General features: G+C 60.0%; 194 protein-coding genes, 6 tRNA genes and 2 riboswitches. Of the genes, 121 read left to right on the top strand and 79 right to left on the bottom strand.

Features of this window, described 5'->3' with window-relative positions:
* The first annotated feature begins 170 nt into the window (after positions 1–170).
* Together G5171_RS10955 and G5171_RS10950 are read left to right on the top strand one after the other, a co-directional pair.
* Positions 171–247, top strand: a tRNA-Asp gene (locus G5171_RS10955).
* A gap of 559 nt (positions 248–806) precedes the next feature.
* The gene (locus tag G5171_RS10950) at positions 807–2,759 is read left to right on the top strand and encodes a ligand-gated channel protein (RefSeq protein WP_216979697.1); all 1,953 of its coding nucleotides are present in this window, start codon (positions 807–809) and stop codon (positions 2,757–2,759) included.
* Between the two features lie 67 nt (positions 2,760–2,826).
* On the opposite strand, the gene G5171_RS10945 is transcribed toward G5171_RS10950, so the two are convergent.
* The 3 genes from G5171_RS10945 to G5171_RS10935 form a co-directional block, all read right to left on the bottom strand.
* Complete coding sequence (locus G5171_RS10945) at positions 2,827–4,215, bottom strand: transporter substrate-binding domain-containing diguanylate cyclase (RefSeq protein WP_041234046.1); 1,389 nt, start codon at positions 4,213–4,215, stop codon at positions 2,827–2,829.
* A gap of 139 nt (positions 4,216–4,354) precedes the next feature.
* Positions 4,355–5,719: an ATP-binding protein gene (locus tag G5171_RS10940; RefSeq protein ID WP_005342707.1), complete on the bottom strand. Its 1,365-nt coding sequence runs from the start codon at positions 5,717–5,719 to the stop codon at positions 4,355–4,357.
* A 33-nt stretch (positions 5,720–5,752) separates the two neighbouring features.
* Positions 5,753–6,475 (bottom strand): response regulator, encoded by a 723-nt coding sequence (locus G5171_RS10935; RefSeq protein WP_005342708.1) that lies wholly within the window; start codon positions 6,473–6,475, stop codon positions 5,753–5,755.
* Between the two features lie 199 nt (positions 6,476–6,674).
* On the opposite strand from G5171_RS10935, the gene G5171_RS10930 reads away from it, so the two are divergent.
* On the top strand, positions 6,675–7,025 hold the full coding sequence (locus G5171_RS10930; protein WP_005342709.1) for a hypothetical protein: 351 nt from the start codon (positions 6,675–6,677) through the stop codon (positions 7,023–7,025).
* Between the two features lie 191 nt (positions 7,026–7,216).
* Here G5171_RS10930 and G5171_RS10925 read toward each other — a convergent pair whose 3' ends face one another.
* Both G5171_RS10925 and G5171_RS10920 read right to left on the bottom strand, forming a co-directional pair.
* A complete protein-coding gene (locus G5171_RS10925) occupies positions 7,217–7,636 on the bottom strand; it encodes a hypothetical protein (RefSeq protein ID WP_421245223.1) in 420 nt (139 codons plus the stop codon).
* 99 nt (positions 7,637–7,735) lie between these two features.
* Complete coding sequence (locus G5171_RS10920; RefSeq protein WP_005342714.1) at positions 7,736–8,650, bottom strand: LysR family transcriptional regulator; 915 nt, start codon at positions 8,648–8,650, stop codon at positions 7,736–7,738.
* Between the two features lie 256 nt (positions 8,651–8,906).
* Here G5171_RS10920 and G5171_RS10915 point away from each other — a divergent pair, with 256 nt between their 5' ends.
* From G5171_RS10915 to G5171_RS10875, 9 genes are all read left to right on the top strand, one after another.
* Positions 8,907–9,239 carry a hypothetical protein gene (locus G5171_RS10915; protein WP_216979691.1) on the top strand — a complete coding sequence of 111 codons (333 nt, stop codon included), beginning with the start codon at positions 8,907–8,909 and terminating at the stop codon, positions 9,237–9,239.
* A 30-nt stretch (positions 9,240–9,269) separates the two neighbouring features.
* Entirely contained in the window at positions 9,270–9,956 is a 687-nt protein-coding gene (locus tag G5171_RS10910; RefSeq protein WP_058053590.1) for a pirin family protein, read from the top strand.
* A 39-nt stretch (positions 9,957–9,995) separates the two neighbouring features.
* Positions 9,996–10,388: a DoxX family protein gene (locus tag G5171_RS10905; protein WP_005342720.1), complete on the top strand. Its 393-nt coding sequence runs from the start codon at positions 9,996–9,998 to the stop codon at positions 10,386–10,388.
* Between the two features lie 244 nt (positions 10,389–10,632).
* Positions 10,633–13,986, top strand: a complete 3,354-nt coding sequence (recC, locus tag G5171_RS10900; RefSeq protein WP_421260171.1) for an exodeoxyribonuclease V subunit gamma — start codon at positions 10,633–10,635, stop codon at positions 13,984–13,986.
* The gene (recB, locus tag G5171_RS10895) at positions 13,986–17,594 is read left to right on the top strand and encodes an exodeoxyribonuclease V subunit beta (protein ID WP_421260170.1); all 3,609 of its coding nucleotides are present in this window, start codon (positions 13,986–13,988) and stop codon (positions 17,592–17,594) included. Before recC ends, recB begins: the two co-directional genes overlap by 1 nt.
* Positions 17,591–19,654: an exodeoxyribonuclease V subunit alpha gene (recD, locus tag G5171_RS10890; protein WP_421260169.1), complete on the top strand. Its 2,064-nt coding sequence runs from the start codon at positions 17,591–17,593 to the stop codon at positions 19,652–19,654. The genes recB and recD overlap by 4 nt, the downstream gene beginning before the upstream one ends.
* 380 nt (positions 19,655–20,034) lie before the next feature.
* Positions 20,035–20,745 carry a hypothetical protein gene (locus G5171_RS10885; protein WP_421260168.1) on the top strand — a complete coding sequence of 237 codons (711 nt, stop codon included), beginning with the start codon at positions 20,035–20,037 and terminating at the stop codon, positions 20,743–20,745.
* Positions 20,746–21,163: 418 nt separating this feature from the next.
* Entirely contained in the window at positions 21,164–21,628 is a 465-nt protein-coding gene (locus G5171_RS10880; RefSeq protein ID WP_421260167.1) for a GNAT family N-acetyltransferase, read from the top strand.
* Positions 21,629–21,909: 281 nt separating this feature from the next.
* Positions 21,910–22,908, top strand: coding sequence for a sensor domain-containing diguanylate cyclase (locus G5171_RS10875; protein WP_421250871.1), 999 nt, complete (start codon positions 21,910–21,912; stop codon positions 22,906–22,908).
* Positions 22,909–22,997: 89 nt separating this feature from the next.
* Here G5171_RS10875 and G5171_RS10870 read toward each other — a convergent pair whose 3' ends face one another.
* Complete coding sequence (locus tag G5171_RS10870) at positions 22,998–23,624, bottom strand: porin family protein (protein WP_421260166.1); 627 nt, start codon at positions 23,622–23,624, stop codon at positions 22,998–23,000.
* A gap of 1,334 nt (positions 23,625–24,958) precedes the next feature.
* Between G5171_RS10870 and G5171_RS10865 the strand changes: the two genes are divergently transcribed.
* A complete protein-coding gene (locus tag G5171_RS10865) occupies positions 24,959–27,070 on the top strand; it encodes a phosphocholine-specific phospholipase C (protein ID WP_421260165.1) in 2,112 nt (703 codons plus the stop codon).
* A 545-nt stretch (positions 27,071–27,615) separates the two neighbouring features.
* Entirely contained in the window at positions 27,616–28,380 is a 765-nt protein-coding gene (locus G5171_RS10860; RefSeq protein WP_005336490.1) for a helix-turn-helix domain-containing protein, read from the top strand.
* 56 nt (positions 28,381–28,436) lie between these two features.
* On the opposite strand, the gene G5171_RS10855 is transcribed toward G5171_RS10860, so the two are convergent.
* Complete coding sequence (locus G5171_RS10855) at positions 28,437–29,258, bottom strand: UTRA domain-containing protein (RefSeq protein ID WP_201990674.1); 822 nt, start codon at positions 29,256–29,258, stop codon at positions 28,437–28,439.
* A gap of 227 nt (positions 29,259–29,485) precedes the next feature.
* On the opposite strand from G5171_RS10855, the gene G5171_RS10850 reads away from it, so the two are divergent.
* From G5171_RS10850 to G5171_RS10825, 6 genes are read left to right on the top strand one after another with little or no spacing between them, the layout of a single operon-like run.
* Positions 29,486–30,532, top strand: coding sequence for an ABC transporter substrate-binding protein (locus tag G5171_RS10850; protein ID WP_216980244.1), 1,047 nt, complete (start codon positions 29,486–29,488; stop codon positions 30,530–30,532).
* A gap of 10 nt (positions 30,533–30,542) precedes the next feature.
* Positions 30,543–31,376 (top strand): alkaline phosphatase family protein, encoded by an 834-nt coding sequence (locus tag G5171_RS10845; RefSeq protein WP_421212196.1) that lies wholly within the window; start codon positions 30,543–30,545, stop codon positions 31,374–31,376.
* On the top strand, positions 31,376–32,275 hold the full coding sequence (locus tag G5171_RS10840) for an ABC transporter permease (protein WP_337073071.1): 900 nt from the start codon (positions 31,376–31,378) through the stop codon (positions 32,273–32,275). The genes G5171_RS10845 and G5171_RS10840 overlap by 1 nt, the downstream gene beginning before the upstream one ends.
* Positions 32,268–33,044, top strand: coding sequence for an ABC transporter permease (locus G5171_RS10835; protein ID WP_421260164.1), 777 nt, complete (start codon positions 32,268–32,270; stop codon positions 33,042–33,044). The genes G5171_RS10840 and G5171_RS10835 overlap by 8 nt, the downstream gene beginning before the upstream one ends.
* Before the next feature lie 6 nt (positions 33,045–33,050).
* Positions 33,051–34,058, top strand: a complete 1,008-nt coding sequence (locus tag G5171_RS10830) for an ABC transporter ATP-binding protein (RefSeq protein WP_421260163.1) — start codon at positions 33,051–33,053, stop codon at positions 34,056–34,058.
* Positions 34,059–34,097: 39 nt separating this feature from the next.
* Entirely contained in the window at positions 34,098–34,751 is a 654-nt protein-coding gene (locus tag G5171_RS10825) for an HAD family hydrolase (protein ID WP_421260162.1), read from the top strand.
* 135 nt (positions 34,752–34,886) lie between these two features.
* Here G5171_RS10825 and G5171_RS10820 read toward each other — a convergent pair whose 3' ends face one another.
* Positions 34,887–36,485 (bottom strand): sensor domain-containing diguanylate cyclase, encoded by a 1,599-nt coding sequence (locus G5171_RS10820; protein ID WP_216979677.1) that lies wholly within the window; start codon positions 36,483–36,485, stop codon positions 34,887–34,889.
* 83 nt (positions 36,486–36,568) lie between these two features.
* Between G5171_RS10820 and G5171_RS10815 the strand changes: the two genes are divergently transcribed.
* Both G5171_RS10815 and G5171_RS10810 read left to right on the top strand, forming a co-directional pair.
* Positions 36,569–37,009 carry a DUF2214 family protein gene (locus G5171_RS10815; protein WP_019445450.1) on the top strand — a complete coding sequence of 147 codons (441 nt, stop codon included), beginning with the start codon at positions 36,569–36,571 and terminating at the stop codon, positions 37,007–37,009.
* Positions 37,010–37,140: 131 nt separating this feature from the next.
* Complete coding sequence (locus G5171_RS10810; protein ID WP_216979676.1) at positions 37,141–38,040, top strand: DMT family transporter; 900 nt, start codon at positions 37,141–37,143, stop codon at positions 38,038–38,040.
* Between the two features lie 66 nt (positions 38,041–38,106).
* On the opposite strand, the gene G5171_RS10805 is transcribed toward G5171_RS10810, so the two are convergent.
* From G5171_RS10805 to G5171_RS10795, 3 genes are all read right to left on the bottom strand, one after another.
* Positions 38,107–38,733: a glutathione S-transferase family protein gene (locus G5171_RS10805; protein ID WP_421260161.1), complete on the bottom strand. Its 627-nt coding sequence runs from the start codon at positions 38,731–38,733 to the stop codon at positions 38,107–38,109.
* Positions 38,734–38,841: 108 nt separating this feature from the next.
* The gene (locus tag G5171_RS10800; RefSeq protein ID WP_337073076.1) at positions 38,842–40,110 is read right to left on the bottom strand and encodes an O-acetylhomoserine aminocarboxypropyltransferase/cysteine synthase family protein; all 1,269 of its coding nucleotides are present in this window, start codon (positions 40,108–40,110) and stop codon (positions 38,842–38,844) included.
* A 150-nt stretch (positions 40,111–40,260) separates the two neighbouring features.
* Complete coding sequence (locus tag G5171_RS10795; protein ID WP_005336463.1) at positions 40,261–40,437, bottom strand: hypothetical protein; 177 nt, start codon at positions 40,435–40,437, stop codon at positions 40,261–40,263.
* Positions 40,438–40,537: 100 nt separating this feature from the next.
* On the opposite strand from G5171_RS10795, the gene sgrR reads away from it, so the two are divergent.
* The 3 genes from sgrR to G5171_RS10780 are packed head-to-tail and all read left to right on the top strand — an operon-like array spanning position 40,538 to position 43,448.
* The gene (gene sgrR / locus G5171_RS10790; protein WP_421212197.1) at positions 40,538–42,256 is read left to right on the top strand and encodes an HTH-type transcriptional regulator SgrR; all 1,719 of its coding nucleotides are present in this window, start codon (positions 40,538–40,540) and stop codon (positions 42,254–42,256) included.
* 50 nt (positions 42,257–42,306) lie between these two features.
* Positions 42,307–42,702 carry an acyl-CoA thioesterase gene (locus tag G5171_RS10785; RefSeq protein ID WP_005342765.1) on the top strand — a complete coding sequence of 132 codons (396 nt, stop codon included), beginning with the start codon at positions 42,307–42,309 and terminating at the stop codon, positions 42,700–42,702.
* A gap of 32 nt (positions 42,703–42,734) precedes the next feature.
* The gene (locus G5171_RS10780) at positions 42,735–43,448 is read left to right on the top strand and encodes a hypothetical protein (RefSeq protein WP_421212198.1); all 714 of its coding nucleotides are present in this window, start codon (positions 42,735–42,737) and stop codon (positions 43,446–43,448) included.
* Positions 43,449–43,492: 44 nt separating this feature from the next.
* Here G5171_RS10780 and G5171_RS10775 read toward each other — a convergent pair whose 3' ends face one another.
* The 3 genes from G5171_RS10775 to tyrS form a co-directional block, all read right to left on the bottom strand.
* Positions 43,493–44,233: a lipase secretion chaperone gene (locus G5171_RS10775; protein WP_421260160.1), complete on the bottom strand. Its 741-nt coding sequence runs from the start codon at positions 44,231–44,233 to the stop codon at positions 43,493–43,495.
* Entirely contained in the window at positions 44,230–45,141 is a 912-nt protein-coding gene (locus G5171_RS10770; RefSeq protein ID WP_421212199.1) for a lipase family alpha/beta hydrolase, read from the bottom strand. Before G5171_RS10770 ends, G5171_RS10775 begins: the two co-directional genes overlap by 4 nt.
* A gap of 168 nt (positions 45,142–45,309) precedes the next feature.
* The gene (gene tyrS / locus G5171_RS10765) at positions 45,310–46,575 is read right to left on the bottom strand and encodes a tyrosine--tRNA ligase (protein ID WP_421250860.1); all 1,266 of its coding nucleotides are present in this window, start codon (positions 46,573–46,575) and stop codon (positions 45,310–45,312) included.
* Between the two features lie 180 nt (positions 46,576–46,755).
* On the opposite strand from tyrS, the gene G5171_RS10760 reads away from it, so the two are divergent.
* Positions 46,756–47,565, top strand: coding sequence for a helix-turn-helix transcriptional regulator (locus tag G5171_RS10760; protein ID WP_337073082.1), 810 nt, complete (start codon positions 46,756–46,758; stop codon positions 47,563–47,565).
* A 7-nt stretch (positions 47,566–47,572) separates the two neighbouring features.
* On the opposite strand, the gene G5171_RS10755 is transcribed toward G5171_RS10760, so the two are convergent.
* Positions 47,573–48,352: a substrate-binding periplasmic protein gene (locus G5171_RS10755; RefSeq protein ID WP_005342772.1), complete on the bottom strand. Its 780-nt coding sequence runs from the start codon at positions 48,350–48,352 to the stop codon at positions 47,573–47,575.
* Positions 48,353–48,461: 109 nt separating this feature from the next.
* A complete protein-coding gene (locus tag G5171_RS10750; protein WP_337073083.1) occupies positions 48,462–49,685 on the bottom strand; it encodes a hypothetical protein in 1,224 nt (407 codons plus the stop codon).
* A 613-nt stretch (positions 49,686–50,298) separates the two neighbouring features.
* Between G5171_RS10750 and G5171_RS10745 the strand changes: the two genes are divergently transcribed.
* From G5171_RS10745 to G5171_RS10730, 4 genes are all read left to right on the top strand, one after another.
* Positions 50,299–50,823, top strand: coding sequence for a GrpB family protein (locus G5171_RS10745; protein WP_216979669.1), 525 nt, complete (start codon positions 50,299–50,301; stop codon positions 50,821–50,823).
* 59 nt (positions 50,824–50,882) lie between these two features.
* Positions 50,883–51,170, top strand: coding sequence for a hypothetical protein (locus G5171_RS10740; RefSeq protein WP_216979668.1), 288 nt, complete (start codon positions 50,883–50,885; stop codon positions 51,168–51,170).
* Positions 51,171–51,252: 82 nt separating this feature from the next.
* On the top strand, positions 51,253–51,750 hold the full coding sequence (locus G5171_RS10735) for a GNAT family N-acetyltransferase (protein ID WP_005342775.1): 498 nt from the start codon (positions 51,253–51,255) through the stop codon (positions 51,748–51,750).
* Positions 51,751–51,754: 4 nt separating this feature from the next.
* Positions 51,755–52,609, top strand: coding sequence for an AraC family transcriptional regulator (locus tag G5171_RS10730; protein ID WP_337073165.1), 855 nt, complete (start codon positions 51,755–51,757; stop codon positions 52,607–52,609).
* Positions 52,610–52,705: 96 nt separating this feature from the next.
* Here G5171_RS10730 and G5171_RS10725 read toward each other — a convergent pair whose 3' ends face one another.
* The gene (locus tag G5171_RS10725; RefSeq protein ID WP_064335210.1) at positions 52,706–53,293 is read right to left on the bottom strand and encodes a superinfection exclusion B family protein; all 588 of its coding nucleotides are present in this window, start codon (positions 53,291–53,293) and stop codon (positions 52,706–52,708) included.
* 169 nt (positions 53,294–53,462) lie between these two features.
* Positions 53,463–53,569, top strand: a riboswitch (yybP-ykoY riboswitch).
* An 88-nt stretch (positions 53,570–53,657) separates the two neighbouring features.
* Between G5171_RS10725 and G5171_RS10720 the strand changes: the two genes are divergently transcribed.
* Positions 53,658–54,644, top strand: coding sequence for a sodium:calcium antiporter (locus tag G5171_RS10720; protein ID WP_421205710.1), 987 nt, complete (start codon positions 53,658–53,660; stop codon positions 54,642–54,644).
* A 67-nt stretch (positions 54,645–54,711) separates the two neighbouring features.
* On the opposite strand, the gene G5171_RS10715 is transcribed toward G5171_RS10720, so the two are convergent.
* From G5171_RS10715 to pepA, 3 genes are all read right to left on the bottom strand, one after another.
* Entirely contained in the window at positions 54,712–57,564 is a 2,853-nt protein-coding gene (locus G5171_RS10715; protein ID WP_376895333.1) for a valine--tRNA ligase, read from the bottom strand.
* Positions 57,565–57,628: 64 nt separating this feature from the next.
* Positions 57,629–58,084, bottom strand: a complete 456-nt coding sequence (locus G5171_RS10710; RefSeq protein ID WP_288729200.1) for a DNA polymerase III subunit chi — start codon at positions 58,082–58,084, stop codon at positions 57,629–57,631.
* Positions 58,085–58,258: 174 nt separating this feature from the next.
* On the bottom strand, positions 58,259–59,767 hold the full coding sequence (pepA, locus tag G5171_RS10705; protein WP_005336423.1) for a leucyl aminopeptidase: 1,509 nt from the start codon (positions 59,765–59,767) through the stop codon (positions 58,259–58,261).
* Between the two features lie 172 nt (positions 59,768–59,939).
* Here pepA and lptF point away from each other — a divergent pair, with 172 nt between their 5' ends.
* Positions 59,940–61,052: an LPS export ABC transporter permease LptF gene (gene lptF / locus G5171_RS10700; RefSeq protein WP_005342794.1), complete on the top strand. Its 1,113-nt coding sequence runs from the start codon at positions 59,940–59,942 to the stop codon at positions 61,050–61,052.
* Between the two features lie 25 nt (positions 61,053–61,077).
* Positions 61,078–62,148 (top strand): LPS export ABC transporter permease LptG, encoded by a 1,071-nt coding sequence (gene lptG / locus G5171_RS10695; RefSeq protein ID WP_421250857.1) that lies wholly within the window; start codon positions 61,078–61,080, stop codon positions 62,146–62,148.
* A gap of 74 nt (positions 62,149–62,222) precedes the next feature.
* Here lptG and G5171_RS10690 read toward each other — a convergent pair whose 3' ends face one another.
* Positions 62,223–62,756 carry an RDD family protein gene (locus tag G5171_RS10690; RefSeq protein ID WP_421172973.1) on the bottom strand — a complete coding sequence of 178 codons (534 nt, stop codon included), beginning with the start codon at positions 62,754–62,756 and terminating at the stop codon, positions 62,223–62,225.
* Positions 62,757–62,899: 143 nt separating this feature from the next.
* On the opposite strand from G5171_RS10690, the gene G5171_RS10685 reads away from it, so the two are divergent.
* Positions 62,900–62,985: transfer RNA gene (locus G5171_RS10685), tRNA-Leu, on the top strand.
* Positions 62,986–63,223: 238 nt separating this feature from the next.
* On the opposite strand, the gene G5171_RS10680 is transcribed toward G5171_RS10685, so the two are convergent.
* The 8 genes from G5171_RS10680 to G5171_RS10645 form a co-directional block, all read right to left on the bottom strand.
* Positions 63,224–63,847 (bottom strand): PepSY-associated TM helix domain-containing protein, encoded by a 624-nt coding sequence (locus G5171_RS10680; protein ID WP_421260159.1) that lies wholly within the window; start codon positions 63,845–63,847, stop codon positions 63,224–63,226.
* A gap of 63 nt (positions 63,848–63,910) precedes the next feature.
* Positions 63,911–65,953, bottom strand: a complete 2,043-nt coding sequence (locus G5171_RS10675; protein ID WP_421250855.1) for a TonB-dependent receptor — start codon at positions 65,951–65,953, stop codon at positions 63,911–63,913.
* Between the two features lie 294 nt (positions 65,954–66,247).
* On the bottom strand, positions 66,248–67,285 hold the full coding sequence (locus G5171_RS10670; RefSeq protein ID WP_421250854.1) for an acyltransferase: 1,038 nt from the start codon (positions 67,283–67,285) through the stop codon (positions 66,248–66,250).
* A gap of 222 nt (positions 67,286–67,507) precedes the next feature.
* Entirely contained in the window at positions 67,508–68,419 is a 912-nt protein-coding gene (gene pbpG / locus G5171_RS10665; protein ID WP_421212204.1) for a D-alanyl-D-alanine endopeptidase, read from the bottom strand.
* 258 nt (positions 68,420–68,677) lie between these two features.
* Complete coding sequence (gene yjeM, locus G5171_RS10660; protein ID WP_421212205.1) at positions 68,678–70,144, bottom strand: glutamate/gamma-aminobutyrate family transporter YjeM; 1,467 nt, start codon at positions 70,142–70,144, stop codon at positions 68,678–68,680.
* Positions 70,145–70,579: 435 nt separating this feature from the next.
* The gene (locus tag G5171_RS10655) at positions 70,580–71,458 is read right to left on the bottom strand and encodes a DMT family transporter (RefSeq protein ID WP_421212206.1); all 879 of its coding nucleotides are present in this window, start codon (positions 71,456–71,458) and stop codon (positions 70,580–70,582) included.
* Between the two features lie 33 nt (positions 71,459–71,491).
* A complete protein-coding gene (locus tag G5171_RS10650) occupies positions 71,492–72,412 on the bottom strand; it encodes an ABC transporter substrate-binding protein (protein WP_421260158.1) in 921 nt (306 codons plus the stop codon).
* A 119-nt stretch (positions 72,413–72,531) separates the two neighbouring features.
* On the bottom strand, positions 72,532–73,593 hold the full coding sequence (locus G5171_RS10645) for a porin (protein WP_216952723.1): 1,062 nt from the start codon (positions 73,591–73,593) through the stop codon (positions 72,532–72,534).
* Between the two features lie 218 nt (positions 73,594–73,811).
* Here G5171_RS10645 and glpX point away from each other — a divergent pair, with 218 nt between their 5' ends.
* Both glpX and G5171_RS10635 read left to right on the top strand, forming a co-directional pair.
* Positions 73,812–74,822, top strand: coding sequence for a class II fructose-bisphosphatase (gene glpX, locus G5171_RS10640; RefSeq protein ID WP_005342808.1), 1,011 nt, complete (start codon positions 73,812–73,814; stop codon positions 74,820–74,822).
* Positions 74,823–74,975: 153 nt separating this feature from the next.
* Positions 74,976–75,227, top strand: a complete 252-nt coding sequence (locus G5171_RS10635) for a YkgJ family cysteine cluster protein (protein WP_421205642.1) — start codon at positions 74,976–74,978, stop codon at positions 75,225–75,227.
* Between the two features lie 69 nt (positions 75,228–75,296).
* Here the strand turns inward: G5171_RS10635 and G5171_RS10630 are convergent, their stop codons facing one another.
* The 4 genes from G5171_RS10630 to hemC are packed head-to-tail and all read right to left on the bottom strand — an operon-like array spanning position 75,297 to position 79,177.
* Positions 75,297–76,460: a heme biosynthesis HemY N-terminal domain-containing protein gene (locus tag G5171_RS10630; protein WP_337073091.1), complete on the bottom strand. Its 1,164-nt coding sequence runs from the start codon at positions 76,458–76,460 to the stop codon at positions 75,297–75,299.
* A gap of 10 nt (positions 76,461–76,470) precedes the next feature.
* Complete coding sequence (locus tag G5171_RS10625) at positions 76,471–77,520, bottom strand: uroporphyrinogen-III C-methyltransferase (protein ID WP_005336380.1); 1,050 nt, start codon at positions 77,518–77,520, stop codon at positions 76,471–76,473.
* Positions 77,517–78,251 carry a uroporphyrinogen-III synthase gene (locus tag G5171_RS10620; protein WP_421205640.1) on the bottom strand — a complete coding sequence of 245 codons (735 nt, stop codon included), beginning with the start codon at positions 78,249–78,251 and terminating at the stop codon, positions 77,517–77,519. Before G5171_RS10620 ends, G5171_RS10625 begins: the two co-directional genes overlap by 4 nt.
* Positions 78,248–79,177 (bottom strand): hydroxymethylbilane synthase, encoded by a 930-nt coding sequence (gene hemC, locus G5171_RS10615; RefSeq protein WP_216980241.1) that lies wholly within the window; start codon positions 79,175–79,177, stop codon positions 78,248–78,250. The genes G5171_RS10620 and hemC overlap by 4 nt, the downstream gene beginning before the upstream one ends.
* A gap of 323 nt (positions 79,178–79,500) precedes the next feature.
* Between hemC and G5171_RS10610 the strand changes: the two genes are divergently transcribed.
* Positions 79,501–82,020 carry a class I adenylate cyclase gene (locus G5171_RS10610; protein WP_337073093.1) on the top strand — a complete coding sequence of 840 codons (2,520 nt, stop codon included), beginning with the start codon at positions 79,501–79,503 and terminating at the stop codon, positions 82,018–82,020.
* A 66-nt stretch (positions 82,021–82,086) separates the two neighbouring features.
* Here G5171_RS10610 and G5171_RS10605 read toward each other — a convergent pair whose 3' ends face one another.
* Together G5171_RS10605 and cyaY are read right to left on the bottom strand one after the other, a co-directional pair.
* Complete coding sequence (locus G5171_RS10605) at positions 82,087–82,740, bottom strand: alpha/beta hydrolase (protein WP_216979651.1); 654 nt, start codon at positions 82,738–82,740, stop codon at positions 82,087–82,089.
* Positions 82,737–83,051 carry an iron donor protein CyaY gene (cyaY, locus tag G5171_RS10600; protein ID WP_216979650.1) on the bottom strand — a complete coding sequence of 105 codons (315 nt, stop codon included), beginning with the start codon at positions 83,049–83,051 and terminating at the stop codon, positions 82,737–82,739. The genes G5171_RS10605 and cyaY overlap by 4 nt, the downstream gene beginning before the upstream one ends.
* A 73-nt stretch (positions 83,052–83,124) precedes the next feature.
* Here cyaY and lptM point away from each other — a divergent pair, with 73 nt between their 5' ends.
* The 6 genes from lptM to G5171_RS10570 all read left to right on the top strand — a co-directional run bounded on the left by lptM (position 83,125) and on the right by G5171_RS10570 (position 88,085).
* Entirely contained in the window at positions 83,125–83,301 is a 177-nt protein-coding gene (gene lptM, locus G5171_RS10595) for an LPS translocon maturation chaperone LptM (protein WP_337073094.1), read from the top strand.
* A gap of 32 nt (positions 83,302–83,333) precedes the next feature.
* Positions 83,334–84,584, top strand: a complete 1,251-nt coding sequence (gene lysA / locus G5171_RS10590; protein WP_088868282.1) for a diaminopimelate decarboxylase — start codon at positions 83,334–83,336, stop codon at positions 84,582–84,584.
* A 185-nt stretch (positions 84,585–84,769) separates the two neighbouring features.
* Complete coding sequence (gene dapF, locus G5171_RS10585; protein ID WP_005336371.1) at positions 84,770–85,600, top strand: diaminopimelate epimerase; 831 nt, start codon at positions 84,770–84,772, stop codon at positions 85,598–85,600.
* Positions 85,601–85,691: 91 nt separating this feature from the next.
* A complete protein-coding gene (locus G5171_RS10580) occupies positions 85,692–86,372 on the top strand; it encodes a DUF484 family protein (protein ID WP_005336370.1) in 681 nt (226 codons plus the stop codon).
* Positions 86,365–87,342, top strand: a complete 978-nt coding sequence (gene xerC / locus G5171_RS10575; protein WP_337073095.1) for a tyrosine recombinase XerC — start codon at positions 86,365–86,367, stop codon at positions 87,340–87,342. The genes G5171_RS10580 and xerC overlap by 8 nt, the downstream gene beginning before the upstream one ends.
* A 32-nt stretch (positions 87,343–87,374) precedes the next feature.
* Positions 87,375–88,085 (top strand): HAD-IA family hydrolase, encoded by a 711-nt coding sequence (locus G5171_RS10570; protein WP_421212212.1) that lies wholly within the window; start codon positions 87,375–87,377, stop codon positions 88,083–88,085.
* Positions 88,086–88,161: 76 nt separating this feature from the next.
* On the opposite strand, the gene G5171_RS10565 is transcribed toward G5171_RS10570, so the two are convergent.
* Positions 88,162–88,560, bottom strand: a complete 399-nt coding sequence (locus G5171_RS10565; protein ID WP_421260157.1) for an STY0301 family protein — start codon at positions 88,558–88,560, stop codon at positions 88,162–88,164.
* 45 nt (positions 88,561–88,605) lie between these two features.
* Positions 88,606–90,132, bottom strand: coding sequence for a mechanosensitive ion channel domain-containing protein (locus tag G5171_RS10560; protein ID WP_421260175.1), 1,527 nt, complete (start codon positions 90,130–90,132; stop codon positions 88,606–88,608).
* A 145-nt stretch (positions 90,133–90,277) separates the two neighbouring features.
* Between G5171_RS10560 and G5171_RS10555 the strand changes: the two genes are divergently transcribed.
* On the top strand, positions 90,278–90,661 hold the full coding sequence (locus G5171_RS10555; RefSeq protein WP_041234382.1) for a hypothetical protein: 384 nt from the start codon (positions 90,278–90,280) through the stop codon (positions 90,659–90,661).
* A gap of 3 nt (positions 90,662–90,664) precedes the next feature.
* Here G5171_RS10555 and G5171_RS10550 read toward each other — a convergent pair whose 3' ends face one another.
* Both G5171_RS10550 and yjgA read right to left on the bottom strand, forming a co-directional pair.
* The gene (locus G5171_RS10550) at positions 90,665–91,441 is read right to left on the bottom strand and encodes a gamma-glutamyl-gamma-aminobutyrate hydrolase family protein (protein ID WP_421260156.1); all 777 of its coding nucleotides are present in this window, start codon (positions 91,439–91,441) and stop codon (positions 90,665–90,667) included.
* 394 nt (positions 91,442–91,835) lie between these two features.
* Positions 91,836–92,360 (bottom strand): ribosome biogenesis factor YjgA, encoded by a 525-nt coding sequence (gene yjgA / locus G5171_RS10545; protein WP_019444852.1) that lies wholly within the window; start codon positions 92,358–92,360, stop codon positions 91,836–91,838.
* Positions 92,361–92,474: 114 nt separating this feature from the next.
* Here yjgA and pmbA point away from each other — a divergent pair, with 114 nt between their 5' ends.
* Positions 92,475–93,818, top strand: a complete 1,344-nt coding sequence (gene pmbA, locus G5171_RS10540; RefSeq protein WP_421260155.1) for a metalloprotease PmbA — start codon at positions 92,475–92,477, stop codon at positions 93,816–93,818.
* A 75-nt stretch (positions 93,819–93,893) separates the two neighbouring features.
* Here the strand turns inward: pmbA and G5171_RS10535 are convergent, their stop codons facing one another.
* The 6 genes from G5171_RS10535 to G5171_RS10510 form a co-directional block, all read right to left on the bottom strand.
* Positions 93,894–96,449, bottom strand: a complete 2,556-nt coding sequence (locus G5171_RS10535; RefSeq protein WP_421260154.1) for a TRAP transporter permease — start codon at positions 96,447–96,449, stop codon at positions 93,894–93,896.
* Positions 96,450–96,552: 103 nt separating this feature from the next.
* The gene (locus G5171_RS10530) at positions 96,553–97,524 is read right to left on the bottom strand and encodes a TAXI family TRAP transporter solute-binding subunit (RefSeq protein WP_005339950.1); all 972 of its coding nucleotides are present in this window, start codon (positions 97,522–97,524) and stop codon (positions 96,553–96,555) included.
* A 413-nt stretch (positions 97,525–97,937) separates the two neighbouring features.
* Positions 97,938–100,091 carry a S9 family peptidase gene (locus tag G5171_RS10525; RefSeq protein ID WP_421260153.1) on the bottom strand — a complete coding sequence of 718 codons (2,154 nt, stop codon included), beginning with the start codon at positions 100,089–100,091 and terminating at the stop codon, positions 97,938–97,940.
* A gap of 234 nt (positions 100,092–100,325) precedes the next feature.
* Positions 100,326–100,757, bottom strand: coding sequence for a DUF411 domain-containing protein (locus G5171_RS10520; protein WP_421260152.1), 432 nt, complete (start codon positions 100,755–100,757; stop codon positions 100,326–100,328).
* A 46-nt stretch (positions 100,758–100,803) separates the two neighbouring features.
* Entirely contained in the window at positions 100,804–101,127 is a 324-nt protein-coding gene (locus G5171_RS10515; protein WP_421250842.1) for a hypothetical protein, read from the bottom strand.
* A gap of 88 nt (positions 101,128–101,215) precedes the next feature.
* Positions 101,216–101,938 (bottom strand): SDR family oxidoreductase, encoded by a 723-nt coding sequence (locus G5171_RS10510; protein WP_019444689.1) that lies wholly within the window; start codon positions 101,936–101,938, stop codon positions 101,216–101,218.
* Between the two features lie 142 nt (positions 101,939–102,080).
* Between G5171_RS10510 and G5171_RS10505 the strand changes: the two genes are divergently transcribed.
* The 5 genes from G5171_RS10505 (at position 102,081) to G5171_RS10485 (ending at position 107,204) form a co-directional block, all read left to right on the top strand.
* Positions 102,081–102,923, top strand: coding sequence for a LysR family transcriptional regulator (locus G5171_RS10505; RefSeq protein ID WP_005342847.1), 843 nt, complete (start codon positions 102,081–102,083; stop codon positions 102,921–102,923).
* Positions 102,924–103,024: 101 nt separating this feature from the next.
* Complete coding sequence (locus G5171_RS10500; protein WP_068978326.1) at positions 103,025–103,621, top strand: NAD(P)H-dependent oxidoreductase; 597 nt, start codon at positions 103,025–103,027, stop codon at positions 103,619–103,621.
* Positions 103,622–103,688: 67 nt separating this feature from the next.
* Entirely contained in the window at positions 103,689–105,545 is a 1,857-nt protein-coding gene (locus tag G5171_RS10495) for a monovalent cation:proton antiporter-2 (CPA2) family protein (protein WP_421260151.1), read from the top strand.
* Entirely contained in the window at positions 105,542–105,928 is a 387-nt protein-coding gene (locus tag G5171_RS10490; protein WP_005342850.1) for a SirB2 family protein, read from the top strand. Before G5171_RS10495 ends, G5171_RS10490 begins: the two co-directional genes overlap by 4 nt.
* Positions 105,929–106,217: 289 nt before the next feature.
* Positions 106,218–107,204 (top strand): helix-turn-helix transcriptional regulator, encoded by a 987-nt coding sequence (locus tag G5171_RS10485; RefSeq protein ID WP_005342851.1) that lies wholly within the window; start codon positions 106,218–106,220, stop codon positions 107,202–107,204.
* Between the two features lie 851 nt (positions 107,205–108,055).
* Here G5171_RS10485 and G5171_RS10480 read toward each other — a convergent pair.
* Both G5171_RS10480 and rsmD read right to left on the bottom strand, forming a co-directional pair.
* Positions 108,056–108,367: a DUF1145 domain-containing protein gene (locus G5171_RS10480; protein ID WP_005342853.1), complete on the bottom strand. Its 312-nt coding sequence runs from the start codon at positions 108,365–108,367 to the stop codon at positions 108,056–108,058.
* Positions 108,351–108,980, bottom strand: a complete 630-nt coding sequence (gene rsmD / locus G5171_RS10475) for a 16S rRNA (guanine(966)-N(2))-methyltransferase RsmD (RefSeq protein ID WP_042081417.1) — start codon at positions 108,978–108,980, stop codon at positions 108,351–108,353. The genes G5171_RS10480 and rsmD overlap by 17 nt, the downstream gene beginning before the upstream one ends.
* Positions 108,981–109,090: 110 nt before the next feature.
* On the opposite strand from rsmD, the gene ftsY reads away from it, so the two are divergent.
* The 10 genes from ftsY to hutH all read left to right on the top strand — a co-directional run bounded on the left by ftsY (position 109,091) and on the right by hutH (position 121,137).
* Positions 109,091–110,989, top strand: a complete 1,899-nt coding sequence (ftsY, locus tag G5171_RS10470; protein WP_421260150.1) for a signal recognition particle-docking protein FtsY — start codon at positions 109,091–109,093, stop codon at positions 110,987–110,989.
* A gap of 89 nt (positions 110,990–111,078) precedes the next feature.
* Positions 111,079–111,747, top strand: coding sequence for a cell division ATP-binding protein FtsE (ftsE, locus tag G5171_RS10465; RefSeq protein ID WP_005339995.1), 669 nt, complete (start codon positions 111,079–111,081; stop codon positions 111,745–111,747).
* Entirely contained in the window at positions 111,747–112,700 is a 954-nt protein-coding gene (ftsX, locus tag G5171_RS10460; protein WP_421250839.1) for a permease-like cell division protein FtsX, read from the top strand. Before ftsE ends, ftsX begins: the two co-directional genes overlap by 1 nt.
* A gap of 451 nt (positions 112,701–113,151) precedes the next feature.
* On the top strand, positions 113,152–114,006 hold the full coding sequence (rpoH, locus tag G5171_RS10455; protein WP_005342862.1) for an RNA polymerase sigma factor RpoH: 855 nt from the start codon (positions 113,152–113,154) through the stop codon (positions 114,004–114,006).
* A gap of 126 nt (positions 114,007–114,132) precedes the next feature.
* On the top strand, positions 114,133–114,792 hold the full coding sequence (gene can, locus G5171_RS10450; RefSeq protein WP_005342864.1) for a carbonate dehydratase: 660 nt from the start codon (positions 114,133–114,135) through the stop codon (positions 114,790–114,792).
* Positions 114,793–114,803: 11 nt separating this feature from the next.
* Positions 114,804–115,508 carry a histidine utilization repressor gene (hutC, locus tag G5171_RS10445; RefSeq protein WP_216979636.1) on the top strand — a complete coding sequence of 235 codons (705 nt, stop codon included), beginning with the start codon at positions 114,804–114,806 and terminating at the stop codon, positions 115,506–115,508.
* Positions 115,509–115,663: 155 nt separating this feature from the next.
* Positions 115,664–116,899, top strand: coding sequence for an imidazolonepropionase (gene hutI / locus G5171_RS10440; RefSeq protein ID WP_337073108.1), 1,236 nt, complete (start codon positions 115,664–115,666; stop codon positions 116,897–116,899).
* Positions 116,892–117,836 carry a formimidoylglutamase gene (hutG, locus tag G5171_RS10435; protein WP_421212220.1) on the top strand — a complete coding sequence of 315 codons (945 nt, stop codon included), beginning with the start codon at positions 116,892–116,894 and terminating at the stop codon, positions 117,834–117,836. Before hutI ends, hutG begins: the two co-directional genes overlap by 8 nt.
* A 54-nt stretch (positions 117,837–117,890) precedes the next feature.
* Positions 117,891–119,600, top strand: a complete 1,710-nt coding sequence (gene hutU, locus G5171_RS10430; protein WP_421212221.1) for a urocanate hydratase — start codon at positions 117,891–117,893, stop codon at positions 119,598–119,600.
* A gap of 4 nt (positions 119,601–119,604) precedes the next feature.
* A complete protein-coding gene (gene hutH, locus G5171_RS10425) occupies positions 119,605–121,137 on the top strand; it encodes a histidine ammonia-lyase (protein WP_421260149.1) in 1,533 nt (510 codons plus the stop codon).
* Positions 121,138–121,210: 73 nt separating this feature from the next.
* On the opposite strand, the gene G5171_RS10420 is transcribed toward hutH, so the two are convergent.
* Positions 121,211–122,308, bottom strand: coding sequence for a calcium:proton antiporter (locus G5171_RS10420; protein ID WP_216979631.1), 1,098 nt, complete (start codon positions 122,306–122,308; stop codon positions 121,211–121,213).
* 269 nt (positions 122,309–122,577) lie between these two features.
* Positions 122,578–124,107, bottom strand: a complete 1,530-nt coding sequence (locus G5171_RS10415) for an EAL domain-containing protein (RefSeq protein WP_421260148.1) — start codon at positions 124,105–124,107, stop codon at positions 122,578–122,580.
* A 496-nt stretch (positions 124,108–124,603) separates the two neighbouring features.
* Here G5171_RS10415 and G5171_RS10410 point away from each other — a divergent pair, with 496 nt between their 5' ends.
* Positions 124,604–126,532 (top strand): EAL domain-containing protein, encoded by a 1,929-nt coding sequence (locus tag G5171_RS10410; protein WP_005342880.1) that lies wholly within the window; start codon positions 124,604–124,606, stop codon positions 126,530–126,532.
* 64 nt (positions 126,533–126,596) lie between these two features.
* Here G5171_RS10410 and G5171_RS10405 read toward each other — a convergent pair whose 3' ends face one another.
* Complete coding sequence (locus G5171_RS10405) at positions 126,597–127,520, bottom strand: 1-aminocyclopropane-1-carboxylate deaminase/D-cysteine desulfhydrase (protein WP_201947771.1); 924 nt, start codon at positions 127,518–127,520, stop codon at positions 126,597–126,599.
* Positions 127,521–127,607: 87 nt separating this feature from the next.
* On the opposite strand from G5171_RS10405, the gene G5171_RS10400 reads away from it, so the two are divergent.
* From G5171_RS10400 to G5171_RS10270, 27 genes are all read left to right on the top strand, one after another.
* Complete coding sequence (locus G5171_RS10400; protein ID WP_139740303.1) at positions 127,608–128,471, top strand: MSHA biogenesis protein MshI; 864 nt, start codon at positions 127,608–127,610, stop codon at positions 128,469–128,471.
* Positions 128,471–129,064: a PilN domain-containing protein gene (locus tag G5171_RS10395; RefSeq protein WP_421260147.1), complete on the top strand. Its 594-nt coding sequence runs from the start codon at positions 128,471–128,473 to the stop codon at positions 129,062–129,064. The genes G5171_RS10400 and G5171_RS10395 overlap by 1 nt, the downstream gene beginning before the upstream one ends.
* On the top strand, positions 129,064–129,711 hold the full coding sequence (locus tag G5171_RS10390) for an MSHA biogenesis protein MshJ (RefSeq protein ID WP_139412193.1): 648 nt from the start codon (positions 129,064–129,066) through the stop codon (positions 129,709–129,711). The genes G5171_RS10395 and G5171_RS10390 overlap by 1 nt, the downstream gene beginning before the upstream one ends.
* Positions 129,704–130,033 (top strand): SctD/MshK family protein, encoded by a 330-nt coding sequence (locus tag G5171_RS10385; protein ID WP_265061714.1) that lies wholly within the window; start codon positions 129,704–129,706, stop codon positions 130,031–130,033. Before G5171_RS10390 ends, G5171_RS10385 begins: the two co-directional genes overlap by 8 nt.
* A 70-nt stretch (positions 130,034–130,103) precedes the next feature.
* The gene (gene mshL, locus G5171_RS10380) at positions 130,104–131,777 is read left to right on the top strand and encodes a pilus (MSHA type) biogenesis protein MshL (protein WP_421260146.1); all 1,674 of its coding nucleotides are present in this window, start codon (positions 130,104–130,106) and stop codon (positions 131,775–131,777) included.
* Between the two features lie 92 nt (positions 131,778–131,869).
* Positions 131,870–132,760 carry an ExeA family protein gene (locus G5171_RS10375; RefSeq protein ID WP_005342891.1) on the top strand — a complete coding sequence of 297 codons (891 nt, stop codon included), beginning with the start codon at positions 131,870–131,872 and terminating at the stop codon, positions 132,758–132,760.
* Complete coding sequence (locus G5171_RS10370) at positions 132,757–133,839, top strand: tetratricopeptide repeat protein (protein WP_421260145.1); 1,083 nt, start codon at positions 132,757–132,759, stop codon at positions 133,837–133,839. Before G5171_RS10375 ends, G5171_RS10370 begins: the two co-directional genes overlap by 4 nt.
* Before the next feature lie 74 nt (positions 133,840–133,913).
* Positions 133,914–135,623, top strand: a complete 1,710-nt coding sequence (gene mshE / locus G5171_RS10365) for an MSHA fimbrial ATPase MshE (RefSeq protein WP_236346262.1) — start codon at positions 133,914–133,916, stop codon at positions 135,621–135,623.
* Between the two features lie 3 nt (positions 135,624–135,626).
* Positions 135,627–136,847, top strand: coding sequence for a type II secretion system F family protein (locus tag G5171_RS10360; RefSeq protein WP_337073118.1), 1,221 nt, complete (start codon positions 135,627–135,629; stop codon positions 136,845–136,847).
* A 77-nt stretch (positions 136,848–136,924) separates the two neighbouring features.
* Positions 136,925–137,386 carry a hypothetical protein gene (locus G5171_RS10355; protein ID WP_421260144.1) on the top strand — a complete coding sequence of 154 codons (462 nt, stop codon included), beginning with the start codon at positions 136,925–136,927 and terminating at the stop codon, positions 137,384–137,386.
* A 77-nt stretch (positions 137,387–137,463) separates the two neighbouring features.
* Entirely contained in the window at positions 137,464–138,135 is a 672-nt protein-coding gene (locus tag G5171_RS10350) for a prepilin-type N-terminal cleavage/methylation domain-containing protein (protein WP_050552177.1), read from the top strand.
* A gap of 14 nt (positions 138,136–138,149) precedes the next feature.
* Positions 138,150–138,593, top strand: a complete 444-nt coding sequence (locus G5171_RS10345) for a prepilin-type N-terminal cleavage/methylation domain-containing protein (protein ID WP_421250829.1) — start codon at positions 138,150–138,152, stop codon at positions 138,591–138,593.
* Between the two features lie 53 nt (positions 138,594–138,646).
* The gene (locus G5171_RS10340) at positions 138,647–139,135 is read left to right on the top strand and encodes a prepilin-type N-terminal cleavage/methylation domain-containing protein (protein WP_005342902.1); all 489 of its coding nucleotides are present in this window, start codon (positions 138,647–138,649) and stop codon (positions 139,133–139,135) included.
* The gene (locus tag G5171_RS10335) at positions 139,122–139,745 is read left to right on the top strand and encodes a type IV pilus modification PilV family protein (protein ID WP_421260143.1); all 624 of its coding nucleotides are present in this window, start codon (positions 139,122–139,124) and stop codon (positions 139,743–139,745) included. Before G5171_RS10340 ends, G5171_RS10335 begins: the two co-directional genes overlap by 14 nt.
* Positions 139,745–140,674 carry a type II secretion system protein gene (locus tag G5171_RS10330; protein ID WP_216979619.1) on the top strand — a complete coding sequence of 310 codons (930 nt, stop codon included), beginning with the start codon at positions 139,745–139,747 and terminating at the stop codon, positions 140,672–140,674. Before G5171_RS10335 ends, G5171_RS10330 begins: the two co-directional genes overlap by 1 nt.
* A gap of 37 nt (positions 140,675–140,711) precedes the next feature.
* Complete coding sequence (locus tag G5171_RS10325; RefSeq protein WP_257687243.1) at positions 140,712–141,137, top strand: MSHA biogenesis protein MshP; 426 nt, start codon at positions 140,712–140,714, stop codon at positions 141,135–141,137.
* On the top strand, positions 141,137–144,829 hold the full coding sequence (locus G5171_RS10320; protein WP_421260142.1) for a DUF6701 domain-containing protein: 3,693 nt from the start codon (positions 141,137–141,139) through the stop codon (positions 144,827–144,829). The genes G5171_RS10325 and G5171_RS10320 overlap by 1 nt, the downstream gene beginning before the upstream one ends.
* A 204-nt stretch (positions 144,830–145,033) precedes the next feature.
* Positions 145,034–146,074, top strand: coding sequence for a rod shape-determining protein (locus G5171_RS10315; RefSeq protein WP_005340051.1), 1,041 nt, complete (start codon positions 145,034–145,036; stop codon positions 146,072–146,074).
* A 42-nt stretch (positions 146,075–146,116) separates the two neighbouring features.
* Positions 146,117–147,010 (top strand): rod shape-determining protein MreC, encoded by an 894-nt coding sequence (gene mreC / locus G5171_RS10310; RefSeq protein WP_005342907.1) that lies wholly within the window; start codon positions 146,117–146,119, stop codon positions 147,008–147,010.
* Positions 147,010–147,495 carry a rod shape-determining protein MreD gene (gene mreD, locus G5171_RS10305; RefSeq protein WP_421260141.1) on the top strand — a complete coding sequence of 162 codons (486 nt, stop codon included), beginning with the start codon at positions 147,010–147,012 and terminating at the stop codon, positions 147,493–147,495. The genes mreC and mreD overlap by 1 nt, the downstream gene beginning before the upstream one ends.
* A gap of 2 nt (positions 147,496–147,497) precedes the next feature.
* Positions 147,498–148,085, top strand: coding sequence for a Maf family protein (locus G5171_RS10300; RefSeq protein WP_005342909.1), 588 nt, complete (start codon positions 147,498–147,500; stop codon positions 148,083–148,085).
* 95 nt (positions 148,086–148,180) lie between these two features.
* Positions 148,181–149,650, top strand: a complete 1,470-nt coding sequence (gene rng / locus G5171_RS10295; RefSeq protein WP_005340056.1) for a ribonuclease G — start codon at positions 148,181–148,183, stop codon at positions 149,648–149,650.
* Complete coding sequence (locus G5171_RS10290; protein WP_421260140.1) at positions 149,651–153,544, top strand: YhdP family protein; 3,894 nt, start codon at positions 149,651–149,653, stop codon at positions 153,542–153,544.
* A gap of 34 nt (positions 153,545–153,578) precedes the next feature.
* Positions 153,579–153,899 (top strand): Dabb family protein, encoded by a 321-nt coding sequence (locus G5171_RS10285; protein WP_421250825.1) that lies wholly within the window; start codon positions 153,579–153,581, stop codon positions 153,897–153,899.
* A 25-nt stretch (positions 153,900–153,924) separates the two neighbouring features.
* Positions 153,925–154,731, top strand: a complete 807-nt coding sequence (locus tag G5171_RS10280; protein WP_421260139.1) for a carbon-nitrogen hydrolase family protein — start codon at positions 153,925–153,927, stop codon at positions 154,729–154,731.
* A 133-nt stretch (positions 154,732–154,864) separates the two neighbouring features.
* On the top strand, positions 154,865–156,313 hold the full coding sequence (tldD, locus tag G5171_RS10275; RefSeq protein WP_421260138.1) for a metalloprotease TldD: 1,449 nt from the start codon (positions 154,865–154,867) through the stop codon (positions 156,311–156,313).
* Between the two features lie 32 nt (positions 156,314–156,345).
* Positions 156,346–157,209 (top strand): SIS domain-containing protein, encoded by an 864-nt coding sequence (locus G5171_RS10270; protein ID WP_005342915.1) that lies wholly within the window; start codon positions 156,346–156,348, stop codon positions 157,207–157,209.
* Between the two features lie 68 nt (positions 157,210–157,277).
* Here the strand turns inward: G5171_RS10270 and G5171_RS10265 are convergent, their stop codons facing one another.
* From G5171_RS10265 to G5171_RS10230, 8 genes are all read right to left on the bottom strand, one after another.
* Positions 157,278–157,913, bottom strand: coding sequence for a DUF2057 domain-containing protein (locus G5171_RS10265; RefSeq protein WP_421244941.1), 636 nt, complete (start codon positions 157,911–157,913; stop codon positions 157,278–157,280).
* A gap of 41 nt (positions 157,914–157,954) precedes the next feature.
* Positions 157,955–159,028 (bottom strand): porin, encoded by a 1,074-nt coding sequence (locus G5171_RS10260; protein ID WP_421260137.1) that lies wholly within the window; start codon positions 159,026–159,028, stop codon positions 157,955–157,957.
* A 102-nt stretch (positions 159,029–159,130) separates the two neighbouring features.
* Entirely contained in the window at positions 159,131–160,585 is a 1,455-nt protein-coding gene (murP, locus tag G5171_RS10255) for a PTS N-acetylmuramic acid transporter subunit IIBC (protein ID WP_421250821.1), read from the bottom strand.
* 96 nt (positions 160,586–160,681) lie between these two features.
* Entirely contained in the window at positions 160,682–161,578 is an 897-nt protein-coding gene (gene murQ, locus G5171_RS10250; protein WP_236346282.1) for an N-acetylmuramic acid 6-phosphate etherase, read from the bottom strand.
* Between the two features lie 263 nt (positions 161,579–161,841).
* A complete protein-coding gene (locus G5171_RS10245; protein WP_041209699.1) occupies positions 161,842–162,045 on the bottom strand; it encodes a hypothetical protein in 204 nt (67 codons plus the stop codon).
* Positions 162,046–162,227: 182 nt separating this feature from the next.
* A complete protein-coding gene (locus tag G5171_RS10240) occupies positions 162,228–162,431 on the bottom strand; it encodes a hypothetical protein (RefSeq protein ID WP_005342922.1) in 204 nt (67 codons plus the stop codon).
* Between the two features lie 159 nt (positions 162,432–162,590).
* Positions 162,591–163,313, bottom strand: coding sequence for a MarC family NAAT transporter (locus tag G5171_RS10235; RefSeq protein WP_288728861.1), 723 nt, complete (start codon positions 163,311–163,313; stop codon positions 162,591–162,593).
* 144 nt (positions 163,314–163,457) lie between these two features.
* Positions 163,458–164,777, bottom strand: coding sequence for an MFS transporter (locus tag G5171_RS10230; protein ID WP_421244939.1), 1,320 nt, complete (start codon positions 164,775–164,777; stop codon positions 163,458–163,460).
* A gap of 166 nt (positions 164,778–164,943) precedes the next feature.
* On the opposite strand from G5171_RS10230, the gene G5171_RS10225 reads away from it, so the two are divergent.
* Positions 164,944–165,612, top strand: coding sequence for an ATP-binding protein (locus tag G5171_RS10225; protein ID WP_421244944.1), 669 nt, complete (start codon positions 164,944–164,946; stop codon positions 165,610–165,612).
* A gap of 112 nt (positions 165,613–165,724) precedes the next feature.
* Positions 165,725–166,444, top strand: a complete 720-nt coding sequence (aphA, locus tag G5171_RS10220) for an acid phosphatase AphA (RefSeq protein WP_005342927.1) — start codon at positions 165,725–165,727, stop codon at positions 166,442–166,444.
* Between the two features lie 73 nt (positions 166,445–166,517).
* Here aphA and G5171_RS10215 read toward each other — a convergent pair whose 3' ends face one another.
* The gene (locus tag G5171_RS10215) at positions 166,518–166,784 is read right to left on the bottom strand and encodes a hypothetical protein (RefSeq protein ID WP_005340078.1); all 267 of its coding nucleotides are present in this window, start codon (positions 166,782–166,784) and stop codon (positions 166,518–166,520) included.
* A gap of 169 nt (positions 166,785–166,953) precedes the next feature.
* On the opposite strand from G5171_RS10215, the gene G5171_RS10210 reads away from it, so the two are divergent.
* Complete coding sequence (locus G5171_RS10210; protein ID WP_216979606.1) at positions 166,954–167,775, top strand: HDOD domain-containing protein; 822 nt, start codon at positions 166,954–166,956, stop codon at positions 167,773–167,775.
* 141 nt (positions 167,776–167,916) lie between these two features.
* Positions 167,917–168,414, top strand: coding sequence for a GNAT family N-acetyltransferase (locus G5171_RS10205; protein WP_216979605.1), 498 nt, complete (start codon positions 167,917–167,919; stop codon positions 168,412–168,414).
* Positions 168,415–168,569: 155 nt separating this feature from the next.
* On the opposite strand, the gene G5171_RS10200 is transcribed toward G5171_RS10205, so the two are convergent.
* Together G5171_RS10200 and G5171_RS10195 are read right to left on the bottom strand one after the other, a co-directional pair.
* Complete coding sequence (locus tag G5171_RS10200; RefSeq protein ID WP_005340085.1) at positions 168,570–168,746, bottom strand: hypothetical protein; 177 nt, start codon at positions 168,744–168,746, stop codon at positions 168,570–168,572.
* Positions 168,747–169,252: 506 nt separating this feature from the next.
* On the bottom strand, positions 169,253–170,530 hold the full coding sequence (locus tag G5171_RS10195; RefSeq protein ID WP_019446508.1) for a cation:proton antiporter: 1,278 nt from the start codon (positions 170,528–170,530) through the stop codon (positions 169,253–169,255).
* 216 nt (positions 170,531–170,746) lie between these two features.
* Between G5171_RS10195 and metH the strand changes: the two genes are divergently transcribed.
* The gene (metH, locus tag G5171_RS10190) at positions 170,747–174,442 is read left to right on the top strand and encodes a methionine synthase (RefSeq protein ID WP_421260174.1); all 3,696 of its coding nucleotides are present in this window, start codon (positions 170,747–170,749) and stop codon (positions 174,440–174,442) included.
* Positions 174,443–174,673: 231 nt separating this feature from the next.
* On the top strand, positions 174,674–175,570 hold the full coding sequence (rimK, locus tag G5171_RS10185) for a 30S ribosomal protein S6--L-glutamate ligase (RefSeq protein ID WP_005340088.1): 897 nt from the start codon (positions 174,674–174,676) through the stop codon (positions 175,568–175,570).
* Positions 175,571–175,665: 95 nt separating this feature from the next.
* On the opposite strand, the gene G5171_RS10180 is transcribed toward rimK, so the two are convergent.
* Positions 175,666–176,910: a sensor histidine kinase gene (locus G5171_RS10180; protein ID WP_421244930.1), complete on the bottom strand. Its 1,245-nt coding sequence runs from the start codon at positions 176,908–176,910 to the stop codon at positions 175,666–175,668.
* Positions 176,907–177,575, bottom strand: coding sequence for a response regulator transcription factor (locus G5171_RS10175; RefSeq protein ID WP_005340090.1), 669 nt, complete (start codon positions 177,573–177,575; stop codon positions 176,907–176,909). Before G5171_RS10175 ends, G5171_RS10180 begins: the two co-directional genes overlap by 4 nt.
* An 88-nt stretch (positions 177,576–177,663) precedes the next feature.
* On the opposite strand from G5171_RS10175, the gene G5171_RS10170 reads away from it, so the two are divergent.
* The 10 genes from G5171_RS10170 to thiH all read left to right on the top strand — a co-directional run bounded on the left by G5171_RS10170 (position 177,664) and on the right by thiH (position 188,246).
* Complete coding sequence (locus G5171_RS10170) at positions 177,664–178,086, top strand: hypothetical protein (RefSeq protein WP_005340092.1); 423 nt, start codon at positions 177,664–177,666, stop codon at positions 178,084–178,086.
* An 86-nt stretch (positions 178,087–178,172) separates the two neighbouring features.
* Positions 178,173–178,658 (top strand): hypothetical protein, encoded by a 486-nt coding sequence (locus G5171_RS10165; protein WP_421260136.1) that lies wholly within the window; start codon positions 178,173–178,175, stop codon positions 178,656–178,658.
* 260 nt (positions 178,659–178,918) lie between these two features.
* Positions 178,919–180,382, top strand: a complete 1,464-nt coding sequence (gene aerA, locus G5171_RS10160; RefSeq protein WP_421260173.1) for an aerolysin AerA — start codon at positions 178,919–178,921, stop codon at positions 180,380–180,382.
* A gap of 201 nt (positions 180,383–180,583) precedes the next feature.
* Complete coding sequence (locus G5171_RS10155) at positions 180,584–181,099, top strand: MerR family transcriptional regulator (RefSeq protein ID WP_005342946.1); 516 nt, start codon at positions 180,584–180,586, stop codon at positions 181,097–181,099.
* 77 nt (positions 181,100–181,176) lie between these two features.
* A riboswitch (TPP riboswitch) is annotated at positions 181,177–181,289 on the top strand.
* Positions 181,290–181,569: 280 nt separating this feature from the next.
* Positions 181,570–183,561 (top strand): phosphomethylpyrimidine synthase ThiC, encoded by a 1,992-nt coding sequence (gene thiC / locus G5171_RS10150; RefSeq protein ID WP_421260135.1) that lies wholly within the window; start codon positions 181,570–181,572, stop codon positions 183,559–183,561.
* Positions 183,558–185,165 carry a thiamine phosphate synthase gene (gene thiE, locus G5171_RS10145; RefSeq protein ID WP_421260134.1) on the top strand — a complete coding sequence of 536 codons (1,608 nt, stop codon included), beginning with the start codon at positions 183,558–183,560 and terminating at the stop codon, positions 185,163–185,165. The genes thiC and thiE overlap by 4 nt, the downstream gene beginning before the upstream one ends.
* Positions 185,155–185,949 carry a HesA/MoeB/ThiF family protein gene (locus G5171_RS10140; RefSeq protein ID WP_421260133.1) on the top strand — a complete coding sequence of 265 codons (795 nt, stop codon included), beginning with the start codon at positions 185,155–185,157 and terminating at the stop codon, positions 185,947–185,949. The genes thiE and G5171_RS10140 overlap by 11 nt, the downstream gene beginning before the upstream one ends.
* Positions 185,946–186,152 (top strand): sulfur carrier protein ThiS, encoded by a 207-nt coding sequence (gene thiS, locus G5171_RS10135; RefSeq protein ID WP_421255083.1) that lies wholly within the window; start codon positions 185,946–185,948, stop codon positions 186,150–186,152. Before G5171_RS10140 ends, thiS begins: the two co-directional genes overlap by 4 nt.
* An 85-nt stretch (positions 186,153–186,237) precedes the next feature.
* Entirely contained in the window at positions 186,238–187,005 is a 768-nt protein-coding gene (locus G5171_RS10130; RefSeq protein ID WP_421255084.1) for a thiazole synthase, read from the top strand.
* A 20-nt stretch (positions 187,006–187,025) separates the two neighbouring features.
* Entirely contained in the window at positions 187,026–188,246 is a 1,221-nt protein-coding gene (thiH, locus tag G5171_RS10125) for a 2-iminoacetate synthase ThiH (RefSeq protein ID WP_421260172.1), read from the top strand.
* A 470-nt stretch (positions 188,247–188,716) separates the two neighbouring features.
* Here the strand turns inward: thiH and G5171_RS10120 are convergent, their stop codons facing one another.
* Positions 188,717–191,329: an AAA family ATPase gene (locus G5171_RS10120; protein ID WP_421260132.1), complete on the bottom strand. Its 2,613-nt coding sequence runs from the start codon at positions 191,327–191,329 to the stop codon at positions 188,717–188,719.
* A gap of 467 nt (positions 191,330–191,796) precedes the next feature.
* On the opposite strand from G5171_RS10120, the gene G5171_RS10115 reads away from it, so the two are divergent.
* Complete coding sequence (locus G5171_RS10115; protein WP_266134588.1) at positions 191,797–192,378, top strand: penicillin-binding protein activator LpoB; 582 nt, start codon at positions 191,797–191,799, stop codon at positions 192,376–192,378.
* Between the two features lie 89 nt (positions 192,379–192,467).
* Here the strand turns inward: G5171_RS10115 and G5171_RS10110 are convergent, their stop codons facing one another.
* Together G5171_RS10110 and G5171_RS10105 are read right to left on the bottom strand one after the other, a co-directional pair.
* Complete coding sequence (locus G5171_RS10110; protein WP_421260131.1) at positions 192,468–193,103, bottom strand: Vat family streptogramin A O-acetyltransferase; 636 nt, start codon at positions 193,101–193,103, stop codon at positions 192,468–192,470.
* 23 nt (positions 193,104–193,126) lie between these two features.
* Complete coding sequence (locus G5171_RS10105) at positions 193,127–193,444, bottom strand: DUF6968 family protein (RefSeq protein ID WP_421260130.1); 318 nt, start codon at positions 193,442–193,444, stop codon at positions 193,127–193,129.
* Between the two features lie 295 nt (positions 193,445–193,739).
* On the opposite strand from G5171_RS10105, the gene G5171_RS10100 reads away from it, so the two are divergent.
* Positions 193,740–194,630 (top strand): GGDEF domain-containing protein, encoded by an 891-nt coding sequence (locus G5171_RS10100; RefSeq protein WP_421260129.1) that lies wholly within the window; start codon positions 193,740–193,742, stop codon positions 194,628–194,630.
* A 153-nt stretch (positions 194,631–194,783) separates the two neighbouring features.
* On the opposite strand, the gene G5171_RS10095 is transcribed toward G5171_RS10100, so the two are convergent.
* Complete coding sequence (locus G5171_RS10095) at positions 194,784–195,038, bottom strand: hypothetical protein (protein WP_421260128.1); 255 nt, start codon at positions 195,036–195,038, stop codon at positions 194,784–194,786.
* A 64-nt stretch (positions 195,039–195,102) separates the two neighbouring features.
* Between G5171_RS10095 and G5171_RS10090 the strand changes: the two genes are divergently transcribed.
* A complete protein-coding gene (locus tag G5171_RS10090; RefSeq protein ID WP_421212248.1) occupies positions 195,103–196,377 on the top strand; it encodes an amino acid permease in 1,275 nt (424 codons plus the stop codon).
* A gap of 66 nt (positions 196,378–196,443) precedes the next feature.
* Here G5171_RS10090 and G5171_RS10085 read toward each other — a convergent pair whose 3' ends face one another.
* The gene (locus G5171_RS10085; RefSeq protein WP_216979593.1) at positions 196,444–197,082 is read right to left on the bottom strand and encodes an exopolysaccharide biosynthesis protein; all 639 of its coding nucleotides are present in this window, start codon (positions 197,080–197,082) and stop codon (positions 196,444–196,446) included.
* Positions 197,083–197,333: 251 nt separating this feature from the next.
* On the opposite strand from G5171_RS10085, the gene G5171_RS10080 reads away from it, so the two are divergent.
* A complete protein-coding gene (locus tag G5171_RS10080) occupies positions 197,334–197,957 on the top strand; it encodes an outer membrane beta-barrel protein (protein ID WP_421250881.1) in 624 nt (207 codons plus the stop codon).
* A 90-nt stretch (positions 197,958–198,047) separates the two neighbouring features.
* On the opposite strand, the gene G5171_RS10075 is transcribed toward G5171_RS10080, so the two are convergent.
* Positions 198,048–198,971: a GGDEF domain-containing protein gene (locus G5171_RS10075; protein ID WP_421260127.1), complete on the bottom strand. Its 924-nt coding sequence runs from the start codon at positions 198,969–198,971 to the stop codon at positions 198,048–198,050.
* A gap of 504 nt (positions 198,972–199,475) precedes the next feature.
* Between G5171_RS10075 and amt the strand changes: the two genes are divergently transcribed.
* Entirely contained in the window at positions 199,476–200,903 is a 1,428-nt protein-coding gene (gene amt / locus G5171_RS10070) for an ammonium transporter (protein ID WP_005355035.1), read from the top strand.
* Between the two features lie 82 nt (positions 200,904–200,985).
* On the opposite strand, the gene G5171_RS10065 is transcribed toward amt, so the two are convergent.
* The 9 genes from G5171_RS10065 to G5171_RS10025 all read right to left on the bottom strand — a co-directional run bounded on the left by G5171_RS10065 (position 200,986) and on the right by G5171_RS10025 (position 209,111).
* Entirely contained in the window at positions 200,986–201,453 is a 468-nt protein-coding gene (locus G5171_RS10065; RefSeq protein ID WP_005342991.1) for a glycine zipper 2TM domain-containing protein, read from the bottom strand.
* Positions 201,454–201,589: 136 nt separating this feature from the next.
* A complete protein-coding gene (locus G5171_RS10060; protein ID WP_337073149.1) occupies positions 201,590–202,048 on the bottom strand; it encodes an N-acetyltransferase in 459 nt (152 codons plus the stop codon).
* A 112-nt stretch (positions 202,049–202,160) separates the two neighbouring features.
* Positions 202,161–202,565, bottom strand: a complete 405-nt coding sequence (locus G5171_RS10055; protein WP_421260126.1) for a nitrous oxide-stimulated promoter family protein — start codon at positions 202,563–202,565, stop codon at positions 202,161–202,163.
* Between the two features lie 86 nt (positions 202,566–202,651).
* A complete protein-coding gene (locus tag G5171_RS10050) occupies positions 202,652–204,454 on the bottom strand; it encodes an aminopeptidase P family protein (RefSeq protein WP_421260125.1) in 1,803 nt (600 codons plus the stop codon).
* A gap of 33 nt (positions 204,455–204,487) precedes the next feature.
* On the bottom strand, positions 204,488–205,153 hold the full coding sequence (locus G5171_RS10045; protein ID WP_041234058.1) for a GntR family transcriptional regulator: 666 nt from the start codon (positions 205,151–205,153) through the stop codon (positions 204,488–204,490).
* A 192-nt stretch (positions 205,154–205,345) separates the two neighbouring features.
* Positions 205,346–206,971: a phosphoenolpyruvate carboxykinase (ATP) gene (pckA, locus tag G5171_RS10040; RefSeq protein WP_421212253.1), complete on the bottom strand. Its 1,626-nt coding sequence runs from the start codon at positions 206,969–206,971 to the stop codon at positions 205,346–205,348.
* A 149-nt stretch (positions 206,972–207,120) separates the two neighbouring features.
* A complete protein-coding gene (hslO, locus tag G5171_RS10035; protein ID WP_421260124.1) occupies positions 207,121–208,005 on the bottom strand; it encodes an Hsp33 family molecular chaperone HslO in 885 nt (294 codons plus the stop codon).
* A 77-nt stretch (positions 208,006–208,082) separates the two neighbouring features.
* The gene (gene hslR, locus G5171_RS10030; RefSeq protein ID WP_139748038.1) at positions 208,083–208,481 is read right to left on the bottom strand and encodes a ribosome-associated heat shock protein Hsp15; all 399 of its coding nucleotides are present in this window, start codon (positions 208,479–208,481) and stop codon (positions 208,083–208,085) included.
* A gap of 252 nt (positions 208,482–208,733) precedes the next feature.
* Positions 208,734–209,111, bottom strand: a complete 378-nt coding sequence (locus tag G5171_RS10025) for a hypothetical protein (RefSeq protein ID WP_421250807.1) — start codon at positions 209,109–209,111, stop codon at positions 208,734–208,736.
* Positions 209,112–209,296: 185 nt separating this feature from the next.
* On the opposite strand from G5171_RS10025, the gene G5171_RS10020 reads away from it, so the two are divergent.
* Entirely contained in the window at positions 209,297–210,676 is a 1,380-nt protein-coding gene (locus G5171_RS10020; protein WP_421250806.1) for a phosphatase PAP2 family protein, read from the top strand.
* Positions 210,673–211,764: an AI-2E family transporter YdiK gene (ydiK, locus tag G5171_RS10015; RefSeq protein ID WP_216952793.1), complete on the top strand. Its 1,092-nt coding sequence runs from the start codon at positions 210,673–210,675 to the stop codon at positions 211,762–211,764. The genes G5171_RS10020 and ydiK overlap by 4 nt, the downstream gene beginning before the upstream one ends.
* A gap of 104 nt (positions 211,765–211,868) precedes the next feature.
* Here the strand turns inward: ydiK and mutS are convergent, their stop codons facing one another.
* Positions 211,869–214,451: a DNA mismatch repair protein MutS gene (mutS, locus tag G5171_RS10010; protein ID WP_421250805.1), complete on the bottom strand. Its 2,583-nt coding sequence runs from the start codon at positions 214,449–214,451 to the stop codon at positions 211,869–211,871.
* A 250-nt stretch (positions 214,452–214,701) separates the two neighbouring features.
* Here mutS and pncC point away from each other — a divergent pair, with 250 nt between their 5' ends.
* From pncC to G5171_RS09960, 10 genes are all read left to right on the top strand, one after another.
* Positions 214,702–215,193, top strand: a complete 492-nt coding sequence (gene pncC / locus G5171_RS10005) for a nicotinamide-nucleotide amidase (protein ID WP_005357800.1) — start codon at positions 214,702–214,704, stop codon at positions 215,191–215,193.
* Positions 215,194–215,273: 80 nt separating this feature from the next.
* Positions 215,274–216,338: a recombinase RecA gene (gene recA, locus G5171_RS10000; protein WP_040068994.1), complete on the top strand. Its 1,065-nt coding sequence runs from the start codon at positions 215,274–215,276 to the stop codon at positions 216,336–216,338.
* 44 nt (positions 216,339–216,382) lie between these two features.
* Complete coding sequence (locus tag G5171_RS09995) at positions 216,383–216,892, top strand: regulatory protein RecX (RefSeq protein WP_421250879.1); 510 nt, start codon at positions 216,383–216,385, stop codon at positions 216,890–216,892.
* Between the two features lie 295 nt (positions 216,893–217,187).
* Positions 217,188–219,812, top strand: coding sequence for an alanine--tRNA ligase (gene alaS / locus G5171_RS09990; RefSeq protein ID WP_042033273.1), 2,625 nt, complete (start codon positions 217,188–217,190; stop codon positions 219,810–219,812).
* Positions 219,813–219,828: 16 nt separating this feature from the next.
* Positions 219,829–221,067, top strand: coding sequence for an aspartate kinase (locus tag G5171_RS09985; protein WP_124241561.1), 1,239 nt, complete (start codon positions 219,829–219,831; stop codon positions 221,065–221,067).
* A 103-nt stretch (positions 221,068–221,170) separates the two neighbouring features.
* A complete protein-coding gene (gene csrA / locus G5171_RS09980; protein WP_005336053.1) occupies positions 221,171–221,359 on the top strand; it encodes a carbon storage regulator CsrA in 189 nt (62 codons plus the stop codon).
* A gap of 214 nt (positions 221,360–221,573) precedes the next feature.
* Positions 221,574–221,666, top strand: a tRNA-Ser gene (locus G5171_RS09975).
* A 3-nt stretch (positions 221,667–221,669) separates the two neighbouring features.
* Positions 221,670–221,746 (top strand) — tRNA-Arg (locus G5171_RS09970).
* A gap of 100 nt (positions 221,747–221,846) precedes the next feature.
* Positions 221,847–221,923 (top strand) — tRNA-Arg (locus tag G5171_RS09965).
* A gap of 28 nt (positions 221,924–221,951) precedes the next feature.
* Positions 221,952–222,028 (top strand) — tRNA-Arg (locus G5171_RS09960).

Here is a 222,028-nt window from a genome sequence, read left to right as displayed (position 1 = left end):
GAACTCAGAAGTGAAACGCGGTAGCGCCGATGGTAGTGTGGCATTCGCCATGCGAGAGTAGGACACTGCCAGGCACCTAATTAAACAGCGATGTGAAGAATCACGACGCTGGCTGCGAGGATGACACCTCATAGAAGCGGCACATGATTTAGCGAAAGCTAACCGAATGCGGAGCGGTAGTTCAGTCGGTTAGAATACCGGCCTGTCACGCCGGGGGTCGCGGGTTCGAGTCCCGTCCGCTCCGCCACTAATTTGAAGGCCTTCCCGATTGGGAAGGCCTTTTTGCTATGGGCGGTTTGCTCATAAGAGCCACAGATTTGCACACCAGAGCCAACACAAGCCCAGTCTGACGACCGGGCTTTGGTGTTTTTAGCCTGCTGGTGAGCTGCCGACATCCCACTGCGATGACACTACCTTCCCCTGTTGACGTTCTTGTTACTGTTTCCACTTCTTTATCGCGGCACATCCATCTTGGCCATAGAGCTTGAGGATTAAATCAGGCCATCTTGCAACGGTACGTCATCGCTTCCACTTGTTTGTCTAATTCCTTTATTTGTTTATGGATTTACTCCATTAAAACAGTTTCTTATCAAGAGTGAGCTGTTCTGCGGCAGGAATATTACATGATTCAAATGATAATGATTATTGTTTGAATGATCATGACAGGGTCGTTACAATGCGGGCTGATTAATAAAGTGCTTTTCAAATGAGACTTTTCTAATGCGCGCCTGGCCGGATGCCGAGCGTTGTAATGAGTGAAGTAAGGGAATACGTCACCTTCCTACAAAAAATGTTCAGGCTAAAACATGATAACAGTGAAACCAAACAAGCTTGCCTTGCTGATCTGCTCCCTTCTTGCGACTCAAGCCTATGCTGCCGAGCAGGAGGTGATGGTCGTCACCGCCTCTGGCTTTCAGCAGAAGATCGAAGATTCTGCAGCCTCCATCTCTGTGATTACCCGCGAGCAGCTGGAGAAGCGGGCATATCGGGATGTAACCGATGCCTTGAAGGATGTGCCAGGTGTGGTAGTGACTGGCGGTGGCAGCAGCAGCGATATCAGTATTCGCGGTATGGGCTCGAAATACACCCTTATGCTGGTTGATGGTAAAAAGGTGGATAGCCGTGGTACCCGGCCCAATAGCGATGGACCCGGTATCGAGCAAGGCTGGTTGCCACCGCTACAGGCGATCGAGCGGATTGAGGTCGTCCGTGGGCCCATGTCATCCCGTTATGGCTCAGATGCCATGGGTGGGGTGATCAACGTGATTACCCGCAAGACCACCGGTCTGGCCTGGCAGGGCTCGGTTCATGCTGATTCGACTTTCCAGGAAAACAAGGATGCCGGCAACAGCTTCCAGACTGATGCCTATACCGCAGGCTCACTGATCGATGGTGTGTTGGGGCTGCGCTTCAATGGACAGCTCGCTCATCGTGGTGAAGACAAATTTACCCAGGGCTTTGCCGAGCAGGAGACTCGCAGTGGCACGGCCGTGCTCAGTTTCAAGCCTGATGACCATAACCGCTTCGATCTGGAAGTCAGTCGCAGCCTGCAGGATCGGGATCGTACTGCCGGCAATTCGCTGGATGCCAAGGCGAAAGATAGCCTCAACCGCTACGAGCGCACCAACTACGCGCTAACCCATGACGGTCAATATGAGTTCGGCTCTTCCAGCAGCTATCTGCAGCAGGAGACCAACACCAACCCAGGCCGCAGGATGGAGCTCACCAACACCATCGCCGATACTCACACCCAGTTCATTTTGGGGGATCACTACCTGAGTGTCGGTGGTCAGTATCGCTATGAGGATCTACACGATCAGGGCAATACCCTGAAAGTGGCCAATCCTGCCGAGCAGCTGACCCGCTGGAGCTGGGCGATGTTTGTCGAGGATGAGTGGTCACTTACTGACAGCTTTGCCCTGACCGGTGGCGCCCGCATGGATCGGGATCAGAACTACGGCACTCACTGGAGCCCGCGCCTCTATGGCGTCTGGCATCTGGATCAGAGCTGGACCCTGAAAGGGGGCGTCTCGACCGGTTATCGCTCCCCTGACTTGCGGATGTCGGCGGCCAACTGGGGTCAGGTCACCGGTGGTGGCAGCCTGGATGGCATGCTGGTTGGCAACCCGGATCTCAAACCCGAGACCAGCGTGAGTGAAGAGATCGGTCTGCTGTGGAACGGTCATCAGGGCTTCAATGCCGGGATTACCCTGTTCAACACCGACTTCAAGAACAAGATCTCAGAAGTGCGCCGCTGTACTGACAAGAAGCAGCCTGCCTGTACGCTCAATGGTCACAGCTATGATTTCATCAGCGATCGGGTCAACGTCGACAAGGCGAACATGCGTGGGGTCGAGGGGATGATGGATTGGGCCATCAATGAGGATTGGTCGGTCAGCTCTAGCTACACATTCACTCAATCCGAGCAGAAGAGCGGCCCGCTGGCAGGCCATGCCCTCAACCAGATGCCCCGCCATATGTTCAACGGCAGTGTCGATTGGCAGACCACCGAGGATCTCAACCTCTGGTCACGGGTCAACTTCCGTGGCGAGACCTCCGAATACCTGAGCCGTGTGAAGATGGCGGATGGGACTCCTTCCTACACCTTCTTTGACATGGGGCTGGTATACAAGGCCAACAAGCATCTGGATCTGACCGCCGGGGTCTATAACCTGTTCGACAAGACGGTGGATTACAGCAGTTATGGCACAGTGCTGGATGGTCGCCGCTACAACCTGGGTGTGACCTACAACTTCTGATAGGCATAATATTACACGGCCGCCATCATCCGATGGCGGCCGTTTTTATTGCGCTTCCGTCAGGGGGCTATGCCTGATAGGGGGCGGCTTGCCAGGTATTGCGCCCCAGTCCCTTGGCCTGATACATGAGGGCGTCAGCCTGCCGTAGTAGCTGCTCGGCATCGACCTCTCTCTTTGCCGCAACCCAGACTGCCCCGGTGCTGATGGAGAGGGTCACCTCGCCGCTGCTGGTGTGCAGGGTTTGCCGGTTGCTCTCCAGGCAAATGCGCTCGGCCCACTCTTCTGTCTCTGCCAATGTGGCCAGCGGCAGCAGCAGGCAAAACTCCTCGCCCCCGATGCGGGCCAGCAGAGCCTCTTCGGGCAACAGATTCGTCACAGTAGTGGCCAGCTTTTCCAGCAACAGATCTCCGATGCCATGACCAAAGCGGTCATTGGTTTCCTTGAAGTGATCCACATCGAATAGCAGCAGGGCACTGGCCATGCCGCTTGCCAGCCGTTGCTCCATGGCGGGCATGAATGCCCGTCGATTAAGTAGCCCAGTCAGAGGATCGGTACTGGCCAGTTTCTCCAGTCTTGCGTTTGCACGGCTCAGCTCGGCGGTACGGCTCGCGACTGCGCGCCTCAGCTGTATTATGTAAGCTGCCAGAATCCCCCCTCCTGCCAGCAACAGCCAGGGACCAAGGTGGATGGGGTAGACGGTTTCGACATGCATCCATTTGCGGATGATCCGCTCCCGATCGCTCTGTTTGATTTTGGCGAATCCCTCTTCCAGCTGGCTTAACAGGGCAAGGTCCCCCTTTTTCACTGCAAAGCGGATTTGGTCGGTGTAGAGGTGGCGAACCGGAATAAAGCGGGTGGGATCGTCGGAGGTATAGATGTAGAAGTTGGCGACCTGCAGATCGGCGATAAAGGCCTTTATGTCGCCCCGAAAGGCCGCCGCCAGCAGGGTATCATTGTCATCAAAGGTCTGCAGTCTGGTTCCGGGAAAGTAGCGTCTGGCGTAATACTCTTCGTAGCCACCGGCTACCACACCGACTGTTTCATGGAGCAGGTAGTAATGGACATCGGTGCCGCGCAATTCGCTCGAGAAGAAGAGCTGTGAGTCGAGCTGGGCGAGAGGCAGGCCATAGTCGAACTGCTTGTCCCGCTCCGGTGACCAGAGCAGCCCGGCGTGAACGTCGGTTTTTCCCTTCTGGAGCAAGTCGAGAGAGCCCTGCCAGTCGACCAGCCGGAACTCGATCTTCTGGCCGGTGACCCTGGCATATTCACGCCACAAATCGATCAGCAAACCATCCGGCTGACCCGACTCATTGATATAGGAGAAGGGCTGCCAGGCTTTGGAGTTGGTAATGATGATCGGCTCTTCCTGTGCGTTGGCACAGGCTGGAGGGGCAAGTGCGAGCAGCAGGAGCCCCCATCCGATACTGATCAAGACTCCTGTCCTGGAATAAGCCATCCTTGCTCCACTCCGTTGCCAAATACCGTGCGTGGTCATCAATTATCTCCGCCTTCATCATAGAAGAATAGGGGTCAGGATGATGAAGTTTGCACACAGAGAGGCCAGGCGCAGCAGGGCAAACAAATAGAGTAATGACTTACAAAGGCAGGCTTATTCGTGCCTCCAGCCCACCTTGTGGCCGATTGAGCAGGGTCAGTTCGCCGCCGTGCTGATGGACCAGGGTACGGGCAATGGAGAGCCCGAGCCCCACGCTGCCGGACTCGGTGTTGCGGGCTTCGTCTAGCCGTACGAAGGGTTTGAACACATCTTCCAGCCGCGCAGGATCGATTCCCGGCCCGTTGTCACAGACCCGGATCAACAGCTCTTCCTTGCAGCGCTCCAGCGACACTTCGGCGCTGCCGGCATATTTGATGGCGTTGCCGATCAGGTTCTGCAATACCCGGCGCAAGGTGTTGGCTCTGCATGCGTAAACCTCTTTGCCCTCCGCCAGACAGGTGACCGGCTGACCCGTGTCGGCATAGTCATCGCAGAGGCTGACCAGCAGACTGACCAGATCAAGTTCGCGGGTGGCCTCCTGCAGCCCCTCCTCGCGGGCAAAGCTGAGGGTTGCCGCCAGCATTTGTTCCATCTGTTGCAGGGTCTGCTGGATGCGGAGCTTGTCCTCGCCATCGGCCAGAAATTCGGTACGCAGCCGCAGGCTGGTGATGGGGGTGCGCAGGTCGTGTGAGATAGCCGCCAGCATCCGGGTTCTGTCCTGCACGAAGCGGTCGAGCCGGGTGTGCATCCGGTTGAAGGCCTGGATCGACTCGCGTATCTCAATCGGCCCCACCTCCTGAAGTGGCTCTATATCCTCGCCCCGGCCCAGTCGCTCGGCATTGCCTGCCAACTGTTTGAGCGGTCGGGTGGCGCGGCGGAACAGCAACACCATCAGCCCGATAACCAGACTGGCAACCAGCATCAGGTTGAGGGTGGTTTGCCACGACCAGCTGCCCACCTCCTTGTCGACCAGTGAGCTGAACTGTAGCCAGCCACCCTGCGGCAGTTCGATGGAACCATAGAGTCGCATGTCGCGTGAAGGTGGTGGTGGCCCCTTGCGATCCCGCATCATTCTTGCGTGATGTTCCCACGCCTTGCTGCGTTGGGCATCTTCTTTCAGCTCGGCGCTGATCTCGATGGTAAGGCCTTGCGGGTAGCCGAGCCGTGAGCGTACCAGCTGTTCGAAACGGGGGCTGCGGTTGTCCGGTTGCAACGGTTCGTCGGAGAGGCGCAGTAGCAGGGTTTCGCTGCGGCTCGCCTTGAGGATCTCGTCATAGAGGGAGGGAGGGGAGAGGGAGAGCAGCCTGACCACCGAGATGATCCGCTGCATGGCGTTGCGGCTGTTGACGAAACCGAGCGCCTCCTCCCGATCAGAACGGTAGATCTGGATGCTGAGCAGCTGGATCAGGATCAGCCCCGCCAGCGCCACCAGAATGATCTGGCCTGTCAGCCCTTTGGGCCACATTTGTGCCCACAGTCGTTTCAAAAAGGCCACCGCTTATGCCTGCGTCACGTCGGCGGAGAACATATAGCCGCCGCCCCAGATGGTCTTGATCAGCTCCGGATTCTTGGGATCTCGTTCCAGCTTGCGGCGCAGGCGGCTCACCAGGGTATCGATGGCGCGATCGAAGGCCACCGCCTCGCGGCCACGGGCCAGGTCCAGCAGTTGATCCCGGCTCAATACCCGCTGCGGGCGTTCGAGAAACACCTTGAGCAGATCAAACTCGGCGGTGGAGAGGCTGAGTCCCACCCCATCCTCATCCACCAGCTCCCGGCGATTGACGTCGAGTAGCCAGCGATCGAAGCGCAGATCCCGGGTCAGGGTTTCGGCGGCAGGCTGGGTTTCGGCCTGGGTGCGGCGCATCACCGCCTTGATCCGCGCCAGTAACTCGCGCGGATTGAAAGGCTTGGCCAGATAGTCGTCGGCTCCCATCTCCAGTCCTATGATGCGATCGGTCTCTTCCCCCATGGCGGTGAGCATGATGATGGGCAGGTTCGATTTGACTCTCAGCTCGCGGCAGAGAGTCAGGCCATCTTCACCCGGCATCATCAGATCCAGCACCAGCAGGTCGAACTCCCGCTCCTCCAGCAGTCGCTTCATCTCCTTGCCATCCCGGGCGCAGCTGACCCGCAGGCCGTGCTGTTCCAGAAAGCGCTTCAAGAGATCGCGGATCTCGCTGTGGTCGTCGACCACCAGAATGTGGGTGTTGCCCTGGTTCATGGATACCTCCCCTGCTTGGCGTTGGCCCGAGTATACGAAAATCCGGCCGATGGTTTGTGTCAAAGTGTGCCAGATCCGCACGATGCCACACTCTGCTACAAAAAAGGGCGATGCTGGCAAAGTTCAGACACCGATAGGGTGTTTACTTGAGGGCAAGGCAAGAGCGCCGAACCAGAATCATCCCTACAGGAGATAGACCATGAAAAAGCTGACCAAAACCCTGCTGACTGCCACCCTGATCCTTGGCCTGCCGCTGGGCGCCTATGCAGCCAGTGAAGCTGCCCCCACCGGCCAGCCCGGAGCCATGGTGGACTGCCCGATGGACGGTAGTGGCATGATGGGTGGCAAGCACCATGGTGGTCGCCATGACAAGATGGCCCGCATGCAGAACATGACCCCGGAACAGATCCAGGCCAACCTGCAGCAACGTTATGATCGCATAGAGGATCCTGCCAAGAAGGCGGAGTTCATCAAGAACCTCAACGAGCGTGCCGCCGGCATGACCAAGCACGCCGAAGCGATGAAGCAGTTCGCCGAAGCGAACCAGTAACGCTGCTGCAGTAGCAGACCACATGACAAACCCAAAGGGTGGCCAGGGCCACCCTTTTTGCTCTTGTTGTGTTGAGCGACAGAGCTTGTCTGAATGCAGACAATTGCCAATAAAAGAGGGGGAGCCTGATGCTCCCCCTCTTGCCATCTGTACCGGTGCGGGGTTTCGCCCTACCCACCGGACGAGTGAACTTAGCCCTGAGCCTTGTCGGTCAGGGCTACTTTCTTGACGGTTTCCCCTTCGAACTTGATGACCACGTTCTTCTTGGTAGCATCGGTATCTTTCAGCAGGGTCTTGGTGGTCTCGGCCAGCATGGGAGACGCCTTGTTCAGGGCATCCAGGTCATAGGTCCACACTTCCAGACCGGCTTCGGTCTTGGTAGAGGCCGGCGCACCCAGCTTATCCTTGACCGCCTGCTTGTTGGAACCACCTTCCTTGATATCCAGTGCCTTCTTGATGGCTTCGTTGGATGCGCTATCCATGGCTCCGGATACGGCGGTGCTGGCCGCATCCTTGACGCTGCTGGTGACGCTGTCGGTCAGCGAGTCCATCAGGCCGGCATTGGCAAACAGGGGCAGGGTGGTGAGGGCAACCAGCAAACTCTTTTTCATTTTCTACAGCTTCCATGGGTTCAATGAGGCGGCTATGAAATCAGCAAAGATATTGGGCGTCAAGTGAGGCATGCAATTAACATTTCTGTTAACTGTCTCTCATTTTTCGCCAGCCATAAACAGTTTTGGTATCTCCCGCACCAACCAGCTTTTGGCCTTACCCATGGTGTCTCGCCGCCAGGCCAGCACTACTTGCAACTGATGGCGGTATTCGGGGCTGATCACCTTGAGCCGCCCGGCCCTGATATCTTCGTCAATCCAGCTCTTCGGCATGGTGCCGACCCCGATCCCCGCCAGCAGGGCATCCCGTTTCTCTGCCATGGAACTGACGGTGAGGCGTGGTTGTTTGTCCAGCAGGCGATAGGTGAGCACAGGTTTGCGCAGGGCGGTATCAGCGACCGCAATGGCGCGGTAGCGACGCAGGGTCTCATCTGCCAGCGGTTCCGGCTCCTGGTGGAGGGGATGATCAGGGTGGGCGACATAGAGCATCACCTCCTCTTTCAGCACCTGATGCTTGATGCCGGTCATCATGATGTCCGGGTTGATGGTGGAGATCAGCAGATCGGCACGGCCATCTTCCAGACACTCCCAGCTCCCTGCCAGCACCTCGGCCCGTAGCCGCAGGCGGGTATCGGTCTGTTCGGCCAGTCGCTCAACCAGAGGGAAAAGTGTTTGCAACGGAGTCAGCGCATCAACGGCGACAGTGATGTCGGTCTCCCAGCCACGGGCCAGCGCCCGGGTTTCGCCCACCAGATGTTCGGCTGCTTCCAGCAGCACCCTGCCTCGCTCCAGCAGCATGCGTCCGGCCGGGGTGAACTTGGTGCGGTGCCCGCTGCGGTCAAACAGCATGGCATCCAGTTCGTCCTCCAACTTCTGCACTGTATAGCTGAGCGCTGATGGCACCTTGCCCAGCTCGTCGGCGGCCGCCGCGAAGCTGCCGCGGCGGTCGATGGCGTCCAGTACCCGGATGGCTTCCAGGGTCAGCGCCCGCTCCTTGTTCGATTCCTTGGCCATTATCACCTTCAATTTTTTTGAATATGTTTGCCAGATTATCTCGCTAACAAGTTAGGTCAAGCACGTTTAATATTCAATTATCGCTTGGGCAGGAACGCCGAGCGGCCAAATATGCGGGAAGTTCCGCACTGTGACACACCAATTCGGTCTGTCTGATGTCGGTGAAAGAACAACACACTATTTGAATAACCTCTTGCATGGATGCATTGATTCTGGCCGAAACGGCCTTGGCAATGACATAAAACCAAGAGAGTGAATGAACATGAAAAACGTAATCAAGATGTTGGCCGCTGCAGGCCTGATGACCGCTGGTTTCGCGCAGGCTGCCGTACCGGCAGACTTCAACGCCACTCCGGGCGTGCTGTTTGTGAAGTGGAACGCCACTGCTGCGATGTATGGCAAAAGCAATCCGATGCTGGAAGTGCGTGACGAGTCTGGCGATCTGCTGGCATCAGTCCACGCCAACCTGACCGGTACCCAGCAGGTGCATATCCCGAGCCGTACCCAGGGCAACCTGACTGTCAGCCTGGCTGACCAGAGCAGCGAATACCGTATTCCGTTCGGTATCGGTAGCGGCAAACAGCGTTAATCAACCGTCCCGGTAGATGAGGAGCAGACCATGATGCAATTGAGAGCCGCAGAAGCGCGGGGCAAGGCCAACTTTGGCTGGCTGGACGCGCGCCACAGTTTCTCCTTCGGTCACTACTATGACCCGGAGTGGATGGGGCACTCGGTACTGCGGGTGATCAATCAGGATCTGGTTGCGCCGGGTGGCGGATTCGCCACCCACCCTCACGCCAACATGGAGATCCTCACCTGCGTGCTGCAAGGCACCATAGAGCACAAGGACAGCCTCGGCCATGCCGAGCAGATCCCGGCAGGGGATTTCCAGCTGATGAGCGCAGGCAGCGGGATCCGCCACAGCGAGTACAACCCCTCGCAGACGGATCCTCTCTCCCTGTTGCAGATCTGGATCGAGCCGAACGAGTTTGGCACGCCACCCGGATATCAGCAGAAGAAGATAGAGTCCAGACCGGGCATGACGCTGGTGGCGTCACCGGATGGCGAGGATGGATCGCTGCGGATCCGCCAACAGGCCCGCGTATGGCGGCTGGAACTGGCCCCGGGCGAGACGCTCGAATGGGCTCTGGCTGGCCGACACGGTTACCTGCAGATGATTTCAGGGGAGCTGACCGCCAACGGTCTGGCTGCCCGACCCGGCGACGGGGTGCTCAGTCGTGATGAATACCGGTGGGAGCTGGTTGCGACCAGTGCCACCCAAGCCCTGTTATTTGACCTACCCTGAAGCAGTCAGCGGTGATGTGACACAAACGAGGAAGATGAAATGGACAAGATGAAAGATGTAGCGCTGCTGGCGGGTCGTGTACTGCTGGCGCTGATGTTCGTAATGGCGGGCTGGAGCAAGATCGGCGGCTACGCCGGTACTCAGGGCTATATGGAAGCGATGGGCGTACCGGGCTTTATGTTGCCGCTGGTGATCCTGCTTGAGCTGGGTGGTGGCCTTGCCGTCGTGCTGGGTCTCTTTACCCGCAGCCTCTCCGTGCTGCTGGCCGGTTTCACCCTGATGGCTGCCTTTATTTTCCACTATCAGCCTGCTGAACAGATGCAGATGCTGATGTTTATGAAGAACGTCTCAGTGGCCGGAGGTTTCCTGGCGCTGGCGGCGGCCGGAGCAGGGGCTTTCAGTCTGGATGCCCGTCTCGGCAAAAACTGGTAACAGCCAGTCAGTTTGAGTTTTCCAAGCCTTTTGGCCGGTGCAACTGCACCGGCTTTTTTCTGTCTGCGAGATAGTACTGCACAAATCTGCGGCGCCCCTCATGGTTCAGCGGTTTACCCGCCTGCTGGCCACAAGTGCCTTTTGCATCTTATCCCCCGATCCCCGACAATTCCTTCTCTTGTGAAGTGACGGAAATGGCTTGCCTTTTCCCTCGCCCCCTCTCATCCACAGGCGGGAATTGCTCATGTTTACCCTCTACCACTCCAATCAGCTTGATCTGCTCAAGGAGCTGCTGGTGAGCCGCATCCGGCAGGCCCCTCTCTCTCACCCCTTCGAGCGGGAGCAGATCCTGGTACAGAGTCCGGGCATGGCACAGTGGCTCAAGCTGGAGCTGGCCAAAGCCTTCGGCATCGCCGCCAATATCGACTTTCCGCTGCCCGCCAGCTTTATCTGGGAGATGTTCACCCGGGTGCTGGCGGATGTACCGCGTCAGAGCCCCTACAACAAGGGCTCCATGAGCTGGCAGCTGATGACCATTCTGCCTGCTTTGCTGGACAGGCCCGCCTTTGCCCCGCTCGCCGCCTATCTGGGCGGGGGAGATGAGGAGGATCCTGCCAGGGATCCCGAGCAGGTGCGGCTGTGGCAGCTCTGCCAGAAGGTGGCGGATCTCTTTGACCAGTATCTGGTCTATCGGCCGGACTGGATCGCCCGTTGGGAAGAGGGGGAAGGATTGAGTCAGGAGCTGGCCGGAGTGAGCGGTCAGGACTGGCAGCCGGAGCTGTGGCGTGAGCTGGTGGCCCGCACGTTGGCGCTCTCTCCGAGTGGCTACCACCGCGCCAACCTCTACGAGGAGTTTATCCACGAGCTGGAGCGTACTGCCGATCTGCCGGGCAAGCTGCCGCAGCGGGTGTTCGTATTCGGCATCTCGGCGCTGCCGCCGCGCTATGTGGAGGCGCTGCTGGCCCTCGGCAGTCGGCCTGAGGTGGAGGTGCATCTGTTCGTTACCAACCCCTGCCGCTACTACTGGGGGGATCTGCTGGATCGCAAGACGCTGGCGCGCCTCGAAAACAAGCTCAAACCCGGCACCGATATCGAGACATTGCAGGGCCCCGCCAACCCGCTGCTCGCCTCCATGGGCAAGCTGGGGCGCGACTACCTGCATCAGCTGATGGAGCTGGAGGTGCCGCAAATCGAGGCCTTCGTCGATATCGACGAGGTGGATGGCAAGGGCAATATCAAGCTGCTGCATGCCATCCAGAAGGATGTGCTGGAGCTGGCCGAGCGAGGCGCCGGTCAGTTCGATCTCGACAGCAGCCATCACAAGAGCCCGATCGATCCGGCGGATGGATCCTTGCAGATCCACGCCTGTCACGGCCCGATGCGCGAACTCGAGGTGCTGCACGACCGGCTGCTGGCGCTGTTCGAGCAGGACCCGACCCTCACCCCGAAAGACGTGGTGGTAATGATGCCGGATGTGAACAGCTACGGCCCCTACATTCAGGCGGTGTTTGGCGCGCGAGGCCAGATCCCCTTTGCGGTATCGGATCGGGCGGCGAATCAGGAGAGCCCGCTGCTGCAAAGCTTCCTCGCCCTGCTCAGGCTGCCCAACGCCCGCTTCGGGGCAGGGGAGCTGCTGGCCATTCTCGAGGTGCCCGCCGTGCTGCGCCGCTTCGAGCTGGATGACGACGAGTTCAACCAGTTGCGGGTCTGGGTGCAGGAGACCGGCATCCGCTGGGGGTTGGATGACGGCTATCCCGTGCGGTTCGATCTGCCGCCCATGTCCGGCAACAGCTGGCTGTTCGGCCTGCGCCGCATGCTGCTCGGTTTTGCCATGGGCGACGGTGAACCGGTGGCGGGCATCCTGCCCTATGCCGATATCGAGGGGCAGCAGGGGCTGGCGCTCGGCAAGCTCGCCTGGTTCGTCGATTCGCTGGCCGAATTCCTGCCCCGCCTGCAACAGGCCCAGCCGTTGGCCGAGTGGAACGCCTGCCTGCTGGCGCTGCTGGAGCGCTTCTATCTGGCCGACGAGGATGAAGAGCGTCAGCTCCAGCTTATTCGCAGCCAGCTGGTCGAGTGGCAGACCCGGCTCGGCGAGGCCCGTTTCGAGCAGCCCATCACCGCCGACCTGCTGCAGGACTACCTCGGCAGCGTGCTGGGAGAGTCCCGCTCCAGCCAGCGTTTCCTCGCCGGTCAGGTCAACTTCTGCACCCTGATGCCGATGCGCTCCATCCCCTTCAAGCAGGTCTGCCTGCTTGGCATGAACGACGGTGTCTACCCGCGCACCCTGGCCCCCATGGGGTTCGATCTGATGGCGGTGGCGGGCCGGCGCGGGGATCGCTCCCGTCGCGATGATGACCGCTACCTCTTCCTCGAGGCGCTCTTGAGTGCCCAGCAGGGGCTCTACATCAGCTATCAGGGCTTCAGCGCGCAGGACAACAGCGACAAGGTGCCGTCGGTGCTGCTGGCGGAGCTGATCGACTATGTGCGGCAGGGCTTTGTGCTGGCGGGGGATGAGGATCTCGACGACGAAACCTCCGGCAAGCGGCTGCTCAGCCACCTGATGGTGGCGCATCCGCTCACCCCCTACAGCCGCAACTACTTCTACCCGGAGGCGGGTTCGCGCCTCTTTACCTATGCCGCCGACTGGTTGCCTGCCCTCAATCCGGTGCGCGGCGCTGCCAACTTCCAGAGCGGCGAGCTGCCTTTACCCCCCGAATGGGGCAAGGAGCAGGGGCTGGAGCTGGCGGAGCTGCTGCGCTTCTATCGACAGCCCACCAAATATTTCCTCAACCGCCGTCTCAAGGTGTGGTTTGAGCTGAACGAAGCCAACATCGAGGACAGCGAGCCGTTCGAGCTGGATAGCCTGCAACATTACCAGCTGAAAGATCTGCTGCTCGATGCCCATCTGGCGGAAGGTGAAAGTACCGAGTGTCGCGAGCGGTTGCAGCTCACCGGCCTGCTGCCGCAAGGGTGGTTCGGCAGCCTGCTGCTGGACGATCTGGATGCCGAGATGGGCAAGCTGGCGGATCGGCTGCGGCCATGGGTTGCTGCCAATGAGTCAGAAAAGCAGGCGGTGGAGATCGATATCTCGCTGACTCAGGGTCAGCTGCAAGGGTGGATCGACACCCAGAAGGGGCGTTTGCTGGTGGTCAAACCCGGCAGCTTCAACGGCAAGGATCTGCTGCTGGGCTGGATCCAGCACCTCTGCCTCTCCCTCAGCGGCGCCCCCGGCGACACCCTGCTGTTCGATGCCAAACAGAGTCTGCGGTTAGCCAAGCTCGCTGCCGACGAGGCGCGCCCCAAGCTGGCGGCGCTGGTGGCGTGCTGGGCGCAGGGGATGAAGCGGCCGCTGCCGTTTTTCCCCAACACCGCCTGGGATTGGCTCAAGGCGATCGAGAAGGATCCCGACAAGCCGGAGGCGGCCGACAAGGCGGCTCTCACCCGTTTCAATGGCGGCTGGATGATCAATGGGGAGGGGCAAGACGTTTACGTCGCCCGCTGCTTCCCCGAACTCGATGACGAGGTGTTGGGGCAGTTGCAGGCGCTGGCCCGCGAACACCTGACCCCGCTGCTCAAGACCCTGGAGGAGCTGAAATAATGGCTAACCCGCTCAATACCCTGCGTTTTCCCCTCCATGGTGAACGACTGATCGAAGCCTCCGCCGGTACCGGCAAGACCTACACCATCGCCGGTCTCTATCTACGCCTCTTGCTGGGCCACGGTCCGCTCATCGAAGAGGGGGCTGATGCCGGTCAGCCGAGCGCCCATGAACGGCCGCTCTCGGTAACCGAAATTCTGGTGGTGACCTTTACCGAAGCGGCCACCGCCGAGCTGCGCGGGCGGATCCGCGGCCGCATCCACGAGGCGCGGCTCGCCTTTATGCGCGGCCACAGCAGTGACACCCTGCTGGCCCAACTGCTGGCCGAGGTGGCGGATCACGAGCTGGCGGCCCGTCGCCTGCTGGCCGCCGAGCGGCAGATGGATGAGGCGGCGGTCTTTACCATCCACGGCTTCTGCCAGCGGATGCTCAAGCAGAACGCCTTCGAATCGGGTGCCCTCTTTGAAACCGAATTTCTTACCGACGACAGCCAGCTCAGGCTGCAGGCGGTGAGCGACTACTGGCGCGCCGAGTTCTATCCGGTGGATAAAGCCCTCGCCAGCGCCGTGCGCGCGCTCTGGCCGAGCCCCGCCGCCCTGCTGCGGGAGATGGGCAGCTGGCTCGACAATAGCGAGCTGGAGATCCACCCCGCGTTGGGGGATGAGACCCTCGCCGCCCGCCATCAGGCGGCCATGAGCCGCATCGCGGCAGTGAAAAACGAATGGCTGGCGCAGACGGACGAGATCCGCCGCCAGACCGACGGCCAGATCAGCCGCTACACCGGCAAGAACTACGAAGGGTGGCTTGCCAAGATAGCCGACTGGGCGCAAGACGAAAGCAGTGGCTACGCCATTCCCAAGGAGCTGGAGCGCTTCGGCCAGAGGGTGCTGGAGGAGAACCTCAAGAAGGGGGGCGCCGTGCCGACCCTGCTGCTGTTCAGCCAGATAGACGAGTTGCTGGCGAGCCGCCCCGGTATTCGGGATCTCATCCTGCAGCGGGCTGCCAAGGTGGTGCGCAGCCGGATGCTGGCCAGCAAGCGCCAAGCCCATCAGCTCTCGTTCGATGACCTGCTGAAAGATCTCGACGGGGCGCTCGGCTCCAGCCTTGGCGAGCGGCTCTGCGAGCGCATTCGCGCCACCTACCGAGTGGCAATGATCGATGAATTTCAGGATACCGATCCCCAGCAGTACCGCATCTTCCATCGCCTCTACGGCGGCCATAGCGACACGGCGCTTTTGATGATCGGTGACCCCAAGCAGGCCATCTACGGCTTTCGCGGCGCCGACATCTTTACCTACATTCAGGCGCGGCGAAATGTGAGCGCCCACTACACCCTCGGGCGCAACTGGCGCTCCAGCAGTGCGTTGGTGGGGGCTGTCAACGGCCTGTTCGAGCGGGCGAAAGATCCCTTTATCTACGAAGCGGATATCCCCTTCCTGCCGGTGGAGGCGCAGGGCAAGAGCAAGGCGCTGTTGCTCGATGGCGCCACCGCCCCTGTGCTCCACTGCTGGCAGCTGACCGGCCAGCCCACCTTCAACCGGGGGGATTACCAGAGCAAGATGGCCCGCGCCACCGCCGCCGAGATCCACCGCCTGCTGACGCTGGCCCGCGAGGGCAAGGCATTGATCGGTGACAAGGCGGTGAAGGCCGGGGATATCGCCGTGCTGGTGCGCACCGGCAGCGAGGGCAAGCTGGTGCAGCAGGAGCTGGCGCGCCTCGCCATCGCCTCCGTCTATCTGTCGAACCGCGAGAGCGTGCTGGAGCAGACGGAGGCGCGGGAGATTTTGCTGATTCTGCACGCCTGCCAAAACCCGAGCGAAGAGCGCAGCCTGCGGGCCGCGCTCGCCACCGGGCTGTTTGATCTCGACGCGAAGGCGCTCGATGGGCTGGCCAGCGACGAGCGGGCGTGGGAGAGCGCGGTGCAGGAGTTTATGGAGTACCGCAAGATCTGGCATCGCCGCGGCGTGCTGGCGATGCTGCGGGCCCTGCTGCACCGGCGCAATCTCGCCTCTTCGCTGTTGGCGAGCCCCTATGGCGAGCGGCGGCTGACCAACTTCCTCCATCTTGGCGAGCTGCTGCAACAGGTGAGCAGCGAGCTGGACGGGGAGTACGCCCTGCTGCGCTGGCTGGGGGAGGCGGTGAGTCGCCCCAACGGGCAGGATGCTGAGCAGGTACTGCGCCTCGAATCCGAGCGCAAGCTGGTGCAGATCGTCACCATCCACAAATCCAAGGGGCTGGAGTACCCGCTGGTGTTTCTGCCCTTTATCTGCAGCCACAGAACCGCCGAGACCCCGCTCTATCACGAGGCGGACGAGGCGGGCAATCGCACCATTCTCGATCTGACCGGTGCCGAGGGCTCCCTGGCGGAGGCCGACCGCGAGCGCCTTGCCGAAGATTTGCGGCTGCTCTATGTGGCGCTGACCCGGGGCGTCTACGCCACCTGGCTGGGGCTGGCGCCGGTGCGGGCGGGGTCGGGCAAGTCGGAGAAGACCGACCTGCACCACACCGCCATCGGTTACCTGCTGCAAAAGGGCGAGGAGGGGGATGCCGAAACCTTGGCGACCGCCCTCACCGAGCTGGCACAGGCGCTGCCCGGGGTGGCCGTCGGTGAGCCCTCGCTCACCCGTCCGGCCCCGCTGCCGATAGAGGAGGAGCAGCTGGGCGAGCCGCAGGTGCGCCACTTTAGCGGTTCCCTTGAGCGGGACTGGTGGATCAGCTCCTACTCCGGGCTGGCGGCGCAGGGCCACGGTCACAGCAAGGGGGTCTTGGCCAACCCCGGCTTCGATGACGAGGTAGTGACCGAGGCGGCCGCGCTGGCTTCCGAGCAACCGGAAGAGGCGCCCCAGCCCTCCATCTTCACCTTCCCGAAAGGGGCGCGCCCCGGCACCTTGCTGCACAGCCTGTTCGAGACCATCGACTTTCAAAGTGCCGGCGGCGAGCCGCTGGCAGAGCATATCGCCACCCTGCTGGCGCAGGATGGTTTTGACGAGAGTTGGGCGCCAGTGCTGCAACAGCAGGTGGAGGCGGTGCTGGATACCCCGCTGGAGACAGGCTTTGGCGAGCCGGTGCGGCTGCGGGATCTGGCCCCCGAGCACAAACAGGTGGAGCTGGAGTTCTTCCTGCCCATGGGGCGGGTGACGGCACCGGCGCTGACCGCGCTCTGCCAGCAGCACGACCCGTTGTCGCGGGGCAACAAGCCGCTCAGCTTTGCTACCGTGCAGGGGATGCTCAAGGGCTTTATCGATCTGGTGTTCGAGTGGCAGGGGCGCTGGTATCTGCTCGACTACAAATCGAACCACCTCGGCATGAGCCCCGCCGATTACAGCCGTCCGGCGCTGGAGCGGGCGATGACCGAGCACCGCTACGACCTGCAATACCAGCTCTACTCGCTGGCGCTGCACCGGCTGCTCACCCTGCGCCTGCCGGGTTACGACTTCGAGCAGCACTTTGGCGGCGTTTTCTATCTGTTCCTGCGCGGCATGCCGCAGGGGGGCATTTTCCATACCCGCCCGAGCCGTGAACTGGTGCTGGGGCTGGATAAGTTGTTTAGCGAAGGCAGTGAGCTGCCAGCAGCGGGATCCCAAGCATTGAACGAGGTAGAGGCATGAGCGGCACCATGATCAGCACCGCGACCAGCGCAATGATGGTTGAACGGTTGAAAACACTGGCGCTGGCTGGCCGTATCCGCCAGCTGGATCTGCAATTTGCCAGGCTGGTGGCCGACCTTGGCGGCAGCCCCGAGCTGGTGCTGGGGGCGGCGCTCACCTGCTTTGAGTTGGGGCGCGGCCATGTTTGTCTGCCGCTGGAGATGCTTATCGCCGGATCCCTGCGCCCGTTCGGGCTGGATCCCCAGCAGAGCCGGGATCTGCTGGGGGATCTGGCGGATCCTGCCCGCTGGCCCGCCCTGTTTGCAGAGAGTCCCTTGGTGGGTACCGAACAGGATGAGGGGCTAGCCCCGCGCTGGCCGCTGCGGCTGTGGCACGGGCGGCTCTACCTCACCCGCTACCACGATTTTGAACTGGGGGTGGCCCGCCATCTGCGCGCTTTGAGTGAACGTGCCGAATGGCCGGAGATTGCCCCGGCCCTGTCGCGGCTGTTTGCCCGCGACTACGGGCTGGTGTTCGCGGCGCTGCTCAACGCCCGCCTCGCCCCCGACTTCTCGGCCCGCCACTTTATCGAGAAGTATCTCGATCTGGTGTTCCCCAATGAAGTTGATTGGCTCGCCATCGAAGGGCTGCTGGCCAGTGCCCAGGCGGCGAGCGACTTGAGCAAGCTGGATGCGCTGGTGCCCGAGGCGCTCTGCTGCAACGGCCAGAAGCTGGCGGCGGCCACGGCGGCGGCGCGCCCCTTTGCGGTGATCTCCGGCGGCCCCGGCACCGGCAAGACCACCACGGTCGCCAAACTGCTCGCCATTCTGGTGGAGACCGGCCTGCAAGCGGGCAAGGCGCCGGCGATCCGGCTGGTGGCCCCCACCGGCAAGGCGGCGGCGCGCCTCACCGAGAGTATCGGCTCTGCCCTGCAGGCCCTCGATCTGCCCCCCGAGTGGGTGGAGGCGATCCCCACCGAGGCGGGCACCCTGCACCGGCTGCTCGGGGTCATTCCGGGGCGCAGCCAGTTCCGCCATCACGCGGGCAACCCGCTGCACCTCGACTTGCTGGTGGTGGATGAGGCCTCCATGGTCGATTTGCCGATGATGGCGCGCCTGCTCGATGCGCTGCCCAGCCATGCCCGCCTGATCCTGCTCGGCGACAAGGATCAGCTCGCCTCGGTGGAGGCAGGGGCCGTGCTCGGCGATATCTGCAGCTTTATCGAACAGGGCATCAGCCCGGCGCAGGCGGATTGGCTCTCCCGCCAGACCGGCTACCGCTTGCAGGGCACGCCCGCAGGGGCGCCGGTGCGCGACAGCCTCTGTTTGCTGGCCAAGAGCTGGCGTTTTGATCAGCATTCGGGCATCGGCCAGCTGGCGCGCGCCTGCAACAGCGGCGATGCCACGGCGGTGGAATCAGTCTGGGGCGCAGGATTCGCCGATATCAGCCTGCACCCCTGGGCGGGGGAGGCGTACGACGCCCTGATTGCCCAGGGGGTTGCCGGTTACGGTAGCTATCTGAAGGCGGCCCACGCGGGGGAAGCGCCCGCCGCCGTGTTCAAGGCATTCAACAGCTTCCAGATCCTCTGTGCCCTGCGCGATGGCCCGTTCGGGGTGCTGGGTCTTAACGAGCGGCTCGAACTGGCCCTGTCACGGGCTGGCCTGATTGCCCGCGACGGCGACTGGTATGCCGGTCGCCCTGTGATGGTGGTGCGCAACGACCACGGGGTCGGCCTCTACAACGGCGATATGGGGCTCTGCCTGCCCGATGAAACCGGGCGGCTCAAGGTCTGGTTTGAGCAGCCGGATGGCACATTGCGGGCGCTTTTGCCCAGCCGGCTGCCGCCCCACGAGACCGTCTATGCCATGACCATCCACAAATCCCAGGGTTCGGAGTTTGCCCATACCGTGCTGGTGCTGCCCGACAGCCCCAGCCCGCTGCTGACCCGTGAGCTGGTCTATACCGGCATCACCCGCGCCAAGGCCCGGCTCGATCTCTACGGCGATCGCGCCCTGCTGGCACAGGCGGTACGGAAAAAGACCGAGCGTTATTCAGGGTTGGCGGAGAGGTTGGGGGAGTGATTAATGGCGGTGGTAAATGGATTTGCTACCGTTTTACGACGCTTGATTAAACGGTCAGGTGGTAAGTAACTGGGGGTCGCTATGTACTAATGAAGTATTCTTATGTACTAATGAGAGTTGGCTTTTCTTTTAATATCAGTGTGTTATGCATTGCATATCTCTAGAAGAGACTAGTAATTCCTTATTGGAAAGCTCCTTCTTGCATTACATAATGCCTGCACATGAGCCACAGTGCGTATAGGTGGGTACTAAATGGATCTTTTGGATAAGGTTATTGAGTTACTGGATTTTGTGTCAAAAAATGCTGCTTCATTGTCATTTTTTGTATTATGTCTTTCTATTTTTTTCCTCGCGGTTGCTTTATTACTGGGGAGAGTATAATGCAGTTGTCATGGGCTAAAATGCCATCAAAATGGATCTCCAGTGGAAAATTGAAAGATTTAAATGCTAATAAAAATGTTGCTGTAAATATTGCTGTCATAAAAATATATATATTGATATGCATTCGTTTGGCGCCAAGTGATAATCCTAGAAATAGCTGTGTTATAACTTATGATGAGATATCATCTGTCGCTAACTTGAGTCGCACAGTAATTAGTGGTGCGTTGAAATGGCTTATAGGCAATAATATAATTGAAGCAAGTGGCAAAAGAGTTAGGATATATAGCATACCTAATTATAATAATCCTGGGTGGTGCAAGTTTCCTATTAAAGATGTTGTTGATAAGGGTGGGAATGTTAATTTTTTTAAAATGATATCGAATCGCCACCCAGTTGAATTACATGCGCTTAAACTAGCGTTATATTTACTTGCGATCAGAGGGAATGATGATGAACATTCAGAGGTATCCTTATCAAAAATAATTTCAAAAACAGGTGTAAACTATAAAGATATATTTCCTGCATTAACACTACTGAAAGTAGTGGGGTTGGTTTCAGATTTTCAGAGAGAAACTCTTCCACAAAGAGGAATTAGAGTTAGCCTGATGGAATACAAAACGGATGAAGTATTAAATGTATATTTTCCTTACGGTTCATATCTACCAAAGAACACAAGACGTTCCATCTCAATGCCAGCGCTTACTGTTTAGTTTTCGATCCCCCTAATTCCTATCTCGTATGTTGGGCTTCGCAGGCTCAGCACCAACCTACCGATTGTGTAGGTTGGTGCTGAGCGTAGTGAAGCCCAACGTTTACTGCGTAATCTCTTTTTTCCTCCCCCTCATCCCCGACCCTTCTCCCGCAAGGGGAGAAGGGAGGTTTGGCCCCGTGGTTATAACGTGATTGCTAACACCATATCTCTGATGCTGCTTTATCCCCTCTCCCTCTGGGAGAGGGCTAGGGTGAGGGGCGCAGGTTGGCACAATGCCAATTTCGCCCGCTTTGTGAAATCCGGTAGGGTGCAATGAACGAAGTGAATTGCACCGCTGCTATTTATCTGCCAAAAGGTGTAATGCGCTGCGCTTATTACACCCTGCATCCAACCCACACACGACAGGATGTCATTGCTTGAGACTTGAATTTAACACTATCGATCTGGATCGGGATTACGAGCTCTGTGTGCAGGCACGCAGGGATGTCTATTTTTGCAGTTTTCATACCCATGACGGCTTTGCCGACTTTATCGACGGCTATCGGGAGCGGATCCGCGAAAGGCTGGGGCAAGCGCAATGGCACTACCTTCATGTCTGGGCGGGTGAACAACGGGTGGGTCAGCTGGAGTTTCGCAGCTTTTCCGATGAGCCCGAGACCGGCTATGTGCAGCTGATTTATCTGTTCCCCGAATATCGTGGCACCGGTTTGGCTGCCGTGTTGCAGGCCTATATCCGCCAGCAGTTGCTGGGTGCGGGCTGCAAATGGGCGATCCTCTCCGTGAGTCGCACCAATGTGCGGGCCTTGAACCATTACCGGCGCTTCGGCTGGGTATTTCTGCGCCCCAATCCGAAACATCAGGAGACGGATTTTATCGGCTGACTCTGGCCGAGTGACCTCTGTGGTTGCTCCGGCGTACCCCCTCATTTTTCCCATCCCCCAACTGGCTGAATCGCGAGTTAAATCCGGTAAACAGGGCGCACTTGAGCCACACTTACTGACACCCTGATTTAGCCCATGTCGTTAGCGATCGATAACCGGTAAAGCAGTGGTAGAGTAGGGATCTGGCTGACATCGTTGTTGCAGTATGCCAAGTCGGTGTTTGAGACTGGAATTAGCACGGCCCCGAACTGGCGCGGGGCAGAAGAATAAGGATGGCCACTATGCTGCAGGACAGTGACACGATCAGGATCTCGGATGTCAGCGAAGCCGTGGTGCATGGCATTCTGGAGGTGATCAGCGATGGCATCTGGGATTGGCACGCCAATACCGGTTTAGTCTATCGCAACCCCGGCTGGTACCGGATGCTGGGCTACGAGCCCCATAGCCTCGGCAATACTGTCTTCACCTGGGAGGGGGTGATCCACCCCGATGATCTGGCCGGTGTGATGGAGAAGTTCGATGCCTGCCTGGGTGGCAAGGCGTCTGAATATTGTGCCGAGTATCGTTGCCGCTGCCGGGATGGCAGTTACCTCTGGATTGAGGATTGTGGTCGCATCATAGAGCGCAACGCTGATGGTTCTGTGGCGCGGATGATCGGTGCTCATCGCAATATCCACGCCAGCAAATTACTGCTGGAGCAGCTGGAGCTGCGCAATCAGTCGCTGGAGCAGTTGGTGGCGGAGCGCACCGCCGAGTTGGTACGACTCAACGAGGCGCTGCAACAGAGAGTCGAGGAGAATCGCCAGTTGGCGGAGACTGATGCCCTGACCGGTGCCGCCAGTCGCTACCGGCTGGAGCGGGCGTTACAGCTGGAGTGCGAGCGGGCGCGCCGCTTTCACTTGCCTTTTACCGTGATTGCCATGGATGTGGACAACTTCAAGCAGATCAATGACAGCTATGGTCACAATATCGGGGATCAGACCCTGATTAACATAGTGTCGCTGGTGCGCGACCATATCCGCGAGATCGATCTGCTGGCTCGTTGGGGCGGTGACGAGTTTATGGTGTTGTTGCCCAATACCGGCCGTGACGATGCGCTGGTGGTGGCGAACAAGTTTCAGGCATTGATGGTGACGCACCCCATCTGTCCCCGCGGTGTCACCACCATGAGCTTCGGAGTGGCGGAGTATCATCAGGGCGAGCAGAAGGAGAGTCTGATGGTACGCGCCGATCGGGCGCTCTATCAGGCAAAGCAGCAGGGCAAGAACCAGATCTGCTGACGACACATCAGCCAATAGAAGGGCCGCAGGCGTGAAACCTGCGGCCCTTTTGCATTCAGGCACAACAGCATGGTTGGGGGAGGTGCGACTTAGAAGTGGTAGCGCAGACCCAGCTTGAAGGTATCCAGTGAGTAGTGCTCGTCACCCAGGCTCAGGGCGTTGAACTGGCGCTCGTAACCGATACCGGCAGAGAAGTGATCGTTGAAGGCGTAGTCCAGACCCACTTCCAGATTGGGGTGTACCTTGCTCTTGGTTGCGCTCTCGCTTACCTGACCGCTGAGACCCAGGATGGTGACGTTGCCGACAACGTCCACTTCGGTGCGGGTGTAGGCAATGCCCGGCTTGGCATAGGCGCTGAAGCCCCAGGCCAGCGGCTGGCTCAGCTTGGCGGCCAGGCTGATGCTGCGGGTTTCGATAGTGGTGTCGGCAAAGCCGGTCGCAATCTGGGAGGTCACCCAGGTCAGTTGATCCATCTGTTGGGCGTGCAGGCCACCTTCAACGGCCAGCCAGGGGTTGAAGCTGTAACCCACGATCAGGCTGCCGCCGTCGAGTTGGTCGTCGATCACTTTGGCGTCATACACGCGCTGGAGGTCACCGTCGAGATCCATCTTGGAGGTGGTCAGATCCAGACCTGCATACCAGCCTTCGGCATGAGCGCTGCCATTCATGGCCAGAGCAATCAGGGAGAAAGCTGCAATTTTATTAAACTTGTTCATGGATAAATAAACCTTATGTTGCGTGAACTGCGTGTGATTTATGTCGCTCAATCCATGAGGTTTTTTATATTTCCGTTATTGCTCTGCTTTTACAGAGGGGCGCAGTATAGTCAGCGAGTTTATGAATAACAAGATAGTGGTTTGCAGATCCATCTAAATAAGACCAGCTGCAGGCTGGCCATTATTGTTTAATAAATGGTGTTATTAGAGTTTTAGCTTTATTGAGATTGAAATAATTAAGTGGTGTGTTCAATGGTGATTAAAGTGCTCACCATCAGCCATATGTGATTGATTTTTATCGGTATAATTTTTTACCCTGAGTGGGATCATGTTTAGTTGATCAAAAAAATGGTATTTTAGATGCTACTTATCCTGTTCTGTGTCTTTTTGGTTGTTATTTGAGCGGCAGGCAAGATGATGCTGTGAGAAAAAATCTATCAGATTATCTGTTTTCGCTCTTATCTAGATTTGGGATTGTTCCCAAAGTGGTTTTCGGTGGTCTTTTGAGGCTTTTTTGGCCAGCCCGGATGAGGGGGCGAGGGTGTTGCAATGGGCTCCGTGTGGCTTTCTTTTAGGCTGTGTTTTGTCTTCCGGACTGCGCGTATCGATAGGGGGCGGGGGAATTCGTAGTGCTGCGCGATTAATTTTGGCGAGCTCTTTATAGAAGGCGTATTTCAAAATGCTTGTCTGTTTTTAAAAAAACAGATGGATATTGGTGTATATATTACTCTAAATATTACTTGATTACCGTTGATGGCTTGCAATTTGATTTAATATTCGAGATGTCATCGGGGGCTTTTTACTACAGCATGCTTCAATTCAACCTGTAATCTCTCGAGTTAAAAGCGATGAGAAAATAGGCGTAAATATTATTCTCAATATCCCCGGATATTCTTTATCCCAAGAGTATGACAACTATCCTGCCGTCGCCTTGTTTATCAATCATCAGATATAGCAATAGTTATAAAGCAAACAGTATATTTTTAGCTAAATGGCAGGCTCATGCTTAAAGAATTAACTTTGTTAAGCTCCCATTCAGCTTGTCATGAGTTATAAATATTAAGAGCGGATTTTGTCATGTTTACTTCATAAATAAGGCGTAGCGTTGTGTGGATTAAACAGGCCGTTGGAAATATAGTTTTTTGCGGAGATATAATATGGAAATAACTGGTTTGCTAAATCTGAGGTTGCTTTTATTTGTTTTTTGCTTGGTTGTTATAACTGGTTGTCACAACAGTAATGATAGTGACAGTACAGAGACAATTGTGACACCTGAATCCCATGATGTGCACTGTCCGCCGTGAATGCTTAATTAATTTATCAAGGTCGTTTTTATGTCTGGAAATGTAGATAGAAGTCGCCGCGAATTTATTAAGCTCTCCGGAGCTGCTGTGGCAGCTGTAACAACGTCAAGCATGTTTTATCCATCAATCGCCAAAGCCCTCAGTATTCCTGCCAATAATGTGCATGGCTCGATCATGGATGTTGAGCATATTGTGGTGTTGATGCAGGAAAATAGGTCGTTTGACCATTATTTTGGCACCCTTTATGGGGTACGAGGTTTTGGCGATCGTCATCCTGTTCCAACAGTGAATGGGTCTGTGTGGTGGCAGAGTTTCAAGAGTGCTGAGTATTCTCGTCTTTTAACGCCTTATCATCTTGATAGTCGCATAGGTAATGCCCAACGAGTGAACGGTACTCCGCATTTGTTCAATGATGCCCAGTTTGCATGGGACAATGGGAAAATGGATAGTTGGCCGACCTATAAAGAGCAACAATCCATGGGGTATTATACCGAAGCGGAAGTGCCTTTTCAGTTTGCCTTGGCTAATGCATTTACCATTTGTGATGCCTATCACTGCTCTTTTCATGGTGGTACCAATCCCAATAGGATTTTTTTATGGACCGGTACTAATAATCATCCTGATGACACCAACCCCCCCGCTATCAATAATGACTTTGACTCTCTTGGAAAATCGGATCAAGGCTATCAGTGGCGCACTTACCCTGAGCGATTGCAAGCGGCTGGGATAAGTTGGCGGCTATATCAAAATTTGCCAGATAATTTTACCGATAATCCATTAGCGGGTTTTGTTAATTACCGTATAGCCAACGAACAGCGTGGTAATCTGGCCAATGGCTTCCCCTATCCAGCATGGCATCCAGATGATGATTTTCTTAATCCGCTACTTAAAGGGGTAAGCAACACCATGCCGGATAAGGGGTTTCTTGAGGCCCTGCGCGAAGATGTGATTGGAGGAACCTTGCCACAGGTCTCCTGGATTGTGGCGCCGGCTGATTTTTCCGAGCATCCCGGCCCTTCCAGCCCGGTTCAGGGGGGCTGGTATATGCAAGAGGTGCTCGATACCTTGACCGCCAATGAAGAGGTGTGGAGTAAAACAGTACTGATCATCAATTTTGATGAAAATGATGGCTTTTTCGATCACGCGCCCCCTCCGACCCCACCAACCTTGCTGGACGGTGAGCTGCTGGGGGGATGTACTCTGGACATGAGTGGTGAATATCATTCAGATCATCGCCCTTATGGCCCCGGTCCCCGAGTGCCTGCGCTGATTATTTCCCCCTGGAGTCGGGGGGGATGGGTTAACTCTCAGGTATTTGATCATACCTCGGTATTGCGTTTCATTGAGGCCAGATTTGGTGTGAGAGAGGAGAATATCAGCACATATCGTCGCGCCATTTGTGGTGATCTGAGCTCGGCATTCAATTTTAACAATCCCAATGATGAACAGCTGCCAACACTCCCCAGGCTGACCAAAGCCCAAGCCTACGACCTGGTGAAGCAGCAGCAACAGCTAGCGCAGCTGATTCCGCCCTCGGAGGAGCTGCAACAGGTGCCGCGTCAGACGATGGGTGTTCGCCCCTCGCGAGCATTACCATATGAGGTACATGTCAATGCAGAACAGTCAGCTGGCCGTTTGACCATCAAAATGAGCAATAGCGGAGCGCAGGGAGTATTGCTTCATATCTATGACAAGCTGCGACTCGACGGGATACCGCGTCGGTATGTGCTTGCCAGCGAGGAAACCATGGTGGATGACTGGCCGGTCTCTTCTACTGAGGGTTACAACATCTGGTTGATTGGACCAAACGGTTATCACCGCGCTTTCACAGGGGAGGGTACAGAGGAAAGCAAAGCGCATGTGAGCGTATGCTATGACCTGACGCAACCGGCGTTGTTGTTGACGCTGACCAATTTGCAGGATGAGGTGTTGACGCTGACATTGGACAACACAGTTTATCTCGGTGATCTGCTGCTGCTGGAGCTGGCTCCTCGTCAGGTGCTGGAACAGCGTATCGAACTGGCTGGGCAGGGTAATTGGTATGACGTTACGGTTCGCTATGGTGAGCGTTGGCAGCGCCGTTATGCTGGTCGTATAGAGACCGGACAGCACGCTATTTCTGATCCCATTATGGGTATCTAGTCAAGATGCGTCAGTCAGGTTAGCGGGAGTTCCCCCCAGGACCTCGCTGCGCTTGATAAAGCAGGTGCATTTGCCATTTGCTGTCGCTTTCTTGTACCCGATACCGGGAACTAACGGTTATTTGATATTTGTGCGAGTTGCCGGGGCGTTGGCTTTGCTGCCGGATGCAATTAAAAGAAAAGGGCGGTGCTATCAGCGCCGCCCAATGCCAGGAAAGAGAAAAAACCTTACGGTTTAAAAGATAAAAATTTGGAAGCAAACAATCGATTTCTCAACCAGGAAGGGTCTTGAATTCGATACGTTTCGATTATGCGCGATGTTCTATGCAGCACTAGCAAAATGTTTGCGGGTTGAAAGATATGCACTGTCTGGTGTCACATTCTGAGACCTCATCGTTCAACTGGTCTGTCCTGATGGGCATTGTAGGCGATTTTTTCTCTAGGCTGTTTTTTCGGTGTCAATATCTGAGCCTTGAAGGTAAAAACAGGTCAGAAGCTGACTCGGCATAACCATGCAATGAAAGTGCGATAACAAGGAAGAGTGGCATGACCTACAGCCAGACCCTGGCCAACAATATTCTCGACACCCTGAAGAAGACCCTGACCGACAAGGGGATCCGCTATCAGACCCTGGCAGAAGCCATGGGGGTCTCCATCGCGACCGTGAAACGGATGATGAACAAGCCCTCGCTGCCGTTCGATACTCTGCTGGAGATCTGCCATCTGGTGGGGCTCTCGTTCGAGGAGCTGCTGGATCGCACTCAGGACGCCCAGAGCCGCCGTGCCGTCTTTACCCAGGAGCAGGACGAGGCGTTTCACAACGAGCCGGGGCTCTACGCTTTTCTCGCCAATATCTTCTGGCGCGACAAGACGCTGATCGATCTCAAGCGGGAGTACGGCCTGACCGATGCCTCCTGCTACCTCTATCTGCGCAAGCTGGAGAAGCTCGGCATTTTGCAGCTTGGTATCGACAACAGTTACCACTTCCTGATCAGCGAGCGCATCAGCTTCGAGCAGCACAGCCGTTTCGCCCGCCAGCAGGCGCGGCAGGCAATGTCGGTGCTGGGGGAGTATCTGGTGGAGAACATGCACAAGTCGAACAACTATATGGCGCTCTGCCAGCTGCATCTCAACGAGGGGGAGGCGATGGCGCTGATCGACCGGATGAAGGAGTACTGGCATCAGGAGATCAAGCTCAACCGCCCCGCCATCGGCCAGCAGGAGCACGCCAAGACCTACACCATGTCGCTGCAACTGGCCGACTGCGGCTACCAGAGCTTCGACGACATGATCCCCAATATCGACAACTGATCCCGGCGGATCCAGAGGATCCGCCTCCCCCTTCCAGGCTGGCGTTGCGTGCCGACTCACCCCTGCTCTGCGAGCCGGGTTTGCTGCGGCTTGCCTGCGAGCGGCTGCAACGCTCGCGTATCGAGGCAGATTCGGATCGCATCCGGCCGCCAGTGCTCGATATCGCAATCCACCAGAGCGCCTCGCTCGTCGTAGTTGACCCGCACCAGCCGTAGCACGGCGCTCCCCTCCGCCAGATTGAGGGCGCGGGCGATGGCGCCCCGTGCTGCCGAGGGAGTGATCTCGAGACTCGCCCCGCCCTGGCCTATGCCATAGCGCTGCTGATAGAGCTCGGTGAGGGAGCTCGCCAGCGGTGCGCTGGCGATATCGGGAAAGCGACTCGCCAGCAGGTGATGGCTGACGTGTAGCACAGGGCGGCCATCGATAAGACGCAGACGGCGGATCTCGTAGAGCGGCGTAAAAGGATCCAGCCCCATCCAGCGGCAGAGCTCGCTGCTGGCCAGCTCGCTACCGTGGGCCAGCACTCGGGTTTCGGCGGTGCGCTGCTGCTCGCCGATCCACTGGTGAAAGTGAGTGTGGATGGCTGGATCGTAGGTGAGGCGAGGCGGGGCCACGAACCAGCCGCGCCGCTCGGCCCGGTAGATAAGGCCATCCGCTTCGAGGCTGGAGAGCGCCTCCTTGATGGTGATGCGGGTGGTGGCGAAACGCTCGCTCAGGGCCCGTTCGGCGGGTAGTTGCTGCCCGGCCCCCAATTGGCCGCTGCCGATATAGCGGCGCAGGGTCTGGCAAATCTGTTCACACTTGGAGGAGGAGCGGCCATCGGCCATGCTCTGTTCGTTCACTCTCTGCTCGCTCAATCTCGGTTCAATCACGCTCATATCCCTGTCGCTAATCTTGGCTGTGCGGGCTGGCTTAGCCCTTGTTGGTTCAGCCCTTACTGGAGTAGTCCAGCCTCACTCGGGTTCAGAGTTGTAACTGCTGTGGATGACAGCGCCATGACAGGGTGATTGTCATCAAACTGCCATCAAAACGCCCCGCGACCGTCACAATTCCCCTCTAGCATCCCTCTCGAACCTTAACTGACCTAGTCCAGAGGGATGGAATGATGAAAAGCGTGATCGCAAGTGCACTGGCCCTGGTGGCCGTCAGCCAACCACTTTTTGCAGCCGAGAATATCGCGGATCTCGAAAAGGCCGCCCGCGGCGAAGGCCAGCTCCACAGCATCGGTATGCCCGACAGCTGGGCCAACTGGAAGGATACCTGGCAGCAGCTGGGCAGCATCTACGGCATCAAGCATCAGGATACCGACATGAGCTCGGCGCAGGAGATCGCCAAGTTCGCCGCCGAGAAGGCCAATGCCACCGCCGATATCGGCGATGTGGGCGGCGCCTTCGGTCCGGTTGCGGTCAAGCAGGGTGTTACCCAGCCCTACAAACCCTCCACCTGGGCCGATATTCCCAACTGGGCCAAGGATGCGGACGGTCACTGGATGCTGGCCTATACCGGCACCATCGCCTTCCTGATCAACAAGGATCTGGTCAAGGCCGCCCCCACCAGCTGGCAATCCCTGCTGGGTGGCGACTACAAGGTAACGCTGGGTGATGTGGGTGTTGCCTCGCAGGCCAACAACGGCGTGCTGGCCGCGGCCTATGCCACCGGCGGCAGCGAGAAGAATCTCAAGCCTGCGCTGGAGCTGTTCGGCAAGCTGGCCCAGCAGGGCCGTCTGTCGCTGAACGACCCCACCATAGCCAATATCGAGAAGGGCGAGGTGGAAGTGGGGGTGCTGTGGGACTTCAACGCCCTCAACTACCGCGACCAGATCGACCCCAAGAAGTTTGAGGTGGTGATCCCGAGCGACGGCTCCGTCATCGCCGGTTACACCACCATCATCAACAAGTGGGCCAAGAACCCCAACGCCGCCAAGCTGGCGCGGGAATACATCCTCTCCGATGCCGGTCAGATCAACCTGGCCCGTGGCTATGCCCGCCCGATCCGCAGCAACGTTGCGCTGCCGGATGACGTGAAGGCCAAGCTGCTGCCGGCCGAGCAGTATGCCAAGGCCAAGCCGGTGCAGGATCACGCCGCCTGGGAGCAGAGCTCCAAGGCCCTGCCGCGTCAGTGGCAAGAGAACGTCATGATCTACATGCAGTAAGGAGCGGCCAGTGCAACACAAGGTGATAGTGGTACTTGTGGATGGCCTCTCTGCCGGGGTAGCCCATGGGATGGGCTACCTCGCAGGCATGGTGGAGGCGGAGCGCGGTCTCTATACGACCTTCAGCTGTGCCCTGCCATCCCTCTCCCGGCCTCTCTACGAGTGCATCCTGACCGGTGTACCGCCGGTGGCGAGCGGCATCACCCACAACGGGGTGAGTCGCCTCAGTCTGCATGACTCCATCTTCCATCTGGCCCGCGCCGCGGGTAAACGCACCGCAGCGGCGGCCTACTACTGGGTGAGCGAGCTTTACAACAAGAGCCCCTGGCTGTCGGCCCGCGATCGCTTTACCCACGACGAGCAGCTGCCGATCCAGCACGGTTGCTTCTACTGGGATGACAACTACCCCGACAGCCATCTGCTGATGGATGGCGAGTGGCTGCGCAGCCATTACGATCCCGATTTTCTGCTGATCCACCCGATGGGGGTGGACGATGCGGGCCACAAGTTTGGCTTCGACTCCCGCCAGTACCGCAATCAGGCGCGCCGGATGGACAGCCTGCTGGCCGATCTGCTGCCCCAGTGGCTGGCGGAGGGGTATCAGGTGGTAGTCACCTCGGATCACGGCATGAACAACGACCTGAGCCACGGCGGCACTCTGCCTGAAGAGCGCACCGTGCCGCTCTGGCTGTTTGGCGATGCCTTCGTCGAACGCTGGCCGGATGGGGTGGCGATTGCCCAGACCCAGCTCTGCGCCCTGATGGCGGATCTGCTGGGCATTTCCCACGACAAGCCGGCAGCGCCACCGCTGCTCAAGGCTGCCTTTATGCGCGAGGTGCACTGATGATGCCTGCAACCACCGAGATCCTGGTGGATCAACCCGTGGCAACCAAGCAGAAGGTGCGCCGCCACTGGCTGCCCGCGCTGGTGCTGCTGCCCTTTATCCTCTTGATGATCCTGTTCCAGCTCGCCCCCATGGTGTGGGTGCTGGTGGGCAGTTTCCAGACCCCGGATGGCTGGGGCATCGACTACTACCGGGAGATTTTGAGCTCCCCCTTTTACCTGCAATCGTTCGGCAACTCACTGCGCATCGCCGGTCTCGCCAGTCTGGCGGGACTTGCCATCGGCACCCTCGGGGCGGCCGCGCTGCGCCACAGCGGCGAGCGAGTCAAGCGGGTGCTGCTGGCCTTTGTCACCATGACCGGCAACTTCAGCGGGGTGCCGCTGGCGTTCGCCTTTATCATCATTCTCGGGATCAATGGTGCGGTGACCCTGCTGCTGAAATCCTGGGGCCTCATCGACGGCTTCAACCTCTACTCGGGCAGCGGCCTCATCCTCATCTACACCTACTTCCAGATCCCGCTCGCCCTGCTGCTGCTCTACCCGGCCTTCGATGCGCTGCAGGATGAGTGGCCGCAGGCCGCCGCGCTGCTCGGCGCGAGCAAGGGACAATATGTGTGGCACGTGGCACTGCCGGTGCTGACACCTGCGCTGCTCGGCACCCTGATCATCCTGTTTGCCAACGCGGTGGGGGCTTATGCCTCCGCCTACGCCCTCACCACCGGCAACTTCAATCTGGTGACCATCCGGGTGGCCAGTCTGGTCTCCGGCGATATCTTCCTCGAACCCAATATGGCGGCGGCGCTGGCGGTGATCCTGATGGTGCTGCTGGGGGTAGTGACGGCCGCCAACCAGTGGCTGCTGAAAAAGAGCTATGTGAACAAGGGGCAATCCCATGCATGATTTGACGCCGCGCTGGCCCAAGTGGGTGCTGGGTGGGCTGGTCGCCACCCTGCTGCTGCCGCTGCTGGCCACGTTTCTCTACTCCATCTCCACCCGCTGGGGGGCGACCCTGCTGCCGGATGGCTTCACCCTCGACTGGTATCTCAAGCTGTGGAGCGATCCGCGCTTTCTGGCGGCGTTTGGCCGCAGCCTCCTGGTCTGCTTCGCCACTCTGCTGCTGGGGACCCTGGTGCTGGTACCGACCGTGCTGGTGGTGGCTTACTACTTCCCAAAGCTGGATCCCTGGATGAACCTGTTGATCCTGCTCCCCTTCGCGGTGCCACCTGTGGTCTCGTCAGTGGGGCTGCTGCAGATCTACGCCGATGGCGTTCTGCCCATCATCGGCACGCAGTGGATCCTGATCGGCACCTGGTTCACCGTGGTGCTCCCCTTTATGTATCGGGCGCTGGCCAACAGCCTGCAAGGGGTACCGCTCAGGGATTTGATGGATGCCGCCCATCTGCTGGGGGCCAGTAGTCGGCGCGCCTTCCTGCTGGTGGTGATCCCTTGTCTGCGCAAGGGGCTGCTGGCGGCGCTGTTTCTCTCTCTCTCCTTCCTGCTCGGCGAGTTCGTGTTTGCCAACATGCTGGTGGGCACCCGTTACGAGACCCTGCAGGTCTACCTCTACAACATGCGCGCCACTTCTGGCCACTTCACCAGTGCGCTGGTGATGAGCTACTTCCTGCTGACCCTGCTGCTCACTTGGGCGGCGAACAGATTTCATCGGTGAATCAACATGTTCCATCTAGAAGTGAATCAACTGCACAAATCCTACGGCGACACCAAGGTATTCGAGGGGATTGAATTCGGCATTCGCAAGGGGGAGCTGGTGACCCTGCTCGGCCCCTCCGGCTGTGGCAAGTCCACCTTGCTGAGGGCGCTGGCCGGGCTCACTCCGGTGGATGGCGGTCAGGTGCGGGTGGCCGGTGAAGATATCACCTGGCAGGAACCCCAGAAGCGGGGCATTGGCATGGTGTTCCAGAGTTATGCGCTGTTCCCCAACATGACTGTGTGGGACAACGTAGCCTTCGGCCTCAAGATGAAACCCCAGCCGGGGCGGGAGCTGGCGGCCAGCGTGAAAGAGGCGCTGGCGCTGGTGGAGCTGACCGGTTTCGAGCGCCGCTATCCGGCCGAGCTCTCCGGCGGCCAGCGCCAGCGGGTGGCGCTGGCCCGGGCTCTGGTGGTGCAGCCACGGATCCTGCTGCTGGACGAGCCGCTCTCGGCGCTGGATGCCCGCATCCGCCGCAGCCTGCGCCAGCAGATCCGCGAGATCCAGCAGCGCCTCGAGCTCACCACCATCTTCGTGACCCACGATCAGGAGGAGGCGCTCACCATGTCGGATCGGATCTTCCTGATGAACAAGGGCTCCATCGTGCAGAGCGGCACGCCGGAGCAGATCTACACCCGCCCCGCCAGCGAGTTTGTGGCAAGCTTTATCGGCAACTACAACCTGCTTGGCGCAGAGCAGGGCAAGTCGCTGTTTGGCCCCCGTTTTCAGGGCAAGCTGGCGCTGCGGCCGGAGTCCATCACCCTGCTGCCCGCAGGGGCGACCAGCAGCGAACCCAGCCTGCCCGGCATCATTCGCCAGCAACAGCTGCTCGGCAACGTGATCCGCTATCAGGTGGAGTGCGAGGCGGGGCTGTTAACGGTGGATTGCCTCAACCGCTCGGCTGGCGATTTGCTGGCCACCGGCAGTGCCGTGACCCTGGTAGTGGCCTGGGATCAACTCTGTGAGGTAGCATGACGCCTCGTTTCATTTTCGTTGTTACCGCAAGGAGCCCTCATGGCACTGGCACTGTTTGATCTGGACGAGACCTTGATTGCCGGGGATTCCGCCAGCCTCTTGCTGGAGTACATGGTGGCCGAGGAGCTGGCCCCCGCCAGCATGATCGCCGAAGAGCAGGCGATGATGTCCCTCTACCATCAGGGCAAGATGGATATGCACCAGTACATGGCCTTCACCCTGCAACCGCTGGCGGGCAAGACGCGCCAGTGGCTCGACTCGCTCTGCACCCGCTTTGCCGAGCAGGTACTGCGCGATCGTATCTATCCGGAGGGGTTGGCACGTATCGAATGGCACCGCCAGCGCGGTGACGAGCTGGTGCTGATCTCCGCCTCCGGCGAGCATCTGGTGGCCCCCATGGCGAAGATGCTGGGGATGGATCACTGTGTCGCCATTTTGCTCGATGAGGAGGAGGGGATGCTGACTGGCCAGACCCGCGGCACCCTCAGCTTTCGTGAAGGCAAGGTGGCCCGCATCAACCAGCTCTTTGCCGGCAGGGACCATCTCTGGCAGGGGAGCTTTGGTTATAGCGACTCTCACAACGATCTGCCCATGCTGCGGGCGGTGAGCCATCCCCATGCGGTCAATCCGGCCCCCGCGCTGCGTCAGCAGGCCGAGGAGCTGGGCTGGCCGGTGTGGGTGTGGCAGCGCTGAGTTGTGCGCTCAAACAGGCTCAATACACGGCAAAAATAGCGATATAAACAACAGAGAGAGGCCGTTGCCTCTCTCCTGTCTTCCTTTCCTGGTTGCGTTCATTCTGTCTCCCGCCACGATGACCGCCGAGTTGGCTCAAGGTGAGGAGGCCTCTTCCATCTGACCGTTGCCACGACGCTGGGGGAAGCAGATACGATTTTTCCCCTCCCGCTTGGCCTGATAAACCCCGCTGTCGGCCAGCTCTATCAGCTCCTTGGCCGAGAGTCCGGAGTGACTCAAGGCCACCCCACCGCTGAGGGTAATGGTCAGTTCCGGCTCTCGCCACTCCAGTTGAGTGACTGCGAGTCTGAAGCTCTCCAGCAGTGAGGCAACCTCATTCATTTGCATCTCCAACCGCAAGATCAGCACCAGCTCCTCGCCACCGTAGCGGCAGAACCAACCCCACTGGTCAAACATTTTCATGCCCAGCTTGCTTACTCGCCTGAGGACTATATCCCCTGTCTGGTGGCCAAAGGTATCGTTGACTTGTTTGAAGTTATCGAGATCGAACATCACCACGAGGAAGGGGGTGCCACTGCCGAGCTGTCTTTGCAGGCACTCGTCGAAGAAACGGCGGTTGTAAAGACCGGTAAGCTTGTCCTGATTGGCTTGCTGGCGGATCTGGGCAAAATCCTGGCTGGCGGCATCCATCTCTTCATAGACCTTGGCCAGCTCCAGCATGCGGCTACCATGATAGGCTTTACCGCCAGAACGACTGGTGCGGATCAGCAGGGTAATCTCTCCCAGCATGCGACGGAAATAGCGGGACCAGAGCAGTGCCAGCAGCAGATAGAGAATGCAGGCGAGTGCAATCATCAGCTGCACGTTGATGGAGACGCTGTCGATCACCTGCTGCATGCTGGCAGTCGGCTCGACGCTGAGCAGGATCCAGCGCTGCTCGGGGATGCGGTAGTAGGAGACCATCAGGCCGCTGGCATCATCGAGGAAGAAACCCTGCGGCTGTTGCATGTGTGCCAGCCATTCAAGATGGGTGAGCGGCTTGAATACCCGTTCGCGATCCGGATGGGCCAGCACCAGCCCGTCATGGTTGAGCAGGAGCTGATAGCCATTACCCAGATGGTGACTCTGCTCATGCCGACTGTTGAGCCAGCTGGCGAGGGGGGTGAGCTGGGTATCCAGCGAGAGTACGCCAACCCGCTTGCCGTCAGGATCTTCAATCACCCTGGCCAGCGCCATGGTGAGAGTGCCCAAGGTGTAGTCGTAATAAGGATCAGTCCAGACAATCTGTCCGGGATGGCTGGCGGCCAGCAGATACCAGGGGCGGGTTCTGGGATCGAACTTCTCGTCGGCCTGCCAGGAAGGGTGGATCAGCATCTTGCGATGCTCGGTGCCCACGTAGACGTAATCGAGCTCCATCACCTTGTGATAGGCCTGCCACTGTTGCAGGTAGCGCTCGCCGTTAAGGATCTCCGAGCCGCTGAAATCCTGATAATTTACCTGCTGATAAATGAGCGTAAACTGGCGTTTGAGGGTCGCCAGATAGGGTTCGATCAGGGTATGGAAATACTGGGTGTTGCGAGCAATCAGGTTCTGTTGCTGCTCGTGGCGCAGGGTGCGCTCCATATGCAGGTAGTAGATAGTGCCGAGCAGCAACACTGGGATAAAGAGCAAGAGGAGGCCCAGCCGCATGCGGGTGATCAAAGACCAAGTATTCTTGGGCTTGGCGGGGGACATGAACAGATCCTTTTCGTCTCGGGTGACACCAGCATATATGATGCTGTGCGGCTCGTCTAAAGGCAGAAAATGAGATGTTTCCGATGTTGAACCACACTCTGCTCTCAATGATTCATTATGGCAGCATAGCGGTGCTAATCCTTGCCCTCTGTGTCGAGTATCTGATCTTTCGGCGCGGCCTGAACATGCTGCGAGTGCGCCGCTTGCTGCTGGCAGATGGGGTGGCGGCGCTGGCGCTCTTCTCCATCTTTGCCACCGGGAGTCTGCTGGCCCTCGAGCATGCCAGCTCGGTGGCAGAGATCTTTGCCCATCCTGCCCACGGTCTCAAGATGGGGCTGTTTCTGCTGATTGTCGGCTCCCTCGTTTATCCCAGCCGCCTCTTCTATCGCTGGCGTCGCGCCCTGCGTCTGGGCAAGGCGCCGATGATCTCCATTCAGCAGCACTTCCGGGTGGTGTGGATCCTGCGGGGCAATCTGCTACTGATTGCCCTGTTGGCCGTGTTCACCAAGCCCTCGCTGCTGTAACACTCGCGGTGCTCAAAAGCAGTGCGATGCAGAGCGTTGAGAGCGAAGACAAAGAGTGGAGACAAGAGGATAGGGAGGCGGGTATCTTGGATCGGATAACCCGTCACGCGCCGATTTAAGGAAGAATCGCCATGCGCTCCAATCTGATGTTGCTGATGGCTGCCACCATCTGGGGTATGGGCTTTGTCGCCCAGCGCCTCGGGATGGATCACATGGGGCCCTATACTTTCAATGGCCTGCGCTTTCTGCTCGGCGCCCTCTCCCTGCTGCCGCTGCTCTGGTGGCTCAAATCCCGACAACCTGTTGCCGTCGCGGGCGACCATCGCCAACTGCTGATCGGTGGTGTGCTGGCCGGGCTGGTGCTGTTCTGTGCCGCCTCCCTGCAGCAGGTGGGGCTGCTTTATACCACTGCCGCCAAGGCCGGTTTCATCACCGGGCTCTACATCATTCTGGTGCCGGTACTGGGGCTACTGCTGCGCCACAAGAGTGGCCTCAATACCTGGATCGGCGCCATCATCGCGCTGGCCGGTCTCTATGTGTTGAGCGTCACCGACGAGTTCACCATCGGCTTTGGCGATCTGCTGCAGGTGGTCGGCGCCCTGTTCTGGGCCGTGCACCTGCTGCTGGTGGATCACTACTCCAACCGGGTTGCCCCCATCAAGCTCGCCGGGGTGCAGTTCGTGGTCTGCGGCCTGCTCAGCCTCGCCACCGCCGTTGTTATCGAAACCCCGACGTTAAGCGGCGCAGTGGCCGGTTGGCAGGCGCTGCTCTATGCCGGGCTGGTGTCGGTCGGGGTGGGTTATACCCTGCAGGTGGTAGGGCAGCGGGGTGCTCATCCGGCCCACGCCGCCATCATCCTCAGTCTGGAGACCGTCTTTGCCGCCGTGGGTGGCGTATTGTTGCTGGATGAAACGCTGGACGAGCGCGCCATTGCCGGTTGTGCCCTGATGCTGGCGGGGATGCTCATCTCCCAGATCCGGCTGCGCTGGTGGTGGAAGTCGCGCCGGGACAAAGTGCCAGCGACCAAGTAAACCGCAGCCCGCAGCATAACAAAAACGCCCCGACAGTCGGGGCGTTTTGCATGATGGCGACTCGGGTCAGGGGCGCTGATCCAGCTCGCGCTCCAGCTCCATGGCCTTCTGACGGGCCGGATGGGTATTGAGGCGCTGCCAGTAGGCTTGCAGGTGCGGGAAGTGGGCCAGCTGACCGCTTTGCGCCAGCAGATCCACCAGGAAGGAGTTCATGATGTCGGCGCCGGAGAGGCGATCCCCCACCAGATAGTGGCGACTCGCCAGTACCTCATTGAGGTAGCCCAGCACCTTGGCACACTCTGCTTTGGCGTAGTCCGGCAGGAAGCGCATCGGGCTGCCATCCTTGCGCACAAACATATCCAGCAGCAGCGGCAGGATGCCCGAGCTCTCGGCAAAGTGAAGCCACTGCAGGTATTCGGGATAGTCGGGGCTATCTGATGCCGGTGCCAGCCGATCTGGGGCGTAGCGGGCAATCAGGTACTCGGTGATGGCGCCCGATTCTGCCAGCACCCGGCCGTCGAACTCGATGACCGGCGACTTGCCGAGTGGATGGATGGCTTTTAGCTCGGGCGGTGCCAGAAAGGTGGTGGCATCGCGCTGATACGCCTTGATTGCATAGGGCTGACCCAGCTCTTCGAGCAGCCAGATGATGCGTTGGGAGCGGGATTTGTTCAGGTGGTGCAGGACTATCATAACGACCTCGATTCGGTGGCAGGGTGGGGTATACGAGCGGGCGAGGGGTGTGGTTCACCGGCAGTAAAAAAAGAGCGGGCTTATGCCCGCGCTCTCTCATTGACTGACTTATGCCTCCAGCGCCTGATCCAGATCCGCCAGAATGTCCTCGATCGCCTCGATCCCGACCGACAGACGGATCATCTCGGGTTTGACTCCAGCCTTGGCCTGCTCCTCCTCGCTCAACTGGCGATGGGTGGTGGAGGCGGGGTGGCAGGCCAGCGACTTGGCATCGCCGATGTTGACCAGCCGCTTGAAGATCTTCAACGCATCGTAGAAACGCACGCCCGCCTCGTAGCCATCTTTCAGCCCGAACGAGAGAATCGCCGAGGGGCGACCGGCCATGTACTTCTCTGCCAGCAGATAGTGCGGGTGACCCGGCAGACCGGCGTAGCTGACCCATGCCACCTTGGGGTGATGCTTGAGGTGGTTGGCGACCCGCAGGGCGTTGTCGACGTGGCGCTCCATGCGCAGGCTCAGGGTCTCCAGCCCCTGCAGCAGCAGGAAGGCGTTCATCGGCGCCAGCGCTGCGCCGGTATTGCGCAGCGGCACGGTACGCACCCGCCCGATAAAGGCGGCCGGGCCAAAGGCCTCGGTATAGACCACCCCGTGATATGAAGGTTCCGGTTTGGTCAGCTGGGGGAAGCGCTCGGCGTGATCCGCCCAGGGGAACTTGCCCGAGTCGACGATGACGCCACCCAGCGAGTTGCCGTGGCCGCCGACATATTTGGTCAGGCTGTGGACGACGATGTCAGCGCCATGTTCGATGGGTTTGCACAAGACCGGCGTGGCGACCGTGTTGTCGACGATAAGCGGCACGCCACGGGCATGAGCTGCCTTGGCCAGTGCGGCCAGATCGACGATGTTGCCCGCCGGGTTGCCGATGCTCTCGCAGTAGACCGCCTTGGTCTTGCCGTCGATGAGGGCGGCGATGGCCTCGGCACTGTCATCCTTGGCGAAGCGCACTTCAACGCCGAAGCTCGGCAGCATGTGGGCGAACAAGGTGTAGGTGCCGCCATAGAGCTGGGGTGTGGAGACGATGTTGTCACCGGCTGCGGTCAGCGCCTGAATGGCATAGGTGATGGCGGCAGAACCTGCCGAGACCACCAGTGCGGCGATCCCCCCTTCCAGCGCGGCCATCCGCTGCTCCAGCACATCATTGGTGGGGTTCATGATGCGGGTGTAGATATTGCCCGGCACCGCCAGATTGAACAGATCCGCCCCGTGCTGGGCGCTCTCGAACTCGTAGGCCACCGTCTGGTAGATGGGTACGGCAACGGCTTTGGTGGTGGGGTCGTTGGTAAAGCCGTGGTGCAGGGCCAGGGTCGCATCTTTCATCACACACTCCTTGTTGGATGTTGCTTATGGCAGTTATAGATGGATAGACGTCCAATCTATCAGGCCCGTGGCCGTTGTAAACAGCAAGATCCGGCAAAGCAATTGCTCCCGCAGGGGATGCGCATCCCGCGTGGCTGGCACGGCTCGCACTCAGAGACGGCGGCGATACTCCTTGTCGTCGATCTGGTTCATATCCCACTGCATCAGGCGGTTGAGCTGCTGCATGGGATCCTCGATGAGTGGCAGCGGGCGTGGCAGGATCCGCTTGAAGTAACGGCGCAAGGTCTGCTGGATCCGGTTCGGTTTGAGGGGGTTGGCGTGGCTCATGATGGTGCTCCTGTGCGGTGGTTCTCACGTTCATCAGCAGTATTGAGCTAAAATGCGGAAGTAAAAACTGATGACTTATAGCAACAGGATTTCCTCTTTTATGCCGACCGGTCGCCTCTACCAGCAATTTCAACGACTCGCCCAGCTGCTTGGCAGCGACGAACGGGAGATCAGCCTCGCCGAGGTGGCGGATCTGCTCTGCTGCACCCCGCGCAACGCCCGCCTGCTGCTGCGGCGGATGCAGGATCAGGGCTGGCTCAGCTGGTCGGCGGAAGCGGGGCGGGGGCGGCGCTCCCGACTCACCCTGCTCGATAGTCAGGAGAGCCTGACCCGGCGCCGCTTGCGGGATCTGCTCAGTCAGGGCCAGCTGGCGCAGGCGGTACGACTGGCCGAGGATCGCCTCGATCTGCTCACTCCGCTGCTGATCGAACAGCTCGGTCAGGCCACCCGCGAGGGGCGCCAGATCCTGCGGGTGCCCTACTACCGGCCGCTGCCGCAGTTGCTGCCCACCGGTCCGATGCGCCGCTCCGAAATCCACCTGAGCCGCCAGATCTTCAACGGCCTCACCCGGCGAAATGAGGAAAATGGGGAAATCGAAGGGGATCTCGCCCACCACTGGGAGTGTCTGGGCCCCTGCCACTGGCGCTTCTACCTGCGCCCGGCGGTGCGTTTTCACCATGGTCGCGAGCTGGTGGTGGAAGATGTGATGGAGAGCCTGCTGGACCTGCGGGCTCGCCCGCTGTTCGCCCATCTGGATCGGCTGGAGAGCCCCTGGCCGCGCACGCTGGATCTCTATCTCGACAGCCCGGATCCCTGGCTGCCCCACCTGCTGGCCGAGCCGGTGGCGACCATTTTGCCGCGGGAGCTCAAGGGGGAGGCAGGCTTTGCCCTGCAACCGGTGGGCACCGGCCCCTACCGGGTGGCCGCCAACGATCCCTTGCATCTTTGCCTTGCGGCGTTTGACGACTACTTCGGCCTGCGCGCCCTGCTCGACGAGATCGACATCTGGATGTTGCCGGAGCTGGCGGAGCGACTGGAGACCCACCTGCAGCTGGGACGCGACAGCCCTGAGCTCGGCACCATGCGCGGCGAATCAGAGCTGGAATCGGGCTGCTACTTCCTGCTGCAGGACGATCGCTCCGGATCCTTGCGGGATCCCGCCCTGCGCCAGTGGCTCGGCCAGCTGCTCAATCCGGTTGCCCTGATGGGGCGAGTCGCCCCCGAGTTGCAACGGGGCTGGACCAGCGCCCTCGGCCTGCTGCCCCACTGGCGCGAAGCGCTGTCTGCGCCCTTGCCCACACCGGCGCAGTTGCCGGGAAGACTGGTGCTTGCCTGCTTCAACCAGCATCTGGAGTTCAACGAGTGCGCCAACGCCATGAGCAGCCTGCTGGCCGAACAGGGGATCCGGCTCGAGGTGCGCACCCTAGATTACAGTCGTTGGGTGAGTGGCGAGGATGAAGATGTGGATCTCTGGCTTGGCACCCTTAACCTCGAACATGCCGGCCCATTTGCCCCCTACGTCTGGTTGCAGGGCACACCGCTGCTGCGCAAGGTATGGGGCAGCCAGTACACCTTGTGGCAGGGATTGACGCAGTGGCGCGCCAGCGGTGAGGAGCCTGGGCCGCGAACCCTGCTGGCAACAGTGCAGCAGCAGGGCTGGTTTGTGCCGCTGTTTCACCACTGGCTGGAGCTGGAGAGCCGGGTCGGTGTGCACGGGGTTCGCATGACGGCGCTCGGCTGGTTCGATTTTCGCAGCGCCTGGTTGCGGCCGGAACTGGCTGTCAGCACTCGGGATAAGACGGGGGAGCTTGAGTCCTGATGCGGGGCGCGCTAGCCTGAGCGCGGTCCCATGACAAGGAGTCACCCGCCATGCTGGAAATGCAGATCCAACCCCGCTTTCAGGAGACAGATGCCCTCGGCCATATCAATAATACGGTGCCGGCAGTCTGGTTCGAGTCGGCGCGGGATCCCCTGTTCCGGATCTTCTCGCCCGATCTGGATGTGCACAACTGGCATCTGATCATTGCGGGCTATACGGTGCAGTTCAAACGGGAGCTGTTCTACGGCCAGTCGGTCACCATCAAGACCGGTGTACGCCGCATTGGCAGCAGTTCCTTCACCATCTGGCAGGAAGCCTGGCAGCAGGGGGAGCTGGCCGTCACTGGCGAGACGACCCTGATCCATTTTGACTATCGGGCACGGCAATCCATCCCTCTGAGCGAGACTCACCGGGAGGGGCTGCGGGCCTGGTTGATAGAGAGTTAACCCGGGCCTTTCGGCCAACACACAGGACATATATGCGCAATACCGTGATCGCTCTGAGCCTCGGCTTGGGGCTGGGGCTCTGCTCCCTGCCGTCTCTGGCGGCAACGCTCGCCGAACAGTTCTCCCTGATGGAAAAGGGGGCCGCGAGTGCCCTCGATACCCGTCTCTTCAGCCACGACGGCGTCGACATCAAGGCCTGGGTTGATGGTGCCCCCGTCATCATCGCAGTGCCCATCATGAACGAGTTGGGCAAGCTGGAGGGGGAGAGCCGCTATTACTTCAAGGGGGGCAAGCTGTTCGGAGTCAAAGAGCCTGCCGCCCAGTTCGCCTTTGACGACAGCGGCAAGCTGACCCAATGGCTGGACGAAAAGGGTCAGCCCGCCGAGTTCGTCAGCAAGATGAGCATGCAGCAACGTCAGGAGTGGCTCACCAAGCGGGCCGCCGAGCTGAGCAAGCTCTTTGCTCCCGGCGCTGCCGAACAGAAGGCGGCCAAGGGCAGCGTCAAGCTCAAGGGGGGTGAGCTCGCCCACTGGCTCTGCAACGGCAAGCTGATGGAGCTGGCTGGTGGTGACAAGGTGATCTTCGAGCAGGAGAAGCTGAAGATTGGCGAGCAGGGGATCGAAGGGGAGGTCTCCCTGCGTCAGGATAAGGGGTGGCAGGAGCTGAGCCTCAAGTGCGAGGTGCAGGGCAATCAGGTGACTCGCCTCACCTGGCAGCCGCTGCCGGCGACTAACAAGCCGCAATAAGCGCACCACAACAAGGGGCCCATCGCGGGCCCCTTATCATTGGCTCATTGTTCCCCCAGCTTCATCCGGGCGAGCGCCTCGACCCGGCGCCACTGTCCGGGTTCGAACCAGCGAGCCAGCAGCTCCTGCTGCTGTTCGGTTCTGGCGGTGGCAGGCAACTGCTCCCGCTCGGCCAGATAGCCATTGAGCTGCTCCTTGAATCCCTGCCGGCTCTGCTCAAGTTGATGCATCCGATCCACCGCTTCCGGCCCTGCCTTCTCCAGCAGCTCGGCGTCCCGTCTGGCTGGCTCCATCTTTTCCAGCGCCTGCAGTTCGCCCAGCAGGCGGCTGTTGGCTTCGGCCTCCTGAAACCACCGGGGCTGCGCCGCCAGCCAGAGCTCCAGTTCGCTGGCCAGCTCCTTCTTGTCGGCATCGCTTGCTTCGGCCAGTGCCTTGCGGCGCAGGGTCAACTGCTCCATCAGACGCTCTTCGGCGAACAATTGTTCCTGCTCGGCCGGTGTGAAGCTCTGTTGGCGCAGTAGCTCCCGTTCGTCGAAGAGGATCTGCAGGCTGGCGAGGGTGATATCGGTGGGCACCGTCAGGCTGCTCTGGGCGGAGACAAAGGTGCGATAGCGCGCCTGCAGGGCATCGGCGGCCTCCTGCTCGGGATCGTGCGGGTGGCTCTGTGCATGCTGGCTGGCTTGAGCGGGGGATGAGTCTGCCGTCGGTGCAGTGGGCCAGAGCAACACCCCGCCAAGCAGCAGGGTGATGGCGCAGGGCACGACGAGCAGGGTGGCTATCTTCATAGTCCCAGCTCCTTAAGACGGTTGGCATGCTGGCGATAGAGGGTGACCGGATCAGTCTCGAACAGATGGTGGATGCCGAAGGACTGGTTCACTTCGTCCAGATGGTTCATCCGGTAGCTGGTGCCGATCACCTTGCCGAGGTGGCTGCTGCAGACCCCGACCAGCCCGTCATTGGGCTCCTTGAAGAAGGCGCCGGTCAGAGCCAGCGCAGGATCCACCGGATCCAGCAGATTGGTCAGGTTGCCGCGCCCACTCCAGGAGAAGTAGTAGACGCCGTTGTTGGCCTGCATCGGCCCCTCGCCGCAATACTGGCTGGGCAGTCCCTCCGGGTAGCGCTGGTTGAATTGGCTGGCCCCCTTGCTGGTGAGGGCATCGAGCGCGGCGACCGGATCTTGCGGTAGCTGGCTCCCGCCGGAGAGCAGTGAAATCATGCCGGAGAGAGCGTGGGCCGCGGCGGCAGCCAGCTTCTCGGCGGCGCTGCCTGGGGTGGCGTTGGCCCGTACCAGATCGGCAATCTCGGAGCCATAGTTGACTCCGCCGACGCTGGTGGCGGAGGCGACCAGTTCGGGGGCGACCGAGGCAACATAGCGGATGGTGGGGCCGCCGTGGGAGTGGCCGATCAGGTTGACCTTCTCGGCACCGGTGGCAGCCAGCAGCAGCTCAACCTGGGCGAGCAGTTGCTCCCCCCGTTGCTCCGAACTGGCGGTGGCCGATACCTGGGCCACGTAGACTTTGGCTCCATCCCGGCTCAGGGCCTGGGGAATGCCGTAGAAGTAATCGACCCCGAGCAGCTTGTCGAAGCCGAACAGGCCATGCACCAGCACTATGGGGTAGCGGGTCTGGGTGTATCCGCTGGCGTGTGCCAGCATGGGCAGGGTACAGAGCAGCACCAGAAGCCATCTCTTCATCATCAGCATCCTTGTTGATTCGTGAGGAACAGATTGTGTGGCGTACTCCATGTTCGCCGGTGCCAGTATGGTGGCTGCTGACGGGAGAGGCTGTGAGGGGGATCGCAACTCGGGATTCAAAAGGGATTCAGGGTGCGGGCGGGGAGGCTGTGCTCCCCGCCCCGCGGCTTATTGCCACTCCACCAGGTAGTACTGCTTCTTGCCCCGGCGCAGCAACAGGTAGCGACCAAACAGCCGATCCGCAGTACTCAGCAGCTCATCCTGCTTGAGCACCCCGTTGAGGCTGATGGCGCCCGCCGCCAGCAGTTCACGGGCGATGCGCCTGGAGTTAGCCAGACCGCAGCTGACCAGCAGACTGACCAGATCGGTCTCGCCGCTGATGATGCTGCTCGGCATGCCATCCTGCGCCAGCTGGGCCAGATCGCTCTCGCCGAGGCGGGTCACGTCGCCGCTAAACAGCAGTTCGCTGATGCGCTGAACCGCCGCCAGCGCCGCTTTGCCGTGCACCAGCTCGGTCAGTTCGTTCGCCAACACCTGCTGGGCCAGCTTGCGCCCTTGCCGCGTGGCATCCTCTGCCTCCAGCGCCTCAATCTCGGTCAGCGGCATAAAGCTGTAGTAGCGCAGGAAGCGGTAAACATCCTCGTCCGCCGTGCCGAGCCAGAACTGGTAGAAGGCGTAGGGGGAGGTGAGGGCCGGATCGAGCCAGACCGCACCACCCTCGGTCTTGCCGAACTTGGTGCCGTCTGCCTTGGTGATAAGTGGCAGGGTCATGCCGTGGACCTGCGCCTGATGGAGGCGACGGGTGAGATCCATGCCGCTGGTGATATTGCCCCACTGGTCGTTGCCGCCAATCTGCAGGGTGCAACTGAGCCGCTGGTACAACACCGCAAAGTCGTAGGATTGCAGCAGGGCGTAGGAGAACTCGGTGAACGAGATGCCCTGGTCCGGGCGAGCCAGTCGCTGGCGCACAGACTCCCGCGCCAGCATGGCGTTGACCGAGAAATGCTTGCCGATATCCCGCAGAAAATCGAGGGCGGACATCTGTCCCATCCAGTCGACATTGTTGACCAGTTGCGGGGCCGCCAGGCCTTCATCGGCGGGCAGCAGCGCCCTGATTTGGGCCGACAGACTGGCGACCCAACCCTGCACGGTATCGGCACTGTTGAGGCTGCGCTCGGTCGCCTTGAAGCTGGGATCACCGATAAGGCCGGTTGCCCCGCCCACCAGCGCCACCGGCGTGTGTCCCGCCAGCTGGAAGCGGCGCAGCATCAAGAGCGGAACCAGATGACCGATATGCAGGCTGCCAGCGGTGGGATCAAACCCGCAGTAGACGGTGCGCGGGGTAGCAAGATGATCGGCCAGGGCCGCTGGGTCGGAATTCTGGGCCACCAGGCCGCGTCGGGTCAGCTCATCAAGCAGGTGGGGGTTGATCATGGGTTCTCCAACAGCAAGGGGAAAAAACCACATCCTCGCCCCTCTGGCTCGCGCCGAATATGTCCCCTAGGGGACAGTTTTGTCACTCTCGTGCTAGCATCCGGCCATCGTCTGATCATCACACGACCATCGCGGGGAGCTAACCCGCCATCCGGAACTTATCGCCATGAACCAGCGCCCATGATCCAGCCTCTCGCCACAGATGCCATGACCCGCAGTATGACCGAGGTGGTCGATGCCCTGCACAGCAGCGCTTTTCCGGCGGCGCTGGTGCGGCTGATCCAGCAGCAGGTGGCGTTTGATTGCGCCCTGTTGCTCGGGGTTGGGCAGCGGCCCGTCTATCTCTACGACAACCTCAATCATCAGCGGGCCCTGCTGTTTGATCGCTACCTCACCAGCCACTTCAGTCAGGATCCCTTTATGCAGGCGCTGGAGCAGGGCTTGCCTGCCGGCGTCTGGACCCTGGCGCAGGTCTCCCAGGGGCGGCTCGATCCCGAATATCGCCACCACTTCTATCAGGCCACCGGCTGGCAGGAGGAGGTGGGGATGATCCTGCCGGTGCGGGACGGACTGACGCTGATGCTGTTTCTTGGACGACTCGACAAGCGCAGTACTCTCAGCCGTGACGAGCTGGCACGGTTGGAGCAGCTGTTCCCGCTGGTACATTCGCTCTGTCGTCAGCAGTGGCGGCAGAGCCAGCCGCTGCTGGCCCTGAGCCCGGTACAGCCAGATGGCACTGATCTCAAGGGGGCTGTGGAGCAGGCTATCGCCAGTGTGGGGGGAGATCGGCTAACCCGGCGTGAGCGCCAGGTGGCGGGATTGCTGTTACAGGGGCTGGATACAGAGGGTATTGCCGCAACTCTGGGCATTGGCTGCGGCACGGTGAAGAACCATCGCAAGCACCTCTATAGCAAGCTGCACTTGCGTTCACGGGCCGAGCTGTTTCATTTCTTCCTCAACCACCTGATCACCACAGAGGGAGGAAGATGAACCGGGGTTATTCGATCCGCGGTAACGGCTTATCGCTTTGGGGCAGGTTACTGAGTCGCTGGTAGCGCTCCATCAACTGTCGGTATTGGTTGCCGAGACGTACTTGGTCGAGGGCTTGCTGCAACCGGGCGATCTGCTGCCGATCCGCCCGCGGGTTGAAGGCAAAGCAGTTATCCTGCTCTTCCAGCACAGCGACAGAGGTGAAATCTTCCGGCGCGAATCCCAGCGCTTTCAGTTGATGGAATAACATCACTTCGTTGCCTGCCACCAGATCGGTGCGTGCCATGATGAGCTGGCGTACCACCTGATCCATGCGCTCCACTGCCATCATGTTGCCCGGGCTGATGCCGCGGTTGAGCAGTAGCTGCTCCCCCACGTCAGCCTGCATTACCCCGACCTGCAGTTTAGCCAGATCTGCCTTGTCGGTGACTCTGGGAGCATCCTGCTTGCGTCCGACCAGCGTCACTCGCGAGTGGCTGATGGGGCAAACCCAGAGGAAGTGGGGATCACGCTCTTTGGTGCGGGCGGTGGTAAAGAGAACTGCTTCCGGTTGCTGGGTCAGCAGATACCAACCGCGGGCCCATGGCATAAATTGGATAGGTTGCTCCGGCTCCCCCAGCTCACGCCAGATCAGCCGCAGTAACTCTACTGCCAGCCCGATGGGCTTTCCCTCCTTGTCGAGCCCGTTGAGGGGCATGTTCTGCTCCGAGTAATAGATAAAGGCGGCCCGTGCGGGGAAGCTGGTCAGCAGAATCAGGGCGATAAGGACCACGAGCAGGGATCGCATGGCGCACTCCTTGTGCAGTGAATTACCTATCAGTCTATGTGTCCTTGGCCAGAAGTTCATAGTCGGGTCGCGGATAACGCAACAGGCCACCGCGCGGTGACCTGCCGAATTATTTCAGCAGGGCTTCCATCTCCGCCTCAGCCTTGGCACGCGCTTCGGCTTCTGCCGCTCTGGCGGTATCGGCGATGCTCTCTCCGGCCGTATGGGGGGCGGCACTGACAGCCTGTTTGGCAGGGGCGGCAATGGCCTTGGCCGCTTCTTGCGTTGCAGTCGCAGCGGCACTGCTGACAGCCTGTTTGGCTGGCGCAGCAACGGCCTTGGTTGCTTCTTGTGTCACGGTCTCGGCGGCACTGCTGACAGCCTGTTTGGCAGGTGCGGCAATGGCCTTGGTCGCATCTTGCGTCACGGTCGTGGCGGCACTGCTGACGGCCTGTTTGGCAGGCGTGGCAACGGCCTTGGTGGCTTCTTGCGTTACGGTCGTGGCGGCACTGCTGACCGCCTGTTTGGCAGGCGTGGCAACGGCCTTGGTGGCTTCTTGCGTCACGGTCGCTGTAGCGCTGCTGACAGCCTGTTTGGCTGGAGTGGCAACGGCTTTGGTCGCTTCTTGCGTCACGGCGGCAGCGGTGCTGCTGAATGCCTGCTTGGCCGGTGCGGTGGTTGCACTGCGGGTCAGGTCGGTCGCGCCTTGGCTCACCGCTTGCGTGACCTGGCCAGTGGCGTTGGCGGCTGCGCCGCTGATGGCCTGGCTAGCGCTGTTGGTCAACGAGCCGGTGACACCGCGGGTCACGGTGCCAAGTGCGCTACCAAGGGAGAAGGGGGAGGCGTCGCTCTGACTGGTCGCCGCGCCACTCAGGGTGTTGGCCGCCGGATTGAGCAGGCTGGTTGGGTTCTGCCAGCCCTGCATGGCGGTTGGCCAGGTCGGAGCCGTGCCCGCCAGATTTTCGCCAAAGGTCTGGGTGGTGCCATCCCCTTTTTGCAGCAATACCGACATCTGGTTGGTTTGCGAGTTCCACACCATCCCCGCCTGTCTGGCGATATCCGGCACGGGGGCATACTCGGAGACCACATAGAAAAGCGGCCCCTCTTGTTGCAGCCTGTCGGCCGTCTTGAGCAACTGCATGGTGCTGTCGTAGTGGGGACCAAGGATGGCGGTCATCCGATCCTTGATCAGGGGTTGTTCGAACAGATTGACCTCGTTCGGGTCAAAGCCGACCAGCGGCTTGAGCAGAGCCCACATCAGCTGGCTGGTGGGGCTCATCATCAGCAATGGGGCAACGCAGGCGGACAACATCAGGCTCAGGCAGGCCGCCTTGAGCAACGGCATGATACGCATTGGGATAAGATCCAAATAACGATTTGATAAATAAGGTTATATTTTGTCAGGAAGCGACAAATTCACCGGGAGTTTGCGCGTGGCAGCGAGAGACTGCCCGCAGGCGCTGGCAGGCTACCATATTGGCTCCACAATACCAGCAGGCTGTATGATTATCCGTCAAGTAAACTCGGGCCGGGTTGCTGGTCTGAGTGAGCCCGCTGGCCTGGTGTGCTCAGGGATGGTGTTGCCAGTAGCCAGATGGTCGCAGGATACGAAGATGATTTGAGGGGATCAGCGAGGCTTTTCTTGATCCAGCTAAAGACATAGGCGTGATCCCTGTCGCATAATGCAGCTCCTTTCTACTCTTGGCTGGAACCTAAGAAATGGCTCGTCGCTCTTCCAATGCACAACGTCGTCGCAGTAGCTGGTGGTACAAACGCCTGTTGGCAAGGGAGCGGCAAGAGCGCGAAGCGCGTTCTGTCCGGGATTGATAACGCATTGAAAAACGGAGCCTCGGGCTCCGTTTTTGTTGCTGGTCATTTGTCGTGTAGCTGGCCGTCTGGTTATCTTGTCCAGCCATCGCATACCCTGTTGCCCGATGCCATCGGCAATTATCCAGAGAGCTAAAATCGTGAGAGTCGACGTCGTATCCTACAACCCTCAATGGCCAGTCCACTTTGTGGCGGAAGAGACCCAACTGCGCAGTGTGCTGGATCATTGCCTGCTGGCTGTCCACCACATTGGCAGTACCTCGGTCCCTGGTCTGGCGGCCAAGCCCATCATTGACATCATGCTGGAGGTGTCATCACTGGATCGGCTTGATGAGCAGAACGGGCAAATGGAGGTGCTGGGTTATGAGGCGATGGGGGAGTGCGGGATTGCGCGTCGCCGCTATTTCCGCAAGGGGGGTGATGAGAGAACTCACCAGATCCACGCCTTCTTGCAAGGGGATGACCATGTGCGCCGCCATCTGGCCTTTCGTGACTATCTAAGAGCCCACTCGGCTGCATGCAGGGAATACGCCGAGTTGAAGCAGGCGTTAGCTGCGAGCTGTCAGCATGATATCGAGCGTTACTGTGCGGGCAAGAATGCCTTTGTGAAAGAGCATGAGACGCGCGCGCTGCGGTGGTTGGCTGGGCTGGGGCCTGCTCTCTGAGCGAGCGTGTATGCAACGGAAAACGGGGCCTGATGGCCCCGTTTTGTTGCTGATGGTTTTTGCCAGCTAGTGAGTCGGCGCAGCAAGGTGACCAGTGCCAGCTCGACCCGCTTGGCGTAATCAATGTCGGCCTGCTAGAGGAGATCGAGCTGGGCCGCATCGATGGCGTTATTCTCCACATTGATGAGGGCACGCATCAGGTGCGTAGCAAGGCTGTTGTTGTCGACCACGGGGCATCACTGTCGCTGTGCAGTGTTCTTGCTGTTATGGTTTTTCTCCTCGCAGACACAGAACCGGTCCAGAGCGTTGCCCAGCGATGGGTCAATCGCTTTTTCATCGCCCCTTGATAGGCAAGACAAATAGGTGCAGGTGGGGGATGTGTAACCACGTCGGATATTGCATGATGAAGGCTTCGAGAAGGAGCCTCATATGCGTATTTCTATTCGTCATGCCGAACCCGCAGATGCCCCCGCCTTGCGGGATCTCTACGCCATGCCCAATGCCCAGGCGGGCACCTTGCAGCTGCCTTTTCCGACCCTGGGGGTATGGCAACAGCGGCTGGAACAGAGTGGAGTGGTGTCACTGGTCGCTGAGGTGGAGGGGCAGTTGGTGGGCCAGATCTCCTTGCACGTAGAGCCCAATCCCAGACGCAAGCATGTGGCCAGTATCGGCATGGGAGTGCGGGATGACTGGGCGGGCAAGGGGGTTGGTTCGGCCTTGTTGGAGTCCGTGCTGGAGATGGCCGATAACTGGCTCAACCTGCACCGGATTGAGCTGACCGTCTATACCGACAATGAGGCCGCACAGGCGCTTTATCGCAAGTTCGGTTTTACCGAGGAGGGGCGAGCCCGTGACTATGCCTTCCGCCAGGGGCGTTATGTGGATGCGCTCTATATGGCCAGAGTGGCGGGGAGCGTCAGTCGCTAACGGCATGGTCGATTATCAGGCCAGATTGCGCCCGGTGATCCGGGCGCTGGAGCAGAATCCCGAGCTCTGCCTCAGTGAGGCGGCCAGTCTTGCGGCGCTCTCCAGCTATCACTTTCATCGGGTCTTTACCGCCGTCACCGGTGAAACCCCGGCCGAGATGCAGCGCCGCCTGCGGTTGGAGCGGGCTGCTCGCTCTCTCTGCTACAGTCGCGACCCGATCACCGAGATTGCCTTCTCGGCCGGTTTTGCCAGCTCACAGGCCTTTGCCAAGGCGTTTCGCAAGCAGTTTGCCATGGCACCGGGGATGTTGCGCCGCCAGCCGTCACTCTTGCAACTGAGCAAGAATGGACACGCGGCTGCCCGGGTCTCTGATTATGCTGAAGGCCGTTCCAGTGAAAGGAGGCTACAGATGAAAACCGAACAGATGGCTGCGCGCACTCTGGCCTATATCCGGGTCACCGGCCCTTACGGCATAGGCTATGAGCCGGTGTGTGACCAGCTCTATCAATGGGCTGTCGGGTTGGGCTTGGCCGAAGGGGAGTGGATCTTCATCTACCACGACAACCCCGAAGTGACGGCTCCCCAGCAGTGCCGCACCGATATTTGCGTCACCGTGCCGGCGGGGACCAAAGGCCGCGGCAATGTGGAGATCCAGCTGCTGGCGGGCGGCCGCTATGGCCAGTCACGTTTTACCGTGACCGACCCGGCCCAGTACCCCGCACTCTGGCAGCAACATATCGGTGAGGTGGTAGCGGCCGGTTTCGAATTTGATGATCGACCCTGTTTCGAGCTCTATCACAGCTTCGATCCGCTGACCAAGGTTGCGGATGTGAGCTTTTGCTCCAGCCTAAAGGGTTAGGGCACAACAAGACGTAAGGGATGGTACAGAGCATCGCGCAGAAATTAGAGAGCCGGACAGTGTCCGGCTCTTTTGCATCTGGCGGTTGGGTGGCGTTTAGCGCTGGAACCCCTTCTGGGCGAACTTGGGACGTGCGTTCATGATCTGCTCCACCTGTTCGTCGCTCATCTTGCCACGCGACAGCCCCAGCACCTTGTAGGTGAGCAGCGGTCGGGCGGGCAGGGCGATCATCAGGGCGCGGATCTGGTTCTCGTCATCCTTATCCCGGGTCGGCTTGCCGTAGGCATAGGTGAGGACGCCGGCATCCATCAGGTTTTTGACGGCGGGCTCGGTGATCGGCAAGTTTATGACGCTTTTACGCTGTAGCACGAACTCGCGCAGCACCGCCTTTTCGTTGAAGTCGAGGAAGCCGATCATCTGGGCCAGCTGGTCCTGCTGACGGCGCGCCTGCCACTCTTCGCAAGCCCACTCCCAGGCGATCAGGAAGCCCTGACTGCAGAAGTAGGAGATGGCGATCAGCATGCCGACCCCCAGCCAGGCCGCATGATCCGCAGCCCACTGGCTGACGGCCCCTTTCATCAGCCCGGCCGGAAACAGCAGAATGATGCTGCAGCAGAGCAACAACCAGACCATCAGCCAATTGAGGCGGTTCAGTTGATAGAAATGTTGGATCCACCGTTTCATTGTTCATCCTTCCCAAACTGTTGTGGATAGTGAACTACCTACAGCAATCGGTGTGCCAACAGCGTAATGGCGCCTGGGAGGGGAGGCTGGCGATACATTTCCTTACAACTTATTGAATGAGTTATCAGTAATTTGCCTTGTGAGGTGACGGTCGAGTTGGTAAAACGTCCCCTCAGTCATTGGGGAGTAGCAACCCGCCCGTATTCCGGGCCGGGCCCATGTCAACACTCTTGGATCCTCGCATCCATGGCATGGGCGGCGATAGGCACTATCGCTCTGCAAGACCTTTGGCCTCGATATGCACGCCAGCCGGGCGAGCCATGTCGGGTCCATCGGTTATTCTGCTCGCCTGGCGGTATCTATTATGTTGATTACCCTGCTGTTATTTCTCGTCTCTGCGGTCACCATCTACCTTGCCTGCGAATACTTCGTCAACGGCATCGAATGGACCGGACACCACTTCAAACTCTCGCAAAGTGCCACTGGTTCGCTGCTGGCTGCACTGGGTACGGCCCTGCCCGAATGCATCGTGACCCTGACCGCCCTGCTGATGGGCAACACGACCGTCCAGCAGGAGATCGGCATCGGCGCCGCCCTCGGCGGGCCGCTGGTGCTGGCCACCATCGGCTATGGTGCAGTCGGTCTCACTCTGCTGCTTTGCATGGGGCGTACCGAGCGCGCCATCAATGGGGAGGTACAGCGCGAGATTGGCCGGGATCAGCGCTGGTTTATGGGGATCTTTTTGGTGGCGACCATGCTGGGTCTGGTCGCCTTCACCGGCAAGAGCTGGTTGGCGCCTCTGTTCGTGCTGGTCTACCTCGTTTATGTGAGGCGCGAGCTGAAACAAAGCGACAGCCATGAGGTCGAGCTGCCGGAGCCCCTCAAGCTGGCTCCAAATGCCGGGATCCCGCCCCTTGGCAAGGTGCTGCTGCAGACGCTGGCGGCGCTGGTAGTGGTGGCGCTGGCGGCGCAGCTGTTTGTTCATCAGCTGGAGAGCATGGGCGAGCTGTTTGGCCTCTCGCCGGTGCTGGCGGCCCTGCTGCTGAGCCCGGTGGCGACCGAGATGCCGGAGTTGATGAACGTGCTGATCTGGGTGCGACAGGGTAAGAACCGGCTGGCACTGGCCAATATCTCCGGGGCCATGATGATCCAGGGCACTATCCCCAAGGCGTTCTGTCTGCTCTTTACCCCCTGGCTGCTGGATGGCGCCATGATGGCCTCCTCGTTGGTCACGCTACTGGCGGTAGGGTTGCTCTGGTGGGGCTTCAGAAAGGGAGTGATGACCGCAGAGCGGTTGGTACTGGCCGCGCTGCTCTATTTCGGCTTCTGCGGCTGGCTGCTGGTGAGCTGAAACGGGAAGCGCGGATATGAAAAAGCCCCCTTGGCAGGGGGCTTTGTTGTATCGGTTAGGGCGGTGCTTACAGCGCGGCGATCTCGGCCTGCTGGGCTTCCAGCTTGGTCAGCTGGAGACGGTAATCTTCCAGCTTCTCGCGCTCTTTGGCGATGACCGCTTCCGGCGCCTTGGCAACGAAGGCTTCGTTGCCAAGCTTGCCTTCGATGCGGCCGCACTCGCCCACCAGACGGGCAACCTCTTTGGCCAGACGGGCCAGTTCGGCGTCCTTGTCGATGAGACCGGCCATCGGGATCATCAGTTCGGTAGCACCGATCAGCTTCTTCACTGACAGCGGGGCGGTTTCACCGTCCGCCAGTACGCGGATGGATTCCAGACGGGCCAGCGACTTGAGGAAGGCCTCGTTGTCAGCGGCGCGCTGGGCATCCTTGGCATCGCACTGGAGCAGCACGTTGAGGGGCACGCTCGGGGCCACGTTCATCTCGGCGCGGATGTTGCGGATGCTGACGATGAACTCCTTCACCCACTCCTGATCCGCCATCGCGGCTTCGTCCACCTTGGCGGCGTCGAACTCCGGGAAGGCCTGAATCATGATGGTGTCGGCGTGTACGCCAGCCAGCGGGGCGACCGATTTCCAGATGGTCTCGGTGATGAACGGGATGATCGGGTGCGCCAGACGCAGCAGGGTTTCCAGCACGGTCACCAAGGTATGGCGGGCAGCGCGCTGCTCGGCCTCGGAGCCCTTGGTCAGTACCGGCTTGGTCAGCTCCAGATACCAGTCACAGAACTGGTTCCAGATAAATTCGTACAGCACGCCAGCCGCGATGTCGAAGCGGTAGGTATCGAGGGCGGTACGGAAGTCACGGATGGCCACTTGCAGCTGGGACTGGATCCAGCGATCCGCCAGACTGAACTGCATTTCGCCACCGGCAAAACCGCAGTCCTGATCTTCGGTGTTCATCAGCACATAGCGGGAGGCGTTCCACAGCTTGTTGCAGAAGTTGTTGTAGCCGTCCAGGCGCTTCATGTCCCAGTTGATGTCACGACCGGTAGAGGCCAGCGCCGCCAGGGTGAAGCGCAGGGCGTCGGTACCGTGGGCATCGATCCCTTCCGGGAACTGCTTGGCGGTACGCTTGGCGATCTTCTCGGCCATCTGCGGCTGCATCATGTTGCCGGTGCGCTTCTCCAGCAGATCTTCCAGCGAGATGCCGTCGATCATGTCGAGCGGGTCCAGCACGTTGCCCTTGGACTTGGACATCTTCTGGCCCTCTTCGTCACGGATCAGACCGGTGATGTAGACGGTCTTGAATGGGACTTGCGGCTGGCCGTTTTCGTCCTTGATGAAGTGCATGGTCATCATGATCATCCGGGCAATCCAGAAGAAGATGATGTCGAAGCCGCTCATCAGCACGTCGGTCGGGTGGAAGGTCTTGAGTGCCTCGGTGTTGTTCGGCCAGCCCAGAGTGGAGAAGGTCCACAGAGCAGAGCTGAACCAGGTGTCGAGCACATCTTCGTCCTGACGTAGTACGGTTACGGCCGGGATGCTGTGCTTGGCGCGCACTTCATCTTCGCTGCGGCCCACGTAGACATTGCCGGCGTCGTCATACCATGCCGGGATGCGGTGACCCCACCACAGCTGACGGGAAACGCACCAGTCCTGAATGTCGCGCATCCAGGAGAAGTACATGTTTTCGTACTGTTTCGGCACGAACTGGATGCGGCCATCTTCCACCGCTTCGATGGCAGTCTTGGCCATCGGTGCCACGCGCACGTACCACTGGTCGGTCAGCATCGGCTCGATGGGCACGCCACCGCGATCGCCGTAAGGCTGTTGCAGCACGTGATCCTTGATCTCGTCCAGCAGACCCAGCTCTTCCAGCTTGGCCAGAATCGCTTTACGGGCGGCGAAGCGCTCCAGACCGGCGAATTCGCTCGGCAGGGCGGCATCGTAGGCGGTGCTCGGGTTGCCGTTGGTGTCGACCACTTCGGCCTCGGCACGCACGTGAGCGTCCAGGGTGAAGATGTTGATCATCGGCAGGCTGTGGCGCTTGCCCACTTCGTTATCGTTGAAGTCGTGGGCCGGGGTGATCTTCACGCAACCGGTGCCTTTCTCCATGTCGGCGTGTTCGTCGGCAACGATGGGGATCAGACGGTTCACCAGCGGCAGCAGGATGTGCTGGCCGATCAGCGCCTTGTAGCGCGGGTCTTCCGGGTTCACGGCCACAGCGGTATCGCCCAGCATGGTCTCCGGACGAGTTGTGGCGACGATCAGGTAATCCTTGCCTTCAGCGGTCTTGGCGCCGTTGGCCAGCGGATAGCGCAGGTGCCACATGTGGCCCTTGATCTCGCGGTTCTCCACTTCCAGATCGGAGATGGCGGTGTTGAGTTTCGGGTCCCAGTTCACCAGACGCTTGCCGCGGTACATCAGGCCATCTTCGTAAAGACGGACGAACACTTCCTGCACGGCGGCAGAGAGACCCTCATCCATGGTGAAGCGCTCGCGCTCCCAATCCACGGAGTCGCCCAGACGGCGCATCTGGCGGGTGATGGTGCCACCGGACTCTTCTTTCCACTGCCAAATCTTGTCGATGAAGGCATCACGGCCGTAATCGTGGCGAGTCTTGCCCTCTTCTGCGGCGATCTTGCGCTCAACCACCATCTGGGTGGCGATACCGGCATGGTCGGTACCTGCCTGCCACAGGGTGTTTTTGCCCTGCATGCGGTTGTAGCGGATCAGGGTATCCATCAGGGTTTGCTGGAAGGCGTGACCCATGTGCAGGCTGCCGGTGACGTTCGGCGGCGGGATCATGATGCAGAAGGAGTCTTTGCTGGTGTCGCCGTGGGGCTTGAAGTAACCCTGTGCTTCCCAGTGCTGATAGAGCGCCTGTTCGATGGCGTTGTGATTAAAAGTCTTTTCCATGGTCTCGCCGTAATCTGGATGGATGGAGTCTGGTGTTGATTCTTTATGGATCAATTGGTTGCAGTCAGGGCTGCGCCGGATCCGGTGCGGCAAGGACGGGTTGCTCCCTCATTTCGAGGGCATGGCCTGCCTGGCGATAGTGCTTGTAGCGCTCGCGAGCTTGCTGCTTTTGTGTTTCGTCAGTGGGGACAAAATCTACCACTTGAGCGAAGTGTCCTGCAAACAAAGGTGTCGCAGTGGCCAGATTGATGAGGCGGGCGTAGCGCCGTTTCGGTGGCTGATAGCCGATCTCCACCGGGGCCATACCGCTTTCGCCTTGCAGCTGGTGCGGCACGAAGCGCTCCGGTGGCAGTTGCCACAACAGCTCGTCCAGACGCAGGGCCTGGGCCTCATCGTTGCAGAACAGGTAGATATGGCCCGCGCCCCACGACTCGGCCGCAAGAGTACAGGCCAGTCGCTCGACCGCAGAGGCCTGCGTGTCATCCTGTTCGCTCATCAGGTAAAAGGTCACTTGGCTCATCAGGTTGATCCCGTTTTGCGGTGACGGACTGTTGACCGCCTCATGAGGCTGACGGGGCATTTCCCGCCCGCAACTCACTGATTCAAGAATGAAACAAGGAAGAGGCGGGCCTCTTCCTTGTGGTTCAGGGTAACGCCAACCCTTCCGATGCAGCCATCGGCAGGGACCGGAGAGTTACTCTTTCTCTTCGATATCCACGCCAGCCCGGTTCAGCAGGAACTGGGTCAGCAGGGGCACCGGACGCCCGGTGGAGCCTTTATCCTTGCCACTCTTCCAGGCGGTCCCGGCGATATCCAGGTGGGCCCAGTTGTACTTCTTGGTAAAGCGTGACAGGAAGGCGGCCGCGGTGATGGTACCGGCCGGACGACCGCCGATGTTGGCCATGTCGGCGAACGGGCTGTCAATCTGCTCCTGATACTCGTCAAACAGCGGCAGACGCCAGGCGCGATCACCCGCCTGCTCGGAGGCGTTGAGCAGCTCGTGGGCCAGCGGGTTGTGGTTGGCCAGCAGACCCGAGGTGTGGTGGCCCAGCGCGATGACGCAGGCACCGGTCAGGGTCGCCACGTCGATCACGGTTTCCGGATCGAAGCGGTCCACATAGGTCAGCGCATCACACAGCACCAGACGACCTTCCGCATCGGTGTTGAGCACTTCGATGGTCTGGCCGGACATGGAGGTGAGGATGTCACCCGGGCGATAGGCGTTGCCACCCGGCATGTTCTCGCAGCCTGCCAGCACGCCGATGACGTTGATCGGCAGTTGCAGCTGGGCCAGCGCATGCATGGTACCGAGCACGGAGGCGGCGCCACCCATGTCGTACTTCATCTCGTCCATGCCGTCGGCCGGTTTGATGGAGATGCCGCCGGAGTCAAAGGTCAGACCCTTGCCGACCAGCACGATGGGCTTGGCATCCGGATGACCCTTGTATTCGATGATGGCCATCATGGCTTCGTTGTCGGAGCCGCGGGCCACCGCCAGATAGGAGTTCATGCCGAGTTCGGCCATCTCCTGCTCGCCCACCACCTTGGTGGTGATGTTGTCGTAGGCATCGGCCAGACGACGGGCCTGGGAGGCCAGATAGGCCGGGTTGCAGACGTTGGGCGGCATGTTCGCCACGTCGCGACAGACCCGCACACCCTTGGCCACGGCCAGACCGTGAGCGATGGCTTTTTCACCAATGGTCAGTTCCCGACGCGTCGGCACGTTGAACACCAGCTTGCGCAGCGGGCGACGTGGTTCGGCTTTGTTGGTCTTGAACTGATCAAAGCTGTAGAGGCCCGCCTTGGTGGTTTCTACCGCCTGGCGCACCTTCCAATAGGTATCCCGACCCTTGACGTGCAGCTCGGTGAGGAAGCAGACCGCTTCCATGGAGCCGGTTTCGTTCAGGGTGGTGATGGTCTTGTTGATGATCTGCTTGTACTGGCGTTCGTCGAGTTCCCGCTCCTTGCCGCATCCGACCAGCAGTACGCGCTCGCTGAGCACGCCCGGTACTTGATGCAGCAGCAGCATCTGGCCTGGTTTCCCTTCCAGGTCGCCACGGCGCAGCAGCGAACTGATATAGCCATCGCTGATCTTGTCCAGTTGTTCGGCAACCGGAGAGAGGCGACGCGGCTCAAATACGCCGACTACGACGCAGGCGCTACGTTGCTTCTCTGGACTGCCACTCTTTACACTGAACTCCATGGAATCTCCTACATCCTAAAGACAAAAGGCACCTTTTATTGAATAATGCGGTGCTTGTTGGGGTATCAGAGGCGGAGCGAACAGCCACAGGCTCCGCAGTTCAAACTGGTAAAAATCCAATATACGGCCCTATTTTTCAGGCATTCGACTAAAAACACAAGTTTACTTGGGAATGACTGTGATCGTTTTCCGATATTTGTTCAGGGAAACCCTGAAAACCCAGCTGGCAGTGTTATTCGTATTGCTGCTTATCTTTGTCAGCCAACAATTTATCAAGATCATCGGTGATGCTGCCGATGGCGAGGTGCCGACACGTCTGGTCTCCACCCTGCTGCTGCTCAACTTGCCCAATATGGCGCTGTTGATGCTGCCTATCAGTCTCTTTTTAGCCATTTTGTTTGCCCATGGTCGCCTCTACGCCGAAAGCGAGATGACGGTGATGCATGCGGTCGGTTTCAGTCACCGTTTCGTGATGCGCAGCGCCATGTTGCTAGCCTTGCTGACCGCCGCAGTCGCAGCGTTCAACACCGGCTGGATCGCCCCGCAAGCCAAGGAGCGAGAGTATCAGGTGATCGACGAGTTCAAGTCGGATCCGGGGATCTCTTTCCTGCAGGCTGGCCGCTTTATGGAGCTCGACAAGGGGCGCCTGGTTGCCTACATCCAGGATTTGAACGACAACGGCTCGAAGCTGCAGAAGATCTTCATCTTGCAGCGGGCCGAAGGCAGCAACCCCCCTTCGGTGGTGGTGGCCAGCGAAGGGGTGGTGACGATCGATGAGAATGGTCTTCAGTGGCTGACTCTGAAGGATGGTTCCCGCTATGAAGGCAACTTCTCCGGCAAGCAGTTCCAGATCTCCGATTTTCGCGAGTATGGTCTGGTGATCCGTCAGCAGGAGATGGAGCGCTCCAACCGCAAGGCGGCGGCCAAACCCACTATGGAGCTGCTGGGTACCCAGGAAAACGACATGATGGGTGAACTGCAATGGCGTATCTCCTTGCCTCTCTCCATTCCGGTGCTCACCCTGCTGGTAGTTCCGCTGGCTCGGGTTAACCCCCGTCAGGGGCGTTATGCCAAGCTGTTGCCGGCCATCATGCTCTATCTCTCTTACTTCCTGCTGCTCAGTGCCGCCCGCTCGGCTATCGACAGTGGTCGGTTGCCCTACTGGCCGGGGATGTTCCTGGTTCCGCTCGGTTATCTGCTGTTTATTGGCCTGCCCCTCAATTTGCAGGGCACCAGCTGGTGGAACGGGGTAAAGAGCAAATATTTCATAAACAAATCAAAATGATGAAGCCACATAGGAACTACCGCTGATGTTTGGCATTCTCGATAGATATATCGGCAGGGTCATTTTTATGTCGATCCTGCTGTGTGAGCTCACGCTGGTTGGTCTTGCGGCGCTCATCAAGTATGTGGAACAGCTCAAGTCTGTCGGAGAGGGCAACTACGACATGATCAATGCTCTCTACTATGTGTTGCTCTCCATGCCCAAGGAGGCGGTGCTCTTCTTCCCGCTAGCGGCGCTACTGGGTGGTCTGATCGGTCTTGGCCAGCTGGCGACCAGCTCCGAACTGGTGGTGATGCAGGCGGCGGGTCGCTCCAAGATCAGTATTGTGATGGCGGCGCTCAAGACAGCAATCCCGCTGATGATCCTGGTAGGACTGATGGGGGAGTATGTGGCCCCTGTCGCCAAACGGATGGCGGATGATATCCGTGCCGGTGCCATGTCGGAAGGACGGCTTACCGTCTCGGCCTACGGGGTGTGGGCACGGGATGGCAACAACTTCGTCAATATCAACGGGGTGCGCAACGATGGCGCCCTGACCGGCATTACCCTCTATCGTTTCACCCCCGAGCGCAAGCTGATCGACGTGGTGCAGGCACGGGAGGGGGTATTTGAACGGCATCACTGGCTGCTCAAGCAGACGCAAGTTACCCGCTTCGACGATCCGGCGCAGATCCGCAGTGAACAGCACGCCACGATGGAGTGGAGCTCGGAGTTGACGCCCAAGCAGCTGGGGGTGGTAAGTATCGACCCCGAGAACCTCTCGGTCTCCGGTCTGCTCGATTACATCGGCTATCTCGATGCCAACAAGCAGGATGCCGGTCGCTACAAGCTGGAGATGTGGCGCAAACTGCTGTCACCGCTCTCGGTGGTGGCGATGATCCTGCTGGCATCCTCCTTCATCTTCGGCCCGCTACGCTCGGTGAGCATGGGGGCACGGATGCTGATGGGGATCATGACCGGCTTCGCCGTCTATGTGAGTGATCGGGTGTTTGGCCCCATCAGTCTGGTCTATGCGGTACCGCCGATTCTGGCGGCTATCGCGCCCAGCTTGCTGTTTGGCGGCATCTCCTTCTACATCCTCAGCCGCAAGCAGTAATCCGCACGAGGTTATGAGGAAATGCAAAGAGGGCACCTGTTGGTGCCCTCTTTCGTTATTGCATTGATCCGGGATTACTTGTTCAACAATTCCAGATTTGCCTCTTTGCTCAGCACGATCACTTCGCACTCGGCCCAGATATCCTGGAACGCCCGTGGGCGCTTGCGGTTGAACAGGCACATCAGGTTGCCCAGACCAAAGGCTGCGGTAGCGAGACGGATCAACGCCTGGGTGATGCGGATATGGCTGCCATCCTCGTTCTGAATGCGCAGCCGCCAGGCGCGCATGCCGACGGTCTGGCCAGCGCGGGTCCAGAACCAGGTGTAGAAACCGCAGATGACGAAGGCGAGCCAGAGGGTGTAGATCAGGCTCAGGGGGTGGCGAGTCAGCAACCAGACGGTATCTTCACCCGCCGGTACGCTGGCCATGCCGGTGACCAGCAGCAGCTTGGCGACACCCATGCCGATAAAGCCGGCGATGATCAGCAGTGAGGTCACCACCAGCGCATCATAGATCAGGGCGCCGAGGCGACGCAGCAGACCCGCTGACGGGTATGGCTGAGTGGCAGGAGAGGGGGATTTTTGTTGGACTTTTTTAGGCTTGGCCATCGTTTTTATTCCATTAAGATGATGGCGGCATTCTATGTAACTGGCCCCGCATCGGCAAGGCGTTGAATAAATGAACAAACGGGTGTGTTCAATCGAAAAACACCTTGCATGGCATCGCGCCATTCGTATAATCCCTCGCAGTTGCCCGGGTGGCGAAATCGGTAGACGCAGCGGATTCAAAATCCGCCGGTGAATAACCGTGTCGGTTCGAGTCCGACCCCGGGCACCATCAAATTCATGACAAAAGGCCATCAGCAATGATGGCCTTTTGTTTTTTGGCGTTCCTGCGCATTGGAGCGTTACTGTTGAGCTGGCAATACTTCCCGTTACCTCTTGGTATCCCTTCTCTTTTGCCGCTCTCCGTTATTTCCTTTCCTTGATATAGCCGCTGACGGCATCACCGCCAGCGGTCTGTTTCTATTGCGGTTTTCTTTCATTTCCTTGCTACGCAGTAGCATGGTCGCGCGCTATCCCAGCAGGGCAAACAGCAGGGTACCGAGGGTACCTGCGAGCGTCAGCGCTATGATGGCTCTGGGGGGACCGTGCAGCTTGGTCCACATAAACAGGCTGGTGAGGGCGAGCAGCAGCAGAGCCAGGGCGGCGAGGTCGCCAAACAGCTGCCAGCCGAGGCCGGTGCCCATGCCGCGGTGCAGCCGGTTGAGGCTGGCGGCAAAGTTGGCCAGTTGCAGGTCGGTACGTACCAGCAGGGTACCCTCAACATGGCTGGCAGCCACGCTCTGGCTGAGGGTGACGCCGCGCATTTCCCACTTGGCGGGCAGGATGAGCAGGCCGTTCGGGGTGGGCAGAGTCTGGGCCGGGGTGATCATGGTTCGCCCGTCGGCAAAGGTATCGGGATAGCGCTGTTGCAGCAGGCTTTTCAGCTGCTCCGGGCTGGCGAGTGGCGCCTCGAGCACTATCTCTTCACTCGATTTGTCGGTGTGGGGGCCGGGGATGGGCAACACTGCACGGTGTTGCAGCCAGAGACCGGTGATGCCGTACATCAGTATCAGGGCTAGGGTAAAAAAACCGGCCCAGGCATGGAGGCGGCGTACCCATTTGTTGTTGTGAAGGGGAACTCTTCTGTGTTTCATCGTGGTTGCTTCATAAAAAACTGGCCAGCAGGGGCTGGCCAGTCGGGGTGGTTGTCACAGAGATCAGAAGCGGTAGGTACCGGTCAGACTCAGCTGACGGGGCGTACCCGGCATGATCTGGGTGGCACTGGTGGCGCTGACAAAGTACTCGTGATCGGTCAGGTTTTCGGCGCTCAGCTCGGCTTCCCACTGCTGCCAGCGATAACCGGCGCGCGCATCGAAGCGAGCGTAACCGGGCAGTGTGGTGGTGTTGGCGTTGTCGGCGAAGCGATCGCCCACCGCCGTTACGCCGGTTTCGCCGAACCAGCCCTGCTCGCCACTCTTGTAGCCGAGATAGAACTGGCCATTCTGGCGGGAGACGTTCATCGGGCGCTTGCCCTGCAGATCCGCATCCGCCTTGACCTGCTCCGCATCCTGAATGGCGAAGCCGCCACGCAGGTAGATCTCTTCGGTCAGCTCGGCGCGCGCGCTCAGCTCGACACCCTCGGTGCGCTGCAGGCCGGTGAGGATCACCTTGGTGGGATCCAGCGGATCCTTGGTGCGCTTGTTGTACATCTCCAGTCGATAGAGGGAGAGGGTGGTCGCCAGCTTGCCGTTCAGCCAGTCACTCTTCACGCCACCTTCGTAGAGGCGGGTGTGCTGGGGTTCCAGCCCGTTGTTCTTGTCGCCCGGGGTGATGCCGATCAGCTCGCCGCCCACCGGGGTGAAGGTCTTGCTGTAGGAGGTATAGAAGGCGTGATCCTCGAGGGGATTCCACACCAGACCGAGGCGCGGGCTCAGGCTGTTGACCGAGACGCTCTCCTCCTTGTTGAGGTCGTAGCGGCGACTGGTGACGGTGAAGTCGTCACGGCGCAGCCCGCCAACCAGATGCCAGTCACCCAGGCTGAGCTGATCCTGCAGATAGAGGCCATTGCCGCGCACCTTGTGTTTGGCGTCGCTGGAGAGCTTCATGGCGCCATTGTAGGTAGGCAGTGAGCCCGGGTCGTAGAGGTTGCCGGACGGGATGGCGGTGGCGTTCTGGTAGAGCTTGGGTGTGCGCTCCTGCCAGTTCTGCTCGAAGCCGGCCAGCAGGCGATGTTCCACCGGGCCGGTCTGGAACAGACCTTCGGCCTCGGTATTGCTGATCAGGTTCTTTGCTTTCAGATCCTGCTGCCAGCGGGAGCGGGTCACCTGATCCCCCTTGACGCTGGTGACATAGGTGTTGTCGAACTGGCTGTCGAGGGTGGAGTAACCGAGCTGCTGGCGCAGTTGCCACTGATCGTTGATATCCCAGGAGAGGCGGGAACGGGTGGATTGCGCCACGTCATCGATGAAGTCACGGCTGGTATCGCTGTAAACATACTCCCGCGGCACATCGGCCGGTCGGCCATTGACCCCGGGAATGCCGCGATCCGGGGTGCGGTCATGTTCGTTGCGCTCGTACTGCACCAGCCAGTTGAGGTTGTCGCTGATCTCCCAGTTGGCGGAGGGAGCCAGCAGGGTGCGTTTGCTCTTCACGCCGTTGCGGAAGCTATCTTTGTCCTCTTGCGCCATGTTGAGGCGCAGTTGCACCTGCTCACTCGCCTCGCCATTGAGGTCGGCGGCCAGTCGCTGACTGTCAAAGCTGCCGACCCGGGCGGTGACGCTGGACTCCTGCCCTTTCTGCGGCTTCTTGCTGACCCGGTTGACGATGCCCCCCGTGCTGCCGCGGCCGTAGAGCACGGCGGCCGGGCCCTTGAGCACTTCCACCCGCTCGATGTTGCCGAGATCCCGGGTGTACTGCATGTCGTCGCGGAATCCGTCGAGATAGAAGTCGTTGCTGGCGCTGAAGCCGCGGATATTGACCCCGTCGAAGCGGGTGTCACCGCTGGCGTTGACACCGGGGATGCCGCTCAGGGCTTCACTCAGCGTCGGTTGGCCGAAGGCGGTCAGCTCGCTGGCCTTGACGCTGTCGATGGTCTGGGGAACCAGCTTGGCTGGTGTATTGGTACGGGTAGCGGTGGCAACTTCCTGATGCTGGGAGCGTTTGCCAACCACTGTCATGGTTTCATCGGCGGCCTGGGCTGTGAAGCCGGTGCCCAGCAGTGCCAGCGAGACCAGGGTTCTGCGAAAGTGAGGGTGCTGCATATTCAATATTGACTCTTTGTATGTCGACCTGACGGCTCGAACATATTGATTTAATTATAATTAGCCTGACCCGCTTAAGCGGGATGCCAATGATATTGATTTTCATTTGTCTGGCAAGGTGAAAATGGATAGGGGTATTGGAGGCGGGTTGTGCGGTCGGGGGGAGCTCGGCTGAAAAGCAGAGCCATTGCAGCAAACCGCGCGAACGAAGCGAGGGAAAAAGGGCGTAGCGGAAGAGAAAGGGACAAAACGTGAAGAGGCATCCGGCCCGATAGGACGGGCCGGATATCGGACTCAGTGGGTGCGCAGTAGTCGGCGGGTGAGGGGCTGGGCCGCCAGCAGGCGATAGGCCAGCAGAGATGCTCCCAGCAGCAGCGGCACCTTGGCAATCTCCCACGGGATGGATGCGCCCTGCGGGCCAAACACGAAGAGCCAGAGCACCAGCATCATGTGCAGGCAGTAGATCCCGAGCACTTTGGGGGCCTGACGTTCAAGCCAGCTGCCTTTGCCCCACTCGGGGTTGGCCAGCAGCAGGCCAAACAGGCCGAGGGCCCAGGGAAGGGAACCGAGCAGGAAGTCGTGGCGGGTAAGCGGTACCGCGGCAAAGTGCTGCAGCACCCAGGCTTCACAGCCATAGAGCGCCACGCCCGCCAGCAGCAATTGCCAGCCGGTGCGGGCATCCGGTTGCCACTGAAGCTGGCGCAGCAGGGCCCCGAGCGCCACAAACACCAGGGAGAAGAAGGGGCCGTTACGGGTGAGCAGTGGCCACTCGGCGCCCAGCAGCGGCTTGGCATAGGAGCCCCCCAGCAGCGCCAGCAGGTAGAGGCCAAGACCCAGCCAGAGGGCGAGCGATGGTCTGCCAAGCCGGTAGCAGAGTGCCAGCAGGGCCACCGCCATGACCAGGGCTGGCAGGAACCAGAGGTGGATCATGCCGCCCACCAGCCAGCCATTGAGGGGGTCGCCGAGCTGGAATTGCCACTGCCCGCGCAGGGAGGCCAGATAGCCTTGCTGCACGGCATCCAGCGGATTGAACGGCACCAGCAGGTAGACCAGACTCCACACCAGCCAGAGCTGCAGCAAGGGGCGGCAGTAGCGCCAGGTCACGGTCAGCGGCGCCTCGCGACTCAGTCTCGGCTGCAGAAAATAACCGGCACAGAGGAAAAATAGCGGCACGGCAAAGCCGCATAACTGGTTGATGGTGCCGCTTAGCCAGAGCCAGGATTCGCCTCCCCACAGGGCGGGATTGAAGGGGTTGTCGAAAGGGGATACATGAATGGTCATCACGGCCAGAATGGTCAGTACCCGCCCGCACTCGATACTGGAAATGCGCATGGTGGCTCGTCGTTACAGGGGTTGTGATGGCACGCTAAAATTCTCGCTGCCAGGTTACAACCAATTGATTCTATTAGTGTGATTCACGCTGTTGAGTAGTTAAGTTTTGTAACGGGATGGCGGAAGGTGTTACCTGTAGCGGGAACTGGATCCCATTTTTTGGGCGCGCTCATGTAGATAAAAAAGCGAGGCGGGCGCCTCGCTTGGTTGGGGATCTCGAGCTTACTGGTGAGTCAGCATGCTGCTCTGGTTGGCGGCAAGGGTGGTTCTGCCCGAGCTCTCCAGCCAGGTTTTGATCCGTTTGGCATCGGCGACCCGATCGTTGGTGGTCTCGGCATTGAGCAGCACCATGATCACCGGTTCGTGATTGACCTTGGTGCCCAGCACCAGACAGCGGCCCGCTTCGCGGATATAGCCGGTCTTGGAGAGGGTGAACTCCCACTGCCCCTCGCGGATCAGCCGGTTGGAGTTGAGGTAGTGCAGCTGGCGCTTGTTGGTACGCACATAGCTCTGCTCGTCGGTGGAGTACTGGCGGATTAGCGGATAGGAGGCTGCTGCTGCGGCGAGCTTGGCCAGATCCTGCGCGGTGGAGACATTGCGCGGGTTGAGCCCGGTGCTGTCGGCGTAGTGGGTATTCCACATCCCCAGCATGCGGGCTTTGGCGTTCATCGCCTCGACAAAGGCACGCTGGCCGCCGGGATAGTGGCGGGCCAGCGCCGAGGCTGCGCGGTTTTCAGAGGACATCAGGGCGATATGGAGCATTTCGGCGCGGCTGAGCTTCGAGCCAATGGCTAGGCGCGATCCGGTTCCCTTGATGCGGTCGATGTCGGCATTGGTCACGGTGAGCATTTCATTGAGGCGCAGGTTGGCATCCAGCACTACCAGCGCCGTCATCAGCTTGGTGAGAGAGGCGATGGGCATTACCCGGTTGCCGTTGCGCTCGGAGATCACCTCGCCGGTTCTGTGGTTGGCCACCACGAAAGCGGCCGAGCTGAGGTTGGGCACATCCCGTCGCTCGAGAAAGCCGCTGCCGCTCTTGCTGCTGGCGGAAAAGGGATTGGCATGGGCACTGTCCATAGTGGCCGGCAACATTACTGCGCCAAGCAACAGAGGAAGGAGGGAACGCATCATCATGATCAGCTCTACCGGACGAAATACAGGGACATCTCGCTAAGTTATATGTCGTGAACTGGCGCTTCACAATCATTCTCACCTTGATATTGATAATTTACGGCGCTGAGCGCGCTCTGACGACGAGGAGAGCGTAAATATGGTCTCCATGGAGTCTTCTTTTACATTGAAACTATGGGCTGGTTGTGATGGCGAGCGGAAGCAGGCGCTAAAAAAATCGGGACCAGAATAGTCCCGATTGGCATGGAGCATTGCTACCGTTTAGTGGGCATCTTCCTGCTTGATCTTGAAGCGCATGGCGATCACCACGAACAGCAGCGGGCCAATGATGGTCCAGACGCCGGTGGAGATATCGCCGGAGATAAAGGGGGCGACCACGGTAAAGACGTTGCCGAAGGCGACCAGGATCAGGCTGATGATGGTGGCAAGCAGTACCGAGCCCGCGCTCTTGAAGAAGATCAGGTCCTTGCCCAGCGCCGGGTTGTTGCGATAGCGATACCAGGCGTAGATGAGGAACATGTAGGGCAGGGTCATGCCGACGTTGGTCATGGTGATGATCAGCTCATAGAGGGCGGCGGCCCCTTCCGGGTTGATCAGGGTAAAAATGGACTTGGCGGCAATGAACAGACAGACCACCCAGGCTTGCACCTTGAGGGCTTCAATCCGCACGCCATTCTCGTTCTCGCGTTGTAAACGCTCCGGCCAGAAGTAGCTCGGGGTGCCGGTGATGAACTGGCGCAGTGGCGCGTAGGAGAGGGCGATAAAGGCACCCAGATAGCTCAGGAACATGCCCAATCCGGCAAAGCGCATGAACACCTGTCCCAGCCACTCGCCACCAAGATGGCGCCCCAGCTCCAGCATGATGATGAAGAGGGCGGAGAGAGAGGTGATCCCCTCGGCCGGGAAGTCGCTCCAGCGCATGATGGAGCCGACCGCCAGAAAGCCGATGATGTAGCAGAGTACGATGAAGGCGCCGGAGAGGAAGATGCCGCGCTTGAGGTCGCGCTCGGGATCTTCCAGCTCGTCAGCCACCCCGGCCATCGCCTCGACCCCGCCGTAGGCGAAGATGGCGAACACCATAAAGCCGAGGAAGGGGATGATGTCGTTGAAAGCGGCATTGGGAGAAGCCGTCAGCGATGCCTGGGTGAAGGGCTCCTGCAGGGTCATGCCGCTCACCGCGAAGGTGAAGACGCCACCGACCAGCAGCAACACGTTGAGTGCCACCACGGAGAGACCGCCGATGGCCGCCACCTTGGCGAAGCGGGCGCTACCCAGAGTGATGAGCTTGGTGACGGTGGCAACCAATGCGATGGCAACGACCCCCAGAATAAAGGGGCCGAAGTCGATCTCAGTGCCCAGGGTGACCGGGATGACGGTGATGTCGCGGCCAAACAGCATGAAGGAGAGGGGCACCCACATGGAGAGCGCTTTGCCAAACATCCAGATGACGTAGGAGGCGAACCACATAGTCAGGCCGATAAAGGCGAATCGGGTCGAGACCGAGTGGCGCATCCAGGTAAAGATACCGCCCGCCTCTTTGCGAAAGCCGGTACCAAACTCAATCATCATCAAAATGAACGGGATGAAGAAAAACAGACCGCCAATGACGAACATCGGAATGGCGGCATATCCCATTCGGTAAAAACCGATCCCGATATTAGTGACGCCAAATACCGATGTTAATATCATCAATATAAAAGCGCCCAACTTCAGCTTTTTTGCCGACATATTAAAAACTCCCTGATGGTGCTGGATTTAAAATAATCAAAAATTAAACAGACGAAACCGGACCCATTAATAACGCGGTAGCGCCATGCCATCCTGCTGTGGCGGGCGCGATCGGGTCATCTCTGACCGGGCTGGCTTACCCGTCAGGCGGTCAATGAATGTATGGGTGGAGCGGCATGGTCTGTGCCATGCGCGGTATTGGTCAGCGTTGCCGAAAATTAACTGTGAACGATTTTATCATTAATGCTGCTGGGCAGGTAAGTTTCCCGAATGAAGCTGTGGTTGAAATAAACAGGCCTGCCAGTTAATTGATACGTTGCGGATGTAAACATTTACGCCAGGTTCGAGACTTATTTCCATTATTCGTATTCGGCATATTTGGCGGAGTGAATTACGCCATCCTGCCTGATAAATTCGCACCAATGGCGACAGCGCTTATCCTCCCAGCCGGGTCAGCAGCACGCCGCCAGTGATAATGGCCGCCGCCGTCAGCCGCATGCGCCCGGGCGGCTCTTTCAGCAGCCAGACCGAGAGCAGCATGGCAAACAGCACACTGCTCTCGCGCAGAGCCGCGACTACGCCAATGGGAGCTTGGGTCATGGCCCAGATAACAATCCCGTAGGCGAGCAGTGACATGGCACCTCCTGCAATTCCCGCCATCGCATGGCGACGGATCTGGCGCCATGCGTTGCGCCTCTGGTGGACGATCAGCACCAACAGCATCGCCAGCCCGGTACAGGCAAAGAGCCAGAGTGTGTAGCGTACCGGCTCACCCCCTGCGCGGGCGCCGGCCCCATCCGAGAGGGTATAGATCGCCGTGAACATAGCTGTGATCAGTGCCGCCCGAACCGCTTTGCTGTCAAGGCGTTGCTGCCCACCTCGCCAGGCCATCAGCAAGACTCCCATGATCAGCACGCAGGCGCCGATGATGCCGCCGTAACCGGGGTAGTCCCCCAGCAACATGGCACTTAACACCATGGCGAGCAGCGGAGCACTGCCACGGGCCAGCGGATAGATCTGGCCAAAATCGCCCTGATTGTAGGCATGGCTGAGAAACAGGCAGTAACCGGTATGGAGCAGGACTGAGAGGCCGAGCCAGGGCAGCTCGGCAGCGGAGGGAAGCCCCATGGGCAGCAGTGCGACGGCGGCGATAAGCCCTGAGAAGATCGCCACCAGTGACACGCCCACCAGCCGCTCTTCGCCAATTTTGACCAGCGCATTCCAGCTGGCGTGAAGCAGGGCTGCCAGCAGAACGGCAAAAAAGACGGTGGTGCTCATGGGAAAGGGCTCTCGGGCGATGGGGGTCAACAGCATACCCGCCCGGAGCCTGATGGGCCGAGATCTTTATCAAGGCTTCGGCTTTTCGGGGCTCGCCTCCTGCGTGGTGGCGTTACCCAGTTGCCCCAACACCAGTTTGGGATGGGGGTCGGTCTGCAGCGGAATATCCTGCAACTCTGTTCCCTGCTGATGGCGATGGATGATCCCGGCGGCCATCTTGCCCAGCGCCTCGTAGCTGCTGATAGTGCCAACGCTACAGCCGTGCTCTACGAACAGCTCGGCACTACAGATGGTAGGAATGGCAGCTTCGTTGAGTACATTCAGCAGGCGGGGGGCGATGGAGAGCAGATAGCTGTCTGCGGCCAGAAAGACGATGTCGTTTTTGGCATCCTGTTGCAGTCGCTTCAACTCGGTCTCCAGTCGCTTTGGATCTGGTGCAATGCGCCAGGTTGCGACTTGCCACTGGTAACCTTTGGCCGCGTTGATCAGCATGTCGGCCACCAGCAGGGTGTTCTGCTCCCGCGGATTGAATGGGAGCAACAGCCGTTTATTCGATGGAAGGTACTTGCTGGCATTGGCCAGTTGCAGCGCCATGGGTACCATGTTGCTTACTCCGGCGACCATGCTGTTCTGAGTTTTGTCCTCAGAGAGAAAGCCTGCCCCTACAGGATCTGAAACCACGTTGAAGATCATGGGTTTTCGATTGGCTATCAGACTCTTTGCCATGGTGGTGGCCGTGGTACCGAAGGTGTAGATGTAGTCGTACTCCGCCAGTTTCGGCAGCATCTGCTGACGCAGCATGGTCGCCAGCGCAGTGCGATCCTGATCGGCATTGTAGATGGTGATGGTGGTCTGGTAGCCAAGTCGGGTCAGCTCGGCCCGAAAGCCCGCCTCGGCGGCGGTTTCGCCACGCCACAGCACCATGGCGATATTGAGGGCGTGAGCGGGAAGAGCCAGCAGCAACAGCAGGACGAAAAGCAGCCTGACCATGATCATCTCTCCGGCGATACATCTACTCTTGAGCCTAGGCCAGTTTGTGGTTTTCTGAGCAACAGCGACGAAAAAGCGCGATGGCAAGCCATCGCGCTTTGGGTATCAGAAAACCTCGATTAGAAGTCGTAGCGAGCAGCCAGCTGGAAGTCATCCTTGTTGGCGGTCGCTTTGCCGGCAACGCTGTCCAGATTGTTGATGCGGTACTCGCCAATCACCCGCAGGTTCTTGTTGAACTTGTACTGGGCTCCCAGGGTGTAGTAATCCACATTGTCTTTCTTGGTGCCAGCCTTGTCCTGCTCCTGTTTGTTCCACAGCGCCATCAGACCGAAGCCATTCTCGAAGTTGTAGCCCAGCGCGGCTTCCCAACCGGTGTGATCGGTGCCGGTCGCCAGGAAGTCGCTGCCATCGGCATAACTCAGGGCGGCGTAGGCGGCCTTGTTGTCAAACTTGGCGGAGATCAGCCACAGTTTTGCATCTTCTTCACCGCTCTTGTCGCGCAGGCCGACGTTATAGGCGGTACCCAGCGACAGGTTGAAAGGGAAGGTATAGGCCACGGCTGCTCCGTAGGCCGCGTCGCTATCCTTGCTGGTAGTCTCTTCGGTGTCACCACCGTCGAACTTGTAGCTGGTGTCGAGCTGGAAGCCATTGAACAGGCCGGAGTATTTCAGTACGGAACCGGCGCGGTTGGTGGCGAAGGTGTCGGTTTTTGCACCCAGCGCTTCGTTACCGTAGCCGTCGGAGAGGGAGACATCAGTCCAGTCCGCCAGGAAACCCGGGGCACCTTTCTGGCGGCCGAAGGTCACTGTACCCCAGTCAGCGCCCACACCGGCAAAGGCCAGACGGGTACGCAGGTTGTCGGAGCTCTCGCTGATGGTCTTCTCGCTGTCGTTGATGTACATCTGCACTTCGTACTGGGCCAGCGCCTTCAGACCGCTCTGGATCTGGGTCTCGGCCTTGGCACCGAAGCGGACAAACTGGTTGGCCCCTTGCTTGGCGCTGTAATCCTTGGTGCCATTCGGGTTGGCGGTATCGACGTTTTCTTTCTTGTCGCCGAAGAATTGACCGGCGTAGATGCGTCCATACAGGTCCAGCATGGCGGTATCATTTTTATATACTTCAACGGCTTGTGCCTGGAAGGCGGCAGTCAGAGCCAGTGCCACTACAGTCAGCTTTTTCATCTTAATCCCTTGTGTTGCAAGCTTTTGTTTTGAAGACGGGGCCATCCTAGGGAGGAGGCATGACAGCGGGGTGACAACTGGATGAAGAGTCGATGGCAATTGGGTTGCAATTGGATGAATTGGCTACATTTATGCTCCTGGCAGCTACTTTTGTGCGCAAAGGTTTGCCCTTGTGGTAGAATGCCGCCCGTTTTCGAGCTCCATAGGTTGGATATGCGATGAGACGTGAACTGGCAATCGAGTTTTCCCGAGTGACGGAAGCGGCAGCACTGGCTGGCTACAAGTGGCTCGGACGTGGTGACAAGAATATCGCCGACGGGGCAGCCGTGGCTGCCATGCGTCACATTCTCAACCAGATCGAGATCGATGGTGAGATTGTGATCGGCGAAGGTGAAATTGATGAAGCGCCGATGCTTTATATCGGCGAGAAGGTCGGTACCGGACACGGAGACGGCGTCGATATCGCGGTCGATCCCATCGAGGGTACCCGCATGACCGCCATGGGCCAGGCCAATGCGCTGGCCGTGCTGGCGGTGGGCGACAAGGGCTCCTTCCTGAAAGCGCCTGACATGTACATGGAAAAGCTGATCGTCGGTCCCAAAGCCAAAGGGGCCATCGACCTGGATCAGGCTCTCGAGCTCAACCTGAAGTCTGTGGCCAAGGCGCTGGGCAAGCCGCTCTCCCGCCTGACCGTCATTACCCTGGCCAAGCCGCGTCATGACAAGGCAATCAAGGAGATGCAGGGTCTGGGCGTGCGGGTGTTCGCCATTCCTGATGGTGACGTTGCCGCCTCCATCCTCACCTGTCTACCGGACAGCGAAGTCGACATGCTGTATGGCATCGGCGGCGCTCCGGAAGGGGTGATCTCCGCTGCGGTGATCCGCGCGCTGGATGGCGACATGCAAGCTCGTCTGGTGCCGCGCCACCGCGTCAAGGGTGACAGCCCGGAAGTGCGTGAGCTGGGCGAGCAGGAAATTGCCCGCTGCGAAGCACTCGGCATCGACGTCAACAAGGTGCTCAAGCTGGAAGACATGGCGAAGAATGACAACGTCATCTTCTCCGCCACCGGCATCACCAAGGGTGACCTGCTGGATGGCATCACCAGCGATGGCGTGATGGCGACCACTGAGACTCTGCTGATCCGTGGTAAATCCCGTACCATCCGCCGTATCAAGTCGATCCATTATCTGGAGCGCAAAGACAGCGTGGTTCGCGACATCATCCTGTGATGATGGCTCTGCCCGCCATGCGGTAGTGAATCAAGCCCGATCGCCTCGCGGTCGGGCTTTTTGCTGCCTTCCCTCTACGTTTGTGGGCTTGCCTGGGCTATGGTGGCAGAGAGTCCGACAGTGCAGGTTGATCCTGTGACAGGAGTGGGTTGTATGGAGTGTCGTTCCAGTTGCGGTGCCTGTTGCATCGCTCCCAGTATCAGCAGTGCCATCCCCGGCATGCCCGATGGCAAACCGGCTGGTGTCCCCTGCATCCAGCTTGATGCGCGCCTTGGCTGCAAGATCTTCGGTCAACCGGAGCGGCCGGCGGTGTGCGGCGGTTTTCGCCCCATGATGGATGTGTGCGGCAGCCATCGCGCCGAGGCTATCTGGCTGATCGGCGAGCTGGAACGGCTCACCACCTGACGAGGGCAGGGCGAAGAGATAAAAAAGAGGCCGCATCATGCGGCCTCTCACGTTTCTGTTCGCCGGGGATCAGATCCCCGCCAGCTCCAGCGCCTGACGGTAGTACTCGTTGGCCTTGTTGGTAAGGCGACGCTTGTCCATCACCTGACCGAGGGCGTGGTAGGCGGCGGCGCTCGGCGCCCGCTCCACCTCCTGCTCCAGCAGCTTCTGGGCATCGTCCAGTTGACCTGCCAGCAGATAAAGCTGGGCCAGTGCGGTGTCCACCTCCGGCTGCCCCTGCTGTTTTTGCAGCAGCGCCAAGAGCGGCTGATAGCTGTCGAGTTTCAGCTTGGGTAGGCGAGCCAGCAGCTGCGGCATCGGCTGTTTGCGCAGCGCCTCCTGCCACAGGGTGGCGGCCTCGCCGTCGGCGCCCAGCTGGCGCAGCAGATCGCCGTAGCAGGCCAGCAGCTCTGGCTCAAGGCGCAGCTTGCGCGGCAGATCCTGCCACACCGCCTTGAGGGTTTCGAGGCTGCTGGCAGCCTGTTGCAGGCGACCACACCAGGCCTGTTGCAGCAGCTCTTCTTCCTGTTTCGGGGTCAGCTTGCCTACCTTGTGCAGTGCCGGGATCAGGTCGCACAGAGCGCTCCAGTCCTGACGGGCCAGATGCACCTGGCGCAGCTGATCCAGCACCATGGGGTGGCGCGGGTTGAGGGCGTAGACCGACTCCAGCATCGCCAGCGCCGTGTCGTACTGGCCCTGCTCGATCTGCAGCTGGGTCTGGGTCAGGGTGAGCGCCAGCTCGGCCTTGGGATTCTCCTCCTGCGCTTTTTGCAGGTATTGATCCCGGCGTGCGTCGTCACCACGGGCCTGTGCCGCCTTGGCGGCGCTCAGGTAGTTGAGCAGCGGGGTGTCGCTGTTGCTGGCCCCCTTGATCATCAGCTTTTCAGCCTGACTGTAGTGCCCTTCGGCCATCGCCAGGGTGGCGGCGACGGTCTGTTGATTGGCCTTGCGGCGGCGGCGCGAGCCGTACCAGCCGAGGGTCTTGCGGCGCAGGCCGAATACCCGACCCAGCAGCCACTCGACGATCAGCAGGGCGCCGTAGAACAGCACGGCCAGGATCACCGCGCTGGTGACGGAAGATTCGATGGTGTAATTGCCCAGGGCAATCAGCACATAGCCCTTGTTACCGGAGGCTTGCGGGCCAAAGATCAGCCCTGCGACCATCACGGCAACCAGAATGATTATACGGATCATGGTGCCCTCCTCAGCTGCTGGCCAGAATGCGTTGCAGGCGTTCGGTCAGCACCTGCTCCAGCATGGCCTGGGTCTTGAACTGGGCCGGATAGTCGATCTGGATCTGCTCACCCTTTAGCTTGTCGATCTCGCCCTGCATGTAGCGGGTGGCGCTGTTGTCGGTGTCGAAATATTGGGTCAGCCAGCGCTGGGCCTTGTCCAAGCTGTCTTCGTAGAGCGCCTGCTGCTCGCGATAGACGGAGAGCTGGGCCTGCAACAGCTTGGTTTTGAGGTTTTCACGCAGGAAGATCTCCTGCTGCGGCGAGAGCAGCGCCTCGACCGCGCCATCGCGGCGACGGATGGTGACGAAGTTCTCGGTGAACTTGACCCAGTTCTTCTTCAGATTGCTCTCCCACTCATCTGGATTGGTGCTGACCGCTTGATCCGGCTCGGCCTTGGCTTCCGGCATGCTGACGGTGGAGAGGGGCAGCAGCTCGATCTGGTCGGACAGTGCCGCCAGCTTGAGGGTCAGTCCCTCGCGGTCGATGCGCGGCATCCCCTTGAGCTTGGCGATATCCTCGGCCAGCGCCTTGCGGATCGGCATCAGGCTGGGGTCGTTGAGGGCGGCGATCCGCTCGTCGGCATTGCCGAGCAATGTGATGGCGGAGACGAGGTCATGCTCCAGCCACAGTTTGCGACCCGCCATCCGAACCAGATACTCGGATTCGGCCAGCATCCAGTCGTTGGGGCGTTTATCGTTGAGATCCAGTACCCGGTTCTGCAGACCCTGCATCTCCCCTTGCAGCCGCTGCTGGGTTTGATCCAGCGCGGCCAGCTGCTCGGCATCCTTGCTGCTGGTCTGGTCGATCTTGCTCAGGGCGCTCGCCAGCTGCTGCTTGAGCTGGGCCAGTTCGGCTTGCTGGGCCACGGCATTCTTGTGACCGTGCAGATAGAGACCGCCGGTCAGGCCAAGGGCCAGCAGGATGGCGACCCCTCCCAGTACGGCACCGGAGCGGCTCTTGCTGCCATTGACCGCAGCGGTCGGCTGGGGTTTGACCTGGGATTCTTGTTGTTCTGTCATTCCATCTTCCTCAGTTCCAGTGCGGCCGTCAGGGCCTGGTTGGATGCACCTTGGGCAATCGTGATATGGATAAAGCCCGCAGCACTGGCCATCTCGGCCACGCGCGGGCTGGGGACCACCAGCAGGCGGTCAAAAAGCCAGGGCCGCTGGTGGTCGGGAACCAGCTCCAGCAGCCGTTGCAGCAGTTCACCACTGGTAATAAGCAGGCTGTCCAGCCCCGCTGCCTGCCAGTGGTGGGTCAATCTGTCCCCGTCTAGCTCGGGGTAGTGGCGTTCATAGGCCGCACAATAGTGCACCAGAGCACCGCGTGAGGCCAGCGTGCTGGCGATGAGATCCCGCCCGCCATTACCGCGCAGGATCAGTACCCGTTTGCCTGCTACCTGCTGCAGGGCGGGCAGGGCCAGCAGCCCTTCGCTGCGCGGGTCATCCGGGCAGCTTGCCGTGATGCCGATGGTGGCAAACGCATCTGCGCTGGCCTGACCCACCGCAAAGTACTCAATATGTGGCCAGGTCTGACCAGTTTGCAACAGAAAATCGTGTGCAAAATGAACGGCATGGATGCTGACGGCGATAACCACGTCGGCACTGCGCAGCAGGTCGGGCAGGAGAGGGAGTTCACTGCCCGCCACGGTTTCCAGCAGCGGGCAGCAGAGTGGTGCATGGCCGTGCTGGCGCAGCAACTGCACCAGCTCGGCGGCCTGAATGGCCGGACGCACCACCAGCGGGGTCATGCGCGGTAGACCTCGGCGAGGATCTCGTCGGCACCGGCGGCCAGCAGGCGCTGGGCCAGTTGTTCGCCGAGGGCCTCACCATCGGCCAGCGGACCGCGGATCTCGTCACGGATCACCTGGTTGCCATCGGGACTGCCCACCAGACCGCGCAGCCAGATCTGCTCGCCTTCGACTAGTGCGTAAGCACCGATGGGGACCTGACATCCCCCTTGCAGAGCGCGGTTCATGGCGCGCTCGGTCAGCACCCTGGCGCGGGTCTCGGCGTGCTCCAGCGGCGCCAGCAGAGCGTGCAGCTCAGTATCGTCGAGGCGGCATTCGATGCCGACGGCGCCTTGACCGTTGGCGGGCAGGCTCTGTTCCGGCTCGATAAAAGCGGTGATGCGATGCGCCATCTCCAGTCGTTTCAGACCGGCGGCGGCGAGGATGATGGCGTCGTACTCACCGGCATCCAGCTTGGCGAGGCGAGTGTTGACGTTGCCGCGCAGGTCGCGGATCACCAGATCCGGGCGGGCGGCGCGCAGCTGGCACTGGCGGCGCAGGCTCGAGGTGCCGACCACGGCCCCTTGCGGCAGTTCGGCAATGGTTTTGAAGCGGTTGGAGACAAAGGCGTCGCGGGGATCTTCCCGCTCGCAGATAGTGTGCAGACCGAGCCCCTCGGGGAACTCCACCGGCACGTCTTTCATGGAGTGAACAGCGATATCGGCCCGTCCTTCCAGCATGGCGGTCTCCAGCTCCTTGACGAACAACCCCTTGCCACCGACCTTGGCCAACGGGGTATCGAGGATCTTGTCACCCTGAGTGCTCATGGGTACCAGTTCGACCTGCAACTGTGGGTGCAGGGCTTCGAGCCGGTCTTTGACAAAGTTGGCCTGCCACAGGGCCAGCGGGCTCTTGCGAGTGGCAATTTTCAGGGTTCGGGCTGCCATATCAATCAGTTGTTTCATTTTTAGAAGGAAATCGATATTACCACCCTTTGCCCGGGCTTTCATGGCAGAGCCCGCAAAAGCGGGGGCAAGCTCAAAAATGCATGCTGAAAATGATTTTCATTAAGCAATTGCTATTGATTAATTCATTGAATATATTGAAATTTAATGATTTCCCCTGATACTTGATGTGGTCATACCAGAAATAATCTGGCGTTTAGCTGTAGGCTTGTTTACCACCGCTGTTTGCATTGTTAACATGATCACACTTTTTTGACGTATCCCCCTTTTGGTGCGTCATTTTCACCTAGGTGATAGGCAGGGCATTGCAGGAACACATCGATACGCTGGTTGCGCGTTATGACGACATTACCCGTCTCAAGACGCAACGGGCGTTAGGCCTCATGAGTCGCTATGGGCAGCAGGTATTCCAACTGCTGCCTGTCATGCTGCACTTCAATCACCCCCTGCTGCCCGGTTATGTCTCCGGCGATGTCCCTCATGGCATCTGGAGCTTCAGCGCCACCGCCGAGCAGCAAGCCTTTATCGATGACCTTTGTCGCAATGCCAACTGTCAGAGTGGTCTGGCAACCCATGATCGGGCCATTCAGGGGCTCTATTCCATGGGCAGCACCTCCTCCATCGGCCAGTGCTGTCATTCCGATCTCGATATCTGGGTCTGCCACGTGGCCGGTTTGTCGCAAGAGCGGCTCGCCTTGCTGGAACAGAAGTGCCGGATGCTCTCCAAGTGGGCGGAGCAGCGCGGGGTCGATCTCAATTTCTTCCTGATCCCCGAAGACAAGTTTCGCCAGACCAACGATGCCGAGATGCAGGGAGAGAGCTGTGGCAGCGCCCAGCATCTGCTGCTGCTTGACGAGTTCTACCGCAGTGCCATGCGCATCGCCGGTAAGCGACTCATCTGGTATCTGGTTCCTGTCGAGTGTGATGATCACTACGACGACTATGTGAACGGGTTGTTTGAGAGTGGCAAGCTCAAACAGGATGATTGGCTTGATCTCGGCAGTTTTGACCGTATTCCGGCGGAGGAGTATTTCGGCTCTGCCCTGTGGCAGCTCTACAAGGGGATCGACTCTCCCTATAAGGCGGTGCTCAAGTCTGTGTTGATGGAGGCTTACTCCCACGAGTACCCCAACACCCGTTTGCTCTCGATGATCAGCCGTGACTGGTTTCAGCACAACGAGGGGATGCACTACCGGCTCGACAACTACTGCCTGATGCTGGACAAGGTCACCAACTACCTCAAGTCCATCGGCGATATGGCGCGACTCGATCTGGTGCGCCGCTGCTTCTACCTCAAGGTGTGCGACGGCCTCAGTCATCCCAAGGATGATCACTCCCCCGAGTGGCGCCGCGAGCAGATGAGCCAGCTGGTCTCCTACTGGGGTTGGAGCCAGGACAAGCTGTACCACCTCGATCACCGCCACGAGTGGAAGGTCGAGGAGGTGAAGATCGCCCATGCCGAGTTGCTGGAGGCTCTGATGCAGAGCTACCGCAATCTGATCCAGTTCGCCCGTCGCAACAACATCAGCGAGTCGATCAACCCGGAAGATATCGGCATCCTGTCGCGCAAACTCTATGCCGCATTCGAGAGCCTGCCAGGCAAGGTGCAGAGGGTGAACCTCAAGATCGCACCGGATCTGAGCGAGCCTGATCTCAGCTTCGTGCAGGTGCCGCACGGTCGCCTCAACCGTGCCGGCTGGTATCTCTACAAACATTCGCTGGAGCCGGTGGACATCATTGGCCGGGCGCCGCTCGAGTTCAACGGTTACATCAGCAAGCTGGTCTCCTGGGCCTACTTCAACGATCTGCTGACCCCCCAGTCGCGGGTGCACCTGTTCAATCAGGGCTCGGATCTGCACATCGACAATCTGCACCAGTTCTGTCGCGATCTCTCCGGCTGCTTCCCCGAGAAGTACCCGCTTGCCACCAACCTGGCCCTCAGCCGCCCGTGCGAGATCCGCCAGCTCTCCATCTTCCTCAATCTGGAGATGGACCCGACCAGCCATTGGGTCGGTCAGGTGATCGAGTTCGACGCCAACACCGTGGATGTTTTCTCGTTCGGTCGCAATCAGGAGTGTCTGGTTGGCTCGGTGGATCTGGTCTACCGCAACTCCTGGAGCGAGATCCGCACCCTGCACTTCCAGGGGGATGAAGCTGTGGTCGATGCCCTCACCACCATCCTAGGCAAGATGCATCAGGATGCCGCCGCCCCCGAGATGATCGAGGTGTTCTGCTATAGCCAGCACTTCCGTTCTCTGGTGCGCTCCCGCTTCCAGACCCTGGTGGCGGAGTGTATCGATCTGCGCCTGGCCCGCGACAAGCAGCAGCTGGTCAAGACCATGGCGCTCGGCCGTGAAAAGTACGGCATCTTCTTCGAGCGGCGCGGGGTGTCGGTGAAGAAGCTGGAAAACGCCATCGATTTTTACCGCCACATCTCCCACAACAAGCTGGATCATCTGCCGCTGCGGCTCGACAAGACCCACAGCCAGCATCTGCCGAGCATCGTCGATGCCTACGCCAGCGAAGGGCTGGTGCAGTTCTTCTTCGATACCCGTGATGCGGGCACCAACATCTATATCCTCGATGAGGCGAACCGGGTGGAGATCTACCAGCACTTTGCCGGCAACAAGGATGAGCTGGTGGCGGGGGTCAACCGCTTCTATACCTCCAATCACGAGCGGTTCAGCGATGATGGGCAGTTCATCAACTTCAACCTGCCCCAGTACTACGAGATAGTACAGGTGAATGGCGAGCTGGATGTGATCCCCTATCGCAGTCAGGGCTCCCTGCGCGAACAGGTGCCGCCCGCTCGAGAAGTGGGCTGACCCGTCAGTTGGAATCGCTATAAAAAACGGCCTGCAGATGCAGGCCGTTTGCTTTACCGGAAGGGCTCACGCGCCGAGGCGGGCCAGCAGCCAGCTGCGAATGTCGCCGAGCTGCGGACGGCAGATCTCGTGGCGCATCGGGTACTCGTGCCACTCGGGGGCGAGCCCGGCAGCTTCAAGCCGGTTCTTGGCATCCCAACCGAGCGACAGGCTCACCACATCGTCGTAGATGCCGTGCATGTAGCAGATGGGCAGGGTGCGAGCAGCCTCGCTCATCTCGCCGAGCAGCTTGTCGGGGGCAGCCAGATAGGTGGACATGCAGAGCAGGCCCGCCAGCGTTGCCTGATAGCGCAGCGCGGTGAAGGAGGCAATCACTCCGCCCTGAGAGAAACCTGCCAGCACGATGCGCTCGGGGGCAAACCCGTCGGCCACCAGCTGATCGAGCAATGTGGCAATTTGGTCGGCTGATTCCCGCACATGGGATTCCACGGCTCGCTCGTCGGGATCCTCGAAGCTCCTGATGTCGTACCAGCCCCGCATCTTGTAGCCCATATTGATGGTGATGGGGCGCTCCGGCGCATCCGGCAGCAGGTGACGCACCGGTAGCTCGGCGGGCAGGTCCAGCGCGTCCACCAGCGGGGCGAGACCGGCACCGGAATCACCCAGCCCGTGCAGCCAGATCACCGCGTGGCGGGCGCCCTGCGGGTGCAGGTCGATCATGGGAACACCACCTCTTCGCCAGCCTGGGCGGTGCAGGATTTACTCAGCAGCGCCTTGAGCTCGTGGCCGAAACGGTTGTCGATCCAGGTGTCACCCTGCAGTTCGAAGTGGAAGCCGTTCTCGCGGGTGGCGACCCAAATCTGGTGCAGTGGTTCCTGCTTGTTGATGATGACCTTGGTCTTGTTCTCGAAAGAGAGGGTCAATACGCCGCCGTTGCGTTCGCAGTCGATATCCGGATACCCCTCGTCGAGGGTGTCTTCCACATATTGGAAAAAGGCGTCGGTCAGGGCGTGATACTCGTGATCCTTCATCGGTTTATCCTGTTGCTTTTAACAATGTGAGTGCGATTATAGAGGGCCAAAAATTTTTTCGCAGCGAACCATTATGATCACCCAGTTCACCAAGTGTCTGCTTGCCACTCTTCTGTCCCTCGGGTTGGCCGCGTGCGGTCTGAAGGGGCCGCTCTATATGCCGCCCCCCGAGCCGCCACAGAGCCAGAGTACACCGCAAGCAGCACCGCCTGCGACCTCCGAGGCTGCCACCGAGGCCACGCCGCACTAATGCCGCACCCATTCTAGGAAGGAACCGCCCCCTTGGATCACTTTAACTACGACGCCGACGGCCAGCTTCAGGCCGAGCAAACCTCGCTGCAACAGCTCGCCGAGCAGTACGGTACCCCGCTTTACGTCTACTCCCGGGCGACTCTCGAGCGCCACTGGCACGCCTTCGACAAGGCCGCTGGCGACATTCCCCATCTGATCTGCTATGCAGTGAAGGCCAACTCTAACCTGGCGCTGCTCAACCTGCTGGCCCGTCTGGGCTCGGGGTTTGACATCGTCTCCGGTGGCGAGCTGTCGCGGGTGTTGGCAGCGGGTGGCGATCCGGCCAAGGTGGTCTTCTCCGGGGTGGCCAAGAGTGAAGCGGAGATGCGCCTTGCGCTGGATAAAGAGATCCTCTGCTTCAATCTGGAGTCGGAAGCCGAGCTGGAGCGCCTCAATCGGGTGGCGGGCAGCATGGGCAAGAAAGCTCGCGTCTCGGTGCGGGTCAATCCGGATATCGATGCCGGTACCCACCCCTATATCTCCACCGGCCTCAAGCAGAACAAGTTCGGCATTCCCATCGAGCTGGCACCTGCCATCTATCGCAAGGCGGCCGCGATGGCGAACATCGAGATCGTCGGGGTGGATTGCCATATCGGCTCGCAACTCACTGAATTGAATCCCTTTATGGAAGCAGCTGACAAGTTGCTGCGGCTGATCGACGGTCTGGCTGCAGAAGGCATTCATATCCATCATCTGGACGTGGGGGGCGGCCTTGGGGTCAACTACGGTTCCGAGCAGCCACCCCATCCGACCGAGTATGCCGAAGCGCTGAAGCAGAAGCTGGCGGGCCGGGATCTGACCCTGCTGTTCGAGCCGGGCCGCGCCATCGTCGCCAATGCCGGCGTGCTGCTGACTCGGGTCGAGTACCTGAAGCCGGGCGAAACCCGCAACTTCGCGCTGATCGATGCCGGCATGAACGACATGCTGCGCCCCTCGCTCTACGGCGCCTGGATGAACATCATCGAGGTGGATAGCCGCGCCGGTCATGCTCCCGCGATCTATGACGTGGTGGGCCCGGTGTGCGAGACCGGCGACTTCCTTGGCAAGGAGCGCACCCTGGCCATTGCCGAGGGTTCCCTGCTGGCAGTGCGTTCGGCCGGTGCCTACGGCTTTACCATGTCATCCAACTACAACACCCGTCCGCGGGCAGCCGAAGTGCTGGTGGATGGTGCCGAAGCACACCTGATCCGCGAGCGTGAGCAGTTGGCCGATCTCTGGCGCGGTGAGCACCTGCTGCCCTGATGGCGCAGGCTGGGACAATGATTTCATAACGGTTGACGGTGAGTTTTTACAGCCCTAACAGCACAGGAGTGCGCGATGTGTACAGATTGTTCCATGATGCATGGGGCTTTGGACAACGACTTCATGGCGCTTGACGACTCTTGGTTCGGTGAATTTTTACAGCCCTAACAGCACAGGAATGCACGATGTTGATAGATTTTTCCAAGATGCATGGCTTGGGCAACGACTTCATGGTGGTGGATGGCGTCACCCAGAAGGTATTTTTCAGCAATGACGTCATCAAGAAGCTGGCAGATCGCCACTTCGGGATCGGCTTTGACCAGCTGCTGCTGGTGGAGCCGCCCTATGACCCTGAACTCGACTTTCACTATCGCATTTTCAATGCCGATGGCAGCGAAGTGGAGCAGTGTGGCAACGGCGCCCGCTGTTTTGCCCGTTTCGTGCGTCTCAAGGGGCTGATCAACCGGGATCGCATCGCGGTCAGCACCGCCCGGGGTCGCATCGTGTTGCAGCTGGAGGGGGAGAACCAGGTCACGGTCAACATGGGTGTTCCCCAGTTTGAGCCGGGCAAGATCCCGTTCCGGGCCCAGAAGGCAGAGAAAACCTATCTGTTGCGGGCGCAGGAGCATACCGTGATGTGTGGCGTGGTCTCCATGGGCAATCCCCACTGCGTCATCGAAGTGCCTTCGGTCGCCGATGCGCCGGTCGAAACGCTGGGTGCCATCATGGAGCGCCACGAGCGTTTTCCCGAGCGGGTCAACGTCGGCTTCATGGAGATGGTCAACGCCACCGAGATCAAACTGCGTGTATTCGAGCGGGGCTGTGGCGAGACCCTGGCCTGCGGCACCGGTGCCTGTGCGGCGGCGGTGATTGGCATCAGTCAGGGCAAGCTCAAGGAGCGGGTCACCGTCAGTCTGCCGGGCGGCAAGCTGACCATCGCCTGGAAGGGGCCGGGCCAGCCGGTCTACATGACAGGCCCCGCCGAGCATGTGTTTGACGGCCAGATAGAGGTTTAGCCGATAAAGGTTCAGGTACGGGGGGCGCTGGCCCCCTTTGCCCATGATGTCGGGGCAGCGAGCCCCATTTCTCTGATGGATCAACCAATTTATGAGCGAACTCAAACGGCAGGAGCAATCGGTGGATGAAGCCACTGTGCTGGAGTACCTGGCCCGTTATCCCGAGTTTTTCCAACGCCATGCCGCCGTGCTGGACCGGATCCGCATTCCCCATGAACGCAAAGGGTCGGTCTCGCTGGTCGAGCGCCAGCTGGAGCGTCAGCGCGAGCGGATCGAACAGCTGGAGCAGGAGATCACCGAATTGATGGGGATCGCCAGCGAAAACGAGCGGATCTTCCGGGTCTATGCCGATCTCTACGGCGAGCTGTACGGCTGCCAGACCCTGTTCGAGGTAAGTGCCGTGATGGGCAAGGCCTTTGTCCAGCGGCTGCGCCTGACCGGGCTGCGGCTCTGGCTCAATCCCAAGAAGTTTGCCCTGAGCGGGCCCGAGCAGCGCTTTCTGGCGCAGGGCAAGCAGCTCGAATCCCTGCTGGGTCAGCGTCTGCCGGGGCAGGATTACTACTTTGGCCGCCTGAGCCAGAGCGAGAAGCAGGCGCTGTTTGGCCATGATGTGCTGGTCAACTCGGTGGCCCTGATGCGGCTCGGCGATCTCGGTGTGCTGGCCTTCGCCAGCTCGGATCCAGGCCACTTTACTCCCCACAACGACACCCTGCTGCTGGGCCAACTGGGGCGCCTGCTGCAACTGCGTCTGCCCGAGTTGACTCATGGCTAGAACACCGGCCAAGGCGCCTGCCAAAGCACCCGTCATCGCACCGCCACTGCCTGCGGCACTGGCGGACGAGCTGGCGGCCTTTATCGAATACCTGAGGGTCGAGCGTCAGCTCAGCCCTCATACCCGCAATAACTATCAAGCCCATCTGGAGGCGATGACCGCCGAGCTGGTGGCCCTCGGGCTCACTGATTGGGGTCGGCTCGAGGCGAGTCAGGTGCGCACTCTGGTGACCCGGATGCACAAGGGGGGCCTTGCTCCTCGTTCCCTTTCCACCAAGGTCTCGGCCCTGCGCAGCTTTTGCGACTGGCAGGTGCGGCAGGGGCGGCTCACCGCCAATCCGGCTCGCGGTATCGTCACCCCCAAACAGGGGCGGCCGCTGCCGAAAAACCTCGATGTGGACGAGATGCACCAGCTGCTCAACATTACCGACGAGCAGGATCCGCTGGCGGTGCGGGATCGCGCCATCATGGAGCTGATGTACTCCTCAGGGCTGCGTCTGGCCGAGCTGGTGGGGATCAATCTGGTGGATCTGAAGCTCGACGACCGCCAGCTCAAGGTGACCGGCAAGGGCTCGCGGGAGCGGGTGCTGCCCATCGGCCGGATGGCGGTCGAGTGGCTGCAGAAGTGGCTCAAGGTGCGCCCGCTGCTGGCCGGGGATGAGAGCGAGGCGCTGTTTGTCTCCAACCGCAAGCAGCGGCTGTCGGCGCGCTCGGTGCAGGCCCGCCTCGATGGCTGGGGCAACAAGCAGGCGCTTAACGCCCACGTCCATCCCCACAAGCTGCGCCACAGCTTCGCCACCCATATGCTGGAGTCTTCCGGCGATCTCCGGGCGGTTCAGGAGCTGCTGGGACATGCCGACCTCTCCACCACCCAGATCTATACCCACCTCGACTTCCAGCATCTGGCCAAGGTTTACGACAGCGCCCACCCCAGGGCCAAGCGTGACCCGGATGCGCAGGACGATGAATAACGGGCCCTGAGCCCCGTTGCAGAGGATAGTCCATGCACTTCTATCGCCGCTGGCAGCCGGTTGCTGCCATCTCGTTTGACCTCGATGACACCCTCTATGACAACGGCCCCGCCATCGTGCGGGCCGAGCAGTGGATGTTGAGCCATCTGCGCAGCGAATATCTGGCGACAGCCATGCTCGACAAGCCACGCTGGCTGGAGCTAAAACGCGCTGTGTTGCTGGCCAACCCCGGGCTGCGCCACGATGTCAGCCTGGCGCGCCAGCAGACCATCCGCGCCGCCATGGTCGAGGGGGGGATGGTCGACCAGCAGGCCAGTCGCGAGGCGGAGCAGGTCTTTGCTGCGTTTCTGGCAGAGCGCTCGAAGATCGAGGTGAGCGAGTCCACTCATCAGCTGCTGGCCAGATTGGCCGAACGCTACCCGCTGGTGGTCATCACCAACGGCAATCTGGATCTGCTTCAGGCCGGGCTGGATCGCTACTTCACGCTGGTCTGCAAGGCGGGGGCGGGCGCCAGGATGAAACCGGCGCCGGATATGTTTGAGCAGACCCGCAGTGCCCTCAAGCTGCCTGCGCAGCGGATCCTCCATGTGGGGGATCATCCCGAGACCGATGTACTGGGTGCCCGATTGCATGGCTTTCGCGCCGCCTGGCTCAACGAACGGCAGCAACCGTGGCAACAGCTGCAACTGTTGCCGGACGTGGAGCTGACGGCACTGGAGGAGCTGGCCGAGCTGCTGCTCTGATGGCGCTGGCGGGTGGTCACGCTCAGGCGGTAATGGCTGTCAGCGAATAGCGATATATGGCAAGGGGTTACGCCCGCTATTTGCGACAAATCAACCCGAGCAGGGTGTTGCGATCGCGCTGGTTGACGCGGCAGTAGCTGATGCCGACGGGCAGCGCCTGCTGCAGGGTGATGGCGCTGTTCTGATAGCGGCAGACCAGATAGAGCGGGCGCAGGTTGCTATCGAGCTGGCTCCAGTAGTGGAGCTCGTCGCTGTCGCCATTATCCGGTTTGAGTTGGGCCAGTTCGGCAGGATCTCCATCGAACAGGGCCAGATTATCGAGCCGGTGACTGAGGGTTTCGTCCGGTTTGCCATCGTCATTGCGGGTGAACGCCTGCCAGCCCTGCTGCGGGGTCAGCAGCTGCTGGCGAGCCTCGATGGTGGCAGGACAATCAAATTGCAGGCTGGCGGCAAGGGCCAGGGTTGTCAGTAACATGGCTGCTGTTCTCTCTTCACGTCCTCAACAAGATGCCATGCTACGTCATCTGCCCCCGAACAGCTTCATCAGTTTATCAAGCAGATCAAGCTGTTGTGGTGGCCGTTTCATTGACTCTGCCTCTCGTTCCAGTAGTGCCTGTTGCTCCTGCTGACGGTCACTCAGCACCTGGTAGAGGGGCTCGACCAGTGACTCGCGCTGGGCGACCAGCTCCTGGAACATGCTCTGATTGATGCGATAGGTTTCGACGGTGGCCACCGCCCGCACGGTGAAGGTACTGGGTTCGCCGGTGAGCAGGCTCAGTTCCCCGAAGAAGTCACCTGCGCCGAGAGTGCCCAGTTTCAACTCTTTCCCTTCCAGATTAATCAGCATCTCGGCTTCACCTTTGACCAGTACGAACAGCCAGCTGGAGACCTCACCCTGCTCCAGCATGATGTCACCGCTGACAAAGGGGGCAAACTTCACCTGGTCCGCCAGTCTGATCAGCTCATCCTCCTGCAACATGGCAAACAGCGGCAGCTTGCGCAGGGTATCGGTTCGTTCGGCGGTGTGGCGCTTGTGGCGGGCATCCAGGTGCTGCTTCTCCTTGGCCATAAAGACATTGAAGATCGGTGGGGTAAGACGGCGATCGTTGCGACGCAGGGCGGCATCGATCAGGCTGCGTACCATGGAGTCGGTCGGATCGTCGCGAGCCAGATCGGTCAGCCAGTAGCGCACCGCATAACGGGCAATCCCCCCCTCGACATTCATCAGCAGGCAATCCGGTTGCGGATGCTTGGCGACGCAGGGGAGCTTGGTCTCTCGCAGGGATTTCTCGATCAGGGCGATGATCTGGGTCGGCAGGGTATCCAGGGTCAGATCGAACCAGACCCAGCGTCGCCACTGCAGCGGCTCGCCACGGCGACGCCCGAGCACGGTGAAGCGCTGTTTGAGCAGGTGGCTGTTGGGGATGACGACTGTCTCCCAGTTGCGGGTCTCGATGGTGGTGGCACGCCAGTTGATCTCCACCACCCGGCCCTGGGTGGTGTCGACTTGCAGCCAGTCACCGATGGCGATGGAGTTGTCGAGCTGAATGGAGACCCCGGCCAGCAGGTTGCCCAGGGTGTCCTGCATGGCGAAGGCGATGACCGCAGTGATCACCGCCGAGGTGGTGACTATCTCTCCGAGCGCCATGCCGGAGGCGTAGAGGCGAAACAGACCCCAGCCGATATAGCCGATGGTGATGACGATATCGGCGATGATCCGCGGGATCCGCACATGGCAGAGGGGGAGCAGAAACTCGAACAGCAGGATCCCCCATATCTTGACCAGTATCAGGCCGGCCAGCAGGGTGGAGATCTCGATCAGCAATTGATGGGGCAGAGGTAGTTTGAACCAGCCCCCTTCCAACTGGATCAGCAGGATCACGACAGTGCTTATCATCACGAAGCTGAGCTCGGAGAGCAGCTCTCGTCGTTGCCCGGGGCGGCGCCAGAAGTGAAGCAGCATCAGAGAGAGGGTGAGCAGGGTCCAGAACGGGTGTTCGCGGATCCATATCAGTGTGGGTAGCGCAGTGAGGTTGTCGCTGAACATGGCGGCCCCTTGTGATGGTTTTATTTCCAGCATAGCCGTTCCGGCACGGGGAAATGGTGCGTTGGGGCTGCAATTTATTTATCCTGTGCAGAACCGGGCAAAGGAGTGCGATTAAGTGAAATTTTCAAAGAAAATCATCTGTTTGATGGTTATGTTGCCATTGGCGGGCTGCGATCTGCTGGTCGACAAGTACCGGGTCGAATTCCGGGATGGGTCCTGGCGCGAGATCGTCATCACCCCCTTCTCCAGTGAGGCGCACTGGCGCGAGGGGTGTGCCACCGGTGAGGTGCTGAGCGATATGAAGGTACCCATCAAACGGGGTGACAAGATCAATGGCCGGGAGCAGTTGCTGATCGGAGGCGAGAAGTTCGAACTGGATGACAACAACCTCTACCGCAGCAACGGCATGGTGTTTGGTCACTCGCCTGACCATATCCAGCGTGGACTGAAGGGGATGGATATCTGCCGAACCCTGCGCCCCGAGCGGGGCGGATTACCCAAGCTCAAGGCGCGAGGATTTGGTGAATAAGCGTTAATGGCTATCTCTCTGACGGCGTCGGCAGGCGTCACCAAAGGCCTGGAAGATCTTGATGGAGTGAGGATTTTCGCTGGCTTTCCACTCCGGGTGCCACTGTACTGCCAGCAGGAAAGGGGAGAGGGCCGGGGCATGGATGGCCTCGACCAGCCCATCTTCGGCATGTGCCAGCGGCTCCAGGCCAGCACCAAGACGGTTTAGCCCCTGTCCATGCAGGGAGTTGACCGGTATCTGTTCAGCCCCCATCAGTTCGGCAAACCAGCTGCCTGGCAGCAGCTCAATCTGATGGCTTGGCCCATACTGTTCGTCGACCGGGTCGTCGGCATCTTCCCGATGATCGTCATAACCCGGTTCGGTGTAGACCTTCTGGTGGATATCGCCGCCCAGTGCCACGTTGATCTCCTGCATGCCGCGACAGATCCCGAGGATCGGCAAGCCACGGGCGAGCGCTCCCTTGATGAGGGGCAGATCGAACAGGTCGCGATCCCTGTCCTGCTGTTTCTCCGGGGTGAGGTTCTCCTGCCCGTAAAGCGCCGGATCGATGTTGGAGCCGGCGCCGCTCAGATAGATGCCGTCAGCCAGATCCAGATATTGCTCCAGATCGGCGGTGCCGCAGCAGGTGGGTACCAGCAGCGGGACGCAGCCGCTGATCTCTACCAGCGGCATGATGTATTTGTGGGTCATTACCTGATAGGCGTGGCCGTTACGGGGCTGGGCCCCCATGGTCATCAGCACGACGGGTTTACGGCTGGTGGCGAGTACGGAATTTGGCATAGGACACCCTGATTATCCCTGGCGTTAAAGTCTCATCCTGCACCTTGGGCAGACCCTTGCACATCGGCTGGGCAAGGGCATGCCTCAAGGCATGGTCATGGGATCCCGCGTCGTACCGGGTGGCAGAATCGTCAGTCATCTTGGGCAGCGACAGCCTGGATCCTCTCCCCAGTCTGCCAAGGCCGTTCAATATGTCAAACAAAATGATGCTGAATTGTTAACGATTTTGTTTGTGATGATTCTTGAGTGGCGATTTTACTGGAGAAACTGGATAGAGATGTACAGCAGGAGCACCATGGTGGTGGATATATTAAACGCGCAGGGTGGTGGAGGTGGGAAGGCGTAAATGCATCAAGATAAACACGCCTCCGCGAGGGGAGGCGTGCTTCGGGGATCACAACAGGTCTTCGATCTCGCCGCGCAGATACTGGTACATCTCGCGATAGGCAACCGGCGGCTTGTTTAGCTCCCGCTCCTTGTTGGCGTTGCGGATCAGCTGGCGCAGCTTCTGGCGATCCAGTTCGTGGAACTGGGACATCAGCTCGTTGAGGGCGCTGTCACCTTCGGTGATCAGGCGTTCGCGCCACTGCTCCAGGCGGTGCAGACGGGCATTCACGGTGGAGTGACGGTTCTTGATGATGGAGAGCGCTTCGGCAATCGGCTCGATATCGCGGCTGCGCATCAGGCGGCCGATGAACTGCAGATGGCGACGGAAGGACTCATCCTTCTTCGGCTTGAGCTTGCGACCCAGCTCGACAGCTTCTGCAAGCTCTTCATCCAACGGGATTTTTTCCAGCTCGCTGTGGCTGAGGGAGACGATCTCTTCCCCCATTTTCTGCAATGCTTCGGCATCGCGCTTGAGCTGGCTCTTACTGGGGCCCCAGTCTTCGAACTCGTTGTCGTCTTGATATTGACTCATCGGTCTCTTGATTCCTGTCATTCACGTTTGGTGGATATGTTACCAGCTTCTCCCGCTGGGCGCAGGGGTCTGATATGCTTACCCCCCTTTCCTTCTTTCATACAGATGTGAGTTATGGATCAGCAAGACCAAATCCGCCAGGATCAAGCCCATCTCGAGGCCGTGGTTGCCGAAGCCCTGGAGATAGCCAAAGGACTGGGCGCCTCGCTGGCCGAAGTCTCCATCAGCAAGCAGACCGGGTTGTCGGTGAACACCCGGGGTTGTGAACTGGAAAGCATTGAATTCAATAAGGATGGCGCCCTCGGCATCGCTGTCTATCGCGATGGTTGCAAGGGCTCTTCTTCGACCACCGATCTGAGCAAACCCGCCATTCGTGCCGCAGTTGAAGCGGCCATCGAGATTGCCCGCCACACCTCGGCCGATGATTGCGCCGGTCTGGCGGACGCCGAGCTGCTGGCCTGGGATGCCCCCGATCTGCAACTGTGTCACCAAATCGAGCTGGATCCCCGGCGCGGCATCGAGCTGGCCATCGAGTGCGAGCGGCTGGCGCTTGGTCGCGATGCCCGCATCAAGCACTCCGACGGTGCCGGTTTCTCCAGCCATCTCGGCATCAAGGTCTATGGCAACAGCCACGGCTTCGTCAAAGGCTACGCGGCGTCGCGCAACTCCCTGAGCTGTGTGCTGATCGGCGAGCAGGATGGCGACATGCAGCGTGATTACGGCTACTCCTCCAGCCGTACTCTCGACGGGCTCTGGAGCCCGCAGCGCATTGCCGACGAAGCCGTTGAGCGTACCGTCTCCCGCCTCGGCGCCCGCAAGATCTCCACCCGCCATGCGCCTGTGCTGTTCCACCCGGACACTGCCTCCGGCCTGTGGGGCCATTTGGTGATGGCCATCAGCGGGGGCAACCTCTATCGCAAGTCGAGCTTCCTGCTCGACAAATTGGGCAAGCAGATCCTGCCCGAGTGGCTCACCATTCAGGAGTTCCCCCACCTGCTTGGCGGGCTCGCCAGTACCCCGTTTGATGGGGAAGGGGTGCGTACCCGCGATATGGATATCATCCGTAACGGCGAGCTGATGAGCTGGCTGCTTACCTCCTACTCTGCCCGCAAGCTGGGGTTGACCACCACGGGGCATGCTGGAGGTATCCACAACTGGCAGGTTTCCAATACCGGCCAGGATTTTCAAGGCATGCTCAAAGAGATGGGCACCGGCCTGCTGGTGACCGAGCTGATGGGACAGGGGGTCAATATCGTCAATGGCGACTACTCCCGCGGCGCTGCCGGTTTCTGGGTCGAGAATGGCGAAATAGCCTATCCGGTCGAGGAGATCACCATCGCCGGCAATCTGGCCGAGATGTTCAGTCATATCGTGGCGGTGGGTAGTGACGAGGATGAGCGCTCCAGTCTCAAGACCGGCTCGGTGCTGGTAGAGAATATGAAGCTGGCGGGTCACTGATCGCCGCTGCAGCGAGATCGATATCCATAAAAAGAGGGCCGCAATCGCGGCCCTCTGTCTTATTTGCCTGGCGGATTAACCGGCCTTGACGCTGCGGCGACGCTGCAGCCAGACGATCACCCCGAACAGCAGGAAGCCCGGGATCCACATCCACTCCTTGCGCCAGCGATCGGTGGGCGCCTTGACGGTGAGGATCTCCTGATCGAACTCCAGCCCCATGGTGGCGGCCGGGCTGCCAAAGGCGACGTTGTCGATCAGCGTCTTGCCATCCTGCTCATAGAGGCTCAGCCCCAGATTGGCCAGCCGCTCCTCTCCATTTGCCCCATCCGGTACGGCGACCAGCAGGGTGAACTTGCGTGGCTTGCCCACGGCATCTTCACCGAGGATCCGCAGCCGCAGGGTGCTCTCCGCCTCCACTTCACCCATGGTTTGGGCCAGCTGGGCAGGCGGGGTCTCGCGATAGGGGTCGTGCACCATGTCCATCCAGAAACCCGGGCGGAACAGGGTAAAGGCGACCAGCAACAGCAGCACGCTTTCGTACCAGCGGCTCTTCACCAGGAACCAGCCCTGAGTGGCGGCGGCGAAGATCAGCATGGCGATGGTCGCCACGATGAAGATCAGCACCCCGTGGGCGAAGTCCACGTCGATCAGCAGCAGATCGGTGTTGAAGATAAACAGGAACGGCAGCGCCGCGGTACGCAGGCTGTAGTAAAACGCCGTGATCCCGGTCTTGATGGGATCGCCCTTGGAGACAGCGGCAGCCGCGAAGGAAGCCAGCCCCACCGGCGGCGTCACATCCGCCATGATGCCGAAGTAGAAGACGAACAGGTGCACCGCGATCAGCGGCACGATCAGCCCGTTTTGCTGCCCCAGCGTCACCACCACTGGTGCCAGCAGGCTGGAGACCACTATGTAGTTGGCAGTGGTCGGCAGCCCCATGCCAAGGATCAGGCTCAGCAGAGCGGTTAGCAGCAGCATCAGCAGCAGGTTGCCCATGGAGAGGAACTCCACCAGATCCGCCAGCACCAGACCGACCCCGGTCTGGGAGACCGCACCCACGATAATCCCCGCGGTGGCGGTGGCAATGCCGATACCGATCATGTTGCGGGCACCGGCGACCAGCCCTTCCCGCAGATCCACCACGCCGTCAGCGACGGTGCCGTAGTCGTGCTTGCCGTCCTTGCGCAGCCAGTTGAGCAGCGGGCGCTGGGTCAGCAGGATGATCACCAGAATCACGGTCCCCCAGAAGGCCGACAGCCCCGGCGAGAGGCGTTCCACCATCAGGCACCACACCAGTACCACCACCGGCAGCAGGAAGTGCAGGCCGGAGAGCAGCACGGCGCGGGTGTTGGGCAACTCGGTGAGCGGCTTGTCGGGATCTTCAGCAGGCAGCGGTTCATTGCTGGCAGCGATCTTCAGCAGGGCCACATAGGCGGCAGCCAGCAGTACCGAGATCCCCGGCAGGGCGTAGTCACCCAGAGCAGGTTTGAGCCAGCCGAGGCCATAGTAGACCGCCAGTGACAGGCCGCTGATGAGGGCTGCGCCAAAGGCAAAACCGGTCAGGCGACGCAGCCAGGGTTTGGGTTGATGGTTGCCGATGGGCTGCATGCCCAGTTTCAGGGCCTCCAGATGGACGATGTAGAGCAGCGCTATGTAGGAGATGGTGGCAGGCAGGAAGGCGTGCTTGATGATCTCCACATAGGGGATGCCCACGTATTCGACCATCAGGAAAGCCGCAGCCCCCATCACAGGTGGCATGATCTGGCCGTTGACCGAGGAGGCCACTTCCACCGCCCCCGCTTTCTCTGAACTGAAGCCCACCTTCTTCATCATCGGGATGGTGAAGGTGCCGGTGGTCACCACGTTGGCAATCGACGAGCCGGAAATCAGACCGGTCAGGCCGGAGGCGACCACTGCTGCCTTGGCCGGGCCGCCGCGCAGGTGACCGAGCAGGCTGAAGGCGAGCTGGATAAAGTAGTGACCGGCACCGGCACGCTCCAGCAGGGCGCCAAACAGCACGAACAGGAACACGAAGCTGGTGGAGACGCCAAGGGCAATGCCGAACACCCCTTCGGTGGTGATCCACTGGTGGTTGGCCAGCGCGGTGAAACCTACCCCGCGATGTGCCAGCAGTCCCGGCATCCAGGGGCCCGCCAGGCTGTAGATCAGAAAGACGATGGCGATGACCGCCAGTGCTGGCCCCAGGGCGCGGCGCGCCGCTTCCAGCAGCAGCGGAATGCCGATGCAGGCGGTCACCAGATCGGCGGTGGTGAGGGTGCCGGGACGCAGCGCCAGCGCTTCATACATCACGAACAGGTAAGACGCGGCGCCTGCGGCGATCAGACCGAGGGCGATATCACCGAGGGGGACCCGATCCCGCGGCGAGGAGCGAAACGCCGGGAACACCAGAAAAGCGAGCAACAGGGCAAAGGTGAGGTGAATGGAGCGGGTTTCGGTGTCATTGAGTACGCCAAACCCCACCATGAAGGGGAGTGGCGAGGCGATCCAGAGCTGGAACAGGGACCAGGCCAGCGCCAGCGTGGTGATGATCCAGCCCAGCGGGCCCAGCGGCAGGCGAGCGCCCACATCCTGGGCGATCAGTTCCTCGGTAGAGAGTTGTTTATCTTGCATAGGGTTAACTTGTGCCAACGAGTACAACAAGAGCGACACCCGCCCCCGCAATCAGGCGGCAGACGGGTGTCGAAGAGAGTGACAAAGGCCCCGGGGCCTTTAATCAGAGCCAGCCGCGCTCTTTGTAGTAGCGGGCAGCCCCTTCATGCAGCGGTGCAGAGAGACCCACCTTGATCATGTCGGCCTCTTTCAGGTCGGCAAAGGCAGGGTGCAGGCGCTTGAAGCGATCCAAGTTGTCGAACACCGACTTGACCAGCTGATAGACCACTTCCGGATCGGTTTTGGCGCTGGTGGAGAGCACCGCTTTGCCACCGATGGAGGGGGTCGGCTTGTCGCTGCCCTTGTAGATGCCGCCCGGGATCTCGGCCTTGCTGTAGTAGCTCTTCTCAGCCAGCAGCTTGTCGATGTCGGCGCCAGTCACAGGTACCAGAACTGCATCTGTGGTGGTGGAGGCTTCCTGAATGGCGCCGTTCGGGTGACCCACGAAGTAGCTCATGGCATCGATGTTGTTGTCACCGAGGGCGGAGGCTTGTTCGGCCGGTTTCAGCTCGGAGACCAGACCGAAGTCACCCTTCTTCCAGCCTTTGACCGCCATGATCTCTTCCATGGTGTCACGCTGGCCGGAGCCCGGGTTGCCGATGTTGACGCGCTTGCCCTTCAGATCGTCGAAGCTGGCGATCTTGGCATCGCGGCGAGCCAGGATGGTGAACACCTCGCTCTGCAGGGAGAAGACGGCGCGCATATCGTCCATGGCCCCTTCGGCCTGGAACGGCGGCAGCCCCTTCATCGCCTTGAACTGGTGGTCGGATTGCATGATGCCGAAGTTGAATTCACCGCTGCGGATGCCGTTGACGTTGGCAACACCGCCGCCACTGGCCGGGGCGTTGCACTTGATCTGGTGATCGGCGGCGCCGCGATTGAGGAAGCGGCAGATGGACTGGCCAGCGACATAGTAGACGCCGGTCTGACCGCCGGTGCCTATGGTCACGAAGCGCTCCTGCGCTTGTACCGGACCACCGAATGAGACACCGACCAGAGCCGCCGACAGGGCGCATGCCAAAGTTAATCCTTTCATTTTTTCTCCCTTTTCTTTGATTTTGTTTATCCGATCCCCGGATAAATTGATGGCAATCCCGTTCTGCGCCGGGCTTGCCCGCTCTTCTCGTTGCGCGAAAGCGGGGGAGTTGATCACCCCTTTTCCGGCAGTCACCCTCATCCTGTGGTGAGGCTACCGACCTCCTGTCGGTCGAAGATAAATTGGCCCCTGAGGGGCCAAATAAAAAGTTGCAAGCACTCCGATTAAGCACATTCACCCAACATAAATCAAACGAAATGGCAAAATAACGGAGTTAAATCTTGAGAAACATGACCTCGATCATTCATTTTCTTGCCGAAGATTAATTTGATATGGAGGGAAATGGAAGAGGGAAAAACTGCGAGAGGATTCTTATGCGGCCCTTGAATGACAAGGGCCGAGGTCATAATGGATCAGTTGGCCGGGGTGGCCAGATCCAGGATAAAGGCGTATTCCAGCGCGATATCCTCGTAGGCTTTGAAGCGGCCCGACTTGCCGCCGTGGCCGGCGTCCATGTCGGTGTTCAGTAACAACTTGTTATCATCTGTCTTCAGTTCGCGCAGCTTGGCGACCCACTTGGCGGGCTCCCAATACTGCACTTGCGAGTCGTGCAGCCCGGTGGTGACCAGTAGGTTGGGATAGGCTTGCGCCTTCACCTGATCGTAGGGGCTGTAGCTCTTCATGTAGTCGTAGTAGCGCTTCTGGTTCGGGTTGCCCCACTCGTCATACTCCCCGGTGGTGAGGGGAATGGACTCGTCCAGCATGGTGGTGACCACATCGACGAACGGCACCTGCGCCACCACGCCGCGATAGAGTTCAGGCGCCTGATTGATGACGGCCCCCATCAGCAGGCCGCCGGCGCTGCCGCCCATGGCGTAGACCTGATCCCTGGCCCCGTAGCCTTGCTCAACCAGCGCCTTGGTGACATCGATAAAGTCATTGAAGGTGTTCTGCTTTTTCAGCAACTTGCCATCTTCGTACCAGTGACGGCCCAGCTCTTCGCCACCCCGGATATGGGCGATGGCGTAGACGAAGCCTCTGTCCAGCAGGCTCAGGCGCGAGCTGCTGAAGTCGGGATCCATGCTGGCGCCGTAGGAGCCGTAGCCATAGACCAGCAGCGGATTCTTGGGCGCATCAGCCAGCTCTTTCTTGAACTTGTCTTTGCGATAGACCAGCGACACCGGCACCGATACGCCGTCGCGGGCGGTCACCCAGAGTCGCTCGCTGGCGTACTGGTCGGCCTTGAAGCCGGCCACCGGTTGCTGCTTGAGCAGGGTGCGCTTGCCGCTCGCCATATCCAGCTCATAGGTGGAGGCGGGGGTGGTCATGGAGGAGTAGCCATAGCGCAGGGCGCTGGTATCCGGCTCCGGGTTGTAGGCGAGCCAGGTGACGTAGGCGGGATCGTCGAAGGCGATCTCCTTCTCGTCACCGCTCTGCCAGTTGATCTGGCGCAGTCGGGTCAGCCCCTTGTTGCGCTCTTCCAGTACCAGCCAATCCTTGAACAGGGCGTAGCTCTCCAGCAGCACGTCCGGATTGGGGACAATCACCGCCTTCCAGCGATCGACCGGGCTCTCCTTGGTCTCGTAGAGGCCGAAGTTCTTGCCGTCCTTGTTGGAGCGCACATAGAAGCGGCCGCGGTAGTGATCCAGGCTGTATTCGTGATCCACCTGACGGGGCAGGAACAGGCGGGGGGCGTGCTCCGGCTGGTTGGCATCGATCAGCCGTGCTTCGCCGGTGGTGGTGCTGGAGAGGGCGATGACGATGAAATCTTCCGAGGTGGTGGCGTAGAGGCTGATGTAGAAGGAGTCATCCTTCTCCTCGTAGACCAGCTTGTCCGTGGCCGGATCCGTCCCTAGCGTATGGCGATAGACCTGATAGGGCAGCAAGGTCTGCGGGTGCTTGCGCACATAGAAGACGGTCTTGTTGTCGTTGGCCCATACCAGATTGCCGGAGGTATTTTCCAGTTTGTCGGTGGCCCACTGGCCGCTCTCCAGATCGAGGAACTGGATCTGGTACTGACGGCGGGAGAGGAAATCTTCCGCCACCGCCAGCCAGCGGTTGTTGCGGCTCACCTCAAGGGCGCCGAGGGCATAGAACTCGTGCCCTTCAGCCCGCAGGTTGCTGTCGAGCAGCAGGTTTGCCTGCTCCTCTCCCAGCCTGATGCGGGAGTAGATGGCGTACTCCTTGCCCGGTTCATAGCGGGTCTGGTAGCGGTAGCCATTCTTCACATAGGGCACCGACTCATCCTGCTGGGGGATGCGGGCGACCATCTCTTTGTAAAGCTGTTCGCGCAGCGGCTTGGTCGGCTTGAGGATGGCCTCGGTATAGGCGTTCTCGGCCTTGAGATAGTCCAACACCTCGGGCTTCTGCCGCTCGTCGTCACGCAGCCAGTAGTAGTTGTCGATGCGGGTATCCCCGTGTTTTTTCAGAGTGCGGGGATGTTTGGCGGCCACGGGCGGCTGGATTGGATGTTCGCTTGTCAGCATGGCGGGCTCTTCATTGGCATAAGTGGGGGGGAGAACTGTCAGAAAGGCTAGCAGCAGAACTCCTCGGGAAAAGGTAAACATGTCGCATCCTTGGCGCTGGAAAGGGTTGGTAGACCTGAGCATCGGCTCCATGAATTGGCGTTAAATCTGCCCCTTGTTGCCGGTGGTTGCAAGCAATCCCTTGTTATTGCAGGAAATGTAATCAAAAAAAGCCGCTATCTCGCGATAGCGGCCCTCTTTCTGGCCATGAGCGGCAAGAGTCCGCTCAGGTGTGCCTCACATGATATGGGAGTGCCCTCTCATGACCAGTTTTCGTCAGCCTGGGTAGCTCGACCAGCGGTTGGTCGCGCCCTCGTTGCTGATACTCAGTACCTCATAGGGATGGCCCGGAATATCCATGCCCGGCGCACTCTGGGGCATGCCCGGAATGGTCAGGCCACGGATCGCCGGTTTTTCCCTGAGCAGCTTCTGCACATCGGCGGCCGGTACATGCCCCTCGATCACATAGCCATTTAAGATACCGGTATGGCAAGAAGCCAGTTCCGGCGCGATACCGTATTGCTGCTTCACTGCGCCGAGCTGTTCGGTTTCGATGACGTCCAGTTCGAAGCCATTCTGCTCCATGTGCTCGTTCCAGCTTTGGCAGCAACCACAATATTTGGATTTGTAGACGGTCATCTTCTCGGCCGCGAGAGCTGAAAAGCTGACGGTACCGGCCAGCATGGCCAGTAACAGGGGTTTGTACATCACTCACCTCAGATTGAAAGAAAAGATGCCCGATACGGGATGCGTTTCAGATCCGGGTGCGTGGGGGACGTTCGAGCCGCTCGCACGGAGCGTCCGGCATAAAGAGAGAGGGGGAGGCGAAGTCGGGGGTATCCGGTTCCAGCACGGCGACCGTCAGGCTGTCGCTGCCTACCAGTGTCATCGAGAGGGCGGTGGTAAAGCTGCCGCAGGGCATTGCTTTTTCCAGGATGCGCTCGCTCTGGCTGCAGTGGGTGGTCAGGGTACAGAGGTCGGTTGCGGCCCGGCTGCCAAACGACATCAACACCAGCACCAGACTCCACAAGGGGAGCCAGCGACGGGCGTGAGCGAGTTGGCGACGGGTGAGAACCATGGAATGACTCGAAAATAACAAGGGGCACATGGTAACCCTGTGCCCCGGGGGAGGGTCAAGCCCTCCGCATGGTGTCAGTCAGTCAGGATTAAGGTTGCTGACGGGTCGCCGCCAGTACGATCTCGCGCACGCAGACGTTGGCAGGCTGGTTCCAGGCGTAGAGCACGGCATCGGCGATCACTTCCGGCGCAATGACGCCACCCATCTGATCTTTCCAGTCGTGGTAACCGGCCTTGATGCTCTCGTCAGTGGTATGGCTGAGCAGCTCGGTCTCGACCGCACCCGGGGCAATGGTCACCATCCGTACGCCCACATCGGCCACCTCTTCGCGGATGTTCTCGGTCAGGGCGTGCACGGCGAACTTGGTGGCGCAGTAGGCAGCATGGTTCGGGAAGGTCTTGCGACCGGCGATGGAGCTGATGTTGATGATGGTGCCGCTGCGGCGCTCTTTCATACCTGCCAGCACAGCGTGGACGCCGTTCAGCACCCCCATCACGTTGATATTGAGCATCTGCTGCCACTCGGCGGGATCCTGCACATCGGCCTGACCCAGCAGCATGACGCCGGCGTTGTTGACCATGCAGCCGACTGGGCCGAATTGGGCTTCTGCCTGCTGGACGGCGGCTTTCATGGCGGCGGTGTCGGTGACATCGACCCCGATGCAGAGGGTATCGGGCAGGTTCAGTGCCTGCATCGGCTCGACCCGGCGGGCCAGCAGCAGCAGCGGATGACCGGCAGCTGAGAAGGCACGGGCGATGGCGGCACCGATCCCGGCGGAGGCACCGGTGATCACGACGAGAGATTTGGACATGGGTCTTTCCTTCTGATTCAAGAGTCGGTTTGAGCAAACAGGTGGCTGGCCAGCACGGAACCCAATCACTATAGTCACTGCATCTATAAGTGATAAATATTGTTTTCCGCTGGTTATCATCTGAAAAAACTATGGTTGGTTTATGCTGGACTTGAGATTGCTGCGTTTCTTCATCGCCATCTATGAAGAGAAGAACATCACGGCGGCGGCCGAGCGCTGCCACGTCAGCCAGCCCTCCCTCTCGGCGGGGCTGCGCCAGCTGGAAGAGGCGCTCGGTGACAGCCTGTTTGTCCGGGGCAAGAAGGGGGTGGTGGCGAAAGATCCGGCCCACTATCTCTATCCTCACGCGGTCAAGCTGGTGGAGGAGGCGCGCCGTCTGCCGGAGCTGTTTCGCCAGAAAGCGACGCGTGCGAGGCTCAATATCGCCATCATGCCGGACTTGAGTCGCCGCCGGGTGGCCGGGCTGTTGCAGCAAGTGCAGGGCGTGTTGCCGCAGCTGGATCTCACCCTCTCCGACTACACCACGCCCGCCGACTGCCGCTTGACGCTGGATGCTTTGCGCCGGGAGGACGAGATCTTCCTGCCGCTGTGGGAGGAGGATTACGTGCTCTGCGTGCCGGTCGATCACCCCTTGGCAAGTCGCGAAAGGATCGAGCTGGCCGAGCTGCAACATTATGATTTTATTGAGTGCCCGCCCTGCGAAGCCCATCAGCAGACTATCGGCCTGCTGGCCTGTGACCGCCTTACCCTCAATCTGGTGGCCAAGGCCGAGAGCAAGGGGCTGGTGATGGCGCTGGTGCTGGCGGGGGTCGGCATCAGTTTTCTGCCGGACGGGCTGGTCGAGGATGAGGCGGGGCTCTGTACCCTGCCGGTGAGCGGACCGCGGATGTTTCGCCGGATCGGGCTCTGCTATCCCGCCCACCAGACCCTCAATCCGGCGCTGCGGGAGCTGATCCCCGAGTTGGCAGGCTATGGCGCTTCCTGATAAGGTCGCTCTCCTGTGCACCTTTACGATGCAGCTCCCCAGATTCCCCTTTTCTGTTTACCTCGCCTTGCACCGCAAGGCTTTGTTCGGGTGATGTGGTCATGAAACGTATTCTGGTTATTTTTTCCCATCCCGCGCTGCAGAGCTCGCGGGCCAACAAGCAGCTGTTGCAGGCGATTGAGGGGTTGGAGGGGGTTACGGTTCACGACCTCTATCAGCACTATCCCGACATGTTTATCGATGTGAAGCGGGAGCAGGCGCTGCTCTCTGAGCACGACATCATCGTCTTCCAGCACCCGTTTTACTGGTACTCCTGCCCGGCCATCATGAAAGAGTGGATGGATCTGGTGCTGGAGTATGGCTATGCCTATGGCCCCGAGGCCCACGCCCTCAAGGGCAAGCAGTGGTTGAGCGCCATTACCACCGGCGGGGCGCCGGAGTCCTACTGCAGCGAGGGTTACAACAGCCGACCGCTGCTCGATTTTCTGCTGCCATTTCAGCAGGCGGCCACCTTGTGCGGCATGAACTGGCTGCCCCCTTTCGTGCTGCACTCCTTTCACAAGATCAAGGATCCCGCCGCCCTGCGCCGCTGTGGACAGGATTACCGCCAGCTGCTTTGCGCCCTGCGTGACGATCAGCTGACCCCGGAGCAACTGGCCGGGCGTCCTTATCTGCGCGACTTGCTGGAGGTACTCTGATGACACACGGGCAGTTTGTTGGCCGAGCTCATGAGCCGGATCAGATGTTCATGCGGAGGGCCGACTGATGGGCCACGGGATCCTGTTTGATGCCTTTATCTACCTCTCCGCCGCCGTCATCGCGGTGCCGCTGGCCAAACGCTGGGGGTTGGGCTCGGTGCTCGGCTATCTGTTGGCGGGGATCATCATAGGCCCCTTCCTGCTGGGGCTGGTGGGCGAGCAGAAGGATGTGATGCACTTCGCCGAGTTTGGCGTGGTGCTGATGCTGTTTCTGGTCGGCCTTGAATTGCGTCCGGCCCTCTTGTGGCAGCTGAAGGGGCCGATCCTCGGCACCGGCGGCCTGCAGGTGCTGCTCACTACGGCGGCGCTGACCGGCGTGGCGCACCTGATCGGCCTGCCGCTGCAACAGGGGCTGGCTATCGGCCTCATTCTGGCGCTCTCCTCCACCGCCATCGTGTTGCAGAGCCTGCAGGAGCGCAAGCTGATGCAGAGCGAGAGCGGTCGCTCCGCCTTTGCGGTGCTGCTGTTTCAGGATATTGCGGTCATTCCGATCCTGGCGATCCTGCCGTTGCTGGCCATGGCGCCGGTCGCCAGCAATGGTGGCTCCGAGCTGGCGGGTTGGCAGCATGGTCTGCTGGTGGTCGCGGCCATCTCAGGCATAGTGCTGGGTGGCCACTACCTGATGCGGCCGGTGTTTCGTGCCATCGCCCAGTCCCATATGCGGGAGATCTTCGTCGCCGCCGCCCTGCTGCTGGTGATCGCTATCGCTGTGCTTATGGAGTCGGTGGGGCTTTCGCCTGCACTTGGCTCCTTCCTCGCCGGTGTGGTGCTGGCCGACAGCGAATATCGCCATGAGCTGGAGGCAGACATAGAGCCGTTCAAGGGCTTGCTGCTCGGCCTGTTCTTTATGTCGGTGGGGGCGGGGATCGACTTCGGGTTGTTTGCCGAGCACCCCTTCCTGATACCCACTCTCGTCGTTAGCCTGATGGTGCTCAAATGGCTGGTGCTGATGGCGCTCGGCTTCATCATCCGCATCTCGCCGAGCCAGCGTTGGACCTTCGCACTGGCGTTGGCGCAGGGGGGCGAGTTTGCCTTCGTGCTCTTTTCGTTTGCCGCGCAAAACCGGGTGCTGCCCGGTGAGACCATCTCGCTGCTGACGCTGGTGGTGGCGCTCTCCATGGCGCTCACCCCGCTGCTGCTGATCCTCAATGATCGGGTGATCCAGCCCTGGTTCGATTACCGTAACCAGAGCGACGCGCCGCAGCATGAGCAGCCGGAGCTGGTGGAGCATCCGGTGATCATCGCGGGTTTCGGCCGCTTCGGTCAGATCGTGGGGCGTCTGCTGCACGGTCACGGCATCGGTACCACCATCCTCGAGCAGGATGCTAGCCAGATAGAGACCCTGCGCAAGTATGGCTATCAGGTCTTCTATGGCGATGCCAGCCGGATCGATCTGCTCCATGCCGCAGGGGCGCACAAGGCGAAGCTGCTGGTGCTCTCCATCAACGATCCAGCTACCTCGCTGGCGGTGATCGAGATGGTGCAGAAGCACTTCCCGCACCTGAAGATCCTGGCGCGAGCGCTGGATCGACCCCATGCCCACGAGATCCTGCGCCACGGGGTCGAGAGCGTGCACCGGGAAACCCTGGGCTCGGCGGTCGATCTGGGGGTGGAAGCCCTGACCCAGCTTGGGTTTAGGGCCAACCAGGCCTGGCGGGCGGGGCAGACCTTCAAGCAGCACGATAACTGGCTGTTGCGTGAGCAGGTCAACTATCTGGACGACGAACACACTTATATCAACAAGAGCCTGCAATACCGGGAGATCCTCTCCGATCTGTTGCAAGACGACGAGGAGGGGCAGGAGCGTATCCATGCCCACAACTGGAACAGCGGGCTACCCGACGACGACAAGGAAGCAAAATGATTGCCTATTATCCCATGTTCAAACACCTGCATATGACGCTGGCGCTGGTCAGTCTGCTGCTCTTTATCTATCGCTGGAGTCTGGCGCTGGCCGGCAGCGATCGGTTGCAGCAGAAGTGGCTGAAGATCCTGCCCCATATCAACGACACCTTCCTGCTGCTGTTTGGCGTGCTGCTGGCGGTGACCTTGCAGCTGAGCCCCGGCCAGCAGCCCTGGCTGATGGCCAAGCTGATTGCACTGGTGCTCTATATCGGTCTGGGTGTCATGGCACTCAAGCGCCCGGCCCGCGGTCAGAAGCTGGTGGCCGGTGTGGCGGCGCTGGCGGTGTTTGGCTACATGGTCGGTGCGGCCATCACCAAGTCAGCCTGGTCGTGGCTGATGTGATTGAGCTTGGAGGGAGGATTGCCTCCCTCCGGCTATTTCAAAAGAACAGATTCAGAAAAATCCTATTCCCCTTGATGTTAGCCTGCCTCTCCACTTAGTTTTCTTCGTGATGGTTAGCTTGTCTTAAAGTGTTAAGTTTGCCGTGCTAAGTGATTTTTATATTATAAATCATGTACATGAGTTGCTTTGTATGAAAATGGCGACAGTTGTCGCCGCAAAACTTGCGACATAGACTGTCGCAAGTTGCGACTAGGATACGATCAACGCTAAACCAGTGAAGGCATGCACCATGAGTAAGAAGCTGTTACGACAACTGACCTTGGCGCGTTGCATCCCGCACCGCCCTTACAAGCTGACCGCCAGCCAACTTCAGGTAAAACTGGAAGAGGAAGGCATCCACGTCAGTCTGCGTACCGTGCAACGGGACCTGGAGGAGATGTCCGGCATGGGACTGTTCGACCTCACCTCGGACGAGCGCAGTAAACCCCATGGCTGGTGCTTCGAGCGCCACGGCCTCAATGACTTTGCCAATATCATGCCCCTCTCGCTGGCAGTGGCCCTGAAAACCTGGAGTGATCAGGCGAGCCAACTGTTACCGGCGAGTGTATTGACCGAATTGAACCCGCTGGTCGACAAAGCGAGTCAGGTGATCCGCGACAGCCAGAGCGAACTGGCCGAACGCTGGCTGGAGAGTGTCCACCAGTCACCGCGTCCGTTTGCCGGCAACCCGGAGATCCGCCGCAGCACCTTGATCCGCGATGCGCTCTGGCGTGGTCGCAAGTTCAGTGCCGAGATCCAGCGCGTGATCAAAGAGCGCACCGTGTGGCTCTGCTACGACCGTATCAACCCGCTCGGCATTCTCAATCAGCCGGACGGTCCGATCCTGCTCTGCACTCTCTCAGAGCTGGATCCCAAGGTCTACGGCATCCCGTTTGACCATATCAAGAATGTGGAGCTGACCAACTTCAGCGCCACCCAGCCGAAGGATTTCAATATTCAGAAGCTGATCCGAGATCAGGGTTATCAGGATGTGAGCGGCCCGATCCGTTTCGTCGGCCGGATCGATGCCAACAGCCAGTCGCTGCTGGATAACCAGATCCCCGGCAACAATCCGCGCATGACCCGCTATGACAAGCGCAGCGTGGTGGTGGAGACCGAAGTGCAGGACACCCCGGAGTTTCGCAGCTGGTTGAACAATATCAGCGGTGAACTGGAGGTGCTGGCGCCGGAATCGCTGCGCAAGGCCTATCTCAATCCGGCCAACCGCTTGAGCTGATTAAGAAATTGCATGTGAAGAGTCGAGCCTGGTCTCGGCTCTTTTTTTGCTGTTTTTTTAAGCATATTTATTCAACTAATTTTTAAGTGTTAACGACAGGATTGAACCGTTTTCCTGCCCCGTTTTTGGGGGCGAATCCCGTGTAAGAGATCTGCCATAGCCACTGTAAGAGGCTGGCGCTTTGAACCGTACGCGAAGCCATGCCAGAATGATCGAGCTTTCCTGTGAAACTAATTAACTTGCTGATATTGAAGGGTTAGTTTTTAAGTTTGTTTTTTGAAATGGGAGCGGCATCAGATCTTTATCATCGGATGGCCCTTGTTCGGGGTCCGCATTTCCTTACTATGGGTCTCACAAGGACGGAGCTGGTCCGGCAGGATGCAGGGCAGCGCATAAAGATGGAATAGTCCGCAGGATGTGGACAAGGGACACCTCAGGATGAGCTCGATAATCAGGATGATTATCGTCACGGATGAATAAGGAACACCGCAGGACGCGGCAGGACACTCTCGGGATGAGAGCAGAACGAACGGAACCTCGTTCTTCAGGATGAACAGGACCTCGCCGGATGCGAGAGGAATACTTCAAGATGAAGTGAGATAACCCGGATGGTTATCTGTCAGGAAGACGCAAGGACCCCCACAGGACGTGGTAATGGACACCTCCAGGATGGAGACAGTGAAGCAGTTCAGGATGAATTGCCAGGCCAGGAACGCCGCAGGACATGCCAACGGATTGGAAAGGGGATATTCCAAAGGATTAGGATAAAGTCAGGGATTGCAGGGAGCATTGCAGTTCTAAGGACAGGACGACACGACTCTAGGGGACGGCTACCGCCGTCCCCTTTTCTTTTATGGTTTGTCCGAGAGATTACCTCGCTGGGCGGCGTTGACGATCTCTTGCAGGCGCTGACGAATGTCGACCATGCCAAACACGCCAAAGATCAGCACAGTGACAAATTCGGCCTTGGTGACCGCGAAGTAGCGTTTGCAAGCTGCCTTGATCATGCTGGCCTGCAGCCAGTGCAGCAGGGCGACAATCACGCCACAGACCGGCAGAAAGCCGTTGAGTTTGCCGGGTAGCGGGGCAATCAGGCTCACCAGTACGCCAAACCAGAAGAACAGTATCAGCCCCATCGCCAACAGATTAAAGACCCGCTTCATTGTTTACCTCCCGTAGATAGAGTTGATAACAGACCTGACCTGCCTGCTTGTCCTTGAGTAGTTGCCAACTGGCGGGCAGCGCCAGATCGGCCATCTCTTTTTCCCGCTCCAGATAGATCAGGGCGTCCGGTGCCAGCCAGCCGCGCTGCTCCAGCAGTTCGCACACTTGCGGCAGCAGCTCGCGGCGAAACGGCGGATCGAGGAACACCAGATCAAACGGCGTGGCTGGGCCTTGCAGCCAGCTCACTGCATCTGACTGGATCACCTGACCCTGACTGCTGCCGAGGGCGGTCAGGTTCTTCTTGATCTGGTCCGCGGCCCCTTTGTCCATCTCGATCAGGGTCACCTGCTCGGCATAGCGCGACAGCGCCTCCAGCCCGAGTCCGCCGCTACCGGCAAACAGATCCAGGCAGCGGGTGCCGCGAATGTGGGGGGCCAGCCAGTTGAAGATGGTCTCCTTGACGCGATCCGTGGTGGGCCTGAGCCCCTCCACATCCTTGACCGGCAATTTGCGGCCTCGCCACTGGCCGCTGATGATTCTTACAAAGCCCGATTTTCCTTGCGGGGCGGGACTCTTGCTCGGGTTGCTACGGCTGGATTTCACTCTGGGCATCGCGTTTCATCGTCAGAAAATAAAGTGGTAGTATAAGGCGGTTCATTTTTATGCCGACCCGCCAAGGGACGGCTATCTTAGCAGTCAGCCTTTGATGTGAGTATTTTTAGATGGCAAAAGGTTTGTTTTCCTGGCTGGGTTTCGGCCGCAAGAAAGAAGAGGCTGAGGCTGTCCAACCACAGACACCCCAAGCCACCCCCGTTACCGTTGAGCCCGAGGTCACTGCTACCCCCGCTCCCGTTTCCGATATAACTGTTTCCGATAGTACGCCGGCTGTTGCCCCCGAAGTGCCTGCCAGCGCACAGAATCCCGTTTTGCAAGATGATTGCTGCCTGCCGACCGAGCTGGACGACCACGGCCCGCTGGTGGTGGAGGAGTGCGCCTCCGATCTGGAGCCGGTGATCGTCAACGAAGCGCTGATCGCCGAAGAGGAACGTGCCGCTGAAGCCGCTCGCACTGCCGCAGAAGCACAAGCTGCTGAAGCGGCTCGCATCGCTGCCGAAGCTCGCGCCGCGGAAGAATCTCGCATTGCCGCCGAAGCCCGCGCCGCGGAAGAGGCTCGTATCGCGGCCGAAGCCCGCGCTGCAGAAGATGCTCGTATCGCCGCCGAGGCTCGCGCCGCAGAAGAGGCCCGCATCGCCGCCGAAGCTCGCACCGCGGAAGAATTTCGCATTGCCGCCGAAGCCCGTGCCGCGGAAGATGCTCGTATCGCCGCCGAAGCCCGCGCTGCGGAAGAGGCTCGCATTGCTGCCGAGGCTCGCGCTGCAGAGGAGGCTCGCATTGCTGCCGAAGCTCGCGCTGTGGAAGAGGCTCGCATTGCTGCCGAGGCTCGCGCCGCGGAAGAGGCTCGCATTGCTGCCGAAGTCCGCACAGCGGAAGAAGCTCGCATTGCCGCCGAAGCTCAGGCTGCGGAAGAGGCTCGTATTGCCGCTGAAGCTCAGGCTGCGGAAGAAGCCCGTATCGCCAAAGAGGCCCAGCGCGCGGAAGATATGCGCCTGGTCGCCGCGATGGAGGCTGAGGCCGCTGCACTGGCTGCTCTGCCATTGGCCGCCAAGGTGGACGACGACACCCAGGACAAACCGCAGCGGGAGGGCTTCTTTGCTCGCCTCAAGCGCAGTCTGGTACGCACCAAGGAGAATATCGGCTCCGGTTTCTTCGGCCTGTTCCGTGGCAAGAAGATCGACGATGAGCTGTTTGAGGAGCTGGAAACCCAGCTGCTGACCGCCGATCTCGGTGTGGATACCACCACTCGCATCATCGAAGGGCTGGTGCAGCACGCGGATCGCAAGCAGCTCAAGGATGCCGAGGCGCTCTACGGCCTGCTTAAGCAGGACATGGGCGAGATGCTGGCCAAGGTGGAGCAGCCGCTGGTGATCGACACCAGCAAGAAGCCTTATGTGATCCTGATGGTCGGCGTAAACGGCGTCGGCAAGACCACCACCATCGGCAAGCTGGCCAAGCAGTTCCAGGCCGAGGGCAAGAGCGTGATGCTGGCGGCGGGTGACACCTTCCGTGCTGCCGCTGTCGAACAGCTGCAGGTTTGGGGTCAGCGCAACAACATTCCGGTGATTGCCCAGCATACCGGTGCCGACTCCGCCTCCGTTATTTATGACGCCATCGAGGCCGCCCGTTCCCGCGGGGCTGACGTGCTGATCGCCGACACCGCCGGCCGCCTGCAGAACAAGAGCAACCTGATGGAAGAGCTCAAGAAGGTGGTGCGGGTGATGAAGAAGCTGGACGATGCGGCGCCCCACGAGATCATGCTGACACTGGATGCGGGCACCGGCCAGAACGCCCTGAGCCAGGCCAAGCTGTTCAGCGAGGCGGTGGGCCTGACCGGCATTACCCTCACCAAGCTGGATGGCACGGCCAAGGGCGGCGTCATCTTTGCGGTGGCCGACAAGTTCCAGATCCCGATCCGCTACATTGGGGTGGGCGAGGGGATCGACGATCTGCGTCCCTTCGTTGCCAACGACTTCATCGAGGCGCTCTTCAGCCGCGATGAATAAGTCCGGCCGCGATGAGTCAGCTCAGCCGTGATGAGTAAGTGTTCCATGCCCCGACTCCGGTCGGGGTTTGTCAATTTCAGGGAACCGTTATGATTCGTTTTGACAAGGTCAGCAAGGTATACAGCGGCGGCCATCAGGCGCTGCAAAAGGTCAGCTTTCACCTGCGCAAGGGGGAGATGGCTTTTCTGACCGGGCACTCGGGGGCGGGCAAGAGTACCCTCCTCAAACTGATCAGCGTGATGGAGCGTCCGACCGATGGTCGCGTCTTCTTTCATGGTGATGATGTCAGCCATATCCAGCGCAGCCAGATCCCCTATGTTCGCCGCCAGATCGGGATGATCTTTCAGGATCACCGCCTGCTGATGGACAGAACCGTGTTCGACAACGTGGCGCTGCCGCTGGTGATCGATGGTTACAGCCATGCGGACATCAACAAGCGGGTGGCGGCGGCGCTGGACAAGGTGGGGCTGCTCGGCAAGGAGCGCTACCAGCCGCGCATGCTCTCCGGTGGTGAGCAGCAGCGGGTCGGTATCGCCCGCGCCATCGTCAACAAGCCGCCGCTGCTGCTGGCGGATGAACCGACCGGCAACCTGGATCCCCAGCTCTCCATGGACATCATGCGGCTATTTCAGGAGTTCAACAATTTTGGGGTCTCGGTACTGATTGCCACCCACGATCTGGGGCTGATCGCCCGCATGCGCTATCGCACCCTGACCCTCAAGGCGGGTCGCATGTATTCGGCCGGGGAGGAGCTCTGATGGCTATCGTTCGTCATAAACAACCGCCACTGCGCCGTCTGATGATGTACGGGGTTGACCATGTGCGGCAGGCGTTTGCCAGTCTCGGAGAGTTGTGGCGCAATCCGCTCGCCTCCCTGATGACGCTGGCGGTGCTTGGCGTCAGCTTGGCACTGCCCTCCTGTTTCCATGTGCTGCTGAAAAACGCCGAGGTGGTGGAGGGGAGCTGGCAGAGCAGTTCCCAGATCTCCCTTTACCTGCGCAAGGATCTGCCGGAGCAGAGCATTCTCGATCTGCAGCACCGGATCCTGCTCTATCCCGAGGTGGATTCGGTCACCTACCTGAGCCGTGACGATGCGTTGCGGGAGTTTCGCGAGATCTCCGGCTTCGGCGATGCTCTCGACTACCTCGACAGCAACCCGCTGCCGCCAGTGTTGAGCGTCATTCCGGATCCGCGCTGGCAGAATCCGGAAGGGGCCGCCGAGTTGCTCGGCAAGCTAAACAATGAGGATGGGGTCGAGCAGGGCAAGCTGGATCTGCAGTGGCTGACTCGCCTGCAGGGGATCATGAACCTGCTGCGCCACACCATTACCGGCATCGCGGTGCTGCTGCTCTCCGCCGTGCTGCTGATCGTCGGCAATACCCTGCGTCTCAACATCCTCAACCAGCGCTCAGAGATTGAGGTGCTCAAGCTGGTGGGGGCAACTGATGCCTTCATCCATCGCCCTTTCCTCTATACCGGCATCTGGTTCGGGGTGATTGGTGGCATGTTGGCCTGGTGGTTGACCGAGGTGATGGTAATCTGGAGCGAAGGGGTAGTTAAGGAGCTTGCGGGCTTGTATAACAGTAACTTCCGGTTGGTTGGCATGGGTCTGGTGGACGGGGTGAACCTGATCCTGCTGGGGGCTCTGCTGGGGCTGATCGCATCATGGTTTTCAGTTCATCGTCACATTCGCGATATAGAGCCATCCTGATTAATTTATTATCAAAGTAAATCGCTGGATTTTGAGAGGTGGATCAAGTAAAAGAAGGTCCGTTTCTGGCTTGACCCCCTTAGTCAGAGTATTCTGAATTAAATAAGATCTCTCGGATCTTTTATGGATCCACGGAACCTTCTGATTTATAAGCAGTCTATTAGGCTGAAGCATTTATACGAGTGTGGCCCCTCTGCCTTGCTCGTCAGACTTGGCAAGCATGTGAAGGTTGCGAGCTCCGCAACAATGGACTTAGCATGCTACTTTTCGGGGGTCCTTCATTGTGACCCCTTTTTTTTGACTGTTCATTCATGATTCATCCTGCAGGCATAAGATAAGCCGGTCTAAAGCTGGACATGTTCTTTGATAGACGCCGCAGAATGACATCAGGTCAGTAGACAGACCCAATCTGGGTGTTAGACTGATTCGATTGAAAAGTAAGAGGTAACAGATGGGAACTTCATTGCAGCGCACTATGGCTTTGATTCCGCAAGGTAGTTTGGAAGGCTATATCCAGGCAGTCAACTCGATTCCGGTGCTGAGCGCAGAGGAAGAGCGTGAGCTGGCTGAGCGTTTGCAGCAGGATGGCGACCTTGAGGCTGCTCGTCAGCTGGTCATGTCGCACCTGCGCTTTGTCGTTCATGTCGCCAAAAGTTATGCCGGTTACGGTCTGCCCCAGGCCGACCTGGTGCAGGAAGGCAACATCGGCCTGATGAAGGCGGTCAAGCGCTTCGACCCGAGTGTCGGCGTGCGCCTGGTCTCCTTTGCCGTGCACTGGATCAAGGCCGAAATCCACGAATATGTTCTGCGCAACTGGCGCATGGTCAAGGTGGCGACCACCAAGGCCCAGCGCAAGCTCTTCTTCAACCTGCGCAAATCCAAAAAACGTCTGGGCTGGCTGAACCACGAAGAGGTTCAGGCAGTGGCGGCCGATCTAGGCGTTTCTGCCGCTGACGTGACCGAGATGGAAGCGCGCATGAGCAACTATGATCAAGCCTTCGACCTGGTCGGTGATGATGACGAAGAGGGTGGTTTCGCACCGGTCCACTATCTGGAGGACAAATCCTCCGATCTGGCTGCGACCATCGAGAACGACAACTGGGACGACCATGCGACCCGTCGCCTGAGCTCGGCTCTGGCTACTTTGGACGAGCGCAGCCAGCACATCATCCGAGCCCGCTGGCTCGACGATGAGAGCAAGACCACTCTGCAGGAGCTGGCCGATACCTACGGCGTTTCTGCCGAGCGAGTGCGCCAGCTTGAGAAGAATGCGCTCAAGAAGCTGAAAGATGCCATGGAAGCCTGATGCTTCCTCTCATAAAAACAGGGCCTAATGGCCCTGTTTTTGTTTTGCAGGGGGCTGGTCGGCCTTGCCTTGGTTACCCTTGTGTATGGTATGTTGCCGCCACTGCCACTGTAGGGAGAGCAGATAGTGAAACTGTTGAACGACCTGTTTACCAACAACCGCGAGTGGGCGGAGCAGATCAAGGCCGAGGATCCCGAATTCTTTGCTACCCTCTCTGCCCAGCAGGCCCCCGAATACCTCTGGATTGGCTGCTCCGACAGCCGGGTCCCTGCCAACCAGCTGATGGGGTTGCTGCCGGGGGATGTGTTTGTCCACCGCAACGTCGCCAACCTGGTGGTACACACCGACTTCAACTGCCTCTCGGTGCTGCAATATGCGGTCGAGGTGCTCAAGGTGAAGCACATCATCGTCTGCGGCCACTACGGCTGCGGCGGCGTCAAGGCGGCGATGCAGAACCAAGAGCTGGGGCTCATCGACAACTGGCTGCGCAACATCAAGGATGTCTACTTCAAGTATCGCGAGCAGCTGGATGCCATCGAGGATGAGCACGAGCGCTTCGACTACCTGTGCGAGCTGAACGTGGCCGAGCAGGTCGCCAACGTCTGCCACACCACCATCATCCAGAATGCCTGGCGCAAGGGGCAGGAGCTGGCGGTACACGGCTGGATCTACGGCATCAAGGACGGTCTGCTGCATGACCTTGATCTTTGTATCAGCGGGCCGGATCAGATCCCCGACGTCTACCGCGCCTGGCCGGATATGCGTCCGCCCCACCGCCGTCGCTGAGGAGCATCCCGTTGGCACCGGCCCTCTATATGCAAATCAAGCAGCACATCCTGGACGGGATCCGCGAACGCCACTATCAGGCGGGCGACCGGATCCCGACCGAGGCCGCCCTGTGCGAGCAGTTCGCCGTGAGCCGGATGACGGTCAACAAGGCGCTGCGCGAACTGGTGGCCGAGGGGTGGCTGGTGCGCACCGCCGGTTCCGGCAGCTTCGTGGCGGACAGGCGCACCGAGTCGCCGCTGCTGGCCATTCGCAACATCGCCGACGAGATCGCCGAACGGGGCAGCGAGTACAGCGGCCGGGTGATCCGGCTGCAACGCCAGGCTGCCGACGAGAAGGTGGCGGTGCAGCTGGGCTTGCGGGTCGGCGCTCCCATCTTCCACAGTCTCATCGTCCATCAGGCCGATGGCGAGCCGCTGCAGCTGGAAGAGCGCTTCGTCGATGCCGAGCGGTTGCCACAGTACGGTGAGCAGGACTTTGCCAGCCAGACCCCCAACCGCTATCTGATGGAGGTCTGCCCCCTCTCCGAGATGGAGCACGTGGTAGAGGCGGTGCTGCCGAGCGCCGGCGAGGCCGGCTTGTTGCAGGTGCGGGTCGACACCCCCTGCCTGCTGTTGCATCGGCGTACCTGGTCCGACGGTTATCTGGTCTCCTATGCCCGTTTGCTGTCGCCTGGCTCCCGTTACAAGTTGAGCTCCAAGACCAGCCTTAGTTAATTGTATATACATATCATTTTTGAAAAAGCCCGCCTCTGGCGGGCTTTTTTGTGTTTAAGCTCTAATGAACACGATGTTATCAAGATGTGAACTTGATCCTTTCTTTCCCGTCAGAGATCGGATATAAGTTAATGTATATACATTTAGAGGTCGGTATGAACAAGGAACTGTTGAACTGCGAGAGGGTCTGGCTCAACGTGACACCCGCCACCCTGCGCTCCGATCTGGTCGACTACGGTCTGCTGGAGCCCCATGCCCTCGGCGTTCACGAGGGGCGGATCCACGCCCTGGTGCCGATGCAGGATCTCAAGGGCCCCTATCCCGCCCATTGGCAGGATATGAAGGGCAAGCTGGTCACTCCCGGCCTCATCGATTGCCACACCCACCTCATCTTCGCCGGCAGCCGCGCCGAAGAGTTCGAACTGCGCCAGAAGGGGGTGCCCTATGCGGAGATCGCCCGCAAGGGCGGCGGCATCATCAGCACGGTACGCGCCACCCGTGCCGCCAGCGAGGATCAGCTGTTCGATCTGGCGCTGCCGAGGGTGAAATCCCTGATCCGGGAAGGGGTCACCACGGTGGAGATCAAGTCCGGTTACGGCCTCACCCTGGAAGACGAGCTCAAGATGCTGCGGGTCGCCCGCCGACTGGGGGAGGTGCTGCCGATCCGGGTCAAGACCACCCTGCTGGCAGCTCATGCGGTGCCGCCGGAGTATCGCGACGATCCCGACTCCTGGGTCGAGACCATCTGTCAGGAGATCATCCCGGCCGCCGCCGATGCGGGCCTGGCCGATGCGGTGGACGTTTTCTGTGAACACATCGGTTTTTCGTTGGCCCAGACCGAGCAGGTCTATCTGGCGGCGGATCAATACGGTCTGGCGGTGAAAGGGCACATGGATCAGCTCTCCAACCTGGGCGGCAGCACGCTGGCCGCCAACTTCGGCGCCCTCTCGGTGGATCACCTGGAGTACCTGGATCCGGAGGGGATCCAGGCGCTGGCCCACCGCGGCGTGGTGGCCACCCTGCTGCCTACCGCCTTCTACTTCCTCAAGGAGACCAAGCTGCCGCCGGTCGCCGCGCTGCGCAAGGCGGGGGTGCCGATGGCGGTCTCCTCCGACATCAACCCCGGCACGGCCCCCATCGTTTCCCTGCGCATGGCCATGAACATGGCTTGCACCCTGTTCGGCCTGACCCCGGTGGAGGCCATGGCAGGGGTGACCCGCCACGCCGCCCGCGCCCTCGGCGAGCAGGAGCAGCTGGGACAGCTCAGGGTCGGCATGCTGGCGGACTTTCTGGTCTGGAACTGCGGCCATCCGGCCGAGCTCAGCTACCTCATCGGCGTCGATCAGCTGGTGAGCCGGGTGGTCAACGGCGAGGAGACGCTCCATGGATAAGTTCAACCCGGTCGACATGTCGGTCTGGCAGGGGCGCCAGGATCCGGAAGATGGCGAGCTGGCCCTGCGCTGGCACGACAAGGTACAACCCTGGTCACAAGCCGGCAGCGCCGCCCCGGGCGTAGCCCTGGTGGGCTTTGCCTGTGACGAGGGGGTGCGCCGCAACAAGGGGCGGGTAGGGGCCGCCGGTGCGCCGCTGGCGGTGCGCAAGCTGCTGGCCAACAGCGCCTGGCATCTGAGCCGACCCGTCTATGACAGCGGTGACGTGAACTGCGAGGATGGCGATCTCGATGCCGCCCACGGCCGTCTGGCCGAACGGGTGGCCCGCTTGCTGGACGAGGGGCACTTCCCGCTGGTATTGGGCGGTGGTCACGAGGTGGCCTTTGGCAGCTGGAGCGGCCTCAATCGTCATCTGGCTGGCCGTGGCCGGGTCGGCATTATCAACTTCGATGCCCACTTCGACCTGCGCATGAAGCTGGAGCAGGCGAGCTCCGGCACCCCCTTCTTCCAGATCGCCGAGCAGTGCGCCGCCCAGGGCACGCCCTTTACCTACGCCTGCCTCGGGGTGGCCGAGACCGCCAATACCCGGGCGCTGTTCGCGCGCGCCGAGGCGCTGGGAGTGTGGCACGTGCTGGACGAGGCGATGACGCCGGCCGAGCTACCGGTCTTGCTCTGCGGGCTGGATGCCTTCATCGCCCGCTGCGATCACCTCTATCTGACCATCGATCTCGACGTGCTGCCGGCAGCCGTGATACCGGGAGTGAGCGCCCCCGCCGCCCGCGGCGTGGAGCTGGCGGTCATCGAACCCCTGATTGCCCATATCCGGGCCAGCGGCAAGCTGCGGCTCGCCGATCTGGCCGAATACAACCCGAGTCTGGATCAGGACAACCGCAGTGCCCGCGTGGCCGCCCGGCTGGTCCATCAGTTAACCAAGTAGCGGCCTGCCACCGGCCGGCCGCCACCCTGCTGCATCGATAAACAAGGAGTGTATATGTCCCAGCAACACCAGGATCCCCGTCACGATCCCAATCGCGTGATCCGCGCCCCGCGCGGCACCACGCTGACCGCCAAGAGCTGGCTCACCGAAGCGCCGCTGCGGATGCTGATGAACAACCTGGATCCCGAGGTAGCCGAGCATCCCCAGTCGCTGGTGGTGTATGGCGGCATCGGCCGCGCCGCCCGCAACTGGGCCTGCTTCGACAAGATCGTCGAGGTGCTGACCCGGCTGGAGGAGTATCAGACTCTGCTGGTGCAGTCCGGCAAGCCGGTCGGGGTGTTCCAGACCCACAAGGACGCACCGCGGGTGCTGATCGCCAACTCCAACCTGGTGCCGCACTGGGCCAACTGGGAGCACTTCAACGAGCTCGATAAAAAGGGCCTGATGATGTACGGCCAGATGACCGCCGGCTCCTGGATCTACATAGGTACTCAGGGGATCGTGCAGGGCACCTACGAAACCTTCTTCGCGGTGGCCAACCAGCACTTCAACGGCGAGCCCAAGGGGCGTTGGATCCTGACCGGCGGTCTGGGTGGCATGGGTGGCGCCCAGCCGCTGGCCGCTACCATGGCCGGCTTCTCGATGATCGCGGTGGAGTGCGACGAGACCCGCATCGATTTTCGTCTGCGTACCCGCTACGTGGACAAGAAGGCCCACAGCTTGGATGAGGCGCTGGCCATGATCGAAGAGGCCAAGCAGAGCGGCAGCGCCGTCTCCGTCGGCCTGCTTGGCAACGCCGCCGATGTGTTCGCCGAGCTGGTGGCCCGTGGCATCACCCCGGACGTGGTGACCGACCAGACCTCGGCCCATGACCCGGTGCACGGCTACCTGCCGCAGGGCTGGAGCGTGGCCCAGTGGCGCGCGCTGCAAAAATCCGCGCCCCAGGAAGTGAACCAGGCCGCTCGCCACTCCATGGCCCGTCAGGTCGAAGCCATGCTGACTCTGCAAGCCCGCGGTGCGGCCACGCTGGATTATGGCAACAACATTCGCCAGATGGCGCTGGAGGAGGGGGTGAAAAACGCCTTCGACTTCCCCGGCTTCGTCCCGGCCTACATTCGCCCGCTGTTCTGCGAGGGCATTGGCCCGTTCCGCTGGGTGGCGCTCTCCGGCGATCCGGAAGACATCTACAAGACCGACCAGAAGGTGAAGGAGTTGATCCCCGATGATCCTCACCTGCACAACTGGCTCGACATGGCTCGCGAGCGCATCGCCTTCCAGGGCCTGCCGGCGCGGATCTGCTGGGTCGGGGTCAAGGATCGGGTACGCCTCGGCCTGGCCTTCAACGAGATGGTCAAGAATGGCGAGCTGAAAGCCCCCATCGTCATCGGCCGCGATCACCTGGATTCCGGCTCGGTGGCGAGCCCGAACCGCGAGACCGAGTCGATGATGGATGGCTCCGATGCCGTCTCCGACTGGCCGCTGCTCAACGCCCTGCTCAACACTGCCAGCGGCGCGACCTGGGTCTCCCTGCACCACGGCGGCGGGGTCGGCATGGGCTTCTCCCAGCACTCCGGCGTGGTGATCGTCTGTGATGGCTCCGATGATGCCGCCAAGCGGGTCGGTCGGGTGCTGCGCAACGACCCGGCCACCGGGGTGATGCGTCACGCCGATGCCGGCTACGAGATTGCCATCAACTGCGCCCACGAGGCGAAACTGGATCTGCCGATGATTGACGGCGCCAACGGTGTCAAAGGAAAGGTGTAACACCATGTTTGAATTGACTATTACCCCGGGCGAGCTGGATCTTGCCACCCTGCGTCGCGTCAGCCGCGAGCCGGTACACATTTCACTGGATCCCGTCGCCCTGGCGGGGATCCACGCCTCCGCCGCCGTAGTCACCAAGGTGATCGAGCAAAACCGAGTGGTGTACGGCATCAACACCGGCTTTGGCCTGTTGGCCAACACCCGCATTCCGGTGGAGCAGCTGGACGAGCTGCAGCGCTCCATCGTGCTTTCCCATGCGGCAGGGATTGGCGAGTACATGGATGACGCCACCGTGCGGCTGATGATGGTGCTCAAGCTCAACTCGCTGGCGCGCGGCTTCTCCGGCATCCGGCTGGCGGTGCTTGAGGCCCTGATGACCCTCATCAACGCCGAAGTCTATCCGGTGGTACCGAAGAAGGGCTCCGTCGGTGCCTCCGGCGATCTGGCGCCGCTGGCTCATATGAGCTGTCTGCTGATCGGTGAAGGCAAGGCTCGCCACAAGGGCGAGCTGATCGACGCCGCCACTGCCCTGAAGATTGCCGGGCTGGAGCCCATCGCGCTAGCACCGAAAGAGGGGCTGGCGCTGCTCAACGGCACTCAGGCGAGCACCGCCTTCGCGCTGGAAGGGCTGTTCCACGCCGAGGATCTGTTTGCTGGTGCCATCACCATCGGCGCCATGAGCGTGGAGGCCGCCCTTGGCAGCCGCCGGCCGTTCGATGCCCGTATCCACGCGGTGCGCGGTCAGCGCGGCCAGATCGACGCGGCCGCCTGCTACCGTCACCTGCTGGTGGATGGCAGCGAGATCGGCATGTCTCATCACAACTGCGAGAAGGTGCAGGATCCCTACTCCCTGCGCTGCCAGCCACAGGTGATGGGCGCCTGTCTGACCCAGATCCGCCAGGCAGCCGAGGTGCTGGTGTGCGAGGCCAACGCGGTCTCCGACAACCCGCTGGTGTTTGCCGAGGATGAAGAGATCCTCTCGGGCGGCAACTTCCACGCAGAACCCGTGGCCTTCGCCGCCGACAACCTGGCGCTGGCCATCGCCGAGATCGGCTCGCTCTCCGAGCGGCGCATGGCGCTGCTGATCGACTCGCGGATGTCCGGTCTGCCGGCGTTTCTGGTCAACAACGGCGGCGTCAACTCCGGCTTTATGATCGCTCAGGTCACCTCGGCGGCGCTCGCCTCCGAGAACAAGACGCTGGCCCATCCGGCCTCGGTGGACAGCCTGCCCACCTCCGCCAATCAGGAGGATCACGTCTCCATGGCCACCTTCGCCGGCCGTCGACTGGCGGACATGGCCGAGAACACCCGTGGCATTCTGGCGGTGGAACTGCTGGCGGCAGCGCAAGGGCTGGATTTTCGTGCTCCCCTGCGCAGCACCGAGCTCATCGAGCTGGCCAAGGGCCGGCTGCGGGAAGAGGTCAGCTTCTACGACAAGGACAGGTACTTCGCGCCGGACATCGAGGCGGCCGCCGCGCTGCTGGGCCGTGCCAGCTACAACGACCTGCTCCCGACCGGGGTGCTGCCGAGCCTCTAGGTGGCCATCCAGCCCATAACAAAAGACCGCCCAATCGGGCGGTCTTTGCGTTTCTGGTGTTGGTTGAACGCGGTTATTCGTGTTCGAACATCAGGAACAGATAGACCACGAACAGCACCAGGTGAGTGGCTCCGTGCAGCACATTGGTGCGGCCGCTGCTGAAGGTCACCTTGCACACCATCAAGGTCGTGACCAGCAGTACCATATCGGCGGGGGAGAGACCGAGGCGCACCTCCTGACCGAGCATGGAGCCGATAAAGAGCACGGCAGGCACGGTGAGGGCGATGGTGGCCAGCACAGAGCCGAAGTAAAGGTTCATGGCCCGCTGCAGCTGATTATTGAAGGCCGCCTTGATGGCGCCGACTGCTTCGGGTGCCAGCACGATACAGGCGACGATAAAGCCGCCCAGTGCTGGCGGAGCTGCCAGCACCTTGACCCCGTGGTTGATGGGAATGGCCAGGGTCTTGGCCAGCAGGATCACCACCAGCAGATAGGCGAGCAGCAACAGGGTGTGATAGAGGTTGCTCTGTAGCGGGCCGTGGTGCTCTTCGTAATCCTCATGATCGCTGTCGATGAAGAAGTGGCTGTGGCTGCGGGTCTGGATCAGCAGAAAGACCCCGTAGAGCAAGATCGAGATGATGATCAGCATCCATGACATCGGGTTAGACATGCTGCCGACCGTGCCGCCCCGGGTGAAGTTCGGCAGCACCAGACAGAGCAGGGCCAGCGGAATGATGGCCACCAGATAGGATTTGACCCCGTCCAGATTGAAGCTCTGGGTGTGGTAGCGCCAGCCGCCGAACAGCAGGGTGAAGCCCACCAGGCCGGTACTTACCAGCATCACCACCGCAAACATGGTGTCACGGGCCATGGTGGGGTTGGGCTCGCCGGTCAGCATCACCGAGGAGATCATCACCACTTCCAGCGAGATGACCGACAGGGTCAGGATCAGGGTGCCGAAGGGCTCGCCAAGCTTGATGGCGAGGGCATCCGAGTGGCGCACCACCGAAAAGATGGCCCAGGTGACGATAGCAAGCAGCATCGCCGAGACAGGAAGATAAATCCCGAGCGGAGTGGTCTCTGTCAGCAGGTCGCTGCCGAGCGTCTTGAAAAAGAGCAGGGTGAGCAGGCCAACGGGCAGGGCAATCTCTTGCCGGATAAATGTCTTCATAGGCAATGGTTCTCATCTCGGGGCGGCACTGGCCGACGGGGATTGATGGGAGGCACGCGTAAAGGTGCTCACGGTAGCCGAATGCTTATGATAAGCGCTCCATCCGGCCAGGGGCAGATCATTTTGTTTCTGAATGTAAACAGGTGGTTGAAGGCGATCAGCCTAGTGGCTCCAGAGGCTGCGTCAGTGCCAGCCTGCCTCTGTGGAAAAGGGAGCAAGCGGGTCAGTTGGGACGAGCTCTGCCGGACCTGTCTTGTGTAATATCAGTGTCAGCTCTCCTGCGAATATTGTGGGGGCCACGTTTGTTGCCAGATGGCAAGATCTGCCAGCGCCATTGGTCTGCCAAAGACGTAACCCTGGATCAGACAGACGCCGCGTTGTCGTAAATACTCAACCTGTTCTCGCGTATCAACCCCTTCTGCAATCATCTCCATGCCTGATTCCAGACCAAATGTGATGATGGCATCCAGCACACTGCGTTTGAGGTCGTTGGTGCCTATGGTGTCGACAAACATCTTGTCAATCTTGATTTGGCGAATGCCCAGCCGTTGCAAATAGGCAAACCCCCCGTAACCGGTGCCAAAGTCGTCCAGTTTGAAGTGATATCCCATTTGTTGCAGCAGGGTGATCTCGTCGGTGGCACTCTGAATATCGATGATCGGCTTGCGTTCAGTCAGCTCGAAGGTAAGGCGCTCGGGCGACGGATTGTGGTGTTCGCTCAACATGTTGCGCAGCAAGGGTTGTTCGATATGTGCGGCGACCAGGTTGACGCTGATCCACTGCTCTGGCGCCAGCTGCGGCAGATCCGTGATCACTTGTTCCAACAACTGTCTGGTAATCGGCAGGATCAGTCCCTGATCTTCCGCATATTCGATAAAGGCGCTCGGGGGGATCAGCTCGTGTCCCCGTTGCCAGCGCAACAGAGCCTCAAAACCGGCCACCTGCCAGGTACGAATATCCACGATGGGCTGATAGAAGGGAATGAACTCCTGGCGCACCACTCCGGCCTGCAATAGCCCCTTGAGCGAGCGGCGATAGTTTCGCAGCGACCAGTAGGCGGTCACCAGCAGTCCGCTCAGGATAGCACCGCACCAGAGTGCGATGCGTCTGACTTGCTCGCGAGCAAATTGATCGAGTGCGGAACCTGCCCAGATGGTTTGTCGGGTGAGTTTGTCCTGATCGAAGAAGCTCAGACTGCGGCTGCCTTCTTCGAGCTTGATTGCCTGGTTACCGCGCGGGAAGCGGGGGGTCATTGCCACGGGATCCCGCTGACTGAACTCCAGATAGAAACAGCCACTGCAGGGGAGTTGCAGCAGATCGTGGCTCCAGCTGTTATCGAGCACCCAGTAGGCAATGTTGCCGCCGCTTTGGTAGTAGGCAACCATCTCCTGCTCAGTATTGAAGCTGGCTGTTGTGGCGGTCAGTCCCAGTTTATCGGGAAGCTTTCCCTCCTGGTTGACATTTTTGATGAGCGAAATGCCTATACCCAGGCTTGAGCAGCTTTTCCCTGATGCCAGTTCCAACCCCTGCAGACGAATATGGGTGCTGTAAAAACGGGGATCCCGCAGCAACGCCATGTCGTTGGCACCACAATCGAAATCAAACTGTGCCAATTGCTCGTTCATGGCCTTGTCCAGGGTGTGATGGCGTATCGCCATGGCACGCTTTATCTCGGCCACCTTCTGCTCCATGAGGTGGTTGGCCATTGATCTGGTAAGCCAGATGCCGACGGACTGGCTTGCCAGAATGGGCAAGACACATAGAAGAACAGTGATCCAGAGGGGGGAGATGCGTAACAAGGTAGTCCTGCCTGTTTCACGAGACACAGATGGGTCACGCCATCATAGTGCATTAGCACAATCAATTTGAGTCCGATATGTCACACTTATTGATTGATTTTTTAACTAATTGGTTTTAATCGATTTTTTAATTTCTTTTTAAAAGAGGCAATCGTTGACCTGTCATAAATGACAATTGCCCAACTTATCCGAACTGCTTTAGAGTACCCCTGCGGTTTGACTCACCGTGTGTTCAATACTCCTGTATCTGTTTTTTGTCAGTAGCACAGAGTGTTAGTTTTGATATGAGTGTTCCTTTTGGTCCCTTTTGAGGGACCATTTTTCTGTCTGCTATCTTCCCCTGCTCCACCTGTGTACCTTCCTTGGTATTCCCTCTCTGCTTTGGGTATGCTGCCTCGCTTAAATTACAGAAGCGGGATCCCCGTCCATAGTGATGGCTACAGTGCCACTGCTACCATGAACTCCAATGGATGATGCCGGGCATACGGAAAGGCACATGAAACTTACAACACATCTTGTCTCGTTTATTACCTTGTGCGTGATCGCTGCCATGGCGACCGTGCTGATTGGCGGGGTGTTCAGCTTTCGTGAGCTGGGCATGGAGTTGCAGCAAAAGAAGGTTGATGCGCTGGTCGAAGTGATCGACAAGCAGCTCGATGTTGCTCACGGCATGGAGGATATGAGCCGCTGGCTGCCCACCTTGCTGCGGGCGGCTCATGTGGTGGAGCTGGAGGTGCGCCAGAACGACCAGCGGGTCTACTGGTTCCGTGATGTACAACGTCCGGTTAATGAACCGCTGCTGGTGCCATACAGCCATCTACTGCCCCATCAGGCGGGCATGCAGGCCAACTTCAAGCTGGAGCGTCCTTTCAAGGAGGCAGAGTACTCCATCAAGGCGATGTCGGGCATCTCGTTCGGTATCTTTATCGTGGTGTTCGGTCTCTGGTACTCCATCCGCTGGTTGCGCCAGCAGTTGCGCGGGGCCGAGCTGCTGGGCATACGCGCCCAGCTGATCCTCGATGACAAACTGGTCAAACTGAGCCATGACCCCGCCGAAGAGTGGCCGGTTGCCGCCAGCCAGGCACTTGACCATCTGCTGGCTGAGCTGGCGGATGCTCGCAAGGAGCGCAGCCGCTTCGATAACTTCATTCGCAGCAACGCCTTCGTCGACAAGATGACTGGTATTGGCAACCGCCTCTTCTTCGATAACCGGCTCGAGAGCGCCATCATGGAGGCGAGCGTCATGAGTGGCGGTGTCTTGCTGATTGAACTCGCCTGCCTGGAAGAGCTGGAAGCTGACCAGTTCGAGCTGCAGGGACACGATCTGCTGCTGGAGGCGAGTGCCGTGATCAGTGCTTTTGTGCGCAAGCATAATGGCGCCTTGCAGGCTCGTTATGCTGGGCATGTCTTTGCGGTGTTGTTGCCCAATATGTCGGAGAGCGAGATGGTGGACAGTGCCAGCCAGTTGCTCAAGAGCCTGCAACGGCTGCACTGGCCGCAGCAGGTCAATCCGGAGACGGCCATCTACATCGGTGCTGTTTGCTACCAGGCGCAAGACACCCTGCTCAAGGTGCAGGAGGAGGCAGAGCTGGCCCTCAAGAGTGCCCGTCTACAGGGGCACAATGGCTGGTTTCTCTATGAGAAGCAGCTGGACGAGGAGCAGAGCAGCAAGGGGACGGTGCGCTGGCGTACCCTCATCAGTCGCCGTCTTGAAGAACAGGGCATCGATTTTTATACCCAACCGGTCCAGCAGGATCGGGATCAGGTGGTGCTGCAACAGGATCTGCTTACCTATATCCACGATGAGCAGGGGCGGGAACTGCAAGCTGGGATCTTCATGCCAATGGCGGAGAAGGTGGGGCTATTGCTGCAACTGGATCGGCTGGTGGCGGAGCAAACGTTGGTGTTGCTGCGCCAGCGTTCCGAGCAGAGCTGTCCCATCAGTCTGACCCTGAGCGCCCAGAGCCTGCTCAACCGCGAGTTCCAGCGCTGGCTCTTCTTCGCCTTGTTCCAGTTGCCGCGCAGCACCAACGAGCGGTTGATCCTGCAACTCTCCGAATCCCAGGTGACCCGCCACTTCGAAGCACTCAAGCGGCCGCTGCGCTCCCTGCGCATGCTGGGCTGCCAGCTGGCCATTGATCATGCTGGCCAGGATGTGGTGAGCACCCAGTACATCAAGGAGTTCGAGATCAACTTCCTCAAGTTGCACCCCAGCCTGGTGCGGGAGATACACGCCCGACAGGTCAACCAGATGGCGGTCCGCAGTCTGGTAGGAGGCTGCGCCAATACCCGTACCCGGGTGCTGGCGGTGGGGGTAGAGAGTGGCGATGAGTGGAAGATGCTGCGCCACCTCGGGGTGCATGCCGGGCAGGGGCCCTGGTTTGCCGAGCCACGCCGGTTGGTGCTGGAGCCGGCTGGTGATTGAGATAAATGAGAGAGGGTCGTCGTGGGGCGACCCTCTCTCGTTTGCGGTTGCCGTCAGGCGGGGCTCACAGTCGCCCTTGTTCCCGCAGTCCGGCCAATCCCTGCATGCCGCCGGTATGGATAAAGACGATTTTGCTGCCAGGAGCGATGCGGCCCGCAGCAAGCTCGCGAAACAGTCCCCACATCGCCTTGCCGCTGTATATCGGCTCCAGAGGCAGACCTGTTTCGGCGCTGAAATCTTGAACCCACTGCCAGAGGGCCGGGCTGAATTTGGCGTAGCCACCATCGTGGTGATCGAGAGCGATCCGCCAACCGGGAATGCTGGCTGCCGCAGGATGGAGGCGACACACCTCGTCAGCGATAAAGCCGCCCCCCTTCAGTACCGCAATGGCGAGGATCTGCTCCCGATCCCGTTTGCCGGCGATCAGGCCCGCCAGAGTGCCGCCGCTGGCGCAGGGCAGTACCCAGAGATCCGGCGAGAAGGGCACTTCGCCGACCAGTTCCGCCACCCCGGGGATGGCCAGCGGGCTGCTACCCCCTTCCGGCACGATCAGGGTATCGGGTGCATCGAATTGGGCCAGCCAGTCGGGATCCTGCCGTCGCCGGTAACTCTGGCGGTCGACAAAAACGAGATCCATGCCCCAGCGCCGGGCATCCCTCAGGGTAGAGTTACTGACGGCGTCATATTCGCCCCGTATGATACCGGTAGTACGAAGACCAGATTGGCACCCCGCTGCCGCCAGCGCGTGGATATGGTTGGAGTAGGCGCCGCCAAACGAGAGCAGATGCTGTTTGCCGTGCTCTTTGGCATGCAGCAGGTGGTACTTGAGCTTGCGCCACTTGTTGCCGGAGATGGCCGGATGGATCAGATCATCCCGCTTGCACCACAGCTCCACACCATAGCGGGTCAGCAACGGATGGTGGAGGCGTTGCAGGGGGGAAGGGAGGATGGCTTGACCCTCTGACTCGGCGGAAAGGCTGGCTTGCAATGGTGAGTCCGTCTTTTAATATGGAGGCTAATCTGCTGTTTATGTTAATATTTCATACATTTAATCACTATTGATGGGCGGGCTTACATGAAACAACTGTTCAGACGGTCGACGCCAAGCCGCCAGGTCGGGCTCTTGCTGGCCAATGACAGGATCATGCTGGCTGCGGTGGGCAATCCCCCCATCTTCGCGACGCGCACCATCAACGGCCCACAGGAGTGGGCAGTGGCCATGAACGAGCTGTTCAGCCGTCATGGACTGGCCAAGTCTAAAGTGCGGGTGGCCCTCGCCGCCAGCCTTTATCAACAGATCCAGATCGACAAGCCTGCCGTGCCTGACGCCGAGATGGCGGGGGCGCTCCCTTGGGCCATCAAGGATTATGTCAGCGAACCCGTGCTGCAACTGGCGATGGATTATGTGGACTTGCCCACCCCGCCGGCCGGTCGTCCTCGCATCAATGTGATTTGCCTGCCCAAGAGCCGGGTGCAACAGCTGGCCGATGCCATCAACGGCATCGCCACCCTGCAATCCATCATCAGCGACGAATTGGCGCTCACCTCTCTCTATGACGCTGACGAGACGGTGCGCATGCTGCTGTGGCAGCCCAAGGGGCAGGATCTGCAACTGCTGGTCTTCCATCAGGGCGGGCTCTGCTTCTCCCGCCAGCTGCGCGGTTTCATCAGCCTGACTGGCGAACATGAGCCGGACAGCATGCTGCTCGATTCACTGGCGCTGGAGATCCAGCGCTCCCTCGACTATCTGGCGGGCCAGCTGAAATTGCCCGAGCTGGGGCAGATGCAGTTTGCCGTCGCCTCGCCCTTTATCGGTACCCTGGTGCGTCACATGGAGCAGACCTTCGGCTTTGCCGTCTCCGCCATGGCCAACAAGGCGGTGCTGGCTGGCGTTGAGTACCTGTCGGCCTATGCCGCCGCCATCGGGGAGGATGCGTGATGAAACGTCAGATAAACCTCTATGGCGCCGAGTTTCGCCCCAAGCGGCAGTGGGCCAGCCTCAATCAAATGGCGCTGGTATGGGGCTTTGCACTGCTGCTGATCCTGTTGACGGGGGGGGGTTACAGCTGGCAGCAGCAGCAGGTCAGCCGGGCGCTGGCGCAGCGCTCTGCCGAGCTGGAACTCAAGCGCAGCGAGGCGCAGCGGCTCGATGCCGAGCTGGCGCGCCATCAGGCAGATCCCCGGCTGCAACAGCAACTGGTCAACAAGCAGGATGAGCTGACGGCCAAGCAGGGGCTGATGCGCCAGCTGGGCAGCCTGACCCTGCAAAAATCCCAGGGCTATGCCAGCGTGATGGCGGATCTCTCCCGCATTCGCAACAACAACCTCTCGTTGCAGCGCATCGAGATCAACGAAGGGCGGATCAACCTCTCCGGCTTTGCCGGACGCAGTCAGGATGTACCGGCCTGGGTCAACCGCTTCAAGCAGACCCCGAGTCTGGTGGGCAAGGAGTTTGGTGAACTGACCCTCAGCCGTGACAAGGAGGGTCGTTTGACCTTCCAGTTGAGCGGCATCGCGCGGGAGAAACCCTGATGAACCTGAAAGCACAATGGCAGGCATGGGGCCAGCGTATCGCCGTGTTGAGCCAGCGGGAGCGGGTGTTGATCCTGCTGACTGGTCTGGTGCTGCTGGGCGCGGCCGGACTCTACGGCTGGCTCGATGGCGCCGATACCCGCCTGCAGCAGGATCGCATGGCCCTGAGCGCCGCCGAGCGCGACCTCGAGATCATGGAGCTGGAAAACCTCGGCAAACAGGCCCGGCTCAAGCGGGATCCCAATCAGGGCGTTCGCGACCAGCTGGCGCAGGTCGAAACGGATCTGGCCCGTATCGACGATGAGCTGAAGGCACAGACCGTCGATCTGATCCCGGCGCACGAGATGCCGCTGGTGCTGGAGGCGCTGCTCTCCCGCTCCGCCAACCTTCACATGCTGGCGCTCAGTTCGCTGGAGCCGACCCCGCTGATGGCGGGAGAGCAGAAGGTCAATCTCTACAAGCATGGTATCCGGCTTCAGCTTGAAGGCGGCTATTTCGATGTGTATCAATATCTTAAAGCGCTGGAAGCCTTGCCGCGCCACTTCTACTGGAAGCAGTTCGACTATCAGGTCAAAGCCTATCCCGGCGCGGTGGTGGAGATGGAGATCTACACCCTGAGTACCAGCAAGGAGTTTATCCGTGGCTAGAGTGTTTGCGTTGTGCTGTTGCCTGTTCAGCTTGCTGGTTCAGGCGGGGCAGGTCGAGGTATTGCAGGATCCCACTGCGCCGCTGGCGGATGTGGCGGTTGGCGCCCGTGCGACCGGCGAGAGCAGCGCCGGTTTGCCGAAGCTGCAGAGTGTGGTGCTGGGCAATGGCCCTGCACTGGCGGTACTCAATGGCAAGAGTTATCGGGTCGGACAACAGGTGGACGGCTATACGCTGGTGGCCATCAATGCCGATGCCGTGGTGCTGGAAAAGGCGGGAAAACGCCATGCGGTAACACTGTTTGCCAGCAAGATCCGGGTTTGAGTCGTGCTTGCCTCTCGAGAGGTGGAGTGGCTTTATCGAGTTTAATTGCAAGTCAGGGTGCCCTAATTACATGAAAAAACACCGTCTCTGTCTGATCACCGTGGCCATGATGGCTGCAGGCTGTACCACGTATCAGCACCCCGAGCCGACCCAGGCGAAGGATGCCCTCAAGCAGGCCATGAACGAACAGCAGAAGCAGGCTGCCCCGCTGACCACCTTGCCCAAGTCGGTGCAGAGTGAATTGCTGCAGCTGAACCGGCCGCAGATGCCGGTCGGCATGCCGGAGAAACGGCTGCGTATCGCGGCTCACGACGTGGAGGCGGTGGAGTTTTTCGGTTCCCTGTTCAAGGGCTCCCGTTACAGCGTGGCGGTGCACCCCGGGGTGGCTGGTCAGATCTCGGTCGAGCTCAAGGATGTGACCCTGCCGGAAGTGCTGGCGGTGGTGGGCGACATGTACGGTTTTGACGTACAGCGCAAGGGCAACGTCTTCCATATCTATCCGGCGGGTTTGCGCACCGAAACCATCCCGGTCAACTATCTGATGATGTCCCGTCGTGGCCTCTCCCGCACCTCGGTCAGCACCGGCGGGGTGACAGCCAATGACAGCAATAACGGCAACAGCGACAGTAGTTTTGACAGTGCGTCGAACAACAACAGCAGCACCAACAACTCCTCCGGCAACAACTCGAGCGGCGACAGCGGCAATGGCACCCGTATCGAGACTGACACCAACAGCGACTACTGGACCGATCTGCGTGACTCCCTGCAGACCCTGATTGGCACGGGTGACGGTCGCGCCGTGATCACCAGCCCGCAGGCGGGTCTGGTCACCATCCGCGCCTATCCGAAAGAGCTCAAGGCGGTGCGTGAATTCCTCAATCAGTCCGAGAGTCACCTCAAGCGTCAGGTGGTGCTGGAGGCGCGGATTATCGAAGTCGCCCTCAACGAAGGGTACGAGCAGGGGGTGGACTGGAGCGGTCTCTCCGCCAGTTGGGATGGCGGCAAGGGGATCACAGGCGGTGGTTCGGCGGCTAATTCCCAATTGCCCACTACCCCTAACCAGATATTTACGGCGCTGGGAGGTGGGGCTGGCTTTACCATTTCCGACGGTAACTTCAACGTGGCGGTCAACTTGCTCAAGACCCAAGGCGATGTGAATACCCTCTCCAGCCCCCGCGTCACCGCGACCAACAACCAGAAGGCGGTGATCAAGGTCGGGACGGACGAATATTTTGTCACCAATGCATCGACGACAACCGTGAGCACGACGAGTGGTGACCGAACCACTCCCAATGTAGAGCTGACCCCTTTCTTCTCGGGTATCTCTCTGGATGTGACACCACAGATAGATGAAGAGGGTAAGGTGTTGCTGCATATCCACCCCTCCGTTATCGATACTGAAGAGCAAACCAAGACCATCAAGGTTACAAACAGCGATACGCTGGTGCTGCCGTTGGCGAAAAGCTCCATTCGAGAGTCAGATACCGTGGTGCAGGCCAATAATGGCGACATCATCGTTATCGGGGGTCTGATGAAGACCGATAAACAGGAGATCGTCAGCAAGGTACCATTGCTGGGCGACATTCCCTGGGTGGGTGAAGCCTTTACCAACCGCCGCGAGAGCACCAAGAAGGTGGAGCTGGTGATCATGCTCAAACCGACCGTGGTAGAGAAAGACACCTGGCAAAACGAGCTACAACGTTCCTCCGAGCTGCTCGACAAGTGGTATCCGGCCAAGGGCTGAACCATGACACCAGAGACGGTCACTCTTATCCCGAACGGCCTGTGCTGCTTTGCCTGCACAGGCTGCTTGTTCGAATTGGCAGGTGATGTCGCATGTACCTGAGCCACTTCGGTCTGCAGGAGGCGCCGTTCGGCCTTACCCCCAATACCGGCTTCTACTACGGCCTTCCCCCTCACGAGGAGGCGCTACAGGTGCTCAATTGGGCGCTGGCGCAAGGGGAGGGATTTATCAAGGTGACCGGCGAGGTAGGTACCGGCAAGACCCTGCTCTGCCGCAAACTGCTGAGCGAGCTGGGCTCGGAAGAGTGCCCGGTGCGGCTCGCCTGGTTGCCCAATCCCCACCTCAGCCCAGCCGAGCTGCGCACAGCGCTGGCGCTGGAGCTGGGGCTGTCGGTGCGGGAGCAGAGTGAGCTGGATCTCACCGATCGCATCCATCGTCACCTGATCAGCCTGCACCAGCAGGGCAGTCGGGTGGTGGTACTGATCGATGAGGCCCAGGCACTGCCTGACGAGACCCTGGAGGCGATCCGCCTGTTTGGCAATCTCGAGACAGAATCGAGCAAGTTGCTGCAGATCGTGCTGTTTGGCCAGCCAGAGCTGGATGTCAGACTGGCCAGGCCTCACCTGCGCCAACTGCGCCAGCGGATCGGCTTTTCATACTGCCTGCGCCCGCTGCGCTTTGACGAGACCCGCGCCTATCTGGAGCACAGATTGCAGGTCTCCGGCTACCGCGGGGCACCACTGTTTGTTGGCCGCGCCATGCGGATGCTGTGGCGGGCCTCGCGAGGGATCCCGAGACTGATCAACATCCTGGCGCACAAATGCCTGATGTTGGCCTACGGTCAGGGGGGGCGCCGGATCGATAGCCGTCTGGTGAGGCTCGCCATTCGCGATACCGACGATGCCAGCCGCTTTGCGCCCTTGCGCTGGTGGCCCCTGTTACTGTTGCTGGGGTGCGCCCTGGCTTATGGAGTCTGGCCATGAGCGTTATCAACCAGATGCTGAAAGATCTGGATCGGCGCCAGCAAGGCGCCGAGGGAACTGCCGTCTATATCCCGCCAGTACGTCAGCAGGGTTGGTGGATGTTGCTGTTGACCCTGATCTGTGGTCTGGCATTGGGGATCCTCGGTTGGCGCACCTGGATCTACTGGCAGCAAGCTCACCCTGTCGTCGCCGCCAGTGAAGTGGTGGCCCCCGATGTGGTGACACGAGCCGCCGCGCCAGTCAACCCGCCCGAGCCGGTCGAGGTGGCCGCTGCGCTGCCGTTGCCGGGTGGGGATGAGAGAGTGGCTGATACCGCTGGCGGGCAGGTAGATGGAGAGATGGCCGATGGTGCCCCCTTTGATGCCTCCAGCGATATCGACGAGTCGGAGCCGACCGATGAAGAGCTGCAGCCCGAGCTTTACGCTGAACTGGCGGCAGAACAGCAGGCTGTCGCGAGTGCGCCACGCAAACCTGGCGTATTGAAGATCGAGACGGTTGAACTGTCGGCCAAGGAGCTGGCGGCACTGGCGGAGCGCAAGGCGACGACCGCCATGGCCAAGGGGAGTCTGCGGGATGCGCAGGACAATTACTATCAGGTGCTGGCCCACGATCCCTACAACCAGGGGGCGCGGGAGCAACTGGCGGGGCTGCTCTACGGCGAGGGGCGTCTGACCGAGGCGCGTCAGCTGCTGGAGGAGGGGATCCGACTCGATCCCCTGCAGGCCGATTTTCGTCTGCTGCTGGCCCGTCTTGCCATCAGCGAGGGACAGCAGCAGCAGGCACTTGGCTGGTTGTCCGGTTATCAACCTGATCTTGCCAGCAACCTGGACTATTACGCCACCTGGGCCGGACTGGCTCAGGAGCTGGGACAGAATGTCGAGGCGGCCAATTTCTATGTGAAGCTGCTGCGCCAGCAGCCGGATCAGGGCCGCTGGTGGCTTGGTCTCGGCGTGGCCGAGGATGGTCAGGGGCACAGCCAGCGGGCGCTCGATGCCTATCGCAACGCCCTGCTGCACGGCAACCTCGGCGAGGCGTCGACCAACTGGCTGGAACAACGAATTGGCCAACTAACCCCTTGATAAACGCAGGTTCGATGAGCGAAGAGATCATCGGATGTGGCAACGGGTGTGAAGTAACAGATATCGGAGCAAACATGGCACAACCCAGACTGAAAATGCGCCTCGGCGACCTGCTGGTTCAAGAGCAGATCATCTCTGATGATCAGTTGCAGCTTGCCTTGCAGCAGCAGCGTCAGACCGGCCGCAAACTGGGTACCACTCTGATTGACCTCGGTTTTATCAGTGAGGTGCAGCTACTGCAGTTCCTCGCTCGCCAGCTGGATGTGCCCTTCTTCGATCTCAATAACCTCACCATCGACGCCGCTGCTGTGCCGTTGCTGCCCGAAGTGCAGGCACGCCGTTATCGGGCGCTGGCAGTCAACCTCACCGACAACAAGGTGACGGTGGCCATGTCGGATCCGGCGGATTTGAGTGCGCTGGATGCCATCGCCGCCCTGCTGAGCCCGCGGGAGATGGTGCTGGCGGTCGCGCGGGAAGGGCAGTTGCTGGACTATTTTGACCGCCTCTATCGCCGTACCCGCGAGATTGAGAGCTTCGCCGAACAGCTGCAGGAGGAGTATCAGGACTCCGGCTTCGAGTTGGGTTCCGGCAATCTGGGGGCCAGTGACGAGGGGGAGGCGACGGTAGCCAAGTTGCTGCGCTCCCTGTTCGAGGATGCGGTACAGGTGGGGGCGTCGGATATCCACATCGAGCCGGACGAGAAGGTGCTGCGCATTCGCCAGCGGATCGACGGCATTCTCCACGAAAACATCCTCAATGAGGTACGCATCGCCCAGGCGCTGGTGCTGCGCCTCAAGCTGGTGGCCGGGCTCGATATCTCCGAGAAGCGGCTGCCGCAGGATGGCCGTTTCAACATGAAGGTGCGCGGCCGCGATGTCGATGTGCGGATGTCCACCATGCCGGTGCAATATGGCGAGTCGGTGGTGATGCGTCTGCTGGATCAATCCTCCGGCATTCTGTCACTGACCGAGACCGGCATGCCGCCGGAGATCCTGACCCGTTTCCGCCGTCAGCTCAAACGCCCGCACGGCATGATCCTGGTGACCGGCCCGACCGGGAGCGGCAAGACTACCACCCTCTATGGCGCCCTCTCCGAGCTCAATCAGTCCAGCAACAAGATCATCACGGTCGAAGATCCGGTGGAGTATCGTCTGCCCCGTATCAGCCAGGTGCAGGTCAATCCCAAGATCGGTCTCACCTTTTCCCATGTGCTGCGTTCCACCCTGCGCCAGGACCCGGACATCCTGCTGGTGGGTGAGATGCGGGACAACGAGACGGTGGAGATCGGTCTGCGTGGCGCCATCACCGGTCACCTGGTGCTGACCACCCTGCACACCAACGATGCGGTGACCAGTGCCCTGCGTCTGATCGACATGGGGGCGCCCGGCTATCTGGTGGCGAGCGCCCTGCGAGCGGTGGTCGCCCAGCGGCTGGTGCGGCGAGTGTGTGAGCACTGCGTTGAGGAGAAGGCGCCGGACGAAGGGCAGGCCACCTGGCTTACCGTGCTCTCCGGCGAGGCGCCTGGCCAGCATACCTATCACAAGGGCCGGGGTTGCCAGAGTTGCAACTTTACCGGTTACTCCGGACGGATTGGGGTCTACGAGCTGCTGGAGCTGGATCAGCCGATGATGGATGCCCTGCGCCGCAACGATGCGGAAGGGTTCGCCAAGGCGGCCCGTCAACACGAACACTACCGGCCGCTGGCCCTCACCGCACTCGACTATGCCCGTCAGGGGATCACCTCGGTGGACGAGGTGCTGCGACTGGCCGAGGATTTGGGGTAAGCGATGGCTAATTTTGCCTACAAGGGGCGTGACAGCCAGGGCAACGCCACCAGTGGCGTTGTAGAGGCTGCCAACGAGATGGCGGCCGCCGAACAGCTGATGCGCCGCGGGGTGATGCCTACCGAGCTGAAAGCCAGCAAGGCCAAATCCGCCACCATCGACTGGTCACTGCTGCTGGAAGGGGGCGTCAAGCTGGACGAGCTGGTGATCTTCAGCCGTCAGATGTATGCCCTGACCCGGGCCGGGATCCCGATCCTGCGCGCCATCTCCGGGCTGGAGGATAGCACCCACAGCAAGCCGCTCAAGCGGGCGCTTCACTCGCTGGGGGAAGATCTTGGCAACGGTCGCCCGCTGTCGAGCTCGATGCAGGCGCACCCCAAGGTATTCAGCAGCCTGTTTGTCGCCATTATCCACGTGGGTGAGAACACCGGTCAGCTGGAAGAGGCCTTTTTGCAGCTTGCCAACTATTTCGAGCTGGAGCTGGAGACCCGCAAGCGGATCAAGACCGCCATGCGCTACCCCAGCTTCGTGATGATCGCCATCGGTATCGCCATGGTTATCCTCAATATCATGGTGATCCCGGTGTTTGCCGGCATGTTCGCCAAGTTCGGGGTGGAGTTGCCGCTGGCGACCCGCATTCTGCTCGCCACTTCCCACTTTTTTGTTCACTACTGGTGGTTGCTGCTCGCCATTTTGGCGGGGATGGTGTTTGGTTGGCGCCGCTGGGTTGCTACCACCAAGGGCAAGCTGACCTGGCACCGCTGGCAGCTCAAATTGCCGATCGTCGGCACCATCATAGAACGCTCCCTGCTGGCTCGTTTTGCCCGCAGTTTTTCCATGATGCTCAAGGCAGGGGTGCCGCTGAACACTGCGCTGACCCTGGTGGCCGATGCGGTGGATAACGCCTGGATGGCGGGGCGGGTACGAGATATGCGCGCCGGTATCGAGCGGGGCGAGAGCCTGCTGCGCACAGCCAGCAGTAGCGGCCTGTTTACCCCGCTGGTGATGCAGATGATTGCCGTGGGGGAGGAGACCGGTCAGGTCGATGACCTGCTCCATGAAGCGGCCGAGTATTACGAGCGGGAGGTGGATTATGACCTCAAGAGTCTCACTGCACGGATCGAGCCGATCCTGATCGGGATCGTGGCGGTGATGGTGCTGATCCTGGCGCTCGGGATCTTTACACCGATGTGGGACATGATGCGCGCTGTTCGGGGTAAGTAACCATGCATCTTTAACTCTGATTGGCGGGACATGATGAGCGTCGTAAGAGGCAATAGGGCGAGGGAGTCGAGGAGTGGATGAGCAGACAGACACAACAGGATGATCGCTGGCTGGCCGGATATCGGCGGATCGCCGTGATAATCCTGCTGATGGTGATCGTCACGACCCTGGTGCGCAGCTATCAGATCAACCGGGAGGAGGCGCAACAGCTTTCGCTCACCCTGCTGGGGGAGCAATTTGCTGAGCGGGCACAGCGTTTGCACGGGATCTGGCTGAATGAGCGGCGCCCCGGCACCCTGCATAGCGCCGGTCATGGTTGGCAATTTGATGAGCGTGGCTGGCCACTCGGACTATTGCCCCCGCAATCCCCATCAGAGAATTGTCGTCAGTTGTGGCTTGCGCTGGTGGGCGAGACGGAGGGGAGCATGCCACCCTTACAGTTTCTGGCTCGCCCCGATGGCAGTGGCTGCGAGATAGGATGGGATGGTTATTGGCTGGTTTATCTGTTTTCCGACGGGCGAGTGATGAAAAAGCCTTGAATGAGGCTAATCATATGACCCAACTACATGATTTTTTTAGGTCTGCATGAAATAATATCGGCCATTACCAAGGGAGCATGAAAATGAAACCAATGGCACCATCAATGCCAAATAACGGGATGACAAGACAAGCTGCCGGCTTCTCCCTCATTGAGCTGGTGATCGTTATCGTGATCCTGGGGATCCTGGCGGTAACGGCGCTGCCCCGTTTTCTGGATGTGACCGACGAGGCGAAGAAGGCCAGCGTCGAGGGGGTATCTGGTGGCTTTGCTACCGGTGTATCTCTGGTTCGGGCCCAGTGGGAAGCGGAAGGGAGAGCCAAACAGGATAGCCTCAATACCGTGCTCTATGATGGCAGTCGCTTTTATCTGACCACACCGACGGATGCCCAGATCAGCAATGGTGAGTTGTCCCCTGGCTACCCCATGGATACTGCGGCCAGCGGTAATCCGGATGTGGACCCAGCCAATTTGACCGCCGAGCGTTGTCTCAATATTTGGGAGGGACTACTGCAAAACCCGCCCAAGGCTACGGCCAGCTTCAATGAAGTGCGCGGTAGCGGCAATGACCTGAAATACTATGCCACTGTGAGCAGTAATGGACTGGATTCGGTCTGCCGTTACTATCTGGTCAATAGTTTGAGTAAGGGCAGTGATGGCAAGTATCAGGATCCGCAAGGCAAGACTGATGCATTTATGAGTTTCAGTTACCGCCCGGCATCCGGTCAGGTGACCACAAATATTAATTAACAGAGGAAAGTGAAATGAAAAAACAGGCGGGTTTTACCTTGATCGAACTGGTTATCGTGATCATCATTCTGGGTATTCTGGCGGTCACTGCTGCACCCAAGTTCCTGAATCTGCAGGATGATGCACGTAAGTCTGCTGCGCAGGGGGTTCAATCTGCACTGCAGAGTGCAGCTAATCTGGTTTATAGCAAGGCTGCTTTGGAAGGTCTTGAGGCATCGTCTTCTGCCGTATCTGTTGCTGGAACTACAGTTCAGGCGATTTATGGTTATCCGACTGCTGCGACAGTTAAAAATGCACTTACATTGGATGGTTGGTCTGTTTCTCCTGCGACCCCTACAGGGAGCACTGCAGATTTTTATCCTGATAATACAAAGGGTAACTCTTGTTATGTGACCTATACGCAAGCTACTGATAAAGACACTCCTTTCAAGGTTGAATTGGCGGATACTTGTAAGTAAGCGTGCAAGCGAGGCTTCGGCCTCGCTTTCTTCTTTCCCCAATGAGAAAAACCATGCCTGCAACCAAGGGCTTTACCCTGATTGAACTGGTACTGGTGATCCTGTTACTCGGGATTCTTGCCGCCTTTGCTGTGCCCAAATGGCTGGGCAAAGGCGGCGTTGAAACTCAAACCGTGCGTGACGAGCTGCTGACCCGGCTGCGATTGGTGCAGACCGTCAATATGCATGAGCCTGCCAACCGCTGTACCCAGCTGGTGGTCGCCTCTCCCCGTTTTGCCCACCGAACTTATACTGCGTGTCCTGCCAGCGATGATCTGGGCAGTGGCTGGACCGACAATTTGCGCACCCGTGGTCGGCTGGTAACCGTCTCTGAAGGCATCACTCTTTCCCTGAACAGCAACAACAGCTTCGTGCTGCGCTTCGATCAGATGGGGAGGCCGCTAGGCAGTTGCGCCGCCGGTTGTACCTTGCAGGTGAGTGATGGTCGCGAAACCAGCCGCATCCAGATTGAGTCTGAGGGGTTTATCCATGAGATCCCTTAAGCGTGGTTTTACCCTGATTGAGCTGATCGTCGGCATCGTGCTGCTGGCCGTGGCCTTGACCGGTATGTTGGGGTTACTTATCAATCAAGCACCTCAGGCAGTGGATCCGGTGCAGCAGGTGCGCGCCGCCCAGCTTGCCCAGCGCCTCTCCGGCGAGATCCTGCAAAAGTCGTTTGATGAACATTCGGAGCATAACGGTGGTCGTTATCGTTGTGGCGAGACCTTTAATGGCCAATTTTATGGGGATTGCAGTTGCCCTGTTGGTGTGGCATGTACCCCGCAACCTCCTGCTCCGACGATTGCTGGTTGGCAGCCTAGTCAATATGGTCCTGATGGTGAGCCCGCATCCTATGCTTATAACGATGTGGATGATTTCGATACCTCAGGTAATTGGGTGGATGCCAACACCCTGACTCAGACTGCAGCGGGAGTCGGCGGTGAGGAGTATCGCAACTATCAGGTGAAAATTGTGGTGAGCGGAGCCGATTTCAGCGACGGCACCTTCAAGAGTTGTGCCGCACCCTGCTCTGTGGGTAAGCGTATTGATCTGCAGATCAAGCTACCGGATCAGAGCGTGCTCGACTTCTCCTTCTACCGGGGGAACTACTGATGGATCGCTCTGCTGTCGGGGGTTGCCTCTCTACCAGAATATCAGCGCCCCTAGCCAACTCCGGCGCCAGATTACGCCTGGTGGCCAATCGAACCTACCACAAACCTCGGGGTAACCGTGGCTTTACCTTGGTCGAGCTGGTGATGGTCATCCTGCTGCTCGGGATAATGGCGACCTTTACCAGCCAGTTTATCGGTATCGGTACCCAGATTTATGGCGATGCCAGCAGCCGTGAGCAGCTGATGAGCGATGCCCGCTTCGCCATGGAGCGGCTTAACCGCGAACTGCGCGATGCGGTGCCGGGATCGGAGCGGATCGAGACGACTGGCGGGGCATGGGTCGACTCCGGTGCCTGTCTGCGGTTTTGGCCCATCAGCACCTCCAGCCGCTATCTGGCGCTTAACCGTGCTATGTCGGGGAGCACGGCCACCCTTGAGCTGGTGATGGCGACCCCGGCTTCTGCTGCCAACCCACTGGATGTGGATGCCACCGCCGTCAAAAAAAATGATCAGCTGATCGTCTTCCCTGTGCCGGACAAAAATGCCGGTTCGCTCACGGCTGGCTGCGATTATGGCCGCTGCGTGGCCAAGGTCACGGATGTGCTGACGCCCGTATCCGGAGCGCAAACCATCCGCTATACCAGTGCCGAGAGCCTGGCTGGTCTCTCTCCGGGCAGCCGGGTCTACTTTGCCAACCAGCAGGTACGTTACTGTGTGGAAGGAAACACGCTGATCCGTGCCACTGCCCCCATTGGAGCATCCTTACCTGCACAAGGCGTATTGATGGCCGATTCCCTTCGTATTGGAACCTTCTATCGGGAAACCTCGGCGTTTAACGCTGAAGGGGAGTTTGGCATGCGCTTTGTGTTCGAACGCAAGGGGGAGTCGGTCACCTTCAACCACAAGATAGAGGTGTTCAATGTGCCCTGATCCACAGGCTTTCGGACGGATGCGAGGCAGTGCCTTGATGATCGCCCTGTTTGTGATTGTGGTGATGGCACTGCTGGCGGCTGCCATGGGCCGTTTTCTGGTCGATAGCGGCGAGAAAAATACCGTGGAGGTGCGCAGCGTGCGGGCCCTGCTGGCCGCCCAGAGCGGGCTGGAAGTGGCGCTCTATCGGTTGTTCCCCAAGCGCACGCTTGCCCAACCGACCCCCCCAGCGGTCTGCCTGGCAAGCAGCCCACTGAGCTTTGCCAGCAATCCAGGGCTGACCAACTGTCAGGCTGTGGTTCGTTGCGCCACGGTGCCGGTGACCTACAACGGATCTGTGACCAATGGCTATCGTCTCGAGAGTGTCGGAACCTGTGGCAGCTCGGACCTTAACAGTGCCAACCCTGATTTTGCCGTGAGCCGAACCCTGATGGTCGAAGCTTATGATGGAGGAACACCCTGATGCGCAATTTATGGATCGTCGCAGCCGTGTGGCTATTTAGTGGCGCAGCAGGGGCCTTTCAAACTATCAATAATGGGACAACGTTTCCTGCTGTTGTACAAGGCCATGGTGGCACGAGTAATGGCTGGTGTGGGTGGTGGGGAAATAACTACTCCACTCTCACCATGAATGGCAGCGCCAAGATAACCGGCACAGAGGGGCGAACCCTAAATTTCTGTTATTCCAACCAAAATGCGGGAATGCCTGTTGATAGCTGTGATAACAGCAATGGCAGTAGAAGACTATGTACGATTACACCCGATACGATTCAGGGTCTATCCACCAGTGGGGGTAACGCATTTTTAGCTGGGAATGGTAGTAGTGGCGGAGTCCCTTTCTGTAGTGCTGGGCAGGCTATCAGTTTAGGCAGTGCAAGTCAGTATCAGTTCTCCAGCCTCTCTTTGTATAGCAGTTGCACCGTGACCTTCTCCTCAGCTCGCACCGAATATCGGATCCAGAAGATAGAGGCTGGCAGTGGTGCCAAGCTGATTTTGCCTAGTGGAGACTACTGGATCGATCAGTTGACCCTTAATCAGGGGGCCGAGATTGAAATTCAGGGAGAAGTGAGGATTTTTGTGAAACAGGCAACCCAGCTCAACGGTGCTGTATTGAATCGTTCCGGTACGGGTTCTCTGCTGCTATTTGGATATCAGGATATCACCCTGAACAACGATACCTTGTTGAATGGGTATGTTTATTCCGATCAGACGCTGGTGTTGAACAATACCTCCGTCATTAACGGCCGTACTACCAGCCGTTCCCTGACGATGGCAAGTAGCAGCGCCATCAATGACCAGGCATTTGCTCCGCCATTGACCTGTTTTAACGATAACTTCTCGTCCGGCTCTCTGAGCAGTGACTGGGTGGTGAAGACCAGTAGTGGTTCTTTCACCCCTTCAATTGTCAACGGCCGCTTGCGCTTGACCCAAGCGGTGGGTAATCAGGCCACCTCAACTACCTATCAGCGGTTATTTCCGGCAGCGAACAATCTGGTGACCATCTCCTTTAACCATTATGCCTACGGTGGCAACGGGGCTGATGGTATGGCGGTAGTGCTATCCGATGCGACAGTGACACCACAGCCCGGAGCATTTGGTGGTCCGCTTGGCTATGGTTTCAAGCCGGGTATCCCCGGTTTTGCAGGAGGTTGGCTGGGGATTGGCTTCGACGAGTTCGGTAACTACTCGGGCGAGGGGGGGACGGCCAACGTGGGGCAGCGTCGGCAGGCGGTGGTTATCCGTGGTTCCGGTTCAGGAACAAGTGGTTACAACTATCTGCGGGGTACCTGTAACAACGGCACGACCAACACGAGCACAAATTGCCTGAGCCCGGCAGTTGATGGCAATGGCAATGCTAACCACAAGTATCAACTTACCATTGACTCACGTGTTGCCGGCCAGTCGATGGTGAAAATAGAGCGAGATACCGGTAATGGCTACATTACGCTGATCGACTCGTTCAATGCTCAGAGTCAGAGCGGCCAGACTCAGGTGCCGAGTGATTTTTTGCTCTCTCTTACCGGTTCGACCGGGGGCTCCACCAACGTCCATGAACTCGACAATGTGCAGATCTGTGCTCTGCGATCCAACCCGGTTGGTGTTCAGATTGACCACTTCCAGCTTGACCACTCCGGTCAGGCGCTGACGTGCAATCCCGAGACGGTGACTGTCAAGGCATGCGCCAATGCCGCTTGTACCACACTAATCACAGATCCGGTGACCGCGACCCTGAGTTTAACCCCAATTTCTGCCAGCAATGGTTGGATTGGTGGCAATACAGTGACCTTCAGCGGCGGTTCGACCACTGTGCAGCTGCGCAACAATACGCCGACCGCAGTAACCATCGGCGTTTCCGGTTCGACTCCGACGACCAAGCCATTCAGTACCACCTTGTGCAAGGCTGGGGCTGGTACGCCCAGTGCTGCCGCCTGTACCCTGAACTTTGCCGATAGCGGCTTCTTCTTTGATGTGCCTGATACCTATTCCAATCAGCCGCAGACGGTGACTATCAAGGCAGTCAAAAAGAGCGATGTGACCAAGCAGTGTGTGCCGGGGTTTGCCAGTCAGACCAAGAGCGTCAAGTTCTGGAGCAGTTATATCTCTCCGGCCAGCAACCCTTACAACAGCAAGATGAGCATTAACAATAGTGTGCTCAGTACCAGTCAGGGAGCTGCGACGCAGCTTTCCCTCGCATTTGATGCTCAGGGGCAGTCGACCATCACGGTTAATTATCCGGATGCGGGTAAGGTGCAACTGGATGCCCGTTATGATGGTACTGGCAGTGAAGCCGGTTTGGTGATGCTCGGAGCGGATCAGTTTGTGGCGCGTCCGGTGGGCTTGTGCATTACCCCTCCGCAAGGGGTATGCGCGGCAGGTGATAGCAGCTGTCCAGTCTTCAAGAAAGCGGGGGATACGTTCCAGGTAGATATCAAGGCGATGGCCTGGGAGTCAGCCAATGATGGGGATATCTGCGCCGGGAATCTGACTACGCCCAACTTTTCCCTGCCCAATATTGCTCTGGGCAGTACGCTGGTGGCACCCAATCCGGGCACCAATGCAACGCTGGGGACTACCACCTATAGCCATGTGGCTGCACCCAACAGTGTTAATAGCGTTAGTCAGACAGTGAGTGAGGTGGGAGTGTTCAGGATGACAGCGAACCCACCTGCTGGTAGTTACTTCACCTACACAATACCAGCTGTAACCAGCGCCCCCATCGGTCGTTTTGTGCCTTGGGATTACAGTTTGAGCGGCGGTTTTATCACTCCAGCCTGCAATGCCTTTACATACATGAGTCAGCCCTTTGCCAGCGGTTTTGTCCTCACTGCACGCAATCTGCAGAAAGGGACGACACAGAACTATAAGGGGGCGTTCGCTAAAGGGGTTGCTGAGATGGTGGCGGCTAATGCTTTGGATGGCATTGCGCGTGACCAGCGTATTACGTTGTCGCCATCGCTCAGTTGGGCAAATGGTGTCGCCAGTATCAATCAGCAGTCGCCTTTGGGGCTGAATACCCGTTTTGATCGCGCCGCGAGTCCAGAAGCACCTTTTGCCACGTTGAGCTTTGGTATCAAAGTCGATGATAAGGATGGCGGCAATACACTGTTGGCTAATCCAAATATGAATACTGCTGTGGCTGGGGCATGTTCCGGTGTTGGGTGTAATGCGGTGTTACTCGGTACGCAAAAGTTGTTGTACGGTCGCCTGCAAGCTGGTACGGCTGCGGGGCTGGCTGCGGCGCCGCTGGCCATTCCGCAGCAAATGCAATATTACGACGCTGGCAACTGGCTGCTGAACAAGGAAGATCAGTGTACCCAGCTCTCTTTGGCCAATCAGGGGTTCACTTTCCTCAATTCGAGTCACACCTTTGATGCTGCGACCCGCGAGTTGAATCTGGGGGCGGGTCGCAAAATCAAGCTGGGGTTGGGCGGCTCGGCGCCCGGTGGGGACGCTGCACTGGCGAAAGACGGGGAGATCCTGTTCCACTTTGCCAAGCCGGATATCTCGGTGCGCATTCCCTACAAGGTCGATTTGGCAAAACAGCCGTCGCAGCCGATCTGGTTGTCTGACCCGGCCAGCCTGCAGGGGGAGGCCATTTTCGGCTCCAGCCGTGGTAATGACAGAATTATTTATCGGCGCGAAGTATTGCATTGAATAATGTGAAAGGGGGGATGGCTCAGCAGCATCCCCCTAAATCCTTGTTTATTAGTGTTTGCAAGCGTGTGCGAGTGAGTGATGACTCGCATTTTTGTCGCGCCTGATTGATTGGCGACAGTTTGAGCGCTTGCCGATTGGGGTGGGCATTGGTAAAGTTAGCCGGTTTTCTGCACCTCCAAATTCTTAGGATTTCCCGTAGCCATGTTCAAAAAGCTCAGAGGCGTCTTTTCCAACGATCTGTCGATCGATTTGGGAACTGCCAACACCCTGATCTATGTAAAAGATCAAGGGATCGTCCTTAACGAACCCTCAGTTGTCGCCATTCGCCAAGAGCGCGGGAACGCCAAATCGGTCGCTGCTGTCGGTCATGCCGCCAAGCAGATGCTGGGCCGTACCCCGGGCAACATCTCCGCGATCCGCCCGATGAAAGACGGCGTGATTGCCGATTTTTACGTGACCGAGAAGATGCTGCAGCACTTCATCAAGCAGGTTCACGACAACAACTATTTCCGCCCCAGCCCGCGTGTGCTGGTGTGTGTACCGTGTGGCTCCACTCAGGTTGAGCGTCGTGCCATCAAGGAGTCCGCTCTGGGTGCAGGTGCCCGCGAGGTTTACCTGATCGATGAGCCTATGGCTGCTGCCATCGGTGCCGGCCTGCCGGTGTCCGAAGCAACCGGTTCCATGGTGGTTGATATCGGTGGTGGTACTACCGAAGTAGCCATCATCTCCCTGAACGGCGTGGTCTACTCCCAGTCCGTCCGTATCGGTGGCGACAAGTTTGACGAAGCCATCATCAGCTACGTCCGTCGCAACTACGGCAGCCTGATCGGTGAAGCCACTGCCGAGCGCATCAAGCACGAGATCGGCTCCGCCTATCCGGGCGAAGAGGTGCGCGAGATTGAAGTCCGTGGTCGCAACCTGGCTGAAGGTGTACCGCGCAGCTTCACCCTCAACTCCAACGAAATCCTGGAAGCGCTGCAAGAGCCGCTGTCCGGTATCGTGGCCGCCGTTATGGTGGCTCTGGAGCAGTCCCCGCCGGAACTGGCTTCCGACATCTCCGAGCGCGGCATGGTGCTGACCGGTGGTGGCGCTCTGCTGAAAGATATCGACCGTCTGCTGATGGAAGAGACTGGCATTCCTGTCGTCGTGGCCGAAGATCCCCTCACCTGTGTGGCCCGTGGCGGCGGCAAGGCGCTGGAGCTGATCGATATGCACGGTGGCGATCTGTTCCACTACGAATAAGACCCAAAGCCGGCCAGCGTGCCGGCTCTTTTTTGACGACCCATGAAACCCATTTTTGGTAGAGGCCCTTCGCTTCAGTTACGGTTGTTTCTCGCCGTCATCATCTCCATTGCTGCCATCGTCGCGGACTCCCGCTTCGGTGTGTTTACCCATGTCCGCGTCTACCTCAGTTCGTTAGTCAGTCCCCTGCAATACATGGCCAATGCGCCCGGTACCCTGCTCGACACCATGTCGACCCAGGTGCAGACCCGTGCCGATCTCATCGAGCAGACCAAGCAGCAGGAGCAACAGCTGTTTACCCTGCGCTCTCGCCTGCTCAAGATGGATCATCTGGAGCACGAGAACCAGCGTCTGCGCGAGCTGCTCGGTTCGCCGGTGCACAAAGAGTCCCGCAAGATGGTGGCCGAGCTGCTGTCGGTGGATTCCGACCCCTTCAGCCATCAGGTGCTGATCAACAAGGGGGCGCTGGATGGCGTCTATAACGGTCAGGCGGTGATCAACGATCAGGGGGTGATTGGTCAGGTGCTCCACGTGGGCTCCACCACCAGTCGCGTGCTGCTGATCACCGACTCCAGCCACGGTATTCCGGTGCGGGTGCTGCGCAACGACTTGCGCGCCATCGCCTCCGGCAGTGGCGAGCTGGACAAGCTGGAGCTGCGCAACCTGCCGCGCAACACCGATATTCAGGTGGGGGATCTGCTGGTCACCTCGGGTCTGGGTGGCCGTTTCCCGGAAGGTTATCCGGTGGCGACCGTGACCCGATCCGAATATGTGGAGGGCAAGCCCTTCGCCCAGGTCGAGGCCAAGCCGCTGGTCGAGCTGGATCGGCTGCGTTATCTGCTGCTGCTGTGGACCGACAAGAAACCCGAAGTACATGATGATGAGAATGGCGAACGGGTGGCAACGGCTGCCTCCGCCGCTGGAGCCACTCGCTGATGCTGCAACCCGCCAGCGGCAGGATCTGGATCTGGATTTCGATCCTGCTGGCCTTGAGCCTGTCGATCCTGCCGCTTCCTTTCGAATTTGACCCCTTCCGTCCGGACTGGCTGGCCATGGTGCTCATTTACTGGGCACTGGCCTTGCCGCACCGGGCCAATGTCGGCACCGCCTGGGTGGCCGGCCTGCTGCTGGATGTGCTGCTTGGCAGCACCCTCGGCGTGCGGGCCATGGCGATGGCCATCACCACCTATCTGGCAGCATTCCAGTTCCAGAAGATCCGCAACTTCTCCCTCTGGCAGCAGGCCCTGATCATCGGTGGGCTGTCGCTGGTAGGCAAGCTGACGGTGTTCTGGGCCGAACACCTGTTTAGCCGGGCCAGCCTCAACTTCGCCTACTTTTGGTCGACGTTGACGACGATGCTAATATGGCCCTGGGTGTTTCTGGTGTTGCGCAAAGTGCGGCGCCGCTTCAATATCAGGTAAATATGAGCAAAAACAACGAACTGCAACTCTATCTTGCATCGGGTTCCCCCCGTCGTCGCGAACTGTTGGCCCAGCTTGGCTATCGTTTTGATGTGCTGAAACTGGATGTGCCGGAGCAACGGGAAGAGGGGGAGAAACCGCAGGATTATGTCTGCCGTCTCGCCCGCGACAAGGCGATGGCTGGTGTGGCGTGTGCGCCGACGGCGTTGCCGGTGTTGGGTGCCGACACCATAGTGGTGCTGGGGGATCGGGTGCTGGAGAAACCGTCCGATCTGCTCGATGCCAAGGATATGCTGGAGGCGCTCTCCGGCAAGGTACATCAGGTGATGACCGCGGTGGCGCTGGCCACCCCCGAGCGCTGCGATGTGCGACTGGTCACCACCAACGTGGCGTTTCGCAAGCTGGACGAGGCCGAGATTGAGGCCTACTGGCAAACCGGAGAGCCCTGTGACAAGGCCGGGGCCTACGGCATTCAGGGGATTGCCGGCAAGTTTGTCAGCCGCATCGAAGGCAGCTATAGCGCCGTGGTCGGCCTGCCGCTGCTGGAGACGGATCTATTGATCAAGCAGCATCTGGAACAACACAAGTAATTTTCCGTCAGCTGTGCTCTGCTGCGTTCTTCCTTGCGCGCGTTGTACCGGATTGGCTGTATAAGAATTCAAAACTGGAACAGGCAAGGTTAGTTATGTCGGTAGAACTGCTGGTTAACGTTACCCCCTCCGAAACCCGGGTCGCTCTGGTCGAAAACGGTCTGCTGCAGGAAGTGCATGTAGAGCGTCAGGCCAAACGCGGCATTGTCGGCAACATCTACAAAGGCAAGATCAGCCGGGTGCTCCCGGGCATGCAGGCGGCTTTCGTCGATATCGGTATGGACAAGGCGGCCTTTTTACACGCCTCCGATATTGTGCCCCATACCGAGTGTGTGGCTGTGAAGGAGAAGGAGCAGTTCCAGGTCGGCAATATCGCCGAGCTGGTGCGTCAGGGGCAGGACATCATGGTGCAGGTGGTGAAAGACCCGCTGGGTACCAAGGGTGCCCGTCTCACCACCGATATCACCTTGCCTTCCCGCTATCTGGTCTTTATGCCGGGCAGCGCTCACGTCGGCGTCTCCCAGCGAATCGAGTCCGAAGCGGAGCGGGAGCGCCTCAAGCGCACCGTAGCTGGCTATGTGGATGAGCTGGGTGGCTACATCATCCGTACCGCCGCTGAAGGGGTGGGGGAGCAGGAGCTGGAGCAGGATGCCGCCTTCCTCAAGCGGCTGTGGCGCAAGATCCTCGAGCGCAAGCAGAAGTATCCCCCCTGCAAGATCCTCTACGAGGATCCCAGTCTGGCATTCCGGGTGGTGCGCGATTTCGTCGGCGCAGAACTCGACAAGATCCGCGTCGACTCCCGCCAGAGCTTCGATCAGCTCAAGCGCTTCACCGAAGAGTATGTGCCGGAGCTGGCCAGCAAACTGGAGTACTACCCCGGCGAGTCACCGATCTTCGATCTCTACGATGTGGAGAACGAGATCCAGCGGGCGCTGGAGCGCAAGGTGGAGCTGAAATCCGGCGGCTACCTCATCATCGACCAGACCGAAGCCATGACCACGGTGGATATCAACACCGGCGCCTTTGTCGGCCATCGTAATCTGGAAGAGACCATCTTCAATACCAACGTCGAGGCGACGGCAGCCATCGCTCGTCATCTGCGCCTGCGCAACCTCGGTGGCATCATCATCATCGACTTCATCGACATGCAGTCGGAAGATCACCGCCGCCGGGTGCTGCACAGTCTGGAGCAGGCGCTGTCCAAGGATCGCGCCAAGACCAACGTCAACGGCTTCTCCCAGCTGGGCCTGGTGGAGATGACCCGCAAGCGCACCCGCGAGAGTCTGGAGCATGTGCTCTGCTCCGAGTGTCCCGAGTGCAAGGGACGCGGCCGGGTCAAGACGGTGGAGTCGGTCTGCTTCGAGATCCTGCGGGAGATCATCCGGGTCAACCGTGCCTACGATGCAGATCAGTTCACCGTCTACGCAGCCCCTGCCGTAGCCGACTATCTCCATGGCGAGGAGTCCCACAGTCTGGCGGAGCTGGAAGTGTTTATCGGCAAGCAGGTGCGGGTGGTGAGCGAGCCTCTCTGCGGCCAGGAGCAGTTCGACGTGGTGATGATGTAATTGGTCTATCGCTGGCTGAGTCGGGGCTGGTTAGCCCTGGGGGTCCTGTTCGTACTGCTGGCCATGCTGGTCACCCTGGTGCGGGTCGGGGGCCCTTTGCTGAATCAGTATCGAGAGAGCCTTATCCACACTCTGCTCGGCGATTCGCAAATCAAGGTCAGCGTCGATCAAATTGGACTGAGCTGGACACAATCAGGCCCGGCCCTCGAACTGCAACAGCTCGCCGTTGCCCCCGACTCCAAACGCTATACCGTCAAGCTCGGCAAGGCCTGGGTGCATCTCGACTTCTGGCGCACCATTAACGAGCTAAAGCCGGTGTTTGGCGAGCTGATCCTCAGCGATGGCGATATCACCCTCGACTTGCGCCAACCGGCTGACGACAGCCCTTCCGGCGATCCCCAGCAGGGCGCCCTGCTGCGCTTTCTGCTGACCCAGCTCTCCACCTTTGACATCCATAACACCCGGCTCAATGTCACCACCGCACTGGGCGACATGCGAGCACTCGATATTGCCCAACTGCGCTGGCAGAATCGTGGCAAGCGCCATCAGGGGGTCGGTAAGGCCTATCTCATCAACGGGGTAGGCGAGAGCACCCTGGACCTGATACTCGATGTAGATACGCCACAAGATCGGCTCGATCGCCTCAAGGGGCAGCTCTATCTGGGTGCCCGCCAGCTCGATATTACCCCGACCCTCGCCAGGATCCATGCTGGTGAACCCAAGGTGGCCGGGCAGCTCGATTTCCAGCTCTGGAGCGAGTTTGACAGCGGCAAGCTGGGCAATACCCTACTGGCCTTTGGCAACAACTACCTGATCTGGAAGGATCCCAAGAAAGGGGAGATGCACCGTTTCGGCCTCGATGGCGGCAAGGTTCAGCTACGCCGCGATGGTGAAAACTGGCAACTGGCCAGCCATGGCGTCACCTTCAAGCTGGATGGTAAACCCTGGCTGCACAGCCGGTTGCAGCTGGAGCGGATCGGTGAGCGGGTGCAGGGTTATGTGCCGCAGATCGATCTCGACCAGCTTGCCCAGCTGAGCCAGCTGGTCTCCGCGATTTATCCTGCCCAGAGCGAGCTGCTCAAGCAGACCAAACCCAAGGGCAAGCTGACAGATTTGACCCTGCAGGCGGATGCCGGGTGGCAGGATATATCCCTCAGCGGCGAGATCGTCAATGTGAGCCTCAATGCCTGGCACGACGTGCCCGGGATGCAGGATCTCAACGGTGAATTCTGGCTCACCCCCAAGGGGGGCAGCGCCAGAGTGGCGCTGGCGAACGACAAGGTGGATCCCGCCCGTCACTTCAAGATGCCGATCCCGGTCGACAACTTCTCGGCCCGCCTCGACTGGTGGCGCGAGGAACAGGGCTGGGTGCTGTACGGGCAGGATATCGCGCTGGATAACCCGGATCTGACCCTGTCCAGCCGTTTCCGCCTCGATCTGTTCGAGCACCCTTTCCTCGCCCTGACCGGTCGCATCGATGTGAAGAATGCGGGCCATGCGGATCGCTACTTCCCGCTGCAGGCGATGGACAAGGGGCTGGTGGATTACCTGAGCGGCGCCATCAAGGGGGGCAAGGCCAAGGGGGCCGACCTGCTCTGGTATGGGGAGTTTCGGGATTTCCCTTATGAGAAAGGTGATGGCATCTTCCAGGTGGCGGTGCCGCTGGAGCGGGCCACCTACGAGTTCTTCCCTGGTTGGCAACCGCTCACCGACCTGCAGATCGATCTCTTGTTCCAGAATGCCGGCCTCGATATGCGCAGCCGCTCCACCCGACTTGGCAAGGCGAGCTCCGACTCGGTGCATGCCTGGATCCCGGATCTCTCCCCAGGCGCCCACCTCTATGTGGATGCCAAGGTGCAGGGGGAGGGTAAGGCCATCAGCGACTACCTGCAGGACTCCCCGCTGGGCAGTTCGGTGGGACAGGCGCTGCGGGAGATCGAGATCCGTGGCCCGATGGCAGGATCGGTCAAGCTCGATATTCCTCTCGATGGCGAGAGCGAGGTGAAGGCGAGTGGCGATGCCACCTTCAGCAACAACAAGGTGCGGGTCGCCAGTCTGGATCTGCCGCTGGAGAAGGTGCAGGGGCGCCTCGAGTATGACAACCAGCAGACCCGTTTCAGCAACCTCAAGGCGAGCCTGTGGAACCAGCCGCTGACCCTCGACTATCAGGGGCGCCAGCATCCGGATCACTATCAGGTCGACCTCGATTTCAAGGGGCAATGGGATAGCCGCCGCCAACCCGCCGCCATCTCTTCGTACGGTATCCTCAACGGCCGCAGCAACTGGGGCGGCAAGCTCGAGTTGATCTTGCCCGAGAGCAAGCCGTTCAGCTTCCAGCTGGCGCTCGACTCCAACCTGCAGGGGATGGGGCTGGATCTGCCGCTGCCGCTGGCCAAGAGCAGCGCCAGCCGGCTGCCGCTCAAGGTGATCGCCCGTGGCCGGGATGGCAGCGCCGACATTCGCGCCGTGCTGGGGGCTGATGTGGATATGCAGACCCGGCTGGTCTACGGCGAGGGGGTGCCTTATCTCAGTCGGGTGCGGGTTGATATAGGCCAACCGGGTGCCCGGGTAATGCGCGATGCCCCCATGTTGCTTGCCATCAACCAGCAGGAGGCCGATGTGGGCGGCTGGCTGGCGCGACTCAAGCAATGGCTGCCAGCGCAGAACCAGACCGGTAATGCGGTAGTCGGCCCTGCCTTCCTGCCACAGGAGTGGTGGGTGGATGGGCAGCTGGCCCGTGCCTATATCGGCAGTGCCACCCTCAAGGCGGCGCGTTTCACCGTGGGACCGACCAATCAGGCGACCGAAGTGATGATCGATAGCCCCGATGTGATGGGGGTGATCCGCCTGCCCGCAGTGGCCAACCGTCCGGTGGATGCCAAGTTTGCCCGCATCTACTGGTCCGGCAAGAGTTCGGATCTCAGCCCGGATCCCGATGCGAAGCAGGATAACGCCATCATGGCTTCGATCCCCTGGCTGACATTCAGCTGTGTCGATTGCCGCTTTGGCGAGTTGCCGCTTGGCGAAGTGAAAGGCGAGCTGCTGCCGGGCGCCAACAAGGTGACTCTCAAGGGGCTGGATATGCGGTTGGCAGGCAGTCAGCTTGCCGGCAGCGTCGACTGGCTGGCCGATGGCAACCGGATGGAGACGCGGGCCCGTGGCAAGCTGACCAGCAACAACAGCGAGCTGCTGCTCAAGCGGCTCGGCTACACCTCGCCCATCGGTGATGCCCCCGGCTCCCTCGCCTTTGATCTCAACTGGCAGGATGTGCCCTATCGCCCGAGTCTGCCGACTCTGGGGGGGAGTGCCAACTATCAGCTGGAGGGGGGCACCCTGCGGGAGGTCAACGACAAGGGCGCACGGCTGCTCTCCCTGCTCAGTCTCGACTCCCTGCTGCGCAAGCTGCGCCTCGATTTTCGCGATGTGTTCGACAAGGGTTTCTACTTCGAATCCATGTCTGCTTCTGCCACCATCAAGCAGGGGCAGGTCAGCAACAATGATTTCTATATGAAGGGGGCTGCAGGCAATCTGCGCGGCGAGGGGATCGCCGATTTGGTGCGCTGGCGGCTCGACTACGAGCTGAGCTTTTCCCCGAACCTTGGTGGCACCCTGCCGGTGGTGGCGGCTTTCTCCATCACGCCGATCACGGGTCTCTATGTGCTGGCCCTCTCCAAACTGCTGGAGCCGGTGGTGGATGTGGTGACCCGCATCGACTTTCGTATCTCGGGCCCGCTCGACGCACCCAAGCTGATTGAGGCGGGGCGCGATCGCGCACGCATCAAGCTCAACCAGCAGCAGAAAGAGGCGGTCGACGCCGTTGCTCCCAGCCTGCCAACGCAAGAGGTGACCCCTTTCCTGATGAGCCCCAAACACGCGGGGCCTGCTCAGCGCTGAACGAGCGGCCCGGCACCATCACAAGGAGTGAGCCATGATCCGACATATCCTGCTGATCGCCTTCAAGCCGGACACCAAGCCTGCCCAGATAGATGCGGTGCGTACCGCCTTTCTCGCCATTCCGCATCAGGTCAGCGGTGTGACTGCTGTGGAGTGGGGTGAGAATGACAGCCCGGAGGGGAGGGATGACGGTTTTACCCACACCGTGCTGATGACCTTTGCCGACGAGGCTGCCCGCCAGCGCTATATGCCCCATCCTGATCACGATGCCCTCAAGGCCATCTTTCGCCCGGTGCTGGCGCGCATCATAGTGCTGGATTACACCCTGCAGGCGGGTGATGCTGTCACCATCTGATGGCCCAAGCGACAAGGAGAGAGTCATGTGGTTAGTCGCAATACAGCTGGTATCTGGCCGTCACTGGCAGGATAACCGGGAGCAGATCGCCGCCGAGCTGGCCGCCTTGCCCAAAGAGCGGCCGCTGCTGGTGCTGTTGCCGGAGAACTTTGCCCTGTTTGGCGAGCGGCAAGGTTATCTGGATGGGGCCGAGACCATAGGTGAGGGTCCGATCCAGCAGCAGCTGGCCGAATGGGCACGAGATTACGGCATCTGGCTGGTGGCCGGGGCTGTGCCGACCACCATCGAAGGTTCCGACCATATCCACACAAGCTCGCTGGTGTTTGACCCAAGCGGTGAGCTCAGGGGCCACTACCACAAGATCCACCTGTTCGACGTGGATGTGGCGGACAATCACGGCCGCTATCGGGAGTCGGAGACCTTCAGCCCGGGGGATGCACCTGTGCTGGTGGACTCCCCGTTTGGTCCCCTCGGCCTCTCGATCTGTTATGATTTGCGCTTTCCCGAGCTCTACCGCCAGTTGGCCCGAGCTGGAGCTCGCGTGCTGCTGGTGCCTGCCGCCTTTACCGCCGTGACCGGCGAGGCGCACTGGGAGCCGCTGCTGCGGGCTCGCGCCATCGAAAACCAGTGCTACGTAGTCGCGGCCAATCAGGGCGGCACTCACGAAACGGGGCGCCAGACCTGGGGCCACAGCATGGTGATCGACCCCTGGGGCCGGGTGCTGGCCAGCAAAGAGTCCGGGTGCGGTACCGTGCTGGCGAAGATGGAGCCCGGGCTTATCGACGAATTGAAACGCACCATGCCAGTGCTGCAACACGCCCGTTTGCTCTGATGGTGTGGTGAAAAATTGAAACGCAGCCGTTTGCCCGTGCTGGAGCATGCCCGTTTGTTGTGATGGTGTGGCTTGTTGCCAACCCGTCGGCAAGACGATTTAAAACAGCTCGTTACGAGAGTGGAGAAGAAGATTGAGTCTATTGAGCCAGGTTAGTGCCTCCCTGTTGGCCCCGAACGACCTCGACGAAGGGCGCCTGCAGCAGCTGCTCGGCAGCCTGATGAGCCATCAGGTGGAGTTCGGCGATCTCTATTTCCAGCGCAGCTGGCACGAGTCCTGGATGCTGGAAGATGGCATCGTCAAGGATGGCAGCTACAACATCGATCAGGGGGTCGGGGTGCGCGCCGTCAGCGGCGAGAAGACCGGTTTCGCCTACTCGGACGAGCTGAGCCTGCTGGCGCTGCAACAGTCGGTGACTGCCGCTCGCGGCATCGCCGCCGCAGGTGCTCACGGCAAGGTGAAGGCGTGGACTCGCACCGAAGCGAACCTGCTCTATCCGGCCATGGATCCGCTGCAGACCCTCGACAAGCACCAGAAGATCGCCCTACTGGAGCAGATGGACAAGTTCGCCAGAAGTCTGGATCCCGCCATCAATCAGGTGATGGCCTCCATCAGCGGCGTCTACGAAGAGGTGCTGGTGGCCGCCACCGACGGCACCCTGGCCGCTGATGTGCGTCCGCTGGTGCGGCTGTCGGTGACCGTGATCGCCGAGAAGGGGGATCGCCGCGAGCGTGGCAGTGCCGGTGGCGGTGGCCGCTTTGGTTACGACTGGTTCCTCGAACTGGACGGGCTGGAGAGCCGCGCTTTTGGCTATGTGCGTGAAGCGGTGCGTCAGGCGCTGGTCAATCTGGAAGCCATCGACGCGCCAGCCGGCACCATGCCGGTGGTGCTGGGTGCCGGCTGGCCTGGTGTGCTGCTGCATGAGGCGGTGGGTCACGGTCTGGAGGGCGATTTCAACCGCAAGGGCTCTTCCGCATTTGCCGGTCGCATCGGCGAGCAGGTGGCCTCCAAGCTCTGCACCATCGTCGATGACGGCACCCTGCCGGGTCGGCGTGGCTCCGTCAGCATAGATGACGAGGGGACGCCGGGTGGCTACAACGTGCTGATCGAGAACGGTATCCTCAAGGGCTATCTGCAAGACAAGCAGAACGCCCGCCTGATGGGTGTGCCACTCACCGGCAACGGGCGCCGCGAATCCTACGCTGCCATGCCGATGCCGCGCATGACCAACACCTACATGTTGGCGGGTCAGTACGATCCGGCCGAGATCATCGCCTCGGTGAAGGAGGGCATCTATGCCCCCAACTTCGGTGGCGGTCAGGTGGACATCACCTCCGGCAAGTTTGTCTTCTCCGCCTCCGAGGCTTACCTCATCGAGGATGGCAAGATCACTGCCCCCATCAAGGGGGCGACCCTGATCGGCAACGGCCCCGAGGCGATGAGCCAGGTCTCCATGGTGGGGAGCGACCTGGCGCTGGATCGCGGGGTCGGCATCTGCGGCAAGGAGGGGCAGAGCGTGCCGGTCGGTGTCGGCCAGCCCACCCTTAAACTGGATCAACTCACCGTGGGTGGCACCCAGTAAGCCTCGACGCAGCACAAGAACAGAGAGAAATCATGCTTACCCTGTCGAAAATATCCAATATCCGGAGCCAGCTCTCTCCCAGCGAGCTCAAGATTGCCGATTACATCCTCTCCTGCCCGGAGCAGGTGACTCGCTTCTCCTCCCAGGAGCTGGCCCAGCAGGCGGAGGTGAGCCAGTCGAGCATAGTGAAGTTCACCCAGAAGATCGGGTTCAAGGGCTTCACCGCCTTCAAGCTGGCGGTTAGCGAGGATCTGGGGCGCAAGCATGCCATCAAGACCGACAATGTCGGTGATCTCTACAATGGCATCGGGCGGGACGATGATCTGGAGACCATGGCCAAGAAGCTGGCGCAGGAGAAGATCAACTCCATCGTCGAGACCACTCAGGCCCTCGACAGTGCTCTGCTGAAGCAGGTACTCGATACCATAGATGGCGCCGGGCGGGTGCAGCTGGTGGGGATTGGCGGTTCGGCACTGACTGCCAAGGATCTCTGGTACAAGTTGCTCAAGATCGGCGTAACTACCCTGTTTGCCCAGGATAGCCATGTGCAGATCTCCATCGCCCAGACCCTGGGGCCGGGTGATGTGCAACTGGTCATCTCCTATTCTGGCGCCAGCCGTGATGTGCTGGCGGCGGCCGAGCTGGCCAAGCGCAATGGTGCCACCCTGATTGCCGTGACTTCGTTCCGGCAAACCCAGTTGCGCCAGATGGCCGACATGGTGCTGGATACGGTGGCGGAGGAGAACGAGTTGCGTATCTCTTCCATCTCCTCACGTACCGCCCAGAACACCATTACCGACATCCTGTTCCTCGGCCTGGTGCAGCGCAGAGACGAGCGAGCCTGGGCACTGATTGACGGTACCCGGGATGCCATCGACCGACTCAACAAGGAGTGAGGTCGGCTCTGCCTCTGTATCATCCGTACAACAAAAAACCACCTGAACAGGTGGTTTTTTGTTGTCTGCTAGAGGTCAAGGGCCCAGCGGATAAAGGCTTTACGCCGCTTGGCATCGGCCGCCAGATAGAGTTCCCGCAGGGTGGCATCCGCCTGCTCCGGCGTAAGTGCCGAAGCGGTATGAATGGTAGTTGCGGCTTGTGTTGCGAAAATGGGGGGCGGACTTGCTGTTGGTGTATGGCTCGCCAGCAGGGCCTGGTAATCGGTGCCCAGACCATCCTGGCTGCGTGGCAGGGCTTGTAGTGTCAGCGGCTGTGATATGCCCTTGTCGTCACTCAGCAGCAGGGTCGGGCTGGCGGCAAACTGGCGGATAGCCGAGGGGCTGGTCAGCACCGGGGTGGTCAGTTGCAGCGTCCCTTGTGCTGGTGCTGTAAGGGTGACCAGCAGAGGAGCTGAGGTCACGCGTCCCGGGCTCTCGTTGGTGGATCGAGGGTCACTTGGGCTGTCAAAGCGCACCAGCAGTCGGGACTCTCCCGCCGGGAGCTCAATGGTCCGGGTGAAGGCCGAGGGTTTGCCCTGTGGCGAGGCGAGCAGGGTGAGGGTATCGGCCAGCTCCAGCCGGGCCGCCTGTGCCGGTACGCTGAGCAGCAGGGCAAACAGGGGGGATAATAGTAGGGGAGAGAGCAGGGAGGATCGTGCCATCATAAGACTCCATAAAGGAGCCGGCCCGCAGGCCGGCAACCAGATCAGAATTCGTAGCGCAGGCCGAGGTGGTAGAAGCTCTCGCTGTTGCTGCTGCCACCAAAGCTGGTGATGGTGCTACCAGCCAGACCATCTTCACCATTGCGGATCACATAGGCGCTGTAGAGGGAAGATCGCGGGGTGAGCTTGTATTGCAGCTCCAGCGTAGTATCGCGCAGTGCCATCTGGTCGCCACCCTCGTTGACGAGGTGACGATAGCCTGCGCGGGCCCCCCACTTCTGGTTGATGTCATACACAGCGGTCAGTTCCCACACCTTGTCTTCACTGTCGGCACGGCCGTCGCGATAGGTCACCTGATCCTTGCTATAGAGGGCACCCAACATCAGAGGGCCGAGATAGTAGCGGGTACCAATCCCGGCGAAGCGATACTCATCGGCATTGGGATCGACCTTGCTGCCACTGCTCTGGGCGGCTTTGGTCTGCTGATACGCCACGACCGGAGCCAGTTTGCCGGCACTGTCCAGATCGAAGGTGTAGCGCAGGGCACCGTTGTAGCCGTAATCGAGATCCGAAGTGCTGTTGCCGAGGATGTAGGCGAGCGAGAGATCCAGATTGCCGAGGGTGTTCTGGTACTGCAGGGTGCCATCCTGACGGAACACCTGCACGGCGGTGGAGTCCACCTTGTTGGCCTGACGGGCCATGGAGACGTCGGAGGCGGCAAACACATCGCCGATATCGGTGAACATGATGAGGCCGGAAGAGACGCGCCCGCCGGTCACCTTGCCCCACTGACCACCATCAATCCCTGCCCAGACGTAACGGGCGGTGAGATCGCTGCTGTTCTTCTGCACGTTGTTGGCGTATTCGGCTGCATTGACCTGATATTGCGCCATGCCGATCACTGCGACATCGTCATTGACGGTCTGACGGGCGGTAAAGCCGATACGGCCATCGAAGTCACCCTGATCATTGCCGCTCTTCTTGTCGGAAATATTGAAGCCAAGACGGCCGTAGAGGTCGACGTTGGAGCCATCGTCAGCCTGATAGATGACGGCCGCATGAGCGGAACCTGTGCCGAGCAGTGCGGGAAGAACCAGAGCAAGCATGGATTTTTTCATTTTTTATCGTTCCTGTACGGGCTCTGTGCCAGAGCCGGGATGAGTTCGGCCATGACCCCGATTGCTCGGGGCCAGACCTTGGCTAGAAATCCGGAGGAGGGATTAACTCAGATCGACGTTCTTGCAGCCGAACATCAGGGTGAAGAGGTAGCCGCCGAGGTAGGCAACGGCGAGGCCGACCGCATAGACCATCATGCCGGGGAAGATCCCCTGGGCGGAGGTCATCAGCGGCAGGGCGACGATACCGGAGGGGCCAAAGACGGTGTTGAGGCCGACCGGCAGACCCAGCCAGGAGATCAGGCCAACCACGAAGCCCCCCAGCGAACCACCGCAGCAGGCCGTGATAAAGGGTTTGACCCGCGGCAGGGTGACGCCGTAGATGAGCGGCTCACCGACCCCCAGAATGCCCGGAATGATGGTGCCCTTCACCTGAGTGCGCAGTAGGGAATCCTTGCCTGCCCGGCTGTAGAGCGCCAGCGCAGCCCCTACCTGTCCGGCACCGGCCAGCGCCAGGATAGGAAACAGGGAGTTGAAGCCCTGGGCATCCATCAGCGCAAAGTAGACGGGAACGAACCCCTGGTGGATGCCAAACATCACCGAGATGAGGAACAGGCCAGCCAGAATAGCGGTACCGAACGGGTTGCCATTGAGGTTGATGAAGAGCCAGGACATGCCGTTATAGAGCTGCACGCCGAGGGGCATGATCAGGATAAAGGTGACGGCTCCCATGATCAGCAGGGTGATGCAGGAAGTGAGGATCATATCCAGACTGTCCGGCATGTAGCGGCGAACCTGGCGCTCAACCGAGGCGCCTATGATGCAGGCGATCAGCACGCCGATGATGTTGCCGCGGGGATCGATCTGATGGCCGAAGAAGTCGGTGATACCGGAGTAGATGCCGCTGCTGGCCTGAGGGTCATAACCCATGACAAACAGAGAGGCGATGATGGCACCGTTGACGCCGGAGCCACCAAACGCCTTCTGGGCGTTGTAGCCGATCAGGATGCTGAGGAAGCTGAACAGTCCCTTGCTGAAGAGCTTCATGTAGCCGACGAATTCGGCCAGCATGCCCCCTGTCTGCTGTCCTTCCAGCAACAGGGTCTGTTCGATCAGGGTGGCACAGCCGAGCAGCAGACCCGCAGCGATAAAACCGGGGATCAGCGGAGTGAAAATGGTGGCAAACTTGGCCAGGAAGCGGTGCGCCGCACTGCTCTGCTTCTGCTTCAGCGCCTGCTTGTTGGCGGCGGCGATGTCGCCAAGATCCGCAGGTTGCGGGCGGGGGGCGGTGAGGATGCCAGCGTCCGTACTCAGCATACCGTTCATCATTTCGCAGGCGGTCTGGGCTTTGCCCGGACCAAGCACGATCTGGAACTGGTTGTCGCTTTCAATCACCCCCATCACCCCGGCGATCCGTTTGATAGTATCGCGATCGGCATGCAGGCTGTCCGCCAGGCTCAGCCGCAAGCGGGTCATGCAGTGGCCACAGTTGGTGATGTTATCCCGGCCGCCGATGGCCTGGATGATCTGGCCAATCATGGAATCAGTTATTTTTGCCATAAAGAACCCGGTCAGTCTGATGTGAGGGGGCGGATGCCCCCGCTTATGTTGTTATCCTGTCGCCATTGCTGGCGCGGCCAATGTGCGGTCGGCCGATTAATCTGTGCATTTGCTGATAAAGCCGCCGCTGCTTTTCAGCCGCTCTCGTGCTTCGCTGGCGGAGATATTGGCCAGGATCATTACGATGGCGGTCTTGCAGTGGCTATCCGCGGCGGCAAGAGCCTGCTCGGCCGTGCCACGGTCACATTCGGTTGCTTCCATGACGATGCGCTTCTGGCGTTCCACCAGTTTGGCGTTGGTCGCCTCCACATCTACCATCAGATTGCCGTAGACCTTGCCGGTGCGGATCATGGCACCGGTCGAGAGCATATTGAGGATCAGCTTCTGGGCTGTGCCCGCTTTCATGCGGGAGGAGCCGGTCACTATCTCGGGTCCGACCACGGCGACCATGCTTATGTCGGCCGCTTTGGCGAGCGGGCTGCCCGGGTTGCAGCTGATGCTGCACACTGTGGCACCCAGGCTCCTGGCATACTGCATGGCGCCCAGTACATAGGGGGTTCGTCCACTGGCTGCGATACCCACCAGTACATCGTTGGCACTGAAGTGGATGTTTTTAAGATCGTTGGCACCGAGTTCTGCATCGTCTTCGGCATTCTCCACCGCCTGCAGTATGGCCTTGTGGCCCCCGGCAATCAGGCCGATGACCCGTTCGGCAGAGACACCGTAGGTGGGTGGGCATTCGCTGGCGTCCAGAATGCCGAGGCGCCCGGAGGTGCCTGCCCCGATGTAGATCAAGCGGCCGCCTTTGCCAAATGCCGCAGCAATAGCATCGACCGCCTTGGCGATCTCGGGCAGCAGTTGGCCTACAGCCACTGCTACGTGTTGATCTTCTTGATTGATGATCCGCAGCATATCCAGCGTCGGGAGCTGATCGATCTCGATGCTGGCTGGATTGCGGGTTTCAGTAATCATGCTTGATAGGTCAATGGTCATCGCTTCCTCTACTTCAGGTCGTCGCCATCCCCGGCGTACATCATCTTTCTTGATGCTGGCTATCATGCTCGATTTTTGATTTTTATTATGAGATCGGTATCGCATAATTAATTATTCAGTTAATTTTTGTTTTTTGTAATTAAAATTCCTGAAGAGGCGTACAGGTACAAGAGCGAAGATGACAGGGGGATTGGCTAGCCTGCTTGATGGGCATGCAACAAAAAGCCCCGGTCAGTAGGCCGGGGCTTGCAGAATCATCGGTGTTAATTGACCGAGATGGCGCGGGCGTCGATGAAGTAACGGGCCTTGCCCTGTTTGTCGATCTGGATTTTGGCGAGCAGCCTCTCTTGCTGCCGGTGTTCCCACAGTTGTTCTATGTTGGCAAGGGCTGGATTGGCTATGCCGAGCACATTCAGGTATTCGTGAAACAGGCTATGACTGCCGATTTCGGTCAGCATCTTGGTCATATGGGCACTCTTCTGGAACAAGGGGGGCAGAGACAAGATAGCCATGTCGAGCTGAATGAGTGCTGTACAAAAAACAGACAGGCTTTTCGTGCAACAACAGCGATGCAGCTGGTCGGGGAGTATGGGAGCTCAGATCACAAAAAGCCCCGGTCAGTGGACCGGGGCTGGCTGGTTATTCGGTATCAGTTGATGGATATGGCGCGAGCATCGATGAAGTAACGGGCATTGCCCTGCTTATCGATCTGGATTTTGGCGACCAGCTGCTCCCGCTTTTTATATTCCCAGTGTTGCTCAATCTTGGCGAGGGATGGGCTCGCAATCCCAACCACGTTCAGGTACTCGTGAAACAGGCTATGGCTCCCTATTTCGGTCAGCATCTTGTCCATCTGCATACTCTCCTGAAGTTGAGTGGGTATTCATCAACAAACCTATCAGCGTCCGTCTGAATAAAGTCTGTATAAAAAACAAACTAACCCATTTTTGTGTCAGTAACATGATCAGGAACAAGATCAGTGCAGATCGTCAGGGACTTTTTGATACCGTTTTCAATCAGAGCTGGCGGGCTTTTGCGGCAACTGATCAAACGTGCCGGACGCCTGCGGTAGCGCCGGTGCGGTTTGCATGGTCTGGCCGCCGTGGAAGACCGGATCCTGTGCCACTTCCTTGATGCCGTTGATGCAAAACTGCATACCCATGCAGACCAGCAGGAAGCCCATGATGCGGGTCATGGCATCGATGCCGGTGGCGCCAAGGATCTTGCAGACCGGATCCGCCAGCTTCAATACTCCCCAGCTGATCAGGCTCATCAGAGCAAATGCAGTGACCATGGCGCCATAGATAGTGAGGCGGTTGTACTCGTCAGGCAGCTCGGCAATCTGGGCTGCCCCGCTTATTACCAGCGCCATGGTGCCCGGCCCGCACATGCTGGGCATGGTGAGTGGTACGAAGGCGATGCTCTGGTTGATATCGACCCCGCTCTGCTGGCTGGGGGCGGGGAACAGCATGCGAAAGCCGATAAAGCCGATGATGAGCCCCCCGGCCAGGCGCAAACCCGGGATGGAGATCCCGAACAGATCCAGAATCGAAGATCCGATAAAGAAGGTGATGCAGAGGGTGCAGAACAGATAGATGGCCGCCATATTGACCTGACGGCGCACGTGTTCGCGCGACATCCCCTTGCTCAGCCCCAGCAACAGGGTGGCTGTGGTGGGGGGATTGACCATGGGCAGCAGCGCCAGCAAGGCGAGAAATACGACCTGAAAGAACATGTTGAGCCTCGGGTAGCAAGGATGAATGGGAATACCTTGATCCAGGTGGTCACCTGACTCAAGAGGGAGGCTATCTTATGCTGGCGAAACTGAACATAAGCAGTACAAAAGAGTCCCGGCAGTTACCGGGGCTTGTTGTTCGGGTCAGGCCGCTTGCGGCGCTTGCTGTTGTCGGATGGCCCGTTGCTGGAACCAGAGCCAGAGGCCGATGGCAAAACCCAGCACCGACAGACTCACCACATAGTGGGAGGGGGCAAGCATGTCGCTCTTCATCCAGAGGGTCACCGCCATCGGGGTGAGGCCACCGAAGATGGCGTAGGCCACGTTGTAGGAGAACGACAGACCGGAGAAGCGCACCACCGGCGGGAAGGCGTTGACCATCACGTAAGGCACGGCACCGACAATCCCGACCGCAAAGCCCGCCAGCATGTAGAGCGGCACCAGCTGGCTCGTACCGGCCGTCAGACCGTGATAGAAGGCGTAGCTGGAGCCAGCCAGCAGCAGGGAGCCGAACATGAAGGTAAGACCGCTGCCCAGCAGGTCGATCAGTCGACCATAGACGATACAGCCGAGGGTCAGGGCGACGATCGCCAGCGAGTTGGCGGTCAGGGCGTCCGCCGGGCTGATGCCATAAACCTTCTGCAGATAGGTCGGGGTCATCAGGATCACCACCACGATCCCGGCGGAGAGCAGCCAGGTGAGCAGCATGGAGACTACGACGCTGCTCTTGTGGTTGCGCAGCACCGCCTTGAGGGGCAGCTCGTCAGCCAAGGTCTTGTTGGCTTTCATCTCGGCGAAGACCGGGGTCTCGTGCAACCAGCGACGCAGGTACATGGCAACGATGCCGAAGATGCCGCCCAGCAGGAAGGGCACCCGCCAGCCCCACTCGCTCACTTCGGCCGGCGTCAGGCTCTTGTTGACCGCAGTGGCAATGAGGGAGCCAAGCAGGATGCCGGCCGTCAATCCTGCGGTGAGCGTGCCGCAGGCGACCCCGACCCGACGGGCAGGGACGTGCTCGGCGACAAATACCCAGGCGCCCGGCACTTCACCGCCGATGGCAGCGCCTTGCAGGATCCGCAGTCCCAGCAGGGCGATGGGGGCGCCGATGCCGAGCACCGCATAGGTGGGCAGCAGACCGATCAACAGGGTCGGCAGCGCCATCATGATGATGCTGAGGGTGAACATCCGCTTGCGACCGATGAGATCGCCAAAGTGGGCCATGATGATGCCGCCAAGCGGGCGGGCCAGATAACCGGCGGCGAAGATGCCGAAGGTCTGGAACTGGCGCAGCCACTCGGGAATGTCGGCCGGGAAGAACAGCTCGCCGATGACCACGGCGAAGAAGACGAAGATGATGAAGTCGTAAAACTCCAGCGCACCGCCGAGGGCAGCCAGACTCAGGGTTTTGTAATCCTGTCGATTGAGGGGGCGGGCGTGATCGTGCTGTTGTGTGGTCGTGGTCATATCCGTATGTTTCCCATCGGTTTTTTTAGTTATTGTCACCCCGGGCAAGGGGCATATACAGGTGATCGAGAGTATGCTGCCTGCCTCTTGTGTGTAAATCGCGCAATTCGCAACACTGTCTTGCATCTTTTTGGGGCAATCCGAATGCCCCGCTGGCGGAGGAATGATGGAAAAGAAACGGGTACTGCTCTCCTGGAGCAGTGGCAAGGATTGCGCATGGGCACTGCATCAGTTGCGGCAAGATCCCGCCATTGAAGTGGTGGGGCTGTTTACCACCCTCAATCAGGCATTCGAGCGGGTGGCGATGCACGGGGTGCGCAAGCAGCTGTTGACCGAGCAGGCCGCCTGCGTCGGGCTGCCTCTCATCACCATCGATCTGCCCTGGCCCTGCAGCAACGAGGATTACGCCCGCATCATGACTGGCTTTATCGCCGATGTGGTGGCACAAGGGATCCGCTATATGGCCTTTGGCGACTTGTTCCTCGAGGATGTGCGCGCCTACCGTGAAAAGCAGCTGGCAGGCACTGGCATCGAACCACTGTTCCCGCTGTGGGGCAGCAATACCCGTGAACTGGCGCCGCAGATGGTAGCCGCTGGGTTGAAGGCGCGGATCAGTGCTCTCGACCCGAACAAGCTGGATGCCAGCCTGGGGGGCCACGACTTTGACGAGGCACTGCTGGCGGCGCTGCCGGAGGGGGTCGATCCGTGCGGCGAGAACGGCGAGTTTCACACCCTGGCCTATGATGGCCCCATGTTCTCCCGTCCGCTCGGCATTCGGGTCGGCGAGACAGTGGTGCGCGACGGCTTTGTCTTTACCGATCTGCTGCCAATCTAGGATTAATTATCGGGCGTCAAATGCTCCCTTTTGCAGGAGCTTTCACAGATTTGAAGGGCGGGATGGGGGCACTATTGGCCCCCTCTTTTGATTGAAGATGACAACCTGCCTTATGAAACACATCTCTCGTCCGGCGCTGCTTGCCTCCTTGCTGGCTGCCGCCCTCTCTCTGCCTGCCGTGGCGGGTCAAGCCGCTACCGTTCAGCCTATCCCTGCCGGTGTCACCACCGTCACTCTGGCCCAGCAGGCGCCGATCCACTGGGTGTCAGTGGAGCAGATTGCCAAGAGTCTGGATGGCCTGCCCCCGATGGCAGTCGGGTTTGATATCGACGATACCCTGCTCTTCTCCAGCCCGGGTTTTTATCGCGGCAAGCAGGAGTTCTCACCCAACGACGAGAGCTATCTGAAGAACCCCGCCTTCTGGGAGAAGATGAATAACGGCTGGGATGCGTTCAGCATGCCGAAAGAGGTGGGCAAGGCGCTCATCGCCATGCATCTCAAGCGTGGTGACCACATCTATTTCGTCACCGGTCGCTCGGCCACCAAGACCGAAACCGTGAGCCAGACTCTGCAGCAGACCATGAATATTCCGGCTGACCAGCTCAATCCGGTGATCTTCGCCGGCGACCAGCCGGGCCAGAACACCAAGGTGCAATGGCTCAAGGATAAGCAGATGAAGCTCTTCTACGGCGACGCCGACGGGGATATCAAGGCGGCGCAGGAGGTCGGCATTCGCGGCATTCGTCTGCTGCGGGCCGCCAACTCCAGCTATCGGCCACTGCCGTTGGCAGGGGCGCTGGGAGAAGAGGTGATCATCAACTCCCAGTTCTGATCCGGAGCGGATCCATGCAACAAGGGCGGGGCTATTGGCACCCGCCCTTTTTGCATCCGTTATTCAGCTCGGGTCACTCGTCTGCCCACGGCATCTCGGGCAGGCTGTCGAGGAACTCGCCGTAACGGGTCAGATTGAAGGGGCCCTGATCGGCCTCCATTGCCATCAGCTCGGCACCGAGGGCGCAGGCGATATATTGCAGCGCCTCTTCCCGCGGGGTGCCCTTCATTACCAGCCGCATCAGGGTCGCCTTCACATGGGGCGGGTGACCGTCGTTGAGCTGGTTCTCCACCATCTCCAGCAGCGCGTCTTCATCAAAAAATTCCTGAGTGTCGTTCATGGGATATCCGCAACAGTGAATGTGGCGGCCAGTATAGCCTGAATGGGACTAACACCTTGAATGAACAGCGAATAAACAATCCGATGGAGAGGCCATTTGTTACCCATAATTAGGAGGAGTTTGCCAAGGCAAACAGGTTGGAACACAGATAACATGGATGGACACGCCTATGCCCACGATAGATTCCCTGCTGGCCGAGCCCAAGCTACTGCCCCAGATCCCGGAAGTGATGCGCGATTTGATCCAGACCTTCAATGAAAAGGATCCGGATCTGCTCAAGATCAGCAAGTTGATCAACAAGGACCCTGTCATCTCCGCCAAGTTGCTGCGGCTGGCCAACTCGGCCAAATTCGGTAGTAGTCGTCAGATCGGCACCGTCAATGAAGCCTCGGTGCGGCTGGGGTTGGCGATGGTGCGCAACATGGTGCTGGCCTGCGGGCTCACCGAATCGGTCACTGCGGTGCCCGGCATTGACCTCAAACACTTCTGGGGCAGCGTGTTCAACGTGGCGGAGCTGGCCCGTCGTCTGGCGGTGAAGAAGGGGATGAAGGGAGATGAGGTTTTTACCTGCGCCCTGCTCTACGATCTTGGCCGACTGGTGATGCATGTGGGCCTGCCGGAAAACACCGTCCATCACATCCACGATCTGGAGCTGCACAAGGGGCGGGCCAAGGCGGAAGAGCTGGTGGTTGGCTTCAACTATGCCCAGGTCGGGGCGGCCATGGCACGTTACTGGAAGTTCCCCGAGACCATCAGCAATGCGGTGGAGTATCACTACAACCCCATGCTGGCCAAGGAGTTCTCTCCCGAGGCCGGGTTGATCCATCTGGCGATCGTGCTGGCTGCGCAATCCGATGTGGGGGAAGAGGCGCCACCCGAGTGGCCCCACAAGGTGGCAGATGCGCTGGGGTTGAGCTGGGCCGATTGTGCCGCCCAGTTCACTGCGCTGCGCGAGCAGGGTAATGGCTATGCCGGGTTGCTGGCTGCCTGACCACTCTGCTACCGCTGTGTGACATCGTAAAAAGGGGCCGAGGTTGGCCCCCTTTTCATGGCCGTGAGCCCGCTATTGCTTGTCAGTCGGTTGTCGAGGGGGCACTCTGCTGACTTCGCCTGTTTTGAGAGAGCCCTTGCCATGATTACCTCCCCCCGTCTCGTTCTGCGTGAACTGACCATCGCCGATGCCCCCTTTATTCTTGAGCTGCTCAATGACGGTGACTTCTATCGCTACATCGGTGATCGGGGCATTCGTACCCTGGAACAGGCGCAGGAGTATATCCAGCAGGGACCGGCGGTGAGCTATGCCCGTCATGGTCACGGCCTCTATCTGGTCGAGCGCAGGGAAGATGGCGCCAGCCTCGGTATCTGCGGTCTGATCAAGCGCGATACCCTGGAGCAGGTCGATATCGGTTACGCCTTCCTGCCGCAGTATCGCGGTCAGGGTTATGCCATCGAAGCGGCGCAGGCTGCTCTGGCCGATGGCAAAAGTCGGCTGGGGATCGGGCAGGTGATTGCCATCGTTACGCCGGGCAACGAGCGTTCCATCGGCCTGTTGGCCAAGCTGGGGCTGGTGCGTAGTCGGCTGGTCAAATTGAGCGAAGATGCCGATGAGTGCCTGCTGCTGGAGCAGTGATCAAGGTCAGAGAGCTGGAAAGCGAATGGCGAGGTGGCTGTCAGGCTGAGTGACAAGCAAGAGGCCGGGTCTGGCTAAAGGAGTGAGAGAGAAGCAAAGAGGCCGCCGTGAGTTGCGGCCTGTCTGCATCGGGCGCTGCCGGAGGGCAGGCAGGATCAGTTGAGGTCTTCGATGGAGAACTCGCCAGCGATACCATCACAGGAGATGGCGAAACCGCCGCTGAAGCGGGTGCTGAACTGGATCAGAAACGCATCATTGTCGTGCTCTTGCACAGGCAGGTTGATGGGCTTGCTACGACGCAGGGGCTTGTGTGTTTGTACTGCTTTCATCATGGTATTTCTCTATATAAATTAGGTGTTTGCTCCTTGTATTGGCAAATGTCAGGTCAATGGGCGCGGTCGATTGGGTGAACGACAAGCGCGCAGGAATACCCAGCCCGGTTAAAGGGCGTCTGCACTTTCAAGGAATATGCTGATGCATAAATCAAATTGGGTGGGCAGATCGGGTCTGCACCGTGAGAGCCGGGCAACGCAGGCAGACAGCCTGACGGTTCTCAAGGCGAGTAAATCAGAAGAAGGTTATGCGGGTACTGGCAGGATTCATCGTGAGGTGAAGCATTGCAGGATAAACATAAACAGGGCTGATTAACTAGCCGGCGCGCATTCTCTCCTCGAAATGAATAAAAAGCAAACAATAATTTGCCGATGTTGAAGTCAGTACGCTTTTCCTCTGTGTAATCAAGGCGCTATCAGCAGCAAATATTCGCAACTATCCGCCATAAAAAGAGGGCTCCCGACGGGAGCCCTCTCTCATTCTGCAATCAGCACAGTGGGCCGACTCAGTAGTCGCCACAGGCCTTCTTGGCGGCCGTGATCATCGGGGTGATGGTCATGCCTTGCACCACGATGGAGAACATCACCACCGAGTAGGTCATCACCAGGATGACCTCCCGCAGATCGACACCATGTTCCGGGATCATCATGACGCCGGAGGGGAGTGCCAGCGCCATCGCCATGGCCAGACCACCGCGCAGGCCACCCCAGGTGAGGATCCGTACCGAGAAGGTGTTGTAATTGCGGAATCGGCGGAAAGCCACATAGGGCAGCGACACGCTGATAAAGCGGGCACCCAGGCAGAGCGGCACCGCAATGACCAGTAGGATCCAGTCACGCCAGGCGAGATCCAGCAGTACCAGCGCCAGACCGATCAGCAGGAACAGCAGGGCGTTGAGGAACTGGTCCATCAACTCCCAGAAGTGATCCAGGTGATGGCTGCTCTGCTCGGAGAAGCCGGAGTGACGGGTCCAGTTGCCGATCATGATGCCGGTGACCACCATGGCCAGTGCGCCGGAGACGCCGATCATGTTGGCAAAGGCGAAGCCGGCGGTCGGGATGCAGAGGGTCAGCAGCAGCTCCAATGAACCGTCATCGGTGGCGCTGATCATCACGTGGGCGATGAGGCCCAGCACGGCGCCGAACAGGATGCCGCCGAGGGCTTCGTGCAGGAACAGACCGGCCACGCTACCGAAGGTGGGTTCGACACCGCCAAAGGCGACGGCAAACACGGTAGCGAAGATGACGAGGCCAACACCGTCGTTGAACAGGGATTCCCCTTCAATCTGGATGGCGATCTGGGGTGGCGCCTTCATCTTCTTGACGATGGCCAGGACGGCAATCGGGTCAGTGGGGGAGATCAGCGCGCCGAACAGCATGCAGTAGACCAGCGGCAACTCCCAGCCCAGCAGCTTGGCGATAAACCAGAAGCCGTAGCCGATGAGGAAGGTGGAGAGCAGGGTGGCAATGATGGCCAGAATGGTGATCTCCCACTTCTGGCTACGCAGCGCCTTGAGGTTGATGCCAAGACCACCGGCGAACAGCAGGAAGCCCAGAATCCCCTTCAGCAGGAAGTTCTGGAAGTCGATGCTCTCCATGGTCTTGACGGCAAGAGGTTCCAGGTTGAACCAGCCCAGTTTGCCAAACAGCACCAGCAGTGCGGAGATCAGCATGGAGCCCGCAGTAATGGCGATGGTGGTCTGGATCTTCACAACATACTGGTTGGCAAAGGCGATAAAAATCGCCAACGCTGCCAGAAAACAGAGTGTGTAGTAGACGCTCATAGTTATTTTTTTCTCGTTGGTAGACAGCAAGCACGTATCCCTATGCAGGACGGGCATAGGTTACTCTCGGGCCCTATGTTACTCATTACCCATAAATGAGTATATGGTGGCGTATTTGGACTGATAGACGGCTAGATTTCCATTTTATTTGTTTGCTGTTAGGATGCTGTTTACGCAGTTGCATGGATGTAAGAGGAACACGCGGTGTCGAACGTAATGTCGAGCAGAGAGCCGAGCAAGCAGTCGGACGTAACAAAGAAGCTGGAAGCCTGCCTCAGGGAGCGGATCCTGATCATCGACGGGGCCATGGGCACCATGATCCAGGGCTACAAGCTGGGGGAGGCGGATTATCGGGGTGAGCGGTTTGCCGACTGGCATACCGACATCAAGGGCAACAACGACCTGCTGGTGCTGACTCGTCCGGCGGTGATCCGCGAGATCCACGAGCAGTATTGCGCTGCCGGGGCCGACATTCTCGAGACCAACACCTTCAACGCCACTCGCATCGCCATGGCCGATTACGAGATGGAAGAGTTTTCCGCCGAGATCAACCGTGAAGCCGCCCGTCTGGCCCGCACCGTGGCGGACGAGTGGACGGCAAAAGATCCCGCCAAGCCGCGCTTCGTGGCAGGGGTGTTGGGCCCCACCAACCGCACTGCCTCCATCTCGCCGGATGTGAACGATCCCGGCAAGCGCAACGTCACCTATGACCAGCTGGTGGCTGCCTACACCGAATCGACCCACGCCCTGATCGAGGGCGGCGCCGACATCATCCTGATCGAGACCATCTTCGACACCCTCAACGCCAAGGCCGCCGCCTTCGCGGTGGAAGGGGTGTTCGAGGTGCTGGGTTACAGCCTGCCGGTGATGCTCTCCGGTACCATTACCGATGCCTCCGGTCGTACCCTCTCCGGCCAGACCACCGAAGCCTTTTATCACTCGCTGCGCCACGTCAAACCGGTATCGTTCGGCCTCAACTGTGCGTTGGGGCCGGACGAGCTGCGCCAATATGTGGAGGAGCTGTCTCGCATCAGCGAATCCTGCGTCAGCGCCCACCCCAACGCCGGTCTGCCCAATGCGTTCGGTGAGTACGACCTCGATGCCGTCGAGATGGCGGAGCATATCCGCGAGTGGGCCCAAAGCGGCTTCCTCAACCTGGTCGGCGGTTGCTGCGGCACCACCCCGACCCATATTCGCGCCATGGCGGACGCCGTGGCGGGCATCAAGCCGCGCGTGTTGCCCGAGCTGCCGGTAGCCTGCCGCCTGTCGGGTCTTGAGCCCCTCATCATCACCCCTGAATCCATGTTCGTGAACGTGGGGGAGCGCACCAACGTCACCGGTTCGGCCAAGTTCAAGCGGCTGATCAAGGAAGGGCTCTACGACGAGGCGCTCGATGTTGCCAAGCAGCAGGTGGAGAACGGCGCCCAGATCATCGACATCAACATGGACGAGGGGATGCTGGACGCCGAAGCGGCCATGGTGCGCTTCCTGAACCTCATCGCCGGTGAGCCGGATATCGCCCGGGTGCCGGTGATGATCGACTCCTCCAAGTGGGAGGTGCTGGAAGCGGGCCTCAAGTGCGTGCAGGGCAAGCCGGTGGTCAACTCCATCTCCATGAAAGAGGGGGAGGATAAATTCATCGAGCAGGCGAAACTGCTGCGCCGCTACGGCGCCGCCGTCATCGTGATGGCATTCGATGAGGTGGGCCAGGCCGATACCCGCGCCCGCAAGTTCGAGATCTGCCAGCGGGCTTACCGGATCCTGGTGGATCAGGTCGGTTTCCCGCCGGAAGACATCATCTTCGACCCCAACATCTTCGCGGTGGCGACCGGCATCGACGAGCACAACAACTACGCGGTGGACTTTATCGAGGCGGTGAAGGACATCAAGACGCACCTGCCTCACGCCATGATCTCCGGCGGCGTCTCCAACGTCTCGTTTTCGTTTCGTGGCAACGAGCCGGTGCGCGAAGCCATTCACGCGGTCTTTCTCTACCACGCCATCAAGAACGGCATGGACATGGGGATCGTCAACGCCGGCCAACTCGCCATCTATGAAGACATTCCGGCAGAGCTGAAAGAGAAGGTCGAGGCGGTGGTGCTCAACCTCAATGACAATGCCACCGAAGAGCTGCTGGCCATCGCCGAGAAGTATCGCGGAGCCGGTGCCCAGGCGGAGGATCCGCGGGATCAGGAGTGGCGCAGCTGGCCGGTGGGCAAGCGGCTGGAGCACGCACTGGTCAAGGGGATCACCGACTTTATCGAAGAGGATACCGAAGAGGCACGCGCTGGCGCGGAGAAGCCGCTGCACGTCATCGAAGGGCCGCTGATGGATGGTATGAACGTGGTCGGCGACCTGTTCGGCGCGGGCAAGATGTTCCTGCCCCAGGTGGTGAAATCGGCGCGGGTGATGAAGCGGGCGGTGGCCTATCTGCAGCCCTATATCGAGGCGGAAAAATCGGGCGGCTCCAGCAACGGCAAAATCGTGCTGGCGACCGTGAAGGGGGATGTGCACGACATTGGCAAGAACATTGTCGGGGTGGTGCTGCAGTGCAACAACTTCGAGATTGTCGACCTCGGGGTCATGGTCTCCTGCGAGACCATTCTCAAGACGGCGCGGGAGGTCGGCGCCGATATCATCGGGTTGTCGGGTCTCATCACCCCGTCGCTGGACGAGATGGTGCACGTGGCCAAGGAGATGGAGCGTCAGGGCTTCAAGCTGCCGCTGCTGATCGGCGGTGCCACCACCTCCAAGGCCCACACTGCGGTGAAGATAGAACAGAACTACTCGGAGCCTGTGGTCTATGTCTCCAACGCCTCCCGCGCGGTGGGGGTGGCCCAGAGCCTGCTCAGCCCGGATCTGAAGGAGGCGTTTGTCGCCCGCATCGACAAGGAGTACGAGATTGCCCGGGATCAGCATGCCCGCAAGCAGCCGCGCTCCCACCCGGTCAGTCTGGCCCACGCCCGCGCCAACCGGCACCAGCTGGATTGGGTTGGCTACCAGCCGCCGAAGCCCCGCGAGCTCGGGGTGCAGAAGTTCGAAGATGTGGCCATTTCGGTGCTGCGCCCCTACATCGACTGGACGCCGTTCTTCCTCAGCTGGGAGCTGGCGGGCAAATTCCCGCGCATCCTCGAGGACGAGATCATTGGCGAGGAGGCGACCAAGCTGTTTGCCGACGCCAACGCCATGCTGGATCAACTGGAAAAGGATCAGAGCGTGCGCTGCGCCGGGGTGATCGGCCTGTTCCCGGCCAACGCGGTGGGGGACAGCATCGAAGTCTACAGCGACGAGTCTCGCACCGAGGTCATCAAGGTGCTGCACCACCTGCGCCAGCAGAGCGAGAAGCAGGGCTTCCCCAACTACTGTCTGGCGGACTATGTGGCGCCGAAAGAGAGCGGCAAGCCCGACTGGATCGGCGCCTTCGCGGTGACCGGCGGCATCGGTGAGGAGGCCATCGCCAAGGCCTACAAGGCGCAGCACGATGACTACAACGCCATCCTCATTCAGGCGGTGTGCGACCGTCTGGCCGAGGCCTTTGCCGAGTATCTGCACGAGCAGGTGCGCAAGGTGCACTGGGGTTATGCCCCGGACGAGGCCCTCAGCAACGAGGAGCTGATCCGCGAGAACTATCAGGGTATCCGCCCGGCCCCCGGTTATCCGGCCTGCCCGGAGCACACCGAGAAGGGGAGCATCTGGGAACTGCTGGAGGTGGAGCAGGCCATCGGCATGCAGCTCACCGAATCCTACGCCATGTGGCCGGGGGCGGCGGTATCGGGCTGGTACTTTTCCCACCCCGAGAGCAAATACTTCGCGGTGGCGCAGATCCAGCACGATCAGGTGGAAGATTACGCCGCCCGCAAGGGTATGACGCTGGCCGAGGCCGAGCGCTGGTTGGGGCCAAACCTGAACTGATTTCCGCATGACACCGGTTGATCTTTAACGAGAAACGGCGGCATCCTTGCACGGGTTGAACAACCTGCGCAGAGCCGCCGTTTAACCTGTTGGTCACAGTGACCGGGTTGCGTGCGGTTTGGCGTGGTTTGTCTTGTTGTCAGGATAAACAATTGGCGTTGTCTTGGCGCTGTGGCACCTTATACTCTCCCGCCCCATCCTGCCCAGGCACAGCCTTCTAGCGGAATTGTCATGAAGATCGCCATTTTATCCCGTGAGCCGAAAAACTACTCCACCCGCCGTCTGGTCGAGGTGGCGCAGGCGCGCGGTCATCAGGTAGAGGTGCTCGACACCCTGCGCTGCTATATGAATATCGCTTCCCACAACCCCTCCATTCACTACGAGGGTGGGGAGCTGGGAAGTTATGACGCCGTGATCCCGCGGATCGGGGCCAGCATTACCGCCTACGGCACCGCCGTGCTGCGCCAGTTCGAGATGATGAACACCATGGCCCTCAACAGCTCGGTGGCTATCAGTCGTTCCCGCGACAAGCTGCGGGCGATGCAACTGCTCTCCCGCCATGGCATCGGCCTGCCCATCACCGGCTATGCCCACAGCACCCACGACGTGCCCGACCTCATCACCATGGTGGGCGGGGCGCCGCTGGTGGTGAAGCTGCTGGAGGGAACCCAGGGGATTGGCGTGGTGCTGTGCGAGACTCAGAAGGCCGCCGAGAGCGTGATCGAGGCCTTTATCCAGACCAACAACAACATTCTGGTGCAGGAGTATATCCGCGAGGCCAATGGCGCCGATATCCGCTGTCTGGTGGTCAACGGTAAGGTAGTTGCCGCCATGCGCCGTCAGGCCCAGCCGGGAGAGTTTCGCTCCAACCTGCACCGTGGCGGTACCGCCGAGGCGATCAAGATCACCCCGGAAGAGCGCGCCACCGCGGTGCAGGCCGCCAAGATCATGGGGCTGGATGTGGCGGGGGTGGATATCCTGCGTAGCGCCCGCGGCCCGCTGGTGCTGGAGGTCAACTCCTCCCCCGGCCTGCAAGGGGTGGAAGCTGCCTCCGGCAAGGATGTTGCGGGCAAGATCATCGAGTTTCTCGAACTCAAGGCGAGCCGCAAGAACAAGCCAGCGGAGTGAGCCTTAGGCTTGCATCTGTCAGATAGAAACAGGGCGCCCTCGGGCGCCTTGTTGCTATCTGGCTGGTGGGTTGGCGGTGCCACTGCGCCCTCACCCTAATCCTCTCCCAAAGGGAGAGGGAACTCTCCGGCGGCGATCATCGCCAGCCGGGCGCTAAATACGCCATCCTCCAGCCGGGTGTCGATCTGCCAGCCCAGCTTCTCGCAGATGCGCTGGATGATGGTGAGGCCACAGCCGTAGCCGAGGATCTGATCCGGCGCCGCCGCCGTCGGGTTGCTGATGGTGAGCACCGGGCCGCACAGCTCGATGTCGATATGTCCCTCTGCATAGCTCAGGGCATTTTTCAGCAGGTTGCCGAGGGCGATGGCGAGCAGGGAAAGGGGGGCGTTTACTTCGCTGCTCTCGTCCAGATTAAGCCGGATATCGAGTGCCTCCCGCTGCAATAGCGGGGCGAGGCGGGCCAGCTCCTGACGGATCAGCGGGGTCACCTGCTGCAGCGGTCGCTCCACTGCCTCCTTGCGGCCCAGCAGCAGGAAGGTCTCGGTGAGCAGCGCCATCTCGTCGGCGGCGGCGCGGATGCGGGTGGTGGCGCGGGCGGCCGGTGCGGGCAAGTCCGTCACCTTGCCGAGCAGGGCGGCCGAGCCCTGGATCACCATGTTGGGGGTGCGCAGCTCGTGGCTAGCGAAGCGACTGAACTCCTGCTCGCGAGCGAATACGGCGCTCACCTCCTGCTTGCCGGCCAGCAGCGCCAGCTCGATATCCCGCAGCTCCTGCCAAGGGGCGTCGGGTTCGAAATCCGCCTGATCCGGGGTGAGGTGGGCGACCCTCTGTTGCAGCCGTTGCAGCGGCCCCGTGATATGGCGCACCAGCCAGATGCCGAAGCCGAGGCAGGCGAGCAGCAGGGTCACCCCGATCAGCCGGGTCGCCAGATGCAGCTTGTCCTCGTAGGGGTCGAGGTAGTCGTCTGCGTCGTCGTTGAACACCAGATAGAGCAGTCCCTCGCCGGAGGGGTGACGGGCCACCAGAAAGTGTTTGTCCTCCTTGCCCAGTTGGTGCTCGAAAAAGCCGGGAGTCTGGTAGGGCTTCAACCACTTGGGTAAGCGGCCCGCCTCGGTCCAGTAGCTGGAGAACTGTCTGGGGCTTGGAGCCGCCGCAGCCGGGCCGAGTCGCAGCCAGTCATCGCTGTAGCGGGTCACTTCGGCTTCCAGCCAGTGGCGCAGGCTCAGCTCCTCCATCTTGTCTTCGGCCACCAGCATCAAGCCGGAGAGCAGGATCAGCAGCACCACCCCGGCGCCGCCGAGCGCCATGATCAGGCGGCGGCGCAGGCTCGGCAGACTCATGCGCTCACCAGTCGGTAGCCCTGACCGTGCAAGGTCTCCAGCATGGGTGTGGGGAAGGGTTTGTCGAGCGCGTTGCGCAGGGCGTAGATATGGCTGCGCAGGGCATCGGAGTCGGGCTCCTCATCCCCCCAGACGGTGTCGAGTACCTCCTGACGGCTGACGATGGCGGGGGCGCGGCGGGCCAGCAGGGCGAGGATCCGGAACGGGATCTTGCCGAGCTTGAGGGGCTCACCGGCGCGGGTGGCGCGGCCGCTGGCGACATCGACCGTCAGATCGCCAAAGCTGATGGCCCCCACATCGCCGCGCGGGCCGCGCAGACTGAGGGCTTGCAGCCGCACCTCCAGCTCCTCCATGGCGAACGGCTTGACCAGATAGTCATCCCCTCCCGCCTTGAAGCCTGCCAGCTTGTCTTCCAGGCTGTCGCGGGCGGTGAGAAACAGCACGGGAGTGGCAATCCCCTGCTCGCGCAGGCGCGCCACCGTGCTAAGGCCATCGAGGCGCGGCATCATCACGTCCATGATGATGACGTCAAAACGCTGCTCCTCCAGCAGTTGCAGCGCCGCCTGACCGTGATAGGCACAATCGAGGCGGTGACCGGCCAGCTCCAGATAATCCATGATGGTTTCCGCCACCTGAGGATTGTCTTCCACTACCAAAATCTTCATGCTTTGCTCTCCTGGTTGGCGAGCGTTTCACGCTCTTTTCACACCGGATTCGGCATCCTGTTTGCCAGTGTAACCCCGAGGATCCCTGATGAAGAAGTCTCTCTGCGCCCTCCTGTTGCTGATCTTGTTGCCACTTGGCACCGCACAGGCGACCGAATTCAAACTGACCGGCCGCACCACCTGGCAGCTTGGCCAGTTGATGGTCAACGGCATGCCGTTCGTGATCGACGACCAGACCCGCTTCAAGGATTGGCTCAACGAAGATGATCTCGGCGGTACCTGGGTCGAGATGAAGGGGGTGGTGGAGAACGGCGTGCGTTATGTGCGCAAGGTCGAAGCCCTCGACGAAGATGACAAGGACGAGATGGATCTGGAGGGGCCGGTGGAAGGGGGGCGGATCTGGGGCTACACCACCTCGGACAACAGTCTGGCGCCGTTTGAAGGGCGCTGGCTTGAGCTGGAGTGCAAGTTTGACGGCATGCGCCTGAGCCGCTGCCGTGAGGATGACTGATCCGATCTCTGCGTTCCGATTAGAAATGCTCCCGAATGAAGCCCATGCTTGTCCAGCATGGGCTTTTTGTTCAGGGACGAACGAAGATGGAACAATCGAGAAAGTGGTGTGCATGGATGCTGGGTGTGCCGCTCTGGGCGGCGCAGGCGGGAGCCGACGAATTGTGGCTGGTGGAGCTGGAGCACAGCGACGGCATCCGCCTGCAATTTCAGGGGGCTGAAGTGGAGCAGGGCAGTGCCGCCGTCTGGCTGCAGGGGGAGATTTGGCCGCAGCCACTCAAACCCGGCGACCAGCTCGCTCTGCTGGTGGCAGATGGCGTTGCCACCCGGATTGAGCTGCTGGCCGCCAGAGCCCAGCTGGCCAATCAGCCCTGGCAGCGGGCGCAAGATCGCCTGCAATCCTTCGATGAACGGCAGCTCACGTTGGCAACCCTGGGCACAGTGCCACTCAATCCGCAGGTGTGCTGGGTCAACGGTTCCGCCGCCGATCTGCATGCCGGGAGCGAGCTGGTATTGATCCGTTCGGCGGATGGAATATTGCAGGGAATTGAAGTGATCAATCCGGAAGAGTAATTCAGCATCTTCTTATTTAATATAGCTTCACCATATTGTGGCAGGCATTAAATAATGACTGTCACAATATTTATGATTTATTTCTCAATAAAGTCATCGCTCTAATTATTTTCCTGCATCACCATCATTTTATTTGTCATGGATGTTTTTTGGTGGTTTATTTTATTTGTGTCAGGTTTTGTCGGAGTCCATACCTGTCAAATGAAAAAGGATCTTTCTACACAATAACAATTATCGTATGTCTGAAAGAGGGATAAATGATGAATAGAATAATTACCGCCAATCTGGCGTTTTTGGCGTATTCATTGATGCTCGCTCAGGTGCAGGCGGCTGAACCTGTCTACCCTGATCAGGTCAAGTGGGCGGGCCTTGGCACGGGCGTCTGTGCCAGTGGTTACCGTCCTCTGACCCGCGATGAAGCCATGAGTATCAAGGGTAATCTGGTCAGCCGTATGGGGCAGTGGCAGATCACTGGGTTGGCTGAGCGCTGGGTGATTATGGGGCCGGGATATAATGGCGAAATCAAACAGGGCACTGCCGGAGAAACCTGGTGCTATCCAAATTCACCGGTTTCCGGAGAAATACCAACACTCTCTGACTGGAATATTCCGGCGGGTGATGAGGTCGATGTGCAATGGCGGCTTGTCCACGACAATGATTATTTTATCAAGCCGGTCAGTTATCTCGCCCATTATTTGGGATACGCCTGGGTGGGTGGAAATCATAGCCCCTATGTCGGGGAGGATATGGATGTTACCCGGGTTGGCGATGGCTGGCTGATAAAGGGAAATAATGACGGCGGCTGCTCCGGATATCGTTGCGGGGAGAAGAGTTCCATCAAGGTAAGCAACTTCTCATATACCCTGGAACCCGACTCCTTCAGCCATGGTCAGGTCACCGAGAGCGGCAAGCAGCTGGTCAAGACCATCACGGCCAATGCGACCAACTACACCGACCTGCCCCAGCAGGTGGTGGTGACCCTGAAGTACGACAAGGCCACCAACTGGTCGAAGACCGACACCTACAGCCTGAGCGAGAAGGTGACCACCAAGAACAAGTTTCAGTGGCCGTTGGTGGGAGAAACCGAACTGGCCATCGAGATCGCTGCGAGCCAGAGTTGGGCCTCCCAGAAAGGGGGCTCGACGACCGAGACCGTCTCGGTTGAAGCGCGCCCCACGGTGCCGCCTCACTCCAGCCTGCCGGTGCGGGTTGCCCTCTACAAGTCCAACATCTCCTACCCCTACGAGTTCAAGACCGAGGTCAATTATGACCTGACCATGAAGGGCTTCCTGCGTTGGGGCGGCAATGCCTGGTATACCCATCCGGAGAATCGTCCGACCTGGGAGCACACCTTTGCCGTCGGCCCGTTCCGCGACAAGGCAAGCAGCATCCGTTACCAGTGGGACAAGCGTTATATCCCGGGTGAAGTGAAGTGGTGGGACTGGAACTGGACCATCAGCGAGTATGGTTTGTCGACCATGCAGAATAACCTGGGTCGTGTGCTGCGCCCGATCCGTTCGGCAGTGACCGGTGACTTCTATGCCGAGAGCCAGTTTGCCGGCGATATCGAGATTGGTCAGCCCCAGACCCGTTCCGCGAAGGCTGCGCAGTTGCGTAACTCCTCTGCTGAAGGTGTGGCTCTGACCGGTGTGGATCTGGACAGCGAGGCCCTTGCCAGCGAAGGGTTTGGCAACGTATCCCTGACCATAGCACCGGTTCAATAACCTCACTCGCAGGCCCCTTTCATGGGGGCCTGCATCACCTGCCGGCCATGGATCCCTCTCCGGATTGCCTATCTACCCCACTTCTCATATCACTCACTGTTACTGCCCGTGGCTCCTGATCCTGGTGGTCACTCCTGCGAAGGTGTTGACCCGTCTACAATAGGCGGGTTTATCCTCAGCCCGTTGGATGAAGGAACCCCTATGTTGACGATTACCCGGCTGGCCAGAGAACTGGGCCTGAGCCGCACCACCCTGCTCTATTACGAACGTCTCGGTTTGCTGCTGCCCGCCCTGCGCGGGGAGAACGGCTATCGCCGCTATGGCGAGGCCGAGCTGGAACGGGGGCGGCAGATCGCCAGCTTTCGCGCCATGGGACTGCCGCTCGAAGAGATCGGCACCCTGCTGGCAGCGAGGCAGGAGAGCCACTCCTGCCTCGATGGTCACCTGCTGCGACTGGAGCAGGAGATCGCCGAGCTGAGGCGGCAACAGCGGGCCATCATCCTCTATCGCCAACAGACACACGAGGAGATCCCCATGGTAGACAAGGCTCGCTGGGTTGCCATCATGCAGGCCGCAGGCATGACCGAAGAGATGATGCGCAACTGGCACATCCAGTTCGAGAAGATGGAGCCGCAGGCCCATCAGGAATTCCTCGAATCCCTGCAGATCCCCGCCGCGGAGATCGCCGCCATCCGCACCTGGTCGCGCGGGGAGTAATCTCGTCTGACCACAGCACCAGCCGTTGCCCCATATTGTTAACGGCTTGTGCTTTAGATTTTCCCCCTTATACTGGCGCCATCTTGTCGGAGTGCTGACCGTCGAACGACGCGAAGCTGAGACCGTTAATTCGGGATCCGTGGAACCTGATCAGGTTAAAACCTGCGAAGGGAACAAGGGTAACTTGCGGGTTACCGCGCCGGAGGAGGAACAAGCCTCTTCCGCTCATCGAAGGGATCACCCTTGATGGGTCAGGGCGCACAGGAGGGAGTCTGTCCCGTCCGGTTGTCCAGCACGTGGTGCGCATTGCCCACAGCGTGCAGAGAGCGGGAAGTGGCAGAACAGCGGCGCGGAGATCCATCCCGCACGCACTCCCTCCCGAGATAAACACCCCGCCGCAAGTTCATCTTCTCCTCGAACTCCAGACAAGCAAACACCCATAACTTCAACCAGTTAATGTGAGTTTTGCTATGTCTACTTCTGTATCTGATACCACCAAATCCAGCCGCCGCGAGCAGCGATACAGCGCCCAGGCCTTTATCGACAGTCTCAAGGGGATGGCTCACCCCAACTCCCGCCGCATCTTTATCGAAGGCTCCCGCGCCGATATTCGTGTCCCGCTGCGGGAGATCCAGCTGGCTGACACCTTCGTCGGCGGCACCAAAGAAGATCCCCGGTTCGAGCCCAACGAGCCGGTGCCGGTCTACGACACCTCGGGCCGTTACGGGGAGGAGGGGGTCGCCATCGACGTGCGCCGTGGCCTGCCGCGCCTGCGGGAAAACTGGGTGCTGGAGCGCGATGATACCGACGAACTGCCGGGGCTTAGCTCCACCTTCACTCAGGAGCGTCTGGCCGACGAGGGGCTGGATCACCTGCGCTTCGAGCACTTGCCAAAGCCGCGCCGCGCCAAGCTAGGTCGCCGGGTCACCCAGCTCCACTACGCCCGCGCCGGCATCGTCACCCCAGAGATGGAATTTATCGCCATTCGCGAGAACATGGGGCGCGAGCGGGTGCGCTCCGAGCTCCTGCGCACCCAGCATCCGGGCCATGATTTCGGTGCCCGCCTGCCGGAAAATATCACCCCTGAATTCGTGCGCGATGAGGTGGCCGCCGGTCGCGCCATCATCCCCAGCAACATCAACCACCCGGAAGCGGAGCCGATGATCATCGGCCGCAATTTTCTGGTGAAGATCAACGCCAACATCGGCAACTCGGCGGTCACCTCCAGCATCGAAGAGGAGGTGGAGAAGCTGGTGTGGTCCACCCGCTGGGGCGCCGACACCGTCATGGATCTCTCCACCGGCCGCTACATCCACGAGACCCGCGAGTGGATCCTGCGCAACAGCCCGGTGCCCATCGGTACCGTGCCCATCTATCAGGCGCTGGAGAAGACCAACGGCATCGCCGAAGACCTCACCTGGGAGCTGTTCCGCGACACCCTGCTGGAGCAGGCCGAGCAGGGGGTGGACTACTTCACCATCCACGCCGGTGTCTTGCTGCGCTTCGTGCCGATGACCGCCAAGCGCCTCACCGGCATCGTCTCGCGCGGCGGCAGCATCATGGCCAAGTGGTGCCTCTCCCACCACAAGGAGAACTTCCTCTACCAGCACTTCCGCGAAATCTGCGAGATCTGCGCCGCCTATGATGTGGCGTTGTCGCTGGGCGACGGTCTTCGTCCGGGCTCCGTCTATGACGCCAACGACGAGGCTCAGTTCGCCGAGCTGCGCACTCTGGGCGAGCTCACCAAGATTGCGTGGGAGTATGACGTGCAGGTGATGATCGAGGGGCCGGGTCACGTGCCGATGCACATGATCGAGCGCAACATGACCGAGCAGCTTGAGCACTGTCACGAGGCGCCGTTCTATACGCTGGGCCCGCTCACCACCGACATCGCACCGGGTTACGATCACTTCACCTCCGGCATCGGTGCGGCGCTCATCGGCTGGTACGGCTGCGCCATGCTCTGCTACGTCACCCCCAAGGAGCATTTGGGGCTGCCCAACAAGGAGGATGTGAAGCAGGGGCTGATTACCTACAAGATCGCCGCTCACGCCGCCGATCTGGCCAAGGGGCATCCGGGTGCCCAAATCCGCGACAACGCCATGTCCAAGGCACGCTTCGAGTTCCGCTGGGAGGATCAGTTCAATCTGGCCCTCGACCCCGACACCGCCCGCGCCTACCACGATGAAACCCTGCCGCAGGAGTCCGGCAAGGTGGCCCACTTCTGCTCCATGTGCGGGCCCAAGTTCTGCTCCATGAAGATCACTCAGGACGTGCGCGATTACGCGGCGAAATTGGAAGCCGTTGAGATCAAGCTGGTCGGTATGGATGGCCAGCAGGAGCAGGTAGTGGCTCAGGTGGAGAGCGGCATGGCCCGCATGGCTGAAACCTTCAAGGAGACTGGCGGCGAGATCTACCATCAGGCGGCGGCGCTGAAACAGGCCGCAGGGGAGGAGGCGTGAGCAGCGTAAGCGGGGCTGTCAGCCCCGCCGATCTGTTGCCCATGACGGACTCGCTACCTGTGGTCTGGACCATCGCTGGTTCAGACTCCGGTGGCGGTGCCGGCATTCAGGCCGACTTGCACACATTGCACGACCTTGGCGTGCACGGTTGCTCGGTTATCTCCGCCATCACCGCCCAGAACTCGGTGGCGGTGAAGATGGTTGACCCCGTGCTGATGCAGACCTTCACCGCCCAGATCGATGCCCTCGGCGTCGATCTGCCGCCCGCCGCCATCAAGATCGGTCTGCTGCCGACCCGGCTCCACGTCGAGGTGTTGGCTCGCCGACTGGCAACTATCGAGGCACCCTTCGTGGTCTACGACCCGGTGGCCATCGCCAGCAGCGGCACCCCGATGGCGGAGCCCAATATGCTGGCGGCGGTGCGCGAGCAGCTGTTGCCACGTCTGTCGCTCATCACCCCCAACGGCCCCGAATTGGAAGCCCTGACCGGACTGCCGGTCAGCAGCCCCGAACTGGTGCGCCTTGCCGCCCGCCGCCTGCGCGAACTCGGCGCCCGCGCCGTGCTGGTCAAGGGGGGCCATCTGGAGTGGAGTGGCGATCTCTGCCTCGATTACTACCAGGATGAGACCCGCGAATTCTGGCTGGCGGCGCCGCGCCTCGATACCCGCCACGGCCACGGCACCGGCTGCTGCTACGCCAGCGCCATCGCCGCCGTGGTGGCGCAGGATTATCCGGTGGAGGACGCCATCACCCTGGCGCGAGCCTACCTGCAACAGGGGTTGGCGGCGGCGCAGGGGGTGGGGGCAGGCCCGGGCCCCATCGCCCATCTCGGCTGGCCAGCCGATCTGGCTCACTTCCCCCGCGCCGTGCTGGCGGGATCACCGCTCGACCGTCGTTTCGGCCTTTATGAGACAAGCTGCGCCCGCCTGCCGCAGGGCCCCTTCGCGCCGACCGAACACAACCTCGGTCTCTATCCGGTGGTCGATTCGGTCAAGTGGCTGCGCCGCCTGCTGGGGCAGGGGGTCAAAAGCATCCAGCTGCGGATCAAGGATCTGCCCGCCGCAGAGGTGGCACCGGCCATTCGCGATGCGGTAGCGCTCGGTCGCCGCCATGGGGCGCGGCTCTTTATCAACGACTACTGGCAGCAGGCCATCGAGGCGGGTGCCTGGGGCGTGCATCTGGGGCAGGAGGATATGGAGACCGCCGATCTCGCCGCCATTCAGGCGGCCGGGCTGCGCCTTGGCATCTCCACCCACGGCTACTTCGAGCTGATGCGGGCCCGCGAGCTGGCCCCCTCCTATATCGCGCTGGGTCATATCTTCCCGACTAACACCAAGGCGATGCCGTCTCGCCCGCAGGGGCTGGTGCGGCTGCATCGCTACCGCGCCCTGATGTGCGACTGGCCGACGGTGGCCATCGGCGGCATCAGCGAGGAGCGGGTGGCGGCGGTCAAGGCAAGCGGGGTCGGCAGTATCGCGCTGGTCTCGGCCATCACGGCCAGCGATGACTGGCAGGGGGCGACCGAACGGCTGCTCGCGGCCGTGGGGGCGGGGGATGAGCCACGCTCGGCTTCTGCTATAAGGGAGGTGGAACATGCGCTCTGATGCCGCTTCTCTTAGTGACAAAGAGTATTTGCGATACGGCCGCCAGCTGATGCTGGCGGAAGTGGGGGAGGCGGGGCAGGCGCGGCTCAAGGATCAATCGGTGCTGATCGTCGGCCTCGGCGGGCTCGGCTCGCCGCTCGCCCTCTATCTGGCTGGGGCCGGTGTGGGCACCTTGTGGCTGGCCGATGGCGATACGGTGGATTCCAGCAACTTGCCGCGCCAGATCCTGTTCGATAGCGAGGCGGTCAACCACTCCAAGGCGGAGCTGGCCCGCGAGCGCTTGGCCGCCCACAACCCGCTGGTGGAGGTGATTGCCATCAACCAGCGGCTCGATGCCGCCAGCCTGCCGGAGTTTGTGGCCGAGGTAGATCTGGTGATCGACTGCTGCGATAACCTCGCCACTCGCCAGGCCATCAACGCCGCCTGCGTGGCTCAGGACAAGCCCTGGATCTCCGCCGCCGCGGTGGGTTGGCAGGGGCAGTTGATGGCGCGCACCAGCAGCGATCACGCCTGCTACGCCTGCCTCTATCCGCTGGATACCAAGCTCTCCCAGAGCTGCGAGACCAGTGGCGTCACTGGCCCGCTGGTCGGGGTAATGGGCTCCTTGCAGGCGCTGGAGGCATTGAAACTGCTGTTAGGGATGCCAAGCCCGGTCGCCGGCACATTGCGCCGTTTCGATGCTTTGGCCCATCAGTGGCAGACCCTCACTCTGGCCCCCGATCCCGATTGCCCGGTCTGCGGACAGCGCCGATGCCCGACACACGATAAGGAGATCACCCCATGATCCTTACCATTCGACTCAACGATAAAGCCCAGCCGCTGACGGCAGGGCATAGCGTGGCCGACCTGCTGGCGGTGCAAGACGTTAATCCACAGGGAGTGGCGGTGGCCCTTAACGGCGCCGTGCTGCCCCGTGGCCGCTGGGCCGAAACCCGTCTCAATGACGGGGACGAACTTCACCTCTTCACCGCCATCGCGGGAGGCTGACCCATGATGCTCGCAGTCCCATCTTCGCGTGCTCTGCCTTGCGGCGGAACTTCATCTTTTCTTACTACTGTGGCGGGAGGCTGACATGCTCAAAATTGCCGATCACACCTTCTCTTCGCGCCTCTTTACCGGAACCGGCAAGTTTGCCCGCCCGGATCTGATGGCCGCAGCCATCGAGGCGAGTGGCTCCCAACTGGTCACCATGGCCATCAAGCGGCTCGAACCGGGCAAGGCCCACGACGATATCCTGAGCCCCTTGCTGCAACTCGGGGTCAAGCTGCTGCCCAACACCTCCGGCGCCAAGACCGCCGCCGAGGCGGTATTTGCCGCCCATCTCGCCCGCGAGGCGCTGGGGACGAACTGGCTGAAGCTGGAGATCCACCCCGATCCCCGTTATCTCTTGCCCGATCCCATCGAGACGCTGAAAGCCGCCGAGCAGCTGGTGAAAGAGGGCTTTGTGGTGCTGCCCTACTGCGGCGCCGACCCCGTGCTCTGCAAGCGGCTGGAAGAGGTGGGCTGCGCCGCCGTGATGCCGCTCGGGGCACCCATCGGCTCCAATCAGGGGCTGGTGACCCGGGAGTTTCTCTCCATCATCGTCGAGCAGGCCAATGTGCCCGTGGTAGTGGACGCGGGCATAGGTGCACCAAGCCACGCCGCCGCTGCCTTTGAGCTGGGCGCCGATGCCGTGCTGGTCAACACCGCCATCGCGGTGAGCGGCGACCCGGTCGCCATGGGCCGCGCCTTTGCGCTGGCCTGCACCGCCGGTCGCAGCGCCTATGAAGCTGGCCTTGGCGCGCGCGTCCTGCAGGCCCAAGCCTCCAGCCCGCTCACCGATTTTCTGGGGGCTTTATGAGTCATGAAACAGGGGCGACCATGAACATCTCCCCCTTGCCCCAAGGGCAGCCAGAGGTTTGCCCCCCTCTCCCTCTGGGAGAGGGGCTGGGGGTGAGGGCGCCGGGGGTGAGGGCTAAGGAGCCTTCCTTTCTCGACCGATGGCAGGAGCTGGAGTGGGACGATATCGGCATGCAGATCCGCGCCAAGACCGCCGCCGATGTAGAGCGGGCGCTGGGTTCACCCCGCCGTACCTTGGCCGATTTTATGGCGCTGATCTCGCCAGCTGCCGAAGCCTATCTGCCGCAGATGGCGGCCGAGGCCGAGCGGCTCACCCGCCAGCGTTTTGGCAACACCATCGGCTTCTATGTGCCGCTCTATCTGTCGAACCTCTGCGCCAACGACTGCACCTACTGCGGCTTCTCCATGAGCAACCGCCTCAAGCGCAAGACCTTGAATAGCGAGGAGATTGAACGCGAGTGTCTGGCCATCAAGGCGCGTGGTTTTGACAGCGTGCTGCTGGTGACCGGCGAGCACGAGCACAAGGTGGGGCTCGCCTATTTTCGCGAGGTGATGCCCATCATCCGCCGCCACTTCAGCACGGTAGGGATGGAGGTGCAGCCCCTCTCGCAGGCCGAATATGCCGAACTGAAAACTCTCGGCCTCGACGCCGTCATGGTCTATCAGGAGACCTACCACGCCCCCACCTATGCCCGCCATCACCTGCGCGGCAACAAGCGGGACATCGCATGGCGCCTTGCCACGCCGGATCGGCTCGGCCGCGCCGGTATCGACAAAATCGGCTTGGGGGCGCTGATCGGTCTCTCCTCGGACTGGCGCGCCGACAGCTACTTTGTCGCCGAGCATCTGAGCTGGCTTGAGCGCCACCACTGGCAGAGCCGCTATTCGCTCTCCTTCCCGCGCCTGCGCCCCTGCACAGGTGGGCTGGAACCTGCCGTGGTCATGTCGGATCGCCAGCTGGCCCAGCTTATCTGCGCCTGGCGCCTCTTCTCGCCGACGCTGGACTTGTCCCTCTCCACCCGCGAATCGGCCACCTTTCGCAACGGCGCGGTGCGCCTTGGCATCACCCAGATGTCGGCCGAGTCGCGCACCCAACCGGGTGGCTATGCCGAGGGGGATAAAGAGGAGCTGGAGCAGTTCGCCATCCACGACGATCGCCCGGTCGGTGAAGTCGCCGCCGCTGTGCGGCAGGCGGGGTTGCAGCCGGTGTTCAAGGACTGGGAGCCATTCTTGGGCCGATAGGGGCGGTCACGCCCCCTTTGCCGGTAGCTTCTGAGGCGTTCAGCCAGACTCCGTGCCTGTGGCAAGCAGGCACGGCTGCGCCGTGCAATCGTAGGGTCGATTAGCCGTCAGGCGTAATCGTCCGCTTTGTTGTGTGGGGATGGATGGCTCGGCTACGCCGAGCAGGACGCGAGGCCGTTGGCCTCGAAGGGGTTTCGCCCGCCCTTCGGGCCGGGGCGAGTGACTTTGGAAAGACCCAAAGTCACCAAAGGTCTCTCCCCCGCTTATTCGCCCGACTTCGTCGGGTTCCTTCGGCTCACCCGCTTGTCCGACGGCACGCGCCGACGGGCCATCCATGGCCCGGCGCCGCTCGCTCGACATCCTGTCTCGCGGCCTGGACAAGCGGGCTCGCCTCAGCGAATAAGAGGGGGAACCAAAACCGTGCCCGCCATTCAGACTTGGCCTAGTGGGTTTATGTAACTAGTAGACACTCAGCTTCTGGTCTTGGCCGTATCGATCAGACGCCTGTTAATAGTGTCTCGCCATGCCGCCAGTCTCGCTATGTCTTGCTCAAGTTCATCAGGCTCTGGGATTGGGAGCCTTCCAACAATTGTTGCGGCATCGTGCTCGAACTTGGAGCACTTAGACATTCCTGCATCAACTTCCCGGTAGTCATCATCGGTCACAACGACAGACTTAAGGCGCTGTGTTGACACACCTTCACCGAACCGCTGGACCGCGCCGTTCAGCAACACCTCCTCGACACACCGCTCCCAAGCCAGGCGTAGCCGGCCGTAGCAAAATGCAGTCAGACGACGATGTTCATCCTCGTCCCCATCCTTTTGCGTTCTACGAACCTCCACGAGTTCTTGCCGGAGCCTTGCCAGACGATCTTTGGTGCCCACAACGTCAAACGGCAGCTCCTGCGAGTGCACACCATATCCTTGGGCTGTTCTGCGAATGTAGTTCTTGCTCAGCATTGACCCAAGTTCCTCGATCTTCTGCTCCAAGATGCAGAGGAAGTAGATGTCGTGGGTGAAGACGATCACCTGTCGGGTGAGTGACTCAAGGGCTAAACGATACGCCACCTCCCAACGGCGCCTGTGATCGAGTGATGACACTGGATCATCAAACACAATCCCGCCACGTCCTTTGCCAAGCTTTATCTCTGCCAAGAAGGATGCGATGGCAATAGCTCGCTGCTCCCCCTCACTGAGGATGGCGGCAGGTGAACCTCCACCAGGCAATTGAAGGACCAGCTTGAATTGGGTCTTTCCCCCTGGAGACTCTGGCTTCATTACGACCTGAAGTTGATGCACCTTGAGTAGTTTGAGTTCATCGTTGAGAGCGTCCGCCAGCTCCTTGCTGGCCGTTGTCCGCGAAAGCTCGGTAGACTTTCTGGAGATTGCTCGCGTATCCAAACCATCAATACACGCCTGAAGCTTACGGCAGATCTCATGCTTGGTGATTGCCTCTAAGACAGCGGTCTTGACTTCCCCCAGGCGTACCCGCGCATCAAGCTCTCGCTTCTCAGCCATCATATCAGCCCGAACTTTCTCATCGGCCGTGGCCTCCAAAGCCTTGGCCTGTTCCTGTAGACCTTCAATTATGTTTACCAACCCCGGTCGAGGGTCATTCGACAGTGCCAAAATCTCTTCCCACGGGAGCTCGGTCGCCGCTGCCTGCAACACCAATTGATGACGGGTATTCAGGCACTTCTGCATCGTCGAGCATCCAGCAGCGAGTTCAGGAGCAATCTCCGTCAACTCTTCCACCAAACCATCACGGAATATGATGTCCAAGGCCGCTTTCTTGATCACGTTGTAGGCCGTTGCTGCTACCTCGTGCGCCTCGGCCGCAGCTTTTTCAGCTGCCTGCTTGATAAACGTGTCAAACTGCACCAGACGCGCAGCCCCATCCTGTCCAAGCATGTTTTGGCAGAGGGGGCATGCAGAGTCTTCGGGAAGCACCGGGAATTCATGGTCTGGGTGGCTTACTTTGGCAAAAGTTCGGGCTGCTTCAAAAAGCGTTTTCCATTCTTCATTTCCAGTGCCAGCAAGTTGACCCGGAGTTTGTTTGAACTCGGTCGCCGCTAGGTCTGCGGCAGCTTTGGCCGATTTTGCTTTATCAATAAGCCCTTTAAGCTGTGTGACCTTTTCATCGTCGATCAGTGTTATCGCGGCGGTAATCCGATCCTTCAACCCCGTAAGGCGCGCGGCCTTCTGATGAGTCGCTTGGGCTTTTTGCTTAGGATCAGCCTCTGCGAGGGTTTTGGTCAGCAGGGCTCGCCGATCCAGCTCGGCTTGGTTAAGCGTGGCCAAATTCTCAATGTGCTCTGGTTTTGTCTGGGTCGGGATACCAAGTAGTGCTGTGGCGACCGCAGTCTGCTCTCTCATCAGCACGGCATACGCTGCGTCACTTGGAGCATTCGCAGCCTTCTCTTGCGTAGCCCGCGCCTTGAGCTTGGTACAGGCACCGACTAGCCCCTCCAAGATGTCCAGCCCATATGGGGTGTAAGCAAAGTCCCCGTGGTTATCGATGTAAGCTCGGGCGCAGTGGGTATCGAAGATTGAGATATCCGAAAGTGGTTCAGGCGCTATCACACCGTACTGCCAAGGAAGGTCAATCGCTGTACCATCGATTACAACCTCGAACACAGCCTGAGCGGTGCCAACGTCCTTGGGGTCTAGGTTGGCGTTGGGTAGGATGGGCTCGCGCCGATCTCTAGCGCGACACGCGTGTTTGAATATTCTGGAGTATCCCGACTTCCCGGCTCCGTTTTCCCCGTAGATGACGGTTAGACCAGCTAAAGCGATCGGGACTCTCCCGCCGTTCGCCAATGCATTGACGTTCACAAGCCCCTTGATCGCGGCTAACTGAACTACTCGGGCTGGATCGGCAGGCGGAGCAACCTGTGTGTCTTGAAGCTTCTTGGGTATCCGGCCATCTGGATCTGGAATCCCCACTTCTACCTTGGCCAATGCATAGAGGTCTTCCAGATCCGCAGTACTAAGTGAGCGGTCTTGGTAGAGCCTAGCAATAGCATCTTGCTGCCAAGCAGCAAGTCCCTTGGACCACGCATAGATCTCTTGAATAATGCTCATCAATTTGCACCTTGTTGCTCACATCTGCTTTTTCAGAGAACTACCGCCATACCACCAGTGGTATATCCGGCAGTTCGCCAAGAATGGAATAATCCTATTCCCGGTAGAAGGGTCGGGCCTAGAAACTGGTGTGGCTGATGACGGTCAGTTGCATCTGGCTCAGTTCCAGATGAAGAGTGATCACCATGACCAGGTGGTACTAGATGGTCAAGGTGGATGGTGGGGGATTGTCGGCGACCTCGCACTATTCCTGTCTGTTTGATGTGCGGCCTTGCTGGCGTCTCATATTTCAATCCTCACTCTCGGATACCGGTGCGGGTTATCTGGGCCAACCTCTGTCGTCTGACGGCGGGTGGGGCATCGACCCCGCCGGGGTTTGTCCCTAGCATAAGGAGGATGCGGGGCAGGGGCTCCGCCATGCGGGCATGTGTTGATGCCCGTTTACGGATTTCTGGCGGAGAGAAAAGATGAAGCTGCGTTCCTTGTTGATGGTGGGGGCCCTGCTGCTGGGCGGTTGTGCGGTCAATCCCTACGGTGGTACTCAGGCTCCTGTCAGTGAACCCGATCAGCCAGTGAGCCAGCCGGACAAGCCGGTGACCAAACCGGATAGCGGGGACGTTCAGCCCAAGCCGGTGGCGCCGACAGGACTGGCGCAGGCCATGGCCGATCTCTTTGTGCAGGCCCCCGAGGTGCGGGAACTGGCGCAAACCGGTCAGCCGGTGCTGCTGCTCACCCCGCCCCAGAACGGCACCGGCGAGCCGGTGGACACCCGCGCCATGGCGGCGGCCATGAGCAAGCGCATCCAGAGCAAGAGCGGTTTTCACTTTGTCGACCAAGGGCAGGTGGCAGCCATCACCGGCCAGCTGGAGTATCAGCAGGGCAGGATGAACCCGGCCTCCCTGGTGCGGCTTGGCCGTCAGACCGGCGCCGGCTACATGCTCTACGGGGATCTGGTGACACAGGGGAGCCGTTATCGGTTGTCGATGACCCTGATGGAGCTGCGCAGCGGCGAGCTGATCTGGAGCGGTAGTCGCTCCGCCAGCCACTGAGCGGTCTGCGACCAATCAAAAAGAGGGTTGAGTGCCTGTACGCTCAACCCTCTTCTCATTTCTGGCCCTATGCCTGATGGGGCTTGTCTCTAGCGGATTGCCGCTTCCAGCGCGGCTATCTCGCCGCCGCTGATGAGCGGCAGGTTGCGGCTGATCTGCTCCACCGGCCAGTCCCACCAGGCGATGGCGTTGAGACGGGCGATGGTGTCGTCGTCGAAGCGGTAGCGGATCACTTTGGCCGGGTTGCCGCCGACCACGGTGTAGGCGGGCACGTCACCGGTGACCACGGAGCGGGCGGCGATAATGGCGCCGTTGCCGACCTTTACCCCCGGCATGATCAGAGCCTCATAGCCAATCCAGACATCGTTGCCGATGACGGTATCCCCCTTGTAGGGGAGGCTGCCCGGGGCGGGGGCGGCATGCTCCCAGCCGTTGCCGAAGATAAAGAAGGGGTAGGTGGAGAAGCCGGAGGTCTGGTGGTTGGCGCCGTTCATGATGAACTTCACCCCGCGGGCGATGGCGCAGAACTTGCCGATGATGAGCTTGTCGCCGACGAAGGGGAAGTGGTAGAGGACGTTGCGCTCGAAGCCCGCCGAATCCTCCGGGTCGTCGTAATAGGTGTAGTCACCCACCTCGATATTGGGCCCCTTGATGGTGTTCTTGATAAAACACACCTGGGGAAAGCCGTTCATGGGGTGGGGATTGGCGGGGTCGGGTCCGTGCATCCGGGCTCCTAGGGTTGGCCGGGCTAGATCGCCGGGAAGTAGCAGGCGCTCATGTCGATGGGGTGATCGGGGCAGCCTGGCAGATAGAATTGCCAGCCCGCATCGGAGAAGGCGCGCAGTTCAGTTTCGACAAACTTGATGGCGAGGCTCAGGGCCTGCAGGCTGTCGATGCCGTAGATAAAGGTTTTGTCGCTCAGCCCCGCCAGCTTCACCTTGCAGCGCCAGTCACCGCTGGCGGACTTGGGATCCGGCTCGGGGGCCTTGATGGCGATCTTGAGGGTGAGCTGTTCCCCTTCGGTACTGATAGCGTCGAAGCGGGCGGTAACGATGGCATTCTTCATCCTGCAACTCCTTGTGCGATTCCCCTCCTGCGGCATCGGGCTGCGTCTCCATGGAGGGATAAAAATGGGGGCGAGCCAAAGGAGCCTAAACGAAGCCTCTTTTTGAAACAATGGGATATGGGGGGATCCCGGTGGTTTGCGTGTTGCGACGGGCTGTTTCACCACGCGGGGTACACTTGCTGTAAAGGATTGTTGGCTACCGCTGCAAATCTATCTCTTATGCTGATTGCTGGTGGATCATCGGGTTGGGGCACAATATACGGCCCCTGTTGGCCGCTGAAGTACAGGAGCATCTATGACACTGTCGGTATTGCAGCTTTACGAGGTGATGGCCCAGTTGCCCGACCCGGTCTTTATCCTGAGTGAAGATGGTTATTACGTTGAATACATAGGAGGCATGGAGCAGCAATCCTATCAGGACGGCAATCCGCTGGCAGGGAAGCAGTTGCGGGATGTGCTGCCGGAGACGATGGCGCTCTGGGTGATGGCGCAGGTCGCGCTGGCGCTGGATAGCGGCCAGGTTCAGGTGGTCGAGTACGATCTGGCGGCTAGCGAGGTGGGTGGCATTGATGCCGGTGTCGGGCCACAAGGGATGCAGCGCTTTGAGGGCAAGATTGCTCCTCTGCCCTCCCTCTATGACGGCAAGCGGGCGGTAGCCTGGGTGACCCGCAATATTACCCGCCAGTACGAGTTGCAGCAGCGATTGCTGCGTCAGAGTGAAACCGACCAGCTGACCGGTCTCTACAATCGCCATTTTTTCTTCGAGCACTGTCAGCCGTTGCGGGCAGGGGAGGCGCCCTGTGGCCTTATCATGCTCGACATCGATCACTTCAAGCAGATCAACGATCACTACGGTCATCAGCAGGGAGATCGGGCCTTGCAGCGATTCAGTGGCTGCATCGATGCCCTGTTGCGGGCGGACGATCTCTTTGTGCGCAGCGGCGGCGAGGAGTTTCTGATCCTTTTACCACGGATCGATGAAGCCGGTTTGCTGCAGATAGCGGAGCAGATCCGTGCCGCTGTCGAAGCATTGCCTGCCGATCCGGTCGCCATCACGGTCAGTCTGGGCACAACCCTGGTGCAGCCGGAGGAGGAGATCAATCAGGCGCTGGCCCGGGCCGACGAGTGGCTCTATCGAGCCAAGCGGGCAGGCCGCAACCGGGTAGCACACTGCCCGGCAGGTTGAGAGTGTCTATCCGGTCGCATGGCGGAAATAGCTCGTTCTTTTACTCTAAATAAGTTGACTGACATCACTGTCAATTAGTAGAAAAGTTGGGCTTATTATTTAACTCATATTCTAAAGGATAAGGTGTTAATATTATCGGCCTGATCGCTGGTCTTATTTATGTTGTTGGGCAACAGGATGAGGTTTTATCGGTATGTTATCAAAAGGGTTTGAATCTGGTTCTTGATGACGAATGTGACACACTTCGTTGTCTTTTGAAACAATCTGATTCAAACGGTCATGAATTATTAACCTTGACCAGGTTGGCGATTTCAACGATGGTAGCGTGGCAGCTCCGTTCCCTTCCGGTGGCCCTATTGGCCACTGGCGGTGTTGTTCTTTCACGAACAGGGCGATCTGCCATGACATATCGCCAGCCTGTTATTCGGGCCAATAAAAATAATGATGACAGACTAATAAGGTATATATTGCAATGAGTGTTTCTATTGCTGAAAAGAGTAACCCTGTTTCAAAATTGAAATGGGAGAAAAGCGATTCGGTATGGACCATGGGCTTATATGCCACTGCGGTTGGTGCCGGTACGTTATTTCTCCCTATTACTGTTGGCAGTAATTCTCCGGTTATTTTGCTATTTATATTATTGCTGGCTTTCCCGCTCTCTTATTATTCCCACCGGGCATTGAGCCGCTTTGTGCTCTCCAGCTCCCATAAGGAAGGGGATATCACCCATGTGGTGGAGGAGCACTTCGGTGCCAGAGCGGGCAAGCTGCTGATGCTGGTCTATCTGATGGCCTTCTACCCCATCATTCTGGTCTACAGCATCTCTATCACCAATGCGATCCAGAGCTTCGTGGTTCACCAGCTGGGGGACGCCGAGCTTCCCCGCGGCTTGCTGGTGCTGGGGGTGATGCTGGGCCTGCATCTGATCCTGTTGGCTGGCAAACAGATCGTGGTGTCGGCCATCAGCGTGCTGGCTCTGCCGATGGTCGCCTTTCTGATTGGCCTATCCATCTATCTGCTGCCCCAGTGGAGCCTCTCCTATTTCAGCGAGAGTCAGGCAGTGGAGTGGCGTGATCCGGCGTTCTGGAAATCCCTCTGGCTGATCGTGCCGGTGATGGTGTTCTCCTTCAGCCATGCGCCCATTATCTCCTCCTTCAGTGCGGCGCAGAAGAAGCGTTGTCAGGAGAGTGCCGACCTGCGTGCCAAGCGGATCATCAAATACAGCAGCATGCTGATTTGCGGCAGCGTGCTCTTTTTCGTGGTGAGCTGCGTGATGAGCCTGAGTCAGGCCGAGATGGCGCTGGCCCGCACCGACAATATCTCCGTGCTGTCGGCGCTGGCGAACAAGTTCTCCAATCCGCTGATCGCCTATGTGGGGCCGCTTATCGCCATTCTGGCCATGTCCAAATCCTTCCTCGGCACCTCCATGGGGGTGAGCGAGGGGACGGTGAGCATGGTGAGCGGTGCCTGTCAGGGGCTGGGGCTCTCTCTCAAGGAGTCGACCATCGCCCGGGTGTCGTCGGTGATCCTGTTTCTGGTGACCGCCCTCATCACCTATCTGAACCCCAATGTGCTCGACATCATCGAACGCGTCAGTGGCCCGCTGATCGCGGTGATCCTGTTTCTGCTGCCAGCCTGCTCTATCTATCGCTTGCCCGCACTCAAGCGTTATCGCGGGCCGAGTACCCTTTTTGTGTTGGTGATGGGGCTGCTTGCCATCTCGGCCCTTATCTACGATCTGCTTTGACCGGGCAGTATCCCGCACAAATCCAAAAGGGCGACCATCTGGTCGCCCTTTTTCTGTGCATCGGGGTTAGCCGAGCAGGCCGGTGGCGCTCTGGCCCGCCATCAGCAAGCCGATGGCCAGCACGCTGAACCAGACCAGGGTTGCGCTTACCAGCAGATAGCCGCTGGCGACGAACAGACCGTCCCGCTGCAACATGCCGGTGGCCAGCAGCAGGATGGCCCAGGCAGGCATGGCGTTGGTGAAGGGGATGGCGCCCAAGGGTAGCATCAGCAGCAGGGCGGCCAGCATGATCAGCAGACCGTTGCAGCGGTTGACCGTGCTGCTGCCGGTCAGCACCAGCAGACGCGGGCGGATAACGCGATCGACACGGGCCAGCAGATCTGCCCCCTTGTGCAGGGTCGGCTTGAGCTGGTCGGCGGCGAAGCGGCGCTCCATCAGGATGGCGGGTAGCCAGGGCACCCGGTTGAGGGTGATGCCTATACCGATAAAAAGGATCAGCAGGCCAAACGGGGTGCTGACACCGGGGATGGAGACCGGCAACAGAAAGGGGACGGTGAGCAGCACGCAAAACAGCAGCATGCCCTGTTCGCCCACCAGCTCCAGCATCTGGCGCAGGCTGATGTGGCTCTCGTCGATGGCGTGCGCGGTGGCCCGCAGGGTATCCGCGAGGGTGGTTTGGGGGTCGTGAAGTTGCGCGGCAACCATTCCCTGATGTCCTTCTGAGTGGTGATCACGGGCTCCGATGACCCGATTTGGCGCCAGCATACGTGGCAGAGGTTAACCGTCGATGAATGGTGATGGGTGTTACATAGCGGCGGTTGTCGCGTTGCTTGGCAGAGGTTTCGGCGAGGGGATATCGCGCACTGAAAGTGATCCGGTACAGCCGCCATTTAGGATGGGCGCAGGATGCCTCTGGTATGCTTTCTGCACAATCACACAGGGAGCAGGGGACGATGATGAAGAGAGCCGGGATAGCGATGATGGGGCTGTTGCTGCCACTGGGGCAGGCCTGGAGTAGCGAGGCTGCGACCACATCTGGTTGGCAGGTGACGCCGTTTTTCGGCTACAGCTCAGCCATCGACTTCGAGAAGGGTGACGAGGTGGTGCAGCCGGTGCCGCTTTCTGCATCGCTTGATTCACTGCAGGGACAGGGCTCCGGCAGCTGGGGTCTCTTTATCAGCAAGGAGGTGGATGATCCGGGCATGATTGAGCTGCTCTACAACCATCAGTCAACCACCCTTTCTCCCGATCAGCCAGACCGCCTGACGGTGGACATCCTGCACTTTGCCGGTGCACTGACCCTCTCTGACAACCTGATGGCGCCCTATATCGGCGCCGGGATCGGGGTGACCCGTTTTGCCGCCTACGACAGCGAGGTGACTCCTTCCATGTCGCTGGCGCTCGGGGTGCAACCGCGCCTCGCCGAGCATCTGGCGCTGCGGGCCGAGGTGCGCGGCTATGGCTCGCTGGTTAACGACAACAACCAGTTTCTTTGCAATCCGGAGCAGTGCGTGTTCAAGGTACGCGGGGAGCTGGTAACCCAGTGGCAGGCCAATATTGGTCTTACCTTCCGCTTTTAGGCGAGGGGATTTCCCCCATAAAACAGGGGCCCCTGGGCACCTGTTTCAGCAGCAATGTTCCGCCGTGATCGGCCATCAACCGGCAGCTCTTCACACCTCTTTATTAGTCGGCGTCGCCCATACCGCGCAGTTTCTCCCCGCCTCCTTGGCGCCATAAAGCGCCTGATCCACCCGCTTGAACAGCGAGACTGCCGGCTCCCCGGGCTCGCGGATCCCCACCCCCAGACTGACCGTCATGGTATGGGTCGGGTCGGGGGCTATGGTGCGGGTCGCAGTGAGCAGGGTGTTGGCCAGTTGCTGCAAGTCGGCTTCGTGGGCGGCGGGCAGCAGCAGGGCAAACTCTTCACCACCAACACGGGCCGCCAGCGCACCCTGCGGGCAGTGCTGTTGCAACAGCTCGCCAAACTGCTGCAACACCCTATCCCCGATATCGTGGCCGTAGTTGTCATTGATCCGCTTGAAGTGATCGAGATCCAGCAGGATGAGGGCGTGGCACATCCCCTGCTCCAGAAACAGCTGCTGATGAAAGTAGCGCCGGTTTGGCAGTCGGGTCAGATCGTCGAACAGCGCCTGCTGTCTGAGCCGGGTATTGATGTGGAAGAGGTGGTGCATGGTGCTCAGGATGCCGATGCTGCTGAGCAGGATGCCGCTGGATCGCAGCAGATCCTCGGCATAGATGGCGAGCCAGAGCGGCTGTGCCACCAGCTCATCCATGATGTCAGCGGTGGCCCCCATGATCCACAACATCAGACCGCAGGAGAGCATGCGGTAGGTGTGGGTGGGCAGGTGGGCGCACTGCACCACCCAGAACAGGAACAGCATGGTGAGCCAGTTGATCACCTCGAAGCCAAAGCTGACGGCGTAAAAGCGTTCGTAGGGGAAGTGGGGCAGCAGCAACAGATGAAGGGTCATGATGGCCAGCATCAATCCCCCCAGCAACAAGATGTGGGAACGATGCTCCCGATCGAGCTGATGGTAGTGGGAGAGGCTGATATCGAGACGATCAAACTGCATGGTGTTCCTCGGATTGGGCCCGCCATCACGTTGCAAACAAGGCGCTGCGTAATGGTATGCCGTAGTCGGATAACAGAAACGGCTGGTCTGCCAGTGTAAACGAGTTGGCCCGCAGCGCGCGATATCGAGGGCTTCAGCTTGTGGGCTGGTTCAGTATTTGCGCATTTGTGGTGCGCCGGCCATGCCATGCCCTGTGACAGGGCGGTTCAGTATCGGTTAGCGCAGTGTGTGCGCTATTTTGGTGCGTTAACGATAGCTGAGATAGTTAATTTAATGATTTTAAAGGATTTAAAATTGTGGCCCGCTTTATGCTTTTTACATGTCAGACGGTCTCTTGCGGTCATCGGCGGCAGATGCAGTGATGAGGAAGTGGCAAGAGACATCCCCGTGCCGGGCGCGGGTGTGATTCTGGCGGGTTGCAGCAACACCTTGCGGTTCGCCACAGATTCAATCAGGGAAACGGAGCCGGTCTTGTACCGGTACGACAGGGAAGGAGAGTGCTCTATGGTCAAAAAATGGATGATGGCGGGTCTGACGATGTTGCCTGCCTTGCTGGTTACCCCAAGTTGGGCCGAAGAGGTCGCTCAGGTACAGGCGGCGGTGGCTCCGGTTGCCGCCATGACAATCAACAAGGGTGACAACACCTGGATGCTGCTCTCGGCGGCGCTGGTGATCCTGATGTCGATCCCCGGTTTGGCCCTCTTCTACGGTGGTCTGGTGCGGGCCAAAAACATGCTGAGCGTGCTGATGCAGGTCTTTACCCTGTTCTGCCTCATCTGCGTGCTCTGGGTGATCTACGGCTATTCGCTGGCCTTTACCGAAGGGGGCAATTTCTACGGCTCCTTCAGCAAGGTGCTGCTCAAGGGGGTGACCCCTGACTCCATCGCTGCCACCTTCAGCAAGGGGGTCGGGATCAGCGAGCTGATCTATGTGGTGTTCCAAGGGGCCTTTGCCGCCATCACCTGCGGCCTTATCGTGGGGGCGTTTGCCGAGCGCATCAAGTTCGCTGCCGTGCTGCTCTTCTCGGTGATCTGGTTCACCTTCGCCTATATCCCGCTGGCTCATATGGTGTGGTACTGGGCGGGTCCGGATGCCTATACCAGCGCCGAGGCTGCGGCCACAGCGACCGCCACTGCTGGCTATCTGTTCCAGCATGGTGCGCTGGATTTTGCAGGCGGCACCGTGGTGCACATCAACGCCGCCGTGGCGGGTCTGGTGGGTGCCTATCTGGTGGGCAAGCGTCTGGGCTACGGTCGTGATCCCATGACCCCCCACAGCCTGACCATGACCATGATCGGCGCCTCCCTGCTCTGGTTCGGCTGGTTCGGTTTCAACGCGGGCTCCGCGCTGGAAGCCAACGGTATCGCCGCACTCGCCTTTATCAACACCTGGGTAGCGCCGGCTGCGGCAGCTCTCTCATGGACGCTGGCCGAGTGGGTGATGAAGGGACGTCCCTCCCTGCTGGGGGCCGCCTCTGGTGCGGTGTCCGGTCTGGTGGTGATCACCCCGGCAGCCGGTTTCGTCGGTGTGGGCGGTGGTCTGGTGATGGGCCTTATCAGTGGCGTGGCGGGTCTGTGGGGCGTCCACGGTCTCAAGCGCCTGCTGGGGGCCGATGACAGTCTGGACGTGTTTGGCGTACACGGGGTGTGCGGTATTCTCGGCGCCCTGCTGACCGGCGTCTTTGCCAGCCCGGATCTGGGCGGTACCGGGGTGTGGGACTATGTCACCAATCAGGTTGCCGAGGGCTACTCCATCCTGACTCAGGTGAAGATCCAGGCCATCGGGGTCGGTGTCACCCTGCTCTGGTCCGGTGCTGTGGCGGCGATTGCCTTCAAGGCGGTCGATATGCTGGTGGGTCTGCGGGTGAACGGCGATGCCGAGCGGGAAGGGCTGGATGTCACCTCCCACGGCGAGAAGGCTTACAGCATGTAATCCCGAACGTCAGACAACAAAAAACCGCCGGGATCGGCGGTTTTTTTATGGCTCAAGTGTGGCCACACCTTATTTCACACCCTTAATTCACGACGGCCACGTTGATGCTGCCATTGCCCTGGGTCATGCGCACGCGGGCGCCCGGTACGAAGGTGGGGCTGGCTTTCTGTACTACCACGATGGCTTCGCCGTTCTCTTTCTTGATCTCCAGCTCGACCCCGTCGACCTGGTTGAGCTTGTCGCCAGCGGCCTTGCCGGCTGCCGCGCCGGCAATGGCGCCACCGGCCGCGGCGATATCACGGCCGGTACCACCGCCTATGGTGCTGCCCAGCAGGCCGCCGACCACGGCTCCACCGATAGTACCTAGCAGGGAGTTCTCATCGGCCTGGATCTTCACCGGACGGGTGGAGATGATGGTGCCATAGCTGACGGTCTGTACCTGTTTGGCGCGGTCTTTGGTGTAGACATCGCCAGAGTAAACATCGCTGTTGGCGCAACCGGTGACGGTAGTGGCGGCCAGCAGGGCAATGATGGTCATACGTTTCAACATGATAGGCCTCCGAGGCTGCATGTAATTTGAACAATCTGGATGATGGAATGCACTTTACTCCAACCTTCCCAGACATTAAATCAGCGAAATGTAACCAATTATGTGACCTGTTACGGCTAAATGCCCCTTTGGTGGGCTACTCGGCTAGCTGCTTGGCCAGTACCAGCCGGTGTTCACCTGCCCCGAAATAGTTTTCAACTTCTTCAACCTGTTGATATCCAAGCCGATAGTAGAGGCGTTGGGCCGGATTGGCCGGATCGACCGTGAGCCGCAGTTCGCTGATCTGCAGCGCCTGCTGGTTGGCCTCCATCTGGCGCATCATTCGCTCGGCCAGACCAAAACCGCGCGCCTCGGGCAGCACCGCCAGCGAGAGCACCCAGCCTTGCGACCGCTCCTGACCGAATCCCCCCAGCACATAACCCACCAGCTGCCCCTCGTATTCGGCCACCAGCAACAACTCTGGCCACAAATCCATCGCTTGACGGAAGAAGAAGGCGGGATAGACATCTTCGCCAAACACCTTGGCATCGATCTGCCAGATTGCGTGCATGTCATTGTGGGTAGCGGTGCGTAGCAGGGGCGGGTTGTGGTGCATCAGGACTCCATTGGCAACAAACGGATCGGCAACGCCGCTGACCTTGGGGTCAACGGCAAAAAAGGAGTCATAGGGTAGTGGTCATCCCCTGCCGGATGCAAGGGATTGGCGGTTATGGCGGCAGGGGGCGGCTCTGGGGCAGTTTGGGGGCCTTGCGCAAGCCGTCGAGCAGGTGGCGGAGGGTGAGCCAGGGGTGGCGCAGCAACATGCGCGGGCCGCTCCACTTCATCACCTGCTGGATCTGCTTGCGCATCGCCGGTGCGTAGCAGTAGATATTGCAGTTGGCACAGGTGGGTTTGTGGCCGTGGCCATAACGGCAGCGACGAAGGCGCTGATGGGCGAAATCCCGCAACTGGCGACAGTGGCGGCAATGGGGATCCTGATGATGGTGCTGGCAGTAGAGGCGGATCATGGCGCTGACCGTCTGCTGCTCGCGCATGAGTCTGGGGTGGTCACTCGCCTTTTTGCTGGCTGCGGCGTGTGGGCCCCGGGCTGGGCTGGCATGATAACTTTTCATGGCCGCCATTCTCCTGACCTGCTCGCTTGGAGTGTTGATACAGGTCAAATGGGGGATAAAAAACAGGGCCCGCAGGCCCTGTGTCATCAGATGAGGCTGGTTGCCTGCTCCAGCCAAGCGAGATCATCGCCTTCGAGCAGCGGGCTCAGACGGCGGAACACTTCGGCGTGGTATTCATTGATCCAGCGGAACTCGGCCGGGCTCAGCAGGCTGCGATCGATCAGGCGGGTATCGAACGGAACATAGGTCAGGCGCTCGAAGCCCAACATCGGCAGCTCGCCGATCTGCTCCAGCTCGGTCACCACCACCAGGTTTTCACAGCGGATGCCGAAGCCATCTTCGCGGTAGTAGCCCGGCTCGTTGGAGAGCACCATGCCCGGCTGCAGGGCGACCATGCTCCCTTTCGGGGCGATGCGCTGGGGCCCTTCGTGGACGCTCAGGAAGTGGCCGACGCCGTGGCCGGTGCCGTGGTCGTAGTTGTAACCGGCTTGCCACAGCGGCATGCGGGCCAGCACGTCGAGCTGGATACCGGCGGTGCCGCGCGGGAAGCGGGCCTGATCCAGCGCAATATGTCCCTGCAGCACCCGGGTAAACATCGCCTTCTGCTCATCGGTCACCTCACCCACCTTGATGGTGCGGGTGATGTCGGTGGTGCCATCCAGATACTGGGCGCCGGAGTCCAGCAGATAGAGGCTGTCCTGGCCGAAGGGGCGCGGGGTGCCATTGGTATGGCGGTAGTGGCACATGGCGGCGTTGGGGCCGAGTGCCGAGATGGTGTCGAAGCTCGGCTCGACGTAGTGTTCCTGCTCGCGGCGGAACGCTTCCACCTGATCGGCCAGGGTGCCTTCATCCACTCCCTCGAATTCGCCGGAGGCGATCAGCCGATCCAGCCAGGCGAGGAAGCGGGTCATAGCCACGCCATCGCGCAGGTGGGCGGCGCGCATGCCGGTCAGCTCGATCTCGTTTTTGCACGCTTTCGGCAGCATGGTTGGATCCTGGCCTGCCACCAGAATGGCACCCGCCTCTTCCATGATGAGCTGGGTCCAGGCATTGGCCGTGTCCGGATCGGCCAGCACCTTTTGCTGATCTTCACCGATGCGTTGCAGCACATCTTCCAGCTTGTCGACAGGATAGACGGAGACATCCTGGCCCACGTGTTGACTGAAGGCGAAGCAGTCGATCTTGTCGGTATCGACGAAGAAATCCATGGTGGTGTTGGCGTAGAGCACGGCAAAACCGAGCACCACCGGCAGTCGCTCGATGTCGCGGCCACGCAGGTTGAGCAGCCAGTTGATGGGCTCGGCCTGGGTCAGCAGCACGGCATCCAGCCCGCGCTTGCGCAGGTCGGCCGCCAGCTGTTCACGTTTGGACTGGCTGGACTGGCCCGCCAACTCCTCGCTGTAGAGGATGACCGGTGCCTTGGGGGGCTCGGGGCGATCGCTCCAGTTCAGGTCGATGGGGTTCTGATCGACGCGGATCAGCTCGATACCTCGGTCGGCCAGCACGGCCTTGGCATTCTTGTACCAGGTCAGGCTGTGCAGGCGGGCATCGAAGCCAACCCGGGAGCCTGACGGCAGCTGTTCGGCCAGCCACTGCACATGAGGATTTTCAATGAGGTGGAGCAATTCGAACAGTTCGGCGGGAGTTTGCATCCGCGCCTGCACCGTATAGCGACCATCGACAAAGAGGGCTGCCTGCTGGGCCATGATGATGGCGACCCCGGCAGAGCCGTTGAAACCGGTGATCCAGTCAAGCCGCTCGGCATAGGCGGGGATGTACTCGCCGAGGTGCTCATCATCGTGGGGGACGATAAAGGCGTCCAACTCCTGCATGGCCAGCTCGGCCCTGACTTGGGCGACGCGGGTTTCAATTATCTCGAAATTATTCATGTCGTTAGTGCCAGATGGTTGCTATATGAGTGTTCAGTTTTTATGGCCGCTGGCCAGGATCTGTTTGATCGACTGGCCCGCCGCCTCGATATGCTGCCTGAGTAGTACCACCGCCTCGTGCTTGCGCCGGGTGCGGCACAGTTCCAGCAATTGGGCGTGTTCACGTTCCGCCTTGTCTACACCGCCCTGGGCAAAGAGCAGCTCGAAGCGGACATAGCGGTCACAGCTCAGATTGATCTGGGCGATCAGGTCAAGTGCCTGGGGGCGACCGGCAGCCTGATAGAGGGTGGCGTGAAAGCTGTGATTCAACTCGGCCCAATGTTCGATCTGGGTGCCTGACTCCAGGGCGTGATCAAATTGGGCGAGGATCGCCTCCGCTTGCGCGAAGGTGGCTTCCGTCATCTTGTCGACGGCGTGAAACAGGGTATCGGCTTCCAGCAGCGCTCGCAAATAAAAGAGCTCGTCGATGGCCGAGGCGTCCAGCATGGTGACCACTGCGCCGCGATGGGCTTCGAACTTGACCAGCCCCTGCGCCTCCAGCTGCATCAGGGCTTCGCGCACCGGGATGCGGCTCACGGCCAGCTCTTTGGCAATGGCATCCTGACGCAAGGGGGCGCCAGCTGGGAACTCCCCACGGAGGATCCGGCCACGGAGGTTTTCCATCACCATCTGGGTTCGGGTCTTGTAGGGTGGGGTCATGGTCGGGTCACGATTGGGCGTTACAAAATTGTATATTGTATAAAGTTTGGCTGAATCTACCCCGTCAGGGCTGGCAAGGCAAGGTTTAGGGGTCTGTTGCTGCGTGGTTGGCGGCGTTCGGGGCTGCCATAAAACAAAAATGCCGGTCAGCATGGCTGACCGGCATGATATCAAGGGTTCGAAGCGGGACAGTTACAGCTGCGGACCTGCCGCAACCAGACGCTTGCCCTCTTCATTGTCGGTGAAGCGCTCGAAGTTTTTGATGAAGCGCTGGGCCAGATCCTGCGCCTTGGCGTCCCACTCGGCCTTGTCGGCATAAGTATCGCGCGGGTCCAGGATCGCCGGGTTCACATCGTGAAGCGCGGTCGGGATCTCCAGATTGAAGATCGGCAGCACCTTGGTTTCGGCCTTCTCGATGGAGCCATCCAGAATGGCGTCGATGATGGCGCGGGTATCCTTGATGGAGATGCGCTTGCCGGTGCCGTTCCAGCCAGTGTTGACCAGATAGGCCTCTGCACCTGCCGCTTCCATCCGTTTCACCAGCTCCTGACCGTACTTGGTCGGGTGCAGGGAGAGGAAGGCTGCGCCGAAGCAAGAGGAGAAGGTCGGAGTCGGCTCTGTGATGCCGCGCTCGGTACCGGCCAGTTTGGCGGTGAAGCCAGAGAGGAAGTGGTACTTGGTCTGCTCCTTGGTCAGCTTGGAGACCGGGGGCAGCACGCCGAAGGCGTCGGCGGTCAGGAAGATCACCTTGGTGGCGTGACCTGCCTTGGATACCGGCTTGACGATGTTTTCGATGTGATAGATGGGGTAGGAGACGCGGGTGTTCTCGGTCTTGGAGCCATCATCGAAGTCGATGGTGCCATCGGCAGCAACGGTCACGTTCTCCAGCAGCGCATCGCGGCGGATGGCGTGGTAGATGTCCGGCTCGGCCTCTTCGGAGAGCTTGATGGTCTTGGCGTAGCAGCCCCCTTCGAAGTTGAACACGCCGTGGTCATCCCAGCCGTGCTCGTCATCGCCGATCAGCTGACGCTTGGGATCGGTGGAGAGGGTGGTCTTGCCGGTGCCGGAGAGGCCGAAGAAGATGGCTACGTCACCGTCCTGACCCACGTTGGCGGAGCAGTGCATGGAGGCAATGCCGCGCAGGGGCAGGAAGTAGTTCATCATGGAGAACATGCCCTTCTTCATCTCGCCACCGTACCAGGTGCCACCGATGAGCTGCATCTTCTCGGTCATGTTGAAGGCAACAAAGTTCTCGGAGTTGAGACCCTGCTCCTTCCAGTTCGGGTTAGTGCACTTGGCACCGTTCATCACCACGAAGTCAGGCTTGAAGGTTTTCAGCTCTTCCTCGCTCGGGCGGATGAACATGTTTTTCACGAAGTGTGCCTGCCAGGCCACCTCGGTGATGATGCGCACGGCCAGGCGGGTGTCCGGGTTGGCACCGCAGAAGCCGTCTACCACAAACAGGCGCTTGCCGGAGAGCTGTTTGGTGACCAGCCCTTTCAGATGTGACCACACTTCGGGGGTAATCGCTTTGTTATCGTTTTTACCCTGGTCAGACCACCACACAGTATCCTGGGTAGTGGCATCTTTGACGATATATTTATCTTTCGGAGAGCGGCCGGTAAAGATACCGGTGTTGACGTTGACGGCGCCCAGTTCGGTGACGACGCCGCGCTCGAACCCTTCCAGGTCAGGGCGAGTCTCTTCAGCGAAAAGCTGCTCGTAAGAGGGGTTGCGAACGATTTCCTGGCTGTTTTTGATGCCGTACTGGTCCAGTCCTAATTGTTGGGCCAGGGTGGGTTCTGCCACGATTGTCATTGTATTCTCCTGGGTTCAGAGGTTTGTAGGGTTCTATCTGACGTTCATCCTATCACTTAGGTGGTAGAGTTTAGCGATCGCCATCAAACTTTATAAAATAGGGTATTTTTTTGTTATTAAAGTTAAAGGCGGGTTTTGCCCGCCTTTAATTAGTGTAACTTGTTTGCATCATTGCCGGGAGCCCTGCTGAACAGGGTTTCGACATCGATCCCATTAAATTGGTACTGGGCGCCGCAATAATCACAGTGCATGTCGATCTTGCCGAGCTCCTGCACCATATCCATCACCTCTTCCTTTTCTATCTGCAGCAGGGCCCCTTCGCAGCGCTCGCGGGAGCAGGTGCAGCGGAACTCGACCGCCTGCGGATCGAACACCCGCACCTTGTCCTGATGGTAGAGACGGTAGAGGATCTCTTCGGCTTCCAGACCAAACAGCTCTTCATCCTTGATGGTGCTGGTGAGCTGGGTCAGGTGCTCGAAGTCGTCGCTGTGATCCTCGCTCTGGGCTGGCAGTTCCTGCAGCATGATGCCGGCGGCGCGGGGTTGCCCTTCATGGTAACCGGTACGGATCCACAGCTTGGTCGCCAGCTGTTCGGACTGGGCGAAGTAGTGCTCCAGACAGCCAGCCAGGGTGTCGGCGTCCAGCGCGATGATGCCCTGATAGCGTTCGCCCTGTTCCGGCGTGATGGTGATGACCAGCTGGCCGTTGCCGATCAGGCTCTGCAGTTTGTCGTCGCTCGGCAGCTCGCCCTCATAGCGTGCCACGCCGCGCAACTGCTGGTTGTTGTCACCGTTGATCACGGCCAGACGCACCGGGCCATCGCCCTGCAGCTGCACTGTGATGGAGCCTTCAAACTTGAGGGTAGCGGTCAGCAGGCTGGTGGCGACCAGCAGCTCGCCCAGCAGCTTTTGCACCTGCACCGGGTAGCTCTGGGCTTCCACCACGTGGCGGTAGGTGTGATCCAGCTGGACCAGCTCGCCACGTACTTCGTACTCTTCAAACAGATAGCGATACAGCAGATCTTGGTTGCTCATCATGTATTCCTAGCTTTTCGGTGAGGTAAATCGGGCGGGCTGGGGTTGATGCCAGCCCGGTATCAAATCGGGGTCGGTCAGTACTGTTTGACCTTGAGCAACTGGCGTCGCTCCTGCTTGTCGGGGCGGCGCTCGGGGCTGGGGGCAAACTGGCTGTTGAAGCGGCGCGCCTCGCTGTTCTCGGCCCGTTTTTTCAGGCTCTCGGCAGTCTCTTCATAGAGCTGCTGGGCCAGCGGGGCCGATTTGCGTTGCTCGCTCAAGGCCAGCACCCGCACTTCGCGTTCGTCCTGCCCCTGCCAGAAGCGGATCAGTGCCCCCACTTCCACCTGTTTGCCCGGTTTGCTGCGCTGACCATTGTAGTGCACCTTGCCCCCGTCTATCTGATCCCGAGCAATGGAGCGGGTCTTGTAGAAACGGGCCGCCCACAACCACTTGTCGAGACGAACCTCAAGGGCGCTTTCCGGATGATTGGCCATGAACCGGCTCCATAACGGGGAAAAGGGGTGGTCGATTATACCAGAGGCGGGCCGCTGGATAGAAACCGGCCGGCAGCGAAGGCGTGCCCCGCTGTTGTCCTGACCACGCAACATATGGGCAGTTTGCTGATTAACAAGGGAAAAGCGGGGGATCTGGCCGTAAGGGGTAGATTGCCTGCCATATGTTGCATAAAAGATGTCGCCCCTCGCGGGGCGCCATCGTTCAGTGCAATTGGCCGGTCAGGTCGGTGATCAGAAGCGATCCTGCGGTTCGACTTTCTTCTCCTCCTTGCCTTCGCTGTGGGCGATGGCGGTGCGGATCAGGTCAACCCCGGCACGGATAATCAGCACCCCCATGTTGACCAGCTTGACGCAGACCCACATGAAGGTGATGAGCAGGATCAGCTTGAGCACGGTCTGGAACGCTTCCAGGAAGTTCTGCTCCAGCTGGGCGGTGAGGCCGTTGGCGCTGGTCATCAGCCAGGTGTAGACCTCGCGCACGAACGGGATGCTGCTTGGCATCTCCAGCACGTCCAGTGCCGCAGGCAGGGCCTGAAAGATGACGATGCTGCCGAACAGGATCAGGATGACACCGATGGCGATGCCGAGGAAAAAGCCGAACTGTCTCATGGAGGGCTCCAGCGGTTGCTGCATGACATTGAAGATAGCCGCCAATAGTAGGGAGTGCCCTCGCTCATCGCAATCTTCCCGGTGCGGCCATCATGGCCGGATCAGCGCTAAACAGGCTGCCAGCATTGCCCAACTATCTGATTTCTGGGAGGCTTGTCGCCATTGTGCATAGGGAAAGCAAATTGATGTCGAGAACCCTCTTTTTACTGTTGCTGGCGCTGTTTACCGCTCTGCCAGCCCTGAGCGCCGAACCGACGGCGGCAGTCTGCGCCATCCGCCATCAGGATCAATTGCTGCTGGTGCAGGATCGCATCTCCTCCCGCTACAGCCTGAGCGGCGGCTACATAGATGGCGATGAGCGCCCCGAACAGGCGGCGCTGCGCGAGCTGTATGAAGAGACCGGCCTGCGCGGCGAAGTCGTCGCGGATCTTGGCCGCTGGCAGAAAGCGCAGGTCTTTGCCTGCCGCACTCTGGAGCCTATCGTCGCCCAGCAAGATTCCGATTTTGTCTCGCTGCTGCAGGCCCCCAATCTGGGCGGGGAGATCCTCAACGCCCGCTTGATCGCGGTGGACAAGCTGCCCCGCGCACAGCGCCGCTTCCCGGATCAGCTCGACTGGCTGCAAGCCCGGCTTGGCGAGCTGCCCGAGAGCGAGGTGCACTGGCAGGCCGATTTCGTGGCGCAGGGCAATGCGCTGCATCAGGCCGAGATCCCGCTGATGATGCGCCTGCAACAGTGGCTGGGGCCCGATGTCTGGTGGCTGTCGGTCAGTAATCTGTTTGGTTCAGGCGGCTTTCAGCTTGCCCTGATACCTTTGCTGCTCCCGCTGCTGGGGTGGCCACGGCTGCGCCAGCTGCTCTTTGCCATGCTCTGGCTCGGGCTGTTGGTGCAGGCGAGCAAGGAGGGGATCGGCTGGCCGCGCCCCTTCCATCTGCAACCTGAACTGGCGACTCACAGTGCCCAGGGCTTTGGCATGCCGAGCGGTCACACCGCCTCGGCCCTGCTGTTCTGGGGCGCGCTGCTTGGCTGGCTCTGGCCTGCCCGGCGCGGGCTGGCCTACTCGCTGGCGCTGCTGCTGGCCCTTACCACCGGTCTGGCGCGGGTCTGGCTTGGGGCACACTTTATCTCTGACGTAGTGGCGGGGCTGCTGATGGGCGCCATACTGCTGGCTGCTCGTCCCTGCTGGCGTACGGATGGGCTTGTGGCAGGCTGGTTGCTGCTGATTGCCGCGGCGCTGGCGCTCGGGGGACTGACCCAATCGGCCCATCTGACCGGTATCGGGCTGGTAGCGCTGGGCCTCTGGCTCGGGGGAAATGCGGCCCTCGTTCGAGCTGGTTATCCCCCGCTGCTTACAGGGGGCGTTGTGCTGGCGGGCTGCTTGCTGATCGGTGCCGGCCTGTGGCTGTTGCCGCTGCTGACCAGTAGCTCGTTGATCATACTGCTTGGACAGTTTGTGCTCTTTTTCGGGCTGGGGCTCTGGTTGAGCGTCGGCCTCTGGTGGATACTCTCTCTCTTGAAACAAGACTCACGACCCAGGGGCGGACGCCCTGCAAGGGGAACTCTATGAATATGAAAAAAGTGGATTTGGCCAAGATAACCTTGGGGGTGCTGTTTCTCAGCCTCCTGATCATCTCCTGCTTTATGGTGCTGCGCCCCTTCCTGCCCGCACTGGTGTGGGCCACCATGATCACCATCGCTACCTGGCCACTGATGTTGATGGTGCAGCGGTTGCTGTGGGGCAAGCGTGCGCTGGCCGCTCTCTTTATGAGCCTGGTGCTATTGCTGATGTTTGTCATTCCGCTCTTTATGACACTGGCCAATGTGGCGGAGAAAGCCCCCATGCTGATCGAACTGGGGACCAATATCAGCCAGTCGCCTCCGCCCGAGCTGCTCTGGTTGCAGCAGATCCCGCTGGTGGGCGGCAAGCTCTATGACTTCTGGCAGCAAATTCTGGCGAGCGGTGGTCAGGTGCTGTTTGCCAAGCTGGCGCCCTACTTCGGTCAGACGGCGCGCTGGCTGGCTGCTCAGGCCGGTAATCTGGGCATGCTGCTGGTCCACTTCCTGCTGACGGTCGGTATCTGTGGTCTGCTCTATCACTCCGGTGAAGTGGTGGCGACCGGCATTCGCCGCTTTGCCCACCGGCTGGCCGGGGATCGCGGTGACAATGCGACCGTGCTGGCTTCCCAGGCGATCCGCGCCGTGGCCATGGGGGTGGTGGTTACTGCGCTGGTGCAATCCTCGGTGGCCGGGGTGGGGCTGTGGATCGCTGGCATCCCCTACACCATGGTTCTGGTGGTGGTAATGTTCCTGCTCATCGTCGCCCAGATAGGTCCCTTTCCGGTGCTGATCTCCTGTGTCGGTTATCTCTACTGGAGCGGTGATACTACCTGGGGCACCTTCCTGCTGGTCTGGTCGCTGATCGCCGGCACAATGGACAACTTCCTGCGTCCCTTCCTGATCAAACGCGGTGCCAATCTGCCCCTCATTCTCATTCTGGTGGGGGTTATCGGCGGCCTGCTGGCGATGGGGATCATCGGTCTGTTTATCGGCCCCGTGGTGCTGGCTGTGGCTTATACCTTGCTGGATGCCTGGATCAAGGAGGGTGACCACCAGTCAGAGGCGACCCATATCGCGGCAGCGCCCAGTATAGATTGACGGTTCTATAAAAAGACGATGCAAAGAGCCGCCCGATGGGCGGCTCTTTTGTTGATGATGACAGCGTCAGGCCAGTTGTTTCATACCTGAGCCGCAGCGGTTGTTCACAGCATCTGCTTGAGGCGATAGAGCAGGTCCAGTGCCTGGCGCGGGGTGAGCTCGTCCGGGCGCACTGCTTCCAGCTCTTCCACCACCGGATGAGGCTGCGGGGCGAGGGTCACCGGAGCCGGGCGGCTTTCACCGGCGGCGGCCGGAGTGGCGCTCTCCAGCTCATGCAGTTTGTGACGGGCCTGCTGGATCACCGATTTGGGTACCCCCGCCAGTGCCGCTACTTGCAGGCCGTAGGAGCGGCTGGCCGCCCCTTCCTGCACCGCGTGCATAAAGGCAATGGTGTCGCCGTGCTCCACCGCATCGAGATGGACGTTGGCCAGCCCGCTCATCAGCTCGGGCAGGCGGGTCAGCTCGAAGTAGTGGGTAGCGAACAGGGTGTAGGCGCCAATCTTGCTCGCCAGCTGTTCGGCGCAGGCCCACGCCAGCGAGAGACCGTCGTAGGTGCTGGTGCCGCGGCCAATCTCGTCCATCAGCACCAGACTGCGGGCGGTGGCGTTGTTGAGGATATTGGCGGTCTCGGTCATCTCCACCATAAAGGTGGAGCGGCCGGAGGCGAGATCGTCTGACGCTCCGATGCGGGTGAAGATGCGGTCGATGGGGCCGATGCGGGCGCTGTCGGCGGGCACGAAGGCGCCGATATGGGCCAGCAGCACGATCAGCGCGGTCTGGCGCATGTAGGTCGATTTACCGCCCATGTTGGGGCCTGTGATGATCAGCATCCGCCGCTCACGCTCCAGCCGGATAGGGTTGGCGATAAAGGGATCTGTCATTACCTGCTCAACCACCGGATGGCGGCCCGCCTCGATCAGGATCTGATCCTCATCGATGAGGGTCGGGCAGCGATAGTCGAGGGTCTCGGCCCGCTCGGCCAGGTTGGCCAGCACGTCCAGCTCCGCCAGTGCGGCGGCGGAATCCTGCAGATCGCCGAGGTGGGGCAGCAGGGCATCGAGCAGCTCTTCGTAGAGCCGTTTCTCCAGCGCCAGCGCCTGGGACTGGGCGGTGAGTACCTTGTCCTCGTACTTCTTCAGCTCATCGATGATGTAGCGTTCGTTGTTCTTGAGGGTCTGGCGGCGGATGTAGTGGGCCGGCACCAGATGGCTGTTGGCGCGGCTCACCTCAATGTAGAAGCCGTGCACCTTGTTGTAGCCCACCTTGAGGGTATTGATGCCGGTCAGCAGCTTCTCCCGCTCCTCGATGCGGGCGAGGCTGGCGGTGGCGCCGTTGGCGAGATCCCGCAGCTCGTCCAGCTCCTGATTGAAGCCGTCACGGATGACGCCACCATCGCGGATTAGCACTGGCGGCACCTCCATCACCGCGCGCTCCAGCAGGTCGAGCAGCTCGGGGAAGGTGCTGGCCCGCTCGGCCAGTTGTTGCACCGCTTCGTGCTCGTTGTCCGCCAGCAGGCGCTGCAACTCGGGTAACTGGGCGAAGGCCTGACGCAGGCGGGTGAGGTCGCGCGGGCGGGCCGAGCGCAGGGCGAGACGGGCCAGCACCCGCTCCACATCACCCACCTGACGCAGCAGGTTGCCCAACTCGTCGTAGAGGTTCTGCTCAATGAGCTCCTTGATGGTGCTCTGGCGACCTTTCAGGATCACCCGATCGCGGATCGGCTGGTGGATCCAGCGCTTGAGCAGGCGGCTGCCCATGGGGGTGGCGGTGCGATCCAGCACCTCGGCCAGGGTATTTTCGTAGCCACCGGCCAGATTCTGGGTCAGCTCCAGATTGCGGCGGGTGGCGGCATCCATGATGACGGCGTGATCCGGCTGTTCGAGGCGCACGTTGCGGATGTGGGGCAGGGCGGTGCGCTGGGTGTCCTTGACGTACTGCATCAGGCAACCGGCGGCGCACAGGGCAGTCTCGCTCTGCTCGACGCCAAAGCCCACCAGATCCTGGGTGCCGAATTGCTGGCAGAGCAGCTTGCGGGCGGTGCCCAGCTCAAACTCCCACTCCGGGCGGCGACGCAGGCCACGGCGACCCTCGACGTGGTGTAGGAAGGCGAAGGATTCGGGGTAGAGCAGCTCCGCCGGATTGGTGCGCTGCAGCTCCGCCAGCAGGGTCTCTTCTTTCTCGAACTGGTTGATGAAGAAGCGTCCGGAGCCGATATCCATGGTGCCATAGCCGAAGCGGCGGCCATCGTGGTAGACGGCGGCGATCAGGTTGTCCTGTCGCTCGCTGAGCAGTGCCTCGTCGGAGACGGTGCCCGGGGTGATGATGCGAATGACCTTGCGCTCCACCGGCCCCTTGCTGGTGGCGGGATCCCCCACCTGTTCGCAGATGGCGGCCGATTCGCCGAGCTGCACCAGCTTGGCCAGATAGCCCTCGATGGCATGATAGGGAACACCCGCCATCGGGATGGGGCTGCCAGCTGACTGGCCACGCTTGGTCAGGGAGATATCGAGCAGCTGGGAGGCCTTGCGGGCATCGTCATAGAACAACTCGTAGAAGTCGCCCATCCGGTAGAACAGCAGGATCTCCGGGTTCTCGGCCTTGAGGGTCAGATACTGCTGCATCATGGGCGTGTGGGCGCTGAGATTGGCGCTTGGCGCAGCGCCAGTAGCTTGGTGTTGTGCGGTCATGTTCTATTCCAGAAGGGGCCTCTGCGGGCCCGGGTCTGCGGTGATGAGCCTTAAGCTTGATGGCGCCATTCTACACATAAGCGCCGCGCCGGGGGAGCGGGTGTTCCGGGCGCGGTTGTTCTGCACTATTGAAGGCATGACACCGGTGCGGCACCTCACATTGCGGCAGGCAAGGGCGGTCTGCCGTGGTTGCGGGCGGCGCTAGCGGGATCGCATAATGTGCCCCTTGAGCGGATCATAAGGAGTCGTGATGAAACTGGATGCAGAGATAGAGCACCTTGCCATCGAGCTGGGACGGGCCCTCGGTCAACGGGGCTGGCTGGCGGCGACCGCCGAATCCTGTACCGGCGGCGGGGTGGCCAGCGCCATCACCGACATCGCGGGTAGCTCCGGCTGGTTCGATCGCGGTTTTGTCACCTACACCAACGAGGCCAAACAGCAGATGCTGGGGGTGAGCAGCGATAGCCTTGAACAGCACGGTGCAGTGAGCGAGGCGGTGGTGCTGGAGATGGCCCGCGGCGCGCTGGCGCACTCGTCTGCCTCCATCAGCGTTGCTATCAGTGGCATCGCTGGCCCCGGCGGCGCCACCGAAGGCAAGCCGGTCGGCACCGTCTGGTTCGCCTGGGCCGACCGCAACGGCCGTCACCACTCCCTGCTCGCCCGCTTCGACGGGGATCGCCGACAGGTACGCCAGCAGGCGGTGAGACAGGCCTTGTCGGGTCTGTTGGCCCTGCTCAGATAAATTGGGCTTGATACTGTATGAATAGACAGTATACTTAGCCCAACTTCACTTCTTACTCACGATTTCCAGCGGAGATTGGCATGGATCAGAACAAACAGAAGGCACTGGCGGCTGCGCTGGGTCAGATTGAAAAGCAGTTCGGCAAAGGTTCCATCATGCGTCTGGGCGACAGCAAGACCATGGATATCGAAGCCATCTCTACCGGTTCCCTCTCGCTGGACGTGGCGCTGGGCATTGGCGGTCTGCCGTGTGGCCGTATCGTCGAGATCTACGGCCCGGAATCTTCCGGTAAAACCACCCTCACCCTGCAGGTGATCGCGGAAGCCCAGAAGAAGGGCAAAACCTGTGCCTTCGTCGATGCGGAACACGCCCTCGACCCTATCTATGCTGCCAAGCTGGGCGTCAACGTCGACGACCTGCTGATCTCCCAGCCGGATACCGGCGAACAGGCGCTGGAGATCTGCGACATGCTGGTTCGCTCCAACGCGGTTGACGTCATCATCGTCGACTCCGTGGCGGCCCTGACGCCGAAAGCGGAAATCGAAGGGGAGATGGGTGACTCCCACGTTGGTCTGCAGGCCCGTCTGATGTCCCAGGCGCTGCGCAAGCTGACTGCCAACATCAAGAACGCCAACTGCCTGTGCATCTTCATCAACCAGATCCGGATGAAGATCGGCGTCATGTTCGGTAGCCCGGAGACCACTACCGGTGGTAACGCGCTCAAGTTCTACGCCTCAGTGCGTCTGGATATCCGTCGTATCGGCGCCATCAAGGAAGGTGACGAAGTGGTCGGTAACGAGACCCGCGTTAAAGTGGTCAAGAACAAGGTTGCCCCGCCCTTCAAGCAGGCTGAATTCCAGATCTTCTACGGTGCCGGTATCTCCAAAGAGGGCGAGCTGGTGGATCTCGGTGTCAAGCACAAGCTGATCGACAAGGCCGGCGCCTGGTACAGCTACAACGGCGAGAAGATCGGCCAGGGCAAGGCCAACGTGATGAAGCTGTTCGCCGAGAACAAGGTGATGGCTGGCGAAGTGGAAGCCCGCCTGCGCGAGCTGCTGCTCTCCGGTGCCGTGCCAGTCGATGACAAGGCTGCACCGGTTGAGGCAGAAGAGTTCGATGCCGAAAGCGAACAAGAGTTCGAATAAGGAACAAAGGAAGGCCGGGTAGATACCCGGCCTTGTTATTTATGATGGTTGATGAATCCGTTACCGAACCGGTCGAACCTGCCGAGCCGACCTTTGCCGAGCAGCTTACCGCCGCTCGCGCCTTTGCCATGCGCAGTCTGGCCCGTCGCGAGAGTGCCGAGTCAGAGCTGGCTAGACGCCTGCGCCAGCAGGGCTTCAATGAAGAGGTGATCGAGGCGGTGGTCGACTACTGCCGCGGTTACAACTGGGTCAATGACGAGCGTTACGGCGGTATGGCAGTACGGGCCGGTGCCGCCAAGGGGCATGGCCCCATCAAGATCCGCTTCGATCTGCGCCGCAAGGGACTCGACGATATGCAGATTGATGCCGCATTCGATCAGCCGGAGCTGGACTGGTTCGAACTGGCGTTTGCCCTGCTCGAACGGCGCGCCCGGGTGGCCGATCTGGCGGATTTCAAGCTGCGGATGAAGTGGCTCAAATATCTGCTGGGGCGCGGTTTTACCCAGGATCAGGCACGTTACGCTATCTCTGCCCTGCAGGAGCGGGAGGAGTAACGCCACTGCGTGGCAACAGTCGTCTTACCTCTCCTTGTGGCAGGTTTTTCCTGCCGGCTCAGTAGGTTGCGAGCGCAATTCCGAAAAAACCGTCTTTTGTTCATCTCATCCCTCTTTGTGCGCGGCTTTTTTGCCTCTCGACGGTGGAAAAAGCCACTGTGAGCAGTGGCGCTCTTTTCTGGCCCGTTTATGTGCGCTTTTTCGCCCGTGGCGGCCCTGTCCGTTTTACTTTACCCCGCAGAAAACTTACATTAATGCGGTTAAAAGTCCGTATTCGAATCAAGCAGGATTTTCCATGTATATGTCCACGTCAGAGATTCGCGCTGCGTTTCTCGAGTATTTCCGTTCCCAGGGGCACCAGGTTGTCTCCTCCAGCTCGCTGGTACCGCATAACGACCCGACCCTGTTGTTTACCAACGCGGGTATGAACCAGTTCAAGGATGTGTTCCTTGGCGCAGACAAGCGTGCCTACAATCGCGCGACGACTTCCCAGCGTTGCGTGCGTGCCGGTGGTAAGCACAACGATCTGGAAAACGTCGGCTATACCGCTCGTCACCACACCTTCTTCGAAATGTTGGGCAACTTCAGCTTCGGTGACTACTTCAAACAGGATGCCATCAAGTTTGCATGGGGCTTCCTGACCGAGGTGCTGCAGCTGCCGAAAGATCGCCTGCTGGTGACCGTCTACGCGACTGACGATGAAGCTTTCGATATCTGGGAAAAAGAGGTCGGTGTCCCGGCCGATCGCATCGTGCGCATCGGTGACAACAAGGGTGCCCCTTACGCTTCCGACAACTTCTGGGCGATGGGCGATACCGGCCCGTGCGGTCCCTGCACCGAGATCTTCTATGACCACGGCGATCACATCTGGGGTGGCCGTCCCGGCTCACCGGAAGAGGATGGTGACCGTTTCATCGAGATCTGGAACGTGGTCTTCATGCAGTTCAACCGTCAGGCTGACGGCACTATGGAGCCGCTGCCCCGTCCGTCCGTGGATACCGGCATGGGTCTGGAGCGGATCTCCGCCATCATGCAGGGTGTGCACTCCAACTACGAAATCGACATCTTCCAGGCGCTGATCAAGAAAGCGGCCGAGATTGTCGGCACCACCGATCTGAGCAACCAGTCCCTGCGCGTCATCGCTGACCACATCCGCTCTTGCGCCTTCCTGGTGGCAGATGGCGTGATGCCGTCCAACGAAGGCCGTGGCTATGTGCTGCGCCGCATCATCCGCCGCGCCGTGCGTCACGGTCGCAAGCTGGGCGCTACCGATGTCTTCTTCTACAAACTGGCTGCCGAGCTGGCAGTGCAGATGAAGGATGTCGCTGCCGAGCTGATCGCCCAGCTGCCGCTGGTCGAGCGCGTGCTGCGCATCGAAGAGGAGCAGTTCGTCCGCACGCTGGATCGCGGTCTGCTGCTGTTGGAAGATGCTCTGGCCAACCTGGGCGATGCCAAGGTTATTCCGGGCGAAGTGGTGTTCAAGCTCTATGACACTTACGGCTTCCCGGCTGACCTGACTGCCGACGTGGTGCGCGAGCGCGAGATCGGCATCGATGAAGAGGGCTTCAAGGCCGAGATGGAGAAGCAGCGTGCTCGTGCCAAGGAAGCGTCCAGCTTCGGCGTGAACTACAACGAGATGCTCAAGCTCGACTTCGAGACCCCCTTCACCGGTTACAAGACCCTGAGCGAGCGCACTCGCGTGGTCGGCATCTACAAGGGTGTGGAAGAGGTGAGCGGTCTTATCGCCGGTGACGAAGCAGTCATCGTGCTGGAAGAGACCCCCTTCTACGCCGAGTCCGGTGGCCAGATTGGCGACAGCGGTACCCTGAAAGTGGACGACGGCATCTTTGCCGTAACCGACACCCTAAAAGCGGGCAAGGCGATCATCCACAAGGGTTACATGGAGCTGGGCACCTTGGAGAAAGGGGCCGAGGTTGAGGCCGTGGTAGACGCTGACCGTCGTCAGGCCATCGCCCTGAACCACTCCGTGACTCACCTGCTGCACGCTGCCCTGCGTCAGGCTCTGGGCGAGCATGTCACCCAGAAAGGTTCTTTGGTTGGAGCCGAGCGCATGCGTTTCGACTTCTCCCACTTCGAGGGGCTGACCATGGCGACCATTCGCCGGGTCGAGGAGCTGGTCAACAACCAGATCCGCGCCAACCACGAAATCACCACCCAGCTGATGGATCTGGAAGCGGCCAAGTCCGCCGGTGCCATGGCGCTGTTTGGTGAGAAATATGAAGACGACGTGCGAGTGGTGCGCATGGGCGACTACTCCACCGAGCTGTGCGGCGGTACTCACGCCAAGCGTACCGGTGATATCGGCTTCTTCAAGATCATCGCCGAGAGCGGTATCGCGGCTGGCGTGCGCCGTATCGAAGCGGTGACCGGCAAAGCGGCTATCGACTTCATGCATCAGGTTGGCGAGCAGATTGAAGAGGCTGCCGCCCTGGTGAAAGGCGACCAGTTCTGCATCGCCGACAAGGTTCGCCAGATGCTGGACAAGGCCAAGATGATGGAGCGCGAGCTGGAGCAGCTCAAGGCCAAGCTGGCCGCTCAGGCCGGTAACGACCTGCTGGGTCAGGTGATCGAGATCAACGGTCAGAAGGTGCTGGTTGCAGCGCTGGAAGGGGCCGATCCGAAATCCCTGCGCGGCATGCTGGACGAGCTGAAAAACCAGATGAAGTCCGGTGTTGTGCTGCTGGCAACCTGTGCCGACGGCAAGGTCAACCTGATCGCGGGCGTCACCAACGACCTGACCGGCAAGGTCAAGGCCGGTGAGCTGGTCAATCTGGTTGCCCAGCAGGTGGGTGGCAAGGGCGGTGGCCGTCCGGACATGGCACAGGCGGGTGGTACCCAGCCTGAGGCGGTGCCGGCAGCGCTGCAATCCGTTCACTCTTGGCTGGAAGAGCGCCTGTAATCGGGCGAGGTGATCTGTGGCACTCTATGTACAGAAGTACGGCGGCACCTCGGTCGGCACACTGGAGCGGATCGAGGCGGTAGCTGAGCGGGTCGAGCAGACCCGCGCCCAGGGACACGACGTGGTGGTGGTTGTCTCCGCCATGTCGGGCGAAACCAACCGGTTGCTGGGCATGGCCCAGCAACTGGATCCTGATGCCAACCGGCGCGAGATGGATGTACTGGTCTCCACCGGTGAGCAGGTCACCATAGCACTGCTGGCGATCGCGTTGAACAAACGCGGTTGTCCTGCGGTCTCAATGACCGGTGATCAGGTGCGGATTCATACCGATTCCGCCTATGGCAAGGCGCGCATCACCCACATCGACACCGAGCTGGTTCATGCCGAACTGGCTGCGGGCAAGGTGGTGGTGATCGCCGGTTTCCAGGGCCGTGACGAGCATAACGCCATCACGACGCTGGGCCGCGGCGGTTCGGATACCACGGCGGTTGCCGTGGCGGCGGCCATCAAGGCCGATGAGTGCCAGATCTTTACCGATGTGGATGGGGTATACACCACGGATCCGCGCATCGAGCCCAAGGCGCGTCGTCTCGACACCATCACCTTCGAGGAGATGCTGGAGATGGCCAGTCTCGGCGCCAAGGTGTTGCAGATCCGCTCGGTGGAGTTTGCGGGCAAGTACCGCGTCCCGCTGCGGGTGCTGTCGAGCTTTATCGATGGAGAGGGAACCTTAATCACATATGGAGGTGAGAGGATGGAAGCTCCCCTGGTATCCGGGATCGCTTTTAACCGCAACGAGGCCAGTCTGACCATTCTGGGCGTGCCGGACAGACCAACCGTAGCTGCGCAGATCCTGAATCCGATCAGCGACGCCAACATTGATGTCGACATGATTGTGCAGAACACCCTGGGAGATGGCACCGCCGACTTCACCTTCACGGTGAATCGTGACGACTATCGCCGCGCCCGGGCTCTGTTGGAGGAGACCGCAACCGAACTTGGCGCCTCCTGCGTGCAGGGAAATGGCGAAATTGCCAAGGTTTCCATTGTCGGTGTCGGCATGTGGAACCATCCCGGTGTTGCGCGCACCATGTTCAAGGTATTGGGCGAGGAGGGGATCAACATGCAGTTGATCTCGACCTCTGAAATCAAAATCTCTGTGGTGATTGACGAGAAGTATCTGGAGCTGGCGGTGCGAGCCCTGCACGCGGCTTTCGGGTTGGATCAGGCACCGCAAGAGCAGCCCTTGGGCTAACAATCTCTGATTGATTTAGTTTCAACCATTTACCATATCGGTATCTTTGTTAGATAATGTCGCATATCGATATAAAAACAAAACAGGATACAGGAGCAAGCGAATGCTTATTTTGACTCGTCGTGTTGGGGAAACCCTGATGATTGGTGATGAAGTGACTGTCACCGTACTGGGCGTTAAAGGCAACCAGGTTCGTATCGGTGTTAACGCGCCGAAAGAGGTCTCCGTACACCGCGAAGAGATCTACCAGCGCATCCAGGCCGAGAAAGTTCCGGGCCAACCGGGCTTCTAAGCCACTTTCATGGCTGTGACAAGGCGACACCTCATGTGTCGCCTTTTGTTTTTTCTCGGCCCCTGAAATCGCCCTGCAGGGCGCGAAACTGCGGGATAAGTGCCGATATTGTTTGAATATTCCACGCTTTGACTAAATGCTGAGCGAACGCACTTTTTTCTCCAAAAAAGTGTTTGACTAAAAATCCCTGTGAAGTATTATCAGCCCCGCAAACGGAGAGGTGGCCGAGAGGCTGAAGGCGCTCCCCTGCTAAGGGAGTATGCGGCTTATACCCGCATCGGGGGTTCGAATCCCCCCTTCTCCGCCATTTGCGCCCGTAGCTCAGCTGGATAGAGTACCTGGCTACGAACCAGGTGGTCAGAGGTTCGAATCCTCTCGGGCGCACCATATTACGACTCAAGCAAGAGTCATGTGTTGACCATCAGCAAGTCGACACTTTGTAAAAGGCTTACTGATAAGTAAGCTTTTTTTATCGTTTTAAAACAGGGCGCCCGTAGCTCAGCTGGATAGAGTACCTGGCTACGAACCAGGTGGTCAGAGGTTCGAATCCTCTCGGGCGCACCATATTTCAAGCAGTACCAAAAGTTTATGAGCGCCCGTAGCTCAGCTGGATAGAGTACCTGGCTACGAACCAGGTGGTCAGAGGTTCGAATCCTCTCGGGCGCACCA

Origin of the sequence: Aeromonas sp. 600774, from assembly GCF_049175075.1 — a bacterium.
Lineage (GTDB): Bacteria > Pseudomonadota > Gammaproteobacteria > Enterobacterales > Aeromonadaceae > Aeromonas > Aeromonas veronii_A.
Note: the sequence above shows the minus strand (reverse complement) of the source record. Positions and strands in the feature narration are given on the sequence as shown.

Excerpts from the sequence above, each read along its gene's own strand:
- G5171_RS10850 (WP_216980244.1), top strand. The coding sequence starts at position 29,486 with ATGAAAAGCGTGATCGCAAGTGCACTGGCCCTGGTGGCCGTCAGCCAA.
- G5171_RS10750 (WP_337073083.1), bottom strand. The coding sequence starts at position 49,685 with ATGCGTATCATGCCGTTGCTCAAGGCGGCCTGCCTGAGCCTGATGTTG.
- G5171_RS10830 (WP_421260163.1), top strand. The coding sequence starts at position 33,051 with ATGTTCCATCTAGAAGTGAATCAACTGCACAAATCCTACGGCGACACC.
- tyrS (WP_421250860.1), bottom strand. The coding sequence starts at position 46,575 with ATGATCAACCCCCACCTGCTTGATGAGCTGACCCGACGCGGCCTGGTG.
- G5171_RS10530 (WP_005339950.1), bottom strand. The coding sequence starts at position 97,524 with ATGAAAGGATTAACTTTGGCATGCGCCCTGTCGGCGGCTCTGGTCGGT.
- rsmD (WP_042081417.1), bottom strand. The coding sequence starts at position 108,980 with ATGCCCAGAGTGAAATCCAGCCGTAGCAACCCGAGCAAGAGTCCCGCC.
- G5171_RS10885 (WP_421260168.1), top strand. The coding sequence starts at position 20,035 with ATGCAGTTGTCATGGGCTAAAATGCCATCAAAATGGATCTCCAGTGGA.
- G5171_RS10670 (WP_421250854.1), bottom strand. The coding sequence starts at position 67,285 with ATGCGCATTTCCAGTATCGAGTGCGGGCGGGTACTGACCATTCTGGCC.
- G5171_RS10205 (WP_216979605.1), top strand. The coding sequence starts at position 167,917 with ATGATTACCTCCCCCCGTCTCGTTCTGCGTGAACTGACCATCGCCGAT.
- rimK (WP_005340088.1), top strand. The coding sequence starts at position 174,674 with ATGAAGATCGCCATTTTATCCCGTGAGCCGAAAAACTACTCCACCCGC.
- ydiK (WP_216952793.1), top strand. The coding sequence starts at position 210,673 with ATGAATATGAAAAAAGTGGATTTGGCCAAGATAACCTTGGGGGTGCTG.
- G5171_RS10800 (WP_337073076.1), bottom strand. The coding sequence starts at position 40,110 with ATGAAAGATGCGACCCTGGCCCTGCACCACGGCTTTACCAACGACCCC.
- G5171_RS10180 (WP_421244930.1), bottom strand. The coding sequence starts at position 176,910 with ATGAGTCTGCCGAGCCTGCGCCGCCGCCTGATCATGGCGCTCGGCGGC.
- hutU (WP_421212221.1), top strand. The coding sequence starts at position 117,891 with ATGTCCCAGCAACACCAGGATCCCCGTCACGATCCCAATCGCGTGATC.
- G5171_RS10625 (WP_005336380.1), bottom strand. The coding sequence starts at position 77,520 with ATGACAGAACAACAAGAATCCCAGGTCAAACCCCAGCCGACCGCTGCG.
- G5171_RS10555 (WP_041234382.1), top strand. The coding sequence starts at position 90,278 with ATGGTTATGTTGCCATTGGCGGGCTGCGATCTGCTGGTCGACAAGTAC.
- G5171_RS10855 (WP_201990674.1), bottom strand. The coding sequence starts at position 29,258 with ATGAGCGTGATTGAACCGAGATTGAGCGAGCAGAGAGTGAACGAACAG.
- G5171_RS10825 (WP_421260162.1), top strand. The coding sequence starts at position 34,098 with ATGGCACTGGCACTGTTTGATCTGGACGAGACCTTGATTGCCGGGGAT.
- G5171_RS10110 (WP_421260131.1), bottom strand. The coding sequence starts at position 193,103 with ATGCACGGACCCGACCCCGCCAATCCCCACCCCATGAACGGCTTTCCC.
- G5171_RS10515 (WP_421250842.1), bottom strand. The coding sequence starts at position 101,127 with ATGGTTCTCACCCGTCGCCAACTCGCTCACGCCCGTCGCTGGCTCCCC.
- G5171_RS10350 (WP_050552177.1), top strand. The coding sequence starts at position 137,464 with ATGAAAATGAAACCAATGGCACCATCAATGCCAAATAACGGGATGACA.
- G5171_RS10875 (WP_421250871.1), top strand. The coding sequence starts at position 21,910 with ATGCTGCAGGACAGTGACACGATCAGGATCTCGGATGTCAGCGAAGCC.
- recB (WP_421260170.1), top strand. The coding sequence starts at position 13,986 with ATGGCTAACCCGCTCAATACCCTGCGTTTTCCCCTCCATGGTGAACGA.
- G5171_RS10865 (WP_421260165.1), top strand. The coding sequence starts at position 24,959 with ATGTCTGGAAATGTAGATAGAAGTCGCCGCGAATTTATTAAGCTCTCC.
- G5171_RS10335 (WP_421260143.1), top strand. The coding sequence starts at position 139,122 with ATGAGATCCCTTAAGCGTGGTTTTACCCTGATTGAGCTGATCGTCGGC.
- G5171_RS10715 (WP_376895333.1), bottom strand. The coding sequence starts at position 57,564 with ATGGAAAAGACTTTTAATCACAACGCCATCGAACAGGCGCTCTATCAG.
- G5171_RS10690 (WP_421172973.1), bottom strand. The coding sequence starts at position 62,756 with ATGGCCAAGCCTAAAAAAGTCCAACAAAAATCCCCCTCTCCTGCCACT.
- G5171_RS10490 (WP_005342850.1), top strand. The coding sequence starts at position 105,542 with ATGATTGCCTATTATCCCATGTTCAAACACCTGCATATGACGCTGGCG.
- dapF (WP_005336371.1), top strand. The coding sequence starts at position 84,770 with ATGTTGATAGATTTTTCCAAGATGCATGGCTTGGGCAACGACTTCATG.
- G5171_RS10235 (WP_288728861.1), bottom strand. The coding sequence starts at position 163,313 with ATGTTCTTTCAGGTCGTATTTCTCGCCTTGCTGGCGCTGCTGCCCATG.
- sgrR (WP_421212197.1), top strand. The coding sequence starts at position 40,538 with ATGCCGACCGGTCGCCTCTACCAGCAATTTCAACGACTCGCCCAGCTG.
- G5171_RS10095 (WP_421260128.1), bottom strand. The coding sequence starts at position 195,038 with ATGTCATGGCAGATCGCCCTGTTCGTGAAAGAACAACACCGCCAGTGG.
- G5171_RS10085 (WP_216979593.1), bottom strand. The coding sequence starts at position 197,082 with ATGGTTGCCGCGCAACTTCACGACCCCCAAACCACCCTCGCGGATACC.
- G5171_RS10760 (WP_337073082.1), top strand. The coding sequence starts at position 46,756 with ATGATCCAGCCTCTCGCCACAGATGCCATGACCCGCAGTATGACCGAG.
- pckA (WP_421212253.1), bottom strand. The coding sequence starts at position 206,971 with ATGACAATCGTGGCAGAACCCACCCTGGCCCAACAATTAGGACTGGAC.
- G5171_RS10390 (WP_139412193.1), top strand. The coding sequence starts at position 129,064 with ATGAACCTGAAAGCACAATGGCAGGCATGGGGCCAGCGTATCGCCGTG.
- G5171_RS10420 (WP_216979631.1), bottom strand. The coding sequence starts at position 122,308 with ATGAAGACATTTATCCGGCAAGAGATTGCCCTGCCCGTTGGCCTGCTC.
- G5171_RS10355 (WP_421260144.1), top strand. The coding sequence starts at position 136,925 with ATGAGCAGACAGACACAACAGGATGATCGCTGGCTGGCCGGATATCGG.
- G5171_RS10775 (WP_421260160.1), bottom strand. The coding sequence starts at position 44,233 with ATGAAGATAGCCACCCTGCTCGTCGTGCCCTGCGCCATCACCCTGCTG.
- hslO (WP_421260124.1), bottom strand. The coding sequence starts at position 208,005 with ATGAGCAACCAAGATCTGCTGTATCGCTATCTGTTTGAAGAGTACGAA.
- G5171_RS10285 (WP_421250825.1), top strand. The coding sequence starts at position 153,579 with ATGATCCGACATATCCTGCTGATCGCCTTCAAGCCGGACACCAAGCCT.
- G5171_RS10805 (WP_421260161.1), bottom strand. The coding sequence starts at position 38,733 with ATGATAGTCCTGCACCACCTGAACAAATCCCGCTCCCAACGCATCATC.
- hutH (WP_421260149.1), top strand. The coding sequence starts at position 119,605 with ATGTTTGAATTGACTATTACCCCGGGCGAGCTGGATCTTGCCACCCTG.
- G5171_RS10330 (WP_216979619.1), top strand. The coding sequence starts at position 139,745 with ATGGATCGCTCTGCTGTCGGGGGTTGCCTCTCTACCAGAATATCAGCG.
- G5171_RS10485 (WP_005342851.1), top strand. The coding sequence starts at position 106,218 with ATGAGTAAGAAGCTGTTACGACAACTGACCTTGGCGCGTTGCATCCCG.
- G5171_RS10870 (WP_421260166.1), bottom strand. The coding sequence starts at position 23,624 with ATGAACAAGTTTAATAAAATTGCAGCTTTCTCCCTGATTGCTCTGGCC.
- G5171_RS10755 (WP_005342772.1), bottom strand. The coding sequence starts at position 48,352 with ATGCGATCCCTGCTCGTGGTCCTTATCGCCCTGATTCTGCTGACCAGC.
- G5171_RS10605 (WP_216979651.1), bottom strand. The coding sequence starts at position 82,740 with ATGATCGACCTGCACCCGCAGGGCGCCCGCCACGCGGTGATCTGGCTG.
- hemC (WP_216980241.1), bottom strand. The coding sequence starts at position 79,177 with ATGGCAGCCCGAACCCTGAAAATTGCCACTCGCAAGAGCCCGCTGGCC.
- G5171_RS10240 (WP_005342922.1), bottom strand. The coding sequence starts at position 162,431 with ATGGACAAGATGCTGACCGAAATAGGGAGCCATAGCCTGTTTCACGAG.
- pncC (WP_005357800.1), top strand. The coding sequence starts at position 214,702 with ATGAAACTGGATGCAGAGATAGAGCACCTTGCCATCGAGCTGGGACGG.
- G5171_RS10565 (WP_421260157.1), bottom strand. The coding sequence starts at position 88,560 with ATGTTACTGACAACCCTGGCCCTTGCCGCCAGCCTGCAATTTGATTGT.
- G5171_RS10120 (WP_421260132.1), bottom strand. The coding sequence starts at position 191,329 with ATGAGCATTATTCAAGAGATCTATGCGTGGTCCAAGGGACTTGCTGCT.
- G5171_RS10130 (WP_421255084.1), top strand. The coding sequence starts at position 186,238 with ATGCTCAAAATTGCCGATCACACCTTCTCTTCGCGCCTCTTTACCGGA.
- G5171_RS10510 (WP_019444689.1), bottom strand. The coding sequence starts at position 101,938 with ATGTCCAAATCTCTCGTCGTGATCACCGGTGCCTCCGCCGGGATCGGT.
- yjeM (WP_421212205.1), bottom strand. The coding sequence starts at position 70,144 with ATGTCGGCAAAAAAGCTGAAGTTGGGCGCTTTTATATTGATGATATTA.
- G5171_RS10525 (WP_421260153.1), bottom strand. The coding sequence starts at position 100,091 with ATGTTTACCTTTTCCCGAGGAGTTCTGCTGCTAGCCTTTCTGACAGTT.
- G5171_RS10375 (WP_005342891.1), top strand. The coding sequence starts at position 131,870 with ATGTACCTGAGCCACTTCGGTCTGCAGGAGGCGCCGTTCGGCCTTACC.
- G5171_RS10720 (WP_421205710.1), top strand. The coding sequence starts at position 53,658 with ATGTTGATTACCCTGCTGTTATTTCTCGTCTCTGCGGTCACCATCTAC.
- G5171_RS10820 (WP_216979677.1), bottom strand. The coding sequence starts at position 36,485 with ATGTCCCCCGCCAAGCCCAAGAATACTTGGTCTTTGATCACCCGCATG.
- G5171_RS10650 (WP_421260158.1), bottom strand. The coding sequence starts at position 72,412 with ATGGTCAGGCTGCTTTTCGTCCTGCTGTTGCTGCTGGCTCTTCCCGCT.
- G5171_RS09995 (WP_421250879.1), top strand. The coding sequence starts at position 216,383 with ATGGTTGATGAATCCGTTACCGAACCGGTCGAACCTGCCGAGCCGACC.
- lptF (WP_005342794.1), top strand. The coding sequence starts at position 59,940 with ATGACTGTGATCGTTTTCCGATATTTGTTCAGGGAAACCCTGAAAACC.
- G5171_RS10410 (WP_005342880.1), top strand. The coding sequence starts at position 124,604 with ATGAAACTTACAACACATCTTGTCTCGTTTATTACCTTGTGCGTGATC.
- G5171_RS10105 (WP_421260130.1), bottom strand. The coding sequence starts at position 193,444 with ATGAAGAATGCCATCGTTACCGCCCGCTTCGACGCTATCAGTACCGAA.
- G5171_RS10055 (WP_421260126.1), bottom strand. The coding sequence starts at position 202,565 with ATGAAAAGTTATCATGCCAGCCCAGCCCGGGGCCCACACGCCGCAGCC.
- G5171_RS10075 (WP_421260127.1), bottom strand. The coding sequence starts at position 198,971 with ATGCAGTTTGATCGTCTCGATATCAGCCTCTCCCACTACCATCAGCTC.
- csrA (WP_005336053.1), top strand. The coding sequence starts at position 221,171 with ATGCTTATTTTGACTCGTCGTGTTGGGGAAACCCTGATGATTGGTGAT.
- G5171_RS10835 (WP_421260164.1), top strand. The coding sequence starts at position 32,268 with ATGCATGATTTGACGCCGCGCTGGCCCAAGTGGGTGCTGGGTGGGCTG.
- cyaY (WP_216979650.1), bottom strand. The coding sequence starts at position 83,051 with ATGAAGGATCACGAGTATCACGCCCTGACCGACGCCTTTTTCCAATAT.
- G5171_RS10395 (WP_421260147.1), top strand. The coding sequence starts at position 128,471 with ATGAAACGTCAGATAAACCTCTATGGCGCCGAGTTTCGCCCCAAGCGG.
- G5171_RS10535 (WP_421260154.1), bottom strand. The coding sequence starts at position 96,449 with ATGCAAGATAAACAACTCTCTACCGAGGAACTGATCGCCCAGGATGTG.
- pbpG (WP_421212204.1), bottom strand. The coding sequence starts at position 68,419 with ATGATGATGCGTTCCCTCCTTCCTCTGTTGCTTGGCGCAGTAATGTTG.
- G5171_RS10920 (WP_005342714.1), bottom strand. The coding sequence starts at position 8,650 with ATGGCCAAGGAATCGAACAAGGAGCGGGCGCTGACCCTGGAAGCCATC.
- G5171_RS10370 (WP_421260145.1), top strand. The coding sequence starts at position 132,757 with ATGAGCGTTATCAACCAGATGCTGAAAGATCTGGATCGGCGCCAGCAA.
- G5171_RS10170 (WP_005340092.1), top strand. The coding sequence starts at position 177,664 with ATGAAGAAGTCTCTCTGCGCCCTCCTGTTGCTGATCTTGTTGCCACTT.
- G5171_RS10115 (WP_266134588.1), top strand. The coding sequence starts at position 191,797 with ATGAAGCTGCGTTCCTTGTTGATGGTGGGGGCCCTGCTGCTGGGCGGT.
- G5171_RS10345 (WP_421250829.1), top strand. The coding sequence starts at position 138,150 with ATGAAAAAACAGGCGGGTTTTACCTTGATCGAACTGGTTATCGTGATC.
- G5171_RS10580 (WP_005336370.1), top strand. The coding sequence starts at position 85,692 with ATGAGCGAACTCAAACGGCAGGAGCAATCGGTGGATGAAGCCACTGTG.
- G5171_RS10675 (WP_421250855.1), bottom strand. The coding sequence starts at position 65,953 with ATGCAGCACCCTCACTTTCGCAGAACCCTGGTCTCGCTGGCACTGCTG.
- mreC (WP_005342907.1), top strand. The coding sequence starts at position 146,117 with ATGAAACCCATTTTTGGTAGAGGCCCTTCGCTTCAGTTACGGTTGTTT.
- G5171_RS10915 (WP_216979691.1), top strand. The coding sequence starts at position 8,907 with ATGAACATGAAAAACGTAATCAAGATGTTGGCCGCTGCAGGCCTGATG.
- G5171_RS10630 (WP_337073091.1), bottom strand. The coding sequence starts at position 76,460 with ATGATCCGTATAATCATTCTGGTTGCCGTGATGGTCGCAGGGCTGATC.
- G5171_RS10325 (WP_257687243.1), top strand. The coding sequence starts at position 140,712 with ATGATCGCCCTGTTTGTGATTGTGGTGATGGCACTGCTGGCGGCTGCC.
- G5171_RS10025 (WP_421250807.1), bottom strand. The coding sequence starts at position 209,111 with ATGAGACAGTTCGGCTTTTTCCTCGGCATCGCCATCGGTGTCATCCTG.
- G5171_RS10245 (WP_041209699.1), bottom strand. The coding sequence starts at position 162,045 with ATGACCAAGATGCTGACCGAAATCGGCAGTCATAGCCTGTTTCACGAA.
- G5171_RS10315 (WP_005340051.1), top strand. The coding sequence starts at position 145,034 with ATGTTCAAAAAGCTCAGAGGCGTCTTTTCCAACGATCTGTCGATCGAT.
- G5171_RS10300 (WP_005342909.1), top strand. The coding sequence starts at position 147,498 with ATGAGCAAAAACAACGAACTGCAACTCTATCTTGCATCGGGTTCCCCC.
- G5171_RS10340 (WP_005342902.1), top strand. The coding sequence starts at position 138,647 with ATGCCTGCAACCAAGGGCTTTACCCTGATTGAACTGGTACTGGTGATC.
- G5171_RS10210 (WP_216979606.1), top strand. The coding sequence starts at position 166,954 with ATGCCCACGATAGATTCCCTGCTGGCCGAGCCCAAGCTACTGCCCCAG.
- G5171_RS10020 (WP_421250806.1), top strand. The coding sequence starts at position 209,297 with ATGTCGAGAACCCTCTTTTTACTGTTGCTGGCGCTGTTTACCGCTCTG.
- G5171_RS10045 (WP_041234058.1), bottom strand. The coding sequence starts at position 205,153 with ATGACCCCACCCTACAAGACCCGAACCCAGATGGTGATGGAAAACCTC.
- aerA (WP_421260173.1), top strand. The coding sequence starts at position 178,919 with ATGAATAGAATAATTACCGCCAATCTGGCGTTTTTGGCGTATTCATTG.
- G5171_RS10795 (WP_005336463.1), bottom strand. The coding sequence starts at position 40,437 with ATGAGCCACGCCAACCCCCTCAAACCGAACCGGATCCAGCAGACCTTG.
- G5171_RS10725 (WP_064335210.1), bottom strand. The coding sequence starts at position 53,293 with ATGAAACGGTGGATCCAACATTTCTATCAACTGAACCGCCTCAATTGG.
- ftsE (WP_005339995.1), top strand. The coding sequence starts at position 111,079 with ATGATTCGTTTTGACAAGGTCAGCAAGGTATACAGCGGCGGCCATCAG.
- G5171_RS10810 (WP_216979676.1), top strand. The coding sequence starts at position 37,141 with ATGCGCTCCAATCTGATGTTGCTGATGGCTGCCACCATCTGGGGTATG.
- G5171_RS10520 (WP_421260152.1), bottom strand. The coding sequence starts at position 100,757 with ATGTACAAACCCCTGTTACTGGCCATGCTGGCCGGTACCGTCAGCTTT.
- yjgA (WP_019444852.1), bottom strand. The coding sequence starts at position 92,360 with ATGAGTCAATATCAAGACGACAACGAGTTCGAAGACTGGGGCCCCAGT.
- xerC (WP_337073095.1), top strand. The coding sequence starts at position 86,365 with ATGGCTAGAACACCGGCCAAGGCGCCTGCCAAAGCACCCGTCATCGCA.
- G5171_RS10080 (WP_421250881.1), top strand. The coding sequence starts at position 197,334 with ATGAAGAGAGCCGGGATAGCGATGATGGGGCTGTTGCTGCCACTGGGG.
- G5171_RS10815 (WP_019445450.1), top strand. The coding sequence starts at position 36,569 with ATGTTGAACCACACTCTGCTCTCAATGATTCATTATGGCAGCATAGCG.
- G5171_RS10480 (WP_005342853.1), bottom strand. The coding sequence starts at position 108,367 with ATGAAGCGGGTCTTTAATCTGTTGGCGATGGGGCTGATACTGTTCTTC.
- G5171_RS10400 (WP_139740303.1), top strand. The coding sequence starts at position 127,608 with ATGAAACAACTGTTCAGACGGTCGACGCCAAGCCGCCAGGTCGGGCTC.
- G5171_RS10140 (WP_421260133.1), top strand. The coding sequence starts at position 185,155 with ATGCGCTCTGATGCCGCTTCTCTTAGTGACAAAGAGTATTTGCGATAC.
- G5171_RS10860 (WP_005336490.1), top strand. The coding sequence starts at position 27,616 with ATGACCTACAGCCAGACCCTGGCCAACAATATTCTCGACACCCTGAAG.
- G5171_RS10620 (WP_421205640.1), bottom strand. The coding sequence starts at position 78,251 with ATGACCCCGCTGGTGGTGCGTCCGGCCATTCAGGCCGCCGAGCTGGTG.
- G5171_RS10230 (WP_421244939.1), bottom strand. The coding sequence starts at position 164,777 with ATGACCACGACCACACAACAGCACGATCACGCCCGCCCCCTCAATCGA.
- G5171_RS10945 (WP_041234046.1), bottom strand. The coding sequence starts at position 4,215 with ATGGCTTATTCCAGGACAGGAGTCTTGATCAGTATCGGATGGGGGCTC.
- G5171_RS10360 (WP_337073118.1), top strand. The coding sequence starts at position 135,627 with ATGGCTAATTTTGCCTACAAGGGGCGTGACAGCCAGGGCAACGCCACC.
- G5171_RS10215 (WP_005340078.1), bottom strand. The coding sequence starts at position 166,784 with ATGAACGACACTCAGGAATTTTTTGATGAAGACGCGCTGCTGGAGATG.
- G5171_RS10280 (WP_421260139.1), top strand. The coding sequence starts at position 153,925 with ATGTGGTTAGTCGCAATACAGCTGGTATCTGGCCGTCACTGGCAGGAT.
- murP (WP_421250821.1), bottom strand. The coding sequence starts at position 160,585 with ATGGCAAAAATAACTGATTCCATGATTGGCCAGATCATCCAGGCCATC.
- G5171_RS10730 (WP_337073165.1), top strand. The coding sequence starts at position 51,755 with ATGGTCGATTATCAGGCCAGATTGCGCCCGGTGATCCGGGCGCTGGAG.
- pmbA (WP_421260155.1), top strand. The coding sequence starts at position 92,475 with ATGGATCAGCAAGACCAAATCCGCCAGGATCAAGCCCATCTCGAGGCC.
- G5171_RS10550 (WP_421260156.1), bottom strand. The coding sequence starts at position 91,441 with ATGCCAAATTCCGTACTCGCCACCAGCCGTAAACCCGTCGTGCTGATG.
- G5171_RS10060 (WP_337073149.1), bottom strand. The coding sequence starts at position 202,048 with ATGCACCACAACCCGCCCCTGCTACGCACCGCTACCCACAATGACATG.
- G5171_RS10770 (WP_421212199.1), bottom strand. The coding sequence starts at position 45,141 with ATGAAGAGATGGCTTCTGGTGCTGCTCTGTACCCTGCCCATGCTGGCA.
- G5171_RS10495 (WP_421260151.1), top strand. The coding sequence starts at position 103,689 with ATGGGCCACGGGATCCTGTTTGATGCCTTTATCTACCTCTCCGCCGCC.
- G5171_RS10925 (WP_421245223.1), bottom strand. The coding sequence starts at position 7,636 with ATGAAAAAGAGTTTGCTGGTTGCCCTCACCACCCTGCCCCTGTTTGCC.
- G5171_RS10735 (WP_005342775.1), top strand. The coding sequence starts at position 51,253 with ATGCGTATTTCTATTCGTCATGCCGAACCCGCAGATGCCCCCGCCTTG.
- recD (WP_421260169.1), top strand. The coding sequence starts at position 17,591 with ATGAGCGGCACCATGATCAGCACCGCGACCAGCGCAATGATGGTTGAA.
- G5171_RS10655 (WP_421212206.1), bottom strand. The coding sequence starts at position 71,458 with ATGCTGTTGACCCCCATCGCCCGAGAGCCCTTTCCCATGAGCACCACC.
- G5171_RS10560 (WP_421260175.1), bottom strand. The coding sequence starts at position 90,132 with ATGTTCAGCGACAACCTCACTGCGCTACCCACACTGATATGGATCCGC.
- G5171_RS10065 (WP_005342991.1), bottom strand. The coding sequence starts at position 201,453 with ATGTTGAAACGTATGACCATCATTGCCCTGCTGGCCGCCACTACCGTC.
- hutG (WP_421212220.1), top strand. The coding sequence starts at position 116,892 with ATGGATAAGTTCAACCCGGTCGACATGTCGGTCTGGCAGGGGCGCCAG.
- amt (WP_005355035.1), top strand. The coding sequence starts at position 199,476 with ATGGTCAAAAAATGGATGATGGCGGGTCTGACGATGTTGCCTGCCTTG.
- G5171_RS10260 (WP_421260137.1), bottom strand. The coding sequence starts at position 159,028 with ATGAAAAAATCCATGCTTGCTCTGGTTCTTCCCGCACTGCTCGGCACA.
- thiS (WP_421255083.1), top strand. The coding sequence starts at position 185,946 with ATGATCCTTACCATTCGACTCAACGATAAAGCCCAGCCGCTGACGGCA.
- hutI (WP_337073108.1), top strand. The coding sequence starts at position 115,664 with ATGAACAAGGAACTGTTGAACTGCGAGAGGGTCTGGCTCAACGTGACA.
- G5171_RS10910 (WP_058053590.1), top strand. The coding sequence starts at position 9,270 with ATGATGCAATTGAGAGCCGCAGAAGCGCGGGGCAAGGCCAACTTTGGC.
- G5171_RS10505 (WP_005342847.1), top strand. The coding sequence starts at position 102,081 with ATGCTGGACTTGAGATTGCTGCGTTTCTTCATCGCCATCTATGAAGAG.
- G5171_RS10165 (WP_421260136.1), top strand. The coding sequence starts at position 178,173 with ATGGAACAATCGAGAAAGTGGTGTGCATGGATGCTGGGTGTGCCGCTC.
- ftsX (WP_421250839.1), top strand. The coding sequence starts at position 111,747 with ATGGCTATCGTTCGTCATAAACAACCGCCACTGCGCCGTCTGATGATG.
- G5171_RS10090 (WP_421212248.1), top strand. The coding sequence starts at position 195,103 with ATGAGTGTTTCTATTGCTGAAAAGAGTAACCCTGTTTCAAAATTGAAA.
- G5171_RS10500 (WP_068978326.1), top strand. The coding sequence starts at position 103,025 with ATGAAACGTATTCTGGTTATTTTTTCCCATCCCGCGCTGCAGAGCTCG.
- G5171_RS10265 (WP_421244941.1), bottom strand. The coding sequence starts at position 157,913 with ATGATGGCACGATCCTCCCTGCTCTCTCCCCTACTATTATCCCCCCTG.
- G5171_RS10950 (WP_216979697.1), top strand. The coding sequence starts at position 807 with ATGATAACAGTGAAACCAAACAAGCTTGCCTTGCTGATCTGCTCCCTT.
- G5171_RS10570 (WP_421212212.1), top strand. The coding sequence starts at position 87,375 with ATGCACTTCTATCGCCGCTGGCAGCCGGTTGCTGCCATCTCGTTTGAC.
- G5171_RS10100 (WP_421260129.1), top strand. The coding sequence starts at position 193,740 with ATGACACTGTCGGTATTGCAGCTTTACGAGGTGATGGCCCAGTTGCCC.
- alaS (WP_042033273.1), top strand. The coding sequence starts at position 217,188 with ATGTATATGTCCACGTCAGAGATTCGCGCTGCGTTTCTCGAGTATTTC.
- metH (WP_421260174.1), top strand. The coding sequence starts at position 170,747 with ATGTCGAGCAGAGAGCCGAGCAAGCAGTCGGACGTAACAAAGAAGCTG.
- G5171_RS10940 (WP_005342707.1), bottom strand. The coding sequence starts at position 5,719 with ATGTGGCCCAAAGGGCTGACAGGCCAGATCATTCTGGTGGCGCTGGCG.
- thiC (WP_421260135.1), top strand. The coding sequence starts at position 181,570 with ATGTCTACTTCTGTATCTGATACCACCAAATCCAGCCGCCGCGAGCAG.
- murQ (WP_236346282.1), bottom strand. The coding sequence starts at position 161,578 with ATGACCATTGACCTATCAAGCATGATTACTGAAACCCGCAATCCAGCC.
- G5171_RS10200 (WP_005340085.1), bottom strand. The coding sequence starts at position 168,746 with ATGATGAAAGCAGTACAAACACACAAGCCCCTGCGTCGTAGCAAGCCC.
- G5171_RS10195 (WP_019446508.1), bottom strand. The coding sequence starts at position 170,530 with ATGAGCGTCTACTACACACTCTGTTTTCTGGCAGCGTTGGCGATTTTT.
- G5171_RS10930 (WP_005342709.1), top strand. The coding sequence starts at position 6,675 with ATGAAAAAGCTGACCAAAACCCTGCTGACTGCCACCCTGATCCTTGGC.
- lptG (WP_421250857.1), top strand. The coding sequence starts at position 61,078 with ATGTTTGGCATTCTCGATAGATATATCGGCAGGGTCATTTTTATGTCG.
- G5171_RS10785 (WP_005342765.1), top strand. The coding sequence starts at position 42,307 with ATGCTGGAAATGCAGATCCAACCCCGCTTTCAGGAGACAGATGCCCTC.
- recA (WP_040068994.1), top strand. The coding sequence starts at position 215,274 with ATGGATCAGAACAAACAGAAGGCACTGGCGGCTGCGCTGGGTCAGATT.
- ftsY (WP_421260150.1), top strand. The coding sequence starts at position 109,091 with ATGGCAAAAGGTTTGTTTTCCTGGCTGGGTTTCGGCCGCAAGAAAGAA.
- rng (WP_005340056.1), top strand. The coding sequence starts at position 148,181 with ATGTCGGTAGAACTGCTGGTTAACGTTACCCCCTCCGAAACCCGGGTC.
- G5171_RS10050 (WP_421260125.1), bottom strand. The coding sequence starts at position 204,454 with ATGAATAATTTCGAGATAATTGAAACCCGCGTCGCCCAAGTCAGGGCC.
- thiH (WP_421260172.1), top strand. The coding sequence starts at position 187,026 with ATGAACATCTCCCCCTTGCCCCAAGGGCAGCCAGAGGTTTGCCCCCCT.
- G5171_RS10905 (WP_005342720.1), top strand. The coding sequence starts at position 9,996 with ATGGACAAGATGAAAGATGTAGCGCTGCTGGCGGGTCGTGTACTGCTG.
- mshL (WP_421260146.1), top strand. The coding sequence starts at position 130,104 with ATGAAAAAACACCGTCTCTGTCTGATCACCGTGGCCATGATGGCTGCA.
- G5171_RS10635 (WP_421205642.1), top strand. The coding sequence starts at position 74,976 with ATGGAGTGTCGTTCCAGTTGCGGTGCCTGTTGCATCGCTCCCAGTATC.
- G5171_RS10645 (WP_216952723.1), bottom strand. The coding sequence starts at position 73,593 with ATGAAAAAGCTGACTGTAGTGGCACTGGCTCTGACTGCCGCCTTCCAG.
- G5171_RS10225 (WP_421244944.1), top strand. The coding sequence starts at position 164,944 with ATGGAAAAGAAACGGGTACTGCTCTCCTGGAGCAGTGGCAAGGATTGC.
- G5171_RS10710 (WP_288729200.1), bottom strand. The coding sequence starts at position 58,084 with ATGAGCCAAGTGACCTTTTACCTGATGAGCGAACAGGATGACACGCAG.
- G5171_RS10780 (WP_421212198.1), top strand. The coding sequence starts at position 42,735 with ATGCGCAATACCGTGATCGCTCTGAGCCTCGGCTTGGGGCTGGGGCTC.
- G5171_RS10155 (WP_005342946.1), top strand. The coding sequence starts at position 180,584 with ATGTTGACGATTACCCGGCTGGCCAGAGAACTGGGCCTGAGCCGCACC.
- G5171_RS10175 (WP_005340090.1), bottom strand. The coding sequence starts at position 177,575 with ATGAAGATTTTGGTAGTGGAAGACAATCCTCAGGTGGCGGAAACCATC.
- G5171_RS10270 (WP_005342915.1), top strand. The coding sequence starts at position 156,346 with ATGCTTACCCTGTCGAAAATATCCAATATCCGGAGCCAGCTCTCTCCC.
- lptM (WP_337073094.1), top strand. The coding sequence starts at position 83,125 with ATGATCACCCAGTTCACCAAGTGTCTGCTTGCCACTCTTCTGTCCCTC.
- G5171_RS10680 (WP_421260159.1), bottom strand. The coding sequence starts at position 63,847 with ATGAAACACAGAAGAGTTCCCCTTCACAACAACAAATGGGTACGCCGC.
- mshE (WP_236346262.1), top strand. The coding sequence starts at position 133,914 with ATGGCACAACCCAGACTGAAAATGCGCCTCGGCGACCTGCTGGTTCAA.
- G5171_RS10935 (WP_005342708.1), bottom strand. The coding sequence starts at position 6,475 with ATGAACCAGGGCAACACCCACATTCTGGTGGTCGACGACCACAGCGAG.
- pepA (WP_005336423.1), bottom strand. The coding sequence starts at position 59,767 with ATGGAGTTCAGTGTAAAGAGTGGCAGTCCAGAGAAGCAACGTAGCGCC.
- mreD (WP_421260141.1), top strand. The coding sequence starts at position 147,010 with ATGCTGCAACCCGCCAGCGGCAGGATCTGGATCTGGATTTCGATCCTG.
- G5171_RS10320 (WP_421260142.1), top strand. The coding sequence starts at position 141,137 with ATGCGCAATTTATGGATCGTCGCAGCCGTGTGGCTATTTAGTGGCGCA.
- G5171_RS10840 (WP_337073071.1), top strand. The coding sequence starts at position 31,376 with ATGATGCCTGCAACCACCGAGATCCTGGTGGATCAACCCGTGGCAACC.
- rpoH (WP_005342862.1), top strand. The coding sequence starts at position 113,152 with ATGGGAACTTCATTGCAGCGCACTATGGCTTTGATTCCGCAAGGTAGT.
- glpX (WP_005342808.1), top strand. The coding sequence starts at position 73,812 with ATGAGACGTGAACTGGCAATCGAGTTTTCCCGAGTGACGGAAGCGGCA.
- mutS (WP_421250805.1), bottom strand. The coding sequence starts at position 214,451 with ATGACCGCACAACACCAAGCTACTGGCGCTGCGCCAAGCGCCAATCTC.
- aphA (WP_005342927.1), top strand. The coding sequence starts at position 165,725 with ATGAAACACATCTCTCGTCCGGCGCTGCTTGCCTCCTTGCTGGCTGCC.
- recC (WP_421260171.1), top strand. The coding sequence starts at position 10,633 with ATGTTTACCCTCTACCACTCCAATCAGCTTGATCTGCTCAAGGAGCTG.
- hslR (WP_139748038.1), bottom strand. The coding sequence starts at position 208,481 with ATGGCCAATCATCCGGAAAGCGCCCTTGAGGTTCGTCTCGACAAGTGG.